Raw genomic sequence first — 219,582 nt, 5'->3', positions numbered from 1 at the left:
TTTTGCAGGGCGATTCCGACGAGCTGATCGCCGGTGGTGGCACTGGCGGGTCGAAGTCCCTGATGGCCTCCGGCGCCGCGATCGTCGAGGCGGCGGAGCTGGTGGTGGAGAAGGGGCGCGAGGCCGCCGCCTGGGCACTGGAAGCGGCGGCCGCCGATATCGAATTCGAGGCCCATCCGGAGGGCGGCGAGGGCCGCTTCCTGATCGCCGGCACCGACCGTGGCATCGGCATCATGGAGCTCGCCGCCCGGCTGCGGCAGGCGCCCAGCCTGCCGGAGGGTGTGCCGGCGACGCTGGACGTCACCCATGTCTTCGACCAGGCGCCCCAGGCCTATCCCAATGGTTGCCATATTGCGGAGGTGGAGATCGATCCGGAGACCGGCATCGTCACTATCGACCGCTACATGTCGGTGAACGATTTCGGCGTGATCGTGAACCCGATGCTCGTGGCCGGCCAGGCGCATGGCGGCATCGCTCAGGGCATCGGCCAGGCGCTGCTGGAAAGCGTCGGCTATGGCGAGGATGGCCAGCTCCAGACCGGCAGCTACCTGGACTATGCGCTGCCCCGGGCCGGGGACATGCCCTCCATCGGCTTCGTGAGCCATGCGGTCCCGGCCACGACCAATCCGCTGGGCGCCAAGGGCTGCGGTGAGGCCGGCTGTGCCGGGTCCCTGCCGGCGGTGATGAACGCGCTGGTCGATGCGCTGTCCGTCTACGGCATCCGGCACATCGACATGCCGGCGACGCCGGAGCGGATCTGGCAGGCGATCCAGGCCGCCTGAGGGGCGAACCGCCCCGGCTTTGCCGGAGGCGGTTCCTTGTGCGGCACGCCGCCCGGGATGGGATCGTCCGGATGGCGTGCATGCGTGGTTTCGGCGCCGGCGGCACATTTCGTCACCAGGGGCTGATTTCCGCGGCATCGCGGAATCCTCTATGCCGGGCGGAACGTCACAACGGACCCCTTGGCAGACCTCTCACCCCACCGTCGCCCGACCCGCGCCATGCCGCATTTTCGCAGGGCGCCGTGCCAGGTCCCTCGGCGCGATCCGCCACCGCTGGCGCAAGGCACAACTGTCGCGCCGATGCGGGCTGTCGCGGGGCGTGGCGGGCGTCGGCGGCGCATCCTGGCCTGGCTGGTGGCTTCCCTGCTGCTGCATGGGGTCCTGGCGCTGTATCTGGCGCTGCCGCCGCGCGAATTGCCGGACCTGCCGCCGCCGGCCATCGAGGTCGTGTTCGAGGGTGGGCAGCCCGAGCAGCCGGCAGCCGAGCCGCCGCAGGGCCTTGCCCCGGCACCGCCTTCCGCGCCCGCTCCACCGCCCCCTGCGGCCACCCCGCCATTGCCGCAACCCCAGCCGTCACCGCCCCAGCCGCCAAGGCCAGAGCCGCCCCAACCGGCGCCACCCCAGCCGGCGGCGCCCAGCCCCGAGCCACCCAGGCCGCAACCGCCGCGGCCTGTCCCTACGCCGCCGCCGCTGTCCGAACCCCTGCCTGCGGAGCCGACCCCGGCCGACGAAGCGCCCGCTGAAGCCCTGCCCACGCCACCCCCGCAGGCCCCGCCCGTGCCGCCACGGCCGGCAGCGGCTGCCCGCCGTGCCGCGCCCGCCCTGCCGCCCGGGGTGATCTGGGCGCCGGATGGCCTGTCCTTCAACGCGCCGGCGCGGCCCAGCGTGCCGGCTGGCCGCCCGACCGCGCGCGGCCTCGATCTCAGCATCGATCCGCGCATCCTGCGGGGGGAGGCCAATGCCGACGCCAACCTCCAGGTCCGCGGCGCGCAGGTGGGCGCGGATTGGCGCGGCGCCTTCCGGCGCTGGCTGGACCGCAATATGTCCTATCCGATGGAGGCGCTGCGCCAGGGTGAATCCGGGACGGTGCGGGTGCGGGTGGTGGCGGGGCCGGATGGGCAGGTGCGCAGCGTGCGGCTGCTCACCCCCTCCGGCTCACCTTCCCTGAACTTCGGCACCACCTTTCCCTTCAGCGGTGCCCAATTGCCGGCCTTCCCGCCGCCGGTCGATCCGGCGGGCGTGACCATCGACCTGACGGTGAACTATATCCTGATCCGGCGGTAGGCTTCAGGCGGCCTGGAGGCGCATTTCGGCCGGCACCGGCAGGGGCGTATTGCCGCTGTCCTTGAACTCGACCGTGGTGAACAGCAGCTCGGTCTCGCCGATATTCTCCACGCTATGGACAAAGAAGTCGCCGGCCGGGAAGGTGAAGTGCTTCGTCTCCCCGGCATGATGCGTGACATCGACGATGCGGCCGTCATGGTAATAGCCGCGCGCCTTGCCCGGATTGTGCGCGGTCCAGAAATAATCCAGCACATGGCGGTGGAAGTTGCAGCGCTTGCCGGGCGGCAGGCGCAGATGCCAGACGCGCAGCTTCTCCGTCTCCGAAACCAGGATGCTGCCAACGCAGCCATTGAACTGGTTGTCCAGGAATTCCTGGCGCAGCGCCTCGGGCCAGCCGTCAGGGGCCGGGAGGGTGGGAGTGTCCTGGGTCATCTCGGCGTTCCTCACTCGGCGGCCAGGCGCTGCGCCGCGGCGCCGCGCGTCTTCACCACGACCTTGATCGCGTCATCCACCCGGTCGCGGGCATGGCGCAGCGCCTCCGGCAGGTCGTCCAGGTGGAAGCTGTGGGTATGGACCAGCCGCGCATCGAAGCGGCGTTCCGCCATGAAGGCCATGGCGCGATGCGTGGCGCTGCGGCCCTCGCCGCGGATGCCATAGAGATAGACGTTGTTGCGCACGATCTGCGGCAGGTCGACCGTCACCGGGTCATGCGGGAAGGCGGCGAGGCAGATCTTGCCGCCGCGATTGACCATGGCGGTCGCCATGTTGATGGCGTCCTGGGTCCCGGCGCATTCGATGACGTAGTCGGCGCCGAGGCCGCGCGTCAGCTCCTTTACCACCGCCACAGCATCCTCGTTCTTCACATTCACCACGCGGTCGGCGCCCAGCTTGCGGCCGATCTCCAGCCGCCCGTCCCGCGTGCCGACCAGCACCACCGGCGTGGCGCCAAGCGCCTTGGCAACGCCGGCCGCGAGCAACCCGATCGGGCCGGGGCCGATCACCACCACGCTTTCCCCCGCCACCAGCCCACCGAGCTCCGTCAGCCCGTACATGCTGGTGCCGGCCGTGACGACCAGCGTCGCCTCCTCATCGGTCATCGAATCCGGCACGCGGACCAGGGTGTTGATGTTGTTCACCTGGTACTCGCAGAAGCCGCCATCGGTGGTGAAGCCATTGGCGCGGTGGCCCTTGTCCACATCGCCGTAGTTCTGGCCGTAGTTGAGGCAGGCCGTGTACATGCCCTGGCGGCAGCGCTTGCACTGGCCGCAGCCGGCATGGATTTCCACCGTCACCCGTTCGCCGATCCGGTACTCATCCACCCCCGGGCCGAGCGCCGCCACGGTGCCCATGTACTCATGACCCGGCGTGAAGTTCTTGTGGAAGGGCAGGCCGCCCTGGAATTTCGCCGGGGAGCCGTAATGGATGATCTCGAGGTCGGTGGCGCAGATCGCCACCGCGTCGATTCGCACCAGCACCTCCGCCCGGCCGGGCATTGGCACCGGCTTGGTGGTCTGGAACAGCTCATCCGGCCCGCCCAGAACCCAGGCCTTCATCCGCTCGGGGATGGGCATCTCGGGGGAAGTACGAACGCCGGGGGAAGAGGTGGACATCGCGGCGGCTCCTGAGGGGCGCATTGGCCCAAATTGGTGCGCCATATTGGCATATTGGTGAACCAATGCAAGCGAAGGCTGTGTCAGCGGGCAGTCGTGAAGAATTGGTTGACCAATGCCGCGCCGCCCCGCTACGCCATGCGGCATGGATGGAGTGCTCGAACCGCGCGGCGTTCTGCCGCAACTGCGCGCCTGGCTGGCGGGCCATGGGCTGATGGGCGCCGCCCTGCCCGATGACGGCCGCCTGCCGCCGGAACGCGAGATCGCCGCGCGCCTCGGCGTCAATCGTGGCGAGGTGCGCAAGGCCCTGGCGGTGCTGGAAGCCGAGGGCCAGGTCTGGCGCCATGTCGGCAAGGGCACCTTCGCCACCCGCGCCCAGCCGGCGCCCGGCGTGCCGGGCCGGCCGGACATCCGCGACCTGGCGCAGGACACCAGCCCGCCCGCGGCCATGGAGGCACGGCTGATCGTGGAGCCGGAACTGGCCCGCCTCGCCGCCCTGCGCGCCACCGCCGCCCAGATCGCGGAGCTGCGCCGTCTGGCCGCCACCGCGCGCGCCGCGCCGAGCTGGGCCGCCTATGAGGAGGCGGATTTCCGGCTGCATGAGTTGATCGCCGAAGCCTCCGGCAACCGGCTGATGCTGGAGGTGGAGCGGCTGGTGAATGGCGTGCGCCGCGCCGTGGTCTGGGGCCATCTGGCGCGCCGGCCGGAGGGGCCCTCCGCCGACTACCACTCCTTCGACGAGCACGACGCCATCATCGCCGCCATCGCCAGCCGCGACCGGCGCGGCGCGGCGGAGGCGATGCGGCGGCACCTGGAAAGCACCGCGCGGGCGCTGGCCGAGGATTAGCGGAGCGCCGCCAGCAAGGCCGGGTCCAGATCCTTCGCGGCCTCCGTCGCCACCGGCGCGCAGGCAGCCCGGAAGGCCGGCAGGTCGATATCCTCCGGTCCCAGAACGGAAATGCCCTCCGCCGCCAGGGCCTGCATCGCCAGCGCATCCTCCTCCGCCGCCCATTGCCGTTGCCGCAGCGTCGCCGCCCGCGCTGCCTCGTGCAGCGCCGTTCGCGCGGTGGGCGGCAGGGCATCGTGCCAGGCGGCGTGGCAGGCCAGCAGAACCACGCCCTGGATATGCCCGGTCAGGCTGACATGGCGGTGATGCGCCTGCAGGCCGAAGCCCAGCAGGTTGGTCAGCGGATTCTCCTGCGCATCCACCGCGCCGCTGGCCACCGCCGCGCGCAGCCCGGCCACATCCGTCACCATCGGCCGGAAGCCCATCGCGGCAAGCGCGGCCTGGTAGGTGGCATTGTCCAGCGTGCGGATGACGAGGCCTGCGCAATCGGCCGGGGTCCGGATCGGGCGGCGCGCATTGGTCAGGTGGCGTAGCCCATTGTCCCAGAAGCCGAGCAGCCGCAGCCCGGTCCCGGCCTCCAGCGCCGCGCGAATATGCGCCCCCGCCGCGCCATCCAGCGCCGCGAACAGCCGGGCGCGGTCCGGCGCCGCATAGGGCAGGTCGAGCGCCCCCAGCGCCGGGACCCGCGCGCTGAGATAGCCGGAGGCCATGTAGCAGAGCTGCCGTCCGTCACCGGCCTCCACCGCATCGAACAGCCCGCGCGCCGTGCCGCCGGCCGAGGTGATGTCGTCCAGCACCTCCGGCGCGAAGCCCTGTCCGGACAGCGTCGCGGCCAGGGCCCGTAGCGCCCGCGTATGCACGGAGCTTGCCCCCTGATAGCCCGCCATGGCGATTCGCACGGCCTGTTCTCCCCGACCATTTCCACCCAATGACAAACCAATTGACAGACCAATCGCCCAATGTCCACATGGCGCCGCCGGACCCCCTTTTAGCCTGGCGGAGGAACCAAGAATGACCCAGCAGCGCCACCAGCCCTGCGCTCCCTTCGGCGTGTCATCGCGCCGCCAACTGCTCGCAGGCATCGCAGCGCTGGGCGCCGGCCCAACGGCGGCCCTGGCCCAGGCGGCACCCTGGCCGAGCCGACCGGTGAGCATCATCATGCCGCTCCAGGCCGGCACCGCCTCCGACATCGCGCTGCGCATCATGGCCGACCGGGTGTCGGAAAAGCTGGGCCAGCGCATGGTGGTGGAGAACCTGACCGGCGCGGCCGGGCTGATCGGCGCCGAGCGCGCCGCCCGTGCCACCGCGGATGGCTACACCCTGGCGGCGCTGAACAATTCCATCCTGACGATCCTGCCGAATGTCCAGCGCCGGCGCCTGGGCTTCGATCCCTTCGCCGATTTCCAGCCGATCGCCGGCATCGCCAATATCCCGACCTTCCTCGGCGTCCATAAGGACGTGCCGGCGACCACGGTGGCGGAGCTGGTGGCCTTGGCGAAGACGCGGGACCTCAACTACGCCTCCGGCGGCACCGGCAGCCCGCAGCATCTGGCCACCGAGATGTTCATGGCCATGGCCGGGGTGAAGATGACGGAGGTTGGCTATCGCGGCGCGGCCGCGGCGGCGGCCGACCTGGCGGCCGGGCATGTGCAGGTGATGTTCATCGCCCAGACACTGGCGCTGCCCTTCAAGGACAGCGGCAATATCCGCTTCATCGGCTTCGCCGGGCCGGAGCGGCATCCGGAATACCCGCAGGTGCCGACCGTCGCGGAGCAGGGGGTGGCGGGCTACGACTATTCCTCCTGGATCGCGCTGTTTGCGCCGACGGGCACGCCGGCACCCGTGCTGGAACGCCTGCGCGCGGACAGCGCCGCCGCTTTGGCGGAGCCGGAGCTGCAGCAGAAGTTGATCCGGGCCGGGCTCCAACCCTGGTTCAAGACGCCGGCCCAGCTGGCGGAGGTCATGCGCGGCGATGATGCGCGGTGGAAGGCCGTGGTGCGGATGGCCAACCTTCAGATGTAGCGCCGCGACCCGCCGGGGCTTGCCAGCCATCGCCCGGCCCCACATGAGGGCGCGATGGGACATGCATTCGACCTGCTGGTGATTGGGGGCGGCATCAATGGCGCGGGCATCGCGCGGGATGCCGCCGGGCGTGGCCTTTCCACCTGCCTGGTGGAGCGGGGCGACCTGGCCGGCGGCACCTCCTCCAACTCCTCCAAGCTCGTGCATGGCGGGCTGCGCTACCTGGAACATTACGAGTTCCGCCTGGTGCGGGAGGCGCTGGCCGAGCGCGAGGTGCTGCTGCGCATCGCACCCCACATCGTCTGGCCGATGCGCTTCGTGCTGCCGCACCGGGCCGAGATGCGGCCGCGCTGGCTGATCCGCGCCGGGCTTTTTCTCTATGACCACCTGGCGCGACGGGTCAGCCTGCCGGGGGCGGAGGGGCTGGACTTTCGGACCCATCCCTACGGCGCGCCGCTGTCACCTGCCATCGCCAATGGCTTCGCCTATTCGGATTGCTGGGTGGAGGATTCCCGGCTGGTGGTGCTGAACGCCAAGGACGCCGCCCGCCGCGGCGCCACCATCCGCACCCGCACCGCTTTCGTTGACGCCGCCCGCGACGCCGATGGCTGGACCGTGCGGCTGCGCGCCGGGGATGGGGCGGAGGAGACGCTGCGCGCCAAGGCGTTGGTCAATGCCGCCGGCCCCTGGGTGATGGCGGCGCAGGATGCGACCCATGCGAAGCGCGCCGGCAGCGTGCGCCTGATCCGGGGCAGCCACATCGTTCTGCCGGCGCTGTATGAGGGCGAGCAGGCCTATATCCTGCAGAACGACGATCGCCGCGTGGTCTTCGTCATCCCCTATCAGGGGCGCTTCTCGCTGGTCGGCACCACCGATGTGCCGCATGAGGGCGATGCGGCGACGGCCCATTGCACGCCGGAGGAGGCCGCATACCTCTGTGCCGCCGTCAGCCGCCAGTTCAGGCGCGCGGTGACGCCGGCCGAGATCGTCTGGTCCTATTCCGGCGTGCGGCCGCTGTACGACGACGGATCGGACGACCCCTCCGCCATCACCCGCGACTATGTGCTGAAACTGGATGACAGCGCGGCGCCGCTGCTCAGCATCTATGGCGGCAAGATCACCACCTATCGCCGGCTGGCGGAGGAGGCGGTGGAGAAGCTTGCCCATGCGCTGGGACGGCAGGCGCCGGCCTGGACGGCGGGGGCTGCGCTGCCGGGCGGCGATTTTGGCGGGCGCGACCTGCCCGGCTACGAGACGGAGATCGCCGCCCGCTTTCCCTGGCTGCCGGCACCGCTGCGCGCCCGACTGGTGCGTGCCTATGGCAGCGAAGTGCCGGACCTGCTGGGCGAGGCGGCCTCACTGGCCGATCTGGGCCAGGACCACGGCGCCGGGCTGACCCAGCGGGAGGTGGATTGGCTGATGCGGGAGGAATGGGCCCGCACGGCGGAGGACATCCTCTGGCGCCGCTCCCGCCTCGGCCTGCACATGACGCCCGAGCAGCGGGAAGCACTTGCCGCCGTTATTTGAGCTGGCTGTCCTTGCTGCCGCGGCGGTTGATGCCGAAGGCGCTGGGGCGCTTGTCGCGGGCGGATTGGCAGGCGACGCAGGTGCGCACGCCCGGAAGCGCGGCGCGGCGGGCTTCCGGGATCTCCTCACCGCATTCGACGCAGTGGATCTCGCCCGGGCCGGCATTCATCCGCGCGCGGGCGCGCAGAATGCCGTCCCGCACCGTGTCGTCGATCTGATCCTGCACCGCGCCATCCGGCGCCCAACCGCTTGCCATGATCTTTGCTGCCCTCCGCCCTGGAGATGGGCAGCGCGGCAGGCCGGGCCAAGGTCCACCATCAGTACCGCTTGCAGGCCCAATCGGCGGGCGACGGTTCAGGGCGCCTGTTCCAGCACCCGCGCCAGGCTGGCCGACAGCGCCTCCGCCGCCGCGGGCAGACGGCGGCCGCGGCGGGCGAGCAGCGCGATTCGCCCGCCATTCAGCAGCGGATCGGCCAATGGCACCGCGCGGACCTTGCCGAGTTCCAGATGCAGTGCCAGCACCCGCGGCACCATCACCGCCACCCCCTTGCCATCGGCCACGAAGGCAGCGGCGACGTGTGGCGAATTGGTCTCCAATACGGGCCGGATCGGCACCCGGGCGGCGCGGCAGGCGGTGTCGAACAGGCCGCGCGAACTGCCCAGATGCGACGGCGCGACCAGCGGCATGCCGGCCAGATCGGCCAGAGTCAGGCTCGGTGCATCCGCCAGCTTGTGGTTCGGCGCCAGCATGACCGCGAAGGGCTCGGCGGCGGAGGCCAGCACCTCCACCTCCGGGTCTGCGCTTGGGTTGAAGGCGATGCCGAGATGGCAGGTGCGGTCGTGCAGCGCGGCCAGGATCGCCTCCGACCCCACCACGGCGATATCCAGCGTCACCGCCGGATAGGCGGCGCGGAAGGCGGCCAGCCCGGCGGCGAGGCCGCTGGCGGCGAAGCTTTCCACCAGCCGAAGCACGACATGGCCGCGCCGCACCCCGCGCAGCGCGTCGAGGTCGGCGCGCAGCCGCTCCGTCAGATGCGTCGCCTCCCGCCCATGATGCAGCAGGATCTCGCCGGCCGGGGTCAGGCCGACGCCGCGCGCGCCGCGTTCCAGAAGCTGCACGCCCAGCTCCTCCTCCAACTGCTGGATGCGGCGGCTGATGGCGGATTGGGCGAGGCGCAGCCGCTGCGCGGCCTCGCGCATCGAGCCGGCCTGGGCGACGGCGAGGAAGCAGCGCAAACCTGGGGGGAGCATGGCATGGGCCTCCGGTTCCGATGCCTCCACGGCATCAGGGTGCGCTACATTTTCTGCTTGCGGCATCGCCGTCAACGGTCTGGTATGCAACTGACACGCAGAAAATTTTGCAAGGGGTGATCCAAAGTCATGATCATCGAGGGCGTGCCCTTCCAGGTGGCGGATTGGTCCGGCTGGCCGGAGACCCGGCATGAGGGTGAAACCGGCCATGCGCTGTGGCGGACGCTGGAGGTGGGCAATATCCGCGTGCGGATGGTGACCTATTCCCCCGGCTACATGGCCGACCACTGGTGTTCCCGTGGCCATGTGCTGCTGGTGATGGAAGGGGAGTTGGAGACGGAACTGGCCGATGGCCGGGTCTTCAGAATGCGGGAGGGTTGTTCCTACCAGGTGGCCGAGAATGCGGAGCCTCATCGCAGCCGCACCGCCATCGGGGCGAAGCTTTTCATCGTCGATTGAACCCCGAGCCAGGAGCCGGCTGATGCCCATCACCCGTCGCGCGGCGCTTGCCGCAGCCCTCAGCAGCCTTGCCGCGCCCGCCTGGGCACAGGAATTTCCCGGACGTCCCATCCGCATCATCGTACCCTCCGCCCCCGGCGGCAGCCTGGATATCCTGGCGCGGCTGACGGCGCGGCATCTGGGGGAAAGGCTGGGCTGGCAGGTGCCGGTGGAGAACCGCAGCGGCGGCGGCGGCAATATCGGCTTCGACGCGGCGGCGAAAAGCCGGCCGGACGGCCTGACGATCCTGATCGCCAGCGAGCCGCTGACGGTGAACCCCAGCCTTTTCGCCAACCTGCCTTTCGACCCACTGCGCGACTTCCAGCCGCTGACCATGATCGCGACGCTGTCGCAGGTGCTGGTGGTGCATCCCTCCGTGCCGGCGCGGACTTTCGCCGAGTTCGTCGCCCTGGCGAAGAGCGGCGCGCCGATGAATATCGGCTCCGCCGGCACCGCCTCGCCCGGGCATATGGCGGTGGCGCAGCTGGTGCATGCCGGCATTCCGCTGACGCATGTGCCCTATCGCGGCGGCGGGCCGGCCGTGCAGGACACGGTGGCCGGCAATATCCAGGGCGGCATCATGACCCTGCCGGCGGCGCTGCCCTTCATCCAGGAGGGCAAGGTGCGGGCGCTGGCGGTGACCTCCGAGGCGCGGTCGCCCTTCGCGCCGGATGTGCCGACGATGGCGGAGGTGGTGCCGGGCGTGGTGGTGAATTCCTGGCAGGCCTTCCTGCTGCCCGCCGGCGTGCCGGCGCCGGTCCTGGCGCGGTTGAATGCCGAGATCACCGCCGTGATCCGCCTGCCGGAGGTGCAGGACTTCCTGAAGCGCCAGGCCTTCGAGCCGGCGCCCGGAACGCCGGAGGCGCTCGGCGCCTTCCTGGCGGAGGAGGTGCCAAAATGGCGCCGCGTGGTGCAGCAGACGGGGCTGCGCCTGGATTGATCGCGACGCGGGCCAAAGGCCCGCGCTCCGACTGAGAGTCACTGCGCCCGAGGGCGAGGGATAGGAAAACCATGTCCAGAACACCGACGATCTTCAACGAAACCCGCATGCGCGCGATGATGGACCGCAAGGGGCTCGACCTCGTCATCGTCCGGGGCGTGGAAAATTCCCGCTACATCAGCGAGTTCTTCCACAATGGCGGCAACCTCGGCTACCGCCCCTTCTGCGTCTTCTACTTCCGCGACCCGGCGAAGAAGCCCGCCTTCGTGGTGGCCGCCGTCGACCTGCACCTGGCGATGACGCTGACCTGGATCGAGGATGTCCGCGCCTACGCCATGGCGGAATTCTTCACCGATGTGGACACGCATTTCTACGACGATTTCGCGGGCGCCGCGAAGGCGATCCTGACCGAGCGCGGCGTGAAGGGGATGAAGGTCGGCACGGAGGGTGACAACCTGACCAGCGGCTTCCGCACCGTTCTGGACGGGCTGCTGGCCGGCAACATGGTGGAGGACATCTCCTTCGACATGGAGATGGTGCGCATGGTCAAGACGCCGGAGGAAATCCGTCGGCTGAAGCGCGCCACCGAGATCACCGTGAAGGCCCACGCCGCCTTCCGCGCCGCCATCAAGCCCGGCGCCACCGACACCGACCTGCACCGCACCGCCTGCCTGACCATGCTCCAGGAAGGCGCGACCGCGGTGAACTTCATCAATGTCGCGGCCGGCAGCGCCAATTCCTTCGCCGCGCATGATCCCTTTCCGCGCGACTACGTCTTGCAGCGTGGCGACTTCGTGAAGGTGGACATGGGCGCGAATGTGCTCGGCTATTCCGCCGACTTCGTGCGCAGCTACTTCATCGGCGAGGCCAGCCAGCGGCAGCAGGACATCTGGAAATGGCTGAACGAGGTGCAACTCGACCTCTGCGCCTGGATCCGCCCCGGCGTGACGGGCGGCGAGATCTTTGAGCGCGGCTACAAGCAGATCAGCAAGCATCTCGAAAAGTTTCCGCGTGAATTCCTCGGCCATGGGATCGGCCTCGGCAGCCACGAGCAACCCCGCATGAACGCGGTGAACCGCACGGTCGTGGAAGCCAATTCGGTGCTCTGCGTCGAATACAGCTACTATCATGACGGCTGCCGCCACCACACGGAGGAGACATTCCTGGTGGCGGAGGATGGCAACCACCACTGGACGAAGGACTGCCCGCGCGACCTGATCGTGGCCGCCTGACGCCATGGCGGGCGCGCTGGCTGGCATCACCGTCGTCGACCTCTCGACGCATCTCTCCGGCCCTTATTGCACCATGCTGCTCGGCGACCTCGGCGCCGATGTCATCAAGGTGGAACGGCCGGGCGGGGGCGATGAGGCGCGCAGCATGCCGCCCTTCGTCGATGGTCGCAGCGCGCCCTTCGATGTCTGGAACCGCAACAAGCGCAGCATCGTGCTGGATGCCAAGAACCCGGCCGATGCAGTGACGCTGCGGGCGCTGGTGGCCCGGGCCGATGTGCTGGTGGAGAACTTCCGGCCCGGCACGCTGGAGCGCATGGGGCTGGGGTGGGAGGCGCTGCACGCGGCGCATCCCCGCCTGATCCTCGCCAGCATTTCGGGCTTCGGCCAGTCCGGCCCCTGGGCCGGGCATGGCGGCTTCGACCTGATGACCCAGGGCATGGCCGGGCTGATGGCCGGCAATGGGCCGCCGGAGGGCGAGCCGCACCGCCTGCCCATCGCCATCAGCGACCTGACGGCAGGCATGCAGGCGGCGATCGGCATCCTGGCCGCGCTGAATGCCCGCCACGCCACGGGGCAGGGGCAGCGGGTGGAGGCGGCGCTGTTCACCTCCGCCTTGTCGCTGGGTGTGTATGAGGCCGCCCATGTGCTGGCGCTGGGCACGCGGCCGGAACGGCTGGGCCAGGCGCATCGCGGCAACTCGCCCTATCGCGCCTTTCCCGCCGCCGATGGCTGGATGACGGTGGGCGCGGCACAGGCGCATTTCTGGCAGCGCTTCTGCGGCATTCTGGAGATGCCCGAACTGCTGGCCGATGAGCGCTTCGCCACCAATGCCGATCGCGTGGCGAACAACGAGGCGCTGGTGGCGATCCTGGCGCCCCGGCTGCGCCAGAAGCCACGCGATCATTGGCTGGCCGCCTTTACCGCCGCCGGCATCCCGGCCGAGCCGGTGCTGTCCTATGACGAGGCGCTGGCGCATCCCCAGGCGGCTGCGATGGGCGTGGTCGCCGACATTCCCGGCGCGGAGGCCGGCCTTCGCGCCACGCTCGCAACACCCTTCCGGCTATCCGACACACCGCCGGATGTGCGCAAGGCGGCGCCGGTCCTGGGCGAACACGGCGCCGAGATCCGGGCCGGTCTGGCGGCCCGCGACGCGGCGGAATAGCCTTTCGGCACGCGCGCAGGAGAGTGCCCATGTCCGTCCGCAACGCCGTGCTGGAAGATGCCCTGATCGAGGCGCGGGAGAGCTACGCCGCCCGCCGCCCCGCCAGCGCCGCGCGCCATGCCGAAGCCGCGCAGGTGATGCCCGGCGGCAATACCCGTAGCGTGCTGTTCCATGGCCCCTTTCCCTTCACCGCCGAGAGCGGGGAGGGATGCCGGGTGCGCGACCTGGATGGGCACAGCTATGTCAGCATGATCGGCGAGTTCACCGCCGGCCTGTTCGGCCATTCCCATCCCGCGATCCGCGCCGCCGTGCTGCGGGCGCTGGACACCGGCGTGAACCTGACCGCGCACAACCCCTTCGAGGCCCGCTTCGCCCGCTTGGTGCGCGACCGCTTCCCGTCGCTGGAGACACTGCGCTTCACCAATTCGGGCACCGAGGCGAATCTGCTGGCCCTGGCCTGCGCCACCATCACGACGGGTCGCAAGACCATTCTGGGGTTTCGCGGTGGCTATCACGGCGGCCTCATGACCTTCGGCCCCGGCGCGAACCCGATCAACGTGCCGCACAGGGTGGTGCTGGCCGGCTATAACGACCTAGCGGAAGCCACCGCCCTGGCGCGGGACAATGCCGGCGACCTGGCCGCGATCATCCTGGAGCCGATGCTGGGCGGCGGCGGCTGCATCGCGGCGGAGGATGCCTTCCTGCGCGGCCTGCGCGCCTTGGCGGATGAGACCGGCGCCGTGCTGATCTTCGACGAGGTGATGACCAGCCGCCTCGCCCCTGGCGGGTTGCAGGAACTCACCGGCATCACGCCGGACATGACGACGCTGGGCAAATATGTGGGCGGCGGCATGTCCTTCGGCGCCTTTGGCGGCCGCGCCGATCTGATGGCGATCTTCGACCCGCGCCGCCCGGATGCCGTGCCGCATGCCGGCACCTTCAACAACAACACGCTGACCATGTCCGCCGGCATCGCCGCCTTGTCCGAGATCTACACGCCGGAGGTCGCGGTGTCCCACAATGCGCGCGGCGATGCGCTGCGCGAGGCCCTGCAGGCGGCGGCCGGCGACCTGCCGCTTTGCGTCACCGGCCGCGGCAGCATGATGGCCTTCCACTTCATGGCAACGCCGCCGCGCGATGCGGAGGAAGCGGCGCGCGGCAACCAGGCCTTGAAGGAACTGCTGTTCCTCGATCTGCTGGATCGCGGCTACTACATCGCGCGGCGCGGGATGCTGGCCCTGTCGCTGATGGTGGGGCCGGAGGAATGCGCGGGCTTCGTCGAGGCCTTCGCCGATTTCTGCCAGATCCGGGGTGCGCTGATCCGGGAAGCGGTGGCCGCCTGACGACGCGATCCATTCTTGCCAGCCCCGGCGGAAGATGATCCAATTTTTACAATGAGGGTTGCGGCAGCCGAATCGCCTCCTTCTCCCCTTGCCCTGGAGACAGATTGATGGCGGCTGTTCCGCACAGCGACCTGCCGGACCTTTCGGACCATGTCGTGGTGCGCCGCATGCACTGGGGGCGCTGGGCGGCCGTGGCGGTGATCCTGCTGCTGCTCGCCAGCCTCGCCCGGGCCTTCGCGGTGGGGCAGATCGAATGGCAGGTGGTGGGGCAGTTCATCACCGCGCCGACCATTCTCAGCGGGCTTCTCAACACCGTGGTGATGGCGGTGGCGGCGATGGCGCTCGGCATCATGCTGGGCGTGGTGGCGGCGGTGATGCGCATGTCCAGCAACCCGGTGCTTCAGGGCGTGGCGCTGGGCTATGCGTGGCTGTTCCGCGGCACGCCGATCATCCTGCAACTGCTGCTGTGGTTCAACCTGGCGCTGATCTTCCCGACCATCGGCCTGCCCGGCATCGGCTGGGTGCGCACGGTGGATGTGATGACGCCGGCCTTCGCCGCGCTGCTCGGCCTCGCCATCAACCAGGGCGCCTATACGTCGGAAGTGGTGCGCGCCGGCATGCTCTCGGTCGATGTCGGGCAGTATGAGGCCGCGAAGGCGATCGGCATGACGCGGCTGCGCGCGCTGCGCCGCATCGTCTTCCCGCAGGCCATGCGGGTGGTGATCCCGCCGCTGGGCAATGAGTTCATCGGCATGGTGAAGTTGACCTCGCTGGCCAGCGTCATCCAGTTCACCGAGATCCTGCACAGCGCGCAGAACATCTACTACGCCAACGCCCATGTCATCGAGTTGCTGATCGTCGCCGCCCTCTGGTACCTGCTGGTCGTCTCCATCCTGACGCCCTTGCAGATGCTGCTGGAACGCCGCTTCTCGCGCGGCTCGGCGGGGGGGCGCTGAGCGATGCGGCCCTTGGTCTCCCTGGTGCGCCTGAACAAATCCTTCGGTGATTTCCGGGCGCTGCGCGATGTCTCGCTCGATGTCGCGGCGGGGGAGGTGGTCTGCATCATCGGCGCCTCCGGTTCCGGCAAGACGACGCTGCTGCGCTGCGTGAACCAACTGGTGGAACCCGATAGCGGCGCCATCTGGGTCGATGGCGAGCTGGCCGGCTACCGCGCCGCGCAGGGGCGGCTGCACCGGCTGTCGGAGGCCGAGATCGCGCGCCAGCGCCGCGCCACCGGCATGGTGTTCCAGCGCTTCAACCTGTTTCCGCATCTGACTGCGCTCGGCAATATCACCGAGGGTCCGGTGCAGGTGCTGCGCCAGCCGCGCGCGGAGGCGGAGGCCGAGGCGCGCGCCCTGCTGGCCCGCGTCGGCCTGGCCGAGAAGGCGGAGAGCTACCCCGCCCAGCTTTCCGGTGGCCAGCAACAGCGCGTCGCCATCGCCCGTGCCCTGGCGATGAAGCCGCGCCTGATGCTGTTCGACGAGCCGACCAGCGCGCTCGACCCGGAACTGGTGGGGGAGGTGCTGGCGGTGATGCGCGAGCTCGCGGCCTCCGGCATGACCATGATCGTGGTGACGCATGAGCTCGGCTTCGCCCGCGAAGTGGCGGACCGCGTGGTCTTCATGGACCATGGCGTCATCATCGAGACCGGCACGCCCGCCGAGGTGCTGAGCGCGCCCCGGGAGGCGCGGACCCAGGCCTTCATCTCCGCCGTGCTCGCCTGAACGACAGAACCGGACATCCCGATGTACGAGACGCATGACGACCTGCCTTTGCTGCCCGCCAACCGTGCCGCCTTGGCGCCCGAATATCCCTGGCCGCAGGGCCAGCGCGCGGCGATGTTCCTGTCCTTCGACGTGGATGCGGAAACCGCCTGGACCGGCAAGGACCCGTCCCGCTACGAGGAACTCGTCACCATGTCCTATGGTGGCTATGAGGCCCGCATCGGCGTCCGCATGCTGCTCGCCATGCTGGAAAGCCTTTCCCTGCGCGCCACCTTTTTCATCACCGGCTGGTCGGTCGAAGCGCATCCGGTGATGGCGGAATCCATCCTGCGCGCCGGGCATGAGATCGGCCATCACGGCTTCCACCACCTGATGCCGCAGCCTGGCGATCCGCGGCTGGTCGATGAAGTGGACCGGGCGCTGGAGACGCTGAAGCGGCGGCTCGGCGTTGTGCCCAAGGGCTACCGCGCCCCCTCTGGCGAAAGCTGCGAGGAATTGCGCGTGCTGCTGAAGGAGCGTGGCCTGGTCTACTCCTCCTCCTGGCGCGACGATGTGCGGCCCTATCGCCACCTGCTGGCGGATGGCCGGCCGGGTCTGATCGAACTGCCCGTGACCATGGTCTATGACGACTGGCTGTTCGGCCTGTCGCATCGCTACAGCCCGCGGCCGATGATGCCGAAGGAGCACGTTCTTTCGATCTGGAAGGATGAGCTGGACGAGGTGCGCGACTGGGGCGGCATGGTCACCACCGTGCTGCATCCGCAATGCAGCGGTCGGCCGATGCGGCTGCGGCTGCTGCGCCACTTCCTGCGCTATGCGCAGGGCCATGGCGATGTCTGGATCACCACCGGCGAGGCGATCGCCGCCCATTACGCCGCCTGCGAGGCGGCCGATACAGGAGCATCCGCATGACCATCCGAAAGACCCTCCTCGCCGCCGCCCTTCTGGCCAGCGGCCTTTCCCTGCCCGCCGGGGCGCAGCCGGTGCCGGAGGCGATCCGCCAGCAGGGCTTCCTGCGCGTCGCCATCGAGGCGACCTATCCGCCGATGGCCTATAAGGACCCGGCGACGAATGAGCGGCGCGGCGTCAATGTGGACCTGGTACTGGCCATCGGCCGGGAACTCGGCCTGGAGGTGCGCTGGGAGGAACTGGCCTTCGCGCAGCTGATCCCCGCCATCACCACCGCCCGCGTCGATTTCAGCGGCAGCGCCATGACCGACCTGCCGGCGCGGCGTGAAAGGCTGACCTTCGTCGATGTGGTCTCGACCGGCGCGCAGATCTTCACCACCACGGCGATGCAGCGCGGCGCGACGCAGGCGACCGATTTCTGCGGCCGCTCCGTCTCCACCCCGCGCACCACCAACTACTTCCCGCAGGCGCAGGCCTGGAGCCAGGCCAATTGCGTGGCGCAGGGCCGGCCGCCGATGCGCGTCATCGGCTCCGACGGCGCCGCCGCCAGCCGGACCGACCTGATGGCCGGCCGGGCCGATGGCGCGATCCTCGGTGCGGAATTCGTGGTGTACCTGTCGCAGCAGAATCCGGGGAATTTCGTCACCGTCGGCGCCCCGATCTCTCGCAACCTCTCCGGCATGGCCTTCGATAAGGGACAGACCGGGTTGCGTGATGCGGTGGCCGGCGCGCTGACGCGCCTGATCGCCAATGGCACATATGGCGCGATCCTCGCCCGGCATGGGCTGGAGCGTCAGGCGCTGAGTGCCATCACCATCGATGCGGGTGAGTAGCGACGCCTGTTTCGCGGATTTCTGCCGGATTCGGGGGCTCTGGCGCGGGATGTGGTGGACGCCAGAGCCCGCCGCGCCGGGTAGAGGTTGACGAAAGCGCGGCGGGGGGCCTCACTCTCCCCAACGGCGACAGCCGAAGGGGAGGGGGCCCATGGACGACCACGACCAGACGAAGAAGCCGTTCCGCCTGCGCAGCCAGCGCTGGTTCGACGACCCCCAGGATCCGGGGATGACCTCGCTCTATATCGAGCGGCAGCTCAACTTCGGCATGACGCGGGCCGAGCTCCAGTCGGGCCGGCCGATGATCGGCATTGCCCAGACCGGTTCCGACATCTCGCCCTGCAACCGCCACCACATCGCGCTGGCGGAGCGGGTGAAGGCGGGCATCCGGGATGCCGGCGGCGTGCCGCTGGAATTCCCGGTGCATCCCATCCAGGAAACGCTGAAGCGCCCCACCGCCTCGCTGGATCGGAACCTTCAATATCTGTCACTGGTGGAAATCCTGCACGGCTATCCGATCGACGGCGTCGTGCTGACCACCGGCTGCGACAAGACCACGCCGGCGATGCTGATGGGCGCCGCCACCATGAACATCCCGGCCATCGCCCTGCCGGGCGGGCCGATGCTGGATGGCTGGTGGCATGGCCGCCTGGCGGGGTCCGGCACCATCGTCTGGGAGGCGCGGAAGCAGCTTGCCGCCGGCGAGATCGACTATGAGGGCTTCATCGAGATGGTGGCGTCGTCCTCCACCTCGGTCGGGCACTGCTCGACGATGGGGACGGCGCTGTCGATGAATTCGCTGGCCGAAGCCGTGGGCATGACGATGACCGGCTCCGCCGCCATCCCCGGCCCGTACCGGCAGCGCGCGCAGATGGCCTATATGACCGGCGTGCGCGCGGTGGAAATGGTGAAGGCGAACCTGCGCCCCTCCGACGTCATGACCAAAAAGGCCTTCGAGAATGCGGTGATGGTGGCCTCCGCCATCGGCGCCTCCAGCAACTGCCCGGTGCATATGGTGGCGATCGCCCGCCATATGGGCGTGGAGCACGACCTGTCCGACTGGCAGCGCGTCGGCGCCGATGTGCCGCTGCTGGTCGATTGCCAGCCCGCCGGCCGCTTCCTGGGCGAGGCTTTTTATCGCGCGGGCGGCGTGCCTGGCGTGATGCGGGAACTGCTGAAGGCAGGCATTCTGCATGGCGATGTCATGACCGTCACCGGCAAGACGGTGGCCGAAAACCTGGAAGGGCTGCCCGAGCCGGACCGCGAAGTGATCCGCGCATTCGAAAAACCGATGAAGGAGCATGCGGGCTTCATCGTGCTGTCCGGCAACCTGTTCGACAGCGCCGTGATGAAGATCAGCGTGATCGACAAGGCTTTCCGGGAGCGCTTCCTGACCACCAACCCGGATGTCTTCGAGGGGAAGGTCGCGGTCTTCGAGGGGCCGGAAGATTATCACGCCCGCATCGAGGACCCCGACCTCGGCATCGACGAGACGACGGTGCTGGTGGTGCGGAACTGCGGCGCCGTGGGCTATCCCGGCGCGGCGGAGGTGGTGAACATGCAGCCGCCGGCGGCGCTGATCAAGCGCGGCATCATGGCACTGCCGACCATCGGCGACGGGCGCCAATCCGGCACCAGCGGTTCGCCCTCCATCCTCAATGTCACGCCGGAAGCGGTGGTCGGCGGCGGGCTCGCGCTGCTGAAACACGGCGACCCGATCCGCATCGACCTGAAGGCGCGGCGCGTGGATGTGCTGATCCCGGCGGAGGAAATGGAGGCGCGGCGCGCAGCCTGGACCGCGCCGGTGCTGCTGCACAAGACGCCGTGGGAGGAGATCTATCGCAGCATGGTGGGCCAGCTCGGCACCGGCGGCTGCCTGGAGCCGGCGACGCTGTTCCTCAACATCCTGGAGACGCGCGGCGAAAGCCGGCACAACCACTGAGGAGCGGGGCGATGGCGGGACGACTTGCAGGCAAGCGCTGCCTGGTGACGGCGGCGGCGCAGGGCATCGGGCGAGCCACCGCCCTGGCCTATGCCGCCGAGGGCGCGACGGTGATCGCGACCGACAAGGATGTCGGCAAGCTCGCCGATCTGACGGCGGCGGGGCTGACAACCCAGGGGCTCGACGTGCTGGACGATGCGGCGATCACGGCCGCCATCGCCGCGGCGGGGCCGCTTGACATCCTGTTCAACTGCGCCGGCTTCGTGCACCAGAACACGGTGCTGACGGCCACCGACGCCGAATGGGATTTCGGGTTCGCCCTGAATGTGCGCGCGATGTGGAAGATGGTGCAGGCCACGCTGCCAGGGATGCTGGCGCGCAGGCACGGCACCATCGTCAACATGTCCTCCGGCTGTTCGTCGATCAAGGGCGCGCCGAACCGCTTCGTCTATGGCACTACCAAGGCTGCGGTGATCGGGCTGACCAAGTCGGTCGCCACCGAATACGTGTCGCAGGGCATCCGCTGCAACGCGATCTGCCCGGGCACGGTGGACACGCCGAGCCTGGGGGATCGCATCTCCGCCAATGCGGCCGCGGCCGGCAGCGAGGAAGCGGCACGCGCCGCCTTCGTCGCCCGCCAGGCGATGGGCCGGTTGGCGACGGCCGAGGAAATGGCGGCGCTGGCCGTCTACCTCGCCAGCGAGGAAAGCGCCTTCGTCACCGGCCAGGCCATCCTGATCGATGGCGGCTGGACGCTTTGATTTCCCGAAATTCCCCAACACGACTATAGGCGGTTCCCATGAAACTCCTCCGCTACGGCCCCTCGGGCCAGGAAAAGCCCGGCCTGCTGGATTCCTCCGGCACCATCCGTGACCTGTCGGGCGTTATCCCGGACCTGGCGGGGGTGGCGCTTTCCGCCGCCGGCCTGGCCCAGATCGCCGCCCTCGACCCGGCCAGCCTGCCTGTCGTCACCGGCACGCCGCGCCTCGGCCCGCCCGTCTCCGGCATGAAGAACTTCGTCTGCATCGGCCTGAACTATGCCGATCATGCGGCGGAAACCGGCGCCGCGATCCCGAAGGAGCCGATCGTCTTCCTGAAGTCGCTCGGCGCCGTCTGCGGCCCGAATGACGACGTGATGATCCCGAAGAACTCCGTGAAGACGGATTGGGAAGTCGAACTCGCCATCATCATCGGCACCACCGCGAAATGCGTGCCGGAGGACACGGCGATGGAGCATGTCGCCGGCTACGCGGTGTGCAACGATGTCTCCGAGCGCGAATGGCAGATCGAGCGCGGCGGTACCTGGGACAAGGGCAAGGGCTGCGACACATTCGGGCCCCTTGGCCCGTGGCTAGTGACGAAGGATGAGATCGCGGATCCGCAGGACCTGGCGATGACGCTGGATGTCGATGGCGTGCGGATGCAGGATGGATCGACGCGCACCATGATCTTTGGCGTGCGACATCTCGTCTCCTACGTGTCTCATTTCATAACACTGCACCCAGGAGATGTGATTTCGACCGGGACGCCGCCGGGAGTTGGTCTTGGACAGAAGCCTCCTGTGTTTCTAAAAACGGGACAGAGCATCCGTTTGTCGATTCAGGGACTTGGCGAGCAGGTGCAGCGCACTGTATCTTTCGCGTGACAAGAGCAGTCAGGAGTGTCGTGTTTTGTCCGAATCGAATGAGAATGGCCGCTACCAGGTTGTTGCCTGCCCGGTTGGCACCGGCATGTTCGTGGTGCTGGTGGACAGCAGCAGTGGCCGCACCTGGAAGCTGAGCTTCGAGGCCAACAACGTGTCCGGCTGGCGGCCGCTGAAGTTCCTCGACCTGAACGCTCCGGCCGCCCCGCCGGCACCCTGAGAATGCAGGACGGACCCACCGTCCTGATCTTCGACTTCCCCAACAGCGCCTTCGGTCCGGAACGGACGGAGGCGCTTAGGCCGTTGGCGGAAGACATCGCCGGCCAGTCCGGGTTGATCTGGAAGATCTGGACCGAGGAGCCCGCCGCTGGCCGTGCTGGCGGTGTCTATCTGTTCGAGACCCGTGCGGCCGCCGAGGCCTATCACGCCATGCACGCCCGTCGCCTCGCCGCCCGCGGCGTGACGGAGATCGAGGCGAGCTATCGTGGGGTCAACGACGTGTTGACCCGCATCGACCGGGGGCCGGTTCCTCCAGCCCCCTGAACCGCCTCAGGGATCCGTCGGCAGTCGACCCAGCCGCAGGAATTGCGTCTCGCCGGAGGCACCCTGCACGCCGTCATTGTCAGTGACCGCGAAGGCATTGCCGGCCGCGTCGATGGCGAAACCCTCCAGCTTTTCCAGCACCGTGCCGCGGCTCGCCGCCAGATCCGGCACCATGTCGCGCAGCAGGCGGCGCGTGACCACGGGAACGGTTGCCGCATCCGGCGCGGCGGGCGTCAGTCCGGCCGTCGAGATCAGCACCAGCCGCTTGATCGCCCGCTCCCCCCACTGGTTGTTGCGCTCGATCACCACGAAGCGATCCGGGCCGACCGCGGTGATTTCCGAAAGCCCCATCCACCCGGCCGGCGTCGAGTCCAGCGCCATGTGCAGCACGCCCCAGATGCGCGTCGCGGGCTGGTAGCGCAGGATCATGGCATGGCCCGCCGGGTCGCCGGTCCAGGGCCGCTGCACCGCGATCCAGACCGTCTCCTCGGCGCCCTCGCCGGTCACTGTCACACCCTCGAAGCCGAAGCGCAGCGCGCGGCGGGCGAGGGCCTCCGGCAGGGCAATCTCCTCCTCGATGGCGCCGGTGGCGGAGACGCGCAGCAGCAGGTTCGCGGTCTTGTTCTGCGCCCGCTCCGGATTGCCCTCCGACGCCAGCCAGAAGCTGCCATCCGCGCGCTGGGCGATGCCCTCGATATCGAGGCCGGCCGCCGGCGTGCCGTTGCGCGTCACGGTGAGGCTGCCGGTGATGCGGGCGGGGGTGGCGGTGGCGTCGATGGTCAGGATCTGCGCCTCGGCATAGACGCTGTCCGTCACGGCAAACAGCCGGCCCGGCACCGCGCGGTCGGCGGCGAGGCCTGACAGCGCGCCCCAGGGGATCGGCGTGCCCGCCGCGCTGTTTTCCGAAACCAGCGTCGGATAGGCGGCCGGCGCGGCGCCGCGCTGATAGATGGTGAGCGTGGAGCGCAGGCCGGTCTGAGGATTGTCGCCCTCGCCGGCCACCACCAGCAGGCCCCGCGACGGAATGGCGAGCATCCCCTCCGGCGCCACGCCAGCCGGCAGCACCTGCAGGAAGACCGGCGCCTGGCCCGGCCCGCGATCCTGCCAGACGCTGACCAGGGAGGCGCGTTCGGAGCCGACGAAGATCAGCCGGTGATCGCCGAAGCGGGCGACCTCCACCCCTTCCGGCTCATTGCCGCGTGCGGCGGAACGGGCCTCGGGGTAATGGCCGGTGCGGATCGCCAGGTGCTCAAGAAAATTGCCGGAATCCCATTCCACCGTGCCGTCGCGGCGGAAGATGGTGAAGCCGCGGGACCCGGTGACCATGTCCCCCTCATTGGCGGTGACGAAGCGCTCGTCATCCAGCCAGCGCACCGCATCCGGCTCCCGCACCAGGCCGGTCAGGCGCTGGGTCGGGCGGATGAGGTTGTCGCGGCGGCCATCGACCTGGTCGAGATCGACCGTGCCGGCGCTGAAATGCGCCACGACCCGGCCCTCGGCGAGGTTCACGATGGCCAGATGGTTGTTCTCCTGAAGCGTCACCACCGCCTCGCCACGGCCATTCACATCGGCGAATTCCGGCTCCGGATCGGTCGGCGCCACGGCCGCGAGGCCGGTCAGGTCCACGCGGCGGAGCGCCGCGCAATCCAGCCCCGCCTCGGTGATCGGCAGCAGGGTCAGGTTGCCCGGCGGCAGTTGCGGGATGCGGCCGCGGTCCAGCGATTCGTCGCGCTCATTCTCGATCACCACGACCAGGGTGCGGCCATCCGGGCTGATCGTCGCCGCATCGGGCTGGCCGCCGAGGTCGCAGCGCTGCTCGATGCGCCGGCCGGCAATATCCACCACCACGACATGGCCGCTGGGTGCTGCCTTGCTGGGGGAGGTGTCGAGCACGGCATAGGCGCGGGCGCCGCGCGCGGTGACGGAGGTGGGGTCGCCATCCAGCGGCAGGAAGCCGGCCGGTCGCGGCGCGGCGGGGTCGGCGATGTCCACGAAACCCAGGCCGCGCTGCCCGCCATCGACATAGATCAGCGTATTGCCATCGGCGGAGGCGGTGACGATCTCGGCGATGGAGCGGCCGGCGCGGTCGCGATCCGGCGGCAGCATGCGCACCGCCTCGATCGTCGCGATGCGATTGAAGACTGGAGCCTCCTGCGCCGCCGCGGGAAGGGCGCAGAGGCTGGTGAGCAGCAGGGTGCGGAGGGAGATGCGCATGGGGATCGGGGCCGTTCGACTGTGCCGCGCCAATCCGCGGCGCCCACGGCGTCGCATCCGCCCCGATGCCCGGCAAGTCCGGATCGAGACTGACCCGAAACCTTCACGGAGTCTCAGGCCAGTAGGTGCCGAAGGACCAGACATGGCCCTCCGGATCGCGCACCGAGAAATCGCGGGACCCGTAGTCGGTGTTCTCCAGCGGCCGCACCACCTGCGCCCCGGCCGCCACGGCGCGGTCATGCGCCGCATCGGCATCGGCGGTGCGGATGTAGATGCTGCCGGTGATGTTCCCCAATTGGCCGGGCGCCTTGCCAAAACCGTCCGGCCGCACGGAGCCGAGCATGACCAGCCCGGCGCCATCCAGGTGCAACTCCGCATGGGCGATGCCGCCCTTGTCGTCCGGCACCACCAGCCCGCGCCGGAAGCCGAAGGCGCGTTCCAGCCAGTCCAGCGCTGCCGGCGCGTCCTGGTAGCGCAGGCAGGGGCATAGCGTGCCGGGTTTTGCTTCCGTCATGGTCGAGGTCTCCTGGCCTTGGTCAGACACCCTGTGCCGGATCGGAGATTTGTCGCACGACAGCGCGAAGCCGGGCCTGCTGCCCCGCCGGCCTCACATCGTCGCGCCGATCACCCAGGGGGCGAATTCACTGCCACCGAAATCGTAGCTCTCGCTTTTCGTCCGTTCCCCGCTGGCGACCCGCAGCATGAGTTCGAAGATGCGCTGGCCGACCTGTTCTATGCTTTCCTCGCCGGTGACGATGGTGCCGCAGTTCACGTCCATGTCTTCCGACATGCGCTCATACATCAGCGTATTGGTGGCGAGCTTGATGGAGGGGGCGGGCTTGGCGCCGAAGACGGAACCCCGGCCGGTGGTGAAGCAGACAAGGTTCGCGCCACCGGCCACCTGCCCGGTGGCGGCGACCGGGTCGTAGCCGGGGGTGTCCATGAAAACGAAGCCCTTCGCCGTCACGGGTTCGGCGTAGCGATAGACCTCGACCAGGTTCGTGGTGCCGGCCTTGGCCATGGCGCCGAGCGATTTTTCCAGGATGGTGGTCAGCCCGCCGGCCTTGTTGCCGGGGGAGGGGTTGGCGTTCATCTCCGCGCCCTCCTTAGCCGTGTAATCCTCCCACCAGCGCATCAGATCGACGAGCTTTTCGCCCACTTCGCGGGAGACGGCGCGGCGCGTCAGCAGGTGCTCGGCGCCGTAGGTCTCCGGCGTTTCGGAGAGGATCACGGTGCCGCCGTGGCGCACCACCAGGTCGCTGGCATAGCCCAGCGCCGGGTTGGCGGTGATGCCGGAATAGCCGTCGCTGCCGCCGCATTGCAGGGCGACGACCAGCTCACTGGCCGGGATCGGCACGCGCTGCGCGGCATTGGCCTCCGCCAGCACTTCCCGCACGAAGGCGATGCCGGCTTCCACGGTCTTCCGGGTGCCGCCCATCTCCTGGATGTCCATGCTGCGCAGCCGCCCGGCGAGGCGCTGTTCCTCCAGCAGCCCGCCGAGCTGGTTCACCTCGCAGCCGAGGCCGATGGCGATGACATGGCTGAAATTCACGTGCCGCGCATAGCCGGCCAGCGTCCGCCGCAGCAGCCGCAGCGGCTCGCCCTCCGTCATGCCGCAGCCGGTCTTGTGGGTCAGCGCCACCACGCCATCGACATTCGGGAAGTCGGCCAGCGGGTCGGTGCCGGCAAAGGGGTTGCGCTTGAAGGCATCGGCGATGAGGTCGGCGACATGGGCCGAACAATTCACGGATGTGACGATGCCGATGTAGTTGCGCGTCGCCGCGCGGCCATCCGGGCGCCGGAAGCCCATGAAGCTGGCAGGGGTATTGGCATAGGCCGTCGCCTTCACCTCCCGGCTATAGGCATAGTCCTTGGCGAAATCGCCCATGGCGCAGTTGTGGGTGTGCACCCAGTCGCCCGGCGCGATGGTCTCGGTCGCGAAGCCGATGATCTGGCCGTAGCGGCGGATCTCATCGCCCGCCGCATGCGGGCGGATCGCCACCTTGTGGCCAGGCGGGATGCGTTTTGCCCCCACCGCGATCCCCGGCACGACGGTGGTGCCGGGCGGCAGGGCGATGCGGGCGATCAGCACGCCATCATCGGGCGCGAGGCGGAGCACCGGCGGCAGCGTGGTGGCGTCCATGTTCGTTGTCCTCCGTTTGGGTCAGCTTAGGCTGCCGGCATCGCCGCTTGGAAGGGGGGCGGCATCTCCCGCACCACGACCCCGGGCTGCCGCGCCGCCAACTCCGCCAGATGGGCGTGATGGGTGAACAGGATGGTCTGGGTCGTGGCCCCCAGCCGGGCCAGCAGCGCCAGGGCGGCGGTGGCGCGGGCATCGTCGAAGGTCGCCAGCAGGTCGTCTGCGATGAAGGGTAGGGGCTCGGTCGCGCTGGCCTGTGCCTCCACCGCCGCGATCCGCAGCGCGAGGTAAAGCTGGTCCCGCGTGCCCTCGCTCAGCGCCTCCACCGGGCATTCCGTGCGGTTGTCGCGCACGGCGCGCAGCAGGGTGCCGCCGGCCTCGTCCTCATCGGTGGTGAGGCGGGTGTAGCGGCCCTCCGTCAGCAGCGCGAAGTGTTCGCCGGCACGGCGCAGCAGCGGGCCCTGGCGTTCCTGGCGGATGCGTTCGATGCCGGCCTGCAACAGGCTACGGGCCAGGTGCAGCCGGGCATAGCGCTCGGCGGCGGCGGCGGCCTCCGCCAGACGGTGTCGCGCCTCCTGCGCATGGGCGGCGGCGTCATGGCCCCGCTGCATGGCGAGCAGGCGGGATTCGGCATCCTGCTGCCGGGCGCCGAGGCGGGTGAGGGTTTCGCGCAGCGCCGCCTGTTCGGCGTCGATGCGCTGCTGCCGGGCGGCGGCCGCATCCGTGTCGGTGCCCTCGGCCTCCGCCCGCAGCGCGGCCTCGTCGCGGCCATCGCCCTGGGCGAGCAGATCCGCCTCCAGCCCGGCGATGGCGCTTCGCAGCGCGTCGCGGGCGGTGGCACGGGCGATCGCTGCTTCCAGCGCCGGCAGATCGGCGGCGCCAGCAGCGTGGCGCAGCGTGGCGAGGTCCCGCTCCGCCGCTCCCAGCCGGTCGGCCGCGGCGGCGGCTTCCTGCTGGCCTGCGCGCAGGCGCCTGGCCAGGGAACGGGCTTCCGCATCCGCCGTCCTGGCGCTGGCCAGACGGCGGGCGAGTTGAGCCACGGCCAAGGCGGGGGAGTCGGCATCCGCCTCACCGAGGTGCCGCAGCACGGCTTGCGTGGCCTCCGCGAAGGCCGTGACGGCACCCTGCATATCGGCGATCCGGACCGCGTCGCCGCGCCAGGCCTTGGCCGCCTCCGCCACGCGCGTCCAGGCGCCGAGCGCGGCCTCGACCGCCTCGGCCGAGGCTTCGGCGGGCAGGCCCAGCGCCTCGGTGGTGGCGCGCCATTGCGGCGCGAAGGCGTCCAGCGCCGCCCGCGCCCGCGCCGCGCCAAGGCGCGCGGCCTCGGCCAGTTCCGCCGCATCGGCGGCGCGGCTGGCGAGGCCGCGATGCGCGGCCTCCGCGGCCTCCGCGACCTCCAGCGCATCGCGCGCCCGGCCGAGCCGCGTGGCGAGGCTGTCGCCCGGCGTGCCCCATGGCAGCAGCGCCAGCGCCTCGGCATGGCGCGCGGCCAGAGCATCGCGCTTCTGCCGGGCCTCCTCGGCCACCGCCGCGAGCCGCAGCACCTCGGCGCGGGCGCGGCGCCATTCGGCCATGGTCGCGGCATCCTGCGGGGCGAGGCCGGCGGGCTGCCAGAGGTTGTGCCAGGCGCCCTCCGCCATCGCGGCACGGTCTTCCGCGAGCCGCCGGGCCGTGGCGCTGTCCGGCAGGCGGCTGCGCAGCAAGGCGAGACGCGCGGATTTCGCCGCGTAGTCATTGACCCGCGCGGCATCGTCGGCACGGGCATCGGCCAGGCGGTCGGCGCTGTCGCGCAGGGCCTCGAAGGCATTGAGCAGGCCGGGTTCGGCTGGGGTGCCGAGTTCCAGGGCGCCGCGCAGGGTCGCCCAGGTCTCGTCACGGCGGGCGCGTTCGGCGGTGATGAGGGCGCGGGTCGGCACGGTCTCGCCACGGGCGAGATGGTGCACCTCCTCCTCCAGCCCGGCGATTTCCCTGCCCAGCGCCGCCTCGGCGAGGCGGGCGGCCTCCACTTCGCTGCTGGTGGTGGCCAGGCGCAGCGCGGCGGCCTCCGCCGCCGGGGCCAGAGGCAATGGGCAGGCGGCGAGGGCGGCCAGGTCGCCGGACCAGAGCGGCAGGGCGGCCAGCGCCGAATCCACGGCGTGCGCAGCATCGGCCAGCGCGCGCTGGCCCGCCGCCAGCTCCCGGTCGAGCGGACCCTCGCCACGGGCCGCGTCGATGGCGCGACGCAGCGGCGCGGTCGGGGGTGGCGCGGCGCCGGCCGCCAGTTTCGCCCGCGCCGCGTCGCTCTGGCGCTCGGCCTGGGCCAGCGCGTCCTCCGCCGTGCCCAGCGCGGTGGTGAGTTCGGTGCGGCGGCGGATCAGGGCCTGGGCCGCCGCGCGGTCGGCGGCCTTGGGCAGCGCATCCCGCACCGCCTCCGGCGTCGCCGCGCTGCCGAGCACGGCGGCAGCCTCGATCACCTCGGCGCGGTAGCCATCCACCTTGCGCTGGACCTGCGGCAGGTCCGCCTCGGCCTGGACCATGCTGGCGCGCTGTTCGACCAGCCGGTCGATGGCGTCCTGCACCTCCAGCACCGCGGCATCCCGCGGCAGGGCGGCGGCGTCGCGGGCCAGGGTCTCGGCCTCCACCGTCTCCCGCCGCAGATCCTCGGTGGCGAGGCGTCGCGCCTCGACCAGCCGGGCGAGGGTCTCGGCGGCGCCGGCGGGCAGGTGCGGCGCATCGGCGACGGCGGTGAGGTCGTCGCGGCGGGCGGCCAGCGCGGTCAGCAGCGGCAGCACGCGGCGGGTGCGGTGCAGCCGGGCCGATTCGGCGGTCAGCGCATCGGCCTCCCGCGTCGCGGCCTCCCGCTTACCGTAGATGTCCTCAAGTTCGGCGGTGACGGCGAGCCAGTCGCGCGGGCGCACGGAGGCTTCCTCGGCGGCGCGGCGCTGGTCGTTCCAGGCCTCGGCGGCGGCGGAAAGAGCGCGCTTGCCGCGGCCATCGCCATGCAGCGCCTTCGCCTCCGCATCCAGCCGCTCCAGCGCCTTGCGCAGATGCGGCAGGCCCATGCCGGCCAACAGGCTCTCGCCGGCCTCGCCGCCGCTCTGCAGCAGCGAAAGCGCGCCATCGCGCAGCGTGGCGCCGTTCAGCCCATAGGTGGTCTTGAACAACTCCCGGCCGGCACCGCCGAGCAGGCGCAGCAGCGCGGCCTCCGGCACCGGGTTTTCCGCGCTGTCCAGCAGGGTGTTCTTGTTGCCCTTGCGGCGCAGGAAGGCGGTGCGGCTGCCGTCCTGGCCGAGGATTTCGAAGCCCAGGCGTAGGGCACTGGTCTCATGCAGGAAGGCGTGGGGGCTGCGCGCGGGGAAGCCGAACAGCGCGTCGCCGATCGCGGCCAGGGCCGTGGACTTGCCGGCCTCATTGGCGCCGAGCACCACCACCAATGGCGCGGCTTCGGGAAAATCCAGTCGCGCGTCGGTCAGATGCCCGTAGCGCAGCAGATCCAGGCGCAGCAGCCTCACGCCGGCTGCTCCGCGGCGATGGCGGCGGCGGCCAACTCCCAGGCCTCCGCGCCGAGCCGCGCCAGCGCCTCAGCATCCTGCGGCAGGTCCAGCGCATCGCGTGCCGGCGCCGGGACCTTGGCCCGCAGCGCCGCCATTTCCGCCAGCAGTGCCGCAACGCGCGTCGGGTCGGCGAGGCCGGCCTCGAAGGCCGCGCGCAGCGGCGCCAGCGTGCCGGCGGCCAGGCTGCGCGAAGGGCGGGTGCGGAGGCGGACGGCCTCGACATGCACTTCGCCGCCCGCCTCGATGGCGGCGTTGCGGCATTCGGCGGCGAGGCGTTCGGCATCGCTGGCCAGGCCGGGGGTGGCTTCGCCGGTCAGCACGAGGCGGGCGAGCAGGGGCCGGTCCTCGGCGGCGGCCAGCGCTGCGCTCACGGCCTCCGCGATCCGGCGGCTGAGCGCGGAATCCTCGGCGGCCTCCACCTCCAGCATCGCCCAGCGCAGCATGTCCACGGCGCGATGTTCCACCGCGACCACCTGGCCATCCTCCACCGTCACCAGGCTGCAGCCTTTGGCGCCGGATTCGCGGATGTGGCGGCCCTGGATATTGCCGGGGAAGACGATCCAGGGGCGCTCCGCCAGCACCTGGCGCTGGTGGATATGGCCCAGCGCCCAGTAGTCGTAGCCCTTCAGCCGCAGCATGCCGGGATCGCAGGGCGCATAGGTCTCGTGCTCGCCGGGATCGTTGCCGGAGGTGTGCAGCACGCCGATGTTCAGCCAGCCGTGGCGCGGCTCGGCATAGCCTAGGGAGAGATCCTCGGGCACCGCGCGATTCGGGAAGGAATGGCCATGCAGGACGATGCCGAGCTCGCCCAGCTCATGCGTCTGGCAGGTGCGGGTGGAGAATTCCCGCACATTGGGCGGCAGGGACAGGTCCTTGGTGATGACGCTGCGCGCATCATGGTTGCCGCGCAGCAGGAAGCAGGGACGCGCCAGCCGCTTCATCTGGGCGGCGAAGAACAGGCCGGTGGAAAAATCCTTCCAGTCGCCATCATACAGGTCGCCGGCGATGATGACGAAGGCCACGTCCTCGGCGATCGCCAGGTCGATCATCGCGGCGAAGGCGCGGCGGGTGACGTCGCGCAGCAGATCGGGCGGCAGGTCGCCGCGCGCCTGCAATCCGGCCATCGGGCTGTCCAGGTGGATATCGGCGGCGTGCAGGAATTTCATCCCCTCCAGAATCGGCCGGCTTGGCGCCCTCCGCAACCCCGTTACTGTGGGAGGCGGGATCGAGGGGCATGGAATGTATACGCTGGACGTGCTGGTGCAGGGCTATCCCGGCAAATCGGTCTGCCATGGCGCGCTGGGCTGGAGCACCATCGCCCTGCTGCGCGGGGAGGGGCGGGTGGCCCTGGTGGATGTGGGGTCCTTCGGTGTGCGGCCGGAACTGGCCAAGCAGCTCGCGGCAAGGGGCGTGGGGCGGGAGGATGTGACGGACATCCTCCTGACCCATGCCCATTGGGATCACAGCGTGAATGCGCCTCTGTTCCCCAACGCCACCGTGTGGATCGGCGCCGAGGAAATGGCTTGGGCGGAGGCCGAGCCCTGGGATTTCAACGCCCTGCCGGAGCTGCATGTGCGCGAACTGGCGAACAGCCCGCGCACCCGGCGGATCGTGGCAGGGGAACAGCCGCTGCCGGGCGTCCATGCCATAGCCGCCCCCGGTCATACGCCGGGCTGCCTGGTCTATTACCTGGCCGGCAACGACCCGCCGGTGATCTTCAGTGGCGACGCCGCGAAGAACCGGGCGGAGATGCTGTCGATGGCGGCCGACATGACCATGGATGCGGCAGCCTCCGAATCCTCCATGGCGGGCATCTGGTCGCTCTGGCGGGCGGTGGCGGGCACGCTGCTGGTGCCGGGGCATGACCTGACCATGCGGCTGGATGCGGAGGGCCACCCCGAATATTGCGGGCAGCGGCAGGCGGCGATCCGGTCCTGGTTCAGCGAGGACCTGGCCGTGACCGCCGATTTCGACCTGACGGCGCCTTGAGCGGGGCCGTGCGCGCCTGGGTCCGCCTGCCCTCCGGCCGCCGGCTGGACCTGCTGGCGCCGACGCCCTTCGACTGGACGGATGAGGACCTGGCCACCGGCTTGTCCCGGACTTTTCGCTGGGGCGGGCATTCCATCTGGCCAGGTGCGCCGCTGTCCGTCGCGCAGCATTCGCTGGCCGTACTCGCGCTGCGAATTCGAACAAAGCCGGCACCTGGGCGGGCGGAGGCATTGAGGGAACTGCTGCATGATGCGGAGGAGGGGCTGACCAATTTCGACTGCATCTCTCCGCTGAAGCCCTTTCTGGGGCCGGGATTCCTGGCCCTGCAGGACCGGCTGTCCGCCGTGCTGGCACAGCGCTACGCCCTGCCGCCCTGGGACCCGATTGAAAGAAAACTGCACAAGAAGCTGGATGTGGCGATGGCGGCGGCGGAGGCGGTGCATGTCGCCGGCTGGTCGCAGGCGGAGGTGCGCGCCACGCTCGGAATCCGGGCGGCGGTGATGGCCACGGACCCGCTGGTGGCGGAGTTCGGCGGCACCCCATGGCAGCCCTGGCCGCCGGAACTCGCGGCTTCGCGTTTCCTGGCGGCGCTGCGGCGCTTGCAGGAACCCTTGGCAGCGCGCCCCGCGGCGACTACCACCCCGCCATGACCGAAGACGCACCCGAAACCCTGCCCGACCGCCTCTCCGTGGACCCGCGCAGCCCCTTCCATCAGGAGGCGCTGCTCGCGCGCGGCATCGGCATCCGCTTCAACGGGGTCGAGAAGACCAATGTCGAGGAATACTGCGTCAGCGAAGGCTGGGTGCGGGTCTCCGTCGGCAAGGCGGTGGACCGCAAGGGCCAGCCGCTGACGCTGAAGCTGAAGGGCACGGTCGAGCCCTATTTCCGCGATACCGCCGAAAGCTGAGGCGCGCCGGCGCGCGGCGCCGTTTGCAGCCGGGGCCGCACAGGATAGGTTGCCGCTGATGGCAGGCCCTGAACCCTTCTGGCGGACCAAGACCCTTGGCGCGATGACGCGCCCGGAATGGGAAAGTCTGTGCGACGGCTGCGGCCGCTGCTGCCTGCACAAGCTGCGCGATGCGGAGACCGAGGAGCTGGTCTGGACCAGCGTCGCCTGCCGGCTGCTGGATGGCGAAAGCTGCCTGTGCCGCAACTATGCCAACCGCAAGGCCATGGTGCCGGACTGCGTGAAGCTGACCCCGGCCAAGGTCGCCGCGATCGACTGGCTGCCGCCCACCTGCGCCTATCGCCTGCTGGCCGAGGGTCGCGACCTGCCCTGGTGGCACCCGCTGGTCTCCGGCACGCGGGAGACGGTGCATGCGGCCGGCGTTTCGGTGCGCGGCCGCAGTGTCGCGGAACGGGATGCCGGGGCGCTGGAAGACCATGCCGTGGACTGGCCGGGCAACTGGCCGCCGGCGGCACGGCCCAAACCCCGCCCGAGGCGGGCGGATCGATGACCAACGGGAAGGACCCGAACCGATGAAAGACGCGCTTTTCGGCGGCGTGAACGCCGCGGCCCTGACGGCGATGAAGGCCGACTTCTCGCCGGACCTCGATCGCTATGCCGCCCATTGCAACTGGCTGCTGGCCAATGGCTGCAACGGCCTCGGCATCCTCGGCACCACCGGCGAGGCGAACAGCTTCGGCTTCGAGGAGCGCAAGCAGATCCTGGAGGGCATCATCGCCCGGGGTGTGCCGGCCACGAAGCTGATGCCGGGCACCGGCTGCGCCTCGCTCGCCGATACGGTGGAACTGACGAAGCATGCCAAGGCGCAGGGCTGCCGCGGCGTGCTGGTGCTGCCGCCCTTCTATTACAAGGCGCCGTCGGATGACGGGCTGTTCGCGTATTTCTCCGAACTGGTTCAGCGGGTTGGCGGCGGCATCGCCATCTACCTGTACCATTTTCCGCAGCAGAGCGCGGTGCCCTTCAGCCTGGACCTGATCGGGCGGCTGCTGAAGGCCTTTCCGGGCCAGATCAAGGGCGTGAAGGACAGCTCCGGCGACTACGCGAACATGAAGGCGATGATCGACGCCTTCGCCAAGGACGGCTTCGAGGTCTATTCGGGCTCCGACGAGTTCGTGCAGAAGATCCTGGCCGAGGGCGGCGCGGGCTGCATCACCGCGGCCGGCAATGTGAACGCGCGCTTCGGCGCACTTGTCTACAAGCACCGCACCGGGCCGGAGGCCGATGCGGCGCAGGCCGTGTTGAACGCGACCCGCAAGGCGGCCACGGCCTCCCCGCTCATCCCTGGCCTGCGCGAGATCATCGCCCGCGCCACCGGCGATGACGCCTGGCGCAACATCCGCCCGCCGCATCTGCCCCTGTCCGCCGAGGCCGGGCAGAAGGCCTGGGACAATATGGAAGCGGCCGGCGCCCTGCCGCTGCCGGGCCTTGGGATGAAGGCCGCCGCGGAGTGAGCACGCCGCTCACCTGCCGGGCGCCGGCCATCGGCACCGTGCAGCAGGACGACGCCATGGTTCGCGTCACGCGCTGGGACTTCGATCCCGGCGCGGAAACGGGCTGGCATCGCCATGGCTGGGGCTATGTGGTGATTCCGGTGACGGACGGCACGCTGCTGCTGGAACTGCCGGGCGGTGCCACCGCCAACGCCACGCTGACGGCCGGCGTCTCCTACACCCGCGATCCGGGGGTGGAGCACAATGTGGTCAATGCCGGGACGGAGAAGATGTCCTTCGTCGAGGTCGAGCTGAAGGCCCTGGCGGGCTGAGCATTCCGGGGAGGGGGGGGCGCCGCCGTTGCGGTGGCGCCCCGCCTTGCGACATCATTGGGTCAATGAACCTGCCCGATTCCGAAATCATCGTATTGCCGGGCGCCGTGGCGGGGCAGAGCGGGGAATGCCGGGTGCAGTGGCGCCCGACGGCGCGGGCGCGGCAGGTTTCGCTGCGCATCTGCCCGCGCCAGGGGGCGGTGGTGGTGGTCCTGCCGCCGCGCGCAGGGCGACGCGCCGGCATGGCGCTGCTGCACGAAAACCGATCCTGGGTGCTGGACCGTCTGGCGGCGCTGGCGCCGGCCACGCCGCTGGTGGATGGCGGGTGCATCAGCCTCGGCGGGCAGGATTTTCTCATAAGACATGAAGAGGAGGCGCGGGGCGGCGCCTTCCTCGATGGCCGCGACCTGGTCATCACCGGCGATCCCGCCTTCCTGCCGCGCCGCGTGGCCGATTTCCTGCGGGCGGAGGCGAGGCGGCGCATCGCCGCGCTGGTCGGGCCGCATGCGGCGAGGCTGGGCGCCACCCCGCGCGGCATCCTCATCAAGGATACCACCACCCGCTGGGGCAGCTGCGCGCCGGATGGCACGCTCGCCTTCTCCTGGCGCCTGGTGATGGCGCCGGCCTGGGTGCTGGACTACGTGGTGGCGCATGAGGTGGCGCATCTGCGGGAGATGAACCACTCAGCCCGTTTCTGGGCGCTGGTCACGCGGTTGACGCCGCATCGCGCGGTCGCCGTCGCCTGGCTGCGCGCCCATGGGCCGAGGCTGTTGCGCGTTGGCTGACTGTTGCAGGAGAGACGACTGATGACCGCACCCATCGCCCTCATCACCGGCGCCACCGCCGGCTTCGGCCTGGCCATCGCACGGCGCTTCGCCGCCGATGGCTGGCACATCGTCGCGGCCGGCCGCCGACAGGATCGGCTGGAGGGGCTGGTGGCGGAACTCGGCGCGGAGCGCTGCCATGCGGTGACGCTGGATGTGCGCGACCGCACCGCGGTGGCGCAGGCGGTGGCCGAGCTGCCGGCCGGCTTCATGGACATCGACCTGCTGGTGAACAATGCAGGGCTGGCGCTCGGCCTGAACCCCGCCCAAGGCGCCGACCTCGATGACTGGGAGGCGATGGTCGATACCAACTGCAAGGGGCTGATGTATGTGACGCGCGCCGTGCTGCCGGGGATGGTGGCGCGCAATCGCGGGCATGTGGTGAATATCGGCTCGACGGCCGGTGAGTGGCCCTATCCGGGTGGCAATGTCTACGGTGCCACCAAGGCCTTCGTCCGGCATTTCAGCCTGAATCTGCGCGCCGACCTGTATGGCACGGCGGTGCGAGTGACCGATATCGAACCCGGCCTGGTCGGCGGTACGGAATTCAGCGCGGTGCGTTTCAAGGGCGATGCGGAAAAGGCCGCGGCGCCCTATGCCGGCACCGATCCGCTGCTGCCGGAGGATATCGCCGATGCCGTGCATTGGGTGGCGACGCGGCCGGCGCGGGTGAATGTGAACACCTTGCAGGTGATGCCGGTGAGCCAGAGCTTCGGGCCGCTGCGCGTGCACAAGATTGATTTGAAATAACAACATTATTGACGGTCGCAGAATTACTTTCTATTATGATTACGCAAACCTTCGTTAATAAAAACAAATACCGATTTTGAAGATGGGAGGAGATATGGACGTCAAGGAAGGGCATCCTGGAGCAATATTTCACTGGTTTTTCGATACAGATCAAGGCGCCGCTAATCCAGCAAATATATTAATCATGTTGCACGGCAGCAGTTCGGCTATGGAAATGCTGATTCAATCTTGCCTCGAAAATAAAAATCAGTTTGATGATGCGCTCGGGCCCGAAATCATGCTTCTATTTTTCGATCCGGATTTATCTGCCCGGGCAATGAGTGAGGGTGGTGTCGAAATGAGGGAGAGCTTTGAGCGCGGTCAATCTGCGAATTTTCTTTTTGCTGGAATGGGTGCGGCATATCCTGTCCCTTCGGCACTCTTCGAGATTGGCAGAGACAGATTTCGGTCTGAGCGACCGGGTGGAAGTATCTTTCAAAAGGTGGCGCGGGAGGTGGCTGCTTCAAATGGCCGCGCAATTCCGTTCTTCCAGCAGGTCTTCAGTCTCAAGCCGCAGCAGGATTATTTTTTGATTGCTCATCGCATAAATAAAAGCGTTCAACTATATGGGTTGGGCGAAAGTGCTTCTATTTCGTTGGAGGATATGCTGGCCATAATACGCAATCTTCGTCCGATTGCTCGACATTATAGGGGTGAGAGTGATTTGGATGCGATTGGAACTGTCGTATATGCGCGTATGAAGCAGGGAGCAATTAGACATGTCGCTCGCTCGGTGTGGCAGGCGCTAAATTCTGTGATTCGAGCCGCGCCACGTCGAGGATTGCATTAGGCTGAAAAATATCTGACTAAAGAATGCATTTGCGCCCTTTGCCGGCGCAGACCCGCTGCTACCGGAGGATATCGCCGATGCCGTGCATTGGGTGGCGACGCGGCCGGCGCGGGTGAATGTGAACACCTTGCAGGTCATGCCCGTGAGCCAGAGCTTCGGGCCGCTGCGCGTGCACAAAGGCTGATGTCAGTCGAAATCCGACGCGGTCGGTAGCTGCGGGACGCCCGGGCCGGCGATGGCCTGGGCGTGCAGCACGGCCCGCAGCACGGCCGCCGCCATCGCCTCCGCCGCCATCACGGACAGAACGGTCATGTTCCCCGCCTGGCCGGATTTGCCGGTCGCCAGCGCGAAGATCGTATCGCCGTCCCACATCGTGTGAACCGGGTTGATGGTGCGGGCCAGGCCGTCATGCGCCACCTGGGCCAAGCGCCGGGCCTGCGCCTTGGTCAGGGTCGCATCGGTGGCGACGACCCCGATGGTGGTCGCCATGCCCGCCTGAAGGATGGCGGGCAGGTCGCCGCGCAGGATGCTGTCGACGGTGCCGATGCGCTCACGTCCCTCGGCCGTGTCGCGCGCGCCGGCCAGAACGCGGCCGCTGGCGGGGTCCACCACATCGCCCACCGCATTCACCGCGACGATGGCGCCCACCGTGATCTGGCCAAGCTTCACCGAGGCGGTGCCGATACCGCCCTTCATGGCGCGGGCCGCGCCGAACAGCTTGCCCACCGTCGCCCCGGTGCCCGCCCCCACCGACCCTTCCGCCGGCGGCAGGCTGGTCGCGGCCGCGCAGGCGGCATGGCCGGCGGCGGCATCGGGCCGGATGTGGTGGTCGCCGTGGTCGAGGTCGAACAGGATGGCGGCGGGCACGATCGGCACGGTGGCCGGGCCGGCGGGAAAGCCGATGCCCTTCTCCTCCAGCCACCGCACCACGCCGGTCGCCGCCTCCAGCCCGAAGACGCTGCCGCCGGAGAGCAGCACGGCATGCACCTGCTCCACCAGGTTGGAGGGATCGAGCAACTCCGTCTCCCGCGTCCCCGGCGCGGCACCGCGCACATCGACGCCGGCCACGGCACCTTCCTCCGTCAGGATCACGGTGCAGCCCGTGGGGCGGCGGGTCTCGGTGAAATGGCCGACCTTCACGCCGGCGACATCGGTGATGGCGCCGCCCATCAGGCGGCAGAGGCGGTCGGCGGCGGGCACCATCGCCTCAGGCCGCCCGTTCGGCCTTGGCGACCATCGCTTCGGCCTGGCGGATCGAGGCGATGTCCAGCAGCTTGCCGTCCAGCGCCACGGCGGCGCGGCCTTCAAGTCGGGCGGCCTCCATCGCCGCCAGCACGCGGCGGGCCTGGACGACTTCCTTCTCATCTGGCTGGAAGGCGGTGTTCAGCGTGGCGACCTGGTTGGGGTGGATCACCATTTTGCCCTCCGCGCCCAGCGCCCGGCCACGCCGCGCCGCGGCCTCCAGCCCCTCCGCATCGCGGAAATCGCCATAGGGCCCGTCGATCGGACGCAGCCCGGCGGCGCGGCCGGCGGTGATCACGCGGGACACCGCAAAATGCCAGGGGTCCAGCAACCCGGCCGGGCTGGCATAGTCCGGGTTCAGCCCGCCGATCGCCGTGGTGCGCATGCCGAGGCTGGCGGCGAGGTCGGCCACGCCCAGATGCAGGCTCTCATTGCGGGGGGAGGCGGTGGCGATCGCCTCCACATTCGCCAGGCCCTTGGCCGTCTCGATCACCAAGCCGAGGCCGACGCGGCGGGCGCGGCCGGCGCTGGCCTCGATCTGGCTGAACAGCAGGTCGGCGGCAAAGACCTCCCTCGGATCGCCGACCTTGGGGATCATGATGACGTCGAGACGGTCGCCGGCAGCTTCCAGCAGGGCGATGACATCCTTGTAGAAATGCGGCGTGTCCTGGCCGTTCACCCGCACCGCCAGGATCTTGCGGCCCCAGTCGATGCCGGCCAACGCGGCGACGGCATTGGCGCGGGCGCGGTCCTTCTCGGCCTCCGGCACGCTGTCCTCCAGGTCGAGGAACACCGCATCGGCGAGGCCGGCGGCGGCCTTCGGGAACAGCTCCGGGCGGATCGCCGGCACGGCGAGTTCGCTGCGGTGCAGACGGGCGAGGGGGGCGGCGGTCATGGCGCGGTTTCCTGCACAGCGAGTGGGTGATGGTCCTGGACCAGACGCTGGAGCTTCTCCTCCAGCACCTTGGTGTAGATCTGCGTGGTGGCGATATCCGCATGGCCCAGCAGCACCTGCAGGCTGCGCAGATCGGCGCCGCGGGCCAGGAGGTGGGAGGCGAAGGAATGCCGCAGCACATGCGGGCTGACCCTGGCCGGGTCCAGCCCGGCGTTCAGCGCCGCATCCTTCAGGATCAGCCCGATCGTCTGGCGCGTCACATGCCCTTCCGCCGCGCGGGAGGGAAACAGCCAGCGGGAAGGTTTTTCCGGGTTGGGCCGCGCCTCCAGCGCTGCCTGGACGGCGGCGCGCGCCCGGGTGGAGATCGGCACCAGGCGGTCCTTGTTGCCCTTGCCGCGCACGGTGACCAGCGGCTGGCCCGGCCGCAGCGCGCTGGCGGGCAGGGCGGCCAATTCGCTCACGCGCAGGCCGCTGCTGTAGAGCAGTTCGATCAGCGCGACGGCGAAGGGGCCACGGTTGCCGGGCAGCCGGGCGGCGCCTTCCAGCAGCGCCTCCATCTCCGCCTCCGCCAGCGGCTTGGGCAGGCTGGCGGGCAGGCGGGGGCCTTCCTCGAGCGCTGTCGGATCATCCTCCCGCAGCCCTTCCTGCACCAGGAAGCGGAAGAACTGGCGCAGCGCGGAAAGGCGGCGGGCGGCGGTGCGGGCGGCGAAGCCGGCATCGGTCAGGGCGCGCAGATAGGATTGGATGGTGCCGGCATCGGCGGTCAGCGGGGTGATGCCGCGCGGCGCGCAATGGTCGCTGAAATCGGCCAGGTCGGCAGCATAGGCGGCCAGGGTGTTGCGGGCCGCGCCACGCTCGGCCGCCAGCATTTCGAGAAAGGCCTCCGCGTGCCGATCCATAGTGGCGGCGTCAGCGGGTTCCGAAGCGCTCGGCGGGCACGCTGCGCTCCACCGGCTGCGGCGCGACGGAAGGCGGGAAGGCCCCTATGCCCAGCAACCCGACCACCAGCAGCGCAAAGATGACGGCGGCCAGCAGGAGCAGAGGGTGACGAAACATCGTGGATGGGGATCCTCACGCGCTGGGGCCGTGCAAACACGGTCGCCCCTCCTGGGACCGGGCGTCCGTGGCGGGAAGCTTCCTTCTCGAAGCAACTGAATCCACAGTATACACCCGGCTCGGACGATTACGTCCAGGCGGAAAGTGCTGTAGCCTCCGCCACCGTGTCACGCAACAGCGCCCTTTCGACCTGGCCTCAGGCTGAGGCCCTACCGCCCGAGGCGGTGGCCTTCTCCCCTTCGCCGCGCAGCATCGTGCTGGTCGGCATGCCCGGCTGTGGCAAATCCTCCATCGGCAAGCGCCTGGCGGCGCGGCTCGACCTGCCCTTTCTCGACGCGGATACGGAGATCGAGGCGGCCGCCGGCCTGCCCATCACCGAGATCTTCAGCCGCTATGGGGAGCCGCATTTCCGGGATGGGGAGCGCCGCGTCATCGCCCGGCTGCTGGCCGGCCCGCCCTTGGTGCTGGCCACCGGTGGAGGGGCCTTCACCGATGCGCGGACGCGCGCGGCGGTGCGCGAATCCGGCGCCCTGGCGGTCTGGCTGCGCTGCACCCTGCCGGTGCTGCTGCGCCGAGTCGCGGGGCGGGACCACCGCCCGATGTTTCTCAACCGGGACCCGCGCGAGGTGCTGGAGCGCCTGATGGTCGCGCGCCACCCGACCTTCGCAGAGGCCCAAGTGATCGTGGACTGCACCGACGAACCGCCCGAGACGACGACAAAGCGGGTGATGGACGCCTTGGCGGTGCATCGCGACCCCGCCCGGCTGAAGGTGCGCCTGTCGGAGCGCAGCTATGACATCGTGGTGGGTGACGGGCTGCTGGAACGCGCCGGCGCGCTGATGGCCCCCGTCCTGCCGGCGCGCCGCGCGGTGGTGGTCACCGATTCCAGCGTCGCGCCGCTGCACCTGCCGGCGCTGCGCGCTGGCCTGGAACAGGCCGGGATCACACTGGTGGCGACCGTGGAGGTGCCGCCGGGCGAGGCCAGCAAGTCCTTCGCCCAGTTGGAGAAGGTGGTGGAGGCGGCGCTGGCCGCCGGGGCGGACCGGCGCACCGCGGTGGTCGCCCTCGGCGGCGGCGTGGTCGGCGACCTGGCCGGCTTCGCCGCGGCGGTCGCGCTGCGCGGCCTGCCCTTCATCCAGGTGCCGACCACCCTGCTGGCGCAGGTGGACAGTTCGGTGGGCGGCAAGACCGGCATCAATCTCGGCCTGGGAAAGAACCTCGTCGGCGCATTTCATCAGCCTTTGCTGGTGCTGGCCGACACCACCGTGCTCGCCACCCTGCCGCCGCGCGAATTGCGGGCGGGCTATGCTGAAGTCGCCAAGCACGGGCTGTTGCAGGGCGCGCTCTGGGACTGGTGCGAGGCCGAGGGGGCGAGGGCGGTGGCCGGTGATCCGGCCGCGCTGGCCCATGCCGTGCTGGAATCCTGCCGCCTGAAATCCGGCGTGGTGGCGGCGGATGAGCGGGAGGAAAGCGCCGAGGGCGGCCGCGCTTTGCTCAACCTCGGCCATACCTTCGGGCACGCCTTCGAGGCGGAATGCGGCTATGGCGGCACGCTGCTGCATGGGGAGGCGGTGGCGGTGGGCCTCGGCCTCGCGGCCTCACTCTCCGCCCGGCTGGGCTTCTGTTCGCAGGAACTGCCGGGGCGGGTGATCGCCCATCTTCAGGCCTGTGGGCTGCCGGCGCGGATCGGCGACCTGCCGCGTTCATTCTCGGCGGAGCGGCTGATGACGAGGATGCGCAAGGACAAGAAGGTGCGGGACGGGGCGATGCGCTTCGTGCTGCTGCGCGGGCCGGGGGATGCCTTCACGACCTCGGAAGTGCCGCCGGCCGCCGTCATGTCCCTGCTGCGGGATGAGGGCGCGGCGGCGTAGCCTTCCTGTACTGGCAAACGCATGCGATACCCGGGCGCTGCACTGCACCATCCGGGGATCCCCTGCCCGATGCCGCTTCCCGAGCCCGAGGTTCCGCGCGTTCCGCTGCACCGCCGCCAGATCACCCTGGATGGCTATCAGCGCACCGATGGGCTGTTCGACATCGAGGCGCATCTCGTCGACACCAAGTCCTACCCCTTCGACAACATGGACCGCGGCACGCTGGCGCCCGGCGACCAGTTGCACGGCATGTGGGTGCGCCTGACCGTGGATGAGGCGATGATGATCCACGCCTGCGAGGCCGTTTCCGACTTCACCCCCTATGAGATCTGCCCCAAGGCCGCGCAGAGCATGAGCCGCCTGGCCGGCGTTTCCATCGGCCCGGGCTTCAACCGGGCGGTGAAGGAACGGGTCGGCGGCGTGCTCGGCTGCACCCATCTGCGGGAGGTGATGGCCCAGATGGCGACGGTGGCCTACCAGACCATCGCCCCCTGGAAGTGGCGCCGCGACCGTGCGAGGCGTGCGGCGGCGATCGCGGCCGGCGACACCTCCGAAGCCCCGCCGCCGCGGCGACTGCCGATCGGAAGCTGCTACGCCTATGCCGAAGACAGCCCGGTGGTGCGGCGGCATCGGGAGGGTGGCGGCGCGGAGTAGGGTTTCAGCCCTTCGCCGCCTCCTCCGGCGTCAGCAGCCTCAGCGATAGCGCATGCAGCCCGGTGTCGAATTCCGCCGCCAGCGCCTCATGCGCGGCGCGGGACCGGGCGACGCGGTTGAGTCCGCTGAAGGCAGGGGAGACGATGCGCACCGAATAATGCGTCTCCCCACCCGGCCGGGCGCCGGCATGGCCGGCATGCTGGGCACTGTCGTCCTGCACGACGACCTCCGCCGCGGCGAAGGTCTCGCGCAGCCTTGCTGCGATCCGCTCGGCTCGGCTCATCATGTATTCCTTTTGCATATGGGATGGCTCGCCAGTTCCGCCATGGTCCGGCCAGGCATGGCCCCGATGCGCGCCGCCCGCTTGCGCCGGGGAAATGCGACGACCATAAGACCCGCATGGCGCGACGTGGCGACCGCATCGGAACACTGACCGCGGAGCCGGAGGCGCCGGTGCGGCTCTGCGAGCAGCCGGGCTGTGCCGCGGCCGGCGACTACCGCGCTCCGCGCGACCGCAAGACGCTCAATGAGTATCGATGGTTCTGCCTGGAACATGTGCGCGCCTATAACCGGGCCTGGGACTACTACAAGGGCATGAGCGCTGGCGAGATCGAGGCCAATCTGCGCTCCGACAGCGGCTGGCAGCGGCCGACCTGGCCGCTCGGCCGGCTGGGTGGCGCCAATCCCTTCGATACGGAGGCGCTGCGCGATCCGCTGGGCGTGCTCGGCGCGACCCCGCTGCATGCCCAGCGCCGTGCCCGCCAGCCGCGGCCGGATGAGCCGCCGGCGGAGCTGCGCGCCGCGCTGGATGTGCTGGGCCTCGGCTGGCCCATCGATTCCCTGGCGCTGCGCACGCGTTACAAGGAACTCGCCAAGCGTTACCACCCCGATGCCAATGGCGGCGATCGCCAGGCGGAGGAGCGGCTGAAGGACATCAATCGCGCCTACAGCCTCGTCCGACGTAAACTTCCGGGCAAAGCGATGCCCGCACCCGCTTCTGCCGGGTAGCCGCGCCCGCCTGGGCGCCTTAGGATTGCAATCGATGTCACAGCCGGACCGAGATATGAACAAGGCCGCCAGCCTCGCCGAGATCAACCCCACCTCCGCGATCGACCAGCCGGATATCAAGCTCGCCGTGCGCGACGTCTTCGGTATCGATAGCGACATGGTGGTGCCCGCCTTCAGCCGCCGCACCGAGCACGTGCCGGAGATCGACAGCACCTACCGCTTCGACCGTGAGACGACGTTGGCCATTGTGGCCGGCTTCGCCTTCAACCGCCGCGTGATGGTCCAGGGCTATCACGGCACCGGCAAGTCCACGCATATCGAACAGGTGGCGGCACGGCTGAACTGGCCCTGCATCCGCGTGAACCTGGACAGCCACATTTCCCGCATCGACCTGATCGGCAAGGACGCCATCGTGTTGAAGGACGGGAAGCAGATCACGGAATTCCGTGAAGGCATCCTGCCCTGGGCCCTGCAGCACCCCTGCGCGCTGGTCTTCGACGAATACGATGCCGGCCGCCCGGACGTCATGTTCGTGATCCAGCGCGTGCTGGAGGTGGAGGGCAAGCTGACCCTGCTCGACCAGAACAAGGTGATCCGCCCGCATCCGATGTTTCGCCTGTTTGCCACGGCGAACACGGTCGGCTTGGGCGACACGACCGGCCTGTATCATGGCACGCAGCAGATCAACCAAGGTCAGATGGACCGTTGGAACCTGGTGGCCACGCTGAACTACCTGCCGCATGCGCAGGAAACCGCGATCGTCATGGCCAAGCTCGGCTGGGACGACAAGGACGCGAAGATGAAGCGCCAGACGGAGGCCATGGTGGCGCTGGCCGACCTGACCCGCGCCGGCTTCATCGCCGGCGACATCTCCACCGTCATGTCCCCGCGCACCGTCATCACCTGGGCGGAGAATGTGCGGATCTTCGGCGATATCGGCTTCGCCTTCCGCATGACCTTCCTGAACAAGTGCGACGAGGCCGAGCGCGGCACCGTCGCCGAATACTATCAGCGCTGCTTCAACGAGGAACTGCCGACCGGCAGCTCGCTGCGCAAGGCGGGGTGAGTTATCCACTAGCTTGATCTTGGGGGAGTGCAGCTATGGCCGGCAAAGCGAAGAAAATTAAGAAATCATCTGGCCAAGCTACCAAAAGAGTTGGGCGGGCTGCTCAGCACCAAGATCTCGCAAATGGTGTGGTCCATGTTTTTGTAGACGACCAAAATTTATTTTACGGGATACGGAATAATGAGGGCGGGCGTTCCTATAGAATAGATTTTGGTCGACTGTTGATGGAAGTCGCAAAGGACTCGAATGGGAACACTCGCGCTGTTGGTAGTGCTTACATTGCGGGCGTAATCCCCGACGATGATAGTTTCTGGAAGGCTGCTGAGAGCAAGGGTTTTGTCGTTAGGCGCGGGTATCTTGGCACGGGTAACAGATCCAAGCAGGATGATGCGTATCTTATTGTGGAGATTATGGAAACAATCTATACGCAGCAGGGGCCGTCAACAATTGTCCTGGTTGCGGGCGATGCGGATTATGTTCCGCCGCTGATTAAATCTCAGGACAAGGGATGGCGCAACGAGGTCGCCTTTATTGACCGCGGTATTTCTATTTCGCTTGAAGCGTATGTTCATGAGTTCCGAACTTTGTCTGCTAGCAGTCTCCAGCTTCTTTAAGCATTCTAGGGTGCCAGCAAATTAAGTGAGAAGGTAGGAAGGTGACCGGCAAGCCCGACCAGACGCGGCAGGAAGAATTCAAGCGCGCCACCGCGGGCGCCGTGCGCGCCATCGCCCGCCAGCCGGAAGTGCAGGTCGCCTACCAGCCCGGCCCCTCCGGCCTCGCCGGCAAGCGCGCCCGCCTGCCGCTGCCGACCCGCGCCCTGCCGCCGGCCGAAATGGCCAAGCTGCGCGGCGCCGCGGACGCCATCGCCCTGAAGCTGCGCCACCATGATGAGGGCGTGCACGCCAACCGCATCCCCGCTCGCCGCGAGGCGCGGGAGGTGTTCGATGCGCTGGAGGATGTGCGCGTCGAAGTGGTGGGCAGTCAGCATATGTCCGGCGTCGCCGCCAATCTGCGCGCCCGCCTGACCGACCAGTGCGAGTCGGAAGGCTACGACCGTATGACGCGGAAGGACCAGTTGCCCTTGGCCGCCGCGCTGGGCCTGCTGGCCCGCGAAAGGCTTTCCGGCCAGCCGGCCCCGGCCCCGGCGCAGCGCATTCTGGAGATGTGGCGCGACACCATCGGCGAATCCGCCGAATCCGCGCTGAAGGAAATGGCCGACAAGAGCGGCGACCAGGACGCCTTTGGCCGCGCCGCGCGCAAGCTGCTGGCTGCGCTCGACCTGGCCGAGGCCGAGGTGGAGACCGAGGCCGAGCAGGATGAGGAGGAAGGCGAGGGCGGTGAGACCACCTCGCAGCAGGACCAGTCCGGCGAGGGTGAATCCCAGGCCCAGGACACCGAGAGCATGCTCGGTGCCCAGCCCGAGACCATGCAGGGCGACAGCGCCGAGGATGACGGCGAGGAAGGCGAGGAGGAAGGCGCCGCGGCCGAGGGCGACGACCGCCCCGGCGGCCCGCAGCAGCGCAAGGAAGTGCCGGCCACCGACGATGCCTCCGTCTACCGCGCCTATAACAAGGCCTTCGACGAGGTGGTGGAGGCCGACGACCTGTGTGATGCGGAGGAGTTGGCGCGTCTGCGCCAGCAACTCGACCAGCAGCTTTCGCATCTGCAAGGGGTGGTTTCCAAGCTGGCGAATCGCCTGCAGCGCCGGCTGATGGCGCAGCAGCAGCGCGCCTGGGAATTCGACCTGGAGGAAGGGTTGCTGGACGTGGCGCGGCTGGCCCGCGTCGTGGTGAACCCGATGCAGTCGCTGTCCTACAAGCGGGAGCGGGAGGCCGATTTCCGCGACACCGTGGTGACGCTGCTGATCGACAATTCGGGCTCCATGCGCGGCCGGCCGATCACCGTCGCCGCCATGTGCTGCGACATCCTGGCCCGCACGCTGGAACGCTGCGCAGTGAAGACCGAGATCCTCGGCTTCACCACCCGCGCCTGGAAGGGCGGCCAGTCCCGCGAGCGTTGGGTGCAGGAAGGCAAGCCGCGCAATCCGGGTCGCCTGAACGACCTGCGCCACGTGATCTACAAGTCCGCCGACGCCCCCTGGCGCCGTGCCCGCAAGAATCTCGGGCTGATGCTGCGCGAGGGGCTGCTGAAGGAGAACATCGACGGCGAGGCGCTGGAATGGGCCTATAGGCGCCTGCTGACCCGCACCGAGCATCGCCGCATCCTGATGGTGATCTCGGATGGCGCGCCGGTGGATGACAGCACCCTGTCCGTGAACCCGGGCAACTACCTGGAACGCCACCTGCGCAAGGTGATCGGGGAGATCGAGGGGCGGGAGGCCGTGGAGTTGATCGCCATCGGCATCGGCCACGACGTCACCCGCTACTACCGCCGCGCCGTGACCATCGTGGATGCCGAGGAGTTGGGCGGCACCATGATGAAGAAGCTCGCCGAACTGTTCGACGAGGATGCGGCGATGGCCTGGCAGCGGGCTTCCTCGGAACGCGCGGCGCAGATCGCCTGATCTTCCACCGCCGCGCCGCCCTTGCGGCGGCTTTCGCCGCGCTGCCCGGCTGTGCCGGCAGCGCGGAAGGTCCCGCGCTCACCCGTCGGCTGGACCTGCCGGAACTGCCGCCAGGGCCGCTGCGTCTGCTGGGTGGGCTGCGGATCAATACCGGCGTGCTGGGCTTTGGCGGGCTGTCCGGCCTGCATCTGGCGCCGGACCTCACACTGACCACCATCAGCGACCGTGGCCGTTTCGTGCAGATGCGGCTGGCATTGGATGAAGCTGGCCGGCCGCGGGCCCTGTCACAGCTGCGCAGCGGCCCGCTGCGCGATAGCGCAGGGCGCCCCTTGTCGGGAACGAATGGAGATGCGGAGGCACTGGCGCGGCTGCCGGACGGGTCCTGGCTGATCGGATTCGAGCGCCGCCACCGCATCCAGCAGCATCGCGACCTGGCTGGGCCGGGGCGGGAAGTGCCGCCGCCCCCTGGCCTGGAACGCTCGCCAAGAAATGCGGCGCTGGAATCCCTGACCGTGCTGGCGGATGGGCGCTGGTTTGCCTTGTCCGAGGGGCTGGCGCCGCCCAATGCGCCCGCGGACCGGCAGGGCTGGATCGGTCGGCCGGGGGCCTGGCAGCGCCTTTCCTACCGCCCGGCCCCGCGACTCGACCCTGTGGACGCGGCGGCACTGCCCGATGGTGGGGCGCTGGTGCTGGAACGTGGGTTCAGCCTGTTCGGCGGGTTCTCCGGCCGGCTGGTGCGCCTGGCGCCCTCCGCCTGGTCGGCCCCGGTGCTGCAAGGGGAGGAATTGTTGCGCTTCGCCGCGCCGCTGCCGGTCGACAACTACGAGGGTGTCGCCGTCCTGCCCTGGCGGGGGCGGCTGCTGGTCGCCGTGATCTCGGATGACAATGAGAGCATCCTGCAGGCCACCATCCTGCTGCTCTTCACGCTGGAACCGTAGTCATGCCGGCCCCAGCACCCTGGTGCTGGGCAGTGTGAGCCACGCCCGTGCGCCGATTCCCGGCGCGCTTTCCAGCCGGATATCGCCGCCATGCGCCACGGCGAGTGAACGCGCGAGCGTCAGGCCCAGATCAAGTCCGCGCGTGCCATTGGCCGTGCCGACCATGCCATGCTGGAGACCGCTGGCGGTCTCCGTCACCAGGTCCTGGGCGGGCAGGCCATCCCCCTCATCCTCGACGATGATGGCCACCGTCTCGGCGCCCAGCACATGGCGCAGGGCAACCACATCGCCGTCCCGCGAATGGCGCGCGGCGCGTCGCAGCAAGGCGGAGAGCGCCCCTTCCAGCGCGCGACGGTCGGCCTGCACCCGCAGGCTGCGCAGTTCCGGCGTGATCTTCCAGTGGCGCTGACCGGGACGGAGCTGGGCGGCGACATTGGCGATGGCGGCATCCACCACCGGGCCGAGCAAAGCAGGGGCCTCATGCAGCGTGCGCGGTGCGGGTTCCGTGGCGAAATCGGCCAGGTCGTCGGCGAGTCGCAGCAATTGCTGTGCGACGGCCTCAATAGGATTGTCCTGGCTTGGCCGCACCAGATCGGAATGGTCCGCCGCGGCCATCAGGGCGAGGCCGGGGCCTCGCAACTCCTGCGCTGCCAGAGACAGGCAGCGACCGCGCGCCGCAGCGAGCCTCTCCGCCGAGGCAACCCGCTGGCGCGCTCCCGCAAGAGCGCCATGCACCCACAGGCCCAGGGCGATCAGAGGGCCACTGAGCAGCAAAGCCGCGGCAAAGGTGGTGGTGGTCCACATCGCGGCGAGTTTGCCGCGATCACCCTTGCCAATCCCTTAATGCCACACCGCCCGGAAGTAACGAAAACGTGACACGGGAGGCAGAGGGGGGGCGAGGGCAGTCCCCGCCCGCAGGATCAGGCCGCGGCCTTCTTGTCCCGCGCGCGCTCCAGCCGGCGCTTCAGCACCTGCGCCTCGACCGGCAGGCGGCGATTCGGCGTGCCGAGCAGGAAGGAGTCCAGGCCGCCATTGTGCTCGACGGTGCGAATGCCGTTGACCGACAGGCGCATCCGCACGGGCGTGCCGAGGATGTCGGAGAAGAACGATGTCTCCTGCATGTTCGGCAGGAAACGCCGGCGCGTCTTGTTGTTCGCGTGGCTGACGTTGTTACCCGTCAGCACGCCCTTGCCGGTAATACCGCAGCGGCGGGCCATGACACATCAATCCCGAAAAGCGCACGCGCGGGTCCTGGGCCGAAGGGGCCAGGCGGCCGCGCGCGGAGGTGGTCCGGAGCGGGGCCTATCGCGGATCACGCCCCACTCGTCAAGTCCGCTGCCCGATCGTGACAGCCTTGCGACGGCAGTGCGGCGTCAATTTCCGCCGCTCTGCCCTTCCGCCGCGGCGCGGCGCATCTCCGCCAGCTCCCCGCCCTCGACGGAGGCCAGGGCGCTGCGCAGCACGCCAGCCACGGCCCGGTCATCCATGCTGCGCGCCAGCATGCCCAGCGAACCACCCAGAAGGGCGGAGGCGATGGAAATCGGCGTGATGCCCTGCTCGAGCATGTATTCGATGGCCTTGTCCACCACCGAGCCGGCGTGGCTCAGGTCTTCCGGGGCCACGCCCTGGGGGTCGAACTGCATAGGTGGCCTCCTCAATGGATCGGGACATAGGCAGGACAGCGCGGCGAGGAAACCCCTCGCACGCGCCCTATCCTGATGGTCAGGCAGGCAATCCGGCAGCGGCCTGCGCGGCGGCGGCGGCTTCGGCGGCCGCCACGGCCTCCGACTGCCGGCGCCACATGGCGGCATAGAGGCCATCGGCCGCGATCAGCGCGGCATGCGGGCCACGCTCGGCCACCTGGCCTTCCTGCAAGACCAGGATTTCGTCGGCATCGACCACGGTGGACAGGCGGTGGGCGATCACCAGCGTGGTGCGGCCCCGCGCCGCATCGCGCAGCGCGGTCTGGATATCCTGTTCCGTCCGGGTATCCAGCGCGCTGGTCGCCTCGTCCAGGATGACGATTCGCGGGTTCTTCAGAAGGGTGCGGGCGATGGCGACCCGCTGCTTCTCCCCGCCCGAGAGCTTCAGGCCACGCTCGCCCACCTTGGTCTCGTAGCCATCCGGCAGGCGCAGTACGAAGTCATGCACCTGGGCGGCGCGGGCCGCGGCCTCGATCTCCTCCTGGCTCGCATCGGGGCGGCCATAGGCGATATTGTAGCGGATACTGTCATTGAACAGCACGGTGTCCTGCGGCACCACGCCGATCGCCGCCCGCACGCTGTCCTGCTGCACTTCCCGCACATCCTGCCCATCGATCACCACCCGGCCGCCGGTCGCGTCGTAGAAGCGGAACAGCAGGCGGCTGATGGTGGACTTGCCGGCGCCCGTCGGGCCGACGATGGCCAGCGTCCGCCCCGGCGGCACGGTGAAGCTGACGCCCTTCAGGATTTCCCGGTCCGGCCGATAGCCGAATCGGACATCCTCGAAACGCACCTCCCCGCCCGTGGCGACCAAAGCGGGCGCGTCGGGGGCATCTGCAATCTCCCGATCCTCCCGCATCAGGGTGAACATGGCCTCCATGTCCACCAGACCCTGCTTGATCTCGCGATAGGCAAATCCCAGGAAGTTCAATGGCTGGAACAACTGGATCATGTAGGTATTGACCAGCACGAAGTCGCCGACGGTCATCCCGCCGCCAGAGACCCGGCTGGCCGCCATCATCATCACCACCGTCAGGCCCAGGGCGATGACGGACTGCTGGCCGAAGTTCAGCGCATTCAGGCTGACCTCGGACCGGGAATAGGCCCGCTCATAGCGTTCCAGGCTGGCGTCGTAGCGGCGGGCCTCGTGGCGCTCATTGCCAAAATACTTCACCGTCTCGAAGTTCAGCAGGCTGTCGACGGCGCGGGTATTGGCCTCCGTGTCGGTGTCGTTCATCGCCCGGCGGAAGCGCAGGCGCCATTCGGTGAACATCAGGGTGAAGGCGATGTAGATGCCGACCGTCACCATGATGACGGCGCTGAAGGTGAAGTCGAACATCCCCCACAGGATCGCCGCCACCAGCAGGATCTCGAAGATGGTGGGCACGATGTTGAACAGCAGGAAGTCCAGCACGAAGGTCATGCCGCGCGTGCCGCGTTCCAGCACGCGGGACAGGCCGCCGGTCTGCCGGTCCAGGTGGAAGCGCAACGACAGGGCGTGCAGGTGCTGGAACACCTGAAGCGCGATGCGCCGGGTCGCCCGGGCCTGCACCTTCACGAAGATGGCGTCGCGCGCCTCGTTGAAGGCGCTGCTGGTCAGGCGCAGCAGGCCATAGGCCAGCACCAGCGCGATCGGCACCACGGCGATGGTCGCCGCCGGCCCGACCTGCGGTGCCAGCGCATCGACGGCGCGGGCGAAGGCAATCGGCACCACCACATTGGCGGCCTTGGCGAAAACCAGCAGCACCAGGCTGGCGACAACCCGGAACCGCAGGCCAGGCTCGCCCTTCGGCCAGAGATAGGGGGCAAGCGTGAGTAGCGTTCGCATGTGACTGCGCTCGCGGGGAATTTCTTTCTGCACGTGAAGCTCCGGGAGCAGGTTGATGCCAAAATGGGCCTTGATGCGCCCGGCGCAAACCGCCGACTGGGCTTCCGTGCCATGCGTGGCGCGCGCTACAGGGGCGGCATGCACCCGCCCGCGACCGACTTCGCCCCGTTTGAGCGGCATATCGCCGCCTGCAACAACATCGCCTCCCCGGCCAGCCTCATCCGCTTCAGGATCGGGGAGGACCAGGTCGGCTGGGTCGGCATGGATCTGGCGCGCGCCTTGGCCTTCTATCCGCGCGACTTCCATTTCGACCAGCAGGGTGTGGCCCTGGCGGGGCGGCTGCGGGCGCCCGGCGCGCGCAGCCAGGCCCTGGCCATGGTGGTTCGGGGGCTGGCGGCGCGCGGCCACCTGACCCTGCGTGGGGAGGCCTTCGACATCCGCGCGGCACCGGATGGCCCCGTGCTGGCGCAGTTGGACCGCGGCGCCATGCCGGCCTTCGGCGCCATGTCCCAGGGCGTGCATGTCAACGGCTTCGTGCGCCGGCCGGACGGGCTGCATCTCTGGGTCGGCTGGCGCTCTCCCCGGAAGGCGGTGGCGCCGGGCAAGCTGGACAATATCGTCGCCGGCGGCGTCCCCGCCGGCCTGTCACCCGCCGAGACGCTGGTGAAGGAAGCCGCGGAGGAAGCGAGCATCCCGCCGGAGATCGCCGCCCGCGCCGTATCGGTCGGCCGTGTCTCCTATGTCATGGCCGCGTCCGAAGGCCTGCGCCGGGACGTGCTGCACTGCCACGACCTTGAATTGCCGGAGGGGTTGGAGCCGCGCCCGAATGACGACGAGGTGGAGCGCTTCGAGCTCTGGCCGGCCGCCAGGGTGCTGGAGGAGGTGCGCGACCGCGACCGGGTTAAGTTCAACGTCAACCTGGTGCTGATCGACTTCTTCCTGCGCCACGGCCTGCTGGATGCCGCGGCGCCGGGGGCGGAGGCGCTGCGCGCCGGGCTCGATCAGGTGGCCTGAGCGGCCTCCGCCTGGGCCGGCTGCGGCTGTCGCATCTGCTGGCAGAGATCCTCCAGCGTCACCGCCGCAAGATTGGCCTCCATCGCCGCCTCCGCCGAATCGAAGACACCGCGCAGCAGGCTGGGGATCGCCGGGGCCGCGTTTGCCCCCGCCGGACCGCGATGCACCGGCAGCAAGGGCAGTCCCTTTCGCCGCATCGCCTGCCATACCTGGCCGAGGGTGATCGCCCCCGGCGCCCGGGCCAGCTCGGCCCCACCTGGACCGCGCCGGATACGGATCAGCCCGGCCCGGGCGAGCTGCCCGGCGAGCCGGCGGATGACGACGGGGTTGGTGCCGACACTCTCCGCGATCCGGCCGCTCGTGAGCTGGCCGCCCGGCGCTGTGGCCAGGAGGATGAGAATGTGCACGGCGACGGCGAAGCGGGTTGCGACCATGTCGGTCTACACGCGCGGTGACGCCAATGGTTCCGCATCGAACCCGTCGCTTGACTGGGACGTGAACGCAAGACGAACATGCGCTCATGTCCCTGGCCCTGCCCCCCATACCCACCATTCCCGAGCGAACACTGAGCGTCTGCCGTGCCGCCGCGCGGTTCTGTGCCCAGCGTGGCTGGGCGCCGGTGCGGGAAATGCCGCTGCCGAACGGGCGGCGGGCGGATATCCTGGCGCTGCTGCCGGATGGCGGCTTCGCGGTGGTGGAGGTGAAGTCCTGCGCGCGGGATTTCCTCAGCGACGGGAAATGGCCCGAATATCGCGATTTCTGCGACCGGCTGTATTTCGCCGTCGACCTGGACTTCCCGGAGACGCTGCTGCCGGAGGAGGTCGGCCTGCTGGTGACGGAAGGGCCTGACGCCACCCTGGTGCGGGAAGCGCCAACCCACCCCCTGGCGCCGGCACGTCGCCGTGCCTTGCTGCACCGCTACGCCATGGTGGCCGCTGGCCGGCTGGCCGGCCTGCAGGACCCGGCCGGGCAGGCGGAAATCCGCGCGGCACTGCGCGCGGAATAGCGGCTCAGCCGCGAATCCGCGCCACCGTTGCCGTGGTGCTCTGCCCCGGCAGCAGCGCGGCGAGGCGCACCTGGCCGCCCCATTCGCTGACGAGATCGGCGCCCACCACCTGGTCCACCGTATAGTCGGACCCCTTCACCAGCACTTCGGGCCGCAGCAGGCGCAGCAGTTCCAGGGGGGTATCCTCCTCAAACACCGTCACCAGGTCGACCGAGGCGAGGGAGGCAAGCACGGCGGCGCGGGCGGCATCGCCCTGGATCGGGCGGGTCTCACCCTTCAGCCGCTTGACGCTGGAATCGGCGTTGAGGCCCACGACCAGCCGGTCGCACCAGGACCGGGCCTGTTCCAGCAGATGCACATGGCCGGGATGCAGGAGGTCGAAGCAGCCATTGGTGAAGCCGACGCGCCAGCCGCGGCGGCGCCAGCGCTCCACCTGCTCCACCGCCTGGGCACGCGACTGCACCTTGCGCAGCGCGCCGCGCTCCGGCGTCAGCGCCTCCAGCAGGTCGCTCTCCCGCGCCACGGCGGTGCCGATCTTGCCGACCACGATGCCGGCGGCGATGTTCGCCAGGCGGGCGGCAACCGGGGCGGCGAGGCCGGCGGCGATGCCGGCGGCGGCCACCGCCACCACCGTGTCGCCGGCACCGGAGACGTCATGCACCTCCGGCGCCTCAGCCGGGAAATGGCGGGCGCCGGCGGCATCGACCAGGGTCATGCCGTCCTCGCTGCGGGTCACCAGCACGGCGCCGAAGCCGTGATCCGTGCGCAGCCGCTGGGCGGCGGCGACCAGCGCGGCCTCGGTATCCACCGGCATGCCGGTGGCCTGCTTCAGCTCGGCGCGGTTCGGCGTGATGAGGTCGGCGCCGGCATAGCGCGCGTAATCGACCCCCTTGGGATCCACCACCACGCGGCGCCCGGCGCTGCGCGCGGCTGTGATCAGACGCTGCGCCGTGTCGCCGGAGAGCACGCCCTTGTTGTAGTCCGACAGCACCATGACCGTGGTGGCCGCCACCGCATCGGCGGCGATGCGGACCAGACGCTCCGCCAGCCGGGGATGGATCGGCCCGGCCATCTCATGATCGGCGCGCAGCAATTGCTGGCCGGCGGCGATGAAACGGGTCTTGGTGGTCGTGGCGCGGCCGCCCTGCACCAGCAGCCAGGGTTCCACATTCGGCTGGCCGCCGATCAACCCGGTCAGGTCGCTGCCCGCCTGATCGTCGCCGACAACGGAAACGAAGGCCACAGCGGCGCCCAGTGCCGTCAGGTTGCGTACCACATTGCCGGCGCCGCCGGGCATGGCGACCTCCCGCTCCACCGCCAGCACGGCGACGGGGGCCTCGGGGCTCACCCGCTCCACCTGCCCATAGACATAGCGGTCGAGCATGGCGTCGCCGACGACAAGCACCGAGGCGCGCTTGAGTTGGCGCACGGCCTCGACGAGGTCGCCGATGGGGATTTCGGGCATGGGAAGGTCGGCGGGCGCGGGGCCTTGCATCACCAAGGCGTAGCCCAATCGTCGTATTGCACGCAAGGCAGCCAGGGCCTCAGCGGAAACAAACGGTCACCCGGCGTGATCACACCTGAAGGAAAACGATCCGATCCGCTTCCAGCACACCGCAGGTCAGGGGGCCGCCGAAGACCGCGCCGGTGTCGAGGCCGATGCGGTGCGGCCTCACCTCCGGCGCTGCGGCGGGGGTATGGCCGTGCACCACCACCGCCGGCAGGCTGCCGCGCCAGGACAGAAAGGGCTCCCGGATCCACATCAGGTCGGCCGGGTCCTGCGTGGCGATCGGGGTGCCGGGGCGGATGCCGGCATGGGCGAAGACATAGCCGCCGGCCTCAAAACAGGTCGGGCAGCCGCGCAGCAGCTCCAGATCCGCATCCGGGATGCGCTGCCAGCTCGCCCGATCGCGCGGCGCTGCGCCGTAGCTCTCCAGCGTCGCGACGCCGCCATTCAGCAGCCAGAGCGACACCTGTGCCTCGGTGGCGCCGGGGGCCAGGGCGTCGAGCATCATCTGGTCGTGGTTGCCCCGCAGGTTCAGCGTTTCGAGGCCGGGCAGCGGTCGGGCCAGGCGCCCCAGCACCCCGGCGCTGTCCGGCCCGCGATCGACATAATCGCCCAGATGCAGCAGCAGCGCCCGCGTCACCGGCCGCGCCACCAGGTCGGCCGAGACAAGGTCGTGCAACGCCGCCAGGGCCAGGTCGCAGCCATGCACATCGCCAATGGCGTAGATTCGCAGCCCCTGCGGCAGGCAGGCGGGGGCAGGCAGCGGTGTGATTAAGGCTTTCGCAGGCATTGCAGGCGAATTCTACGCGGATCGGGGGCGCCCTCGCCATCCCGACCTCACGGTTCCCGACACATGCCAGACGGTCTCGCCCTGAAGGATCAAGCCCCGTCGCCAACCGCCACGGCGGCGCAGAACGCGCCCCTGCTCGCGGTGATGCGGGAGGCCCTGCGCCATGCCGCCGGGCGGGTGGTGCTGCGCGTGCCGCCGATGGTCCCGCATCGTCGGCGCGTCGCCCTGGCGCTGCTGCAGGAAGGTGCCCTGGTGGCCGGCGGCGTGGTGACGGAGGGTGCGCAGCATGACCTGCTGCTGATCGGTGCCGAGGCCGGACGCGCGGCGCGGCTTCGGGCCTTGCTGGACCGGCTGCTTGGCGGCCCCCTGACCAGCGCCTGGTCGCTGGAGCGCGATGCGGCGGCGCTGCTGGACTACGCCGCCGGGGCGGAGGCCGGGTCCGCCAGAGCGGCCGGACGCGCGCCGGACCTGGCGGGCCTCGATGTCTGGCTGCGGAACCTGTCGCTGGCCCAGGTGGCGCGCCGGGCGACGGGGATGCGGCTCGATGCCTCCGGTATCGCGGCGCGGCCGGCCTTCCTGCGCCTGTGGATCGACCGCCCGGCCCTGGCCGGACTGCTGGGCGGCCTCGGGGCGGATGGCGATGTGCTGGAACATGCGGCGCGGAGCCTCGCCAGCCGGCTGCTGATCGCCATCGGCGACCCGCTCCAGCGCCGCGAATTGATGGGCAACAGCCTTCCCGGACCGCTGCACCTTCCGGTGCCGCTGGCGCCTTTCAGCGGGCGGGGCGGTGACGGTGGTGGCGCCGGACGTGGCGGGCTGGTCGCCACCATGTGCCTGGAAGTGGCCGCCGACCCCGCCATGCTCGCCGCCCGCCGCGCCGGGCTGGCCGCGCAGGGCTGGGAGCTGGAGATCGAGGGCATCACCGCCACCGCGCTGCGCCTGATGGCGATCGAGGCGCTACCGGTGGACTGGCTGCGGCTCAGCTGGTCCCCTGCCTTGGCGACCGCCGAGGTGACGGAGGCGCTGCGGCGGGTCGATCCGGCGAAGCTGATCCTGTCCGGCGCCGAGGACAGGGCCGCGCTGGACTGGGCCGCCCGGCTTGGCCTGCGACTCGTCGAAGGGGACGCCGCGACGGCGCTGCCCGCGCCGCTCGCGGCGAAGCTGCCCAATGTCCTCGCGGGCAGCATGGCCCAGAGGCCCCAGCCGGCACGGCCTGCCGCATGAAGTACCGGGCATGAGAATCGGCGATATGGAGGGCGACCGCCGGGCCGGCGGCGTTCGCGCGGCGGCGGAACTCGCCGCGCTGGTGCGCGAAAGCGTCGCCGCCAATGCGGTGCGGGAGGTGCTGCACCTGCGCCTGTCCGGCATGGGGCCGGAGATCCGCCAGCCACATCACCAGCGTCTGCTGCGCGATGCGCTCGAACCGGTGCTGGCGGCGGCGCGGACACGGGTCTTCGACCTGCCGAATGGCGATGTCGTCGCCGTCGCGGTGCCGCCGGGGCTGGCGCTGGGACATGCGCGCATGGCGCTGCTCGGCACGCTGGATGCCGCATCGGCGCATGCGGTCCAGGCCATGCGACTGCCGGATGGGGCGGCCTGGCTGCTGGCCGTGACGGCGGACAGCCTGGGCCTCGCCGCCTTCACCGAGAAGCTGCGCCCGGCGGCCGATACCGTACCGATCACCAGCTTCGACCTGGCCATGGCCGAGCGCGCCCTGGCCCAGGCGGATCTGGAGGCGGTGACGCTCGCCCAGAATGTCTGCCTGCTGGACCCGGATGGAGAGCCCGCCGAGCCGCTTTGGGAAGATCGGCGCATCGCCTGGCCCAGCCTGGCGGAGGCGGTGCTGCCGGGCGTCGACGTCACCGGCTGCTCCGCTCTGCAACGCCGCCTGGCGCGGCTGGCGGAATTGCGGATGCTGGCGGAGATCGGCCGGCCGGCCGCGCAGCTCGGCTGGCGGAAGGTTGGCCTGCCGGTCGCCCCGGCGACCGTCTCCTCCGCCGCCTTTCGCCGTTTCGATTCCAGTCTTCCGGCCGGGCGGCGGCGCGACATCACCCTGGCCTTCCGCCCCGCCGATATCCTGGCCGACCCGGTCGCCTTCGCCGCGGCGCGCGACGAGATCCGGGGCAGCGGCTACCGGCTGGCGCTGGACGATGCCTCGGCCGACCTCCTGGCGCTGCTCCCACCGGAGCGTCTGGGCCTCGACCTGGTGCGGCTGCGCTGGACCCCCGAATTGCCGGTTGCCGTTCCGGCCTCCATCGTGCCGCTGCTGCGGCGGCCGGAGACGGTGGTTCTGGCCGGGGTGGATCGGCCCGCCGCCATCGCCTGGGGATGGGAGGTCGGCATCCGGCATTTCCAGGGACCGCTGGTGGAGCGACGGCGCGGCTTCGGCTGAACGCTAGGCGTTCGACCAATCCCAGGCGCCGATAATTCCCGCCTTGGGATGATTTCCCCGCTCCCGGAGTTGGGATAGATCGGCGCGGTGCAAATCACCCGACTCTTCCTCGTCCGCCACGCGCTGGTCGAGCCCTCCGCCCGCGCCGTTGTCTATGGCAGCATGGATGTGGGGCTGTGCGAACTGACCCTGCGGCAGGAGGCGGCGGCCTATCGCTGGCTCGCCAACCGGCTGCCCGAAGGCGCGCGCTGGGTGGTGACACCGCTGTCCCGCACCCGCGCCACGGCCGCCGCCATCTTCGCCGCCGGCCATGCGGAGGCCCCGCTGAAGGTGGAGCCGGACCTGGCCGAGCAGTATCTGGGCGAATGGCAGGGCCTGTCGCATGAACGCTTCGCGGAGCTGATCCGCCACCCGCCGCATCCCTTCTGGCCCCATGCGGGGGAGGAGAAGCCGCCGGGCGGGGAATCCTTCGCCGAGGTGGTCGAACGGGTCGCCGCCACCCTGGAACGACTGGTGGAGGAGACTCCGGGGCGCGACATCGTGATCGTGGCGCATGGCGGCTCGATCCGCGCCGCCATTGCCCAGGCGATGGGGCTGACGCCGCACCAGGCCCTGATCTTCTCGGTCAAGAACCTGTCCCTGACCCGGCTGGAGCGGCATGGCGCCGATTGGCGGGTGGCGGCGGTGAATGAGGAACCCTTCACCCTGCCGGGTCCGGCCTGAACCCCCCACCGGGCCGCGCAACCTTGGACACCCGAGTCTCCCTCATGTAGATTGAGCCCGGACATAGGGTTGTGGGGGGCTTTTCATGTTCCGTGGAATGATGCTCGCCATCGGACTCCTCTGGGCGCTGCCGGTTGCGGCGCAGCAGGAGGAGCAGGCGCTGGTCGATCGCGCCACGCTCGCGGTGCAGGAGCTGATGACCAGTGGCGATACCGCGGGGGACGCGGTGGGCTTCCTTCAGCGCGCGCGGGCGGTGATGGTGTGCCCCAGGGTGTTCCGCGCCGGCTTCATCTTCGGCGGCGAGGGTGGGTCCTGCGTGCTGGTCGGGCGGGATGGCGCCGGGTCCTGGTCCTCGCCGGCCTTCTACGGCATGGGCTCGGGCAGCTTCGGCCTGCAGGTCGGCGTGCAGGATGCGATGGTCGCGATGATGATCATGACCGATCGCGGATTGCAGGCGGTGATGGACAGCCAGTTCAAGGTGGGCGCGGATGCCTCCCTGGCGCTCGCCACCATTGGCGGCGGCATCCAGGGCAGCACCACGGCAGCTGCCGGGGCCGATATCGTGGCGGTGGCCAAGTCCCGCGGGCTTTTCGCGGGCATCAGCCTGTCCGGCTCCGTCATGTCCTACCGGCCGAATTCGGCCACGGCCTATTACGGGCGCGGCTATTCCGCCCGGCAGATCGTGGTGGCGATGGAGGCGCATAACCCCGGCTCCGATCCGCTGCGGGCGATGTTGTTGCGTTACGGCGCGCGCTGAAGGGTCGGGCACGGAGGGCTTCTGGCCATTGAGTCGCAATTTGCGACGCGGATTGCCGGAATGCTTCCTGCAGGGCGCTGCATGCCGGGTTCCACTTCGGGGCCGGCGTTGCAGAACAAGAGGCCGCCCGTGCACCCCCAGCCCAGGCTCACCGTCGTCATTCCTGCCCGCAACGCACTGCGCTGGCTGCCTGGCGCCATCGCCTCCCTCGGCGCACGGCCCTGGCTCGAGATCGTGGTGGTCGATGATGGGTCGGAGGATGGAACCGCCGCCTATCTGCGCGGCAGTGCCACCGCCGATCCACGGATCCGGGCCATCTCCACCCCCGGTGCGGGTCCGGCCGCGGCCCGCAATGCCGGGTTGGCGGTTGCGCGGTCGCCGCTGATCGCCTTCCTCGATGCCGATGACCGCTGGCGTCGCGGCAAGATCGCCCGGCAGATGGAGTTGCACCGGCTGTATCCGGAGATCGGCTTCTCCTTCACCGACCATCGCCGCTTCGCCGAAGACGGCACGGAGCTGACCACCGGCTTCGGCCAGTGCGCCCAGTTCGCGGCACGCCACGCGATGTGCCGGGAGGCCTTCATCCTGGACCGGGAAGCGCAGGCGGCGATCTATGCCGAGCCGCTGGTCGCGACCTCCACCGTCATGGCGTGCACGGCGCTGCTGCGGGCGGTCGGCGGCTTCAACGAACAGCTCCAGCGGGCCGAGGACTGGGACCTCTGGCTGCATCTGGCCGCCTGCGCCCCGGTGGGATGCCTGCCGCGCCCCCTGGCGGACCGCATGGTCCGCGCCCTGGACCCTGAGGGGGCGGAGGGCGCGGCGCGGCGCGCGGCGAACCAGCGGGTCGCCGAGGCCTATGCCCAGGCCGTCTGCCTGTTGGACGAGGCGGCGCTGCGCCTGTGCCGGACCAGCCAATTGGCGGTGGAGGCGGATGGCGCGGCCCTGGCTGGGCGCCGCGTGCAGGCGGCGCGGCTGCGGCTTTCCGCCTTCGCCCAGCAGCCGAGCCGGACCATGGCGCGCGCGGCGGCCTGGGACCTTCTCGGCATCCGGAGCGTGGCGCAGCGAATTCCCTGACGCCGGCGCCAAATGGGCTCGCAACCCTGTCCTGCGAGCGCCAGCGCTTGCAAAAGCCGGCCGGAGAGGGCATGTCCCGGCCCGAGAAGCTATATTCGACATCATTGCGCGGGCGGCAACGGGCGTAAGCCCGCGGGCTGACCCGCTTTCGCCTATGGAGACCCATCGTGGCGCGCACTGAACTGGCCCTGATCCGCAATATCGGCATCACCGCGCATATCGATGCCGGTAAGACGACCACGACCGAGCGGATCCTGTACTACACCGGCAAGTCCCACCGCATCGGTGAGGTCCATGACGGCAACACCACGACGGACTACATGGCGCAGGAGCGCGAGCGGGGGATCACCATCACCTCCGCCGCCGTGACGGCGATCTGGAAGGATCACCGCATCAACGTCATCGACACCCCCGGCCACATCGACTTCAACATCGAGGTCAACCGGTCGCTGCGCGTGCTCGACGGCGCCATCTTCATCATCGAGGGCGTGGCCGGCGTGCAGCCGCAGTCCGAGACGAACTGGCGCCTGGCCGACCGCTACAACGTCCCGCGCATCATCTTCATCAACAAGCTGGACCGCACGGGCGCCGATTTCTATCGCGCCGCGGACACGCTGACCGAGAAGCTGGGCATCAACTGGGTCACCCTGCAGCTGCCGATCGGCATCGAGGACACCTTCATCGGCGTCGTCGACCTGGTCGAGATGAAGGCCATCATCTGGAAGGGTGACGAGCTCGGCGCGCAGTACGAGTACCAGGATATTCCGGACGACCTGAAGGAAAAGGCCGCCGAGTACCGCCAGAAGCTGGTCGACACCGCCGTCGGCATCGACGAGACGGCGATGGAGGAATACTTCGCGGACGGCGACGTCTCCGTGGAGACGCTGAAGAAGTGCATCAAGAAGGGCACGATCAGCGGCGAGTTCCGCCCGGTGCTGTGCGGCACCGCCTTCAAGAACAAGGGCGTGCAGCCGCTGCTCGATGCCGTGCTGGACTACCTGCCGAGCCCGATCGACGTGCCCGGCATCAAGGTCGCGCCGGACGAGGGCATGGACGAGACGCAGGACCGCCGCTCGATCCCGGCCGATCCGGACGCGCCCTTCGCCGGCCTCGCCTTCAAGATCATCAACGACAAGTACGGCAACCTGACCTTCGTGCGCGTCTATCGCGGCACGCTGCGCCAGGGCGACATGGTGCAGAACACCACGAAGAACAGCCGCGAGCGCATCGGCCGCATGTTCCAGATGCACGCCGACAAGCGCGAGGAAATCAAGGAAGTCTTCGCCGGCGACATCGCGGCCTTCGTCGGGTTGAAGGACACGGGCACGGGTGACACGCTGGCGTCTAACGACGACCCGGTGATCCTGGAGCGCATGGCCTTCCCGGTGCCGGTCATCGACATCTCCGTCGAGCCGAAGACCAAGGAGGGCGTCGAGAAGATGACGCTCGGCCTGCAGAAGCTGGCGGGCGAGGACCCCAGCCTGCGCCTGCGCACGGACCAGGAGACCGGCCAGACCATCCTGTCCGGCATGGGCGAGCTGCACCTTGAGATCATCGTCGACCGCCTGATGCGCGAATACGGCGTGGATGCGCATATCGGCGCGCCGCAGGTGGCCTATCGTGAGACGATCACGAAGAGCCACACCGAGACCTACACCCACAAGAAGCAGTCGGGTGGCTCGGGCCAGTACGCCGAAGTCAAGATCGTCTTCGAGCCGAAGGAGCGCACCGAGGGCGTCGAGTTCGTCAACGGCACGACCGGTGGCTCGGTGCCGCGCGAATACATCCCGGCGGTGGAAAAGGGCATCAAGGTGCAGGCCGATACCGGCGTGCTGGCTGGCTTCCCGACGGTGGACTTCAAGTACACCCTGGTGGACGGCAAGTACCACGACGTCGACTCGTCGGCCCTGGCCTTCGAAATCGCCGCCAAGGCCTGCTTCCGCGAAGGCATGAAGAAGGCCGGCCCGGTGATCCTGGAGCCGATCATGGACGTGGAAGTCACCACGCCGTCCGACCATGTCGGCGACGTCGTCGGCGACCTGAACCGCCGCCGTGGCGTCATCCAGTCCCAGGACATGGCCGGCACCTCGGTCATCGTGCGGGCGCATGTGCCGCTGAAGGAAATGTTCGGCTACATCTCGAACCTGCGCGGCATGACCAAGGGCCGCGCCAGCTTCTCGATGCAGTTCCACCACTACGACCCGGTGCCGCGCAACGTTGCCGAGGAAATCATGAAGAAGTCTGCCTGATCCTTCCAGGATCGGCGGGCGGCAAGCGGCGCGGAGGGCAACCTCCGCGCCGCTTGTGATTCGGGCTCATGCCAACGGCCCCTCCGTGTGACCGCTCCGGGCCACCCTCAGTCGGTCGTGCCGGAGGCACGCCTGCGCCGTGACGCGGAAACCTCCGATTTCCTTGGCGTCACGGCAGTGCCGTGACATGCCTTCGGCATGACCCATAAGCGGCGGCGGCCATCCGGCCGCCCGTCCGCCAGCGGTGGGCGCAGGTCCGTCGCAGTGGCGTTGGTCAGCGCCTCATGAAATGCGTACACAGCACGTCCAGCACCAGCGTGTCGTCGGCCACCTTGCTGACCCGGTAGCGCAGCTTGGCGATTCCCATCTCCGGCTTGCTGCGGGAGGGGCGGACCTCCTCCACCCGCAGCAGGAAGCGCACCTCCTCCTCCGGCGCCAGGGGTGCGGGCCAGGCGATGGTCATGTCGCTGCCGGCCAGGTTGATGTTCGAGATCAGCCCGCTGCGCACCAACTGGCCGACGGTGGCAGAGAGCGTGTGCAAGCCGCTGGCCACCAGCCCGCCAAACAGCGAATCCTTCGCCGCAGCCTCATCCAGGTGGAAATACTGCGGGTCGTAGCGGCTGGCGAAGGCCAGCACCTCCGCGCGCGGCAGGCTGAAGGTGCCCAGGTCAAATTCCTGGCCGGGGCGGAGGTCGTCGAGGGAGCTGAGCGGTGTCATTTCTTCAGCCTATCCACGCGCTTCGCTTGCGGCCAGCCGGCGGCGTCGCCTAGCCTTCCTCCCAAGCAACGAAATGGAGGGAACGCATGCAACGTCGCCTTTTGCTGGCGGTCGGCGCCGGGCTGCTGGCCGCCCCCGCGCTGCGGGCGCAGCCCGCCTGGCCGGCGCGGACGGTGCGGCTGCTGGTGCCCTTCATTCCCGGCAGCGCGCCCGATGTCATTGCCAGGCAACTCGCCGAGCGCATCGGCGCCAGCCTGGGCCAGCCGATGGTGGTCGAGAACCGTGGCGGGGCAGGGGGCAATATCGGCTTCGAGGCCGGCGCCCGCGCCGCGCCGGATGGCTACACCTTCCTGCTCGGCACCAACTCCCTGGTCATCAACCCGGCGCTGACCAGCCGCACCCTGGGCTATGACGCCTTCCGCGATTTCGCCCCGGTGAATGTCGCCTTCGCCATGCCGCATCTGCTGATCGTGCCGTCCAACGGCCCCGTCAGCACGGCCGCGCTGATCGAGGGCCTGAAGGCGCGACCGGACCAGAACTACGCCTCCGGCGGCAATGGCTCCGGCGCCCATCTGGCGGCGGAGATGTTCAAGGCCAGCGCCCAGGTGCAGGCGGTGCATGTGCCCTTCCGGGGCGCGCCCGACATCGTCAACAATGTCATGTCCGGCCAGGTGCAGTTCGGCTTCCCGACGCTTGCCACGGCGACGGAGCTGGTGAAGGCCGGGAAGCTGAAGGGCCTGGCCGTGACCTCCGCCGCGCGCAACCACGCGCTGCCGCAAGTGCCGACCATGGCGGAGACCCTGCCGGGCTTTGACCTCACCTCCTGGTTCGCGCTGATGGCGCCAACTGGCACGCCGGTGGATGCGATCACCCGGGTCGATGCCGCGGTGCGTCAGGCGCTGGAGGACCCGGCCTTCCGGGCACGCACGACAGCGGATGGCAGCATCGCCATCGGCATGGGCCCCGACCGCTTCGCCACCTTCCTGCGCGCAGAGGCGCAGAAATGGGGCGAGGCGGTGCGTGTCAGCGGGGCGCGGATCGACTGACGGCGGGTGTCAGGCGGGGGCTGCCACCGGCCCCCGTCGGAAACCGCGCGCCAGCATCACCAGCCAGATCGTCAGGGTGACAACGCCGAGCACACCGGCGATCGGGCGGCTGAAGAAATCCAGGTAGTCGCCATCGGCCTTTATCATGGATTGCACGAAGGTCTGTTCCAGCAGTTCCCCCAGCACCAGGCCCAGGATCAGCGGCGCGATGGGGATGCCGTGCTCCTCCATGATCCAGCCGAGGATGCCCATGCACAGCATCAGCACCACGCCATACAGGCTGTTGGTCATGGCGAAGCTGCCGACCAGGCAGAACAGCAGGATCACCGGCAACAGCAGGTTGCGCGGCACGCGCAGGATCTGCCGCGCGGATTTGATCGCGACCCAGCCCAGAGGCAGCATGATGAGGTTGGCCAGGATGAAGATCAGGAACACGGAATAGATGAGCTGCGGGTTCTCCTGGAACACCGTGGGCCCGGGATTCATGCCCTTCATGTAGAGCACACCGATGACGATCGCCGTGATCGAATCACCCGGAATGCCGAAGACCAGGGCCGGAATCCAGGCGCTGCCGAGGGCCGAATTGTTGGCGGAGGTCGCATCGACAATACCCTCCACCTCCCCCGTGCCGAACTTCTCCGGCTGCTTCGAGAATCGCTTGGAGACGGCGTAGCTGATCCAGGCGGCGATATCGGCGCCGGCGCCGGGAAGGGCGCCGATGGCGGTGCCAATGAAGCTGCCGCGCAGGAAGTTCAGCCAGTAGCGCCGGAACACGCCGCCAATCCCACGAAACAGATTGCCCACAGCCTGGGCGACCACCTTGGTCGTCGCATCCACCGTCACTGCGCCGCGCATCAACTCGCTCACCGCGAACATGCCGATCATGGTGGCGATGAAGTTGACGCCGCCCATCAGGTTCACGTCGTCGAAGGTGAAGCGCGGGAAGCCGGCCGCCGGGTCGATGCCCACGGTCGCCAGCAGCAGCCCGAAGAACAGCGACAGAAAGCCCTTCACCGGGTCGGCGTTGGACATGAAGACGGCGCAGGTCAGGCCGAGGCAGGCCAGCCAGAAATACTCATAGGATGAGAAGTTGATGGCGACTTCCGCCAGCATCGGCGCGAAGGCGATAAGAACCGCCACGCCAATCAGTCCGCCGCCCACCGAGAACACAAGGTTCACGCCCATGCAGAGGTTCAACTGCCCCTTCTGCGTCATGGCGTAGGATTCATCCGCATAGGCCGCGGAAGCCGGTGTGCCCGGCATGCGCAGCATGGCGCCGGGGATGTCGCCGGCGAAGATCGCCATGGTGGTCGCGGTGACGATGGCACCGAGTGCCGGCACCGGCGGCATGAAGAAGGTGACCGGCACCAGCAGCGCCGTGGCCATGGTGGCGGTCAGCCCCGGCATGGCGCCGACGAACATGCCGAAAATGGCGGACAGGCCGATGACGGCCAGCACAAAGGGGTCGAAGACCAGCCCGAAGGCCTGCATCAGCGCGTCCATCAGCCGGTCCTCACAATACGCTGTCGAGGATGCCGCGCGGCAGCGGCACGCGCATCAGCCCGGCAAAGAACCAATGCACCAGCAGCGTCATCCCCGCGGAGACAGGCAGTGCCACCGCCGGCCTGGCGCGGAACCACAGCGACAGGCCGAGCAGCAGCAGGAAGGCGGTGGGGATGAAGCCGAGCGGCTCCGAGACCAGGATATAGGCCAGCGCGGCGCCAGGGATCAGCAGGAAGGAGGTCAGCCGGGCGGGCTCCACCACCCAGCCCTCCACCGTCAGCAGCGGCGCCCGGTTCCGCAGACCGCGCATCAGCAGCACCAGCGCGCACAGGCCGATTCCCGCGGCGAGGATGCGCGGGAACAGGTTCGGCCCATAATCCTGGCCAGGGAAGGCGGGGAAGAAGCTGGTGAGCCACCAGACCCACCCCGCGAATCCCAGCAGGATCGCGCCCAGAAGGGCATCGTTCATACGCATGGCCAGCCCTTCCGGACGCCGCGAAGCAGAAGGGGCGGCGGCGCCGCCCCCCGGGGGATCAGCCGCGCGCCAGGCCCGCGCCGCGCATCGCCTCGCCCATGGCGCGATCGCCCTCGGCCATGAAGCTGGCGAAGCCGTTCGCGTCCTGCCAGACGGTGCCGAAGCCACGCTGGGTCATGAAGTCCTTGAACTCGGCGCTGTCATAGACCTTCTTCAGCGCGGTGCCGAAGCGCTGGGCGATCGGCGCCGGCAGGTTCCTGGGGGCCGCGATGCCGCGCCAGGCGCCGACCGAGTAGTTGATGCCCAGCGTCTCGTTCAGCGTGGGCACCTGGGCGAACATCGGGTTGCGCGCCGGCGCCATGATCGCCAGCGACTTGGCCCGGCCGGCATCGAGCATGGCGCGCGCCTCCGGCACCGAGCAGGTGACGATGTCGACACCGCCCGCCGCCAGTTCCTGCATCGCCGGCGCCGCGCCGTTGGAAGGCACCCAGCGCACATGGTCGCCCTTCAGCCCCATGGCCTGAAGCCAGCCGACAAGGGCTAGGTGCCAGATGCCGCCCTGGCCGGTGCCGCTCGCCTTGAAGGTGCCGGCCGGCCGCGCCTTGATGGCGTCCGCCAGCGCCTTGATGTCCTGGTAGGGCGAATCGGCCTTCACCTGCACGCCGGGCGGATCGGAATTCATCAGCGCGAGCGGGGTGTAGGAGCCGGGGTTGAGCTGGGTCAGCCCCTGCCAGTGCATCATGGTGATTTCCACCGTGATCATGCCGATGGTGTATCCATCCGGCTGCGCGGTCGCGATGGCGGAATGGCCGACGACGCCCGAGCCGCCCGTGCGGTTCACCACATTCACCGGCTGGCCGAGGTCCCGTTCCAGCAGGCTGCCGACGATTCGCGCGGTGGCATCCGTGCCGCCGCCGGCGCCCCAGGGGACAAGAAGCTGGATCGGGCGCGAGGGCCAGTTGGCCTGGCCAAGTGCGGGCGCGGCCAGCGGGGTGGCCAGCGCGGCGCCGCTGGCGGCCAAAAGGGAACGGCGGGACAGCAGGCTCATGGGATCGTCTCTCCTCCTCTGCCCCCAGGTTGCTCCCGGGGGCTTGGAGGGAGGCTATGCCGGGTTGCGCGATGGCTTCAAGCCAGGAGGTGCGCGGCGGCCTGCATTATACGCTCCCAACGCCAACGGCCGTGCCGCGGGATCGCCCCATCGACCGTGGCGTGCGTTGGTCAATCCGCCTCTGCCAGCTCCGCCGCCTCGGCCGCCGCGATGGCGGCGCGGTCGGGCGCGCAGGCCGCGGCGCGGCGCTGGAGATAGGCACTGCGATAGACCGCATAGGGGTCGAGCGCGCTGGCCTCCACCCGGCCGATCTCCGGCGCGATGGCGCTGTATTCCACAAGCAGGTCACCACCGCGCCAGGGCAGGAAAACCTGCGGGCCCAGCACATGGGCGAGGCCCGTGCTGCTGGCCAGCAGCGCACCGGCGTCACGCAGGGTGGAGGGGCCGAGGATCGGCAGCACCACATAGGGTCCGCTTGGCACGCCCCAGGCGCAGAGCGCATCCGCCGGCATCGCCGCGCGGCGCGTCCAGCCCCGTTCCGCCGCGGCATCCCGAATCCCGCCCCAGCCCAGGCTGGAATTGATGCCGAAGCGCGCGGTGGCATGCCAGGCGAGGTCGAGATCACCCGCCGCCAGGCCGGTCAGCGCGGTCAGCGGCTCCCGCAGATTGGCGAAGGCATTGGCGATGCCCTGGCGTAGCGATGCCGGGGTGTGGGTGACATAGGCCGTCGTGATCGGGTTCAGCACCCAGTCCTGGGCGAGGCGGTTGAACCCGTGGACCTGCCTGTTCCAGCCCTCCAGCGGGTCGGGCGCGGCCAAGGCGGGGCAGGGCAGCAGCAGGGCGCCCAGCAACAGGGCGCGGCGGATCGAGGACATCATCATCTCAGCCAACTCGACCGCCATCGGGACGCACCACCAACACCACCCCCTCCACAGCCACCACACGCACGGAAGCGCCGATCGGGGGTGCCAGGATGCCGGGCGGCAGGCGCGCCGGCCATTCGCTGTCACCCAGGCGCACACGCAGCGTCCCGTCGCTCCCCCGGACCAGGGTGGCGATGCGGCCGGCCAGCCCGGATTCCGGCACGTTTACCTCCGCCGCCGGCCTGCGAAAGCGTCGCAGCAGCAGCGAGGTAGCGATGCCAAGGGCCAACAGCGCCAGGAATGCCGCCACATCCAGCCCGAAGCCGAGATCACCCATGGCGAGGATCAGAAGCCCGGTGCCCACGGCGGCCAGCCCGGCCCAGAGGATGTAGACACCCGGCAAAAGCAGTTCCGCGCCCAGCGCCACGAGGCCGATCAGGATCCAGATCAGGCCCGGTTCCACGGACGCCCCCCGGCCATGCCGCCCGGAACGCTGCCGCCACCCGGTGCGGCGGGTGGCGGAAGGGGCGCCGTACCACGCAGCAATTCCATGGCCTGGGTGATGCCGCCCGCCAGCGCCGCGCTTTCCATCGGCACGACGACGAGGCGGGAGGAGGGGTTGGCGGCCATTGCCTCGAAGGCCTTCACGTATTTTTCGGCGATGAAGTAGCGCAGCGCATCGGCGCCCGCGCCGGCGGCGGCTTCCGCCACCATCTTCGTCGCATTGGCTTCCGCCTGGGCCAGCGCTTCCCGCGCCTCGGCGTCGCGCATCGCGGCGTCGCGGCGGCCCTCCGCCTGAAGCACCAGCGCCTGCTTCTCACCTTCCGCCTTGGCGACGCTGGCGCGGCGCTCCCGCTCCGCCGTCATCTGCAGGTTCATGGCGCGGATCAGCGTTTCCGGCGGCTCGATCTTGCGGATTTCCACCCGGCTGACCTTGGCCCCCCAGGGGTCGGTCGCGCCATCCAGGATGGTGAGAAGGGAAGTGTTGATGCGGTCGCGGGAGGACAGGGTCTGGTCCAGGTCCATCTCGCCGATCACGGCGCGGATATTGGTCATCGCCATGGCGACCAGGGCCTGGGTCAGGTCCTGCACTGCATAGGCCGCCTTGGCCGGGTCCATGACGCGGTAATAGACGATGCCATCCACCGCGACCGTGGCATTGTCCTTGGTGATGACCGACTGTTCCGGGATATCCAGCACCACCTCCTGCACATTCAGCTTGTGGCCGACGCGGTCGACGAAGGGGATGATGATATTGAGGCCCGGGGAGAGCAGGCGCGTGAAGGCGCCGAAGCGCTCCACCGTCCAGACCTGGCCCTGCGGCACGGTCCGGATGCCCTGCGCCACGGTCAGCACCGCCAGCAGCAGCAGTGCGATCAGCACGATGGAGGTCAGCGAAAGCTCCGGCATCTCAAGGCCCTTTGGCGACGGGGCGCCAGTCTGGCGCGGGATTGGGGCGCCATCCTGGCATGAAGTCCCGTCGGCCGTCCTGGCCCCGGGGCGATGCGGGCGCCGTCCTGGCGCATGATGCGGGCGCCCTTTTGGCGCACCGCCCGGAACGCCGTTCTGGCATGAAGGTTTCGGCGCCGTGTTGGCGCAATCGTCTCGGCGCCTTCTTGGCGCGGGTTCGGCGCCGTCCTGGCGCGGGCATTTCGGCGCCCTTCTTGGCGCGGGGTCTTCGCACGCCCTGTTGGCATGGTTCCGGGCGCCATCCTGGCGCGGTCTTTGGGGGAGGCGCCGTGTTGGCGCGGGGGCCAGGGGGATTTTCCCCCTGCCGCATCGCGCGCAATATGAACGCAACGGGAGAAGATTGCCAGATGCTTAACGAGCCTGCCGCGCCATTTACCCCGCAGAACCTGCTCATCATCCTGTCCGATGAACATGCGCCCCGCGCGCTGGGCTGCGCCGGGCATCCCTTCGTCCATACGCCCAACCTCGACCGGCTGGCCGCCACCGGCACCCGCTTCGCCGCGGCCTATACGCCTTCCCCCATCTGCGTGCCGGCCCGCGCCGCGCTGGCCACCGGCCAGGCGCTGCACGAGATGGGCCGTTATGCCGACAATGCGGACCCCTATGACGGCGGCATCCGGTCCTGGCACCACGCGCTGCGCGATGCGGGGCATGAGGTGGTCTCCATCGGCAAGCTGCATTTTCGCGGCCAGCCGGGCGACGACCATGGCTTCTCCGAGGAGAAGCTCGCCATGCATGTGGTGGACGGCAAGGGCGACCTGCTGGCGCTGATCCGCGACGAGACGGCACCGGCCCGCAAGGGCGCCGCCAAGATGTCCGCCGCTGCCGGGCCGGGCGAGAGCGACTACACCCGCTACGACCGCGACATCGCCGCCGCCGCGCAGATCTGGCTGCGGGAGAGGGCGAAAGCCGCGCCCGGCAAGCCCTGGGTGCTGTTCGTGTCGCTGGTCACGCCGCATTTCCCGCTGACCGCGCCGCCCGAGCATTTCTACCGCTACCCGCCGGAAGTGGTGGGGATGCCCAAGCTCTATGCCCGGGACCAGCGCCCGACCCACCCCTTCCTCCAGGACTACGCCAGCACCATCCCCTACGATGCCAGCGTTCGGGACCAGGCCACGGTGCAGCGGATGATGGCCGGCTATTACGGGCTGGTCTCCTTCATGGATGAGCAGGTGGGGAAGATCCTGGGCGCGCTGGAAGGCGCCGGGCTCGGGGCCTCGACCCGCGTGCTCTACACCTCCGACCACGGCGACAACGTCGGCGCGCGCGGCCTCTGGGGCAAAAGCGTGATGTATGAGGAGGCGGTTGGCGTGCCGATGATCCTGGCGGGGGACGGCGTGCCCGCCGGCCGCATCTCCGCCATCCCGGTCTGCCTGACCGATATCGGCGCCACGGCGCTGGAGGCGGTGGGCTGCGCGGAGGCGCCGCCGCCGCATGCGACATCGCTGTTCCAGATCGCGCTCGGCGCGGCGCCGGATCGCGTGGCGCTGTCCGCCTATCACGCCAGCGGGTCGCGGGAGGCCGCCTTCATGCTGCGGGACGGCCCCTATAAGTACGTGCGCTATGCCAGCTATCCGCCGCAGCTCTTCGACCTGGCGGCCGATCCGGAAGAACTGGTGGACCTGGCCACCGACCCCGCCAATGCGCTGCTGATCGCCCGCATGGAGATCAGCCTGCGCCAGCGTCTGGGCGGCGACCCGGCTGATATCGATGCGGCGGTCAAGGCCCGGCAGGCGGCGATCCTGGCGGCGAATGGAGGGCGGGAGGCGGTGCTCGCCCGTGGTGACCTGCCCTATTCCCCGCCGCCTGGGGTGACGCCAGCCTGGAGTTGACCCGCGCCCAGGCTGGCTGGGGTCAACCGGCGCGGCTCACCTCATTGTCCCGGATCGTTGTCCCGCACCGAGGCCGCGCCCTTGTGATCGGTGCGGGCGGCGAGCACGCTGTCCAGCTTGCGGGTCAACTTGTTCAGCCCACCGCGCAGCGCCATCGGCACCGTCGCGGCCTGATGGGTGATGGCGACCGGCGCCCTGCCGGTCGGCCGCGCCTCGATCATGCAGCGCTTATCCTCCCCGCCCTTCTCGGCATTTGCGTCGGAGAGATGCACCTCGATCCGCGTGATCTGCTCGCTGAACCTGGCCACCGCCTCGACCACGGCCTGTTCCACGCGGGCGGTGAGGTCCTCGCCGCCGGCGCCGTCCGGCGTGTTCACCTGGATCTGCATGTTGTCGCCCTTCAAAGCCTTCCCAACCAACGCCCCAGGCGGCCAGAAGTTGACCCGGCGCTGGCCCGGTTGGTCGATCCGCGCCATAAAGCCGTCATAGGCAAGGGAGCCCCGCTATGCAGAATTCGGAACAGATCTGGCAACTCGTCGACCAGCGCCGCGAGCCCTATGTGGAACTCGCCGACAAGATCTGGGGGATGCCGGAACTCTGCTACGACGAGCACCGCTCCGCCGCCGAGCACAAGGCGATGCTGGAAGCGGAAGGTTTCAAGGTCACCACCGACGTCGCCGGCATCCCCACCGCGGTGATGGGCGAGGCGGGTGAGGGCGGTCCCGTGATCGCCATCCTCGGCGAATACGACGCCCTGCCGGGCTTGTCCCAGGAAGCCGGCGTGACCGAGCCCCGCCCGGTTCCGGGCGAAACCCGCGGCCATGGCTGCGGCCACAACCTGCTCGGCTCCGCCAGCCTGATGGCCGCCGCCGCGGTGAAGGACTGGCTGAAGGCCAACGGCCTGCCGGGCCGCGTGCGCTACTACGGCTGCCCGGCCGAGGAAGGTGGCGCCGCCAAGGGCTTCATGGTGCGCGACGGCGCCTTCGACGATGTGGACATCGCCATCACCTGGCATCCGGCCAGCTTCGCCGGCGTCGACGACGCGATCTCCCTCGCCAATACCCGCATCGACTTCTCCTTCATTGGCCGCGCCAGCCACGCTGCAGCCGCGCCGCACCTCGGGCGCTCCGCGCTCGACGCCGTCGAACTGATGAATGTCGGCGTGAACTACATGCGGGAGCACATGCCCTCCGACGCCCGCATCCACTACGCTTATCTGGACGCCGGCGGCATCGCGCCGAACGTCGTGCAGTCCACCGCCAAGGTCCGCTACCTGATCCGCGCCCGCAACGTGACCGAGCTGAACGCCCTGGTGACCCGCGTGCGCAAGATCGCCGATGGCGCCGCTCTGATGACGGAATGCACCGTCTCCACCCGCGTCGTCTCGGCAGTGTCCAACCTGCTCGGCAACACGGCGCTGGAGAAGGCGATGCACGCCAACCTGGCCCGCATCGGCGCGCCCGAATGGGACGACGCCGACCGCGCCAAGGCCGCCGAATTCCAGGCCACCCTGTCGGAGGAGGACATCCTCTCCGCCTGGCGCCGCGTCGGCGTCGAACCCCGCCCCGGCGAGGTGCTCTGCGAGCAGGTCGTGCCGGAGAACGCCAAGGGCGTGCCGATGATCGGCTCCACCGACGTCGGCGACGTCTCCTGGAAAGTGCCGACCGTGCAGGCCCGCGGCGCCACCTGCGCCATCGGCACGCCCTTCCACTCCTGGCAGCTCACCGGCCAGGGCAAGCTGCCGGCGGCCCATAAGGGCATGATCCACGTCGCCAAGGTCATGGCCGGCACCGCCATCGACGCCCTGCAAAACCCGACGCTCATCGCCGAAGCCAAGGCCGACCACGCCAAGCGCACCGGCGGCAAGCCCTACGAAAGCCCCCTCCCGGCCGACGCCAAGCCGGCCCTGGATATGAGCCTGTAGGACGGGCTGCTTTTCGGGGGTTTGCCCGGCAGGGGGACGCCGTCCCCCTGCACCCCCTGCCAAAGGGACAGTGGTCCCTTTGGAATCCCGTTAAGGGGTAGGTGGAAGGAGGGGCACGGCGCGACCGCCTAGCCCTGAACGTCCTCCACGCCCCTCCTTCCACCTACCCCTCATCCCTGGGTTCGAAGGGGCCACTGCCCCTTCGCGGGAGGGGTGCGGGGAGGGCAGCGCCCTCCCTGCGAGCCACCCGCGAAAGCCAGCCAGCCCTACAGGTCTCCCATCAGGCGGGGCAGGAACAGGGCGAGGTCGGGGATGAAGGCGACCAGGAGCAGGGCGCTCAGCATCGCCAGGACGAACCAGATCACCCAGGGGATGGTGGATTCCATGGAGGTGCCGGCGACTTTGCAGGTCACCATCAGGTTCACCGCCATGGGGGGTGTGAAGGCGCCGATGGCCACGTTCATGGTCAGCAGGATGCCGAACCAGGTCAGGTCCCAGCCGAAACTGCGGGCGATGGGCAGCAGGATGGGCAGGAAGACCAGGAAGATCGAGATCGCGTCGATCAGCATGCCGGCGACCAGCACCAGCGCGGTGATCATCAGCAGCATGACGGTTTCGTTGGCGGTGATGCCGACCAGGGTCTGGGCCAGGGCGTCGAAGGCGCCGACGGTGCTGCCGGCATGGGCGAAGATACTGGCCAGCGCCACGATCATCAGCACCACCGCGCTGATTTCGGCGCTGTCGCGGAGCGTCGCATAGACATCGGCCCAGCGCAGCACGCGGTAGATGAACAGCCCGACGAACAGGCCGTAGAATACCGCGACGACGGCGGCCTCGGTCGGGGTGAAGGCGCCGGAGCGCAGCCCGCCTAGGATGATGATCGGCGCCAGCAGCCCCCAGATCGCATCCTTGAAGGAGGCCCAGAGGGGTGGCCTGGCCTGGGTGATGTCGGGCAGGCCGAAGCCATGGATGCGGGCCAGCAGGATCGCCGGGACCAGCAGGGCGATGCCCGCCAGCAGCCCGGGGATGACGCCGCCGAGGAACAGCGCGGGCACGGACACGCCCGGCACCAGCACGGCATAGACGATGAAGGGGATGGAGGGCGGGATCAGCACGGCGGTGGACCCGGCGGCGGCGATCAGGCTGGCGGAATAGGCGCGCGGATAGCCTTCCTTCAGCATCGCCGGCAGCATCACCGCGGCCACGGCCGCCGAATCCGCCGCACCCGAACCGCTGATGCCGCCGAGGACCAGGCAGACCAGCACGGCGACGATGGCCAGGGCTCCCCGTCGTGGCCCGACCAGTGCCTGGGCGAAGATGACGAGGCGCGCGGCGACGCCCGCGCGTTCGAAGACCATGCCGGCCAGGACGAACATCGGCAGGGCCAGCAGCGGGTATTTGGCGATGCCCGTCCAGATGTTGGTGGGCAGGGCCATGATGCCCAGCCCCTCGATGGCGATCACCAGGAAGCCGGCCAGGCCCAGCGAGACGCCGACCGGCACGCCGAGGAACAGCAGCAGGAAGAAGGTGCCGAGCAGGATGAGGGAGCCTTCGAGCACCATGGCCGTCAGGCCCGGCTGGATGGCAGGGCGCGCGCCGCGCGCAGCACGCGGACCATGCGGCCCAGGATGCGCAGGCAGATCACGGCCGACAGCAGCGGCATCCAGACGGTGTAGTACCAGGAGGGTACGCCGAGGCCGGGGGAGAGCACCTCGAAGCGGTATTCGTCCCAGGTGTACCAGGCGCCGTACCAGGCAATGCAGCCGAAGATGAACAGGCAGGCGAGCAGCACGAGCTGCTCCACCAGCCGGGCCGCGCGCAGCGGCAGGCGCTCGGTGAAGAAGGTCATGCGGATATGGCGGTCATTGCCGAAGGCGGCGGCGGCGCCGACGAAGGCCATCACCACCATCAGCGCCACCGAATATTCCTCGGTGAAGGCGAAGGAGACGTTGGTGAAGTAGCGCACCACCACATTGGCGAAGGTGATGAGCGCCAGCACCCCCATGATGGTGGCGCCGATCGCGCCCTCGATCGTCACCGGGATGCGCGGCGGGGCTTCCCCCAGTTGCAGGCCGGGGGCCTGGATGTCGGCGTGCTCGGTCATGGGAGATGTCCCGCAGGCGGCGCGCGGGGGCTCGCCCCGCGCGCCCCAAAAATTCAGGCGCGCGCGGCAGTCACCGCGGCTTCGGTGCGGCGCACCAGGTCGGCGCCCACGGTCTGGGCATATTTGTCGTAGACCGGGCGGGTGGCGCGGGCGAAGGCCTGCTTTTCCGCATCCGACAGGATGGTGACCGTCACGTTGCGCCGCGCCAGTTCATCGAGCGAGCTGCGGTCGCCGCCGGCGCCCAGCCCCTTGCGGCTGGCCGTGATCTGCTCCTGCGCCGCTTCCTGCGCGCAGGCGCGGACCAGCGCCTGGTCCTCGGCGGAGAAGCTGTTCAGCACCTGCTTGGTCAGCAGGAAGATCCCGGCATCGGCGACGTAGTTCCAGATGGTCAGGTGGCGCTGCGCCAGCGTGTCCATGCGGAAGCCGAGGAACAGGTTCACCGGATTCTCCTGCCCGTCCACCGCGCCGGTGGACAGCGCCGGCTGGAGGTCGGCGAAGGACATCTGCACCGGATTGGCGCCGAGGGCGGTGAAGATCTCGGAGAAGATGGCGCCGGCCGCGAAGCGGATTTTCATGCCGCGCAGGTCTTCCGGCGTGCGGATGGCGCGACGGCTGTTGGAAATCTCGCGGAAGCCGTTCTCGCCCCAGGCCACCGGCTGCACGTCGCGCGATTCCAGGGTGCGGAACAGCTCCGCCCCGATCGGCCCCTTGATGATGGCGTCGAAGCCGCGGCTGTCCTGCAGCAGGAAGGGCAGGGAGAACAGGTTCATCTCGCGGATCTGGGGCGAGATGTTGATGGTGGAGAAGACCGCGAAGTCGATCACCCCCTGGCGCATCGCCACCAGTTCGCGAGTCTGGTCGCCGCCGACCAACTGGCTGCCCGGATAGACCTTCACATTGATCCGCCCGCCCGAGCGTTCGGTGACCAGCTCCGCCCAGCGGAAGGCGCCATCGGCCAGCGGGATGGTGCGGTTGCCGACGACCGAGAGCTTGTATTCGGATTTGTAGCGCCCCTGCGCCCGGGCGACATGCGGTGCCGCGAGCGCGCCGGCAGCGGCGGCCAGCGCGATGCGCCGGGTGATCAGATTGGTCATGCGAACCCCTCCCATTCCGCCGCGCCTTGGACGGCCGGCCTCTTTTTCCGGGCGCAGAATGGGGGCTGGCGCGGCCTTTCCGCAAGGGGCGGCCTACAGCGAGGCCTCAGCCAAAATCCCGCTGCGCCTCGAGCCAGGCGGCGGCGGTGGCGAAGGGCTCCGGCTCCAGCCCGGATTCGCCCGGGGCCCGGCGCAGTTCGGCGTAAAGGCGCTTCACCTGTGCTGGCACCTCCGCATCCCGCAGCAGCATGTCCGTCGTCGCCTCATGGTGGCGCAGCGCGGGGGTGAGGAAGGCGTCGGTGGCGGGCGTCGCCTCCGGCCGCACCGGCGCGCCGAGTCGGGCCAGGTAGCCGCGCCAGTCGCGCAGCAGGTCGTCGTAATGCGCCACGGCGCGGGGCAAGGCGCGGCTGTCGCGCTCCGCCGCCAGCACATGCGACAGCCATAGCAGCAGGGCGCGCCGCTTCGGCATCGCCTCCCGCCGTTCGAGGGAGCGGGCGACCTCCAGCGGGTTGCGCACCGGGATCAGGGCCAGGGGTGCGGTGCCGAAGCGCACCAGGGCGGGCAGCCAGATGCCGAGCAGGCGGCAGATGCGCGGGTCCTTCAGCACGAAGGGCGCCTCGCCGGGGAATTCGGCGCCGAGCAGCTCCGCGGCCTCGGTGATGAAGCCTTCCAGGCGCTCGGGCGGCAGCAGGCCGCGCGGCAGCGGGCGCGGGTCGCCATAGCTGCTGCCCATGGCGGCCAGGATGCGGTCGTTCAGCGCGGCCACTTCGGCCGATTCCCAGAAGCCGCGCGGATTGTCCGACCTTGCCCCCACCAGCCGCGCCGGCAGGGCCAACCCGTGCAGCGACAGGACGCGGGTGAGGGCGGAGGTGCCGGAACGGTGCATACCCAGCACCAGCACGGCGGGTCGGGGCTGGGGATCGGCGTCCTGCATCGGACTGGCATCCTCGCATGCTTCCCACCAACCCCGCAAAGCGGCGGATCGCGTTCGGCCGGCTTGACGGATGCGCCCCGCATCTGCGCCATGCGCGCCCGCCATGTCACCGGAGCCCGCATTCATGACCGCATCCGCCGCCAACCCGCCGCTGAACGTCCTGGTCCTGGGCGGGGACGGCATCGGGCCGGAGGTGACCGCCCAGGCCTTGCGGGTGCTGCGCCACATGCAGGCGAAGCACGACCTGGCGATGCGGATCGAGGAACTGCCCTATGGCAACGCCACCTGGCGGGCCACGGGCCATCTGATGCCGCCCGAGACCCATGCCGCGGTGGACCGCGCCGATGCCGTGCTGTTCGGCGCGGTGGACAGCCTGGACCGCACCGGCATGCCGGCCGAGGAACGCGCCCGGGGCAGCCTGCTGTCGTTGCGCAAGCGGCTGGGCCTCTTCGCCAATCTGCGTCCGGTGCGGACCGAGCGGGCGCTGGACGAGGTCTCCCCGTTCAAGCCGCGCACCCTGGCGGGAGTGGATCTGTGCTTCGTGCGGGAACTGTCGGGTGGCGTCTATTACGGGCAGCCGCGCGGTATCGAACGCGATGCCGATGGCCGGCGGCGCGGCGTCAACACGCACATCTATGACGAGGACCAGATCATCCGCGCCGCCCGCTTCGCCTTCGCCTTGGCGCGCGGCCGGCGCGGCGTGCTGACCAGCGTCGACAAGGCCAATGTGATGGAGGCTGGCGCGCTGTGGCGGCAGGTGGTGACGGCGCTGCACCAGGACGAATTCCGCGACGTGCGGCTGGACCACATGCTGGCCGATACCTGTGCACTGATGCTGAACCGCGACCCGAAGCGCTTCGACGTGATCCTGACCGACAACCTGTTCGGCGACCTGCTGTCCGATGCCGCCGCCGGGCTGGCCGGCAGCCTCGGCCTGCTGCCCAGCGCCAGCCTGTCCGCCCCGCGCCCGGATGGGCGACGGCGGGCGCTGTATGAGCCGGTGCATGGCTCGGCGCCGGATATCGCGGGGAAGGGCATCGCCAATCCGCTCGCCGCCATCCTTTCCGCAGCCCAGCTCCTGCGCTGGTCGGCGGGGTCCGAGGCGGCGGCGGCGGAGTTGGAGCGGGCGGTGACCGCCGCGCTGGAGGACGGCGCCCGCACCGCCGACATCGCCTTGCCCGGCGAGGCGGTGCTGGGCACGGCGGCGATGGGCGATGCGGTGCTGGCGCGGCTCTAGTTCAGCCCGGCGGGGCCAGCCCCGCCGCCTCGTCATGCCCGCCCTGGCCGGTCAGCGCTGCCCAGGCCCGGAAGCGCGGGCTGGCGGGCAGAGTGCCGTCGGCGATCAGGCCGCGCCAATGGCCACAGGCCTCGACGAAGCGCGGCACGCTGCCGGGGAACATCGCCAAGCTGATCGCCTCCGCCATCGCCTCCTCCTCCACCGCATCGTCGTAGGCCGCCCGCAGGTGCCAGCCGAAGGGCCGCCAGCGGGCACGACAGACCTGCACGGCGAGGCCCGCCAGATGCACCAGCCGGATCGGGGCGGCCGGCGCCACGATGCGCAGCGTCGCCAGGTAGCTCGCCTGCGGGTCGAAGGGGACAAGCTGGCGGCCCCAGTCGCGCGCGGCGAAGTCGAAGGCCTCCGCGCCGATGGCGAAGGCGGCCGAAGCAAAGGCGGCCCCGATCATGGCGTCGGTGCCGCCGGCGGCGCGGAACTTGGCGATGTGATGCGTCGCCAGTGCCTCGTCGGTGGCGGCGAGCACCGCCATCCAGACGAATTCCCGGTCGTGGTGGCTCAGCACCCGATCGTCAAGCGCGAGCGCGGTGTAGGCCGCGTCGTAGCCGGCGAGCAATTTGGGAAAAGCCAGCGCCATCAGCCCGTGATGCGGCAGCAGGTAGCCGCGCTTGGCCTTCACCTCGGCCAGGCGGGCTTCCAGCTCCGCCGTCGTCTCCGCGCCGCTCATTCGACGCGGATATTCGCGCTGCGGGCGATGTCAGCCCAGCGGGTGACCTCGCTCGCGACCATCTCGCTGTACTCGGCCGGGCTCATCCGGTTCGGCGGTGCGCCGAGCTGGGCCAGGCGGTCGATCATGGCGGGGGTGTTCAGCCCGGCGACCACGGCGCGGTTGATCTCGGCGGCGGCCTCGGCCGGCATGCCGGCATGGCCGGACAGGCCGAACCAGTTGGTGGCGACCAGCGACGGGAATCCGGCCTCCACCACCGTCGGCACATTCGGCCAGCGGGCGGCGCGATCAGGCAAAGTGATGGCCAGCAGGCGCAGGCGGTCATTGTTGCCGATATCCGGCACGGCGGCGATCAGCCCCTCCACCTGCCCGCCGATGACATCGGTGGTGGCCGGCGCGCTGCCGCGATAGGGCACATGGGTGATGTCCACCCCGGCGGCACGGTTCAGCAGTTCCAGCTTCACATGGCTGGAGGTGCCGATGCCGGTGGAGCCGAAGCGCACCCCGCCCGCCTGCGCCTTCGCCCGCGCGACCAGGTCCGCCATGGTGCGGATCGGCCCGTCGGCGGCGACAGCGATGGCGGAGGGCACCGCCGCGACCAGCGCGATATGGCGGAAATCCGTCACCGGATTGTAGGGCACCGTGCGGTTCACCGCCGGGCCGATGGCCTGGGACGCGATATTGGACAGCAGGATGGTGCTGCCATCCGCCGGGCCGCGCGCCACGGAATCGGAGCCGATGGCCCCGCCGGCGCCGGCCCGGTTCTCCACGACCACCGGGCTGCCCAGCGCGGCCTCGATCTCCCGCGCCGCGAGGCGGCCCAGAAGGTCGGCGGTGCCGCCGGCGGGGAAGGGGACCACAAGCCGCAGCGGACGGCGCGCGGTCTGCGCCAGGGCCGGCGTGGCGAGAAGGGGAAGGGCGGCGGCGGCGAGAAGGGTGCGGCGACGCATGGCGGAAGCTCCGTAACTTGTATCCCACAGCATAGCCTTCGGCGGGCGATCGACCAGAGGGCTTTGGGTGGCAGGATGAAGATGACGCGTATGGGGGTGGATGTGGAAGGACACTCTCTTTTTGAGTTGCGCAGGGAAAAATTACGGGTCTATCTTCGCGTTCGAACAGGAAATCCCACGCCGATGACCTTCGTCCGCAGCCTGCCGCCCCGTGACACCATGCTCGCCGGCATCGACGCGGCCGCCCGGCTTCCGGAGCATGATCGGCCGGGTGCCGTGGCCGCCGCGATCCAGGCCTTCGCCGCCGATCCCGCGCTGCTGGAGGGTCTGGACTGCCCCTGTTGCCCGGATCGCTATGTGCGCCACCTGCTGCACAGCGACCCCGCCGGCGGCTATGCCGTGGTGGCGCTGGTCTGGCGGCCCGGCCAGATGTCCCCGGTGCATGCCCATCGCACGTGGTGCGCCTTCGCCGTGCATCACGGCGCGCTGACCGAGACCTATTATTCCCAGGACGAGGGCGACCTGCCGGTGCCGGCCGCGACGAAGCTGCTGATGCGCGGGGAGGGCAGCCATGGCCCGGCCGATCCGGCGCTGATCCATCGCCTGGCCAACCTGTCCTGCCGCACCGCCATTTCCATCCATTGCTACGGTGTCGCCTTCGACCGCTTCGGCCAGGACGTGAACGAGATCCACGCGGCCTGAGGCGCGCCCCCTGGGAAGGGGCGACGGGGCGGCGTAGGGTCCGCCGCGTGCATCACATGATCCTGCCGGCGTGACCGGGCCCGGCCGCAATGTCCTCATCGGTCTCATCTTCGGCGTCGCCGCGGCGCTGACCTGGGGCGGCCAGGCGGTGGTGGCGCGCAGCGGCGCCGTGGCCGGCTATTCGCCGCTCGACCTCGCCGTGCTGCGCTACAGCTTCGCCGCTCTGGTGCTGCTGCCCTTTGCCTGGCGGGCGCGGCGGGTGTTGGCGGAGATCGGGCTGCCGAAGCTGATGGGGCTGGTGGCCACGGGCGGCGCGGCCAATGCGCTGCTGTTCGGCTGGGGCCTGGTGCATGCGCCGGCCAGCCATGGCGGCACCGTCGCCCCCATCACCGCCGCCGTCATGGGCGCGGTGCTGGCCGTGCCGCTGCTGGGCGAACGCCCGACGCGCGGCCGGGCCATCGCCCTTGGCTTCATCGCCTGTGGCGTCCTGCTGATCGGCTATGACGGCATCGGCGGCAGCCATCCCGGTGCCTGGCGCGGCGATATCATCCTGATGGGCGCCGGCACGGTCTGGGGCGCCTTCACAGTGCTGCTGCGGCGCTGGCGGATTCCGGCGCTCGCCGGCAATGCCGCCATGTGCATCCTATCGGCCCTGGTGCTGCTGCCGCCCTGGCTGTTGCTGGGCGGTGGCGCGGTGCCGCATATGCCCTGGGAATCCAGCCTGTTGCAGGGCTTCGCCCAGGGGGTGCTGTCCTCTGCCATCGCCACCACGCTCTATGCCCGGGCGGGGGAGTTGATGGGCGCGACGCGCACCGCCTGCCTGACCACCATGGTGCCGGTGGCGGCCGTGCTGATGTCCGTGCTGATCCTGGATGAGCCCTTGGGCGTCGCCAAGCTGGCCGGCGTGGTGCTGGCGGTTTCCGCCATGCTGGTCGCCGTCCTGTTCACCGGCCGCCGGGTGCAGGCTTAGCCGGGACCGTCAGCCGGGCACCCCATCCTCCCGCGCCCAGCGCGGCATGCCGCAACCGGCCAGGGCGGCCATGCGGTCGCGGGCCAGCAGCTTTTCCCGGGAAAGTCGCCGGATCAGGGCCTCATCCGGCGCCGTGCGGGCGCGCTCTGCGGCGATCAGCCGTTCCAGGTCGGACAAACGTTCCACCAGACGTAGCTTCAGCACACCACCTGACGCGCTGATCCGACCATCCATGACGCCCTCAGCCTCCGCTTCCGTCGCTGCGCGGGGGCGCGGCGGTTTGTGGGAGGCCCGACATCGCGGTGCGCCGGGGGAGACGCCTCGCCAGAGGGACCCGGGCCTCTGGGACGAATCTTGGCCCTGCTCTGAGACATTTTCAAGACGAATCGGCGACAGCGCGCGCCACTCGGCGTCGGTGTTATCGGCCCACGCGCAATGCCGCCTCGACCAGGGGCTTCAGCATCAGCCCAGGCACTGGCGCGAAATCCGGCGCGGGATCGCCCAGGAAGCGGGCCGCATGCAGCCGCACCCAGCCATTGCTGGCCAGCGGCCCGGGCTGCGCCGGCCAGGGACCGGCATGGCAGAAATCGCCGATCCGGTCGGCCAGGGGGGTGGCGGCATGCTGGTTCAACCGGGGGGCCATGGCGGCCAAAGCCGCCGCATCGGCCTCGGCGCGGAAGACGGGCCCATCGAAGCGCAGGAAGGCATCGAAATCCAGCCGCCGCACCGGCCCGGCGGGCAGGCCCGTGCCGAAGCCGGTGTGGCCGAGCAGGCCGGCCTGGCTGCCGGTGGCGGCGGCCAGCGCGGCGCAGGCCCGGCCGGCCGCGACGGCCAGGGACAGCGGCCGGTCCAGGTCGAACAGCACCTCCGCATCCTCGGCCGAGGCATGGGCGGCCATCACCTGGGCGACCAGCGCCGCGTGGTCCGCATCCTCCGCCTGGCCCGGCTCCACCGCCAGCTCCCGCAATTCCAGCCGGGGGATGGGCTGGCCGAGATGCAGCCCGACCAGGGTGAGGAAGCGATTCCAGGACCCGGTATGCACATAGCGCGTCGCCCCTGCCGCATGGGTGAAGCGCAGATGCTCATGCCCGCCGACCAGCAAGGTCCCGCCCGGCAGCATAGGCAGGATGGCGCGATCGGCGGCGACGCCCGCATGGCTCAGCAGCACGCGCACCTCATCCGCCGCGAACAGCGCCGGCAGCCGCTCCCGCGCCCAGGCGACGGGTTCGGGCATGTCGATCAGCGCGCGCGCCTCCGGTCGGTAGGTGGCGGCCTCATCTGTCGCCATGCCGATGACCCGCAGGCCGCGGCGGCCGGGCAGATCGAAATGCGTGGAAACCTCGGCGAAGGGCAGGCCGCTGCGGCGGTCCCGCAGATTGGAGACGACACGCAGGTCCAGCGCGACGGCGCGTTCCACCACCTCCGCCAGGTCGACGATCAGCGCGGTCTCGTGATTGCCGATGTTCAGCACCACCGGCGCGCGTCGGCGCAGGGCAGCGAGGAAGCTCCAATCCGCCACCGCGGCGCTGCGGCGCGCCACGGCATTGCCGCGCTCGAACACATCGCCATTGATGAGGATGAAGGCCGGCACGCCGCGATGCGCGGCCAGCGCCGCGTCCACCACGGCCAGCAGGGCCGGCGAACGCTCCATGGCCGAATGCAGGTCGCCCATCACCAGCAGCAGCGCATCCGCGCCGGTGACCGGCGCATCCGCCCGTGCCGCGCGCGCGCCGGAAAACCCGCCGGGCAGGGCGAGCAAAGCGCGGCGCGGCAGTTTCGGCATCAGGCCTCCGACATGCGCAGCGACTGGTTCTCCACCATCACCCGCACCCCCTTCACGCCAGGGATGGTTTCCGCCAGCACTGGCAGGGCCCGCAGCACCGCGTCATTGCGGCAATAGCCGTGGAAGATCACCACGCCATTCTCCACCTCCGGGAAGATCGCGAAGGCGTCGATCCAGGGCTGGTCCTTCATGCGGCCCACCAATTCCCGGCGGATGCGTTCATCCGGCGCATCGGCCGAGAGATGCTCGGCCGGCTGCAGCAGCGCGCGGATGAGATCGGCGCGGGAGACGATGCCCACCAGGCGGCCATCGCGCAGCACCGGAATGCGGCGGATGTTCCGCTCCTCCATCGCATGGGCCAGCTTGTCGATCGGCGTCTCCTCCTCCGCCGTCACCGCGCCGCGCGTCATCACATCGCCCGCGGTCTGGCCATGCGTGCGGGCGAAATGGTCCGCCTGGCGCGCGGCGGGGCTGAACAGGCCGGCGACCCAGGATTTCGGCGCATCCGCGGGTGCGGCAATGCGGCGCAGCAGGTCGCCTTCCGTGATCATCCCCAGCAACGCCCCCTGCGCATCCACCACCGGCGCGCCGGAAATGCCGCGCTCCGCCAGGGTGCGCGCGACCACGGCGATGGGCGTGGCGGGTTGGAAGGTCATCGGGTCCGGGGTCATCAGATCAGCGGCGCGCATGTTTCATTCCTCCTCAGCTTGAAGAAAGAAATGGCGCAGCGAGCCCGAAAAGTGAAGGGGGGTTCATCTATTGGATATATTGATCCAACTGCTCGTGACATGGGCGCAGGGCTCCGTCGCCCCTTCGGCGCGCAGCAGGACTTCCCCATAGGACAAGGTTCGACCACGGCGGATGATGTGCGCTTCCGCGCAGACCGCGCCGGCGGCCGGGGCGCGCAGGAAGGTGATGGTGAGGTTGGTGGTCAGGCTTTCGTCGCGCCCATCCGTCACGCTCAGCAGCGCGGCCCACATCGCCATGTCGGCCAGCCCCATCAGCGCGGGACCCGAGACCGTGCCGCCGGGCCGCAGCAGCCCTTCCTGCGCTGGAAGGCGCAGCAGAGCGTTGCCCGCGCTGCAGGACAGCACCTCCACTGCCCAGGTGGCGGCCAGTGGCAGACCCTCCCGCACCCTCGCCTGCATCGCCTCGGGCGTCATGCCCCGCCCACCACGCGGCCGAGGCAGGGGTTGCGGCCGATCCAGTAGCAGAGCTCCGCGGGGCGGGAGATGCCATACAGCGCCAGATCGCAGCGCAGCCCCGGCGTCAACGTGCCGCGATCGGCGAGGCCAAGGGCGGCCGCGGCGTTCCGCGTGACGCCGGCCAGGGCTTCGGCCACCGTCAGCCGGAACAGGGTGCAGCCCATGTTCAGCATCAGCAGCAGGGACGGTGCGGGGCAGGAGCCGGGGTTGAGGTCCGTCGCCAAGGCAATGCGCAGTCCGGCGGCGCGCATCGTGGCGATGTCGGGGAAGTGGGTTTCGCGGATGAAGTAGAAGGCGCCCGGCAGCAGCACGCCGACGGTCCCCGCCTGCGCCATGGCCGCGATGCCATCTGGGCTGGCATATTCGATGTGATCGGCGGACAGCGCGCCGTAGCCCGCCGCCAGCGCGCAGCCGCCATCATCGCGGAGCTGATCCGCATGCAGTTTTACCGGCAGCCCGGCGCGTTGTGCGGCATCGAACACCCATGCCGTCTGCTCGGCCGTGAAACCGATGGCACTGTCCGTAAAAGCGTCCACCGCATCGGCCAAGCCCTCGGCTGCGATGGCCGGCAAGATGTCCTCCGCCACATGGCGCGCGAATTCGGCGGTGCGACCCGCAAATTCCGGCGGCGTCGCATGGGCGGCGAGCAGGCTGGTCTGCAGGGAGAGTTGGCGCAGCCCCGGCAGGCGCCGCGCGGCGCGCAGCATCCGCGCCTCGGTCGGCAGGTCGAGGCCATAGCCCGATTTGACCTCGATCGTGGTGACGCCTTCGGCCAGCAACTGGTCGAGGCGGGGCAGGGCGGCCTGCACCAGCGCATCCTCGGTCGCGTCGCGCGTGGCGCGGACCGTGGAGAGGATTCCGCCGCCGGCCTTGGCGATGGCTTCGTAGCTCGCGCCCTCCAGCCGCATCTCGAATTCGCGGGCGCGGTCGCCAGCGAAGATGAGGTGGGTGTGGCAATCGATCAGCCCGGGCAGGATCCAGGCGCCGTCGCAACGTGTCGTGATCTCCGCGCCGCCGGGGAGGTCGGCGCGAGGACCAACCCAGGCGATGCGCCCATCCTTGGCGGCGATCGCACCATCCTCGATCACCCCGAGCGGGTCGCCTTCCCGGGAAACCATGGTGCAGAGATGGGCGTCGAGCCAGACGCGGTCGAAGATCATGCGGGCAACTCCACCAGCCTGGCGAAGGCGCCACTTTGGACCAGCAGCCGCACCGCTTCCATGTCGGGGGCCATGAAACGATCGGCATCCCAGGGCGCCGCGACGCCGCGCACCAGGGCTTGTGCGGCGGCGAGCGGCGCGGAGGTCGTGAGTGGCCGATGGAACTCCAGCCCCTGCGCGGCACACAGCAGTTCGATGGAGAGGATGGAGGACAGGTTCTCCGCCATCTCTCCGAGCCGCAGCGCCGCGCCGGTGGCCATGCTGACATGATCCTCCTGGTTCGCGCTGGTGGGCAGGCTGTCGACGCTGCGGGGCGTGGCGAGCGCGCGGTTCTCCGCGACCAGCGCGGCGGCGGTGACCTGGGCGATCATGAAGCCGGAATGCAGACCGCCTTCGGACACCAGGAAGGCCGGCAGGCCCGACAGCACCGGGTCCACGAGAAGGGCGATGCGGCGCTCACTGATGGCGCCGAGTTCGGCCAGGGCCAGCGCGATGCTATCGGCGGCGAAGGCCACCGGCTCCGCATGGAAATTGCCGCCCGACAGGATGTCGCCATCGGCCATGACCAGCGGATTGTCGGTGACGGCATTGGCCTCCCGCGCGAGCACCGCCGCCGCGTGATCCAGCAGGTCGAGGCAGGCGCCGGCGACCTGGGGCTGGCAGCGCAGCGAATAGGGGTCCTGCACGCGGGTATCACCCTCCCGGTGACTGTCGCGGATTTCGCTGCCGGCCATCAATCCGCGCAGCGCCGCGGCGCAGCGGATCTGGCCCGGCTGGCCGCGCAGCGCGTGGATGCGCGCATCGAAGGGTGTGTCGGAGCCGCGTGCCGCATCGACGCTGAGCGCGCCCGCCACCAGCGATGTGTGCAGCAGGCTTTGGGCGGCGAAAAGGTTTGCAAGCGCGATGGCCGTGGAAACCTGCGTGCCGTTCAGCAGCGCGAGCCCTTCCTTCGGCCCGAGGGTGAGGGGCGCAATGCCCGCCTCGGCACCCGGCCGGCGGAGGCCATTCACAAAAACCTCGCCCTCGCCGACCAGCACGAGCGAGAGATGCGCCAGCGGCGCCAGGTCGCCGGAAGCGCCGACCGAGCCTTTCGCGGGGATCACCGGCAGCGCATCGGTGGCGAGCAAGTTCAGCAGCGCCTCCACCACCTCGACCCGCACGCCGGAGGCACCGCGCGACAGGGACAGCGCCTTCAGCGCCAGCACCAGCCGCACCACCTGCGAGGGCAGGGGCGCCCCCGTGCCCGCGGCATGGCTGCGCAGCAGGTTTAGCTGAAGCTGCGCCAGCTTCGCCGGCGCGATGCGCGTTGAGGCCAGTTTGCCGAAACCCGTGTTCACACCGTAGATCGGGCCATCCTCGGCCAGTCGCGCGGCGAGCACCGCGGCGCCCTGTTCGGTGGCCTCGCGCCAGCCCTCGGGCAGGTTGAAGCGCGCGCCGTCCATCACGGCGCGCAGCGTGGCGAGGTCGATCATCGCAAAATCCCCGGCAGGTCGAGACCCTTTTCGCGGGCGCAATCCAGCGCGTCCTCATAGCCCGCATCGGCATGGCGCATCACGCCGGTCGCCGGGTCGTTCCACAGCACGCGCGCCAGGCGCCGCGCGGCCGCTTCCGTGCCGTCCGCCACGATCACCATGCCGGCGTGTTGGGAAAAACCCATGCCGACGCCGCCGCCGTGGTGCAGGGAGACCCAGGTGGCGCCGGAGGCGGTGTTCAGCAGCGCGTTGAGCAGAGGCCAGTCGGAGACGGCATCCGATCCATCCCGCATCGCCTCCGTCTCCCGGTTCGGGGAGGCCACGCTGCCGGAATCGAGGTGGTCGCGGCCGATGACGATGGGGCCGATCTCGCCGCGCGCCACCATCTCGTTGAAGGCGAGGCCGAGCCGGTCCCGCTGGCCGAGGCCCACCCAGCAGATACGCGCCGGCAGCCCCTGGAACGCGATTTTCTTCTGTGCCATGTCGAGCCAGTTGTGCAGGTGCCGATCCTCCGGGATCAGCTCCTTCACCTTCGCATCCGTGCGCCGGATGTCCTCGGGATCGCCCGAGAGCGCGGCCCAGCGGAAGGGTCCGACGCCGCGGCAGAACAGCGGGCGGATGTAGGCGGGGACGAAGCCGGGAAAGTCGAAGGCATTCGCAAGACCTTCCTCCTTCGCCATCTGCCGGATGTTGTTGCCGTAATCCATCACGATGGCGCCGCGCGCCTGGAAATCCAGCATCGCCTGCACATGCGCCACCATGGAGTGCTTCGCGGCTGCAGCCACCGCGGCCGGGTCGCTCTCCCGCATCGCCTGCCACTTTTCCAGGGACCAGCCGGCGGGCAGATAGCCATTGGCGGGGTCATGGGCGCTGGTCTGGTCCGTGACGATATCCGGCACCACACCGCGCCGCACCAATTCGGGAAACACCTCCGCCGCATTGCCCAGCAGGCCGACGCTGATGGCGCGGCGCTCTGCGCAGGCCTCGCGGATCATCGCGAGTGCCGTGTCGAGGTCATCTGCCTTGTGGTCGAGGTACCTGGTCTCCAGCCGCTTCTCGATGGAGGAGGGCTGGCATTCCACCGCCAGCACGCAGGCGCCCGCAAAAACGCCCGCCAGCGGCTGCGCCCCGCCCATGCCGCCGAGCCCGCCGGTCAGAATCCAGCGCCCCGCCAGGTCGCCGCCAAAATGCTGGCGGCCGGCTTCCGCGAAGGTTTCGTAGGTGCCCTGCACGATCCCCTGGCTGCCGATATAGATCCAGGACCCGGCCGTCATCTGGCCGTACATCATCAGCCCCTTGCGATCGAGTTCCGAAAAGTGCTCCCAGGTGGCCCAGCGCGGCACCAGGTTGGAATTGGCGATCAGCACACGCGGCGCGTCGCTATGCGTCCGGAACACGCCGACAGGCTTGCCGGATTGCACCAGCAAGGTCTGGTCCTCCTCCAGCCGCTTCAGCGTAGCGACGATGCGCTCATAGCTGTCCCAGTCCCGCGCGGCGCGGCCGATGCCGCCATAGACCACCAGCTCCCCGGGCTTTTCCGCCACCTCGTCATCCAGGTTGTTCATCAGCATCCGCATCGCCGCCTCGGTGGTCCAGTGGCGACAGCTCAGCTCCAGCCCGCGGGGGCTGCGGATGGCGGGGGCGTTGCGGCGGCGCGGATCGGTCATGCGGGTCTCTCCGGTGCTGTGTTCAGCATTGCGGCTTCGGCAGATTATGTCTAGACATAATCTCATGACCCGCCACGCCGCCATCCGCGCCCAGATCGAGGCCCGCATCCTCTCCGGCGCGCTCCGCCCCGGCGACAAGCTGCCGTCGGAGGCGGAGCTGGTGGCGGAACATGGCGTGGCCCGGATGACGGCGAGCCGGGCCCTGGCCGATCTGGTCGCCGCCGGCCTGGTGGTGCGCCGGCGCAAGGCCGGCAGCTTCGTCGCGGTCCCGCGGGCGGAGGAATCGCTGTTCGGCATTCCCGACCTGCGCGCCACCCTCGGCCCCGGCCATGCCCATGCGGTGCTGCACCGCGCCACGCGCGCCGCGACCGCGGCGGACAAGGCGCGGCTCGGCGCCTTGCCGCGCGGCGCCCGCGTGCTGGCGCTTCAGGTGCGACACATGGCCGGCGCAGTGCCGCAGGCGATCGAGGACCGGCTGATCAACCTGGCCGCGGTGCCGGAGGCGGCGGCGGAGGATTTCGGCGCCGCGCCCCCCGGCTCCTGGCTGCTGGAACGCGTGCCCTGGACCGAGGCGGAGCATCGCATCGGCGCCCTCGCCGCTGATGCCGCGACCGCCGCACTTCTCGCCGTGGCGGAGGGCGCGCCCTGCCTGGTGCTGGACCGGCTGAGCCGCCGCGAGGGCCTGCCCGTCACCGCGGTGCGCTTCACCTATCCGGGCGACCGCCACGCCTTCACCGGCCGGTCCACGCCCCGGTTGCGCGAAGCCCCGCAACCGGGCATGCGGATATCATGATGCGCCAGATCCTCGCCGCCTCCGCGCTGCTGCCGCAAGGCTGGGCGCGCGATGTCCTGATCGAGACCGACGTTTTGGGTGACATCCGGTCCGTGACGCCGGGTGCCACGGCACCGGGCGTGCGGCGCCTTGCGGGCGCTGTGATACCCGGCGTGCCGAACCTGCACTCCCACGCCTTCCAGCGCGCCATGGCCGGCGGCGCCGAACGGCGCAGCCCGATGGGCCAGGACAGCTTCTGGACCTGGCGGGAGACGATGTACCGCTTCGTCGGGCGTTTCTCGCCCGAGGATGCCGAGGCCGTCGCCGCGCAACTCCACGTCGAACTCCTGGAACACGGCTTCTCGAGTCTTTGCGAATTCCACTACCTGCACCACCAGCCGGACGGCACGCCTTATGCCGACCGCGCCGAGATGGCGCGCCGGAACATCGCGGCGGCGCGGCGTACCGGCATCGGGCTCACCATGCTGCCCTCGCTCTACCGTCACGGCGGCATCTTCGGCGTGGCGCCGCATGAGGGCCAGCGGCGCTTCCTGAACGACCTCGGCGGCTTCTTCGCCATTGTGGACGCCACGCGCGCCGCCATCGGCCAGGACCCGCAGATGGCGCTCGGCCTCGCGCCGCATTCGCTGCGCGCGGTGACGCCCGAGATGCTGCGCGCCATCCAGGATTTCGCGGGCCCGATCCACATCCATGCGGCCGAGCAGCCGAAGGAAGTCGCGGAATGCCTCGCCGCCACGGGCGCGCGCCCCGTGCGCTGGCTGCTGGACAACGCGCCGCTCGATGCGCGCTGGGTGCTGATCCATGCGACGCATATGGACGCCACCGAAGTCGAGGGTCTCGCCCGCAGCGGCGCCGTCGCCGGCCTGTGCCCGACGACCGAAGCCTCGCTCGGCGACGGTATCTTCGCGCTGCCCGCCTGGCTCGCCGCCGGCGGAAGCTTCGGCATCGGCACCGACAGCCATGTCGGCACCGCACCACGCGACGAGCTGCGCCAGCTCGAGACCAGCCAGCGCCTGCGCGACAATTCACGCTCCGTCGCCACGGCGGACCAGAACCCGCATCCCGGGCGCACTTTGCTCGACGCCGTGCTGGCGGGCGGCGCGCAGGCCAGCGGCCGCCGCATCGGCGCCATCGCGCCGGGCCTGCGCGCGGACCTGGTGGAGCTCGACGCCCAGCACCCCACGCTGATCGGGCGGGAGGGTGATGCGCTGCTCGACGCCTGGGTGTTCAGCGGCCAGTCCAACCCGGTGAAGACCGTGGTCGTCGGCGGCCGCGCGGTGGTGGAGGGCGGCCGGCATCTCGACGCCATGGCGATACGGGACCAGTTTGGCGCCGCAATGCGGAGACTATTGGCATGAGTGGACAATTGGCCGGACAGGTGGCGATCATCACCGGCGGCAGCCGCGGCATCGGCCGCGCCATCGCGCTGCTGTTTGCCCGGGAAGGCGCCGACATCGCCTTCTGCCACCTGAACGATGCCGAGGGCGCGGATGCCGTCGTCGCACAGGTCGCGGCGCTGGGCCGCCGCGCCTTCGCGGCTTCGGTCGATGTCGCGGACCTGCCCGCGCTCCGAGCCTTCATCGCCGACGCGCAGGCGCAGCTGGGCCCCTGCGACATCCTGGTGAACAATGCCGGCCTGAACATTCGCGGCGCGATCGAGACGATCACGGAAGACATGTTCGACCGGGTGATGGATGTCCACGTCAAGGCCAGCTTCTTCGCCGCCCAGGCCGTCTGGGATGGCATGGCGGCGCGCGGCCGCGGCCGCATCATCACCACCGCCAGCCAGCTCGGGCTGAAGGGGGCCGCGAATATCGTGCCCTATTGCACCGCCAAGGCCGCGCTGATCGGGTTCACGCGCGCGCTGGGGCATGAGGGCGCGCCGAAGGGCATTCTGGTCAATGCCATCGCGCCGGGGCCGGTGGCCACCGACCTCACCGCGCAGCTTGGTCCCGAATGGGCGGCGAGCATCGGCGCGAAGCTGCCGATCGGCCGGGTGGGCCAGCCGGAGGAAATCGCGGCGGCGGCGCTGCTGCTGGCCTCCTCGCCCGGCGGCGACTTCTTCGTGGGCGCCACGCTGTCGCCGAATGGCGGCGACATCATGCATTGAGATGGCACGCCTCATCACCCTGAGCGCGGCACAGGCCGCGACGGCCGTCGAATGGGCCGCATCCGAGGGCTGGAATCCCGGCCTCTCGGACCTGCCCTGCTTCCTGGCGCAGGACGCCGGCCTGTTCCTCGCGGTGGAGGAAGACGGCGCACTGCTCAGCGTCATCTCCGCCACGCGCTATGCCCAAAAATTCGGGTTCATCGGCTTCTACATCGCGCGGCCGGAGCTGCGCGGGCAGGGGCACGGCATGGCGGTGTGGCGCGCCGCCATGGCGCAGCTTGAGGGCCGGCTGATCGGCCTGGATGGCGTGGTGGCGCAGCAGGACAACTACCGCAAATCCGGCTTCTCGCTCGCCTGGAACAATATCCGCTTCGGCGGCCTGCCGAGCCGCCCGCCGGCGCCGACCTCCGGCATCGTCCCGGCGGGCGATGTGCCTTTCACCGCCCTGGCCGCGCTGGACCGCAGCGTCTTCCCGGCAGATCGGGAAGCCTATCTCCGCGCCTGGATCGCCCAGCCCGGCCATGTCGCCCTGGCGGCCGTGGCCGATGGCGCGGTCACCGGCTTCGGCGTGATCCGCCCGGCGCGGGAGGGCCACAAGTTCGGCCCGCTCGTCGCCGAGAATGCGCAGGTGGCGCAGGCGCTGGCTGCCGCGCTGATCGCCCGTGTGCCGGAGGGCCCGGTCTACCTCGACGTGCCCGAACCGCACCGCGCCGCCGTGGCGCTGGCCGAATCCCTCGGCCTGACGCCCGGTTTCGAGACGGCGCGGATGTACACCGGCCCCGCGCCCGCGATCCGGGCGGAGCGGCTGTTCGGGGTGATGAGTTTCGAGTTGGGCTGATCAGCCGGCGCCATAGACCAGCAACACCCGCCCATCCGGCCGGGGCTCGGCCTGGCGCAGCGTCAGGCCGCGGCGCTGGGTGGTGTCGTCGAATAGCGGTGTGCCGGGGCCGGCGATCAGCGGATAGACCAGCAGCCGGAGTTCATCGACCAGCCCCGCCTGGATCAGGCTCGCCGTGGTCCGGCCGCCGCCGACCAGATAGATATCGCGCCCCGCCTGCCGTTTCAGTGCCGCCACGGCCGCCAGCCCATCCAGGCGCTGGGTGCCGGGCAGGCGTTCCTCCGGCAATTCGCGGGTCAGCACGTGGTGCGGCAGGCCACCGATGGCCTTGGCCCAGGCCAGCTCGCCCGGCGAAGGCGGCCGGCCTGTCGCCAGGGTGGGCTGCGAGGGATCGACCTGGATGCTCGTCCAATAGGCGACATAGCCAGGATACATGCCGCCGCCGAGGATGCAGGCGTCGATCCTTGGCGTCAGGCCGTAATCCTCGGACCAGGCCTCGACCCAGTCGGCGAGGCGGTCCGGCCCTTCGGTCCTGCCATCGAGTGAAATCTTCATCCCGGCGATCAGCTGGCGCATGGCGCTCTCTCCTTATGTTCAACCCTATGGTTGAGAATGAGGATGGGTCGCCAAAGAGTCAACCAAAAGGTTTAATGTCTGCCCTCAGGGCTGCGGCGTCGTCTGCAGCCTTGTCACCTCGAACCCCTGCTGCGCCGCGATGCCCACGGCTTCCGAATAGTCACCCGGCGCCAGGCTCGGCCTGCGCGCCAGGATCCACAGGTAATCCCGCCCGGGCGCGCCCACCACGGCCCAGCGATAGGCCGGGTCCAGCCCGATCACCCAGTAGTCGCCATAGAAGGGCCAGAAGAAGCTGACCCGCAGCCGGGCATTGCCGCTGCCCTCCACCGCATAGGCGCTGCCCTCCGCGATCCGGGGCGTGCCGTCATGGGCGAGGCAGCGATTGACCACCCCGACCTTGCCATCCGGCTGCGGCGTATAGGTGGCCGTGGTCGCGGTGCAGCCGCGGTCGCCGCCATCCTGGAAGCTGTTCGGCAGGCGGGCGATCTCGAACCAGGTCCCCGCATAGCGGGCCAGATCCACCTGCGGCACCGTGGCGACCGGCGGTCGGGCAGGGGTGGTGGCGCAGGCGCCCAGCAGCAGCATCAGCCCGACAATGGCTTTTTTCACGTCGCCCACTCCGATCCAGGAACAACACCTGGGGGCAACGCGGCGACATGCTCGAAGATGCCTCCGGCCGTGGTGATCCAGACCTGGTCGCGATGCGCGGCGATCTCGGTGAGCGCCCGGCGCAGGTGCCGCATGCGATGCGGCTGGCCGATGATATAGGGGTGCAGGGCGATGCCCATCACCTGCGGCAGCCCATCCGCCACCTGCGCCAGCCTTTCATGGAAATCGTCCAGGATCATGTCGGCGAAATCCGCGGCACCATCCTTGCGGCCGACCACAGAGGGGATGTCGTTCACCTCCTGCGGATAGGGCATGGCGAGCAGCTTGCCGGCCCGCGTCGTCATCCAGACCGGCGCGTCATCGGCGCACCAGTTCATGCTGTAGCGGTAGCCGGCCTCCGCCAGCAGGTCCGGCGTCACCCGGCTTTCGGCGATCCAGGGGCTGAGCCAGCCGGCGGGGGCGATGCCCTCATGCTTCCGGATCGCGGCGCTCGACTCGGCGATCAGCGCGGCCTCCTCGGCCTCCGGCAGGATCGACTGGCGTTCGGAATTGGTGCGGCCATGGCCGGCGATCTCGTCGCCCCGGGCGCGATGCGCGGCCAGAAGCTGCGGTGCGTAGTCGTACATGGCGCTGTTCACCAGCACCGTGGCGGGCAGGCGCAGCTCATCCAGCAGCGCCAGCAGGCGCCAGGCGCCGACGCGGTTGCCATAGTCGCGCCAGGCGAAGTTCAGCACATCCGGCTGCGGCCCGCCCGGCGCCAGCTCCGCCCCGAGTCCCTCGCCAAAGGCGAAATGCTCCAGGTTCACCCCGAGATAGACGGCCAGCGCCGCGCCGCCCGGCCAGGCATAGGGCGTGCGACCTTGCCAGGGGGCATAGTCGTAGCGTCCGTGGGTGGGCAGCATCGGGGCCTCCGGGATTGATCGCTCCGCAGCTTGGGGATTTCACGCCTTTCGGCAAGGCTTCGGCGCCCGGGGTGGGATGACCGGGGCGCGCGGCTGGCCTATGGTCCGTGCCGATATGGCAGAGGTCCGACAGAGGGGGGATGCGGCGTCCGCGCTGCTGCGGCGCGAGGCGCGCGCGGCACGCGGGCGTCTGGGGCTGCCGCTGGGCCTGGGCCTGGCGCAGGTCATCCTCGGCATTGCCCAGGCCTGGCTGATCGCCGGCCTCATCGCGAAGCTCCTTGGGTATGGCGCGGCGGGTTGGCCGGCGCTCGGCGCCGTCGCCGCGCTGGCGCTGGTCTCGGCCGGGCTCGGCGTGGCGCAGGAACGCGCGCTGATGGCGACCGGGGAGGCGGCGAAGGCCCGCCTGCGCGCCGCCGCCTTCGAACGCCTGCTGGCCCAGGGCGCCGAGGACAATCGCGGCGTCGGCGAGCGCGCCGCGCTGGTGGTCGACCGGATCGAGGCGCTGGAAGGTTTTCTGACGCGCTGGCTGCCGGCCGCCGCCCTGGCCATGGCCGCGCCAGTGCTGGTCGCGGGTGCCGCCTTCACGGTGGATGCCACCAGCGGCGCCATCCTGCTGGTCGCGGCGCTGCTGGTGCCCGTGGCCATGGCCGTCACCGGCATCGGCGCCGCCCAGGCCAGCAAGCGGCAATTCGCCGCGCTCGACATGCTCTCCGGCCGCTTCCTCGACCGCATGCGTGGCCTGCCCACTCTGGTGCTGTTCCGGCGGCAGGAGGCGGAGGCCCAGGCGCTGGGCGTGGCGGCGGAGGATCTGCGCCAGCGCACCATGCGGGTGCTGCGCGTCGCCTTCCTGTCCTCGGCCTCCATGGAGGCGCTGGCCGCCGGCGCCATCGCCTGCCTCGCCATCCGTCACGGCGCGGTGCTGGGCCAGAACCATCCCGACCCGGCCGGCGCCATCTTCTGCCTGCTGCTGGTGCCGGCGCTGTTCACGCCGCTGCGCGCCTTCTCCCAGGCCTATCACGAGCGCAGCGCCGCCAATGGCGCCGCCGCCGAACTGGCCCCGCTGCTGGCGACGGAGCCGCCGGGCGGGCTGGTGCTGGAGGAGATGCCGCGCAAGCTGGTGGTCAGCTTCCAGGACGTCCGCCTGACCTACGACCCCACCCGCCCGCCGGCGCTGGACGGGGTGAGCTTCCGGGCCGTGCCGGGGGAGACGGTGGTGCTGGCAGGAGCCTCGGGCGCCGGCAAGTCCTCCATCCTGCGGCTGCTGATGGGCTTCCGCAGGCCGGATTCGGGCCGCATTTCGCTCAATGGCCAGGACGCCACGCAGCTGACGCCGGCCGAGCTGCGGCGCCTGTCCTCCTATGTCGGCCAGCGCGCCCATCTGTTCCGTGCGACGATCCGGGAAAACATCGCCCTGGCCCGGCCCGATGCGACGCCCGCCGAGGTGGAGTCCGCGGCCACCGCCGCCCGCGTGACCGATTTTGCCAAGGCGCTGCCGGAGGGGCTGGAGACGCTGGTGGGGGAGGGTGGCTTCGGCCTGTCCGGCGGCCAGGCGCAGCGGGTGGCCATCGCCCGGGCCTTCCTGCGCGACACGCCGCTGGTGCTGCTGGACGAGCCGACGGCGCATCTGGACCCGGGGACGGAGGCCGAGGTGCTGGACAGCCTGCGCCGCCTCTGCACCGGCCGTACCGCCATCGTCGCCAGCCATTCCCGCGCCGCGCAGCGCCTGGGACGGGTGCTGGAAATTGCCGCCGGGCGCGTGGCGGGGCCGAGGATGGCCGGCGAATGACCGCGGACCTTCTGCGCATCCTGAGCCTCTGGCGCGGCCAGGCGGGCTGGCTGATCGCCGGCATCGTCACATCCTGCGCCGCGGTGCTGGCGGGGCTGGCGCTGCTGGGTCTCGCCGGGCGCGGGGTGGCGGAGGGGGTGACGCAATCGGCCATCTTCGCCGGCGGCGCGGTGGCGCTGATCTGGCTGCGGCCGGTGATCGTGCTGCGGCCCATCCTGCGCTACCTGGAACGGCTGGTGACCCATGCCGCCACCTTCCGGGCCCTGGCCGATACCCGCATCTGGTTCTTCCGCCGGCTGGCGGCGCGGCTGCCGGCTGGCCTCGGCATGCGCCGCGCGGGCGATCTGCTGGGCCGGCAGGTCTCCGACATCGATGCGCTGGACCGGGTCTATCTCGGCGCCGTGGTGCCCGGCGCGGCAGGGGCGACGGCGGTGCTGGCCATCGCCCTGCTGCTCGGCGCCATCGACCCACTTCTGGCCGCGCTGGTGGCGGTGCCGCTGGCGCTGGCCCTGCTGCTGCCGCCCCTGCTGGCGCCGGGCGCCGCCGCCGCCGGGCAGCGCGTGGCGGAACAGCAGGGCGCGCTGCGCGCCGCTGTGGTCGATCCGCTGACCGGCATCGAGGACACCCTGGCCGCCGGCGCCGAAGCCCGCGCCGCCGATCGCGTGGCGCGGGAGGGCGCGGCGTTGTCCGCCGCCCAGCGCGGCCTTGCCCGGCGCGGTGCCTGGGGCGGCGCGGCGGGTGCGCTTCTGACCCAGGCGGCGATGCTCGGCGCCCTGGCCTATGGGCTGGCGATGGGGCAGGCGGGGGTGGCCGCTGCCGTGCTCGGCCTGTTCCTGGCCCTGGCGGCGGCCGAAGCGCTGGGGATGATGCCGCGTGCTGGCGCCGCGCTGGCCGCCGCCGCCGCCGCCGCCCGCCGGCTGTTCGAGGCCGCCGACCAGGCGCCCCCGGTGGCGGAGCCGGAGGCACCGGCCGCCCTGCCCAAGGGCCATGCCATCCGCATCCGCGACCTGCACTTCGGCTGGGCACCGGACCGCCCGCCGGTCTTCAACGGGCTGGACCTGGATGTGCCGGAAGGCGCGCGGATCGCGCTGCTCGGGCCTTCCGGCATCGGCAAGTCCACCTTGACCTCGCTGCTCCTGAAGCTGGCCGCGCCGCAATCGGGCAGCATGACGCTGGGCGGGGTGGATATCGCGACGCTCGCCGCCGATGCGGTGCGTGGCCGCATCGCCTGCCTGACCCAGGATGCCCGCCTGTTCGACGACAGCATCGAGGCCAATCTGCGCCTTGCCCGGCCGGAGGCGCAGGAGGTGGCGCTGTGGCAGGCGCTGGACCGCGCCGGGATCGGGGAGGTGGTGCGCGGCCTGCCGGAGGGCCTCGCCACGCGTTGCGGCGAGGCCGGCGCCCGCTTCTCCGGCGGCCAGGCCCGCCGCCTGGTGCTGGCCCGCGCCCTACTCTCGGAGGCCCCGGTGCTGATCCTGGACGAGCCCGCGGCCGGGCTGGACCCGGAGACGGAGCGCGCCTTCCTGGAAACCCTGGGCGAGGCGACGGCGGGACGCACGGTGATCCTGATCGTCCACCGCCTGATCGGCGTGGAACGCCCGACGCGCATCCTGCGGCTGGTGGCGGGGCGCGCAATGCCGGCGATGGGGTAGGCGCCCGTCTCTCCACGGGTTGACGAATCGAAGGCATGCATGGATGCATGCAGGCATGACAGTCATCGCATCCCACGCCGATGGCGACGACCGTCGCGCTTCGGCTTCTGGCGGCACGATCGCCAAGGAGCCGCTTCAGGTCAGGATTCCCACCGCCGTCAAGCGCCGGTTCAAGGCCCATGCCGCGATGCGCGGGCTCGAACCGAGCCAGCTCTTCATCGAGATCTGGGAGCATTACGAGGCCACCTTCAAGGCCGACCCAACCCAGACCGAGACTTAGGACCATGACCCCCACACAGCCTGAACCGGACGCCTCCGCGGATTTCCGGAAGGCGGTTGGTGCCCAGAAGTTCGCGACGATCCTGGCCGACCCGCCCTGGCAGTTCGTGAATCGCACCGGGAAGATGGCCCCGGAGCACAAGCGCCTGTCCCGCTACAGCACCATGACGCTTCAGGAGATCAGCGCGCTTCCGGTGGATATCTGCCTTCTGCCGACGGCCCATCTGTATCTCTGGGTGCCCAACGCGCTTTTGCCCGAGGGTCTTCACGTCATGAAGGCCTGGGGATTCCAGTACAAATCCAATATTGTCTGGCACAAGCTTCGGAAGGATGGTGGTTCCGATGGCCGGGGCGTTGGGTTCTATTTTCGCAATGTCACCGAGATCCTGCTTTTCGGCACGCGCGGAAAGAACGCACGGACCTTGCAGCCTGGGCGCACGCAGGTGAATTACATCGGCACCCGGAAGCGGGAGCACAGCCGCAAGCCCGACGAACAATATGCCCTCATCGAGGGATGCAGCCCCGGCCCTCGGCTCGAGATGTTCGCGCGCGGACCGCGTCCCGGCTGGGCTGTCTGGGGCAACCAGTCCGAGGATTATGAGCCGACCTGGAAGACCTACGCCCATAATTCGGCGGCAGAGCAGCGCCAATTGGCGCTTGAATAGGCAGGTCTGAACTTTCGATCTGGGCAGCGTCTTCCTGCCCAGATAGCCTCCTTGCATGTTCGAATCGCTGGTTCAAAAAGGCTTTCAGGTCGAGTTCCTGTCGCACGCGAAGGCCATCCTGGGAGTCGACTTCCCCCAGGCGGCCGAGGAGTTGGAAAGCGCCCTCGCGACGACGACCATCCCGATTGAAGAAATCATGGCGGGTGGCGGCGGTGAGTCGAAGGGGACACAGCGCCTACGCCGGGCTCTGGCCGCCAAGGGCTGGCTCAAGACAACCTTTGTGGTTGAGAAGCGAATCAACGGCGTCCCAAGGGAAAGCCAATCCCATGAGGTCGACCACGTGCGCAGCTATGAGGACGGCTCCCGCCTTGCGCTCGAGATCGAATGGAACAACAAGGACCCCTTCTACGACCGGGATCTGGAGAATTTTAAGCGGCTCCATGCCGATGGCGCCATTTCGGTTGGCATCATCGTCACCAGGGGGAAGTCCCTGCACGCGAATATGCGGGACCTGGTGCGGCGTTTCCTGGAAGAGCGCGAACTCGGATCGTTGGAGGAGCTGAAGGGGTGGGGCTATCATCCAACCGCCCGGCAGCTCGCGGACATCACCAGACGGACGACCCGCGCCAAGAACCCCCTCGCTTTCCGCGAAGCCTTCACCGAGAAATTCGTGGCGGACAAATTCGGGGAGGCGACGACGCATTGGCGGAAGCTGGAGGACCGCATTCGCCGTGGCGTCGGCAATCCATGTCCGCTGGTCCTGATTGGGCTGCCCGACAGCATCGTCACATTCCACGAAGGCAAGGCGGCGCTTGCGGAGGTCGAGGCGGCCGAGGATGACGGGGTCGAGGACACCTCGTCCTGATCTGGTGCGGCCTACCCCCCATGCGCCGCGCGGCTATCGGCCGGCGCCTCCGCCCTCTCCCGCATCCCATAGTCGCGCAGCACGCCCGCCACCCGCAGACGGTAGTTGGAGAAAACCCCGGCCCGGCCTTCCGCCTGGGTGGCGCGATGCGCGCCGCGGCTGCGCCAGTCGGCCACCGCCGCCTCATCCCGCCAGAAGGAGAGCGACAGCAGCTTGCCGGGCTCGCTGAGCGATTCGAAGCGCTCGATGGAGAGGAAGCCATCCACCTCCCGCAACTCCGCCCGCAGCGCGGCGGCGAGGTCGAGGTAGTGCTGGCGCTCGCCCTCGGCGGGCCAGACCTCGAAGATGACGGCGATCATGGCATGGTCCTTCCCGGCGCTGGCGCATCCTGCCCGATGGACGGGCGGGGATGCTTCGGTGAGGCCCGAACCCGCCCGAACCGCCGGGTCTCGCCCTGGGCCATGCCACCAACCAGACTGAGCCCGGCGCGGAGGGAATGCGCCGCTTCACCCGGAAGGACGGCACGCCCTGGTGAGGTGCCGTCCGCCGGATATCAGAAGAAGGCTTCCTTCACCCCGCCGAGCCAGAAGCCCAGCGTCGCCTTGGTCTCGCTGGTCGGCACCGGCTTCTCGAAGACGATCTCCGTGCCACCGACCAGCGCGCCCGTGCTGTCGGTGATCTGCGGGTTCACCGCATCGATCAGCGCCTCCGCCTCCGCCAGCGGCAGCACGCCGAAATGGCCGAGGGTGCGGGCCAGCACGCCATATTTCACCCGCGCCGCGCCATCCGCCGTCTTGATGGCGATGCCGAGGCCGCTGTCCGGCACGGCGGCCAGCAGGAAGCCCTCCGCCCCGCCCTTCACCACCACGCGCCCGCCGGTCGCCCGCACGATGCGGGAGGTCGGTGAATCGAGGCCGGAGAGGTGGTCCGGAAAGGCCGCCATGGCGCCCAGCACCCGCTTCGCCGCCGCGCGACGGGCGGCGTTGGGGGAATAGCCGAGGCCGAGCCGCGCCACCGCCTTGGCCAGGTCGCGCATCGGCATGGCCAGCGCCGGCAGGCCGCAGCCATCGCGCCCGACCGGCAGCTTCGTCGCATCCCGGCCGAGATAGTCGGAGAGGATCGACAGATACAGCTTCTGCGCCGGATGCGCCGGATCGGCATAGTCCAGCCCGGCGCCGAGATGCTTCGCCACGGTCAGGAAGCCGCAATGCTTGCCGGAGCAGTTGTGGTAGATGCGCCGCGCCCCGCCATTGGCGAAAGCCGTCGCCTGATCGGCCTCCCGCCGCGGCAAAGCCGGGCCGCAGACCAGTGCCTCCTCGGTCAGGCCGAGCCGGCCCAGCCAGTCGCCGACCAGCCCGACCTGGAAGGGCTCCGCATCATGCGAGGCGCAGGCCATGGCGATGTATTCGTCGCTGAGGTTGAAGGCCTCCGCCGCGCCGCTTTCCACCAGCCCCATCGCCTGGAAGGGCTTGAGGGCGGAGCGCGGGAAGGTCATCAGACCCGCATCGCCCCAGCTGCCGAGCAGCTTGCCCTCAAAATTCGTCACCACCACCGTGCCGCGATGCACGCTTTCCACCACCGGCCCGCGCCAGATCCGCGCGAGTTCGACATAGTCGGTGCCGTCCGTCATCAAAGCCCTCCCTGGCCAATCCGACAGTCTGTGGGGAGGATTGGCCAGGGCGCAAGGTTGTTGCGTTATCTGGCGCGCCCGGGTCGGCCATAGACCGCGGCGATGGCCGGCGAGGCCTCGCGCCACTTCACATAGATCTTGCCGATATCCGACAGCGGCTTCATCAGCAGCCGCAGGTTCACCAGGAAGGCCGCCGCGCCGGCAATCTCCCCGCCGCCCGGCAACAAGGCGGGCGCCAGGTACCAGGCGAGCAAAGCGGAGGCGCCGACGAAGCTCCAGAGCATCGCGTCCAGCCCGCGCTCGGTGAGCCATTTCAGCACCTCGAAGCGCAGCGTGCCGCGGAAGATGCGTTCCTGCGTCGCGGCGAAATCGCCCTCCTGCCCGCGTCCCGTGGTCGCGGCGATGTGCCGCTGCCAGCCGAGAATCTGGCCGCTGATCGCTTCCAGCCGATGGCCCAGCAGCCAGACGCAGGCCAGCGCCGGAAGCACGGCGGCCAGCATCAGCGGCACCCATTCGGCGCCAAGGGTCAATTGCCAGGCGAGCACGCCGGTGATCTCCGCCGGGATGCGCCAGCCATCCTTGTAGACGGCCTCGAAGCCTTTGCGCGCCACCTCGCAGCCGAACAGCACCTGGCTGACATCGCGCGGCGCATCCTCCGCCAGGCGGCGTTCCAGGTAGGTGCGCTGGAGGTTGACCAGGATGCGCGCCTCCATGGCCTTGGAGGCGATCTTCTCCGCGAATTCGCAGCAGGCGACGGCCAGCAGCACGGCGGCGGCGACCGGGGCGAGGTCCGCCACCAGCCCGCCCAGCGTCGCTTCCGGCAGGCGCAGCGCCGCGACCGCATCGCGCGCCAGCCAGGCATAGGCGGGCATGGCGGCCGCCTTGGCGGCCAGCGCCGCCGTCAGCGCCGCGACGAACCAGCGCAGCCGCCAGAGCGTCGCCGCCATCTCCGCCGCAAGATGCGCGGGGACGGCGCGCGCCGCCCCCATCACCATCTCACCCGGCATCGGGCAGGCTGAAGCCGGAGACCCGGGCGCGGTCGGTCAGCAGCGCCGTGCCATCCGGCAGCAGCGCGACGGAGCGCACGCCGGCGGGGAAGCCCGGCACGGCCTGCCAGGCGCTGCCTTCGCGCTTCTGCCAGGCGGCCTGGCGGTTCCAGGCGAGGATGCGACCCTCCCGTGCCGTCAGGCTGAATTCGCCACCCTTGGCGTCGTCCGGCGTCGCGTCGGTGGTCGTGCCATCGGCGGCGATCGCCACCAGCCCGTCCTCGGCGGTGGCCAGCAGGGTCGCGCCATCGGTGACGAAGCTCGCCTCATGCAGCGCCACATCGGCGAAGGGCGCGACGGTGCCGGCCGCGTCCAGGCGCAGCAGGCCATGGTCATCGACGGCCATCAGCAGCCCGTCCTTGCTGAAGGCCAGGCCCTCGATGGAGGCCGCCGGCACCGCATCGACCGGGCCGAGATGCTCGGGATTGTCCAGCGCGGCGCTGAACAGGCCCTGCTTGGTGCCGAGCCACAGCCTGCCGGCACCGACCGCCAGGCTGCGCAACTCGCCGAAATGGCGGACGCCATTGGCCAGCTTCGGCTTCAGGTAGTCGATCCGCGCGCCATTGTCGCGGGTGACGAAAAGCCCGCGCTGCGTCAGCAGGAACCAGCGGCCGTCCTCGGCGCGGGCCATGCGCTCGGCATCCAGCACGTCCCATTCCGCATCCGCCTTCTGCCAGCTCGCGCCGCCATCGACGGAGTGGAAGCTGCCGAAGGAGCAGGTGGCGAGGACATTGACGCCATCCAGCGCGAACAGCCGCTTGCGCTTGCCGAGGGTGCGGTCCGTGAACAGGCCGGCCGAGAGGTCGCTGACGCGATGGCGCAGCGGGTCGAACAGGAACAGGCCCTGCACGCCGCCGAACAGGATGCCGTCGGGCAGCAGATGCACATGTTCCGCATCGGCCAACGCCGGGTGGAAGATCTCGGCCTTGCGGCGCCCCGGGCCGGCGATCTCCGCCTTGTCGCCGTCCAGCACCAGCACGCCGCCATCGGCGCGCAATTCGGCGGCGGTGATCGGATGCTTCTTGTAGCCGCCCGGCATCGCCGTGCGCGGGCGGGCACCGCGCCACTTGGTGACGATGCGCGTGGCATCGGCTGCGACGACGATGTCGCCGTAATCGCCCATCTCCGTGAGGGTCCAGGTCACGCCGCCGTCCAGGCTCTCGGCCAGGGCCGGCAGGCGCTGCATGCCCTGCTTCTTCACCGCCACCAGGATGCGGCCGGGCTGTTCCCAGATTCGGATCACCTCGAAGCCGGTTTCGCCCAGCAGGCGGGTCCAGCCCGCCTCACCGAAGGCGAAGACGCCGGTCTTGCTGCCGGCCAGGATGCGGCCGGAGGCGGCGGTGACCGGGCCGAGCTTCTCGCCCTCCGGCCCCTCGATCCAGCGCAGGACGCGGCCGGTGCCATCGGCCTGCAGAACGCGGCGGCCGATCACCGCGACGAAGCCGCCCGGTGCCGGGCCGAGGCCGCGGACTTCCTCCGCCGGCAGGCCGGGCAGGGGGGCCAGCTTCTGGCCGGATTCGTAGCGCAGCAGGCCGGCCTGGGTCGCGACCAGGATCGCGTCATCGAGGCGCAGCGTCGCCTTCACCTCGGCGCGCGCGGCCGCCTCGATCGCGGAGGGATCGCGCGGCAGCACGCCGATGGCGGCCGTCATATGAATATCCATGGGGTGTTCCAAATTCGGCGACCGGCCCGGCCCTGTGGCCGGGGCGCCCCCGCAGGGGTCGCTGACGGTCGCCTGTTCAGGGTTGCGGAAGGCATCCCCACGAATGAGAATGCCTCGCAATTGGCTTTGGGTCAAGCGCTACAAACTGATCCGAACGCCGACGAAGAAGGTCCGCCCGCTGTCGATCGTGGCGCGGCGCGACAGGATGTCATCCGTCATCTCGAATTCGTCGCGGTTCTGGTTCAGCAGGTTCTGTGCCGTGCCGAAGACCACCACGCCCGGCGCCACCCGCTGCTGCGCGGACAGGTCGAGGAAGGTGGTCGGGTTGATCTCCTTGTAGAGCTGCGACCCGTTGCCCTGGTAGCTGCGGATCAGCCGGGTGGAGGTGTAGGTGACATTGGCCGCCAGCACCGTGCCGGTCTGCCGGTCGTTCCATTCCAGCCCGGCATTGCCGACGAAGCGCGGCACCTCGCTGAAGCGGCGCGGGCCGGTGGCGGGGTCGTTCACCCGGCTGTCCAGGAAGGTCTGGTTCAGCCGCAGGGTCAGCGGTGCCAAAGCGGGCATGCCGAGCAAAGCGGCGCCGAGCCGCTGCTCGAATTCCAGCCCCTTCACCCGGCCATTGCCGACATTGGAATAGTTGTAGGTGTTGGTCGCGGTCTCGGCGGCTTCCACCACATCGGTGATCTGCCGCAGGAAGACGCCGGCCGAGAGGAAGACATCCCGCGTCGCGTATTCGATGCCCGCATCCCAGGACCAGGACCGCGCGGGCTCCAGATCCGGATTGCCGTAATAGCTGCGATTGCCGCGCACGGTGAAGCCGGGCGCCATTTCCTGCAATGTCGGGCGGTTCACCTGGCGGCTGACGGCGCCACGCAACGACAGCGTGTCGGTCAGGCGGAACACCGCGGGCAGCGAGGGCAGCACATCGGTGTAGCCCGGCGTCGAACTGCCCCGCGATCCGGAGAGGTCCAACGAAACCTGTTCCACGCGCAGGCCGGGCGAGATGGTCAGCCGCCTGATCGTCCATCGATCCTGCACGAAGCCGGCGAGGTAGGTCTCGCTGGCTGTGTAGTCGGCGTCGCGCGACCGGGCGAGGTTGGCCGCAGTCTGGGTCACGCGGTCCTGGGCGTCCAGCGTGTACAGATCGGCGTCGCTGTCGCGCGACAGATGCCGGACCTGGACACCCGTCCGCAGCTCATGCCCCGGCAAGGCCGGCGGCCGCCAGGCGAAGCGCAGGCCGAAGTCATATTGCTGGTCGTCGATCCGGCTGCGCTCGCGGGACGCCTCGGAGAAGGCGCCGGTGGCGCCGGTGACGCGGCTGGTGTTCTCGCTGGCGAAATCGGCGAGGGAGAAGGCCGCGTCCATCTCCATGGTCACCTGGGCACCCAGGGCCTGGCGCAGGCTGATGGCGGTGCCGCCGAGCGTCAGCCGCTCATCGCCCTCGCCACGGCTTCGGCTGATGAGCTGGCCGGTCAGGCGGCGATAGGCGTCGCGCTGCTTGCCGTTGTCGATCGTCTCATCGAACAGGAAGGGACGGACGGTGAGCTGCCCGCCATCCCACTGCCAGCCGAGATTGAGGAAGGCGTCGAGATTTCGCGAGTCCTTGGGCTCGGCTTCGTCGATCAACTGGCCGGCGCCGCCGGGGCCGCCCTGGAAGGTGCGTTCGGAAAAATCCTTCACCTTGATGATCTGGCGCCGGTCGAGCGTGACCGCGCCCATCACGCCAAAGCCTTCGCCGAAGCGGCGGGCCATCAGCGCGCTGGTGGTGAAGTGGCGGCCGTCGAACAGCGAATCGCGGCCGCCGGCGGCCAGCCGTACCTCCGTCACATCCTGCTGCGGCAGGGCGCGCAGGCGCAGCGAGACGCGGCCGCCAATGCCATCCGAATCGGTGCTGGCATCCGGATTGCGCAGGATGCCGACCTCCTCCAGCAGGAAGCCGGGCAGGTTCATCAGCTCCAGCGCCCGGCCCTGCGCGCCGGACGGCAGTTGCAGCCCATCCACCTGCACGCGGGTATAGTCCGGCGTCAGGCCGCGCAGGCCAAAGGACTTCGCCTCGCCGGGCGGGCCGGAGGTCACGACGCCGGGCAGGCGGGGCAGGATGTCGCCGGCGCGTTCGCTGGGCAGCGTGTCGAAGACCGCGCGCGGGATGCGGACGGAGGGGACCTCGTCGGCGAGGCGGGCTGCTTCCGGCGCGGCGCGATCGGCCTCCGCGGTGATGCGGGGCAGACGCAGCGGGTCTTGTTCGGAGGCATTCTGGCCGAGCGCGGCGGCGGGCAGCAGCCAGGGCAGGGCGGACAGCAACAGGCGTGCGCGGCGCGAGCGCGCAGCGCCACGACGGTGGGTGGTCTCCATGGTTGGAAATGGTCCTGTGGCGGCCACCCGGGTTATGCGGGAGGAGCCGGTTCAGGGTCGCGGAGCGCGTCCCCGCCGCCCTTGTGATCCCGCCGCAGTTGCGAGTCAATCGCAATTGAAAATGCGCGTGACGCGACTGGTGCCGCGACCCGGCGCGCGGCGCACCCTTCCTGGCCCGCCACATGCGCCACCAGGGTCCTTGGCCGGGTTGACGCCGATTCAGGAACCGGTTCATGGCAGATGGCATCCTGGAAGCGGAGACCTCCCACGTCCGAATCCGCCGCCCGCCGCCGCGCCGCCATCACCGTGCCGCTGCTGGCCTCCATCGCCTTCGCCAATGCGCTGGGCGCGGTGATGTTCTTCCCGCTCGGACCCTTCCTGGCCCGCGACCTCGGCGTTCCGGTCGAGGATACGGCGCTGACCACCACCAGCTACACCATCGCCGCGGGGATTGGCGGGCTGGTGGGCGCGCTGCTGCTGGGCGGGGTCAGCCGGCGGGTCGCCGTGCTGGGCTCGCTCTGCGGCCTCGGCGTCTTTGCGCTGGCGACCGGGCTGGCGCCGAATTTTCCGCTGCTGCTGCTGGCCCGGGTCTGCGCCGGCGCCTTTGCCGGGCCGCTGATGGCGGCCGTGGTGACCAGCATCGCGGAGGCGGTGCCGGAGGAGCGGCGCAACCGTGCGGTCAGCAGCGTGACCGGCGCCTATGGGCTGGCGCTGGTGGTGGGGCTGCCGCTGGCCTTGGTGCTCAGCGCCTCGGCCGGCGGCTGGCGCACGCCGATCCTGGCGGTGGGCGTTCTGTACCTGCTGCTGCTCTGGCCGGTCTGGCATCTGCTTGGGCAACGGCCGGGCGAACCGCCGCCGCCGCCACGCCCCAAGGTCACCGTCTCCGGCCTGCTGCGGCTGCTGGGGCGGGGGGAGAGCATCACGGGGCTGGCGCTGATCGGCGCGGCTTCCTTCGCCACGCTGCTGGTCTCCCCGCATATCGCCGCCTATGCGCTGGGCAATGTGGGCATCAGCGAGGAAGGGCTGCGGCTGATCTATGTGATCGGCGGGGCGCTGGCCGTGGTGACCACGCGCGCCACCGGCACGCTGATGGACCGGGTCGGCGTGCTGCCGGCCTCGCTGACGGTGGGCTGCGTGCTGACGGCGGTGCTGGTCGCGGCTTTCGCCCTGCCGGGGCCGCTCTGGCTGGTCACGGTGCTGCTGGGAACGGTGCTGGCGGTGCAACTGGCCCGCAGCACGGTGGCGCAGGGCAGCGCGACGCGGGTGGCCCTGCCGGCGGAACGCATGACCTATCAATGCCTGGTCGCCGCCACCACCAGCCTCGGCCAGGGGCTGGGCGCCGCCGCCTCCACCCTGGTGCTGCGGGAAAGGCCGGATGGCGGGGTGGACCATATCGGCTGGATGGTCGGCGCCAGCATCGCCTTGGCCTGGCTGGCGCCGCTGCTGGTGATGCTGCTGCACCGGCAACTGGCGCGGCGGGAGGCGGGGTGAACCGTTTCACTGCCCCGCCGCCGCGCCTGGAAGGTCAGCCGCCCGTGCTGATATTCGCCGCCCGCACCACGGGACCCCAGCGCTCGAACTCCCTGCGCACGAAGGCGCCGGTCTCCGCGGGATTCATCCAGATCGGCTCGCTGGCCAGGGCCGTCAGCCGCGACTTTACCACATCGGAATCGAGGGCGCGCCGCATCTCCTCCGCCAGCCGCGCCACCACCGGCTCCGGCGTGCCGCGGGGGGCGAAAAGGCCGGTCCAGCTTCGCACCGAATAATCCGGCAGGCCCTGTTCCGCGATGGTCGGGATATCCGGCCGGATGCGCACCCGCTCCGCCGTGCCGACTCCGATGATGCGGATGCGGCCGGACTGGGCGGGGCCGACCACGGTCGGCAGGTTCATGAAGGCCATCGGGATGGTGCCGGCCATCAGGTCCGTCGCCACCGGCCCGCCGCCGCGATAGGGCACATGCACCATCTCGGTATTCGACATCATCCGGAACAGCTCCCCCGCCAGGTGGTTGGAGGAGGCGGTGCCGGAGGAGCCGAAGGACATGCCGCCTTGCGTCTCCCGGATCTTGACGAGAAGCTCCTGCACATTGGTCACGCCGAGGCCGGGATGCACCGCCAGCACATTCGGCACATCGACCATCATGGCGACCGGGGCCAGGACCTCCCGCACGTCATAGCCGAGGTCGGGCGAGACCAGCGCGTGGAAGACGTGGTTGGAGGCGGAGGAAACCAGCAGCGTGTAGCCATCCGGCCGTGCCCGTACCACCATCCCCATGCCGATGGAGCCGCCGCCGCCGGCGCGGTTTTCCACCACCACGGACTGGCCGAGCCGTTCCGACAGGATTGGCGCGACAAGGCGCGCGACGACGTCGTTGGACCCGCCCGGCGCCCAGGGCACCAGCAGGGTGATCGGCCGGCTGGGCCAGGCCTCCTGCGCCCGGGCGAGGCCGGGCAGGAACGCGGGCGCGGCGAGAGCGCCCAGCAGATGGCGGCGCTGCATTTGTCTTCCTCCGTGGGATTTCTGACGGGAGAATGACGGCAGGCGGCGCCGCGCGCCAGAGGGTAGGCGGGGGCATCGCGGGGCGCGCGCGTCACGCCGCCAGCCCGCCCCCTTACCCCCCCCCGGGGCAGGGTCAGCCGAAGACCAGGATGTCGGACGCCGACATCGCCAATCCGGTCGACAGGATGGCGAAGGTCACGGCCTCGCTCGCACCGGTGCCATCCACGTCGAAGGCGAGGATACCGGTCGCCGCGTCATAGAGGATGCGATGATCGGCATCCGCCGCCGCCGCGCCCAGGAAGAAGGCATCGGCATCCAGCGGCCCGCCCGGCAGCGTCCGGAAGACGTTGTCGAGGAGCAGGATCATGTCGGACCCCACGGTGAAGTCCGTGATGGTGTCGACCTCGCCGACCCCGAGCGCGCTGATGAAGGCGAAGGAGTCGGCATCCGCGCCGCCCGTCAACTGGTCCGCGCCCAGCCCACCCACCAGCGTGTCGTTACCCGCGCCGCCCAGCAGCGTGTCGTCGCCGCCACCGCCGAAAATCTGGTTGTCGGCATCCTGGCCCATGATCCGGTTGGCCTGGTCGTTGCCGGTGCCCCTGACGGCGGTGCCCAGGAGGTTCAGGTTCTCGACCTCGGCCGTCAGCGTCCAACTGATGCTGGACAGCACCAGGTCGGCCGTGCCGCCGCCCGCTTCCTCGATCACCTCGTCGCCGGCATTGTCCACCACATAGCGGTCATTGCCGCTGCCGCCTTCCATGCGGTCGGCGCCGAGGCCGCCATTGATGGTATCCTCGCCGGCGCCGCCCAGCAGCGTGTCGTCCCCGGCCCCGCCGTTGATCAGGTCGTTGCCGTTGCCGCCTTCGATCAGATTGGCCTGCGCATTGCCGACCAGGCGGTCCGCATGGGCGCTGCCCTGCAGATTCTCGAAGCCGCTGAAGACATCGCCGGCCGCATCACCGCCGGAGGCAAGCCCCGTGGCGAGGTTGATCGAGATGGCGTCGCTGCTGGCCGTGTAGCTCAGCGTGTCCACCCCGGCGCCGCCGAGGAAGACATCGAGGCCGATCCCACCGCGGACCAGCACGCCATTGGCGGCCGCGAGCGCCGACGCATCCACGGTATTGCCCATGGCGCCGCCGAAGACGGTGATCTCGCCGCCGGGCAGGCGGGCGAAATTGGCATCGGTCAGGGTCATGCTGTTCGCCCCGTCCTGCGACAGGCGGAAGAATTCGAAGCCGCTGACGCCCGCGACGCCGACCAGGCCCGCCGTGGTCACATTGATGGCGTTGCCGCTGCCATCGCCGGTCTCCAGCCCGCCGCGGATCGAATCCGTGCCGAGGGCCGCGGCGGAGACGGCGACGATGTTGCCGCCGCCGCCGGCGCTCAGCGTATTGGCGGTGCCGTCGCCGAGGAGGATGCGGTTGGCGCCGGTGCCGACCGTGATGGTATTGGCGTCGCCGTCACCGACCAGGATCCGGCTGTCGCCGTCGCCGCTGGTGATGGCGTTGACGCCGTTGCCCACCACGATGCGGTTGATGCCGTCGCCGGCGGTCAGGGTGTTCAAGCCGTTTCCGGCCTGGATGATGGTCGCGCCATCGGCGACCGAGACCGTGTTGTTGCCGCCCTGGAGGACGATGCGGCTGTCGCTGAGGCCCGAGACGGTGATGGTGTTGTTGCCACCTCCGGCCGAGATGCGATCGGCGCCGCCGGCCAGCGTCAGCGTGTTGTTGCCGTTGCCCAGCGTCAGGGAATCCTGGCCGCCACCGAAGGTCAGCGTGTTGTTGCCGTTCTCGCCGGTGACGATGTGGTCGTCGTCGCCGAAGGTGATGGTGTTGTCGGTATTGCCGAGGTTCACGAAGACGGTTGCCATTTTATTCTCTTTCTTGCCGTGGGCACGTCTTCCGAGCCTTGTCCGGAGACTTGCCATGGCGATGGGATCGCCATGGCAAGGTCACCGCAGGGCGGCGCCGAACAGCCGCGCGGAACAGCAGCTTGTGCTGCCGCCGCAGGGATCATGTTGTGAATACGGGAGCGTTCGGGGGCCGGCCGCCCGATCGGGGGCTGGGACTGGTGACGCCCTTCCAGGGCGTCAGGCAGTTCGTATGCAAGTAGATACGCCGCCGCGCGACAATCGCCTAACTATTTAATTCGACTGCTCATGTATTTTCACGGGAATGCCGCGTCCGTGATGCCGCGAGGCGAGGGGGCTCCTTTGCCCCCTCTGCCTGCCGCTTCAGCCCAGTGCCGCCGCCACCTTGGCGCAGAACGGCCCGACCGCATCCGGATGCACCCAGCGCAGCACGGCCACCACCTCGCCTTGCGGCCAGATCCAGGTGACATTGCCGCCCGCGCCCATGGCGAAGACCGAATCGCGCGGCGCCTCCGGCCAGCGGCCGGCGCCGTTCAGCCACCAGAGGAAGCCATAGGCGGGGTTGAGCGGGCAGGGGGCGAGGGACTGGGCGATCCAGCCCGCCGGCACCACCTGCCGGCCGTTCCACTCGCCCTTCTGCAGGACGAGCTGGCCGATCCGCGCCTGGTCCTCGGCATGGATGCGCATGCCGGCGCCCCAATGGGTGCCGCCGGGGACGGAGGGCAGCCGCTGGCCGTCGATCTCGACCCAGGCATTGTCGTAGGGGTACCAGGTCCAGTCGCGGCTGCCGCCGATCGGGTCCAGGATGCGCTCGGCGAAGACCTCCGGCAGAGGGCGGCGGAACAGGTGCAGCAGGGACAGCGACAGACGGTTCACCCGCACGTCATTGTATTCCCAATAGGTGCCCGGCGCGTGCAGCGGGCGGTCCATGCGCTTCTGCGCGCCACCCTCCCGCGCCAGCTCCCGCCCCCGGTCGATGCGGTCGGACTTGCCGAAAAGCTCGCCCTCCCACTCGCTGGTATTGGTCAGCAGGTGGCGCCAGGTGATGCCGGCATTCTGGGCCGACTCGAAGCCGCCATCCTGGATGCGGGCGCGCACCGGCTCGTCGATATCCGGCAGCAGCCCATCGGCCTGGGCAATGCCGGCGAGCAGGGAGAGGTAGGACTTGGCGGCGCTGAATGTCATGTCGGCCTGGCGCGGATCGCCCCAGGCGGCCAGGCGCTGGCCGCGCTGCTGCACGAGGCCATTCGGCGCACCGCGCGGAAAGACCGGGCCGAGCACGGCATTGTAGGGGGGCGGCTCGAAATGCCCGGATTCCAGATGCGCCAGAAGGTCGCGCGGGAAGGGGGATTCATGGGCGGCGGCGAAGGCGGCGGCCTCGGTGAGGCGCGGATCGGGCTGGGTCATGCCGGCAGGGTGCCGAAGCGCGGCCAGGAACGGAACCCCCTGCACCCCCGCGGCGAAGTGCCCATATAACGGATCAACCGAGGAGATCCCCGACCATGACGACCGAAACCGCCACGCTCGGTGGCGGCTGCTTCTGGTGCATCGAGGGCGCGCTGCGCCATGTGAATGGCGTGACGCGCGTGGAAAGCGGCTATGCCGGCGGACATGTGCCCAACCCGACCTATGAGCAGGTCTGCGGCAAGCAGACCGGCCATGCGGAGGTGGTGCGCGTCGATTTCGACCCGGCGGTGCTGAGCTATGCCGACCTGCTGCGCATGTTCTTCACTCTGCACGACCCCACCACCAAGGACCGCCAGGGCAACGACGTCGGCCCGCAATATCGCAGCATCATCCAGACCCATTCGCCGGAACAGGCGGAGACGGCGAAGGCGGTGATGGCGGAGATCGAGGCCGCCGGCATCTGGGGCGCCCCACTTGTGACGGAGTTGGAGCCGGCCACGGAGTACTGGCCCGGCGAGGCCGAGCACCAGGACTACTTCGCCCGCAACCCCTGGTCGGGCTATTGCCGGGTGGTGGTGGCGCCGAAGGTGGCCAAGTTCCGCAAGACATTCGCCAGCCGCCTGAAAGCCGCGGCGGCCTGAGGAGAAGAAGCGATGGGTCTGTTCACCAAGGACAAGCCGGCCGAGACCTTCCCGGTGGAGAAGTCGGAGGCCGAATGGCGCGCCGAACTGCCGCCCGAAGCCTTTCGGGTGCTGCGCCAGCACGCCACGGAACGTCCGGGTACCAGCAAGCTGCTCTCGGAAAAGCGGCCCGGCGTCTTTGCCTGCGCCGGCTGCGGGCATGAGCTGTTCGACAATGCGACGAAGTTCGAGAGCGGCACCGGCTGGCCCAGCTTCTTCCGGCCGCTGGAGGGCGGCATCGCCACCACCACCGACCGCAGCTTCTTCATGACGCGGACGGAAGTGCATTGCGCCCGCTGCGGCGGCCATCTCGGCCATGTCTTTCCGGACGGGCCGGCGCCCACCGGGGAACGTTACTGCATGAATGGTGTTGCGATGGTGTTCCAGCCGGCGGAATAAGCGCCGGCACCACCGCCGGGTGCTGGACAGGCGCCCGGCGGCGCCCGATTCTCGGCCGGCAGAAGCCCGCTGCCTGCCCGCTGCGAAACCAGAAAGTCCGCTCCCTTGGCTTGGCGCCCCATTGCCCTGCTTCTCGCGCTGATCCTGCCGGGCGTGGCGCGCGCCGATCTCGTCTATGTGCTGAACTCGGCCGATGCCACCATTTCGGTTCTGGACGCGACGACGCGGCAGGAGCGCAACCGGATTCCGGTGCTGCGGGAACCGCACCACATGGTGGTGACGCCGGATGGCGCCTCCCTGCTTGTCGCGGATTCCGGGGGGAATGAGGTGTTCTACCTGAACCCCACCACGGGCGAGGTCCTGCGGCGGGCGCCGGTTTCCAACCCCTACCACCTGGAATTCAGCCCGGATGGGCGGTTCCTGGTGATCGCGAGCCTGCGCCGTGGCCAGGTGGACGTTCTGGATGCGCGTACATTGGAACTGCGCGCCCGCTTCCGGCCCGGTGACAAGCCCAGCCATGTCGCCTTCAGCCCGGACAGCCGCATGGTCTATGTGACGATCCAGGGCGACGGCGCCGTGGCGGCCTTCGACCTGACCACCCTGACCCAGGCCTGGATCCAGCCGGTGGGGCCGGAGCCCGCCGGCATCATCTGGCATCGCGGCAAGCTGGTGCTGGGCATCATGGGCAGCACGCATTTCGTCACCCTGGACCCCGGGACGCGGGAGGTGGCGGAGGCCTTCACCCTCGGCCGCGGTGCCCATACCATCTATCCCGCCCCCGATGGCCAGGCGCTGTTCGCCACGAGCCGGGTGGACAGCCGCGTGGCGGAGGTTGATCCGGAGACGCTGACGGTGCGGCGCTGGTGGCCGATTCCGGGTGGGCCGGACTGCCTGGCCTTCGATCCCCAGGGCCGCGTCTGGATGACCCTGCGCTGGTCGGGCCGGGTCGCCGTGCTGGATCCGGAGGCCGATACGGTGGAGACGATGCGCGTCGGCCGCTCCCCGCACGGCATCTTCTACAAGCCGCTCGGCCTGGGCGCGGATTTCGCCCTGGCGCAGCCGGGTGCCGTCTCCGGCACCCGCCCGATGGCCGCGCCTTTGCCGGGCCGGCCGGGGCTGGCACCGCCGCCGCCGGTGGCGATCGTGCCTGGCAGCATTCCGCTGCTGCCGGCGGCACTGCGTCGGGCGCCATGATGCGGCGCCGAGGACTTCTGGCGGGCGCGGCGGGATTTCTGGCGGCGCCGGCCCTGGCCCAGGTGGCACCCCCCGGCTGCCGCGGCGAAATCTACCTGACCATCGACACCGGCTGGAGCCGGGAGGCGGAGGCGATCGCCGCCATCCTGCGCCGCCACGCCGTGACAACGACTCTGTTCATCGCCGACGAACCGACCTTTCGCGGCGATACCAGCCTGTCGGACTCCTGGGCGCCCTTCTGGCGCGCCCGGGTGGCGGAGGGCCATGCCTTCGCCAGCCACACCTGGCGTCACTGGTATTTTGCCGGTGACCCCGGGCCGGGGCGCACCACCTTCCGGTCGCGGCGCGGGCAGGGCCAGGTGGTGCTGGACCAGACGGCGATGTGCGCGGAACTGGCCCGGCCGATCGAGGCCCTGCGCCGCTTTGCGCCGGAAGCGCGGGTGCTGCCGCTGTGGCGCGCCCCGGGCGGCATCGTCACCCGCAACGCGGTCGCGCTGGCCGCCGCTTGCGGGCTGCGGCACCAGGGCTGGAGCCGCAATGGCTTCCTGGGCGACGAGTTGGACAGCGCCGCCCATCCCAATGCCGCCCTGCTGCGCCGCAACCTGGCGAATATCCGGCCCGGCGAAGTGCTGGTGATGCATTGGGGCGTCCGCAGCCGCCGCGAACCTTTTGCGGGCATCCTGGAGCCGCTCATCACCGGGCTGCTGGCACGCGGCCTGTGCTTCGCCCCGCTGCCAGCTTCCGGGGTCTAGCGATAATTCGGCTGGTAGCCGGCCGGCGGCGCGCCCTGGTGCCAGTTGCCATACTGGTCGTACCAGCCGCCATAGCGCGGGTCCCGCTGCTGGGCGACATAGGGATCGGGCGGGATGCGGTCCGGCTCCGGCGCCGGGGTCAGCGCGCCACCCACGGCGCCCAGCGCACCACCGATCAGGGCGCCACGCCCGGCGCTGCCGGTGACGGAGCCGATCAGGGCGCCCGCGCCGGCACCCATTGCGCCACCAGCTAGCGCGCGCTGGTTTCGGTCGTTGGGATCGGAACAGGCGGCCAGCAGCACCAGGGGCGCGGCCAGCAGGGCAAGACGGGGTGGGCGCATCGAAAGTCTCCTGACGTCATGAGGCGGACGGAACCGGGCCTCGGACAGCATCAACGTGGTGACAGCGCCCGGGTTCGCGCAAGGCGCCACGCAGGGACGTGACAGCGGGTTCATTCTGCCGATACCTTCCCGCCATGGCGGCGTCCTCCCATGTGGGATTCCGTCGGGGATGGAGGGGTCGATGGAGCGACGACTGGTTCTTGGTGGCGCCATGGCGCTGCTGGGTGGCGCGAAGCTGGCCGCGGCCCAGCAGGCGGCGCCGGCGCCGCATCATGGGCTGGCGATCCCGCCCGACCGGATGGCGCCGCTGCGCGGCCAGGGGCCTGTCACGCTGACCCCGGCGCAATATGCCCAGCGCTTCGTCGACAGCCCCGCCCCGGCGGGTGCGCCCGGCCGCTGGGTGCAGCGGGCGCCGCTCCCGCTGCCGCGCACGGAGATGGCCTGGGCGGCGGAATGGGATGGCAAGCTGCATGTCGTCGGCGGCTATGCCGAGCAGCAGGTGAACAACACGTGGCACCATATCTACGATCCGGCGGCGGATAGCTGGAAGGAAGCGGCCCGCCTGCCGCGCGGCGCCAATCATGTGGGCGTCGTCGCCCATGCCGGCCGGGTCTATGCCTTCGGCGGCTTCAGCAACCAGAATCGCGGCGCCGATACCCTGGCCTTCGCCTATGACGTGGCGGCGGATCGCTGGGATACCATCGCGCCCATGCCCCGCCCGCGCGGCGCCGGGGCGCTGGCGGTGCTGGATGGCAAGATCCACCATATCGGCGGCGCCTCCGAGCCCGAGCGCGAACGCGCCTCGGTCGGCTGGCACGAGGTCTATGACCCGCAGGCCGACAAGTGGGAGATGCGCAAGGCGCTGCCCGGCGCGCGGGACCATGCCGGGGTGCTCGCGCATGATGGCGCCATCCACATCATCGGCGGTCGCTTCAACACCTTCGAATACAATACCGGCCTGCATCACGTGTACCTGCCGGCCCAGGACACCTGGGTGGAGCGTGCGCCGCTGCCGACGCCGCGTTCCGGCCACGGCCTGGTGCTGTATCGCGGCCGCTTCTTCGCCATGGGCGGCGAGAGCGGCTGGTTCGAGAACCGCGTGCTGACCGGCAAGGTGCATGGCCAGATGGAAAGCTACGATCCGGCGACTGACACCTGGCAACACCATGCGCCGATGCCCACTCCGCGCCATGGCATGGGCGCGGTCACCATCGGCGACTTCATCTATGTGGCCGGCGGCGGGCCGGTGGTGGGCGGCGGCATCAAGACCGCCGTGCATGAGGCCTTCACCCTCGGCTGATGCGGCGGCGCACCCTTCTGGCCGCGCCGGCATGGTTGCTGGCGCCGACCGCCTTCGCCGCGACCGCCCAAGGGCCGGCGGCGGCGGCGCTGCTGGCCGCGCTGCGGGCCGGCGGTGTCGTCGTCGTGCTGCGGCACGGCATCACCGACCGCCGCCAGGCCGATACCGGCCGTCTCGGTGACCGCGCCGGACAGCGCAACCTGTCGGAGGCCGGGCGCGCCCAGGCGCGGCGCCTCGGCCAGTCTTTCGCGGCGCTCGGGCTGCGGCTGGGGGAGGTGCTGACCAGCCCGGTCTTCCGCGCCCGCGACACGGCGGAACTGGCCTTCGGCGCGCGCGCGGTGGTGGAGCCGCGGCTGACGGCGGATGACTACACGCCGGATCCGGCGCTGCTGGTCCGCAACATCGCCTGGCTGCGCGACCGTGTGCGCCAGCCCTCCGCGCCGGATGCGGTGGATGTGCTGGTGGGGCATATCGTGCCGCTCGGCATGATGCTCGGCCGGGGGCTGTCCCAGGCCGAGTACCCGGAAGGGGCGCTGGCGGTCTTCGCCCCGGGCGGCGCGCTGCTGGGCATCCTCGCGGCGGAGACCCTGGCGGACATCACCCGATCATCGCCCGCATCAGGAACCCCGCCGCCGCGGTGATCCCCAGCGTGCGCAGCAGGCCGAGCCGCAGACCGAACAGGCAGGCGGCGGCCAGGGCGCTCAGCAGCAGCGCATCGGTGTTCAGGCTGTCCAGCACCGGCACGCCGATGCGGATCGGCCCCGCCGCAACGCTCTCGACCCGGGCGAACAGCACCCGCAGCCCGAACCACAGCGCCAGGTTGGCGATCACGCCGACCACCGCCGCCGTCACCCCGGCCAGCGCCGCCTTCAGGCGCGGCTCGGCATGCAGCCGCTCGACGAAGGGCGCGCCCAGGAAGATCCAGGCGAAGCAGGGCGCGAAGGTGACCCAGAGCGCGAGCAGCGAGGCCAGCACGCCGCCCCATATCCCCTGCGCGGCATGGCCGCCGAGGAAGCCCACGAATTGCAGCACCAGGATCAGCGGCCCCGGCGTGGTCTCCGCCAGGCCGAGGCCGGCCAGCATGTCGGCGGCGGTCAGCCAGCCGTAGCCCTCCACCGCCTCCTGCGCCACATAGGCCAGCACGGCATAGGCGCCGCCGAAGGTGACCACCGCGAGCTTGGAGAAGAACCAGGCGATATCCCCCCAGGGCGTGCCGCCGAACAGCAGGGCGACGGGCCAGACCCAGAGCGCCAGGGCGATCAGCCCGGCGGTCCGCGCCTGCCGCGCCATGCGGGGGATGCGGCCTGGATCGGCCAGGATCGCCGCATCCAGCATCGCCGGCGGCCCCGACTGCGCCGCGCCATGGCCGCCCCCGGCGAAGGCATCCGGCAGCAGGAAGCCCACCAGCGCCGCGCTCAGCACCACCACGGGAAAGGGCAGGTCGAGCGCGAACAGGGCCAGGAAGGCGAGCCCCGCCAGAAGCCAGGGCAGGGCACCTTTCAGGGCGCGCTTGGCAACCCGTAGCAGCGCCTCCACCACCACCACCAGCACCGCGCATTTCAGCCCGAAGAACAGCGCCGCCACCAGCGGCACGGTGCCGAGCGTGACGTAGAGGATGGACAGCGCCAGCATCACCGCCGCACCGGGCAGGATGAACAGCAGCCCCGCCGCCAGCCCGCCCCGTACCCCGTGCAACAGCCAACCGAGATAGGTGGCAAGCTGCTGTGCCTCCGGCCCCGGCAGCAGCATGCAGAAGTTCAGCGCATGCAGGAAACGCGCATCGGAAATCCAGGCGCGCTGTTCCACCACCTCCCGGTGCATGACCGCGATCTGGGCGGCGGGGCCGCCGAAGGACAGCAGGCCGATCCGCCACCAGACCTTCAGCGCCTCCCGGAAGCTGGGAAAGGCGGCGGGTGTGGGATGGTCCATGGGGCAGATCCTCGCGCCGGCGGGTCGGGAATGCCCTGTCTGGCATCCTCCGCCGCTGCCGGAAAGGCTGCCCTGGATGACGAGATCTGGGTCAGCGCGGCCCGCGTGGGGAGGATGGCACGCCGCAGCCGCAATCCTCGGCGGGTGGCGTCTGGGTCGGCTGGGCCAAGGTGGGCAGGGCGGTGGCCAGAAACAGCAGCGCCAGCAGCGCGATTCGACGGAGCATGGGCGGCAGCCTCCTCACAGCACCAGCGACAGGCCCGAGGCCAGCAGCAACCCCAGCAGCACCAGTCGGAATCCCTCCGCCGGAATGCGGCGATAGGCCAGCACACCGAGCCAGGCGCCGAGCAGCAGCGCCGGCAGGGCGATCAGCAGCATGCGCGCCGATTCGCGCCCGAAGAAGCCCCCGGCCAGCAGGCCGATGGCGGCCACCATCTGCATCACCACGATGAAGGGCTGGAAGATCGCCCGCGCCTCATCCTTGCGCAGCCCCTTCAGGTCGCCCCACATCGCCGGCAGCGCGCCGGAGAACCCGCCGATGCCACCCAGGATTCCGCTGGCGAAGCCCACTGCCGCATCGGCCCCGACGCCGGCACGCAGCGCCTCCGCCTGGCGCTTGCGGAACAGGCCCAACAGCGCCCAGCCGGCATAGGCCACCAGCAGCAGCCCGACCCCGGCCGTGATCGCCCCCGCATCCACATGCGCCAGCACCAGCACGCCGAGCGGCGTGCCCAGCACCCCCCCGATCACATAGGGCTTCAGCACCTGCCAGCGCACCGAGGGCCAGATGGCGCCCAGCGTGCCGAGCTGGATCAGCAGCGACCCCACCACCAGCACCGGGGCGGTTTCCTGCGGCGACAGCCAGTGGAACAGGATGCCGGCCGCTACCAGGTTGAAGGCGAACCCCGCCAGGCCCGAGGCGAAAGCGGCGACGAAGCAGCCGCCGAGCAGGATGAGGTATTCGGTGGGCATGGAAGCTCCGGATCACAGGCGTTCCGCGAAACAACCGCACTCCGGCCCCGTGCGCCAGCCCCCGCCTTGTGCAACCGCGGCGCGCATGGTCCTTTCGCCGCAAGATCAGGGGACTGGAAACGATGGCGTTGCGCGGTGCGGATGTTCTGGTGCGGGGGCTCAAGGCCGCCGGGGTGACGCGGATCTTCACCCTGTCCGGCAACCATATCATGGAGGTGTTCGACGCCCTGGTCGGCTCCGGCATCGAGATCGTCCATACCCGCCAGGAAGCCGCGGCGGTGCATATGGCCGATGCCTATGCCCGGCTGACCGGCCAGGTCGGCGTCGCGCTGGTGACCGGCGGGCAGGGCCATGCCAATGCCACCGCCGCGCTGTGTTCCGCCCTGGCGGGGGAGGTGCCGGTGCTGCTGCTCTCGGGCCATGCGCCGCTGGCCGACCTCGGCAATGGCGCCTTCCAGGAAGTGCCGCAGGCGGCGCTCGCCGCACCGATCAGCAAGGCGTCCTGGACCGCGCAGACGGCCCAGGGCCTGGCTGGCGACATGGCGCGCGCCTTCGCCACCGCGCTCGGCGGCCGTCCCGGCCCGGTGCATGTCAGCCTGCCCACCGATGTGCTGGAGGCGGAGGTCGAGGCCGCCGATGTCCCGGTGACCGCGGCCTTCGCCCGCCGCCCGATGCCGCTCGGCGCTGGTTCCACGCTGCTGGTGGCCCAGGCGGTGGCGGCGGCGGCGCGGCCGCTGCTGATCGCGCCGCCCGCCCTCTGCACGCCCTCCGGCTTCGTGGCGCAGGCCGCCCTGGCGGCGGCGAGCGGGCTGCCGGTGGTGCCGATGCAATCCCCGCGTGGCCTGGCGGACCCCTCGCTGGGTGCCTTCCCGGAGGTGCTGGCGGAGGCCGATCTGATCGTGCTGCTCGGCAAGCCGCTCGACTTCACCCTGAAATTCGGCCGCGCCGCGCCGGCCACCTGCCGCTGGATCGTGCTGGAGCCGGAGGGCGATATCGTCGCCCGGGCGCAGCGGCTGGTCTGCGACCGGCTGGTCTTCGCGGCCGTGGCAGACGCGATGGACTCGGTCGCGGCGCTGGCCGGGGTCATGCGGCCCGTCGCGGCGCAGACCGGCTGGGCGGACCGGGTGCGGCAGGCGGTGGACTGGCGCCCGGCGGACTGGGCCGCGCTGGCCGGCGCGCCGGCGGGGCCGATCCGCTCCGCCACGTTGGGTCATGCGGTGAATGCGGCGGTGGCGGAACATGGCGCCACTTTCGTCTGCGACGGCGGCGAGATCGGCCAATGGGGCATGGCCATGGTGCGGGCGGAAACGCGCATCGTGAACGGCGTGGCCGGGGCGATCGGCGTCGGCATTCCCTTCGCCATCGGCGCCCGCGCCGCCCTGGCGCGGCCCACGCTCGCGCTGATGGGCGATGGCAGCTTCGGCTTCCACATGGCGGAGCTGGACACCGCCGCCCGCCACGGCCTGCCCTTCGTCGCCGTGGTCGGCAATGACAGCCGTTGGAATGCCGAGCACCAGATCCAGATCCGTGACTATGGCGCCAACCGCGCCCATGGCTGCGAACTCGCCCCCGGCACGCGCTACGACCTGATCGCCACGGCGCTGGGCGGGCATGGGGAGACTGTGACCCAGGCCGCCGAGCTGGCGCCGGCGCTGTCGCGCGCCTTTGCCAGTGGCCGCCCGGCCGTGGTCAATGTGGTGCTGGATGGCCAGCCGGCGCCGACGCTGCGCCGCGCATAGGAGACTGAGGGCGATGCAGGACCCGCATGCGGTGACGAGCCTTACGGCGCTGGAAGCGCTGTATGGCGAGGTGAACACCAATTCCGTGCTGAAGGTGCGGCGCGACATCGACGTGCCGAGCCGCGACTTCATCGCGCGCAGCCCCTTCTGCATCCTGTCCACCCGCGGCGCCGATGGCGCCGTGCACGGCACACCGCGCGGCGACGCGCCGGGCTTCGTCCGCGTGCTGTCGGGCACGGAGGTCGCGCTGCCCGACCGGCGCGGCAACAACCGGCTGGACGCGCTGCGCGACATCATCGCCGATCCGCAGGTGGCGCTGCTGTTCCTGATCCCCGGCGTGGGGGAGACCCTGCGCGTCGCCGGCCGGGCCAGCATCACCACCGACCCCGTCTTGCGCGCCGCGCTGGCGGAGCAGGGCAAGGAACCGGCGACGGTGCTGCGCATCCGCGTCGAGGAGGTGTATTTCCAATGCGCCCGCGCCTTGATGCGCTCCGGCCTCTGGGGCGCCACGCCGCGCCCGGCCGGGGTGCCGACCGCTGGCCAGTTCCTGAAATCCGCCACCGCCGGCGCCTTCGATGGCGATAGCTATGATGCGCAGGGGCCGGCGCGGCTGGCGGCGAACCTCTACTGAGTCATTCCGGCAGGATGGCGGTGGCCTCGATCTCGACGCGCGCCTCGGCCTCGACCAGCGCCACCACTTGCACCAGCGCCATGGCCGGGAAGTTGCGGCCCATCACGGCGCGATAGGCGGGGCCGAGGGCTGCGAGGCTGGCGCGGTATTCGGCGATGTCCACCACATACCAGGTGAGCCGCCCGATATGCTCCGGCCCGGCGCCGGCTTCCTTCAACACGGCGAGGATATTGGCCAGCGCCTGCCGCACCTGGCCGACGAAGCCCTCGGCGAAGACGCCCTGGGCATCCCAGCCGATCTGCCCGCCCACGAGCACGATGCGGCCGCGCCCCATCATGCCGTTGGAATAGCCGCGCGGGGCGGGCCAGCCGGGCGGCTGCAGGGCGGTCAGCTGCGACTGGCTCATGCGCAGCGCCCCTGATAGGCGGCCAGCGCTGCGCGCAGGTCGCCGGGGATCGGCACGGCGCGGCGGGCATCGAGATCGGTGGTCGCGGTGACGAGGTGCATGCGCAGCAACTCCTCCTCCCCGCGATGCACATGCATGGTGATGCTGTAGGAGGCGCCGCCGATGCGCGCCAGCAGCGGCGTCAGCGTCACGCGGTCGCCCATCAGGCCGGGGGCGAAGAAATCGGCTTCCGCATGGGCGAAGCCGGTGCCGATGCGGCGGGTGGCGTGCAGCGCGTGGAAGTCGATGACGAGTTCGGACTCGAAGAAGTCCTCGATGGCGCCATTGGCCATGGCGAACCAGGTCGGGAAGAAGACGATGCCGGCCGGGTCGCAATCGCCGAAGCGCACGCGCTGGGTGGCGTGGAAGGCCGCGGCGGGCAGGGCGGAGAAGGGCAGGGGGGTGGGACGGCTCATCCGCCGGACTCCGCTTGTTGGCGCAGGGCAAAGCGTTGCAGCTTGCCGGTTTCGGTGCGCGGCAGGTTCTCGACGAAGACCACGCTGCGCGGATATTTGTAGGGCGCGATCTCGGCCTTCACATGGTCCTGCAACGCCTTGGTGAGCGCGGCATCGGCGGCGATGCCCGGCTTCGGCACGACATAGGCGCGCACCACCATGCCACGTTCGGCATCCGGCGCGGCGACCACGCCGCATTCGGCGACGGCGGGATGCGCGAGCAGCGCCGCCTCCACCTCCGGCCCCGCGATATTGTAGCCGGCGGAGACGATCATGTCGTCGTTCCGTGCCTGATACCAGAAATAGCCATCCGCATCCTGGATGTAGGTGTCACCGGTGATGTTCCAGCCGTTCTGCACGTACTGCGCCTGGCGCGGATCGTCGAGATAGCGGCAGCCGGTCGGCCCCTTCACGGCGAGGCGCCCGGGCGCGCCGCGCGGGACTTCCGCGCCCTGGTCGTCTACCACCTTCGCGATGTATCCGGGCACGGGCAGGCCGGTGGCGCCGGGGACGATTTGGTCTTCCGTCGCGCTGATGAAAATATGCAGCATCTCGGTGGCGCCGATGCCGTCCATCAGCTTGCGGCCTGTCGCCGCTAGCCAGGCGTCGAAGACCGGCTTCGGCAAGGTCTCGCCGGCCGAGACGCATTTGCGCAGGCTGGAAAGGTCATGCTGCGGGGCCAGGCCGGCCATGACGCGCCAGGCGGTGGGGGCGGTGAAGCAGACGGTGGCGCGATGGTGCGCGATGGCGGCGGGCAGATCCTCCGGCGGTGCGCGTTCCAGCAGCACGGCGGTGGCGCCGACGCGGAAGGGGAACAGCACCAGCCCGCCGAGACCGAAGGTGAAGGCCAGAGGCGGGGAGCCGATGAAGATGTCGCTCGGCTCCGGCCGCAACACCTGCATGGCGTAGCCATCGCAGATCGCCAGCATGTCGCGGTGGAAATGCAGCGTGCCCTTCGGTTCCCCGGTGGAGCCGCTGGTGAAGCCGATGAGGCAGATGTCCTCGGCGGCGGTGTCATAAGCGGGGAAGCCGGGCGCGGCTTCCGCGACCATCGCCTCCAGCATGCCATCGCCCCAGGTGACGAGGTGGACGAGGTCCGGGCCATCCGCCTTGCGCAGTTCCTCGGCCAGCCGCGTATCGCAGAGCGCATGCGTGATGCGCGCCTTGCGCAGCATCTGCCCGAGTTCCTTGGCGCGCAGCAGTGGCATGGAGGCGACCACCACGCCGCCCGCCTTCAGCACGGCGAAGTAGGCGGCGACCATCCAGGCATTGTTGGAACTGCGCAGCAGCACGCGGTTGCCGGGCACCATGCCGAGACGCTCGACCAGCACGCGGGCGATGCGATCAACGCGATCGGCGAGCTGCGCGTAGGTCAGCGTCTCGGCCGGCGTGATTAGGGCCGGATGGTCGCCACGCCCGCGTTCGATATTGCGGTCCAGCAGCTCCACGGCGCAGTTGAAGCGTGGCGGATATTGGAACTCCGGCCGGTCCAGCAGGAATTCCGGCCACTGGTCCGGCGGTGGAAGCCGGTCGCGGCAGAAGCTGTCGAGCATTTCGTCCATCCTCGTTCTATCCGAGTGACGTGCGAAGCTGGCGTGGCTTTTTGTCCAGTCGCTCCCGCTCCATACGCGCAATGACCACGCGCTGAATCTCGGAGGCGCCCTCATAAACGCGCAGCGCCCGGACCTCCCGGTACAGTTCTTCGGCCTTGTGGCCCTTGGTGACGCCGAGCCCGCCATGGATCTGCACATTGCGGTCGGCGCAGCGCTGCGCGGCTTCGGTGGCGTGCAGCTTGGCCATGGAGGCTTCGCGGGTCACGCGCGGTGTGCCGGAATCCTTCAGCCAGGCGGCACGATAGACCAGCAAGGCGGAGGCCTCGACATCCGTCGCGCTGTCCGCGATGGCGGCCTGCGACATCTGCTGGTCGAACAGCGTGCCGCCAAAGATTCTTCGGGACGCCGCGTGCTCCACCGTCATGTCGAGCGCGCGGCGGGCGAAGCCGAGAGCCGCGGCGCCGACGGTGGCGCGGAAGACGTCGAGGGTGGACATCGCCACCTTGAAGCCTTCGCCGGGTTTTCCCAGGAGGTCCTCGGCGGACACGCGGACATCGGCGAAATACAGGCGGGCGAGGGGGTGCGGCGCCGTCACCTCGATACGTTCCGCGACGGTCAGACCGGGCGCGTCGGCCGGCACGAGAAAGGCGGAAAGCCCCTTGGCGCCGGGCGCCTCGCCGGTGCGGGCGAAGACAATGTAGGTGGCCGCAATCCCGCCATTGCTGATCCAGGTCTTTTCCCCGTTCAGCCGGTAATGGCCGTTTCCATCCGGCGTCGCGGTCAGCGCCAAGGCCGAGACGTCGCTGCCAGCTTCCGGTTCGCTCAAAGCGAAGGCGGCGAGCGCGGTGCCGGCACGGGCGTCGGGCAGCACGCGCTCCCGCTGCGCCGCATTGCCGAACAGCGTGACAGGGCCGGTGCCCAGGCCCTGCATGGCGAAGGCGAAATCCGCGAGGCCGCTGTGCCGCGCCAGGATGTCGCGTGCGATGCACAGCGACCGCACATCCAGCACGCCATCGGCGGGGCAGGGCACGCGCAACAACCCGGCATCGCCCATGCCGCGCGCCAGTCGGATGACGCTTGCATCGGCGTCGTGCTCATCCGACAGCGCCTCGGCATGCTGCGCCGCCCAGGCCTCCACCTCCGCCGCCCAGTCGCGGTGGCGCGGTTCGAAGAAGGGCCAGTCGAGGAAGGATTGGTCGGCCATCAGTCGCCCTTGAACACCGGGCGCTGCTTCGCCACGAAGGCATCGAAGGCGCGCCGGAAATCCTGCGTGGTCATGCACAGCGCCTGGGCCACCGCCTCGGCCTCGATCGCCTGTTCGATGGACATGGCCCATTCCATGGCGAGCATGCGCTTCGTCATGGCATGGGCGAAGGCCGGACCTTCCGCGATGCCGCGCGCCATCTCCGCCGCCGCATCCAGCACGCCGTCCGGCGCATGCAGCGCATTGAAGAATCCCCAGGCCAGTCCTTCATCCCCGCCGAGCGAGCGGCCGAGATACAGCAGCTCGCTCGCGCGCCCCTGGCCGATGATGCGCGGCAGGATGGCGCAGGCGCCCATGTCGCAGCCGGCGAGGCCGACGCGGTTGAACAGGAAGGCAACCTTGGTCCGCGTGGTGCCAAGCCGGAGGTCCGACGCCATGGCGATGATGGCGCCGGCGCCGGCGCAGATGCCGTCCACCGCCGCGACGATCGGCTGCGGGCAGGCGCGCATCGCCTTCACCAGGTCGCCGGTCATTGCCGTGAAGGCCATCAGCCCCTTGGTGTCGCGGTCCAGCAACGGACCGATGATCTCGTGCACATCGCCGCCCGAGCAGAAATTGCCGCCCGCACCGGTGACGACGAAGGCGCGCACCGCATCGTCATGCACGGCGGCGCGAAAGATCGCCGTCAGCTCCGCATAGCTGTCGAAGGTCAGCGGGTTCTTGCGCTCCGGCCGGTTCAGCGTGAGTGTCGCGACATGGCCCGCCACCTCCAGCTTCACATGCTGCGCGGTGTAGGCGGCGAGGGGGCCGGAAATGGCGTGGATCATGCGCTGGGCTCCGGCGGCAGGGCGTTGCGGACCGAGATTTTGGTGTGGCCGAGCAGGCGGAACAGCGCGCCGCGCTCCACCGCGGTCACGCCCGCGAGAAGTTCCGCGATCCAGCCCTCATGGGCGGCGGATTGGCGGGCGAATTCGCGGCGGCCCTTTGCTGTCAGGCGCAGCAATTGCGCGCGGCGATCGCCGGGGCGGGCGCGGCGTTCCACCAGCCCCTCCACCTCCAGCCGCGCGGCGAGGCCGGTGACATTGCCGTTGCTGACCATCATCCGGCGCGACACATCGCCGAGTGTCAGCCCTTCGGGTGCGCGGTCCAGCGCCGCCAGCAGGTCGAAGCGGGGCAAGGTGGTGTCGAAATCGCGCCGCAGCCGGCTGCGGATTTCGCCTTCGATCAAGGTGGTGCAGGTCAGCAGCCGCAGCCAGAGGCGCAGTTCGTCCTTGTGGCCGGGGGGCGCGTGGGCGAGGGCGGTTTCGGCATCCACCGTCATGTCTCGCCCCCATCCACCGCGATGGCCTGGCCGTTGATGGCGCCGCTCGCCGGCCCGCACAATGCCAGCACGGCGGCCGCGACCTCGCTTGGCTGCACAAGGCGGCGCTGCGGATTGTGCCTGGCGAGTTCGGTGCGGGCGGCAGCCTCATCGCGGCCGGTCTTGTCCATGATGCGGGCGATGCTGTCCGCGACGATATCGGTCTCGGTGAAGCCGGGGCAGATCGCGTTCACGGTGAGGCCCTTGGCCGCCACCTCCTGCGCCAGGGACCGCACCAGGCCGAGCATCCCGTGCTTGGAGGCCGCATAGGCCGTGACATAGGGGTAGCCCTTCAGCGCGGCGGTGGAGGCGATCATCACCACCCGCCCGAAGCCCTGGGAAAGCATGCCCGGCAGCACCGCCTGCGTCACCGCGACCGCGCCCAGCACATTGACGCGCCATAACCGCTCGAACAACGCGACATCGGATTTCAGGAAGGGCGCGCTTTCCGCCACGCCGGCGGCATGCACCAGCAGGTCGAAATGGGGCAGGGTGGGCAAGGCGTTGATGTCGGCCACGATCGCATCCGCCGCCGTGCCGGCCATGACCTGCGCCCGCAACGGTGCCTCGCGCCGCCCCAGCACCGTCACCCTTGCGCCGGCCGCCGTCAGCGCCGCGGCGCAGGCGGCCCCGATGCCGCTGCCGCCGCCGGTGACGAGTGCCGTCCTGCCCTGGAGTGACCCTGCCTGCATCACGCCTCCGATGCTTGAAGCCTAAAACATTCCAGCGGCCGGGTGCAACATCCGGTTGAAGCCCCAATAGTTGAAGCCTAAACTATATCGCGCAAGCGGCCGGGAGGCCCAGGGGGACGCAGATGCGCATCGCGGTGATCGGTGGAGGCCCGGCGGGCCTGTATTTCGCGATCCTGATGAAGCGGGATTTCCCGCAATCGCGCATCACCGTGGTGGAACGGAACCAGGCCGAGGACACCTTCGGCTTCGGCGTGGTGTTCAGCGACGCGACGCTGGATGCCTTCCAGCAGGCGGACGAACCCAGCTACCGCGCCATCACCGAAAGCTTCGCCTATTGGGACGACATCGCGATTGTCGCCAAGGGCCAGGAACACCGCGTCGGCGGCAACGGCTTCTGCGGCTGTTCGCGCCGCACCCTGCTGATGCTGCTCGCCGAACGCGCCCGCGCCCTGGGTGTGGAGCTGGAATTCCGGCGGGAGGCGACGCCGGAGGACTTCCCGGATGCCGACCTGATCGTCGCCGCCGACGGCATCAACTCCCCCATCCGCGAACGCTTCGCCGAACATTTCCAGCCGGAGGTCGACCTCCGCCCGAACCGCTTCGCCTGGATGGGCAGCACGCGACCCTTCGACGCCTTCACCTTCTTCTTCAAGGAAACGCCGCAGGGCATCTTCATCGCCCATTGCTACCAGTACGAGCCAGGCGCCAGCACCTGGGTGCTGGAGACGGACCCCGAGACTTTTTCCAAGGCCGGGCTGGACAGCATGGATGAGGCGGAGAGCGCCGCCTTCCTCGAAACCGTCTTCGCCGAGGAATTGCAGGGCCACCGCCTGGTCACCAATCGCAGCCAGTGGCGCCGCTTCCCGACCATCAAATGCGCCCGCTGGGTGCGCGGCAACCTCGTGCTGCTCGGCGATGCCAAGGCCAGCGCGCATTTCTCCATCGGTTCCGGCACCAAGCTGGCCATGGAGGATTCCATCGCCCTGCACCAGGCTTTCCTCGCCCATGGCGACGTCGCCTCCGCCTTGCATGCCTTCGAGACGGGGCGGCGGGAGGATGTGGAGAAGACCCAGCATGCCGCCAATGTCTCGCTCGTCTGGTTCGAGCATGTGAAGCGCTTCTGGGATTTCTCGCCGACGCGCTTCGCCTTCGGCGTGATGACGCGCAGCAAGGCGATCACCTGGGACAATCTGGCGCTGCGCGCGCCCAGTTTCGTGGCCGAGACGCAGCGCGCGGTGGCGGAGGAGGTGGGCGGCGACCCGAAAAAGCCGCCGATGTTCCAGCCCTTCCGGCTGCGCGACCTGGCCGTGGCGAACCGCGTCGTCGTCTCGCCCATGTGCATGTATTCGGCGGTGAATGGCGTGCCTGGTGACTTCCATCTCGCCCATTACGGCGCCCGCGCCATGGGCGGTGCCGGGCTGGTCTTCACCGAGATGACCTGCATCTCCGCCGAATCGCGAATCACGCCCGGCTGCGCCGGCCTCTGGAACGACGCGCAGCAGGAGGCCTGGACGCGCATCGTCGACCTGGTGCACGCGACCTCGTCCGCCAAGGTCTGCCTGCAACTCGGCCATGCCGGGCGAAAGGGTGCGACCAAGCTGATGTGGGAAGGCATGGACCAGCCGCTGGAAGCCGGTGCCTGGCCCATCATCTCCGCCAGCGCCATCCCCTATTACCGCCACAGCCAGGTGCCGCGGGAAATGACGCGGGCGGAGATGGAGGCGGTGACGGCGGAATTCGTCGCCGCCGCCCAGCGCGGCCTCGACTGCGGCTTCGACATGCTGGAGCTGCACTGCGCCCATGGCTATCTGCTGGCGAGTTTTCTCTCGCCGCTGACCAACCAGCGCAGCGATGACTATGGCGGCAGCCTGGAGAACCGCCTGCGCTATCCGCTGGAAGTCTTCGCGGCGCTGCGCGCGGTCTGGCCGGCGGAGAAGCCCATGTCGGTGCGAATCTCCGCCACCGATTGGGCGGAAGGTGGACTCACCGATGCGGACAGCCTGGAGATCGCGCGCGCCTTCGCGGCCGCCGGCGTCGACCTGGTGGATGTCTCCACCGGCCAGACGGTGGCCGATGCCAGCCCGGTCTATGGCCGCATGTTCCAGCTGCCCTGGGCGGATATGATCCGGAACGAGGCGGGGGTTGCCGTGATGTGCGTGGGCAATATCACCACCGCCGACCAGGTGAACACCATCGTGGCAGCCGGGCGCGCCGACCTCGTGGCGCTCGGGCGGCCGCATCTGACGGACCCCTTCTTCACCCTGCATGCCGCCGCGCAATATGGCGTGCGTGATGTCGCCTGCCCGCCGCAATATCGCTGGGGCCAGGATGCAGCCCTGCGCAATGCGGCGAAGGATCAGGCGGAGCTGCGGGAGATGAAGCTGAAGTCGCGGCCGAAAAGCCATGCACCGCTGAAGCGGGCGGCGGAGTAGCGGCCGCCCGCTTCAGGTCCGGCCTCAGCCACGCGGGGCAGGGGCCGGCAGCTCGACGCGCAGGCTGTTCTCCCCGCGGCTGAACACCATGGGCACGCGGCCGGCGGGCGGGGTCTGCACGACGCTGTCGTCCAGATAGGTCACGATGGCCTCATCGCCCGTCACCTGCCGCAGGGCGACGGCGCCGCCACCGAGGATATTGCCCTGCGGGCCGGGGCCATAGACGATCTCCGCGCTCTCGCCCGAACCGATGGTGCGCGGATACATATCCTGGGCGAAGGCGCCCTGGGTCGACAGGCCCGCCAGCAGGGCGGTGGCGGCGAGGAGGCTGCGCATGGTGGTGGTCATCTCTGCGATCTTTCCAGTCTGTGAGGCAGTCGACCCGATGTCGCTGCCGGTGACGGGAAGATGCCGCCGCGCCGCGCCGCGCGGGATTGCCCATTGTCGTTCGCCGGGCATGCGCGGATGCATGGGGGCATGACCACCCCCGGCCATCTGGACTGGAGCCTGTTGCAGGCCTTCGTTGCGGTGATGCGCGATGGCAGCCTCTCCGCCGCTGCGCTGAAGCTGAGGCTCACCCAGCCCACTGTCGGCCGCCAGATCCGCGCGCTGGAGGAGGCGGTGGGGGAGGCCCTGTTCGACCGCACGCCGCAGGGCCTGCGCCCGACGGATCGCGCCACGGCGCTGTTCGACCATGCCGCGGCGCTGGAACAGGCGGCGCAGGCGCTGGGCACGGCCATGGGCGGCAAGCTGGATTCGCCGACCGGCACGGTCCGCATCACCACCAGCGAGTCCTTCGGCGTGGAGCGCCTGCCGGGCCTTTTGCAGCCCTTCATGGAGGCGAATCCGGGCATCACCATCGAGATGCTGGCCAGCACCCAGGTGGAGAACCTGCTGCGTCGGGATGCCGACATCGCCATCCGCTTCGCCCGCCCGGAGCAGCCGGACCTCGTGGCGCGCCAGGTGGGCACCATGGAGCTCGGCTTCTTCGCCGCTGAGAGCTATCTCACGCGGTATGGCGTGCCGGAGACGCTGGCCGAATTGCGGAACCACCGCATGGTCGGCTTCGACCGCGACCCCTTCGCGCGCCGTGCGGCGGAGCGGCTGGCGCTGCCGGTGGAGACTTGGCGAGCCGTCTACCGCTCCGACAGCATGATCGGCCAGCACACCGCGGTCAGGGCGGGGCTTGGCATCGGCGTGATGCATGCGCATCGCGATGCGCCCGCCCAGGGGCTGCGGCGGCTGCTGACGGCCGAGTTCGCGCCGAAGCAACCCATCTGGCTGGTAGCGCATGCCGATGTGCGGCAAGGCCGCCGCTTCCGCGCCGTCTTCGACCATCTGGCGGCGGTGCTGCCCGCGGAGTTTGGTGGGCGTTGAATCTGCGTGGAATCAGACTAAGTCTGTTGGACTAAGTCCGGAAGAAACTCATGCGCCAGGTCAATATTCACGAAGCCAAGACGCATCTCTCCCAACTCGTCGATCAGGCCGCGCAGGGCGAAGGTTTCGTCATCGCGAAGGCCGGGCGGCCGCTGGTGCAGGTCATGCCGCTCGATCACGCGGCCCGCGCGGGCCGGAATCGCCTCGGCTTCCTGGTCGGGGAAATCTCGGTGCCGGAGGATTTCGACCGCCTGGGCGGGGAGGAGATCGCGACGCTGTTCGAGGCAGGGCGGTGACCTTGTACCTGCTCGACACGCATATCCTGCTCTGGGCCGCGGGGCTGCCGGAACGGCTTCCCGACGGCGCCCGCGCCCTGATCGAGGACCCCCGCAACCTGCTCGCCTTCAGCGCGGCCTCGGTGTGGGAGGTGGCGATCAAGGCTGGCCTCGGCCGGGCGGATTTCGTGGTCGACCCACGCCGGTTGCGCCGCGGCCTGCTGGATGCCGGCTATCGCGAGATCGCCGTCACCAGTGAACATGCCGCTGCCCTGACGCGCCTGCCGCCCCTCCACAAGGACCCCTTCGACCGCATGCTGGTCGCCCAGGCACAGACGGAAGGCGCCGTGCTGGTCACCGCCGATCCGCTGGTGGCGCGCTACGGCGAGGGCATCCGGCTGGTTCAGACCTGAAGGTAGCTGTCCCGCACCTCAGGCGAGGCCGCCAATTCCGCGCTCGTCCCGGTCCAGACCGTGCGGCCCTTCTCTATCACCACATGCCGGTCGGCGAGGCGGGAGACGGCGGCGAGGTTCTTGTCGATCAGCAGGATCGCCTGGCCCTCCGCCTTCAACTGCGCCAGCACGGACCAGATCTCGGCGCGGATCAGCGGCGCCAGGCCCTCCGTCGCCTCATCCAATATGAGCAGGCGGGGGTTGGTCATCAGCGCGCGGCCGATCGCGACCATCTGCTGCTCGCCGCCGGACAGCTTGGCCCCTGGGTTGCGGCGGCGTTCGCGCAGGCGGGGGAAGAAGGCGTAGACGGCATCGAGCGTCCAGCGCGGCGCGCCGCCGGCGCGGTTGGCGGCGGTGGCGAGCAGGTTTTCCTCCACGGTCAGTGTCGGAAACACCTGGCGGCCTTCCGGCACCAGGCCGAGGCCCTGGCGCGCCACGCGATGCGCCGGCAGGCCGGCCACATCGCGCCCATCCAGCACCACCTGCCCACCCCAGATGCGGCCGCCTGTGCTGGGCAGCAGGCCCATCAGGGCGCGGATCGTGGTGGTCTTGCCCATGCCGTTGCGGCCGAGCAGCGCCACCACCTCGCCCGGGCCGATGGCGAGTTCCATGCCGAACAGCACCTGGCTGCCGCCATAGCCGGCGGTGAGCTGTTCCAGCCTCAGCATGGCGCGCCGCTCAGGGGAATGTCGTCCTCGCCGAGATAGGCGGCGCGGACTTCCGGGTTCTGGCGGATCAGCTCGGGCCCGCCGGTCGCGATCAGCCGGCCATAGACGAGGACGGAGATGCGATCGGCCAGGGCGAAGACCGCCTGCATGTCGTGTTCCACCAGCATGATGGTGTAGCGGCCGCGGAAGGATCGCAGGATGCCGATCAGCCGCTCCGTCTCCTCCGGCCCCGCGCCGGCCAGCGGCTCGTCCAGCAGCAGCAGGCGGGGCTGGGTGGCGAGCGCGATGGCGAGTTCCAATTGCCGCTTCTCGCCATGGCTCATCGCGCCAGCGGGTGTGGCGGCGCGATGGGCGAGGCCCACGGAATCGAGCGCCGCCATGGCCGCGGTATTCAGCCGGGCCTCGCTGGCGGTGGGGCGGAAGAAGCGGAAGGAACTGCCATCGCCCGCCTGCACGGCCAAAGCCGTGTTCTCCAGCGCGGAGAAATCCGGGATGATGGAGGTGATCTGGAAGGACCGTGCGAGGCCCAGCCGGGCGCGGCGATGCAATGGCAGGCGCGTGACGTCGCGACCGTCGAACAGGATCTGCCCGGCATCCAGCGGCAGCACGCCGCTGATCTCGTTGATCAGCGTGGTCTTGCCGGCGCCGTTGGGGCCGATGATGGCGTGGATCTCGCCGGGCGACACATCCAGCGTGACGTCATCCGTCACCGCCAGCCCGCCGAAATTCTTGCGCAGGCCGCGCAGGGAGAGCATCGCCTCAGCCACGGCGGAACATCCGCGCCACCTGGTTGGGGATACCGGCGAGGCCGTTCGGCAGGAACAGCACGGCCAGGATCAGCAGCACGCCGAAGGCGATGCGCCAATGCTCCCATTGATGGGACAGCCACTCCTCCAGCAGCACGAAGCCCAGCGCGCCGAGCAGCGCGCCATGCAGGCCGGAAATGCCGCCGAGGATCACCATGAACAGCAACTCGCCGGAGCGTTGCCAGGAGATATAGGCAGGTGCCACGAATTCCGTGGCATTGGCGAAGAGGAACCCCGCCGCGCCGCCGATGGCGCCGGCGATGACATAGGCCACCAGCCGGTAGGGATAGGGCGAGAAGCCCAGCGCCCGCGCCCGCATCGGATTGCCGCGCACCGCGCGCAGCACGCGGCCGAAGCGGGATGCCAGAAGCATGCGGCAGAACAGCCAGGTCAGCGTCAGCGCGCCCAGGCAGATGAAGTGGAAGCCCAGCCGGTCCGACAGGATGCGCGCGCCATTCACCTCGCTGCGCGCATAGAGCGTGTAGCCATCGTCGCCGCCATAGCCGGAGAGGGACGTGGCGGTGAAATAGGCCATCTGGCCGAAGGCCAGGGTTATCATGATGAAGTGGACGCCGCTGGTGCGGATGGCGATGGCCCCCGTCACCAGCGCGAAGCCGGCGGCGGCCAGCATCGCCACGGGCAGCACGACCATCGCCTCGACGATCTGCAGATCATCGAGGATCACCACCGCATAGGCGCCGAAACCCAGCATCGCCGCATGGCCGAGCGAGACCAGCCCGGCGCCACCGACGATGAAGGACAGCGACACGGCGGCCATGGCGAGGATCATGGCGCGCGCCAGCAGCGTCAGCACATAGCCCTCGCCGAAACCGATGAAGGGGGCGAGACCCAGGCCGGCCAGCAGCAGCACGGCCGGCACTTCCTGCTTCCAGCGCTGCATCAGGCGGTCCGCACCGGGAACAGGCCCGCGGGCCGCAAGGCGAGGATCGCCGCCATGGCGATATAGACCAGCATAGAGGCGAGCGCCGCGCCCACCTGCCGCGCCGAACTCGGATCCAGGAACAGCCGCATCACATCCGGCATCAGCGACCGCCCCAGCGTCTCCACCAGCCCGACCAGCAGCGCCGCCAGGAAGGCGCCGCGCACGGAACCGATGCCGCCGATGACGATGACGACGAAGGCGAGGATCAGCAGGTTGTCGCCCATGCCCGGCTCGACCGAGAGGATCGGCGCCGCCATCACCCCGGCGAAGCCCGCCAGCATGGCGCCGAAGCCGAAGACCACCATGAACAGCCGGCGGATATCGACGCCCAGCGCCGCGACCATCGGCGCATTGGTGGCGCCCGCGCGGATCAGCATGCCGACCTTGGTGCGTTCCACCAGCCACCACAGCAGCCCCGCTGTGGCCAGGCCGCCGGCGATGATGGCCAGGCGATAATGCGGATAGAGCAGCCCATCCATGATCGGGAAGCCGCCGGTCAGCGCCTCCGGCATCGGCACCTGCAGCGGCGCCGAGCCGAAGACCCAGCGCACGCCGTCATTCAGGATCAGGATGACGCCGAAGGTGGCCAGCACCTGCGCCATGTGGTCGCGGTCATACAGGTGCCGGAAGACCAGGAATTCCAGCACCAGCCCGACCAGCAGCGTCGCCGGCAGGGCCAGCAGCAGGGCCAGCCAGAAGCTGTCGGTGGCGGCGGCGAAATGCGCGGCGAAATAGGCGCCGAGCATGTACTGCACGCCATGGGCGAGGTTGATGAAATCCATCACCCCGAAGACCAGCGTCAGCCCCGCCGCGATGAGGAACAGCAGGATGCCGAGTTGCAGCCCGTTCAGGCCCTGGACGAGCAGCAGTGTCAGCGACATCCCGCCTTGGTCCTCAGCCCGCCGGCATGCGGCACTGCGCCGCGAAGGGGTCGGTGACGTTGTCATAGACCTTGCTGACATGCTCGGTCTGGAACTTGCCATCCGGCCGCTGCGCCACCTTGGCCAGCCAGAAATCCTGCACCGGGAAATGATTCGCGCCGAAGGCGAAGCGCCCGCGGACGGAGCGGAAATCCGCCGCCTTGATCGCAGCGCGCAGCGCCGCCTTGTCGGCCAGGTTGCCGCCAGTCTTGCCGATGGCGCTGTGCAGCAGCATCGCCGCGTCATAGGCATGGGCGGCGTAGCTGGCCGGCACGTAGTTGAACTGCGCCTCGAAGTCGCGGACGAAGCGGGCGTTCTGCTCGTTGGGCAGGGTCGGGGTCCAGGTCGTGCCGGTCTGGAAGCCGATCGCCGCCTCGCCCTGCGCGGGCAGGGAGGCTTCGTCCACCGTGAAGGCCGACAGGAAGGGGATATTGGCGAGGCCGGCCTGGCGATACTGCCGCACCAGATTCACGCCGAGCCCGCCGGGCATGAAGGTGAAGACCGCATCGGGGCGCGCCGCGGCAATGCGCGCCAGCTCCGCGGAGAAATCCATCTGGGTCAGCGGCGTGTACATCTCGTCGACGATGGTGCCCTTGTATTCCGACTTGAAGCCGGCCACCGAGTCACGCCCCGCCTGGTAGTTCGGCACCAGCAGCATGACGCGGCCATAGCCCGCATCCTGCGCCGCCTTGCCCATCACCGCGTGGTTCTGGTCGTTCACATAGGAGGTGGCGAAGAAATACGGGTTGCAGCCCCGGCCCGCGAAGGGGGAGGGGCCGGCATTGGTCGAGATCAGGAAGGTCTGCGATTCCGTCACCGGGCGCATGATCGCGGCCAGGATGTTGGAGAAGACCACGCCGACCACCGCATCCACCTTGTCGCGTTCCAGCGCGGCGCGGACCTTGGTGACCGCCGCATCCGGGCGCAGCTCGTCGTCGATCAGCAGCACCTCCGCCGCGCGGCCGCCCAGCTTGTTTTCCAGATGCCGCATGCCGAGTTGGAAACCGTCGCGCAGATGGTTGCCGAGCGAGGCGGCGGGGCCGGAGGCGAGTGCCACCAGCCCGATCTTCACGGGCGCTGCCTGTGCGCGCGCCACCAAGGGTGCGGCAAGCCCGCTGGTCGCGAGGCCAGCCGCAAGACCCAGCGCCTGGCGCCGGCCGAATTGGATGCTCATGATGGTCCCTCCGTCTCCCGAGATATTTTAGGCTTCAAGCATCACATGGATGCAAGCGATTTTGCGCGCCGCACGAGCAGGCTGTTCGGCTCGGCGAGGGGTTCGAGCACGGTGAAGTGGTCGGCCTCCGCCTCCAAAGCGAAGCCGCCGCCCCAACTCGCGGCCATGTCGCGGCTCTGGCGGATGAATTCGCCGCTCTCGGCGCCACCCACCACGACATGCAGCGCGCCGGGCCGGCGCGGCAGGTAGCGCGGCGACAGGCGCTGCGCCTCCGCCGCGTCGAGCGCCAGCGCGGTGCCGATGCTGGTGTGGCGCAATGGCTCCAGTTCGAACACACCGGAGATCGGCAGGGCGGCGTGGACGAGGTCCGCCGGCAGGGCCGGGTCCAGGGCGCGCCAGTCGGTGGCCAGCAGCATCGCCGCCAGATGCCCGCCGGCGGAATGGCCGCAGGCCAGGATGCGCCGCCCGTGCCGGCGATACAGCATCGCCGCCGCCGCGCGCATCTGGTCGACGATCGTGGCCAGGGTCACGTGCGGGCAGAGGTCGTAGGAGGGCACCGCCACCGCGACCCCCCGGCCATTCAGCCCGCGCGCGCAGATCGAGGCGGAATCACGCCCCAGCGCCTGCCAGTAGCCGCCGTGGATGAACATCGCCATCGGCGCGTCCTGGCTGCCGGCCTCCGGCCAGAACAGATCGAGCTTCTCGCGCTCCCTGGCCCCATAGGTCAGGCCCAACTCGGCGCGGGTGCATTCCGCGCGCCAGGCGGCGGAATCCCGGGTCCAGGCGGCGACATGCGCCGGGTGGTCCGGCACGCGGGCGCGGTTGTTGTATTCGGCTTCGAGGTCGGTGCTCATCAAGGGCATTGCACGCCGACCTGCCCGGCATCGCAAGCCCGGATCGAGTTTCACTTTTGCAGGGATAATTCGATACGATATAGTATCAAATTGCGGGGGCGGCGATGAGGTGGGGATGGGGTGTCGACGTGGCGGAGGTGGCGCTGGGACTGGCCGGATGCGGCCCCGGCTCCATGGGCGCAACCGCGGTGGGCACGGCCGCCAGCGGGGTGCTCACAATAACCCAGACGGCGGTCGCCCTTGCCGGCAGCGTTGTCAGCGCGGGCGGCTCCGTCTTGGTCGGGGGGCGCGCAACTGGCCGGCTCCGCCGCCGCGGGGGCGGTGACCGGCGTCACGACCGCCGCGGCGGGGACATCGGCGGCTGCGGCGGGGACGGCAGCGCCGGCCCTGCCCGGAACCGGGGCCGCGGCTGGAACCGGGGCCGGAGCCGGTGCGGCCATGGCGGGCGGTGTCGTCCTGACCTCCGCCACCACCACCGCGAGCCAGACCGGCTTCACCGAGGTCAGCGGCTCGGCCCAGGCGATACAGACCCTGAAGTGAGGGGATGCACCGACACTTGCAAAGATCGGTCGCCGGCGGCGAGAGCAGACATGCAGAAGGTTTGTTGAGGGTGGGGAAGCAGGCCTTCGCGATCGCCTGCTTGAGGGACAGGCACCGACGATCGGGAACTTGCCGGGCGACACGCCTCGCGCCCAAGCCCAGCGCACTTCAGTTGTGCCGTAGGGCGCACGGCGAGCAGGCGTGGCGCTTAAATGTTTTCCAATTTCATCCGGGCAATATTGACGGCATTTTTTATCCGGGTAAAAATTCTCCGAACCATCCCTCATGGTTTGCGGGAACTCAGGAGAAAGCCGGCGATGAATCGCGTCGAAAGCAATGGCGTCGAGTTGGTTTGCGAGGCGTTCGGGGCGCCCTCCGATCAGGCGATCCTGCTGGTCGCCGGACTGGGTACGCAAATGATCCGATGGACCGTTCCCTTCTGCCTCGCGCTGGTGGCGCGCGGCTATCATGTGATCCGTTTCGACAATCGCGACGCCGGCTATTCGACGCACATCAGTCACCGCGCAGCGCCGGATTTCGGCGAGCTGGCGGCTGCGCTCATCGCCGGACGAGCGCCGGACGTCCCATACACGCTTCACGACATGGCGGCGGACACGGTCGGGCTGCTTGACGCCTTTTCCATCGACCGGGCCCATGTCGTCGGTCGATCCATGGGCGGCATGATTGCGCAGGTCATGGCGTGCGAGCATCCCGAACGTGTCGCGTCGCTGACCTCGATCATGTCAAGCACCGGCAATCCATCGCTTCCGCCGCCTACGCCCGACGCCATGGCGATGATGACCAGCCCCGCTCCGGACCCCTTCTCTGACGAAGCCGGATACCTGGCCCATAGCATCGCCTTCGCGCGCCGCATCGCCGGCAGCCGCTACCCGTTCGACGAGGCCGCCGCGCGTCGTCTCATTCTCGAGGAGGCCCGCCGAGCCCACGATCGCAATGGCTTCGGCCGCCAGATCGCGGCGATCGCCGTGAGCCGTGATCGCCGGAGCCGGCTCGCGACCGTGAGCGCACCAACGCTGGTTATTCACGGGAGCGATGATCCGCTCTTTCCCCCGGCCTGTGGCGAGGATACGGCCGCTTCGATCCCGGCCGCTGAGCTCATGCTCATGGAGGGCATGGGCCATGATCTTCCGCCTCAATTGTATGGCGCGGCGGTTGAGGCGATCGACCGAACGGCGAGACGCCGCCCGTAGACTTGCGAGTTAGCTGCGCCGCCGCATAGGGGGGGCGCTCTATTAGCGAGGTCGCGCCGAAGGCCGTCGAGTGATGTGATGGTCGCCGAAGTCGGCTCAGGGTCGGAAGCACGCCTTGGACTTCCGGCCGACAAGCGGAAGTTCAGATCGCCACCGCCAGGAATTGTCGGTCCCGGTGAATTCCCGCCCTGGAGTCGCAGGCCCTGGCGGAGGTCGAGATGCTGCTGCAAACGCCGCGCAACCCGCTGGATTCCTGCGCGCTGGAGGTGTTCCGGGAGATGACCAAATCCACCGGCTTCGCCGCGGCCCAGCGTTGGGCGAATGACCTTTCGGTGCAGGCGGGCGGCCATGACGCGCTGGCACTTGGCGGGATCTTCATGTTGACCTCGGTCATCCGCGTGCAGGTGATGCAGGTCCATGACGATATCCGGCGATCGGTGCAGGAGGCGCTGGATCTGCCCGGGACGGTCGATGCGCAGACGACCTTCGCGGCCATCCGTGACGGTCAGTCGCTTTGCCCTGCGGGGCTGATGGGCCGGCTCTCTGAATTGACGCTGGAAGCCTGACAGGCCCGAGGCTCCGCAATCGGCGCCAGATCGGGCATGATGGGGCGATGAAAGTCTACCTCGCCGGTCCCGATGTCTTCCTGCCCGATGCCGCCGCCATGGGGGCCGCCAAGAAGCGGCTTTGCGCCCGCTACGGGCTGGAGGGGGTGTTTCCCGCCGATCCGCATCCGGACGAGGTCATCGATGGTGCCCTCTGGTATGCCATCTATCGCCGCAACGAAGCCCATATGCGCGGCTGCGACGCGCTGGTGGCGAATCTAACGCCCTTCCGCGGCCCCTCCGCCGATCCCGGCACGGTCTATGAGCTGGGCTTCATGCGCGCCTTGGGTCGCAAGGTGATGGGCTACACCAATGACGCGGTGGATTTCACCGATCGCACCCTGGGCCTGATGGCCGCCCCGGCTCGCCGCAATGCCGCCGGCCGCTGGGTGGATGATGCGGGCATGGCGCTGGAGAATCACGGGCTGGCCGACAACCTGATGATCGAGGGCGGCATCCGCGCGGCCGGCGGGCTGCTGGTGCGCCGCCAGGTTCCGCCGGATGCGCGCTGGAGCGACCTTACCGGCTTCGAGGCCTGCCTGAAGGCGCTCGCCGGTTGACAGGGGCGCCAGCCTGCGTGGAGCCTGCATCCCAATAGCAGGAAGCCCTCCATGACCCTCCCGCCCGCCGGCCGGCCCACCATCAGCGGCACCCGCCACGCCATCAGCGCCGGCCATTACCTTGCCTCCGCCGCCGGCTTCGCCATCCTGGAAGCGGGCGGCAATGCGGTGGATGCGGGCTGCGCGGCGGGGCTCGCCTTGGGGGTGCTGCAGCCCGACCTGGTCAGCGTGGCCGGCGTCGCGCCGATCCTGATCCGCAAGGCGGACGGGACGGTGGAGAGCATCGCCGGCCTCGGCCATTGGCCGCGCGCCACGCCGCCCGATGTCTTCATGCGCGAACATGGCGGCAAGATGCCGCCCGGCGTGCGGCGCATGGTGGTGCCGGCCGCGCCGGATGCCTGGATCCAGGCGCTGTCCCGCCACGGCACCATGAGCTTCGGCGAGGTCGCCGCCGCCGCCATCCGCTTCGCTGGCGAGGGCTATGCCATGTACCCGCTGCTGCGGGAGAGCATCACGGCGCATGAGGCAGAATACCGCCGCTGGGCGCAGAACGCCGCCATCTTCCTGCCGGGCGGCAAGGTGCCGGTGATCGGCCAGAAATTCGTCCAGTCCGACCTGGCCCGCAGCCTCACCTATATGGTGGACCAGGAACGAGCGGCCGGCGGCGACCGCCAGGCCGGCCTCCAGGCCGCGCATGACGCCTTCTACAAGGGCGACCTGGCGCGGGAGGTGGTGCGCTTCGTCCAGGCGGAGGGCGGCTTCCTCGCGGCGGAGGACATGGCCGAGTACCGGTCCCGCATCGAGCCCGTGGTGGCGCGGGACTGGCGCGGCCATACGCTGCTGACCTGCGGCCCCTGGTGCCAGGGGCCGGCGCTGGCGGAGGCGTTGCTGATCGTGGAGCGCCTGGGCCTGGACGGGCTGGCGCATAATTCGGCCGACTATATCCACCGGATCGTGGAGGCGCTGAAGGGCGCACTCGCCGACCGTGAATACCATTTCGGCGATCCCGCCATGGTCGACGTGCCGCTGGAGCAGCTTCTGTCCGCCGGTCATATCGCGGCCCGTGCCGCCGCGATTGATCTGGCCCGCGCGCATCCCGGCCTGCCGGAAGCCATCCTCGGCCGCGGCAACGCCTTGCCGGAGGCCTGTGCGGAAGACCTGCCGAAGGTGGAGGCCGATACCTCCTACGTCGCGGTGGTGGATCGCTGGGGCAATGCCTTCAGCGCCACCCCCTCCGACGGGTCCTGGAACGTGCCCGTGGTGCCCGGCACTGGCCTGGTGATTTCGGGCCGCGGCACGCAGAACCGGCCGGACCCGAGCCACCCGGCGGGCGTCGCGCCGGGCAAGCGGCCACGCCTCACGCCGAATCCGGCCATGGTGGTGACCAGGGAGGGCGGGGTGATGCCCTTCGGCACGCCGGGCGGCGACGTGCAGATCCAGGCCATGCTCCAGGTCATGCTGAACATCCTGCATTTCGGCATGGAGGTGCAGGAGGCGATCGAGGCGCCGCGTTTCGCCAGCTATTCCTTCCCCTCCTCCTTCGCACCCTATGAGTACTTCCCGGGTCGACTCGCGGTGGAATCCCGCATCCCGGCCGAGACCCGCGCGGCCCTGGCGGCGATGGGGCATGAGGTGAAGGACTGGCCGGACATGACCTGGCTGGCCGGCAGCGTCGAGGTGGTGCTGGACGACCGGGAGGCCGGGCTGAAGCGCGCCGGCGCCGATCCGCGCCGCCCGGCCTATGCCATCGCCATATGAGGATCCCGCGCCGGACCCTCCTGGCCGGACCCGCGCTGATCGCGGCGCCGGCCCGCGCGCAGTCCGGCGTGGTCGACCTGCTGCTGGTGCTGGCGGTGGATGCCTCCGGCTCCATCGACGCCGATGAATTCGCCCTGCAGCGGGACGGGATCGCGGAGGCGATTGTCCACCCGGCCGTGCTCGGCGCCATCCGGTCCCGCCCGCAGGGGGTGATCGGGGTGGCGATGGTGGAATGGGGATCGCCGGGCGGGGCGGCGACGGTGGTGGACTGGATGCGGGTGGCCGATGCCGCCAGCGCGGCCGCCGCCGCCACCGCGCTGCGCGACGCCCCGCGTTCCCGCCAGTCCTACAACGCCCTCGGCGATGCCATCCTGCATGCCACCGCCCTGATCGCCGCGGCCCCCTGGCGGGCGGAGGCGCGGACCATCGACGTCTCCGGCGACGGTCCCGACATCCGCAGCCTGACCCCGGCGCCGGAAGCCCGCGATTTCGCCGTGGCGCAGGGCATCGTGGTGAACGGGTTGGCGATCGAGGCCAGTTCCGCCTGGTCCGGTGGGCGGCTGTCCGCGGCCTATGAGCGGGATGTCATGGGCGGCCCGGGCGCCTTCGTGATGCGGGCGGAGGACCGGCGGGACTTCGCCAGGGCGCTGCGCGCCAAGCTGGTGCGGGAGGTGGCGATGCATCCGGGTGGGGCAGCACACGCCCATGCCACAGGCAGGAACGGCGCCGAACCGGCCTGGGAAGCCCCTCGCGCCCCTTCCCAGGCGGCACCATTTCGCCCAAGGTCTTCTTCAAGACAGGGAATTCTGGACTCTCAAGGTGACTGAAACCGGCCGCGCATTCGACGAGATGCATGAAGATGGCGCCGTGCGCCCCGCCTATGCCGGCATAGCTGCCTGGCTCCAGGCGCATGGGCTGGAAGCCCTGGCGGCGAAGCGGACGGAGGCGGAGGCCCTGTTTCGCCGGGTCGGCATCACCTTCGCCGTCTATGGCGAGGGGGGCGACCCGGAACGGCTGATCCCCTTCGACGTCATCCCCCGCATCCTCGCCCGCAGCGAGTGGAACCGCCTGTCGCTCGGCCTGACGCAGCGCGTGAAGGCGCTGAACATGTTCATGGCCGATGTCTATGGGAAGCAGGAGATCCTCGCCGCCGGGCTGATCCCGAAGCCGCTGGTGCTGGAGAATGAGGCCTATTGCCCGCCGATGCAGGGCTTCCGGCCGCCGGGCGGCATCTACAGCCATATCTCCGGCATCGACCTGGTACGCACCGGCGCGGATGATTTCTACGTGCTGGAGGACAATTGCCGAACGCCCTCCGGCGTCTCCTACATGCTGGAGAACCGGGAGGCGATGCTGCGGCTGTTCCCGTCGCTCTGCGCCAATCATCGCCTGGCGCCGGTGGGCCACTACCCGGAAGACCTGCTGGAAACGCTGAAGGAAGCCGCGCCGCCGAACTGCAAGGGGGAGCCCAGCGTCGCCATCCTGACCCCCGGCCATTTCAACAGCGCCTATTACGAGCATTGCTTCCTGGCCGATGAGATGGGTGTGGAGGTGGTGGAGGGCGCCGACCTGTTCGTCGAGGACGACGTGGTGTTCATGCGCACCACCGCCGGGCCGCGCCGGGTGGATGTGCTGTATCGCCGGCTCGATGACGACTACCTGGACCCGAAGGTGTTCCGCGCGGACAGCATGCTCGGCGTGCCCGGCCTCTTCGCCGCCTACCGCGCCGGCAATGTCACCCTGGCCAATGCGCCGGGCGCGGGTATCGCCGACGACAAGGCGATCTACCCCTTCGTGCCGGAGATGATCCGCTTCTACCTCGGCGAGACCCCCTTGCTTCAGAACGTGCCGACCTTCCTCTGTGAGCGGGAGGAGGACCGCGCCTATGTGCTGGCCCATATCGCGGAGCTGGTGGTGAAGCTGGCGCGGGGCTCGGGTGGCTACGGCATGCTGATCGGGCCGCACAGCACGGCGGAACAGCGCGCGGAATTCACCCGCCGCATCCTGGAACGCCCGGCCGACTACATCGCCCAGCCGACGCTGGCCCTGTCCACCGTGCCCTGCCTGGCGGGGGAGGCGGTGGCACCGCGCCATGTCGACCTGCGGCCCTATGTGCTGACGGGCAAGGAGGTGCGGATCGTGCCCGGCGGGCTGACCCGCGTGGCCCTGCGGGAAGGTTCGCTGGTGGTCAATTCCTCCCAGGGCGGTGGCACCAAGGACACCTGGGTGGTGGAGGACGGACCCCTGCGCGGCCAATCGCAATCCCAGTCCCAATCCGGCGGCGGCAGCCAGTCCCAGTCCCAGTCGGGGGGCTGATCGCATGCTCTCCCGTACCGCCGAAAGCCTCTACTGGATGGGCCGCTACACGGAGCGCGCCGGCAACCTCGCGCGCGGCATGCAGGTGGCGCTGCGCATGGCCGGGCTGGGGGAAAGCCTGGTCGCGGTGGATGGGCAGGAGGATGAGTGGCAGAGCCTGCTCGTCGCCGCCGGCGCCGAGCCGGGATTCCGCGAACATCATGGGGAGGTGGGCGGCGAGGCGGTGATCCGCTGGCTGGCGCTGGACCCGAAGAACCCCTCCTCCATCGCCAATTGCATCGAGGCGGCCCGTGGCAATGGCCGCGCCGTGCGCACCGCCCTGACCGTCGATATGTGGGAGGCGCTGAACGACACCTGGCGCGAAATGCGCCTGCTGGCGCCCACAGCGACGGAGCCTGACCGGCTGCCGGGCTTCCTCGACTGGGTCCGTGCCCGCGCCCATCTGTTCAACGGCGCGGCGGCGGATACCATGCTGCGCGACGAGGGCTGGCTGTTCGTGCATCTCGGCGTGATGCTGGAACGTGCGGACAATACGGCGCGGCTGCTGGATTCCAAGCATCTGGCGCTGGCGGGGCCGGGCAGCGAGGGGGCGGTGGCCTATGCCCAGTGGCAGGCGCTGCTGCGCTCCGTCTCCGCCCTGCGGTCCTTCCAGTGGCTGTATCACACCAGGCTACGGCCCGATCTGGTGGCGGAGCTGCTGGTGATGCGCCAGGAATTGCCGCGCTCATTGATTTCCTGCCATGGCCGGGTGCAGCGCGTGCTGGAAGGCATCGCCCAGGCCACCGGCGGCCGGCGCGGCGACCCGCAGCGCATCGCGGCGGAAATCCAGGACCGCCTGGCCAAGGGACGCATGCCGGATATCCTGGCGGCCGGGCTGCATGACTGGCTGACGGCGCAGATCGACCGGAACATCGAACTCGGCCATGCGATCCATGGGCTCTACCTGACCAGTTGATCGTAAGGAGGGCGGCATGCCGGCGACATCGCGTTGCGCGCCCTGGGGGCAGATGACGGCATGACCTATTGCGTCGGGCTTCTGCTGGATGCCGGGCTGGTGATGCTGTCGGACACCCGCACCAATGCGGGCGTCGACAACATCTCCGTCTTCGGCAAGACTTCTGTTCAGGAGACGCCGGGCGAGCGTGCGCTGGTCCTGCTCACTGCCGGCAACCTCGCGGTGACCCAGGCGGTGTGGAACCGCCTGCAGGAAGGCGTGAAGTTGGAGGGGGAGGTGCTGACCCTGGCCTCGGCGCCCGGCATGTTCCGCGCCGCCCAGCTGGTGGGCGCCGCGGTGCGGGAGGTGTTCGAGGCGGATGGGCCGGGGCTGCGCGCGCAGGGCGTGGGCTTCGATGTCTCCATCCTGCTCGGCGGGCAGATCGGCAGCGCGCCGCCGCGGCTGTTCCTGGTCTATGCCGCGGGCAATTTCATCGAGGCGACGGCCGACACGCCCTTCCTCCAGATCGGCGAGCACAAATACGGCAAGCCGATCCTGGACCGCGTGCTGAGCCCGGCGACGCCGCTGGCCGATGGCGTGACGCTGGCGCTGATCAGCATGGACAGCACCCTGCGGTCCAACCTGACGGTGGGCCTGCCGATCGACCTGACGGTGATCCGCCGTGATGCCCTGGCGGTTTCACTGCGCCGGCGCATCACCGAGGATGATTCCTACTTCGCCTTCCTGCGCCAGCGCTGGTCGGAAAGCCTGCGTGAGGCCTATCAGGCGCTGCCGCGACCGGATTGGCTTGGGTAGAGCGTGATGACTTGAGGTGGAATCACCGAAGAGTCTGAAACACGCGATCAGGTCGAAGGCGCGGCGCTTCAATCCGCCACGATGCCAAGCTCCCGCATCCGTTTCCACAGCGTGGTGCGCGAAATTCCGAGCCGCCGCGCCGCCTCTGCCCGATTGCCACCGGCATGCTGGAGCGCCTCGGCAATCGCATCCCGGGTCGCGTCATTGATCGCGGCGCCGAGGCGTGAGGACCCGGCCGGGCTGTCGCCTTCAAGGCGGCGTTCCGGGAACAGATCGGCGGGTCCGATGTCATCCCCATCCGTCAGCGCCACGGCGCGTTCGATACGGTTGCGGAGTTCCCGGACATTGCCCGGCCATTCATGGTCCGCCAGGCTGGCCAGCGCCGTGGGCGTGAAATGGCGCGCGCCGAGACCGAAGCGCGTCACGGCCTCGGCCAGCAGGCGCTCCGCAAGCCAGGGCAGATCCTCGGTGCGGTGCCGCAGCGGCGGCACCTCCACCGGAATGACGTTCAGGCGGTAGAAAAGGTCTTCCCGGAAGCGACCCGCCCGCACCTGGGCCGCAAGGTCCGCATGGGTCGCGCAGACCAGCCGCGCGGCGAAGGGCCGCTCCGCCGCGGCGCCAAGCGGCAGGAAGCGTCGCTCCTGCACCAGCCGCAGCAGCTTCGCCTGCAGATCGAGGGAAAGCTCGGCGATTTCGTCCAGCAGCAGCGTGCCCGCACCGGCACGTTCCGCAACGCCCGCCTGACGCGATACCGCGCCGGTGAAGGCGCCACGCTCATGGCCAAACAGCGTGCTCTCGGCAAGGTCGCGCGCGATGGCGGCGCAGTTCAGCGCCACGAAGGGTTCGTCGGCGCGTGCCGAGACGTCGTGCAGGAAACGCGCCGCGACCTCCTTGCCGACGCCGGTCTCGCCGGACAGCACGATGGGCGCATCCACCCGTGCCGCCTTGCGGATCAGCGCCTCGACCTCGCGCATGGCGACCGAGATGCCTAGGGAAGGTCCGGCCGCTTCCATCCGCTGTGGGGCGGGGCTTTCCGCCATCGCGGCGCCCAGCGCCTCCACCAGGCGGTCCACGTCGACCGGCTTGGTCAGGTAGTCGCGCGCCCCGGCGCGCACCAGCCGCACGGCCTGCGCCACTTCGCTGAAGGCGGTCATGAAGACGGCGGGCAGCGCGCCGAGATCGGCCACCAGGCGCAGATAGACCGCCTCGCCCGACATGTCCGGCAGGCGGATGTCGCTCACCACCGCATCGGGGCGCAGGGCCGCCGCCTCGCGCAGCGCCTCGGCCCCTGTCGCGGCCAGGCGCGGGCGGAAGCCCTCGAGCCGCAGCCGCTGGACCAGCGCCGGACCCAGCACGGGATCATCCTCCACCACCAGAACCACCTTCGGCCCACTCACGCGCCCACCTCGCCGGCATGCGGGGCGACCAGCGGAATCGCCAGCCGGATCGCGGTGCCGCCCGCCGGTCGCTCGGTCACCGAAGCGCGGGCATCGAGATTGCCCAGAAGCGAGACCACGACGCTGAGCCCGAGGCCGCGGGCGCCTGGTTCCGAGGCGACACCGGCCGAAAGCCGCCCCGCCTTGGCCGGATCGAGGCCTGGACCTTCATCGATGATCTCGCACAGCAGCTCGCCATCCACGATCCGGGCCTGCAATCCCACCACCCCCTGCGGCGGCGTCGCGGCGCAGGCATTCAGCAGCAGGTTCAGCAGCACCTGGCGAACCCCGCCGGCGCCGAGGCCGATGGCGCCCTGTGGCAGGTCCAGTTCGAAGACGACCGCCACACCGCGGCGCTCCGCCGCCGGGCGCACCAGATGGCGTAGATCGTCGAAGTCCGCGCGCGTCAGCGGCCGGTCATCGGCGGGCCGGTAGGCATCGAGCGTGCTGTTCACGATCCGCTCCAGTGCCGCGATGCCACGTTCGAGGAAGCCGAGCGATTCCTCGCGCACCTCCGCCCGGTCACCGAAGCGCCGCAAGGTGGATACGGCCGTGGCCAGGCCGCCGAGGGGGTTGCGCACCTCATGCGCGACGGTCGCGGCGAGTTGGCCGAGGGCTGCCATCTGTTCGCGCTCGGCAAGGACCGCGGCCAGTCGCTCCCGCTCCTGCACGCCATCGGCCATGCGGTTGTAGGCGCGCAGCACATGGGCCGTCCGTGGGTCGGCGCCGGCGACCAGCGCCTCGGGCAGCCGGGCAGGGGGGCGGTGTGCGCCCTCGGACAGTTCCTGCACCAGCATGCGCAACGGGCGACCCAGGCGGCGAAGGACCAGCCCGGTCAGCAGGGCGAAGGCCCCGGCCAGCAGCAGGTCGACCGCGACAACGGTCAAGGCCAGCCGCTGGCGCGCGGCCAGGATCGGTGCCACGTCGAGCGCGGCGACGAGCGAGCCGAGCGGCCCGGTGGATTGCTCCACGCGACGGCTCACCCAGGCAACGCCGGCCTTGGCGTCGATCCGCCACAGGGATCCCGTCAGGGTCTCGGCCGGAGGCTCCGGCAGGTTCGGGTCGCCGTGCCGCGCCAGCAGCCGGCCATCGGCGCCGTAGGCGAACAGCCCCCGCTCCGCGACCCCGTATTGCTCGCTGAAGGCGCGGGTGAAGCGTGATGCGATGTAGTCGGGGTCGCGCATCTGCAGCCCTGGCCGCACACTTGCGACAAGCCCGTCGAGATAGACCTGCCCGATCTCCTGAAGCTGCCGGTCTGCCTGGCGGTTCGTGACCTGCAGGGCGAGCTGGGTGGTGCCGACAGCCACGACGAAGACAACCAGCCCCGCCGCCGCCGGCAGCCGCAATGCGGGCGGCAGGATCGGACGGTGCCCGGGCCTTGGGCCGGAAGAGCCAGGGTCGGGGCCTGGGTCAGGCGTTGAGGCCGTCGTCATGACCCGGTCGGTTCCAATCCCACTCCAATCCTGCCCCGCGATGCGGGCCTTTCCCAGCGCCCAACCCCGATTGATCCCTCAGGGCAAAAGGACGAGGGGTACGCTCTCCGCAGCGGTTTCGAAGGCGCAGTTGCGGATGCTGTCGAAGAACCCTCCGTAACGCGTCGAGAGGCAGGACACCACCGCCGCGTCGAAGCAGGCAAGCCGCGCCGACAGATCATCCGCCTCGAAATCCAGATCGATCGGCGCCATCACCGCGACGCGCCGCCCATGGTCCCGCAGAAGCTCCGCCTGCGTCTCGACCATCTCCCGCACCCCGCGACGGTCGTCAGCGACCGGCAGGATGGAGACGGGCGCCGAGGACCAGAGCCCCGAACGCAACAGCCCCGCCGCCAGCCGCCCGCATCCGGGGGATGAGTCGACGATGAGCAGCACGCCACGGATCGAGGTGGGGCGCCGCCGGACCCGCAGGACAGGCACGATGTGCGCCGCGGCCAGCGTCGCCGCCGTTTCATGGCCCGGGCTGCTCTCCGCGCCATGCGGTCCGATACCCGCCGGCACGATGACCAGGTCCTGCCCCGCCAGAAGCCGGACGAGGTCTTCGGATGCGGCTTCCTCATGCCGCGCCATGGTCTCGACCTCGGGGTTCGCGGCGGCGATCTCCCGGAATTCGGCCAGCGCCGTGGCCGCGGCTTCCCGCATCTGGGACCGGCTGCGTGAGGCGAGCCACTCGGCCCAATAGGCACCCCCGACCGGCAGCGGCCCCCGCCAGCGGCGCGGCTCCAGCCCAGCCCCCGAGAGGCCGAGCACCTTGGCGCCATGCGGCCGTGCCAACTCCACCGCCATGGCCGCCGCCTCGCGTTGCGCCGGACCGCCGCCAAGACCGAGAAGGATACGCCGGAGTGGCATGAGCGTGGTGCCCGTGCGGTCATGGAGCATCGGCTCGACCGGGTGTTGGGCCTGCGGGAGGGGGATCGCGGTGGCCTCCTGCCGAGGTCGAGGCCTGGCGGGGGATGGCGCGCGCGGCATCGGCTGGGGAGATGCGATGGGCCTGGATGCGGGGTCGAAGATGTGGCGCTGCAGGATGCCGGCCAGGGCATCGGCCTGGCTCGCGGCGCCAAGCGGCGCGCCGGAGACATAGGCGGCCCGGCCCAGCGCATGCGATGCGAGCGGTGCCGTCAGCACCAGGAAGACAACCGCCCCGAGCGTGATGAGGATCGCGCCCGTTGTCCCGAAGGTGAGGCCGGCGCCGAGCAGCAACAGCCCGGCGCCCGCGACGCCCGCCTTGGCGGCCGCGTGCATGCGGCTGAAGGGGTCGGGCAGCCGTGCCACGCCAAGCGCGGCCAAGGCGACGACGGAAGCGCCGGCAAGAAGCAGGAGCGCGGCGACAATCTCGATGATGGCGGTCATTGGGCGGTCCTTTCGATCGGAGACCGCTCGACCGTCTTCGTGTCGCGGCGCTCCAGCAGCCGGGCAAAGGCAATCGCGGCCAGGAAACCGACGAGCGCAATGCCGAGCGCAATGGCAAGGAAAGCGGCGTCGCCGGCGATCACCGCGGTGAGCGCGGCGAGACAGGCGCCGAGCAGGCCGAGCATGTCGGTGGCGATGGCACGATCGGCCGAGGATGGGCCGGCCAGCAGGCGCCAGGCGACGGGGACGACACCCAGTGCCGCGATGACCGCCGCCAGCGCGGCCGCCCATGGAACGATACCCGTGGTCATGGCAGTACCTCCTGCACGCGGGATTCGAGGCTGGACTTCATGTCGGCGACCGCGGCTTCCCGGTCCGGCGCATCGAGCATATGGACGTAGAGCGTTCGTCCGTCGGCCGAGACGTCCAGGCTCGTGGTGCCGGGCGTCAGCGTCACCATGTTGGCGAACAGCACCGTGCCGGCCTGCGAGCGGACATCCAGCGGCACGGCCACGATCGCCGGGCGCAGCCGCGCCGTTGGTCCAAGAACCGCGCGCACCACGGCGACGGTGGATTTGGCGAGTTCCGTGATGAAGGTGAATGCAACGCGCATCCATGCCAGCGTGAGCATCATGGGACAGCCTCCGTAAGCTGGACGGGATTGGCGCCAAGCACCGCGGCGATGTAGCCCTCGCGATCGAGCAGGCCCTCGGCCGCCGTGATGGAGAAGGCGGCGAAGGGCTCGGTCCACAGGCCGATCGTCAGCGTGACGCCGCAGAGCAGGATGATCGGCGCGAAGGTCGCGACGCGTTGCGCCAGGCTCCAGGCGAATGGCGGCTCGGGCGCCGCATCCGGCCTGGCCTTCCAGAACGCCTCGTTCCAGATCTTCACCATGGAGTAGAGCGTCAGCAGCCCGACCGCGAGCGCGACGAAGGCCAGCACATAGGCCTCCGCCTCCAGGCCGGAGCGGATGACGACCAGCTTGCCCCAGAAGCCCGAGAGCGGCGGGATGCCGGCCAGCGACAGCGCCGGGATGAGGAAGGCCAGACCCAACAGCGGCCGCGCGGCGTAAAGACCGCCGAGGCGCTTCAGCGCGAAGCTCCCGCCCACCTGCCGCATCGCGCCGGCGACCAGGAACAGGTTCGCCTTCACCACGATGTGGTGGACCACGTAGAGCACGCTGCCGGCGATCGCGAGCGGCGTCATCAGCGCCACGCCCACCAGCATGTAGCCGATCTGGCTGATGATGTGGAAACTCAGGATCCGCCGCACATCGTAGTGCATCGCGGCCCCCAGCACGCCCACCACCATGGTCGCCATGGCGATGATCCCGAGCAGCGGCCCGAACAGGGCCTGGTCATGCGCGAAGACCAGCGTGAAGATGCGGATGATGGCGTAGACGCCGACCTTCGTGAGCAGGGCCGCGAAGATCGCCGCCACCGGCATCGACGCGGTGTGGTAGGACGCCGGCAGCCAGTTGAACAGCGGGAAGACCGCGGCCTTCGCACCGAAGGACACCAGCAGCAGCACGCCCACCGCGGCCAGCGCGCCCTGGTTTTCGATATCCGGCGCCACGCGCGCGATATCCGCCAGGTTCAGCGTGCCCGTCAGCCCATAGACCAGGCCAACGGCCAGCAGGAAGAAGGTGGTGCCGACCAGGTTGAGCATGACGTAGCGGATGCCGCCATCGATCTGCTCCCGCGTGCGATCCAGCACGAGCAGGCCGAAGGAGGCGATCAGCATCACCTCGAACCAGACATAAAGGTTGAACAGGTCGCCGGTCATGAAGGCGCCGGTGACGCCCATCAGCAGCGCGTGGAACAGCGGCTGGAAGCCGGCGCGGTCACGTTCCTGCGCACCAGGGCCCATGGCATAGACCGCGACGACAAGGCCCATGAGCCCGGTGATCGCCAACATCGCGGCGGCCAGGTGGTCCACCACCAGGGAGATGCCGAAAGGCGCGGGCCAGTTGCCCATCTGGCCGACCAGCATGCCGCCGGAGATCACCTGCGCCAGCAGTGCCAGGGTGGCCGCAAACAGCGCGACCGCGGCGAAAAGCCCGACCGCGCGCTGCACGCCCGGCCGCATCCACAGCAGCGCCGTGACGGCGCTGGCCAGAAGCGGAATCAGGATCGGCGCGACGAGAAGCATCTGGCGCATCACGCGGCCTCCCGCCGTGCCGGGATGGAATCCTCGGGCGGGGACGGAGCCTGCGTTGCTGGCTCATCCGGCGCCTCCGCCGCGTCCATGTCCTCGGCATGGACGCTGCCGAACTCGGCATGGGCGCGCATCACCAGGACCAGGGCGAAGGCCGCCAGTCCGAAGCCGATGACGATCGCCGTCAGCACCAGGGCCTGCGGCAGCGGGTTCGCCGCATCCGCGGTGAGCGCCAGCGCGCCATATTCGACCAGCGGTGGCGTCATCGTGCCGATCCGGCCCGCGGCGAAGATCGTGAGATTGGCGGCGTTGCCGAGCAGCACGAAGCCGAGCAGCACCCGCGGCAGGTCACGCGCCAGCAGCAGATAGGCGGCCGCGGCAACGAGTACGCCGATGGTCAGTGCGAGGGGCGTCTCCATGTTCTCAGTCCTCCGCCACAAGAGCGAAGACCATCGCCGTGATCGTGCCGATCACCACGAGGTAGACGCCGACATCGAAGATGAATGCGGTGTTCAGCGGCAGCTTCACCGGCAGATCCGGGAACCACCAGCGATGCGTCAGGTAGCCGGCCGAGGGATCGAGCCAGGCCAGGAATCCGCTGCCCGCCGCCAGCAAAAGGCCAACGCCGCACCAGGAAGCCGGTGGCAGGCGCATGACGGCGAGGGCCGCCGTCTGCCCGCGCGCCATCGCGAAGAACACCAGGCCCGAGGCGGCCACCAGGCCACCGACGAAGCCACCGCCCGGCGCGTTGTGCCCGCGCACCAGCAGGTAGAAGGAGATCACCAGAGGCACCCACAGCAACAGCGGCGCCGAGACGCGAAGGATGAGGGAGGCATGCATCGGCTCAGTTCCCCCTGCGGAGCGGGCGCGCGACGCCGCGCAGCAGCGCGATGACGGCGAAGGCGGCAATGGCGAGGACGGCGATCTCACCCAGCGTGTCGAGCGCGCGGAAATCCACCAGGATGACGTTCACCACGTTCTGCCCATGGCCGCCCGGCACGCTGTTCTGCCCGAACCAGTCACCGAGCCTCGGGTCGAAGGGGGCGGCGAGGACGGCGAGCAGCAGCAGCGCCACGGAGCTGCCCATGACCACCGCGACCACCGCGTCGCCGGATCGCTGGCGGGTGGTGCGGGTGTCCCGGCCATGGACCGGCAGGCGCAGCAGCACGGTCGCCAGGATGACGACGAGCAGCACCTCGACCGTGAACTGCGTCAGGGCGACGTCGGGGGCACCGAAGGTCAGGAAGACGATCGCCGCCCCGAAGCCCACCAGGCCCAGCGCCATCACCGCGGCGAGGGTGCCCCTTGCGATCGCGGTCGCCACCGCGCCGGCGGCGATCATCCCGAAGGCGAGCGCGCGCGGATCGAGCACCGGATCCGCCGGCCATGCCGCACCATCATAGGCAATGAGCACGACAAGCGGACCCAGCGCCGCCACCAGAAGCAGCAGCCGGATATAGCCGCGCAGGCTGCCATGCTGGACCATCGCCGTGGTGGCTTCGGCGCAGGCAACGATCCCGGCCAGCGCACGGTCATAGCCATGGCCGGGGCCGAACCGGTCCAGCGCCCGGGAGGCTTGCAGCCCACGCATCAGACGCGGCCAGAACAGTGTCAGCAGCGCCCCGAGCAGGACGGTGACGACGCTCAGCGCCAGGATGGGCGTGAAGCCGTGCCACAGCGCCAGATAGGTGGTGGGCGGATGACCGAGGATGGAGGCGGCTGCCCCATCCAGCAGCCAGCCGCCGAGCAGCGACGGCGCCAGCCCCGCCAGCAGGCCGAACGTCGCCAGCACGACCGGCCCTGCCAGCATCGCGATGGGCGGATCATGCGGCGCCTTCGGCGTCGCAGGCCGCGCACCGAAGAAGATCCGCCAGGACAGCAGGCCGGCAATCGCCACGCCGGCTGTATTCACCAGGAAGGCGCCCAGGACGATCAGCCCCGCCCCGCCATCCGCCGCGACCGCCGCCTCATAGACGATCTCCTTGCCGACGAAGCCGAGGAAGGGCGGCAGCCCGGCCATCGACAGGGCCGCCAGTACCGCGGCCGCGGCCGTCCAGGGCATGACCCCGCGCAGCCCGCCCAAAGCGGAGGCGTCCCGCGTGCCCGTCTCATGGTCCAGGATGCCGGCGGTGAGGAACAGCGCGGCCTTGTACAGGGCGTGGACCGTCAGGAAGGTCACGGCCGCCATTGCCGACAATTCGGGCGCGAGGCCGAGCAGCATGGTCAGCGTGCCCAGCGCCGTGACGGTCGTATAGGCCAGCACGCGCTTCAGATCGGTTTCGCGGAAGGCGAGGACCGCGGCGACCAGCGCTGTCAGCAGCCCGGTCCAGGTCAGCAGCCCCTGCCAAAGCGCCTCGTCGCCATAGACCGGGCTGAAGCGTGCCAGCAGGTAGATGCCGAGCTTCACCATCGTGGCGGAGTGCAGATAGGCGCTGACCGGCGTCGGCGCGGCCATGGCGTTCGGCAGCCAGAAGTGGAACGGGAACTGCGCCGACTTGGTGAAGGCGCCGAGGATCACCAGCAGCATCGCCGGCACGGCCGCCGGATGCGCCAGCACCGCCTCCCGCGCCGCGATGATGCCGGTGAGGCTGGTGGTGCCCGCCGCGATGGCGACCAGGATCAGCCCGGCCAGCAGCGCCAGCCCGCCGCCGCCCGTGATCAGCAGGGCCTGAAGAGCGGCCTTCCGCGCCTCCAGCTTCTCGTGGTCATAGGCGACGAGGAAGAAGGAGGTGAGGCTCGTCAGCTCCCAGAAGATGAACAGGGTGATGACATCATTCGCGGTGACGGAACCGAGCATCGCCACCATGAAGACCAGCAGCAGCACGACCAGGCGCGTGAGCCGCGGATCACCCTTGAGGTAGCTTCCGGCGTAGAGCAGCACGAGGGTGCCGATGCCGGTGATCAGCAGCGCGAACAGCGCCGCGAGACCGTCCAGGCGAAGCCCGCCCGAAACGCCCAGCGAAGGCACCGCCCAGAAGGCGGCGGAGACGGGCGCGCCCCCGGCCAGGCCGAGATACAGCGCGAAGCATACCGCCGCCGTGGCAGCCCCGACCGGCGCGGCCTGTGCTGGTCGGAGGCATGCCACGACGATCGCGGCGGCGATGCCGAGGAGGAGGGGAAGCAGAAGGATGAGTTCGGGCGCGTGCATGGTGTTGCGGTGATCGCAACTGCCATGCCAGAGATAAATATGAATTACATCAGCGGTTTAGTGGGAATTTTCTATTGGAAACGTCAACTGCGGTGAACGCCGCTGAACACCGGCGTTCAGGAAGGTGAACGTTCTGGACTGTTGATATAGCGACATGAACGGACGCGCATGCGGGGCGGCCCGGATTGGCACGTCCATCGAAGACGTGCCGCGCGAGGTCGATCCGACACAGGCTACTCGGCCGGTTCCAGGGCTGGCTGATGCGCCGCGATCATGCGCGCCAGCATGCGTCGCATCAGCACGCCGGGGCGGTCGCTGGGCATGTTCATCTCGATACCCGTCTGGTCCAGCGGCACGTCGTAGTCGGTGCTTTCCAGGATGTCGCGATCCTCATCGGTGACGATGCGGTCGAAGGCGATCACATCGGCGGCCTTGGCCTGTTCCTCCGTGTCGTTGCGGAAGACGAATTGCACGACCATGGAGGTGCCATCGTCGATCGGCGTGGCGCAGGTGACGATGGAGTGGCTGAGGCCATTCGGATACTGGATGCGCAGCTTGCGCAGGAAGGGCGCGTACCAGCGGCCGCGCATATGGCGGACGGTGGTGTCGCTTTCCATGTTGAGGACCTTCTTCTGGATCTCGGGATTCCGCACCGGAACCTCCGTGATCATCATGAAGCCGTCCTCGTGTTCCTCGATCTCCAGCCTGGCGGGTTCCGGATGCCCCTGGTCGCCAAAGCTCGTCCGGTGGACGAAGGCGAAATGGGCATTGTCGAAGCTGTTCTCCATGAGCCTCAGACCCGCACAGGTCCAGACCTCATAGAATTCGTCGATACGCCGAAAGCCGAGGCCCTCCTCCTCGAAATCCGGCAGGGGGTAGATCGGGTCTTCCAGTGCCACCCAGACATGGCCGTAGCGGATCTCGGCCTGGTAGGCGGGCACGCGCATATTGGTGGCGCCCTGCCGGTCCACCGGCCGCTGCGGCACGCGCATGACGCGGCCATCCGCCGCGAATTCCCAGCCATGATAGCCGCAGGCGAGCCGCCCGGAGGTGTAGAAGCCCTTCGAGAGTTTCGCGGTGCGATGACAACAGCGGTCATCCATCGCCGCGGGTTTGCCCTCCCCATCCAGCCAGATCACCAGGTCCTGGCCGAGCAGGCGGAACGGCTTCGGGCCCTCGGACAAGTGGCCGACCGGCATCACCGGGTACCAGAATCGGCGCAGCAGCGGCGTGGCGGTGGCGAGCATCCGAGCGGTCCCTCGTGGCGGGTCAGGGCAGCCAGCGTGCAAATCCAGACCGGCGGATGCAAGCGCCGCGATCCGGGATACCGCCGAAAACAGCTCATGCCATCGCCATTCCGCCTAATTTTCCAGCAGATTCGGGCTGGCGCGCCGAGGCTTCGGGCAGAACGCCCTTCCATCCCCCGCGCCCGTCTTGCTACAGCGCCGGCAATCACAACGCCGGGACCGTCACGATGCGCCGTCGCCACGCTCTTGCCCTGATCGGCTCTGCCCTCGCCACCCCGGCGGTCCATGCACAGTCGCTGACCAATGTGCGCTTCACCCTGGACTGGGCCATGCAGGGGCCCCAGGGCGCCTTCGTGCTGGCGCTGGACAAGGGCTACTTCCGCGAGGTCGGGCTGAACGTCACCATGGATCGTGGCTTCGGGTCCGGCGACGTGCCGGTGAAGGTCTCGGCCGGCGCCTATGATGTCGGCGTCGCCGACCTGTCGCCCACCATCCGCATGAAGCTGGAGCGGCCGGACAGCGACCTCTTCACCCCCTTCATCATCCACGACGCCACCGCCCTGGCCGTGATGACCCTGCGGCGGGAGAATATCCGCACCCCGGCCGACCTGGTGGGCAAGACCCTCGCCGCGCCGGAATCGGATGCGGGCCGCCAGCTTTTCCCCGCCTTTGCCAAGGCTGCCGGCATCGACCCCGCCTCCGTCCGCTGGCAGAGCGTGACGCCGCAGCTGCGCGAGCCGATGCTGGTGCAGGGCCGGGTGAATGCCATCACCGGCTTCATCACCTCCGGCATCTTCTCCCTGCGCGGGCTGGGCGTGGCGGAGCAGGACATCGTGACGATGCTGTTCAGCGATGTCGGCGCGAATTTCTTCTCGACCTCGCTGATCACCACGCGCCGCTGGGCGGCGGCCAATCCGCAGGCCGTCACAGGGCTGATCCGCGGCCTGGTCCGGGCGCAGTACGACAGCCTGCGCGACCCGGACGCCACCATCGCCAACCTGCGCCGGCGCGAGCCGCTGACCGACGTGGCGCTGGAGACGGAACGCCTGCGCATGGCGCTGGACCGCCTGACCTTCACCGCCCATGTGCGCCAGAACGGCTTCGGCCAGGTGGACATGGCGCGGCTGCAGCGCAGCATCGATGCGGTGCGGGAAGCCTTCGCCATCTCGCGCCCGCTGCCGGCCTCCGATATCTACGACCCCTCCTACCTGCCTGCCGCTGCCGATCTCCGGCAGTCCTGAGGCGTCTTCTGAAAGGTCCCGCCATGGCCCCGCTTCCCACCCGCTACTGGCAGGACCTGCCCTGGCCCGCCTTCAAGGACCTGCCGGCCAACACCGTGGCGGTGCTGCCGGTGGCGAGCATCGAGCAGCATGGGCCGCACCTGCCCGTCTCGGTGGACACCACCATCAACCAGGGCGTCATCGCGCGCACCCTGGCCGTGACGCCGGCGGAGCTGCCGGTGCTGGTGCTGCCGACGCAATGCGTGGGCTGTTCGGTGGAGCATCTGCGTTTTCCCGGCACTGTCACCACCTCGCCCGAGACGCTGCTGGCGCTGGTGACGGATATCGGCGCCAGCGTGGCGCGGGCCGGTGTGAAGCGCCTGGTGATCGTCAACAGCCATGGCGGCAACGTGTCGGTGCTCGACATCGCCTGCCGCCGCATCCGCATCCAGCACGGCATCCTGGCCATCAACGCCATGTGGGCGCGGATGGGCAAGCCGGAGGCGCTGAAGGACCCGGTGGAGGGCAAGTACGGCATCCATGCCGGCCGCGACGAGACCAGCGTGATGCTCGCGCTGACCCCGCATCTGGTTCACATGGACAAGGCGGTGAATTTCGTGAGCCGCTGGCAGGGCGTTTCCAATATCGCGCCGAACATGGCCCCCGACGCCGGCGCGCCGCTCGCCTGGCAGGCGCAGGATCTCAATCCGGCAGGCGCGGTGGGCGATGCCTCGCTCGCCACCACCGAAATCGGCGAACAACTGCTGGATTTCGCGGCGGAGAAGATGGCAACGCTCTGGGGCCAGGTCGCGGCCTTCGACGCCGAGGGTTTTCTCGCCAACGAGCCCTCGCCGCATGGCTGATATCGCGGGGCTTGTCGCGGCGCTGGATGGGATCGAGCTTTCCACCGATCGCGCTTTGCTGCGGCAGAAGAGCCGCGATTTCTACTGGTACAGCCCGATCCTGAAGGCGCAGCTCGACGGCAAGTCCGCCGAGCTTTTTGTCCGACCGCGCGACGAGGCCGAAGTTCTCCGAGTCCTGACCGCCGCGCGGGCGGCCTGCGTGCCGGTCACGCAGCGCGGCGGCGGCACCGGCAATTACGGGCAATGCGTGCCGCTGGAAGGCGGCATCGTGCTCGACATGTCGGCCATGGCCGCGCCCATCGGCATCACCGATGGCGTGGTGGAGGTGGAGGCCGGGGCGAAGATGATCGACCTCGACCTCTGGGCGCGCGAGCAGGGCTGGGAGTTGAAGCTCTGGCCCTCCACCAAGCGCACCGCGACCATTGGTGGCTTCGTCGCCGGCGGCGGGGCAGGGGTGGGCGGCATCAGCCACGGCACGATGCGCGAACGCGGCAATTTTGCGGGCGCGCGGGTGGCGACGATGACCGATCCGCCGGAAATCCTGGAGCTGGAGGGTGCGGCAGCCAATCCGGTGAACCGCACCTATGGCACGACCGGCGTGCTGACCCGCATCCGCGTGCCGCTGACGCCCGCGCAGGACTGGCGCGACGTCGCCATCGCCTTCCCCGACTTCGTCCCCGCCAGCCGTTTCGCGCTGGAACTCAGTTTTGCGGACGGCATCCCGAAGAAGATGTGCGGCGTCTTCGACAGCCAGCTGCCGCCCTTCTTCCGCGGCCTGGCCGATGCCGTGCCCGCAGGCCATGCGCTGGCGCTGGTGATGGTGGCGCCCGCCGCGCTGCTGGCGCTGCGCGAACTTGCCGCGGAACACGGTGGCACCATCGTCGCCGAGCAATCCACCGTCACCGCCGAACGCGATGGCGATGCCACGCCCTTCTACGAATACTGCTGGAACCACACCACGCTGCAGGTTCTGAAGCGCGATCGCGGCGTCACCTACCTGCAATGCCGCTTCCCCTTCGAGAATACCCTCGAAGCGATCGAGGCCGTGCGCATCCCCTTCCGCGACGAGGTCTGGATGCACACGGAATGCGTCCGCTTCGGCGGTCGCCTCACCATGTCCGGCCTGCCCGTCATCCGCTGGACCAATGCGGAGCGCCTGGCCGAGATCATGGCGGCCTTCGAGGCGCATGGCATCGGCATCGCCAATCCGCATGTGCTCACCATCGAGGAAGGCAGCAACTACCGCCGCGTGCCCGGCGACCAGCTCGGCTTCAAGCAGCGCACGGACCCGCTCGGCCTGCTCAACCCCGGCAAGATGCGCGATTTCGTCCCCGTGGAGGCGCCATGACCGTTCAAGCCGTGATGGCCGAACTGCCGGCCATCGACTGGATCACCGACCCGGCCCTGGTGCGCCAGCGCTCGCGCGACTTCTTCTGGTACTCGCCCGTGCTGAAGCGCCAGCTCAACGGCGTGACGGCGGAGGCGGTGGCCTGCCCGCGGGATGAGGCGGAGGTCATCGCCATCATGGCGGCCTGCGTGAAGCACCAGGTGCCGCTGACGCCACGTGGGGCCGGCACCGGCAATTACGGCCAGGCCATGCCGCTGAAGGGCGGCATCGTGCTGGACCTGATGGGCCTCAACCGCGTGATCTGGACCAAGCCCGGCATGGTGCGGGCCCAGGCCGGCATCAAGCTGATCGACCTCGATGCCATCACGCGGCGCGAGGTGCGCGGCGAGCTGCGCTTCCACCCCTCCACCAAGCGCACCGCGAGCCTCGGCGGCTTCATCGCCGGCGGCTCCGCCGGCATCGGGTCCTGCACCTATGGCAAGCTGCGCGAGCCCGGCAACATTCTGGGGCTCCGCGTGGTGACGATGGAGGCCACGCCGCGCGTGCTGGAACTGCGCGGCGCCGATATCGACAAGGCGAACCACGCCTACGGCACCAATGGCGTGATCACCGAGGTGGAGATGCCCTTGGCACCTGCCTGGGACTGGGTGGATGTGTTGTCCGAATTCCCGGACACCATCTCGGCCGCACGGTTCTGCGAGGCTCTGGTCGCCAGCGACGGCATCGCCAAGAAGATGGCGGGTGTCGTAGCGCCCGGCGTGGCGCAGCGCTATTTCAAGCCCTTCATGCAGATGGTCACGCCCGGCAAGGCGGCCGCGCTGGTGATGGTGGCCGAGCCTTTTCTCGACCTGCTGGCACCGCTGCTGGATCGCTTCGGAGGTCGCCAGCTCTACGTCGTGCCGACGGAACAGGCGGAGACGCCGCTGTACGAATTCACCTGGAACCACACCACGCTCCAGGCCCTGAAGGTCGATCGCGGCCTGACCTATCTGCAAACGCTGTTTCCGACGCCGCATCATTTCGATCTGATCGCGAAGATGGACGCGACCTTCGGCGATGAGGTGATGCAGCACCTGGAATTCGTCCGCCTCAACGGCGTCGTCACCTGCTTCGGCCTGCAGCTCGTGCGCTTCACCACCGAGGAACGCCTGGCGGAGATCATCCGCATCCATGAGGATGCCGGCGCGCTGATCTTCAACCCGCATGCCTTCACGCTGGAGGAGGGCGGGATGAAACGGATCGATTCCGAACAGCTCGACTTCAAGCGCGTCGCCGATCCGCATGGGCTGCTGAATCCCGGCAAGATGATCGCGTGGGACGACCCCGACTGGACGCCGGAGCGGCCGCAGAGCTTCTACCTTTATGGCCAGGCCGATGCGCCCGAGGTCGAGGAAGTGCTGGAGTAGGCTCAGGGGAACAAGTCTGAGGGGCAACTCCCCCACCGCCGAGGCGTTCCTTCGCCAGTACCGTGCGCCACAGACCACGGCGCGCGCCACAGGGCGGAAGGCGTGCCGGCACAATGAATCAGATTTCGCGCGGTGCTTCGGCGCCGCAATCCCTGCTCACCCGCTTCGAGACCGTTCGCGCGCGGACGGAGGCGCTGGCCGCGCCCCTCTCGCCGGAGGACCAGGTGGTGCAATCCATGCCGGATTGCAGCCCAACCAAATGGCACCGCGCCCATACCACTTGGTTCTTCGAGACGTTTCTTCTGCTGCCGCATCTGCCCGGCGCGGAGCGTGTTAGCGACGACTATGCGCGGCTGTTCAACAGCTACTATGTCGCCGCCGGCCCGCGTCATGCGCGGCCGCAGCGTGGCATGCTGACCCGCCCGGACAATGCGGCCGTCACCGCCTACCGCCAGGCCATCGACGCCGCCATGGGGCGGCTGCTGCGGGATGCGGGGGCGGAGGTGCTGGGCCTGACGGAGCTCGGCCTGCAGCATGAGGAGCAGCACCAGGAACTGCTGCTGACCGATGCGCTGCACGCGCTGTCGCTGAACCCGCTGCGCCCGGCCTATGACGCGGATTGGCAGGACCCCGCGGCCGATGCGGCCCCGCCGGCGATGCTGGAAGGCCCCGAGGGCGTCGTGGAGATCGGCCATGACGGCATCGGCTATGCCTTCGACAACGAGACGCCGCGCCATCGCAGCTATCTCGCCCCCTACCGCATCGCCAACCGGCTGGTGACCAATGCCGAATGGTGCGCCTTCGTCGCCGATGGCGGCTACCGGCAGCCGCTGCTCTGGATGAGCGATGGCTGGGCGGCCTGCCAGGCCGCGGGCTGGGACGCGCCGCTGCATTGGGAACAGCGCGACGGCGCCTGGTGGCAGTTCGGCCTGGGCGGCCTGCGCCCGCTCGACCCCGCCGGCCCGGTGCGCCACATCTCCTGGTACGAGGCCGATGCCTTCGCCCGCTGGGCCGGCAAGCGCCTGCCGACCGAACAGGAATGGGAGGCCGCCGCCACCCGGCCGGGCTTCGCGGAGGCCGAGGGCATCGCCTGGCAATGGACCGGCAGCGCCTATCGCCCCTATCCCGGCTTCCGGCCCTGGGAAGGCGCGGTTGGCGAATACAACGGCAAGTTCATGGTGAACCAGATGGTGCTGCGCGGCGGCTCGCGCGCCACCGCCCCCGGCCATTCGCGCGCCAGCTACCGTAACTTCTTCCCACCCGATGCGCGCTGGCAATTCACCGGATTGCGGCTGGCGGAGGATGCGGCATGAGCGCCGTCACCGAACGCCCCTCCGCGCTGCTGTCCGATGCCCTCGCGGGCCTGACCGCCCCACGCAAGACCCTGCCCTGCAAGTGGCTTTATGACGCCGAGGGCACGCGGCTGTTCGAGGCGATCACGCGCCTGCCGGAATACTACCCGACGCGGACCGAGATACGGATCCTGGACCAGCATGGGCCGGAGATCGCGCGGGCGGTCGGCCCCGGCGCCGTGGTGGTGGAATTCGGCCCCGGCGATGGCGTGAAGGCGGTGCAGCTTCTGGAGGCCCTGGAGGCGCCGCGGGCCTATCTGCCCGTTGATATCGCGGCGGAATGGCTCGACCAGGTCGCCGAGCGGGTCGAGGCGGCCTCTCCCACCCTGCCGGTGCGGCCGGTTGTCGCGGACTTCACCAGGCCCTTCGACCTGCCCGCCCATGGCGGCGGCAGCGCCGCGCGGCTCGGATTCTTCTCGGGCTCCACCATCGGCAATTTCGAACCGGCGGAGGCCGTCGCCTTCCTGGCCCGCGCAAGAACGACGCTGGGGCCGGGTGGCCGGCTGCTGCTGGGCGCCGACCTGGTGAAGGGCGAGGCGGTGCTGGAGGCCGCTTATGACGACAGCGCCGGCGTCACCGCGGCCTTCAACCTGAACCTGCTCACCCGGCTGAACCGGGAGGCCGGGGCGGATTTCGATATCGGCGGCTTCCTCCACAAGGCGCGCTGGAATCCCGCGCGGGAGCGGGTGGAGATGCATCTTGTCGCGCGCCATGCCCAGTCGGTCCGGCTCGGCGGCCAGACCATCCGCTTCGCGGCGGGGGAGAGCATCCACACCGAAAGCAGCCACAAATATCGCGCCGAGGGCCTGCGCGCCTTGGCGGCCGCCGCCGGCTGGCGCGACGCGGCGATGTGGACGGATCCGGACCGGCTGTTTTCCGTCTGGCTGCTCCAGGGCTGACACAACAGGAGGAACCCTCGATGTCATCGCGCAGCGTGCTTCTGGTCGAAGATGATCGCCTGACCGCCATGGCGGCGGAACAGGCGCTGTCCCGGGCCGGCTTCCAGGTTGTCGGCCATGTCGAGGACGAAGCCTCCGCCCTGCGCCGCGCGCAGCAGCCGGCGCCGGATTATGCCGTGGTCGATCTGGACCTGGCCGGCGGCGGCAGCGGGCTTCGCGTGGGGGAGGCGCTGGCCGCGGCCGGCGTCCGCGTGGTCTACGCGACTGGTCATGGCCCGGCGTGGCGGCAGGAGATGGAGGATAGCGGCGCCAAGGCCTGCCTGGCCAAGCCCTACGCCGCCGAGGACGTGCCGGCGGCGCTGGAGGTTCTGGAACGCCTGCTGCGCGGCCAGCAGGCGCCAGCGGTGCCGGAAGGCATGCACCTCTTCATCGACTGAGGCGGCTCGCCCTTCCCTTTCGGGAAGGGCAACACCTCACCCTTCCGAAGGGAAGGGCGGCGGCGCGGTGCCGGCCAGCAGCGCGGTGCGCGCGGCGGTTAGGATGGACCGGCCGCCGGCCTCGGGATGCAGCACCAGCAGCAGAAGCGAACGGCCCGTCACCAGATAGGGGTGGCCGAATGCGAAGGGCTCCGGCTCATCCAGATCGGGCTTGTTGGTGTCCACCAGCAGCAGCCAGCGCTGGCCGGCCGGCGGTTCCGGCAGGGCGAATTCCACCACGTCATGATGTGCGTTGAATACCAGCAGCAGCGTCGCATCGCCGGCCGGGCGGCGGATGCGGGTGGCCTGGGCGCGGCCATCCAGCAGCATGCCGAAGCAGCGCGCATGCGGATCGTCCCAGTGCCCGTCTTCCATCTCGGTGCCGGAGGGGGTGAGCCAGCTCACATCGCGGACGCCCAGCTCCTCGTTCAGCGCCCCGTTCAGGAAACGGGCGCGGCGCAGCACGGGGAAGTTCTGGCGCAGCGCGATCAGCTTGCGGGTGAAGGCGGCCAAGGCGCGGCCTTCCTCCGTCACGCCGGTCCAGTCCATCCAGCTCAGCTCGTTGTCCTGGCAATAGACGTTGTTGTTGCCCTGCTGGGTGCGGCCGCATTCATCGCCGCTCAGCAGCATCGGCGTCCCCTGGGAGAACAGCAGCGTGGCCAGCATGTTGCGCTTCTGGCGCTCGCGCAGCGCGATGATCTCGGGGTCGTCGGTCGGCCCCTCGGCGCCGTGGTTCCAGGACAGGTTGTGCTCATGCCCGTCCTGGCCGCCCTCGCCATTCGCCTCATTGTGCTTGTCGTCGTAGCTGACCAGGTCGTGCAGGGTGAAGCCGTCATGCGCGGTGATGAAGTTCACGCTGGCCCAGGGCTTGCGGCCCCGCCGGTCGAACAGGTCGCCGGAGGCCGCGAGGCGGCTGGCGACATCCGAAGCCTGGCCCTCATCGCCCTTCCAGAAGGCGCGGATGGTGTCCCGGTAGCGGTCGTTCCATTCGGCCCAGCCGGGCGGGAAGCCGCCCACCTGGTAGCCGCCCGGCCCGCAATCCCAGGGCTCCGCGATCAGCTTCACCGCGGAGAGCACCGGGTCCTGCCGGCAGGAATCGAGGAATCCGCCGCCCTCGTCGAAGCCATAGGGCTCGCGCCCCAGGATCGTCGCCAGGTCGAAGCGGAAGCCGTCGACGCGCATCTCGGTGGCCCAGTAGCGCAGGCTGTCCGTCACCATCTGAAGCACGCGCGGATGCGCCAGGTTCAGCGTGTTCCCGGTGCCGGTGTCGTTGATGTAGTAGCGCGGCTGTTCGGGCAGCAGCCGGTAGTAGCTGGCATTGTCGATGCCCTTGAAGGACAGCATCGGGCCTTTGTCATTGCCTTCCGCCGTGTGGTTGTAGACCACGTCGAGAATCACCTCGAGCCCGGCATCGTGCAGCCGCGCCACCATCTCCTTGAACTCGGAGAAGGCGAAGGCCGGGTTTCGGGCGTAGCGCCGGGCGGGCGCGAAGAAGGAGATGGTGTTGTAGCCCCAGTAGTTGCTGAGGCCCTGGTCCAGCAGGAACTGGTCGTTGACGAAGGTATGGATCGGCAGCAGTTCGACCGAGGTCACGCCGAGGTTGCGCAGGTAGGCCACCACCTCCGCCGAGGCGAGGCCGGCATAGGTGCCGCGCATCTCCTCCGGCAGCGCCGGGTGCCGCTTGGTCAGGCCCTTCACATGGGTCTCGTAGATGATGGTGCGGTCCCAGGGCACGGAAGGGCTGCGTTCCCGCCCCCAGGTGAAGGCCGGGTCGATGACGCGGCATTTCGGCATATGGCCGGCGCTGTCGCGCTCGTCGAAGGTCAGGTCGTCGCCGGATTCCAGCACATAGCCGAAGACCTCCGGCCCATGCTTCAGGTCACCGACGATGGCGCGGGCATAGGGGTCGAGCAGCAGCTTGTAGTGGTTGAAGCGATGGCCGGCATCGGGGGCATGCGGGCCGTGGACGCGGTAGCCATAGATGGTGCCGGGGCGGGCATCCGGCAGATAGCCGTGCCAGACCTCGTCGGTATATTCGGGCAGTTCCAGCCGTTCCAGCTCGGTCTCGCCGGAATCATCGAACAGGCACAGCTCCACCTTGGTGGCATTGGCCGAAAAAAGGGCGAAGTTCACGCCCAGGCCGTCCCAGTTGGCCCCCAAGGGATGCGGCAGGCCCTCCCGCATCCGTGAACGGCGCATCACCTGTGGCATCGCCACACCTGGCCTGATCCGCATCCATATCCCCCGTTGCATGGCTGAACCGGACCCGACTCGCACCGGATCCCGCAGCGCAACAACAGCCCTCGCCGCCCCGCGTTCCGCAGGGCGGGTGAAAATTTTCGCACGCCGATGGAACGAAGCGCGGCGCGACCGGTTTCCCGCGCATGCTTCCATCCGCCATGACGTCGCCTTCCCCCCATGTCCACGACATGCCCTTCGGTGCCGCCCCGGTGCCGGAGGGTGTGCGCTTTCGCCTCTGGGCCCCCGGCCATGCCGCCATCGGGCTGGAACTGGAGGGGCAGGCACCCCTTCCGATGCGGCCCGAGGAGGGCGGCTGGCACGCCCTGACCACCGATGCCGCCGGCCCCGGCAGCCGCTACCGCTTCCTGCTGCCGGACGGGCTGCGGGTGCCCGACCCGGCGTCGCGCCACCAGCCGGGGGATGTGCACGGCCCGAGCGAGGTGATCGACCCCGCCGCCCATGCCTGGACCGATGCCGGCTGGCGCGGCCGCCCCTGGGTGGAGGCCGTCATCATGGAGATCCATATCGGCGCCTTCACCGAGGAAGGCACTTTTCGGGCCGCGATCGGGCGCCTCGACCACCTGGCCTCCCTGGGCGTGACCGCGATCCAGATCATGCCGGTGGCGGATTTCCCGGGCGCGCGGAACTGGGGCTATGACGGCGTGCTCCCCTTCGCGCCGGATTCCAGCTACGGCCGGCCGGAGGATTTCAAGACGCTGGTGCAGGAGGCCCATGCGCGCGGGCTGATGGTGCTGCTCGACGTGGTCTACAACCATTTCGGGCCGGAGGGCGCCTACCTCCACGCCATCGCGCCCGAGGCCTTCACCGACCGCCACAAGACGCCCTGGGGCGCCGCGCTGAACTTCGACGGCACGCAGACCGCCGCGGTGCGGGACTACTTCATCCACAATGCGCTGTACTGGGTGCGCGAATTCCACCTGGACGGGCTGCGGCTGGATGCGGTCCACGCCATGCTGGATGACAGCCCGACCCATCTGCTGGAGGAGCTGGCGGCGCGGCTGCGCGCGGCGGTGCCGGAGCGCCCGGTGCATCTGATCCTGGAGAATGAGGAGAACGAGGCCCGCCGCCTGGTCCGCGATGCGGAAGGCCATCCCGTCCACTACACCGCGCAATGGAATGACGACGTGCATCACGTGCTGCATGTCGCGGCCAGCGGTGAATCCAGCGGCTATTACGCCGACTACCACGGCGATACCGAACGCCTGGCCCGCGCGCTGGCGGAGGGCTTCGCCTTCCAGGGCGAGCTGATGCCCTATCGCGGCCATCCGCGGGGGGAGCCCAGCGCCGAACTGCCGCCCACCGCCTTCGTCGCCTTCGTGCAGAACCACGACCAGATCGGCAACCGCGCCTTCGGCGACCGCCTGAGCCACATCGCGCCGCCCGAGGCGTTGCGCGCCGTGGCGGCGGTGGCGCTGCTGCTGCCGCAGGTGCCGATGCTGTTCATGGGCGAGGAATGGGGCGCGGCGCAGCCATTCCCCTTCTTCTGCGACTTCGGCCCGGACCTGGCCGATGCGGTGCGCGAGGGCCGCCGGGCCGAATTTGCCCGTTTTCCGGAATTCGCCGATCCCGCCAGCCGCGACCGCATCCCGGACCCACTCGCCGAATCCACCTTCCGCGCGGCGAAGCTGGGCTGGGAGGATCGTGCCAAGCCGCCGCATGCGGCCTGGCTGGACTGGCACCGCGCCATCCTGGCGGTGCGCCATGCCGAGATCATCCCCCGCCTGCCGCGCATCACCCGCGGCGCCGCCTGGCGCGTGCTGGCGCCCGGCGCGGTCGCGCTGCGCTGGGATATCGCCGGCGGCGGCGCGCTGGCCCTGCAGGCCAATCTCTCGGCCCAGTCACTGGCCGATATGCCGCCACAGGGCGGACGCGTGATCTGGCGGGAAGGGCAGGCGGGCGACCCCTGGTCGCTCTGCTGGTCGATCGAGGACTGCGCATGAACGAGACCGTGATTCCCCGCGCCACCTACCGCCTGCAATTCCACGCCGGCTTCCGCTTCGCCGATGCGGCGCGGCTGGCGCCCTATCTCGCCCGGCTCGGCATCAGCCATGTCTATGCCTCGCCCTGGCTGAAGGCGCGGCCGGGCAGCACCCATGGCTACGACATCGTCGACCACGCCGCGCTGAACCCCGAACTGGGCAGCGAGGCGGATTTCCGCGCCATGGTCGCCGCCTTCATGGAGAATGGCCTCGGCCAGATCGTCGATTTCGTGCCCAACCACATGGGCGTCGGCGGTGCCGACAACCCGTGGTGGCTGCATGTGCTGGAATGGGGGCCGGAATCCGACTGCGCCGGCTGGTTCGACATCGACTGGCGCGCCGGACGGCTGCTGGTGCCCTTCCTGGGCGACCAGTATGGCGTGGTGCTGGAATCCGGGCAGCTCGAACTCCGCTTCGATGCGGAGGCCGGCGGCTTCGCCGTCTGGGCCTATGGCACCCACAAGCTGCCGATCTGCCCGCTGCATTACGGCCGCATCCTGGGCGATGCGCATCCGGCGCTGGAGCGCCTCGGCGATGCCTTCGCCGGGCTCGAGGATTGGCGCCCCCGCATCGTCGCCCGCGCCAGCGACCTGAAGGCGGAACTCGCCGCCCTGGTCGCCGAGGATGAAATGGTGGCCTGGGCGGTGCGGGAGGCCGTGGCCGCGCTGAACGGGCGGGGTGGGGAGGCCGGAAGCTGGCGCCGGCTGGATGCGCTGATCCGCGACCAGCACTGGCGCGCCGCGCATTTCCGCGTCGCGGCGGATGACATCAACTACCGCCGCTTCTTCAACATCAACGAACTCGCCGGCCTGCGGATGGAGCTGCCGGAGCTGTTCGCCCATGCGCATCGCCTGATCTTCGACCTGCTGGCCGATGGCACTCTGGACGGTCTGCGGATCGACCATGTGGACGGGCTGCTCGACCCCAAGGCCTATCTGCTGCGGCTGCGGGAGGCCGCGCCGCGCCCCTTCTATCTGGTGGTGGAGAAGATCCTGGCCCGGCATGAGGCGCTGCGCGCCGACTGGCCGGTGCAGGGCACCACCGGCTACGAATTCGCCAACCTTGTCCTGGGCCTGATGCTGGACCCGGCCGGGGAGGCGGCGCTGACGCGCGGCTATGCGGACTTCACCGGCGCGGAAGGCGATTTCGACGCCATCACCCGCGACTGCAAGCACCGCATCATGCGCAATGAGATGACCGGCGAATTGCAGATGCTGGCGCGGGAGGCCGCGCGCATCGCCCGGCAGACGCCCCGCACCGCCGATTTCACCCGCAACATCCTCAGCCGCGGCCTGGCCGCCATCGTCGCCGGCTTCGAGGTCTATCGCAGCTATGTCGATGCCGAGGCGCCGCCCAGCACCGAGGACCGCCAGGCGATCGACACCGCGGTGACGGAGGCAAGACGGCAGGAGCCGGACCTCGACCCGAGCGTCTTCGACTTCCTGCACGGCCTTCTGACCACCGACCTGGTCGCCGCCCCGCGCAGCGGCTTCAGCCGCCATGCGGTGCAGCGCTTCGCCATGCGGGTGCAGCAATACAGCGGCCCGATCATGGCCAAAGGCCTCGAGGACACCGCCTTCTATCGCTACAACCGGCTGGTGGCGGCGAATGAGGTGGGCGGGCATCCCGATCACCCCTTCGTCAGCCTGGACATCTTCCACGCGGCGAATGCGGAACGCGCGGCGCATTGGCCGCAGGCGATGCTCGCCACCTCCACCCATGACACCAAGCGGGGCGAGGACACCCGGGCGCGGCTGGCCGTATTGGCCACCATGCCGGAGGAATGGACGGCGGCGGTGCGCGACTGGCACGCCATCCTGCGGCCCGAGGGGGAGGGGGCGGGGCCGGATCGCAACGACGCCTATCTGTTATACCAGCTTCTGCTCGGCATCTGGGATCCCACCGATCCGGCGCTGGGACCACGTCTTGAAGCGGCGATGATGAAGTCGCTGCGCGAGGCCAAGCGCCATTCCAACTGGGCGTCGCCCAATGCCGGTTATGAGGGCGCGACCATGACCCTGGTGCGGGACGCCCTGGCCAGCCGCCGTTTCCTGGAGGCCTTCGAGCCCTTCCAGCACCGCATCGCCCGGCTGGGCGCGGAGGCAAGCCTGGTGCAGACGGCGCTGAAGCTGACCGTGCCGGGGGTGCCGGATATCTACCAGGGTGCCGAGATGTGGGATTTCAGCCTGGTCGACCCGGACAACCGCCGCCCTGTCGACCACCAGGCGCGCGCCGCGGCGCTGGAGGAGGTGACCACCGCCCTGGCCCAGGGCGCCCTGCCGGCGGAGGCTGGCGGCCGCCTGAAACTGGCCTTGACCGCCGCCTTGCTGGCCGAACGCAAGGCGCGGCCCGGGCTCTATGCCCATGGCGACTATCAGCCCGTTCTGGCCCGTGGCCCAGGGGAGGATGCCGTGGTCGCCTTCACCCGGCGGCACGGGGCGCAGGCCATGTTCCTGGTGGCGCGTCGCTTCCCCGCTGACCTGGACTGGCAGGAGACGATTTTGCCCTCGCCCGGGGACGGCACCTGGCGCAACATCCTGACGGGCCGGCCGCTCAGCCTCGATTCGGCCCTGAAAGTGGCGGATGCGCTCGATGGAATGCCTGTCGCGGTGTTCGCCGCCAGCGACTGAATTCCGGCAGGCCGCGCAGATCGCACCCTGACAGCGCCGCCAGTTCCGGCTATGCGACCGACCCTGCAAGGAGCCTTGGCATGTCGAAGAAGTTTCTGACCGACGTCATCATCCAGTCCACCGAAATGCCGGCCAACGCCGCCGGCCGGCTCGCCGGCGAGATCATCGAGGCGATCAAGACCGAGATCGTGCAGTCCGGCCGCTTCACCATCCCCGATTTCGGCGCCTTCAGCGTGCGCGAGACGGCGAAGCGCACCGCGCTGAACCCCCGCACCGGCGAGAAGGTGGCCGTGAAGGCCGGCGCGACGGTGCGCTTCAAGGCCAGCAAGGCGCTGAAGGAATCGGCGTTGGCCACCATGAAGAAGGCCAAGCGCAAGGCCGCGAAGGCCTGATTAGCGGCGCTCTGGCGCCGTACGCTCGGACCGGCCCAAAGGCCGGTCCGCCTGTCGGGGGGAGAAAGCCTCCCCCCGAGCTCCAGGCCGGTCTTACAGACCTGCCTGGCTGATGAACTTCGTGTTCAGATAGGCCTCGATCGCCTCCGACCCACCCTCGGAGCCGTAGCCGCTGTCCTTCATGCCACCGAAGGGCACTTCCGGCAGCGCCAAGCCGAGGTGGTTGATCGTCATCATCCCCGACTCGACCCGATTGGCCAGGGCATTCGCCGTCTTCGCGCTGCGCGTGAAGGCGTAGGAGGCCAGGCCGAAGGGCAGGCGATTCGCCTCCTCCACCACATCCTCCAGATCGGTGAAGGGCGCGATCATGGCGACGGGGCCGAAGGGCTCCTCGTTCATCATCCGGGCATCCTTGCCGAGGCCGGTGATGACGGTGGGCTGGTAGAAATAGCCCTTGTTGCCGATGCGCTCGCCACCCGTATGCACCTCGCCGCCCCGCTGCCGGGCATCGGCGACCAGACCCTCGATCCAGGGCACCCGGCGCTCATGCGCCAGGGGACCCATCTGCGTGTCGGAATCCATGCCGGCGCCGACCTTCATGCCCTTGGCGATGGCGGTGAAACGCTCGACGAATTCCGCATAGGACTTCTGCTGCACCAGGAAGCGGGTGGGGGAGACGCAGACCTGTCCCGCATTGCGGAACTTCGCGCCGGCCAGGGTCTTCGCCGCCAGCTCCAGATCCGCATCGTCGAAGACGATCGCCGGCGCATGGCCGCCAAGCTCCATCGTCACCCGCTTCATGTGCTGGCCGGCGAGCGCCGCCAGCTGCTTGCCGATGGGGGTGGAGCCGGTGAAGGTCACCTTGCGGATCACCGGATGCGGAATCAGGTATTCGCTGATCTCGGCCGGCACGCCATAGACGAGGTTCGCCACGCCCGCCGGCAGGCCGGCATCGGCGAAGGCGCGGATCAGTTCGGCCGGCGAGGCCGGGGTCTCCTCCGGCGCCTTGACGATGATGGAGCAGCCGGTCGCCAGCGCGGCGGACAGTTTCCGGACGACCTGGTTGATCGGGAAATTCCAGGGCGTGAAGGCGGCGACGGGGCCGACGGGCTCCTTCACCACAAGCTGGTACACACCCTCGGCGCGGGCCGGAATCACACGGCCATAGGCGCGGCGGGCTTCCTCGGCGAACCAGTCGATGACATCGGCGCCGGCCATCACCTCCATCTTCGCCTCGGCGAGGGGCTTGCCCTGCTCCAGCGTCATCATCTTGGCGATGGCATCCGCACGGCCACGGAAAATATCCGCCGCCTTGCGCATCAGCTTGGAACGCTCGAAGGCCGAGACCTTCTTCCAGGTGGCGAAGCCCTTGGCCGCGGCCTCCAGCGCCTCATCGAGGTCGTCCTTGCTGGCATGGGCGACCTGGCCGATCACCTCCTCCGTCGCCGGATTCAGCACCGGCAGGCTGCGGCCGCCGCGCGCGTCACGCCAGGTGCCGTCGATGAACAATTGGGTATTGGGATACATGCGTGTCTCCTGCTGCAATCCTTGGGGTGGTCCATCGCACAGAGGCGGCCGCGGGGGAACCTGCCCCCGCTAGCTGTTCGGACCACGCTCCATCGCATAAGGCTGCCAGCGCCGGAGGCCGGAATCAGGCAGCACCGTCGGGTTGACGCAGGACATGGGCCAGCGGCCTGACAGAACAAGGGCCATCTCCTGCCCCGCGCGGCGCTTCCGCGCCTCATCAAATCGGGCGGAGGCGCTGGCATTGTGCGGCGAGAGGATGACATGCGGCATCCGCAGCAGCGGATTGTCGGGCTTCACAGGCTCAACCTCGAACACATCGAGCCCCGCGCCGGCAATCGCCTTGCTCTCCAGCGCCGCAATCAGCGCGGCCTCATCCACCGTCGGGCCACGGCCGGTGTTGATGAAGATCGCGGTGCTCTTCATGCGCGCGAAATGCTTCGTCGTCAGCATCTTGCGCGATTCCGCCGTGTCCGGCGCATGCATGGAGACGAAGTCCGACTCCGCCAGCACCTGGTCGAGACTGGCCGGCACCACGCCGAGCGCCGACATCGTCAGCTCATCGACATAGGGGTCATAGGCCATCATGCGCAGGCCAAAGGCCTTGGCCCGCAGCGCCACCAGCCGCGCCACGCGGCCGAAGGCGACGAAGCCCAGCGTCTGGCCCATCAGCCGCGGCACGTTCAACAATTGCGGCCGACCCTCTGCCCATCGCCCCTCCCGCACCATGCGGTCCTGTTCCATGCAGCGGCGATGCGTGGCCAGCAGCAGCATCATCGCATGATCGGCCACCTCCTCGATGAAGGTGTCCGGGCAATTCGTCACCGCGATGCCCTTCGCCGTCGCCGCCGGCACATCCACGTAATCCACGCCGACCGTGGCGCAGGTGATGACCTTCGCCTTGGTCAGCGCGGCGATCATGCGGTCAGAAATCCGCATGCCCTTGGCATAGACCGCATCGGCCTCCGGCGCCGCGGCGATGAAACCCTCCTCCGTCGCCGGGCATTCGACGATCTCGGCACCCAGCCGCTCCAGCGCCTCCATCTCCAGCCCGTAGCCACCGCCGGCCGTGGTGAAGGACGCGCCCGCGGGCGTCAGGATTCTCGGCTTCGTCATGATCTGCGTTTCCCCTTTGCTTCCGCGAAAGCTCGCATGCGTCCGGGGGGCCGACAAGCGTCGGGGGCGCTGCTAGGCTACATGCCCGTTCAAGAAAAAGGAGCAAACACCATGGCGCGTCTCGCAGGAAAGATCGCATGGGTCACCGGCGCCGGCAGCGGAATCGGCGAAGCCGCCGCCCTGGCACTGGCCGAGGAAGGCGCCGAACTCGTCCTCACCGGCCGTCGCGAAGCCCCGCTCGCCGACGTCGCCGCGCGCATCGCCGCGCAAGGCGGCAAGGCCCATATCCAGTCCGCGGACATGATGGATTCCGCCGCCGTGCAGGCCATCGGCGCCTTCCTGGGCGAAAAATTCGGCCGACTCGACATCCTGGTGAACAACGCCGGCCTCAACATCCAGCCGCGCCGCTGGGCCGTCCTCAGCCCCGAAGGCGTCGACGAGCTGGTGCGCGGCAACCTCAACTCCGCCTTCTACGCCGTCACCGTCGCACTTCCCCTGATGCGGCCCCAGAAGGACGGCGTGATGATCCACACCGCCTCCATGGCCGGACGCAACATCTCCATGCTTTCCGGCGCCGGCTACACCGCGGCGAAACACGCCGTCGTGGCGATGAGCCACACCATCAACATGGAAGAATGCATCAACGGAATCCGCAGCTGCGCCCTGCTGCCCGGCGAAGTCGCCACCCCCATCCTGGACAAACGCCCCAACCCGGTCAGCCTGGAAGAACGCGCCAAAATGGTGCAGTCCGCCGACGTCGGCGACCTCATCCGCTACATCGCCTGTCTGCCCAAACACGTCACCATCAACGAAGTCTGGATCACCCCCACCCACAACCGCAGCTACGTCGCGGCCCTGAGCCAGAAGCTGTAGGTCGCGCCGCAGGGGGCTCTGCCCCCTGCACCCCCGCCAAAGGGACAGTGGTCCCTTTGGAAACCCATTTAAGGGGTAGGCGAGAGGAGGGGCATGGCGGTCGTTCAGGGACAAACGGTCGCTTGGTGCCCCTCATCTCGCCTACCCCTCATACGAGGGTTCGAAGGGGCCACTGCCCCTTCGCGGGAGGGGTGCGGGGAGGGCAGAGCCCTCCCTGCGGAGCCGACCTACTCCTTCACGGCCCCGGTCAGCGAGCTGACGTAGTAGTCGACGAAGAAGGAGTAGAAGATCGCGACGGGCAGGGAGCCGAGCAGGGATCCGGCCATCAGCGCGCCCCATTGGTAGACGTCGCCGGTGACGAGTTCGGTCAGGATGGCGACGGGGACGGTTTTGTTTTCGCTGCTCTGGATGAAGGCGAGTGCGTAGATGAATTCGTTCCAGGACAGGGTGAAGCTGAAGATGCCGGCGGAGATCAGGCCGGGCACGGCCAGCGGCAGGGTGATCTGCCACAGGATCTGAAGGCGCGTGGCGCCATCGATCAGCGCGCATTCCTCCAGCTCGAAGGGGATGGACTTGAAGTAGCCGATCAGCAGCCAGGTGCAGAAGGGGATGAGGAAGGTCGGGTAGGTGAGGATCAGCGCGAAGGGCGTGTCGAAGAGCCCGAGCTGGAACACCATGGTCGCCAGCGGGATGAACAGGATCGAGGGCGGCACCAGATAGGCCAGGTAAATGGCCAGCCCCACATACTGGCTGCCCTTGAAGCGCAGCCGCTGGATGGCGTAGGCGGCCAGCACGCTGGCGAACAATGAGAGGATGGTGGCGCAGACGGAAACCAGCATCGTCGTCCACAGCCACTTCGGATAGGCCGTTTCGAACAGCAGCATCCGGATGTGGTCCAGCGTGGGGGAGGTGATCCAGAACGGATTGTGCTGCGCGAAGTCATACAGCTCGGCATTCGGTTTGAACGCCGTCACCGTCATCCAGTAGAAGGGAAAGAGCAGGATGATGAGGAAGCAGCACAGCGGCAGATAGAGCATGACGAAGCGGCGGGACTTGCTGTCCCAGGCCATCGTCTCCAGCTGCGCGGAGGAGGTGTTGGTGGACTTCGCTTCCTTCGGTACCACGGCGGCGTCAGTCATTGCCCTCTCCCTGCTGCCACTTGCGCCGTGCCAGGCCGTAGTAGCTGAACAGCGTGGCGAAGACGAGGAACGGGATCATGGAGACAGCGATCGCCGCACCTTCACCCAGCTGCCCGCCCTGGATACCTCGCTGGAACGCCAATGTGGCCAACAGATGTGTCGAATTCACCGGTCCGCCGCGGGTGATGGCGTAGACCAGCTGGAAGTCGGTGAAGGTGAAGATGATGGAGAAGGTCATCACGATGGCCAGGATCGGCAACAGCATCGGGAAGGTGATGTGCCGGAACCTTTGCCAGCCGCTCGCCCCATCCAGCAGTGCCGCTTCGTACAACGAGGGCGGGATGGTTTGCAGGCCAGCGAGCAGGGTGATCGCCACGAAGGGAATTCCGCGCCAGATATTGGCCGCGATCAGCGACCAGCGCGCCGGCCAGGCGGTGTTGATGAAGTCGACATTGGTGTCGCGCCAGCCCAGCGCATCGACCAGGACGTAGGAGATGATGGAGAATTGCGGGTCGTAGATCCACCAGAAGGCGATGGCCGACAGCACGGTCGGCACGATCCAGGGCAGCAGGATGATGGCGCGCAGCATGGACTTGAATGGCACGTGCTGGTTCAGCAGCAGCGCCAGCCACAGCCCGAGCGCGAATTTCCCGATGGTCGCGACGCCTGTGTAGAAGACGCTGTAGAACACCGCGCTCCAGAAGATCGGGTCATCCATCAGCCAGATGAAGTTCTCAAGCCCGACCCAGATCCCCTCCCGCCCGATCGTCGTATCGGTGAAGGCCAGCCAGATGCCCAGGCCCAGCGGATAGGTCAGGAAGGTCATCAGCAGCCCGACGGCGGGCAGCAGGCAGACGAAGGCGAGGAACGGCTTCCAGTCGAACAACCGCGAGAGCGCGCCCTGTTTGGGGCGCATCTTGGTCCAGACCGGCGCGGCTGTTGTCGCGGACATTTTGGATTCCCGGAAGGGAAACGGCGCCCGCGCGATGCGGACGCCGTTTCAGGTTGTCAGCGGCGGGAGCGGAAGAAGCGGCGGGCGCGGCGCTCGGCCTCGGCGGCCGCCTGCTGCGGTGTCGCCTGGCCGGAGGCGACGGAGGCGCACATCTGCACCATGACGTAGTCGGCATTCGCCGCCGCCGAGGCCTGGCTGATCGGGCCCTTGTAGCCGGCGTAGAAGGTCGTATCCATCACGCCCTTGAACACCGAGACCTTCGGGTCGGAGTTCCAGACGGCGCTGTTGGAATAGGCGTTCAGCGGCTGCGACCAGTAGCCGAGATTCGCCTGCAGCCAGGGATCGTACTGCTCCGTCTCCAGCAGGAAGGCGAGCAGCGCCTTGGACGCATTCGGGAAGCGGCTGTGCTTGAACACCATGGCGTTCAGCGTGAGGCCCGCCATCGGCGAGGTCGCGGCGAGGCCCTTGGGCAGCAGCGAATGCTCGGTATCGTCGGCGATGGCGCGCATCGCCGCGTCGTTCTTCAGCGAGAAGTACAGCGACACGCCATTCGCCGTCAGATGGCATTCGCCGGCGGAATAGGCGCGGTTGTTGCTGATATCGCCCCAGGCGATCGTGCCGGGGATGAAGGTGGCATACAGCTCCTTCAGATATTCCAGCGCGGCGATGGTCTCGCGGCTGTTGATGGCGACTTCGTTGTTCTCATCGACCAGGTAGCCGCCGAAGGACCAGACCAGCCATTGCGCGAAGCCGTTGCCGTCGCCGACCGCATTGCCCAGCGCGAAGCCGGCCGGCTTGCCCGCGGCCTTCAGCGCCTGGCACAGGCGGAGGAAGCCGGCATGGTCTTCCGGTGGCCGCTCGAAGCCCGCCGCGTTCACCGTGGATTTGCGCCAGACCAGCGGGCCGCCGGAGGCCCCGAAGGGCAGGCCGAGCCAGGCCTCGCTGCCGGCGCGCTTGCCGTAGCGCTGGGCCATCGCCTTCCAGCCACCATATTTCGTGCCGACATAGCCGGCGACATCGGTCAGTTCGACCAGCTTGTCGGCGTAGATATGCGGCGCCTCGTTGAAGCCGATGATGAGGTCGGGGCCCGCTCCGGTATTGGCGGTGACCGCGGTCTGCTGGGTGATATCCTCCCAGCCCACGAAGTCGACGCGCACCTCGACGCCATTCGCCTGGGCGAAGCGGGCGCAGTTGGCGCGGAACACTTCCTCATCCGGCTGCACGAAACGCACCGGGCGCAGCATGCGCAGGGTGGCACCGCGTTCGATCGGCAGGTTCAGGGCGGGGGCGGGCTGCGTCGGGATTCCCTGCGCGCCGGCACTGCCGGCGGCGATGGCGGAGCCGGTCAGTGCCAGCGCCGCGCGGCGGGTGATGAGATGGGTCATTTTTCTTGATTTCCTCCTTGTTTGTCTTGGGCGTGGTCAGCTCGGCAGGCGTCCTCCATCCGGACCGAACAGATGCACCAGGGAGAGGTCCGGCATGACCCGCAGCGTCGCGCCAGGGCGGCCCTGCACGCGTTCCCGGAAGGCGCCTGTCACCACCGTCTCGCCGAGGCGCATGGTGACCTGCGTTTCCGATCCGGTCGGCTCCACCAGCACGATGATGCCCTCCACCCCGTCTTCCGCCAGGCTCATATGCTCCGGCCGGATGCCGTATGTGGCAGCGTTGGCGGGCGCGCCGGGCGGCAGGGGCAGAAGGGCGCCGCCTTCCAGGCGGAAGCCTTCCGGCGTGACCTTGCCGGGCAGCAGGTTCATCGCCGGGCTGCCGATGAAGCCGGCGACGAACAGGTTCGCCGGCTTGTCATAAAGCGCCAGCGGCGCGCCGGCCTGTTCGATCCGTCCGCCATTCATCACCACGATCTGGTCGGCCATGGTCATGGCCTCGATCTGGTCATGGGTGACGTAGATGGTCGTGGTGCCAAGGCGCTGCTGCAATTCGCGGATCTCGGAGCGCATCTGCACGCGCAGCTTGGCGTCGAGGTTCGACAGCGGCTCGTCGAACAAAAACACCTGCGGATGCCGCACGATGGCGCGGCCCATGGCCACGCGCTGGCGCTGGCCGCCCGAAAGCTGGCGCGGGTAGCGATCCAGCAGCGCGTCCAGGCCGAGGATTTTCGCGGCGCGCTGCACCTCCTCCTCCATGATGGCGGGCGGTGCCTTCGCCAGCTTCATCGAGAAGGCCATGTTCTGCCGCACGGTCATGTGTGGGTAGAGCGCGTAGTTCTGGAACACCATGGCGATGTCCCGGTCCTTCGGCGGCACGTTGTTCACCACGCGCCCGTCGATCGCGATCTCGCCGCCGGAGATGTTCTCCAGCCCCGCGATCATCCGCAGCAGCGTGGATTTGCCGCAGCCCGACGGGCCGACCAGGACGACGAATTCGCCATCCGCGATCTCCACATCGACGCCGTGCAGGATGCGGGTGGTGCCAAAGGATTTGAGCGCCTGCCGCACCGAGACCGTTGCCATGATCGTTTCCGTCCCCCCTGCGTGCCGCCTTTGCCGGCGACTACGCGACGGGAGGCTACACATGCCTTTGCGCCACGCGCAACCTCGCTTGGCAGCAAGCGGGCTTGTGCTTCGGCCCGCTAAGTGTCGACAGCCGAGGACCTGCCGCATGGCGGCTCCACGTGCGGCGCGCTGGACGGTGCGGGGGCGGCGGGTCTAGGGAAATGCTGCATAGCAGCAAAGGTTGGGCACCAGATGCCTGAGCACTACCGCCGGCTCGCCATACTTCTCGGCGCGCTGACCGCCCTCGGCCCCTTGGGCATCGACATGTACCTGCCCGCCTTTCCCGCCATGGGCGCCGATCTCGGTGCCAGCCCGGCGGCCATCCAGCGCACGCTGGCCGTCTTCCTTCTGGGCATGGCGGCGGGGCAGTTGGTGTACGGCCCGCTGTCGGACCGGCTGGGACGGCGCCTGCCGTTGTTCGTCGGCATGGGGGTCTACACCCTCGCCTCCATCGGCTGCGCCGTGGCGAGTTCCGCCGATGCGCTGGTCTGGCTGCGGCTGGCACAGGCGCTCGGTGGTTGTGTCGGCGTGGTGGTGGCGCGCGCCGTGGTGCGCGACCTGTGCGACGAGCGCGGCGCGGTGCGCATGATGTCCATGCTGATGCTGGCGATGGGCGCGGCGCCGATCCTGGCGCCGATGCTTGGCGGCTGGATGCTGGCAGCGCTCGGCTGGCGCGCGATCTTCTGGTTCCTGGCCATCTATGGCGTACTGGCCCTGGTGGTGATGCAGGCCTGGCTGCCGGAAAGCCTGCCGCCGGAGCGCCGGCGGCAGGACAATTTCGGCGCGGTGCTGCTGGTCTATCTCAGCCTGCTGAAGGATCGCCGCTTCCTGGCCCATGCGCTGGCCGGGGCGCTGCCGATGGCGGGGCTGTTTGCCTATCTCGTCGGCTCGCCGCATCTGCTGATGCAGGTGCATGGGCTGGGGCCGGTGGAATACGGCATGGCCTTCGGCGGCAATGCCTTCGGCCTGATCCTGGCGAGCCAGGTCATCTCGCGCCTGGTGCGCCGGCAGGCGCCGTCGAAGCTGCTGGTCATCACCCTTTCGCTGCTCGCGACGGCCAGTGTCGGCGTGCTGCTGGCGGTGGCCAGCGGCGCGTTGCTGCCGCTGCTGGCCGCCTTCTTCCTGTTTCTGGCCTTCATGGGATCGGTGCTGCCGCTGAGCACGGCCCTGGCGATGGCGCCGATGGGCCGCATGGCGGGCAGCGCCTCCGCCCTGATGGGCACGCTGCAATTCGGCGTCGGCGCCGTGGTGGGCGCCGTTCTCGGCGCCTTCGGCGGCACCTCCGCTTTGGCGATGGGCGGGGCGATCGCGCTGGCGGGCCTGGGCGGGCTGACCGCGCATCTGGCGCTGCGGCGCACGGTCTGAGGATCAGCGCCGCATCAGCGCCTCCGCCGCCGCCACGATCTTCGCCGTGTCCACCTTCAGCGCATCCTCCAGCGGCGGCGCGAAGGGCACCGGGACGCGGGGCTGGCCAAGCCGGCCCACCGCCTTCAACCCACCGGGGCCGAGCAGCTCCACCATCCGCGCCACCACCTCCGCCCCGAAGCCCCCGGTGGTCACCGCCTCATGCACCACCAGCAGCCGCCCGGTGCGGCGGAGGGAGGCGGCGACGGCCGCCTCGTCCCAGGGCCATAGGGTCCGGAGGTCCAGCACATCGGCGGCGATGCCGCGCGCCGCCAGCAGCGCCGCTGCTTCCTCCACCTGCGGCACGATGGCGGACCAGGTGACGAGGGTCAGGTCGCCACCCTCCCGCAGCCGGCGCGCCTGGCCGAAGGGGATCGGCTCGATCACCTCCGCCACCGGGCCGGTCAGCGGGAACAGGTTCTTCGGGTCGAAGAACAGCACCGGGTCGTCGCTGCGGATGGCCGTCACCAGCAGCCCGGCGGTGTCGGCGGGGGAGGAGGGCACGGCGACCACCAGCCCCGGGATATGGGTGAACCAGGATTCCAGCATCTGCGAGTGCTGGGCTGCGGAGTTGCGCCAGATGCCATGCGGCATGCGGATCACCACGGCAGGCTTCGCCTGACCACCGAACATGTAGCGCACCTTGGCGATCTGGTTCACCAGCTCGTCCATCGCGCACATGACGAAGTCGAAGATCCGCATCTCGATGATCGGCCGCGTGCCGACCAGCGCGGCGCCGAGACCGGCACCCATGATGACGCTTTCGCTGATCGGGGTGGAGACCACGCGCTGGTCCCCGAACTCCTCCAGGAAGCCGCGATACTGGCCGAACAGCCCGCCACGGGCGACGTCCTCGCCCAGCACCCAGACGCTGGGATCCCGCCGCATTTCCTGCAGCGCGGCGCGGCGGGCGGCTTCCACCAGGGTGATGCTTTGCATGTCAGGCCTCCCCAGCCACGGCGCCGATATCCTGCACGTCTTCCCAGGCCACGGCCGGATCGGGCCAGGGCGCGGCCAGCGCCGAGGAGCGGGCCGCCGCCATTTCCGCCAGCGCATCGCCCTGGATGATATCCAGCGTGCTCCCGGCCACGCCTTCCGAGAGCAGCCGGGCGCGCAGCCGCAAAATGGGCTCCGCCGCGCGGGCGGCCTCCACCGCCGCGGGATCGCGCCAGGCGGCGGGGTCGGTGCTGGTATGGCCGGTGATGCGATAGGTGGTGGCGTGCAGCAGGCGCGGGCCAGTGCCGGCGCGGACCTCCGCCACCAGCCGTGCCGCCGCTTCGTCCACCGCCGCCGCGTCATTGCCGTCGACGCTGACGGTCGGCACGCCCAGCGCCTCCGCCCGCGCCGCCACGCCGGGGCCGGCGGTGACGCTGGCGGTGGCGGTGAAGGCGGCGACGCCGTTGTCCTCACAGACGAAGAGCACCGGCAGGCGGTACAGCGCGGCCCAGTTCAGCCCTTCCAGGAAGGGGCCGCGATTGATCGCGCCGTCTCCGAAGAAGCAGGCGACGATGGCATCGGACCCCATCAGCTTCAGCCCCTGCGCCGCGCCGACCGCGATCGGGATGCCGCCCGCGACCACCCCATTGGCGCCCAGCATGCCGACGCTGAAATCGGCGATGTGCATCGACCCGCCCTTGCCCCGGCAATGGCCGCCGGCCCGGCCGAACAGTTCCTCCATCATCCCCGCCACCCCGGCGCCCTTGGCCAGGGCGTGGCCGTGGCCGCGATGGTTGGAGGTGATGCGGTCGTCCCGCCGCAGATTGCCGCAGATGCCGGCCGCCACCGCTTCCTGCCCAATCGAGACATGCAGCGGGCCCGGGATTTCGCCGGCCTTGTGGGCGGCCAGCGCCGTCTCCTCGAAGGCGCGAATGCGGCACATTGTGGTATACAGCGCGAGCAGACGCGCGCGGTTGTCCCCGATCCTGGTCATCCGGCTCCCCCTCATCACCCCCTTCTGCGCGGGGGGCTTGCGGAGGATGCGGCAGCGCGCGAAGGAATCAAGCCAGGGAGGGCAGGATATGCCGGATACGGCACCGCTGGTGGTGGACAGCGTGACGCAACTCGATGAGGGCGCGCGGGGCCAGGTGGCCTGCTGTGCCAGTCACGGGGCCGTCTACGCCGCCTGGTATGCCGCCCGGAAGGGCGTGGCCGGGCTGCTGCTGCATGATGCCGGGATCGGCCGCGAAAGGGCCGGTGTCGGCGGCATCTTCTGGCTGGAAGGCCGCTTCATCCCCGCCGCCGCGGTGGCCCATGACAGCGCCAGGATCGGCGATGGCGCCGACATGGTCGCGCGCGGCGTGCTCTCCACGGTCAACGGCCCGGCCAGGGCGCTGGGGCTGCGGGAAGGCATGCGCGCGGCGACCGCGCTCGACCTGCTGCTGGCCGCCCGCCTGCCGGCCGGGGAGGCACCGGGCGCCATGGATGAGGCGCGGCGGGAGATTGCGACGGAGCAGGGCGTGCGGATCATCGCCCTCGACTCGAACGGGCTGGTCGGGCCGGAGGATGCCGGGCAGATCATCGTCACCGGATCGCATGGCGGGCTGCTGGGCGGTCGCCCCGCCACCGCGGTGAAGGCGGATGTGCTGGCCGCCATCTACAGCGACGCCGGCATCGGTGCCGACCAGGCGGGCCTGTCCCGCCTGCCGGCGCTGGCCGCGCGCGGCATCGCGGCCGCCACCGTCTCCGCCTTCTCCGCCCGCATCGGCGATGCGACCAGCAGCTGGGAGGATGGCTACATCTCCGCCCTCAACGGCCCCGCCGAGGCCCGTGGCGGCTGTATCGGCCTTTCGACCCGCGACTTCGTCGCCAAGATCCTGGAGAGTCTTTGATCATGTCCGCCAATGCCACCCGCCGCATGACCGGCGGCGCCGCGCTTGCCGAGATGCTGAAGCTGCATGAGCCAGGGCCGATGTTCGGCATGGGCGGCTTTCAGCTACTGCCGTTCTATGAGGCCTGCCGGGTGCTCGGCGTGCAGCACTACCTCATCAATGATGAGCGCTGCGGCGCTTTCGCGGCGGATGCCTATGCGCGGGTGACGAACCGGCCGGGGCTGGTGGATGGCACGCTCGGGCCGGGCGCGACCAACCTGGCGACCGGGCTGGCCGAGGCCTTCAATGCCGGCATGCCGATGGTCGCCATCATCGGCGACGCCAATCGCCAGCACGCCTGGAAGAACATGACGCAGGAGGCACGGCAATTCGACGTGCTGCGCCCGCTGGTGAAGGAGGCGATCCGCGTCGAGATCATCTCCCGAATCCCCGAACACATCCGGCGCGCTTTCGCGGTGGCGACCTCCGGCCGGCCCGGCCCGGTGCTGATCGCGGTGCCGGAGGATATCGCGCATGGCGAGCATGACTTCGACGCCGGCGATTTCTGGTTCGACCCGGGCACGCTGCGCGCCCAGGCGCGGCGCTCGCGCCCGGCGCGGGACGACCTGGCGCGCGCCGCCGCCTTGCTGGCCAAGGCCGAGCGCCCGCTGATCCTGGCCGGCGGCGGCGTGCATATCAGTGAGGCCTATGAGGCGCTCGCCGCACTCGCCGAGGCGCAGGGCATGCCGGTGGCGCATACCATGTCCGGCAAGGGCGCCATCGGCTGCAACCACGCACTCTCGGCCGGCGTCTTCGGCCGCTATTCCCGCATCGCCAACGACCTGATCGGCCTGAGCGACTGCCTGTTGGTGGTTGGCTGCAAGCTGGGCGAGATCGCGACCAAGCGTTTCTCGCTGATGCCGTCCGGCGTGCCGCTGATCCACCTCGATATCGTGGGCGAGGAAATCGGCCGCACCACGCGGCAGGATGTCGCGCTGGTGGGCGATGCGCGCTGCGGGCTGGAGGATCTGTTGTCCGAGCTCGGCCCCCGCGCCGATCGTCGCGCGGACTGGTGCGCAGAGGTGCCGAAGCGCATGGCCGCCTGGCTGGACTCGGCGAAGGACCGGCTGGAATCGGTGGAATCGCCGATCAATGTCGGGCGGCTGATGGGGGAGCTGAACAAGATCCTGCCGGCGGACGCCGTGCTGGTCGCCGATGGCGGTTTTGCTGGACACTGGGGCGGGCTGTTGTTCGACACCAAGCGCGCCGGGCGCGGCTTCGTCGCGGATCGCGGTTTTGCCTCCATCGGCTACGGCGTGCCCGGAGGCATCGGGGCGCAGATCGGGGTGGGGAAGGGGCGGCGCGTGGTCTCCCTGACCGGCGATGGCGGCTTCAACATGTCGATGGGGGACCTGGAGACCGCGCGGCGCGTCGGCGCGCCGATCGTCGCCTGCATCTTCAACAACGCGGCCTCCGGCTATGTGAAGGCCTTGCAGCACGCGGTCTTCGGCCCGGGCAGCTACCAATCCAGCGACCTGGTCGAGATGAACTACGCCAACATTGCCAATGCCATGGGCTGCCAGGGCATCCGTGTGGAGGACCCGGAAAAGCTGGCCGGCGCCATTCGCGCGGGGCTGGAGAACACGGATACGCCCACGGTGCTCGACATTGTGGTGACGCGCGACCCGGCCAAGATGCTGCCGGCCGCCGACAACCGGACGCTGAAGGTCAACAAGGGCGACCGCCCCGTCTGACCTTTCGCCGCCCTGTCATGCAACCGTCGTAACGGATTCGCGAGGTCTGCCCGATAGGGTGGCGGACCTCGGAGGAAGAACATGCACCGCAGCCGAATCCTGATCTTCTCGCCGCGCTACATCACGCTGACCCTGGTGGTGCTGGCGACCCTGGGGTGCCTGCTGGGCCTGGCGCTCGCCCCCGGCGCCTGGCCCTGGCTGCTGCCGCTGCTGCTGGCCTTCGGCGGGCTGACGGCGCTGGGCTTCCGCGACCTGTTCCACCCGACCCATGCCATCCTGCGCAGCTACCCCATCGCCGCGCACCTCCGCTTCATCATGGAGGAAATCCGGCCGGAGATGCGGCAGTATTTCTTCGAGGATGAGAAGAACGGCACGCCCTTCTCCCGCGACAAGCGCGCCGTGGTCTATCAGCGCGCTAAGGGCCAGCTCGACAAGCGCCCCTTCGGCACGCAGTACGAGGTCTATCAGGACGGCTTCGAATGGCTGCACCATTCCATGGCGCCGCGCCCGGTGGCGGAGGCCCCGCCGCGGCTGGTGATCGGCGGGCCGGACTGCAGCCAGCCCTACAGCGCCAGCCTGCTCAATATTTCCGCCATGAGCTTCGGCTCGCTCTCCGCCAATGCCATCCGCGCGCTGAACCGCGGCGCCAAGGCCGGCGGCTTCGCCCATGACACCGGGGAGGGGGGCCTCAGCCCGCATCACCGGGAAGGCGGCGGCGACCTGATCTGGGAATTGGGCTCCGGCTATTTCTCCGCCCGCGATGCGCAAGGTCGCTTTGACCCGGCGCTGTTCGAGAAGAACGCCACCCTGCCGCAGGTGCGGATGGTGGAGCTGAAGCTCAGCCAGGGCGCCAAGCCCGGCCATGGCGGCGTGCTGCCGGCGGCCAAGGTCAGCGCCGAGATCGCCGCCACCCGCGGCATCGCGATGGGGGAGGACTGCATCTCCCCGGCCGCCCACAGCGCCTTCGCCACGCCGGTGGAGCTTCTGCGCTTCCTGGCGGAGATGCGGCGGCTGTCGGGCGGCAAGCCCGCCGGCTTCAAGCTGTGCATCGGCCATCGCTGGGAATTCCTGGCGATCTGCAAGGCCATGCTGGAAACCGGCATCACGCCGGATTTCATCGTGGTGGATGGCGCCGAGGGCGGCACCGGCGCGGCGCCGCTGGAATTCATGGACCATCTCGGCATGCCGATGCGGGAGGGTCTGAACTTCGTGCACAACGCCCTGATCGGCATCGGCCTGCGCGACCGCGTGCGGATCGGCGCCAGCGGCAAGATCGCCACCGCCTTCGACATGGCCCGCGCCATGGCGCTCGGTGCCGACTGGTGCAATGCGGGGCGCGGCTTCATGTTCGCGCTGGGCTGCATCCATTCCCTGTCCTGCCATACCGATCGCTGCCCGACCGGCGTGGCGACGCAGGACCCGACCCGGTCCCGCGCCTTGGTGGTGCCGGACAAGACGCAGCGCGTCACCCAGTTCCAGGCCGCGACCGTGGCCGCCCTGTCGGAGCTGGTGGCGGCCGCCGGCCTCGACCATCCCAGCCAGCTCCGGCCTCAGCACTTCTTCCGCCGCGTTTCGGCGCAGGAGGTGCGCAGCTTCGCCGAGCTGTTCCCGGAACTCGCCCCGGGCGAATTGCTGCACGGCACCCATGACCCGCGCTTCCGGGAGGCCTGGCAGATGGCGGACGCCCATAGCTTCGCGCCGCGCGCGACTGTTACCCCGCGCCTGGAGCCGGAGGCGGTTTAGCCCCTATCCTGCCCCTCAAAGGGATGGAGGGGCGCGATGGGTCCGGCGACGGCGATGAATCTGGGGCGGCTGCTGACGCAGACCGCGCGGCGGCTGCCGGACCATCCCGCCCTGGTCTGGCGCGGCCAGGCCTGGACCTTCGCGGAGCTGGATGCGCGGGTGGACCGCCTGGCCCAGGCGCTGCGGGGCCTCGGCGTGGCCAAGGGCGACCGGGTGCTGGTGCATGCGCGCAATTCCAACGCCATGCTCGAAAGCCTTTTTGCCTGCTTCAAGATCGGCGCCGTCTGGGTGCCGACCAATTTCCGGCTGACCCCGGCGGAGGTGGCGTATCTCGGCGCCTCCTCCCGCGCCGTGGTGATGCTGCGGGATGCGGGGTTTGGCGGGCATGCGGAAGCTGTGCGGGCGGAATCGCGGCATCTGCGCCAGGTCGTCGCGCTCGGCGATGCGGGACCGGGGGAGCTGGACTACGAAACCCTGCTCGCCGCCGCCACGCCACCGCCGCCGGATCATGAGGCGGAGGTCGAATACGCCGATCCCTGCTGGTTCTTCTACACCTCCGGCACCACGGGCCGGCCGAAGGCAGCGGTGCTGACCCATGGGCAGATGGCCTTCGTCGTCACCAACCACCTGGCCGACCTGATGCCCGGCCTGACGGAGCGCGATGCCTCCCTGGTCGTGGCGCCGCTGTCGCATGGCGCGGGCATTCATCAGCTTTCGCAGGTGGCGCGCGGCGCCCCGACGGTGCTGCTGTCGGGCGAGAAATTCGACCCCGCCGAGGCCTGGGCGCTGGTGGAACGCCACCGCGTCTCCAACATGTTCACCGTGCCCACCATCCTGACCACCCTGGTGCGTCACCCCGCGGTGGACCGGTACGACCATTCCAGCCTGCGCCATGTGATCTATGCCGGCGCGCCGATGTATGATGCGGACCAGCAGGCGGCCTTGCAGAAGCTTGGCCCCTGCCTGGTGCAGTATTTCGGCCTTGGCGAGGTCACCGGCAATATCACCGTGCTGCGGCCCGACCAGCATCTGCCGGAAAATGCCGGAAGCTGCGGCGTCGCCCGCACCGGCATGGAGGTGGCCATCCTCGACGAGTCCGGCCGCCGCCAGAAGCCCGGCGAGATCGGCGAGATCTGTGTCCGCGGCCCCGCCGTCTTCGCCGGCTACTTCGAGAATGCGGAGGCGACCCGCAAGGCCTTCCTGGGCGGCTGGTTCCACACCGGCGACCTCGGGATGCTGGACGCGCGCGGCTTCCTGTTCATCACCGGCCGGGCGTCCGACATGTACATCTCCGGCGGCTCCAACGTGTATCCTCGCGAGGCGGAGGAAGCGCTGCTGACCCATCCGGCGGTGGCGGAGGCCGCGGTGGTCGGCCTGCCGCATCCCAAATGGGGCGAGGCCGGCATCGCCTGCGTGGTCTGCCATGAGGGGATGGATGCGGACGAGCCAATGCTGCTGGCGCACCTCGCGCCCCGCATTGCCCGCTACAAACAGCCATTGCGCATCGTGCTGTGGGATGCGCTGCCGAAGTCGGGATACGGCAAGGTGCCGAAGGCGCTGATCCGCGCAAAGCTGGCGGAGGAGGGGATTGGGTTCTAGCCGGCGCGGGGGCTGGACTCCCCGGCGCCGCCCCGGATACCACCCGCCCTCTCACCGGATGCGAAGCCTTGAGGCCATGTCAGAGACGATCCTGCAGGGCCGTCGCATCGCGGTCATCGGCAATTCCGGCGCCGGGAAATCGACCCTGGCCCGCACCCTCTCGCTCCGTCTCGGCATCCCGCATATCGAGCTGGATGCCCTGAACTGGCAGCCCGGATGGCGCGCCCTCAGCCTGGAGGAGCCCGAGACCTGGTCGCGCCTGGTCGCCCAGGCCGTGGACCGGGAGGACTGGGTGACGGACGGCAATTATTCGAAGGGCGCCCAGCCGCATATCCTGCCGCGCGCGACGGACGTGATCTGGCTCGATTATTCGCGCGCGGTCATCATGGCCCGTGTGCTGCGAAGGTCCTTCCTGCGCGCGCTGTCGGGCTGGGAATTGTGGCCGGGCACCGGCAACCGGGAGGATTTCCGCCGCTGGCTGCGCAAGGACCATCCGATCCGATGGAGCTGGGACACCTACCGCAGCGCCAGCGCGAGGCGGGCGCAGATCTTCGCCGGACCGGCCCTCGACCATGCCCGAAAACACCGCCTGCACACGCCCTCCGAGACGCGGCGCTGGCTCGCCCGGCTGGGCTGCGCCGGCTAGCGCCGCCGCCCGGCCAGATAGCTGGCGCCTTCCGGTCCCGCGATCTCCGCATGCGGCCTGTCGCGCGGCACGTCGAAGACCTCGCCGGGGCCGTAGCTGTGCCGGGCCCCGCCCAGGGCCAGCACCAGCCGGCCGGACAGGATCAGCAGCCGGGCGTCGAAGGGGTGGCTGTGTTCCGGCGTCGCCTCGGCCGGCGTCAGTTGCCGCTCCACCGTCTCGGAGAAGCCGTCGAGCGCCAGGCTCGCTTCGAAAGCTGCGCGTTCCATCCCCGTCTCCCCCGCCGGGCCAAACCGGTCTAGCCTTGCGCCGCAGTATCCACCGGAGCCCGCCATGTCCGCCACCCTCTTCGCCAATGCCCGCATCCTCGATGGCCGTGTCGACGGGGGGATCGAGGGCCATGTCCTGGTGGAGGACGGCCGGATCAAGGAGGTGTCGGACAAGCCGATCAGCGCCACCGCCGCCCGGCAGGTGGACCTCGCCGGCCGCACGCTGATGCCGGGGCTGATCGACGCGCATGTGCATGTCATCTCCACCACGGTGAATTTCGGCCTGAACGCCCTGCTGCCGGATGCGGTGATCGCCTTCCGGTCGTCGCGGATCATGAACGCCATGCTGATGCGCGGCTTCACCACCATCCGCGACCTCGGCGGCGCAACGCAGGGGCTGCGCATGGCCTGGGAGGAGGGGGGCTTCGACGGGCCGCGCATGGTGCTCTGCGGCAAGGCGATTTCCTCGACCGGCGGGCATAGCGACGGCCGTGGCCGCTTTGACGGCCGGGACATGAGCTACCTCGAATCCCGCCTCGGCTGCCTCGGCCGGATCGCGGATGGCGTGGATGCGGTGCGTCGCGCCTGCCGCGAGGAAATCAAGGCCGGCGCCGACTACATCAAGATCATGGCCAATGGCGGCGTCGCATCCCCCACCGACCCCATCGCTTTCCTCGGCTATTCCATGGACGAGATGTGCGCGGCGGTGGAGGAGGCGGCGATGGCGCAGACCTATGTCGCCGCCCATCTCTACACCGATGAGGCGATCAGCCGCGCGGTCGATGCCGGCGTGCGCAGCCTGGAGCATTGCAACCTCATCGAGGAAGCCACCGCCCGCAAGGCCGCCAAGGCCGGCGCCATCGCCTGCCCGACGCTGGTGACCTATGAGGCGCTGAAGAACGAGGGCGCGAGCTTCGGCCTCGGCGCCGAGAGCGTGGCGAAGATCGACACGGTGCGGCTGGCGGGCCTTGCGAGCCTGGAGAAGATGCAGCGCGCCGGCCTGACCATGGCCTATGGCAGCGACCTTCTGGCCGAGATGCACCGCCACCAGTCCGACGAATTCGTCATCCGCGGCCGCGTGCTGCCGGCGATGGAGGTGATCCGCTCCACCACGGTGCACGCCGCCAAGTTGCTTCGCATGGAAGGCCAGATCGGCACGGTGGAGCCCGGCGCCTTCGGCGACCTGGTGGTGGTGGAGGGCGATCCGCTGAAGGATCTTTCCCTGCTCACCGGGCAGGGCAGGCACCTGTCGGCCATCATGCAGGGCGGGCGCTTCATCAAGGACGCGTTGGCCGCTTGATCCCGCCCGAGGACCGCTATCCGCACGCGCCGCTGCCCTCCCGGCCCAGGCTGACCTGGCCTGGTGGGGCGCGGCTGGCGGTCTGGGTCTGTCCGAATATCGAGCACTACGAATTCCTGCCCGCGCAGATCGGCAGCCCGCGCGACCCCTGGCCGCGCACGCCGCATCCGGACGTGCTGTCCTATTCCCTGAAGGATTACGGCAATCGCGCCGGCGTCTGGCGGATGATGGAATGTCTGGATGCCCACGGCATCCGCGGCAGCGTCTCCTTCAGCATGAGCGTCGGCGAGATGTTTCCCGAAATCCTCGACGCCATGCTGGCGCGGGACTGGGACGTGTTCAGCCACGGGCTGTTCAACACGCGCTACCACTGGAACCTGCCCGAAGACGCCGAGCGCGCCGAGATCATGGCCAGCGTCGAAGCCTGGCGGCGGATGACGGGGAAGCAGTTGCGCGGCTGGTTCTCGCCGGCCGCGTCGAACACGCTGCGGACGCCGGACCTGGTGGCGGAGGCCGGCATCTCCTACCTCTGCGACTTCTACCATGACGACCAGCCGACGCCGATTCGTGTGCGTAGCGGCCGGCTGGTCTCCATCCCCTACAGCATGGACCTGAACGACGCGGTGATGATCGGGGCCGGCGCGGCGGAGGGTGAGGATTTCTGCCGCGCGGGCATCGACATGTTCGAGACGCTGTATGCGGAGGGGCTGACGCAGCCGCGGGTGATGTGCATCGCGCTGCACCCCTACATCATGGGCAGGCCGCACCGCATCCGCCATCTCGACCGGCTGCTGAGCCACATCGGCGGACATGACGGCGTGTGGTTCGCCACCGGGGCGGAGATGGCCGACTGGTATCTGGCGAATCACTACGACGCGGCGATGCGCGGATGATCCGGCGCGGCATGGATCATGCGATCCACCCCTACAGCGCGCAGCCGGACCGGCCGGACTTTCGGTGGCCGGGCGGCAGGCGTGTCGCCGTCTATCTGCTGCTGCATCTGGAACATACGGAAATCGCGCCGCCGGAGGGCACGCATCGCGACCCGCGCTTTCGCGGCGCCTTCTTCAGCGGCAACCCCGACTGGACCACCTATACCCAGCGCGACTACGGCAACCGCATCGGCGCCTGGCGCATCCTGGACCTGCTGGACCGCCTGCGCCTGCCGGCCAGCGTCGCCGTCAATCTGTTGGCCGCGCAGCGCCATCCGGAGCTGGTCAGCGCCTGTCGCGACCGGGGCTATGAGCCGGTGGCGCATGGAATCTCCGCCAGCCGCATGGTGACCAGCCGGATGACGGAGGCGGAGGAGGCGGCGGAGATCGCCCTGGTGCGGGATGGAATTTCCGGGATCTGGCCCGGCGCGACGGGCTGGCTCGGCCAGGACCACGGCGCGACGACGGTGACCACGCGGCTGCTGGCCGAGGCCGGTTTTGCCTATAGCCTCGACTGGGCCAATGACGACGAACCCTATCGCCACGCCTCCGGCCTTCTGGCCCTGCCGCCGCCTGGCGAATGGGACGATGTGCAGACGCTGTGGCTGCGCCGCGTGCCGGTGACGCGCTGGCCCGGGCTGGTGGCGGAGGCGCTGGACCGGCTGTCGGCGGAACCGCGTGGCGGCCGGGTGCTGGGGCTGGGCATCCACCCCTGGATGCTCGGGGCACCGCACCGGGTGCGTTACCTGGCGGAGGCGCTGGAGGGGATTGTCCGGCGGGGCGATGTGCATATCGCGACGGCGGGTACGCTGGCGGCGGAGGCGTCCTCTTCCGGACCTTGGCGCTGATAATCTACCGGGCTGAGGCGATCGCCGCGTTCATCGCCCGGATGCCGGCTGCCGGACCCTCCGGATGGTTCCAGACGGCGCCCACCACGGCCAGGAAATCCGCGCCGGCGCGCACCAGCGGCGGGCAATTGGCGGCGGTGATGCCGCCGATGGCGACGCAGGGGATCTCGAACATGTCGGACCACCACTCCAGCAACTCGGTCTCCGCGACGTGGGCCGTGTCCTTGGTCCCCGTCGGGAAGAAGGCGCCGAAGGCGACGTAATCCGCGCCGGCCTCCCCGGCCTCCATCGCCAGGTGGCGGGAGGCATGGCAGGTCACGCCGATCATCGCCTCCGCCCCCAGCAGCTTGCGGGCGGCCACGGGGTCGCCATCGCCCTGGCCGAGATGCACGCCATCGCAGCCGGCGCGCTTCGCCAGGTCCATCCGGTCGTTCATCAGCACCGCGACATCGCGCGCCTGCGCCACCGGGATCAGCGCCTCCGCCGCGCGCAGCACGGCATCGTCCGGCACGTCCTTCAGCCGAAGCTGGAGCGCGGCGACATCCCCCGCATCCAGCGCGCGGGCGAGGGATTCGGCGAAACCCGGCAGGTCGGGGATGGCGGGCGGGGTGATGAGATAGAGCCGGCAGGGATCGGATTCGGACATGGGGCGGTCTGTGACGCCAAGCGGGGGCCTCAGGCAAGCCCCCTCCAGGCCAGTTGCGCGCCGAGCAGCAGCAGGCTGCCGAAGAAGATGCGGCGGAACAGCAGCGGCGGGATGCGCCCGCGCAGCCGCCCGCCGATCGCCTGGCCCAGCAGCGCCGGCGGCAAGGCGAGCAGCGAGGCGCCGGCCGCCACCGGCGTGACCTGCCCGGCCAGCGCCAGGGCCAGGCCGAGTGCCAGGGTCGCCGCCAGGAAGGATAGGCCCAGCGCCTGCACCAGCATGTCCCGCGAAAGCCCCAGCGCGCCCAGCCAGGGCACCACCGGCATCACGAAGACGCCGGTCGCCCCGGTGATGAGGCCGCCCGCCAGCCCGACCGGCAGCGCGCTCCATCGCTCGGCGCGCGGCGTCAGCCGGAAGGGTGGCGCCAGCAGCCCCCAGCCGCCGTAAATTCCAAGCGCCAGGCCGAGCAGCCCTAAGGCCAGCGCGCCCCCGCCCGTCAGCAGCCCGATGCCCGCCAGCGTGCCCGGCAGCAAGGCCAGCAGCATCGGCCAGAACCGCCGCAGCAGGTCGCGCCAGCCCGGCCCCATGGCCTGGACGAGATTGGTGACGAGGGAGGGCACCAGCAGCAGCGCCGCGGCCTCGGCCGGCGGCATGGCCAGCGCCAGCAGGCCGATGGCGATGGTGGGCAGGCCAAGTCCGATCAACCCCTTCACCATGCCGGCGAGGAGGAAGACGAGGCCGATCAGGGCGAGGAGGGGAAGGTCGTTCATGCCGCGCATCCTGCATCGGCACGGGCCGGGATGCTTCGGCGGTCGGCGAAGTCTCGCGAAGCGGAACCCGCCCCGGTCAGGGGCGGGTTCCAGCCAGGCGTCAGGCCGTCTGGCCGCTCGGCAGGCCGCCCTTGTCGAGCAGGCCGGCGACGACTTCCCAGTCAACCAGCTTGTTCAGGAAGTTGTCGAGGTAGTTCGGGCGGACGTTGCGGAAGTCCAGGTAATAGGCGTGCTCCCAGACGTCGACGCCGAGGATCGGCGTGCCCTCACCCGTCGCGATGGGGTTGGAGCCGTTCGGGGTCTTGGTGACCTTCAGCTTGCCGTCGCCGCCGATGATCAGCCAGGCCCAGCCGCTGCCGAACTGCGTCACGCCGGCCTGCTTGAAGGCCTCCTTGAACGCGGCGAGGCCGCCGAGGTCGCTGTCGATCTTGGCCGCGAGGGCGCCCGGCAGGCTGTCGCCGCCGCCCTTGGGCGACATCACCTGCCAGAACAGCATGTGGTTGTAGTGCTGGCCGGCCTGGTTCAGCACCGGCAGGCCATCGGCGCCGGCCTTGCCGGCCTCGGCCACGATGGTCTCCAGCGACTTGCCGGCCAGGCCCTTGGATTCGATCAGGCCGTTCAGCGCCGTGACATAGGCGTTGTGGTGCTTGCCATGATGCAGTTCCAGCGTCTCCTGGCACATGCCCTGGGCGGCGAGGGCGGAGGTGGAGTAGGGCAGGGGCGGCAGGGTGAAGGGCATGGGGTCTCTCCCGTTGGGGGGGGCTTTGGCCGGCTTGCGGAAGGAAGCCTCCCGCGACCGCAACCTGACCTAGGCTTGGCCCGGTGGAGCGTCAACCGCACTTGCGGCCCGCGCCGCGGACCGTCATCTGGCCGCCATGGCCAGCCCCTCCCTCTCCCCCCTTGGCGCCTTCGTGCGGCAGCATGACCCGGACCGCTTCCTGGCCACGCTCTTCGCCCCCGCGGCGGCGCGGGAGGCGCTGTTTACCCTTTATGCCTTCAACCATGAGTTGGCCCGGGCGCGGGAGGCGACGAGCACCCCCATCGCCACGCTGATCCGCCTGCAATGGTGGCGCGATGCGGTGACGGAGGCCGCGTCGGGGCAGCCGGCGCGGCGGCATGAGGTGGCCGGGCCGCTGCATGCGGCGATCGTGGCGGGGCAGCTCGACGCCGCCAGCCTCACCGCCCTGGTCGTTGCGCGGGAGGTGGAGGCGGAGCCCGAGGGCATCCCGACCCAGGCCGCTTTCGGCGCCTTCCTGCGGGCCGGTGCCGGCGGTTTGATGGTGGCGGCGGGCCGGGTGCTGGGTGCGCCGGATGCCGCGCTGCCGGCGTTGCAGAAGCTGGGCGCCATGCAGGGGCTGGCCGGGGTGCTGCGCAGCGTCGCGGCCCATGCTAGCCAGGGCCGCTGCCTGCTGCCCCTGGACGCGCTGGCGGAGGCGGGGCTGAGCGCGGAGGGGGTGATCGCGGAACCGGACCGCGCCGAGCCCCTGCGGCGCGCCCTGGCCGAGGAAGGTGTCGTGACCCTGGCCCGGCTGCGGGCGGAGCCGTTGCCGCAGACGGCGGTTCCGGCGGCGCTGCCCGCGGTGCTGGCGGCGCGCGACCTGGCGCGGCTGGCGGCGGGCCGCGCGGTGCCGCAGCCGCGCGGGCTGGGCGACCGCGCGGCGCTGATCTGGGCCGGGTTGCGCCGCCGCGTCTAGGCCTTGGCCAGCCGCTTCCACAGCAGGTCGAAGAAGCCCGGCGCATCCAGCCGGTTCAACACCGTGGCATTGGCGGGCTTGCCGGTGGTGTTGAAGAAGTCGCCCACCGTCTGGCCGAAACTGTGGTGGCCGGCGAGTTCCACCGCCACATGCGCCGGGCGGCCGCCGAACAGTTCTGGTCGTAGCAGATAGGCGATAACGGTCGGGTCGTGCAGCGGGCCGCCGGGCTCGCCGTAACGCGCCGGGTCGTTGCGGTCGTAGAAGGTGATGAGATCGGCCGCGAGGTTGGTGATGCGCCCGCCCCGGCCGCGCAGGTCGGCGACGCGGGCCGGGGTCGCCAGGGCCTGGAAGGTCAGGTCCAGCGGCATCAGCACCACGGGCACGCCGCTGCGCAGCACCATCTCCGCCGCATGGGCGTCGGCCAGCACGTTGAATTCCGCGCTCGGCGTGCGGTTGCCGCCGGCCGCGAAGGCCCCGGCCATGGAAACAATCCGGTCGATGCCGCGGGCGATGAAGGGCTCGCGCGCCAGCGCCACCGCCAGGTTGGTGAAGGGGCCAAGGGTGCAGACGGTGATCTGCTCCCCCTGCTCGGCGGCGGAGAGGATATTGGCGATCAGCACATCCACCGAATGCGCCGCCTCCACCGGCGCCGTGCTTTCGGGCAGCAGCGACCCGCCGAGCCCGCCGGCGCCGCTGTACTTGCCGCGCACCAGCGGGCCGAGCAGCGGCCCCTCGCAGCCGCGATAGACCGGCACATCGGGCCGCCCGGCCAGGGCCACCACGCGGCGGCCATTGTCGAAGGTCCGCTCGGCCGGGACATTGCCGGCGACGGTGGTCACCGCCAGCACCTCGATCTCCGGCGAGGCCAGGGCCAGCAGCAAAGCGATGGCATCGTCGACACCAGGGTCGCAGTCGATGATGATCTTCATCGGCGCCGGGCTCATCGGCCGGCATTGCCCGCCAGGGTGTAGCCATCCGAGCGGGGGCGGTAGGTGACGCCGCCGCGGGAGGCCCAGGTGTTGGACAGGAAGAAGACCGGGATCACGCCCATCTCCTGCATCGCCAGCTCCGTCGCCTGACGCAGCAGCGCCTCCCGCGCCTGGTCCTCCACCGCGGTCAGGGCCTGGCGCAGCAGGCGGTCGAAGTCCGGGTTGGAATAGCGGCCGCGATTGCCCGAGCCGTCGCCCCGCGCCGTGTCAAAGGTCGCGAGCAGCGGGCGCATGACGGAGCTGGCCTCCCCGGTCTCGGCCGCCGCGCCGCCCATGATGAGCGTGTAGTCGCGGGCGCTGGCGCGGGTGAAGAAGACGCTGCCGGGCTGCACCACCACCTGAGTCTGGATACCGGCGCGGCTCCACATCTGGCCGAGCGCCTGCGCCACCTTCTCGTCATTCGGATAGCGGTCGTTGGAGGCGTGCAGGGTCAGGGCGAAGCCGTTGGGCAGCCCGGCCTCCGTCAGCAGGCGGCGGGCGCCGGCCAGGTCGAAGGCGGGGGCGGAGATGGTGGGGGCGTGGCCGAAATAGCCCTCCGGCACCAATTGGCCGGCGGGCGCACCTTCTCCATCCATCACCCGATCCACCAGCGCGGCGCGGTTGATGGCGAGCGAGAGGGCGCGGCGGACGCGGACATCGCGCAGCGGGTTGGGGATGGCGCTGCCATCCTTGGCCGTGGCGAAGGGCGTGGTCGCCCGGTCATGGTCCGGATGTAGGTACATCACGCGGTTGGAGGCGGCGGAGGCCATGGTGATGCGGCTGTCGCGGCGCAGCCGGGCGGCGTCCGCCGTCGGCACCTGCTCGATCAGGTCCAGGTCGCCGGCGAGCAGCCCGGCGACGCGGGCCGGGTTGTTGGGGACGAAGCGGAAGCTGACGCGCTGCCAGGGATTGGCCGGGTCCATCGCCGCCAGCTCCACCCGGTCGCCCGGCAGGCTGCGCTGGAAGCGGTAGGGGCCGGTGCCGACCAGGCCGCGCCCGGCATTGAGGTCCGAGGTCTCCGCCGCCTCCGCCGCCGCGGGCAGGATGGCGATGCGGCTGAGCGCGCCGGGCAGCAGGGGGAAGGGCTCGGCCGTGGTCAGGCGGAGGGTGCGGGCATCGACCACGGAGATGCCGGTGATCGGCCGCACGAAGGGCAGGAAGGAGGAGGGGCTGTTGCGCACCTTGGGGATGCGCCGAAGGCTGGCCGCCACATCCTCCGCCGTCACCGGCGCGCCGTCATGGAAGCGGGCGCCTTCGCGCAGGGTGAATTCCCAGGTCGTGCCATCCACCGCGCGCCAGGACTCGGCCAGTCCGGGGGTCAGTTGCTGCCGGTCATCCTGGTTCACCAGCCCATCGAAGATGTTGCGGGCCAGGGCGCTGTTGGAGCCGATGACGTGGAAATGCGGGTCGAGCGAGGTGATGTTGGCGGCGAGGCCGACGCGCAATTCTTGCGCGACGGCGGGGGAAGCGCCGATCGCGAGCGCGATGGCGAGGAGGGGCAGGCGCATGGTGTCTGGCATTCCGCTTCAGGGCTGGATTGGCCGTGACTCTGACCTCCGCGGCCCCCGGAGACAAGCTCAGCCCAGCACGATCGGCCGCACGGATTGCCGCGCCTGCCGCGCCTCTGCTTCGGGCAGAGGGTCCAGGCCATAGATGAGAATACCCATCTGCATGCCGTCATTGCGGACACGGTAGACGGAATCGACGGCAAAGCCCCGCGGCTGCCGGGCCTGGCCGCCGAAGAAGGTGACCTGCATCTTCTCCGGCGCGCTGATGTCGAGCCGCAGCCTGCCATCCTCCTCCGCCACCGTCAGCCCGTCATGGCGTGCGGGCGGGGCGACGGCGAGGCGCAGCGAGATAACCTGGTCGAGGTGGTCGGCAACGAAGCGGCCAAAGCTCTCGGCGGTGTCCTCGGTCAGGCGGCCTCGCAACTCGTCCACGCGGGTCTGCGCTTGGCTGGTGGGGGCGAGCAGCAGCGCGGGCAGAGCGAGCAGCAGGGGGCGGCGGGTGATGGTCATGCTGGAACCTCCGGGTCTTGCGACACGGCCCAACAAGACCCGGAATGCGGCCGGGGCGTGGCGGGCGCCCCGAGCCTCAAGCGATGGTGAGGGTCCTCACGCCCGCTTGCGCTTCTTCACCGTCACGGGCGCGGCCGGTGCTTCCTCCCGCGCCAGGATGGGGGCGAGGAAGCGGCCGGTGTGGCTTTCGGCCTCCGCAGCCACCTGTTCCGGCGTGCCCTTGGCGACGATCCGCCCGCCGCCCTCGCCACCCTCCGGCCCGAGGTCCAGCACCCAGTCGGCAGTCTTGATGACCTCCAGATTGTGCTCGATCACGACGACCGTGTTGCCCTGCGCGACTAGCGCATGCAGCACTTCCAGCAGCTTTCGCACGTCCTCGAAATGCAGCCCGGTGGTGGGCTCGTCGAGGATGTAGAGCGTGCGGCCGGTGGCGCGGCGCGACAGTTCCTTGCTCAGCTTGATGCGCTGCGCCTCGCCGCCCGACAGGGTGGTGGCCTGCTGGCCGAGATGGATGTAGCCGAGGCCGACGTCGCGCAGCACGACGAGCTTGTCGCGAATGGCGGGCACGGCGGAGAAGAACTCGGCGCCTTCGTCCACCGTCATGTCCAGCACATCGGCGATCGACTTGCCGCGGAATTTCACTTCCAGGGTCTCGCGGTTGTAGCGCTTGCCCTTGCAGGTGTCGCAGGTGACGTAGACGTCCGGCAGAAAGTGCATCTCGATCTTCAGCACGCCATCGCCCTGGCAGGCCTCGCAGCGGCCGCCCTTGACGTTGAAGCTGAAGCGGCCGGGCGCGTAGCCGCGGGCGCGTGAATCGGGAAGCTCGGAGAACCAGTCGCGGATCGGCGCGAACAGCCCGGTATAGGTGGCGGGGTTGGAACGCGGGGTGCGGCCGATCGGCGACTGGTCGATGTCGATGATCTTGTCGAGATGCTCCAGGCCCTCGATCCGCTCATGCGGCGCCGGCACCTCGCCACTGCCCATCAGGCGGCGGGAGGCCGCCTTGAACAGCGTCTCGATGATGAGGGTGGACTTGCCGCCGCCCGACACGCCGGCGATGCAGCAGAAGGTGCCGAGCGGGATCTCCGCCGTGACGTCCTTCAGGTTGTTGCCGCGCGCGCCCACCACGCGAACCATGCGCTTCGGGTCGATCGGCCGCCGCGTCGCCGGCATCGGGATGCGGCGCTTGCCGGACAGGTACTGGCCGGTGATGCTGTTCGGATCGGCCTCCACCTCCGCCGGCGTGCCCTGGGCGATGATGCGGCCGCCGCCCTTGCCGGCGGCGGGGCCGATATCGATCAGATGGTCCGCGCTACGGATCGCGTCCTCGTCATGCTCGACGACGAGCACCGTGTTGCCGATGTCGCGCAGCCGGCGCAGCGTCTTCAGCAGGCGCTCGTTGTCCCGCTGATGCAGGCCGATGCTGGGCTCGTCCAGCACATAGAGCACGCCGGTCAGCCCGCTGCCGATCTGCGAGGCCAGGCGGATGCGCTGCGATTCGCCACCCGACAGGGTGGCGGAGGACCGGCCGAGGCTGAGATAGTCGAGGCCGACATCGACCAGGAACTGCAAGCGTTCCTCGATCTCCCGCAGGATGCGCCGCGCGATTTCCTGCCGCTGCGGCGTCAGCGTCTCCATCACCCCGGCGAACCAGCGCCGTGCCTTGATGATGGAAAGGTCGTTGACAATGCCGATATGCTCGCCGGCAATGCGCACCGACAGCGCCTCCGGCTTCAGCCGATGGCCGCTGCAGACGGGGCAGGCGCGGGAGGCCTGATATCGGGACAAATCCTCCCGCACCCAGGCATTGTCGGTCTCGCGGTAGCGGCGTTCGAGGTTGGGGATGACGCCCTCGAAGGGCTTCTTCACCTCATAGGCCCGCAGCCCGTCCTTGTATTTCAGCGTGACGACCTCGCTGCCCGTGCCATGCATCAGCACCTGCTGGAAGGCCTTGGTCAGGTCGCCCCACTGCGTGGTCATCGGCACCTTGTAGTGCCGCGCCAGGCTTTCCAGCGTCTGGTCATAATAGGGCGACTGTGCGCCGGCCCAGGGCTGCACCGCGCCGTCCTTCAGCGCCTTGCGGTCATCGGGGACCACCAGCTGCGGGTCGAAGAAGCTCTGGGTGCCGAGGCCGTCACAGCTCGGGCAGGCGCCCTGGGGGGAGTTGAAGGAGAACAGCCGCGGCTCGATCTCCTCGATGGTGAAGCCGCTGACCGGACAGGCGAATTTCTGGCTGAACACGGTGCGTTCGCCGCCATCCGCGCCCTCGGCATAGGCGACGCCGTCTGCCAGGCCCAGCGCGGTTTCCAGGCTGTCGGCCAGCCGCGCCTCGATGCCTTCGCGGACCACGATGCGGTCCACCACCACCTCGATGTCGTATTTCAGCTTCTTGTTCAGAGCCGGCACCTCGCCGACCTGGTGCAGCACGCCGTTGACCTTCACACGCTCGAAGCCGCGCCGCTGGAATTCGAGAAAATCCTTCTTGAACTCGCCCTTCTTGCCCTTGGCGACCGGGGCCAGCAGCAGCAGGCGGGTGCCTTCCGGCATGGCCATGATGCGGTCCACCATCTGGCTGACCGTCTGCGCCTCGATCGGCAGGCCCGTGGCGGGCGAATAGGGCACGCCGACCCGCGCCCAGAGCAGGCGCATATAGTCGTGGATTTCCGTCACCGTGCCGACGGTGGAGCGCGGATTGTGGCTGGTGGTCTTCTGCTCGATGGAAATCGCCGGCGACAGCCCCTCGATGCTGTCCACATCCGGCTTCTGCATCAGTTGCAGGAACTGCCGCGCATAGGCGGACAGAGACTCGACATAGCGGCGCTGGCCCTCGGCATAGATCGTGTCGAATGCCAGAGAGGACTTGCCCGACCCGGACAGGCCGGTGACCACGGTCAGCGTATCGCGCGGGATGTCGATGTCGATGTTCTTGAGGTTGTGCTCCCGCGCGCCGCGGACGCGGATCTGACCGGTCATGGATGGTCCACCGATTTCGAGGGGACGCCGCACCCGGGATATGGGCTGGCGTTCACAATGTGTTCTGGTTAATCTGCCACCATATAGGTGGTCGGGGAAGGGGTTTTGCGAGATGCGGCGGGCGCAGTGCTGCCGCGACTGGCAGGACAGCCGCCTTCGGGCTAGCCTCAGCGGTTGAGATCGAGGGGTTTTCGGCGATGGCCGGTGTGAACAAGGTGATTCTGGTGGGTCGGCTCGGCCGGGACCCGGAAGTCCGCAATTTCCAGAATGGCGGCCGCGTGGTGAACCTGCGCCTCGCCACCTCCGAGCGCTTCAAGGACCGCGAGGGCAATCAGCAGGAGCGCACCGAATGGCATTCGGTGGCGATCTTCAATGAGAAGCTGGGCGAGATCGCCGAGAAGTACCTGAAGAAGGGCTCGGAGGTCTATGTCGAGGGCCAGCTTGAGACCCGGAAATGGCAGGACCAGGCGGGCGCTGACCGCTATTCCACCGAAGTGGTGCTGCGCCAGTTCCGCGGCGAGATCGCGCTGCTCGGCGGCCGGGCCGGCGGCGGGTCCGACCCTGGCGAGGGCGGCGAATCGGGCGGCTATTCCGGTGGTGGCGGCGGTGGCTATTCGGGTGGGGGCGGCGGCGGCCGTTCCTCGGCTCCGGCGCGCTCGGGTGGCGGCGGCTGGGACAACAGCGGCGGTGGGCGCAGCGGGGGCGGCGGTCGCAGCGCGCCGCCGAAGGGCGGCGCCAGCGACCTGGATGATGATATCCCGTTCTGATCGGCTGACGCCCTTGTCAGCCCGGCGTCCCGCACCCAGGTCCGGCGCGTGAGCAACCCCCCGTCCTCCCCGCGCGAGACCGTGATCGAGATCGTCAAGCGCCGCGTGCGCCTGATCTATGATCCGAAGCGCGCGCGGGGTTGGACGCGCCTGCCCAAGGCGAATGAGGCGGGGCTCAACGCCATTTCCTTCCTGTTTCCGCTGGGCGAGGCGTTCTTCTGCCGCTCCGTCGCCCATTACAGGGGGCGGATCACCGACCCGGTCCTGCGGGATGCGGCGGATCGCTTCATCCATCAGGAAGCGATGCATTCCCGGGAACATGCCCGATCCAACAAGGCACTGCGCGACGCCAAGGTGCCGGGGTCCGAGATGGAGGGCCTGGCGCGGGTCCTGCTGGGCCTGTCCAAGGCCGTGCTGCCGCGCGCCACCCAGCTCGCCATGACCTGCGCCATGGAGCATTTCACCGCCATGCTGGCGGAACGGCTGCTGGCCAAGCGCACCCTGTACCGGGAAGGCACGGACCCGGCCTTCGCCAACCTCTGGCTCTGGCACGCGGCGGAGGAGATCGAGCACAAGGCGGTCTGCTTCGACGTCTATGAGCACATCTTCGGCCGGGGTTTCTGGGCCTGGCTGCACCGCGTGGCGACCATGGTCATGGTCACCGCCTTCGGCCTCGGCGGGTTGCTGACGGTCTTCACCTGGCTGCGCCTGAAGGGGCTTTTCGCGGGCCGCCGGGCGCCGGCGGCCGCGCCGCAGGCCGGGTCAGGCGGGGGCCCGACCTTGCGCAACCTGTTCGGCGGCGTCGCCGCCCAGGCCTATTTCTCCTACTACCGCCGTGATTTCCATCCCTGGGACCAGGACGACCGGCCCTTGCTGGAAGCCTGGAAGCAGGAGCATCCCGGATTCGGCCTGGGCGAGGGACATGCGCATGCGCATGGGTGAGCCCCGGTCCTAGGCCCGCTCGAAGCGCAGAAGACTGTAGCGCAGCAGGCCGGTGCGGCCGACGAAATCCAGCATGGCCAGCCCTGCCTTGCCCCAGCGCTCCGCCACGCCGCGGCGGCCGCTGGCCTTCAGCATCTGGCCGAGAAAGGCATAGGTCGGCAGGGTATGGCGGGTGATGTCGCGCAGCACCGTCACCGGCAGGCCGGCCGCCGCCGCCAGCCGCCGGTAGCCGGCCGCCGAACAGGTCACGTCGCAGCTGCCGAACAGGTTCACCCGGTCGAACCAGGGCGAGCGGGCCAGCCGGGTCACCGGCACCCAGGCCGGCGCCGGCACGAAATCCGACAGCACCAGCACGCCCCCCGGCCGCAGCACGCGCCGCACCTCCGCCAGGAAGGCGGCGCGGGAGGGGAAGTGGAAGATGCACTCCACCGCCATCACCCGGTCGAAGCTGGCATCGGCGAAGGGCAGGGTGCAGGCATCGGCCGCGACGAAGGTCATCCGCCCGCCGGGCCCGGGATGCGCCAGGCTGGCGCCGCGGGCCAATTGGCGCGGGTCGATGTTCAGCCCGACCAGATCCAACCCGCCGACCTGTTCATCCAGGCAGGCCATGGTGCCGCCAAAGCCGCAGCCGGCATCCAGCACCCGCATGCCGGGGCGGATATCGGCCAGGGCGATCAGCTCCAGGCTCAGACCTTCCGCCGCCTGGCCGTAATCGGCGGCGGAGGTGGGGTCGGCGGCGGCCGGATCGGGCCAGTAGCCCCAATGTATGTGGCGGCCGAAGCTGCGCTCCAGCTCCGGATGGCCGCGGGCGATCTGCTTCAGCAGCAGGTCGATATAGGGCAGGGTCATCCTCGGCCGTCTCCATCCCGCATCCGCCGCCCAACCCCTCGCAGCCGCGCCAGGGCGGGAATGTAGGCGATTGGCGGGCGGGCGCGAAGCATTCGGCCGGATTCAGCCCCTCCGCGCCCCGGGCACCCTTCCGCCGGGCCGCCAAATTGCCTAATCCACACCCTGCCGGCCTCGGCTTCGCCCGGCCACCCATGAGGATTCCGCGTTGAGCGACACGCCACCCCCGCCGGGCGCCACGCCCCCCTCCAGCGAGATCGCACCGATCGGCCTCGAGGAGGAGATGCGCCGCTCCTACCTCGACTACGCCATGTCGGTCATCGTCGCGCGCGCCCTGCCGGATGCGCGGGATGGGCTGAAGCCGGTGCATCGGCGAATCCTCTATGCCATGCACGAATCCGGCTACGTCGCCGAGAAGCCGCACCGCAAGTCGGCCCGCGTGGTCGGCGACGTGATGGGCAAGTACCACCCGCATGGCGACGCCTCGATCTATGACGCGACCGTGCGGATGGCGCAGTACTTCTCCATGCGCGTGCCGCTGATCGACGGCCAGGGCAATTTCGGCTCGATGGACGGCGATCCCCCGGCGCAGATGCGCTACACGGAAGTCCGCCTGGCCCGCGCCGCTTCCGCCCTGCTGGAGGGGATCGACGAGGACACGGTCGATTTCCAGCCGAACTACGACGAATCGGAAAGCGAGCCGAAGGTCCTGCCGGCCGCCTTCCCGAACCTGCTGGTCAATGGCGCCCAGGGCATCGCCGTCGGCATGGCGACCAATATCCCGACCCATAATCCCGGGGAGGTGATCGACGCCGCGCTGAAGCTGATCGAGGACCCGGCCACCAGCCTCGATGAATTGATGAAGATCATCCCGGGGCCGGACTTCCCGACCGGTGGCTTGATCCTAGGCCGCGCCGGCATCCGCAGCGCCTTCGAGACCGGCCGCGGCTCCATCCCGCTGCGCGCCCGCGCCACCATCGAGGATATGCGTGGCGGGCGGTCGATGATCGTCGTCACGGAGATTCCGTATCAGGTCAACAAGTCCACGCTGATCGAGAAGATCGCGGAGCTGGTGCGCGCCAAGGCGGTGGAGGGCATCTCCGACCTGCGCGACGAATCGGACCGCGACGGGCTGCGCATCGTCGTCGAGCTGAAGAAGGATGCGACGCCGGAGGTGGTGCTGAACCAGCTCTACCGCTTCACCCAGCTGCAGACCTCCTTCGGCGTGAATTTCGTGGCCCTCGATGAGGGCCGGCCGCGGCTGATGGGCCTGCGCGATGCGCTGATGGCCTTCCTGCGCTTCCGCGAGGAAGTGATCCTGCGGCGGTCGCGCTTCCGCCTGAACAAGGCGCGCGACCGCGGCCACCAGTTGATCGGCCTGGCCATCGCGGTGGCCAATATCGACGAGGTCATCAAGTTGATCCGCGCCGCGCCCGATCCGGCGACGGCGCGCAGCCAGTTGATGGCGCGCGACTGGCCGGCGGCCGATGTGGCGCCGCTGCTGGCGCTGGTCGATGACGTGCGCAACACGATCAGCGAGGACCACACGGTCCGGCTGACCGAGGAACAGGCGCGCGGCATCCTGGCGCTGACGCTCAGTCGCCTGACCGGGCTGGAGCGGGAGAAGATCAATGCCGAGCTGACGGATGTCGCCGGCACGATCACCGAGCTGCTGGACATCCTCTCCTCCCGCCCCCGGCGGATGGAGTTGATGGCGCAGGAATTGATCGCGGTGCGCGCCCAGATCGCGGTGCCGCGGATGACCGATATCGTCGATGGCCTCGCCGACCAGGACGACGAGAGCCTGATCGAGCCCGGCACCATGGTGGTGACGCTGACGCGCGACGGCTATGTGAAGCGCACCGGCCTCGATGTCTTCCGCAGCCAGAACCGGGGCGGCCGTGGCCGGTCCGGTGCGGCGACGCGGGAGGATGACATCGTCGTCCGCAGCTTCGTCGCGCATACGCATCAATGGGTGCTGTTCTTCACCTCGCGCGGCATCGCCTTCCGCGAGAAGATCTGGCAACTGCCCGAAGGCGGCGCCACCGGCCGTGGCCGCAGCCTGCGCCAGGTACTGCAATTGCAGCAGGATGAGAAGGTGACGGCGGTGCTGCCGCTGCCGCAGGACGAGGCGATGTGGGAGAATCTGCATCTCGTCTTCGCGACGGTGCAGGGCAATGTCCGCCGCAACAAGCTGTCCGACTTCAAGAACGTCCGCGCCACCGGCCTGATCGCCATGAAGCTGGATGAGGGCGACAGCCTTGTCGGCGTCGCCACCTGCCGCGAGGGTGATGACGTGATGCTGGCGACCCGCAACGGCCGCTGCATCCGCTTCCAGGCCGAGTCCGACCAGCTTCGCGTCTTCGCCGGGCGTGATTCCAGCGGCGTGCGCGGCATCCGCCTGCTCGGCAAGGACGAGGTGATCTCGCTGGCCGTGCTGACGCATGTGGAGGCGGAGCCGGATGAGCGCGCCGGCTATCTGCGCCACAGCGCCCAGAAGCGCCGCGCCGCCGGCGAGGATGTGGCGCCGGAGGCCGAGGCGCCCGCGGCGGATGAGGGCGAGGAGCCGATCAGCGCCGAAGCCAGCCAGGTTTCCGCGGAACGCCTGGCGGAGCTGGAACGGCTGGAGCAGATCCTGCTGGTGGTCACCGATCGCGGCTTCGGCAAGCGCAGCAGCGCCTATGAGTATCGCGTCACCGGTCGCGGCGGGCAGGGCATCGCCAATATCAACCTCAGCCCCCGCACGGGGCGGGAGGTGGTGGCGACCTTCGCCGTGCGGCAGGGCGATGGCGTGATGCTGGTGACCGATGGCGGCCGGCTGATCCGCCTGCCCGCCGACCAGATCCGCGTCACCGGCCGTGGCGCCATGGGCGTCACTTTGCTGCGGCTGGGTGACTCGGAACGCGTGACCTCCTGCTTCCCCGTGGTGGAGGAGGAGCTGGAGGCGGCAAGCGAGTCGCCCGGGGAGATAGCCGGGGAAACGACCGGCGAGACGGCAGGGGAGGCGAATACCGATGGCTGAGCTGCGCATCGGCATCTATCCGGGCACGTTCGACCCGGTCACCAATGGGCATCTCGATGTCATCGCCCGGGCCGCGCGACTGGTGGACCGGCTGGTCGTCGGCGTCGCCATCAACTCCGGCAAGGGACCGCTGTTCTCGCTGGATGAGCGGGTGGAGCTGGTGAAGGCGGAAACCGACACCATTTCCGCGCAGGTCGGCTCGGAGATCGTCGTGGTGCCCTTCACTGGGCTTCTGGTGGATTTTGCCCGCCAGTCCCAGGCCCGGATGATCATCCGCGGCCTGCGGGCGGTCTCCGACTTCGACTATGAGTTCCAGATGGCGGGCATGAACCACCGGCTCGCCCCCGATGTGGAAACCGTGTTCCTGATGGCCAGCGAGACGAACCAGTTCATCTCCTCGCGCTTTGTGAAGGAGGTGGCGACGCTCGGGGGGGATGTGACCTCCTTCGTGCCGAAGCTGACCCTGGACCGCACGCTGGCCCGCGTGCGCAACCGCAAGGAAGCCGCTGAATGACCGCAACGCCGATCCTCCGCCGTGGCCTGCTGGGCGCCGGCCTCGCCGTGCCCTTCCTGGGCGCGGCCCAGGCGCAGCCGCAGACCGACCCGCAGAACACCCTGTTCGTGGAGCTGAAGGATGGCCGCGTGACCATCCAGCTTCTCCCCGACCTGGCGCCGCGCCATGTGGAGCGCATCAAGCTGCTGGCGCGTCGCGGCTTCTACGACAACACGCCCTTCCATCGCGTGATCGAGGGCTTCATGGCCCAGGGCGGCGACCCGACCGGCACCGGCACCGGTGGGTCGGACCTGCCGGACCTGCCGGCGGAATTCACCCCCGCGAACCGCATGCGCTTCCTGCGCGGCACCTGCGGCATGGCGCGCACCAGCAATCCGAACAGCGCCAACAGCCAGTTCTTCATCATGTTCGCGCCGGCGCCGAACCTGGATGGGCAATACACCATCTGGGGCCGCGTGGTCGCGGGGATGGAGGCGGTGGACAAGATCAAGCGCGGGCAGGGGCCCTCCGGCATGGTGCCGCAGCCGCCGGATCGCATCCGTGCGATGCGCGTCGCGGCCGATGTGCGCTGATCAGATTGAACGAATGAACCGGAAGGACCGAGACAGATGAGCGGCACCATCGCCCCCGAGAACACGCTGCTGCTGGACCTGCCCAGCGGCTTGGTGACCATCGAACTGCTGCCGGAGTTGGCGCCGCAGCATGTCGATCGCATCAAGGCCCTGGCGGAAGCCGGCTTCTACGACAACACGCCCTTCCATCGCGTGATCGAGGGCTTCATGGCCCAGGGCGGCGACCCGACCGGCACCGGCACGGGTGGCTCCGAACACCCGGACCTGCCGGCCGAGTTCAGCCCGCCGGCGAAGGCGAAGTTCCTGCGCGGCACCTGCGGCATGGCGCGCACCAACAACCCGAACAGCGCCAACAGCCAGTTCTTCATCATGTTCGCGCCGGCGCCGAGCCTGGATGGCCAGTACACCATCTGGGGCCGTGTGGTGGACGGCATGGATGCCGTGGACAAGATCAAGCGCGGCCAGGGCCCGAACGGCCTGGCGCGGGAGCCGGATCGCATCAAGTCCATGCGCGTCGGCACCGCCGCCCCGGCCACCAGCCCGGCCGCCAGCCCGGCTGAAGGGGTTGACAGCACCCCCGCCGCCGACGCCTAACACGCCTGTCGCGCACCACCTTCCCAGGTGGTGCGCCACCCCGAGCCCGTAGCTCAGCCGGTAGAGCACGTGACTTTTAATCATGGGGTCGTGGGTTCGAGTCCCACCGGGCTCACCAATTTCAACGGCTCAACAGCCTCCGCGGTCTGACAGTCGGACAGCCTGTGGCGATTGTCAGACTCTTCCGCGACCGCGCTTGCCATCCCTGTCGCCATCGCGCTGGTTGGGACCAGCCATCTCACGGACGGCGGCGTGGGCGCCTACATGCTGGCCAGTGACCCTACTGCGGCAGGATCCGCGGCTGCGGACGCACCAGGAGCAGGGGAGCATGCATCTCCAGATCTCGGCGAAGTACCTGAGCAAGGGAGGCTTGCTGTGCCTCGCAATCGTCCTGGGCTTGTTCGCTCGCCAAATCCGTAGCGCTGAATTGACGTGAAGCCGCGCCGTACCGTGCAGTGGCAGCCGTCGTGGAAAGGGCTTGCTGTCGCTGGCTGCATCGCAGGCTTCCTACTGGGCCGCCACGCCGCGCGCCCTACCGCGGCCGCCCCGCCGCACGGGTCAGGGCTCGGCCGCCTCTCCAGCCGCTGGACCCTGGTGAAGGGCATCGCGCTGCATGCCCTGGTCTCGTCCGGGCCGGTACAAGGGGCCAAGGCGCGTGCCGGTTGTGCTGGTCCATGGCCTTGGCATGTCGAGTCGGTACATGGCCCCGCTGGCGCGGTGCCTTGCCCGCGATTTCCAGGTCTCCGCGCCCGACCTGCCCGGGTTCGGGCGGAGCGGCGACCCATCCGGGGTCCTGACGCTGCCCGGCATGGCGGATGTGCTGGCGGCCTGGATGGATGCCACCGGGATCCGGCGTGCGATCCTGGTCGGAAACTCGCTCGGCTGCGAAGTCCTGGTGGAGCTGGCCCTGCATCGCCCGGATCTCGTGGAGCGACTCGTCCTGCAGGGACCAACGCCGGATCCGGAGCATGCCTCGGCGCTGCGGCAGGTGGCGCTGTTCCTCCTGACCTCCCTGCTCGAGCGGCCGTCCCTCGTTCCGCTGGCCCTGGCCGAGTATGCCCGGACCGGATTGTGGCGCTACGCCCGGACCTTCCACCATATGAGCCGTTATCGCATGGCGGCAGGACTGCCGGGCGTCGCGGCGCCGAGCCTCATCGTCGTCGGCGGCCGGGACTATCTGGTGCCCCGCGACTGGGCCAGGCGCATAGCCCGGCTGATGCCAGAGGCGCGCCTCGTCATCGTCCCCCACGCCGCCCATGGCATGAACTATTCCCACCCCGAGGAGCTGCGGAACGCCATCCTGCCTTTCCTGCTGGAAGGCTGAACGCGAAGCTATCCGCCGGTGTCGGTCTCGATCCGGCCGCGACGCTGAAGCGCCCGGGCCATCAGCCAGAACAGAAGCGCCCAGCCGGCGCCGACAGTCCATCCTGCCAGCACGTCCGTTGGCCAGTGCACGCCGAGATAGACCCGGCTGATCCCGACCAGCAGGGTCAGCAGCACGGCGCAGCAGAGCACGAAAACCTTCACGCGTCCGTCCGGCTCCACCCGCGCGAGCAGGGCGCCGAGCGTCAGGTAGACCACGGCTGCCATCATGGAGTGTCCGCTCGGGAAACTGGCGGTGGCGACATACGAACCATGCGGCACAAGATCCGGACGTGCGCGCTCGAACGCGTTCTTCAGCAAGGTGCTGACGATGATGCCGCTGCCCACCGCGGCCAGAAGCAGCCCCGCCGCATGCCACAGCCGGCGCAGCACCATGAAGACGGTGACGGCAAGGGTCACCAGCACCAGCACGGCCACCCCGCCAAGCGCGGTGACATCCCGCCCCATCTCGACAAGCCACCCCGGCCCCAGCGGGTCTGCCGGGTCGGCCGGGGATCTCATGGCCAGGAGCAGCGCGCGATCGATCGCCAAGGTCTCGCCCTCGACCACGGCATCGGCTAGCTCGATGAACCCCCAGGCGCTACCGGCCACCAGAAGCAGCAGGATGACCGTTCCCAGCTCCAACCGCTCGCCGAAGGAGGCGAACATCCTGCCAAACCATTCTGCCGGGGGAAGACGGCGCCGCGTTTTCTCGATTTCCGCGTACTCCATGACCGTGCTCCGCCGAGTGTGCGTTCCGCACCGGAAAGGCGCCGTTGCATCAAGCTGGTGAACGACCTGGCCGCGGATTGGTTCGCGGCGCGTCATGCTGGTTGTTGGGAGACGGTCTGCTGATCCTGCCGCGTATCACACCCCCAGGCGTCGTCGCGGGGATGCAAATGGTGCTCGGGGTCGTCTTCCTCCAGCGGCCGCAGCGCCGCGACCCAGCGGCCGTCGACTTCGACCACGAAGACCACGTCCGGGTCGACGCGCCGCACGACATCCAGGAACGTGCGGGCGCCGCGGTCGCTCTCCCGCAGATTGACGACGACCACCGACATCCGCCGCGATGGCTCACAGCTGTCGGTGCTTCCGGCTTGGGTCGGGTGCAGCGTGGTATAGGGCCAGATGCGCGACATCTGCAGTCCGGACGCTGCGACCAGCGCTGCGCCCGTGAGCAGCACGAGAAGGGCCGCGAACTGCAGGCGCGGGAAGTCGGGGATCCTGATCCACCCTGCATCTGTTGGAATCAGGGGAAGCAGTGATGCAGCGATCAGCACGAGGCCACAGGCCCGGATGATTGCAGCACCCCATCCGCGCCCCGTTGAGCCAGGCTTCATGTGACCTCCCCAAACTGCCACGGATGTTCCGTTGCGCGCCCGCAGGTGAATGCCAGCCGGGCGGGGCGGGTAGGGAAGGCGGCCGGACGCGGCAGGCACGCGCGGCGCTGCCGCGCTGGCCCGCTAGAAGATCAGTGCGAAGAGTCCGATCACGACGAGGAGCCCGATCAGGAAGACGATTCCTGCCGCGCCCCCAACCAGCTTGATGAGGCCGCCCATGTCGTCAGATCCTTTCCTGCGGCACGGGCGGAACCCGTGCCGGGGTTGTGGCGCGGGCGGCGGAGGCCGCCGTCCCGCGCCGGATGTCCTCAGCGATGCAGGCGCACGCCCTCGCCCCAGCCACGCTCACGACCGTAATCGCCAACGCCATCGGCGTCGTGGCGGGGCAGTGCCTCCAGCTGCGCGCGCGTCAGCTCCATGCGCACACGCTCACCTTCCGCGCCGAAGCGCAGCTGCTCGATCGGCACCACAGCCTCACGCGCACCGATCCCGAGGAAGCCGCCCCACTCGACCACGGCGGCACGGACCTGGCCGTTGCTGTCGATCAGCAGGTTCTGGACCTCGCCGGCATCCCGGCCGTTGGCGCCAACGACATTGGTGCCGACCAGGTTGGACACGCGCGCCAGGGGCATGCCAGCGGCGGGCCGTGCCGCCGTCTGCTGCGCACCGCCCGACTGGGTCGGCGCCGGGGCCGCGGACGTGCCGGTGGCCTCGTTGCTCCGGTTGGCGTTGTCACCCGTGGCTTGCTCAGCCTGGCGTTCCATGCGGACCACCGGCTCGCCGGTCTGCTCGAAGCGCACCTGCGGCTGGCCCTCGGCCTGCTGCACGCGCACCCGGGGCTGCGCTTCCTGCACCTGCACGCGCGCCTCGCCCTGGGTCGTCTGCACCTGCGGCTGGGCATCGGAGACGCGAACCTGCGGCTGCGCCTGGTCGACATTCACGTTCGGCTCCGGCATCCGCACCGTCACCTGGGCCGGCGGCTGGCGCACGATGATCTCGGGCTGCGGGATCATCACGGTGATCTCCGGCTCGCCCTGCTGCACCGTCACCTCCGGCGGCGACTGAGTCAGCTCCAGCGAGGGCGCGGACTGCTGCACACGCACGGTGGAGCCGCTGCTGCCCTCGGCGGAGCCGCTACTGCCCGCGGCGGAACCGCTGCCCGGCAGGGCCGCCAGCACGCGCTCGACCGCCTCACGCGCACGCGGCGCCTCGACGGCATCGCCCTGCAGCGCCTGGCGCGCCTCGGTCACGCGCTGGTCGAGGCCGCGGCCGCTCTCGCTGGTCCGCTGCTCGGCGGGGCGCTGCTGCAGCGCCTGGCCCAGCTGGTCCAGCGCCTGGCGGGCCTGCTGCACGACCTGCGGCTGCGCCTGGCCGGCGCTGCTGCCCATCTGCTGATGCGCCTGGCGCAGGCGCTGTTCGGCCTGCTGCATCGCCTGCGGCTGTGCGGGCGCCTGCTGCGCCTGGGTCTGCGTGTTCGGCGCGGCCTGCGGCGCCTGCTGGGCCTGTGCGGCGGAGCCGATGACCGCGAAGGTCACGGCCGCGGCAGTGGCCAGCAGCGTGGTGCGGAGCGGGTTCGCGGCACGCGTGCTCGTACTGTTCATCATGGTGTTGTCCTCTGTTCTGGCGAATTCGATGGTGATGTGGGCGGCAGGTGATCAGTCCCCGTTGCGGGCCCGCTCACGCGAGATCGAGCCGCTCTGGCCGTCGATCCGCAGGTCGACGCGCTGCTTGGCTTCTGCGGTGTAGGTGAAGCCGTCGCGCTCGATGTTCTCGATGTCGTAGTAGCCACGCTCCTCGAGCATGTTCTCGATCTGGTCTTCGCTCAGGCGGTCCTCGTTCTGGACGCGGCCGCTGGTGGCATCCACGCGAAGGTTGTCGACGGTCTCGCCGTAGCGACGGGCCTGCGAGATGCGGAAGATCGACCCTTCGCGGCGAACGTCCTCGATCTCCGTGTAGCCACGCTCACGCAGGCGGTCCTTCAGCTGCTCCTCGCTCATGGCGGAGCGCATGCCGGCCTGGCCGGCCTGGCCGGGCTGCCCGGTGCTCTGCGCGGCGGCGAGGCCGAAGCTGCCGAAGGTCAGGGCCGCGGCGAGCGCGGTGGTCGAAAGAAGGCGCTTCATCGTTCTCTCCTTGGTGCTGATCTGTCGGGAACAGTTTCAGGGGGCTTCCGAATGTCGTCCGCAGATGCGGAAATATTTGCATGGCTTCGTCATCCGGTCCGATGAGAACAACGCGGAAATTCCATCGTTCATCAGCCTTCCCCCTGCCAAATGAATGGGCGCGATTCGCCAGAATGGTCGGGATTTCGCGGAATTTGTTTAAACAGATGGACGGGGATGTTCGGAATCCTGAACATCCAGCAGTTGGTTAATTGGCGTTTGCGCGCCTTCCGTTGCACATGCAGCCAATGGCAGGCTGCTGCGTTGCAGGTCATGACACCTCGATCGGCCCCTGCTCATGCGCCTGCATCTTCCATCCCTGCGGGTTTCTCTGCGCGTGCCGCTGCTGGCGGCGGCGGCGGTTTTCCTGTTCGTCACTGCGACCACGCAGATCGCGCTCCGCATGGCCGGGCACCGGATGGATCTGGAGGCCGAGCGCCTTGGCCGGGTCTATCTGGATGGCCTTTCCGCTGCCGTGCTGCCGGCCATCCGGGCGGGGAGTGTCACGGCGCTGGATGAGGCCCTCATCCGTGCGACGGGGTTCTACGAAGGCATCCGGGAAGCCGGCCTGGTCGTCGGCACACCCGATGGCCGCCAGATCTCATCCGCCGGCGTCGACCCCGAACCCCACTGGCCGGCACCTTTCCTGCGCGACAACCGGAATTCTGCGTGGGAGGTGTCGCCGGACCGGGCCGCCGTCTGGGTGCAGCGACCGCTGCGGGATGCCGGCGAGGTTGTCGCCATTCTCGCCGCCAAGCTCGACGTTTCAGCCATCACGCGGCGCCGCCTGCAGCTCCGCGCCGCCATGCTGGCCTTCGGACTGGCGGTCGGGGTGATGGGTGGCGCACTTGCGGCGCTCGCGGCGCGGCAGGCGATGCGGCCGGTATTGGGTGTGACCGCCGCACTGGATCGTGCGGGCGCCGGCCGCATCGCGCCGATCCCGGACACCGCCTTGCCGCCGGCGAACACCGAGGCCGCAAGACTGGCCGCTGCCTTCAACGCCATGGTCGCCCATGTGGCGGAGAGAGAGCGTCTGGCACGGCGCCTGGAGGAGCGTGAACGTGGCGCGGTGCTCGGCCGCTTGGCAGCAACCATCGCGCATGAGGTGCGCAACCCGCTGGCCGGCATGCTGACCGCGGTTGAATCCGCGCATGCGGCCGGCGATGACCGGGATGAACGGGCCGAAGCGCTCGAGATGATCGAACGTGGCCTGCGGCAGATCGAGCGCGTGGTTTCCTCGACCCTGGCGCAGCACCGTGACAACGGCCCGCCCCGCCCGCTGCAATCCGCCGATTTCGAGGATCTGCGCGTGCTGGTGTCGCCGGAGGCGGCCCGCAGGGCGGTGGGGCTGGATTGGCGGGCCAGGCTGCCGCAGCCTTTCCCGGTTGATGCGCCGCCGCTGCGCCAGGCCGCGCTGAACCTGCTGTTGAACGCGGTCGCGGCCACGTCGGCCGGTGGACGGGTGGGGCTGGAGGCGGCCATCGAGGCCGATGGCGGACTGCTTCTCGCGGTCGAGGACGAGGGGCCAGGAGTGCCCGCTGCGGCACGGCTGCGACTGCTCGGCGTGGCTGATCCGGCATCCGATGAGGCCTCACCGGGACTGGGGCTTGAGGTGGTGGCGCTGATTGCGCGGCGGCTGCGTGCGCAGGTCGCGGTGGAACCGGGCCGCAAGGGGTTGGGCAATCGCGTGGCGCTGCGCGTGCCGCCTGCCGATCTTTTGGCCGAAGCGATGGTCCGGGCATGAGCCGCAACCCGGCAGGCTCCTCCGTCGTCATCATCGAGGATGACCCCGTCTTCGGCCAGGCGCTGGTGCAGCGGCTGCGACTGGCCGGCGTGTCCACCCACTGGGCACAGACCGCCGCGGCGGGTGAGGCGGTGCTGCAACGCCATCGCCCCAGCCTCGTTCTGTGCGACATCCGCCTGCCGGATGGCGATGGGGAGGCGCTGATGGCCCGCCTGATGCCGCAGCTCGGCGGCGTGCCTATCGTCATCATGACGGCCTTCGGCGGGCTCGATCAGGCCGTGCGCATGCTGCGCGCGGGGGCCGATGACTACCTCGCCAAGCCCTTCCCGGCGCAGCGCGTGCTGGACAAGCTGCGTGGCTTTGCCGGCAGCGATGCGTCACCCGCCTCGGATGAGGATGACGTGGCGGCGGTGCTGGACCCCGCAGGTTGGCGGTCCCAGCCCATGCTGGCGCTGCAGGCGGAGCTGGAGCGTGTGGCGCCGGCGGAGGCCACGGTGCTGCTGGCCGGGGAGAGCGGGGTGGGCAAGGGCGTCGCCGCGCGTCGCCTGCATGCCCTGGCCGGCGCCCGCACCGCGGCGCCTTTCATTCTGGTGGATTGTGCCGCCCTGCCGGCCGACATCGCCGCGGCGGAGGCTGCGCTGTTCGGGCGGGATGACGTGCCGGGCCTGGTGGAATCCGCCGGTGCCGGAACCCTGTTCCTCGACGAGGTCAGCGATCTGCCGAATGCGCTGCAGGCACGGCTGCTGCGGCTGCTGGAGGAACGCCGCTTCCTGCGGATCGGCGTGGCGGAGCCGGTGGTCTCACGCGCCCGGATCATCGCGGCGACCAATGCGCACCTGCCGGCGCGGGTCGCGGAGGGAAGCTTCCGGAACGACCTGTGGTTCCGGCTCTCCGGCATCACGCTGACCCTGCCGCCGCTTCGTGCTCGCCCGCGCGACCTGCAGGATCTGGCCGTGCACTTCCTGCAGCGCTTCGCCAAGGGGCAGCGAAGCATCGCCGAGGACGGCATGGCGGCGCTGCTCGCGCATGCCTGGCCCGGCAATATCCGCGAGTTGCGCAACCGGATGGAGCGGGCGGCCCTGCTGGCGGATGCGCCGACGCTGGGCGCCGGGGATTTCTTCCCCGAGCGAGGGACCAGGCAAGCCGTTGCCGCGCAGACGCCCGCGGTGCCGGACCAGGCCGGCAGCGAAGCGCCGATCGTCACGGATCAGGATGAGCTGCAATCCCTGGCCGAGGTGCGTGAGGCGGCGGAGCGCGAGCACATCCGGCGCGTGCTGGCGCGATGTGGCGGCCGCATCGGGGATGCGGCGGCGGTGCTCGGCGTATCGCGCACGACGCTCTGGGACCGCATGCGGCGCCTCGACCTCTCGATCCGCTAGAGCATTTTCAAACCCTGCGGCTTCGCAAGGCGACTCGGAAAATGCGTTGGAGCAGGAGGCTGGAGCCGTTTCACCGTCTTCGCTTTCGGTGAAACGG

The 219,582-nt window shown here is 69.7% G+C and carries 214 protein-coding genes and 1 tRNA gene (1 of these 215 only partly in view); 110 read left to right on the top strand and 105 right to left on the bottom strand.

Annotated features, from left to right (window positions below):
- Together JJQ90_RS01065 and JJQ90_RS01060 are read left to right on the top strand one after the other, a co-directional pair.
- Window positions 1-782: the 3' end of a xanthine dehydrogenase family protein molybdopterin-binding subunit gene (locus JJQ90_RS01065; protein ID WP_216872626.1), read on the top strand. It extends 1,579 nt beyond the left edge of the window; the window shows 782 of its 2,361 coding nt (coding positions 1,580-2,361); its start codon lies beyond the left edge, outside the window; it ends in the stop codon at window positions 780-782.
- 300 nt (window positions 783-1,082) lie between these two features.
- On the top strand, window positions 1,083-2,066 hold the full coding sequence (locus JJQ90_RS01060) for an energy transducer TonB (RefSeq protein ID WP_216872625.1): 984 nt from the start codon (window positions 1,083-1,085) through the stop codon (window positions 2,064-2,066).
- Between the two features lie 3 nt (window positions 2,067-2,069).
- Here the strand turns inward: JJQ90_RS01060 and JJQ90_RS01055 are convergent, their stop codons facing one another.
- Entirely contained in the window at window positions 2,070-2,498 is a 429-nt protein-coding gene (locus JJQ90_RS01055) for a cupin domain-containing protein (protein WP_216872624.1), read from the bottom strand.
- Between the two features lie 11 nt (window positions 2,499-2,509).
- Window positions 2,510-3,676 (bottom strand): zinc-dependent alcohol dehydrogenase, encoded by a 1,167-nt coding sequence (locus tag JJQ90_RS01050; protein WP_216872623.1) that lies wholly within the window; start codon window positions 3,674-3,676, stop codon window positions 2,510-2,512.
- A 154-nt stretch (window positions 3,677-3,830) separates the two neighbouring features.
- Here JJQ90_RS01050 and JJQ90_RS01045 point away from each other — a divergent pair, with 154 nt between their 5' ends.
- Complete coding sequence (locus JJQ90_RS01045; RefSeq protein ID WP_216872622.1) at window positions 3,831-4,523, top strand: FadR/GntR family transcriptional regulator; 693 nt, start codon at window positions 3,831-3,833, stop codon at window positions 4,521-4,523.
- Here JJQ90_RS01045 and JJQ90_RS01040 read toward each other — a convergent pair.
- On the bottom strand, window positions 4,520-5,422 hold the full coding sequence (locus JJQ90_RS01040; protein ID WP_216872621.1) for a TRAP transporter substrate-binding protein: 903 nt from the start codon (window positions 5,420-5,422) through the stop codon (window positions 4,520-4,522). The two genes, JJQ90_RS01045 and JJQ90_RS01040, sit on opposite strands and share 4 nt — an antisense overlap.
- Before the next feature lie 112 nt (window positions 5,423-5,534).
- Between JJQ90_RS01040 and JJQ90_RS01035 the strand changes: the two genes are divergently transcribed.
- Together JJQ90_RS01035 and glpD are read left to right on the top strand one after the other, a co-directional pair.
- Window positions 5,535-6,545, top strand: coding sequence for a Bug family tripartite tricarboxylate transporter substrate binding protein (locus JJQ90_RS01035; RefSeq protein ID WP_216872620.1), 1,011 nt, complete (start codon window positions 5,535-5,537; stop codon window positions 6,543-6,545).
- A 54-nt stretch (window positions 6,546-6,599) separates the two neighbouring features.
- Entirely contained in the window at window positions 6,600-8,072 is a 1,473-nt protein-coding gene (gene glpD, locus JJQ90_RS01030; RefSeq protein WP_216872619.1) for a glycerol-3-phosphate dehydrogenase, read from the top strand.
- Here glpD and JJQ90_RS01025 read toward each other — a convergent pair.
- Together JJQ90_RS01025 and JJQ90_RS01020 are read right to left on the bottom strand one after the other, a co-directional pair.
- A complete protein-coding gene (locus tag JJQ90_RS01025) occupies window positions 8,065-8,328 on the bottom strand; it encodes a DksA/TraR family C4-type zinc finger protein (RefSeq protein WP_216872618.1) in 264 nt (87 codons plus the stop codon). The two genes, glpD and JJQ90_RS01025, sit on opposite strands and share 8 nt — an antisense overlap.
- Before the next feature lie 98 nt (window positions 8,329-8,426).
- Window positions 8,427-9,323, bottom strand: a complete 897-nt coding sequence (locus JJQ90_RS01020; RefSeq protein WP_216872617.1) for a LysR family transcriptional regulator — start codon at window positions 9,321-9,323, stop codon at window positions 8,427-8,429.
- Between the two features lie 129 nt (window positions 9,324-9,452).
- Between JJQ90_RS01020 and JJQ90_RS01015 the strand changes: the two genes are divergently transcribed.
- The 14 genes from JJQ90_RS01015 (at window position 9,453) to JJQ90_RS00950 (ending at window position 22,091) form a co-directional block, all read left to right on the top strand.
- Window positions 9,453-9,782, top strand: coding sequence for a DHCW motif cupin fold protein (locus JJQ90_RS01015; RefSeq protein ID WP_216872616.1), 330 nt, complete (start codon window positions 9,453-9,455; stop codon window positions 9,780-9,782).
- Between the two features lie 22 nt (window positions 9,783-9,804).
- Window positions 9,805-10,761 (top strand): Bug family tripartite tricarboxylate transporter substrate binding protein, encoded by a 957-nt coding sequence (locus JJQ90_RS01010; protein ID WP_216872615.1) that lies wholly within the window; start codon window positions 9,805-9,807, stop codon window positions 10,759-10,761.
- A gap of 71 nt (window positions 10,762-10,832) precedes the next feature.
- Window positions 10,833-11,993, top strand: a complete 1,161-nt coding sequence (locus tag JJQ90_RS01005) for a M24 family metallopeptidase (protein WP_216872614.1) — start codon at window positions 10,833-10,835, stop codon at window positions 11,991-11,993.
- Between the two features lie 4 nt (window positions 11,994-11,997).
- The gene (locus JJQ90_RS01000; RefSeq protein ID WP_216872613.1) at window positions 11,998-13,155 is read left to right on the top strand and encodes a CaiB/BaiF CoA transferase family protein; all 1,158 of its coding nucleotides are present in this window, start codon (window positions 11,998-12,000) and stop codon (window positions 13,153-13,155) included.
- A gap of 29 nt (window positions 13,156-13,184) precedes the next feature.
- Window positions 13,185-14,498, top strand: a complete 1,314-nt coding sequence (locus tag JJQ90_RS00995; RefSeq protein ID WP_216872612.1) for an aspartate aminotransferase family protein — start codon at window positions 13,185-13,187, stop codon at window positions 14,496-14,498.
- Between the two features lie 107 nt (window positions 14,499-14,605).
- Complete coding sequence (locus JJQ90_RS00990) at window positions 14,606-15,454, top strand: amino acid ABC transporter permease (RefSeq protein WP_216872611.1); 849 nt, start codon at window positions 14,606-14,608, stop codon at window positions 15,452-15,454.
- Window positions 15,455-15,457: 3 nt separating this feature from the next.
- Window positions 15,458-16,222, top strand: coding sequence for an amino acid ABC transporter ATP-binding protein (locus tag JJQ90_RS00985; protein WP_216872610.1), 765 nt, complete (start codon window positions 15,458-15,460; stop codon window positions 16,220-16,222).
- A 21-nt stretch (window positions 16,223-16,243) separates the two neighbouring features.
- A complete protein-coding gene (locus tag JJQ90_RS00980; RefSeq protein WP_216872609.1) occupies window positions 16,244-17,134 on the top strand; it encodes a polysaccharide deacetylase family protein in 891 nt (296 codons plus the stop codon).
- Window positions 17,131-17,964: a transporter substrate-binding domain-containing protein gene (locus tag JJQ90_RS00975; RefSeq protein WP_216872608.1), complete on the top strand. Its 834-nt coding sequence runs from the start codon at window positions 17,131-17,133 to the stop codon at window positions 17,962-17,964. The genes JJQ90_RS00980 and JJQ90_RS00975 overlap by 4 nt, the downstream gene beginning before the upstream one ends.
- Window positions 17,965-18,115: 151 nt before the next feature.
- Entirely contained in the window at window positions 18,116-19,906 is a 1,791-nt protein-coding gene (locus JJQ90_RS00970) for an IlvD/Edd family dehydratase (protein ID WP_216872607.1), read from the top strand.
- A gap of 11 nt (window positions 19,907-19,917) precedes the next feature.
- Window positions 19,918-20,667 (top strand): SDR family oxidoreductase, encoded by a 750-nt coding sequence (locus JJQ90_RS00965; protein WP_216872606.1) that lies wholly within the window; start codon window positions 19,918-19,920, stop codon window positions 20,665-20,667.
- A 38-nt stretch (window positions 20,668-20,705) separates the two neighbouring features.
- Window positions 20,706-21,551, top strand: coding sequence for a fumarylacetoacetate hydrolase family protein (locus JJQ90_RS00960; RefSeq protein WP_216872605.1), 846 nt, complete (start codon window positions 20,706-20,708; stop codon window positions 21,549-21,551).
- 25 nt (window positions 21,552-21,576) lie between these two features.
- The gene (locus JJQ90_RS00955) at window positions 21,577-21,768 is read left to right on the top strand and encodes a hypothetical protein (RefSeq protein ID WP_216872604.1); all 192 of its coding nucleotides are present in this window, start codon (window positions 21,577-21,579) and stop codon (window positions 21,766-21,768) included.
- Between the two features lie 2 nt (window positions 21,769-21,770).
- Complete coding sequence (locus JJQ90_RS00950) at window positions 21,771-22,091, top strand: YdhR family protein (RefSeq protein WP_216872603.1); 321 nt, start codon at window positions 21,771-21,773, stop codon at window positions 22,089-22,091.
- A 6-nt stretch (window positions 22,092-22,097) separates the two neighbouring features.
- Here JJQ90_RS00950 and JJQ90_RS00945 read toward each other — a convergent pair whose 3' ends face one another.
- From JJQ90_RS00945 to JJQ90_RS00925, 5 genes are all read right to left on the bottom strand, one after another.
- On the bottom strand, window positions 22,098-24,305 hold the full coding sequence (locus JJQ90_RS00945) for an esterase-like activity of phytase family protein (RefSeq protein WP_216872602.1): 2,208 nt from the start codon (window positions 24,303-24,305) through the stop codon (window positions 22,098-22,100).
- A 103-nt stretch (window positions 24,306-24,408) separates the two neighbouring features.
- Window positions 24,409-24,819, bottom strand: coding sequence for a VOC family protein (locus tag JJQ90_RS00940; RefSeq protein ID WP_216872601.1), 411 nt, complete (start codon window positions 24,817-24,819; stop codon window positions 24,409-24,411).
- A 93-nt stretch (window positions 24,820-24,912) separates the two neighbouring features.
- Entirely contained in the window at window positions 24,913-26,448 is a 1,536-nt protein-coding gene (locus JJQ90_RS00935) for a UxaA family hydrolase (protein ID WP_216872600.1), read from the bottom strand.
- Window positions 26,449-26,474: 26 nt separating this feature from the next.
- The gene (locus JJQ90_RS00930; protein ID WP_216872599.1) at window positions 26,475-29,936 is read right to left on the bottom strand and encodes an AAA family ATPase; all 3,462 of its coding nucleotides are present in this window, start codon (window positions 29,934-29,936) and stop codon (window positions 26,475-26,477) included.
- Entirely contained in the window at window positions 29,933-31,144 is a 1,212-nt protein-coding gene (locus JJQ90_RS00925) for a metallophosphoesterase family protein (protein ID WP_216872598.1), read from the bottom strand. The genes JJQ90_RS00930 and JJQ90_RS00925 overlap by 4 nt, the downstream gene beginning before the upstream one ends.
- Before the next feature lie 73 nt (window positions 31,145-31,217).
- Here JJQ90_RS00925 and JJQ90_RS00920 point away from each other — a divergent pair, with 73 nt between their 5' ends.
- The 9 genes from JJQ90_RS00920 (at window position 31,218) to JJQ90_RS00880 (ending at window position 37,099) form a co-directional block, all read left to right on the top strand.
- Window positions 31,218-31,967, top strand: coding sequence for an MBL fold metallo-hydrolase (locus tag JJQ90_RS00920; RefSeq protein ID WP_216872597.1), 750 nt, complete (start codon window positions 31,218-31,220; stop codon window positions 31,965-31,967).
- An 8-nt stretch (window positions 31,968-31,975) separates the two neighbouring features.
- Window positions 31,976-32,617 carry an HD family hydrolase gene (locus JJQ90_RS00915; protein WP_216872596.1) on the top strand — a complete coding sequence of 214 codons (642 nt, stop codon included), beginning with the start codon at window positions 31,976-31,978 and terminating at the stop codon, window positions 32,615-32,617.
- Window positions 32,614-32,874 (top strand): DUF3297 family protein, encoded by a 261-nt coding sequence (locus JJQ90_RS00910; RefSeq protein WP_216872595.1) that lies wholly within the window; start codon window positions 32,614-32,616, stop codon window positions 32,872-32,874. Before JJQ90_RS00915 ends, JJQ90_RS00910 begins: the two co-directional genes overlap by 4 nt.
- Before the next feature lie 58 nt (window positions 32,875-32,932).
- On the top strand, window positions 32,933-33,424 hold the full coding sequence (locus JJQ90_RS00905) for a YcgN family cysteine cluster protein (protein WP_216872594.1): 492 nt from the start codon (window positions 32,933-32,935) through the stop codon (window positions 33,422-33,424).
- A gap of 22 nt (window positions 33,425-33,446) precedes the next feature.
- Window positions 33,447-34,385: a dihydrodipicolinate synthase family protein gene (locus JJQ90_RS00900; protein ID WP_216872593.1), complete on the top strand. Its 939-nt coding sequence runs from the start codon at window positions 33,447-33,449 to the stop codon at window positions 34,383-34,385.
- Window positions 34,382-34,696, top strand: coding sequence for a cupin domain-containing protein (locus JJQ90_RS00895; RefSeq protein WP_329959336.1), 315 nt, complete (start codon window positions 34,382-34,384; stop codon window positions 34,694-34,696). The genes JJQ90_RS00900 and JJQ90_RS00895 overlap by 4 nt, the downstream gene beginning before the upstream one ends.
- A 65-nt stretch (window positions 34,697-34,761) precedes the next feature.
- A complete protein-coding gene (locus tag JJQ90_RS00890; protein WP_216872592.1) occupies window positions 34,762-35,481 on the top strand; it encodes a M48 family metallopeptidase in 720 nt (239 codons plus the stop codon).
- Window positions 35,482-35,502: 21 nt separating this feature from the next.
- A complete protein-coding gene (locus JJQ90_RS00885) occupies window positions 35,503-36,270 on the top strand; it encodes an SDR family NAD(P)-dependent oxidoreductase (protein ID WP_216872591.1) in 768 nt (255 codons plus the stop codon).
- Between the two features lie 94 nt (window positions 36,271-36,364).
- Complete coding sequence (locus JJQ90_RS00880; protein WP_216872590.1) at window positions 36,365-37,099, top strand: hypothetical protein; 735 nt, start codon at window positions 36,365-36,367, stop codon at window positions 37,097-37,099.
- Between the two features lie 186 nt (window positions 37,100-37,285).
- Here the strand turns inward: JJQ90_RS00880 and JJQ90_RS00875 are convergent, their stop codons facing one another.
- From JJQ90_RS00875 to JJQ90_RS00860, 4 genes are read right to left on the bottom strand one after another with little or no spacing between them, the layout of a single operon-like run.
- On the bottom strand, window positions 37,286-38,299 hold the full coding sequence (locus JJQ90_RS00875; protein ID WP_329959335.1) for a P1 family peptidase: 1,014 nt from the start codon (window positions 38,297-38,299) through the stop codon (window positions 37,286-37,288).
- A 7-nt stretch (window positions 38,300-38,306) separates the two neighbouring features.
- Window positions 38,307-39,236 carry an HpcH/HpaI aldolase/citrate lyase family protein gene (locus tag JJQ90_RS00870; protein ID WP_216872589.1) on the bottom strand — a complete coding sequence of 310 codons (930 nt, stop codon included), beginning with the start codon at window positions 39,234-39,236 and terminating at the stop codon, window positions 38,307-38,309.
- Entirely contained in the window at window positions 39,233-40,135 is a 903-nt protein-coding gene (locus JJQ90_RS00865; RefSeq protein WP_216872588.1) for a tyrosine recombinase, read from the bottom strand. Before JJQ90_RS00865 ends, JJQ90_RS00870 begins: the two co-directional genes overlap by 4 nt.
- Window positions 40,136-40,145: 10 nt before the next feature.
- Complete coding sequence (locus JJQ90_RS00860) at window positions 40,146-40,292, bottom strand: hypothetical protein (RefSeq protein WP_216872587.1); 147 nt, start codon at window positions 40,290-40,292, stop codon at window positions 40,146-40,148.
- A gap of 224 nt (window positions 40,293-40,516) precedes the next feature.
- Between JJQ90_RS00860 and aroB the strand changes: the two genes are divergently transcribed.
- On the top strand, window positions 40,517-42,163 hold the full coding sequence (gene aroB / locus JJQ90_RS00855) for a 3-dehydroquinate synthase (protein ID WP_329959334.1): 1,647 nt from the start codon (window positions 40,517-40,519) through the stop codon (window positions 42,161-42,163).
- A 69-nt stretch (window positions 42,164-42,232) separates the two neighbouring features.
- Window positions 42,233-42,817 (top strand): DUF2889 domain-containing protein, encoded by a 585-nt coding sequence (locus JJQ90_RS00850; protein ID WP_216872585.1) that lies wholly within the window; start codon window positions 42,233-42,235, stop codon window positions 42,815-42,817.
- 4 nt (window positions 42,818-42,821) lie between these two features.
- Here the strand turns inward: JJQ90_RS00850 and JJQ90_RS00845 are convergent, their stop codons facing one another.
- Window positions 42,822-43,100 (bottom strand): BolA family protein, encoded by a 279-nt coding sequence (locus tag JJQ90_RS00845; RefSeq protein ID WP_329959333.1) that lies wholly within the window; start codon window positions 43,098-43,100, stop codon window positions 42,822-42,824.
- A 116-nt stretch (window positions 43,101-43,216) separates the two neighbouring features.
- Between JJQ90_RS00845 and JJQ90_RS00840 the strand changes: the two genes are divergently transcribed.
- The 5 genes from JJQ90_RS00840 to JJQ90_RS00820 all read left to right on the top strand — a co-directional run bounded on the left by JJQ90_RS00840 (window position 43,217) and on the right by JJQ90_RS00820 (window position 48,353).
- Window positions 43,217-43,825: a J domain-containing protein gene (locus JJQ90_RS00840; RefSeq protein WP_216872583.1), complete on the top strand. Its 609-nt coding sequence runs from the start codon at window positions 43,217-43,219 to the stop codon at window positions 43,823-43,825.
- A gap of 55 nt (window positions 43,826-43,880) precedes the next feature.
- Window positions 43,881-44,891, top strand: a complete 1,011-nt coding sequence (cobS, locus tag JJQ90_RS00835) for a cobaltochelatase subunit CobS (RefSeq protein ID WP_216872582.1) — start codon at window positions 43,881-43,883, stop codon at window positions 44,889-44,891.
- 35 nt (window positions 44,892-44,926) lie between these two features.
- A complete protein-coding gene (locus JJQ90_RS00830) occupies window positions 44,927-45,505 on the top strand; it encodes an NYN domain-containing protein (protein ID WP_216872581.1) in 579 nt (192 codons plus the stop codon).
- 41 nt (window positions 45,506-45,546) lie between these two features.
- The gene (cobT, locus tag JJQ90_RS00825) at window positions 45,547-47,415 is read left to right on the top strand and encodes a cobaltochelatase subunit CobT (RefSeq protein WP_216872580.1); all 1,869 of its coding nucleotides are present in this window, start codon (window positions 45,547-45,549) and stop codon (window positions 47,413-47,415) included.
- A gap of 155 nt (window positions 47,416-47,570) precedes the next feature.
- Window positions 47,571-48,353, top strand: a complete 783-nt coding sequence (locus JJQ90_RS00820) for an esterase-like activity of phytase family protein (protein ID WP_216872579.1) — start codon at window positions 47,571-47,573, stop codon at window positions 48,351-48,353.
- Here JJQ90_RS00820 and JJQ90_RS00815 read toward each other — a convergent pair whose 3' ends face one another.
- The 4 genes from JJQ90_RS00815 to JJQ90_RS00800 form a co-directional block, all read right to left on the bottom strand.
- A complete protein-coding gene (locus JJQ90_RS00815) occupies window positions 48,354-49,157 on the bottom strand; it encodes a sensor histidine kinase (RefSeq protein ID WP_216872578.1) in 804 nt (267 codons plus the stop codon).
- A 116-nt stretch (window positions 49,158-49,273) separates the two neighbouring features.
- Window positions 49,274-49,570, bottom strand: a complete 297-nt coding sequence (gene rpmB, locus JJQ90_RS00810; protein WP_216872577.1) for a 50S ribosomal protein L28 — start codon at window positions 49,568-49,570, stop codon at window positions 49,274-49,276.
- A gap of 156 nt (window positions 49,571-49,726) precedes the next feature.
- Complete coding sequence (locus tag JJQ90_RS00805; protein ID WP_216872576.1) at window positions 49,727-49,996, bottom strand: hypothetical protein; 270 nt, start codon at window positions 49,994-49,996, stop codon at window positions 49,727-49,729.
- A 79-nt stretch (window positions 49,997-50,075) separates the two neighbouring features.
- On the bottom strand, window positions 50,076-51,884 hold the full coding sequence (locus JJQ90_RS00800; protein ID WP_216872575.1) for an ABCB family ABC transporter ATP-binding protein/permease: 1,809 nt from the start codon (window positions 51,882-51,884) through the stop codon (window positions 50,076-50,078).
- A 63-nt stretch (window positions 51,885-51,947) separates the two neighbouring features.
- Between JJQ90_RS00800 and JJQ90_RS00795 the strand changes: the two genes are divergently transcribed.
- On the top strand, window positions 51,948-52,898 hold the full coding sequence (locus JJQ90_RS00795; RefSeq protein WP_230410290.1) for an NUDIX hydrolase: 951 nt from the start codon (window positions 51,948-51,950) through the stop codon (window positions 52,896-52,898).
- On the opposite strand, the gene JJQ90_RS00790 is transcribed toward JJQ90_RS00795, so the two are convergent.
- Window positions 52,886-53,332, bottom strand: a complete 447-nt coding sequence (locus JJQ90_RS00790) for an Rrf2 family transcriptional regulator (RefSeq protein ID WP_216872574.1) — start codon at window positions 53,330-53,332, stop codon at window positions 52,886-52,888. The genes JJQ90_RS00795 and JJQ90_RS00790 overlap by 13 nt on opposite strands.
- Window positions 53,333-53,418: 86 nt before the next feature.
- Between JJQ90_RS00790 and JJQ90_RS00785 the strand changes: the two genes are divergently transcribed.
- Entirely contained in the window at window positions 53,419-53,904 is a 486-nt protein-coding gene (locus JJQ90_RS00785; RefSeq protein WP_216872573.1) for an MmcB family DNA repair protein, read from the top strand.
- A 4-nt stretch (window positions 53,905-53,908) separates the two neighbouring features.
- On the opposite strand, the gene rfaE1 is transcribed toward JJQ90_RS00785, so the two are convergent.
- Together rfaE1 and JJQ90_RS00775 are read right to left on the bottom strand one after the other, a co-directional pair.
- Window positions 53,909-55,369: a D-glycero-beta-D-manno-heptose-7-phosphate kinase gene (rfaE1, locus tag JJQ90_RS00780; RefSeq protein ID WP_216872572.1), complete on the bottom strand. Its 1,461-nt coding sequence runs from the start codon at window positions 55,367-55,369 to the stop codon at window positions 53,909-53,911.
- Window positions 55,370-55,478: 109 nt separating this feature from the next.
- Entirely contained in the window at window positions 55,479-56,201 is a 723-nt protein-coding gene (locus tag JJQ90_RS00775) for a metallophosphoesterase family protein (RefSeq protein WP_216872571.1), read from the bottom strand.
- A gap of 63 nt (window positions 56,202-56,264) precedes the next feature.
- On the opposite strand from JJQ90_RS00775, the gene JJQ90_RS00770 reads away from it, so the two are divergent.
- From JJQ90_RS00770 to fusA, 6 genes are all read left to right on the top strand, one after another.
- Window positions 56,265-57,425, top strand: a complete 1,161-nt coding sequence (locus JJQ90_RS00770; protein ID WP_216872570.1) for a hypothetical protein — start codon at window positions 56,265-56,267, stop codon at window positions 57,423-57,425.
- A gap of 10 nt (window positions 57,426-57,435) precedes the next feature.
- Complete coding sequence (locus JJQ90_RS00765; RefSeq protein WP_216872569.1) at window positions 57,436-58,593, top strand: EAL domain-containing protein; 1,158 nt, start codon at window positions 57,436-57,438, stop codon at window positions 58,591-58,593.
- Window positions 58,594-58,680: 87 nt separating this feature from the next.
- Window positions 58,681-59,316 (top strand): histidine phosphatase family protein, encoded by a 636-nt coding sequence (locus tag JJQ90_RS00760; RefSeq protein WP_216872568.1) that lies wholly within the window; start codon window positions 58,681-58,683, stop codon window positions 59,314-59,316.
- Between the two features lie 85 nt (window positions 59,317-59,401).
- The gene (locus JJQ90_RS00755; RefSeq protein WP_216872567.1) at window positions 59,402-60,073 is read left to right on the top strand and encodes a lipid-binding SYLF domain-containing protein; all 672 of its coding nucleotides are present in this window, start codon (window positions 59,402-59,404) and stop codon (window positions 60,071-60,073) included.
- A 129-nt stretch (window positions 60,074-60,202) separates the two neighbouring features.
- The gene (locus JJQ90_RS00750; protein WP_216872566.1) at window positions 60,203-61,147 is read left to right on the top strand and encodes a glycosyltransferase family 2 protein; all 945 of its coding nucleotides are present in this window, start codon (window positions 60,203-60,205) and stop codon (window positions 61,145-61,147) included.
- 167 nt (window positions 61,148-61,314) lie between these two features.
- Window positions 61,315-63,396 carry an elongation factor G gene (gene fusA / locus JJQ90_RS00745; RefSeq protein ID WP_216872565.1) on the top strand — a complete coding sequence of 694 codons (2,082 nt, stop codon included), beginning with the start codon at window positions 61,315-61,317 and terminating at the stop codon, window positions 63,394-63,396.
- Between the two features lie 274 nt (window positions 63,397-63,670).
- Here the strand turns inward: fusA and JJQ90_RS00740 are convergent, their stop codons facing one another.
- Window positions 63,671-64,114, bottom strand: coding sequence for a MaoC/PaaZ C-terminal domain-containing protein (locus JJQ90_RS00740; RefSeq protein ID WP_216872564.1), 444 nt, complete (start codon window positions 64,112-64,114; stop codon window positions 63,671-63,673).
- An 86-nt stretch (window positions 64,115-64,200) separates the two neighbouring features.
- Between JJQ90_RS00740 and JJQ90_RS00735 the strand changes: the two genes are divergently transcribed.
- Window positions 64,201-65,160, top strand: a complete 960-nt coding sequence (locus JJQ90_RS00735) for a tripartite tricarboxylate transporter substrate binding protein (protein ID WP_216872563.1) — start codon at window positions 64,201-64,203, stop codon at window positions 65,158-65,160.
- Between the two features lie 9 nt (window positions 65,161-65,169).
- Here the strand turns inward: JJQ90_RS00735 and JJQ90_RS00730 are convergent, their stop codons facing one another.
- The 6 genes from JJQ90_RS00730 to JJQ90_RS00705 all read right to left on the bottom strand — a co-directional run bounded on the left by JJQ90_RS00730 (window position 65,170) and on the right by JJQ90_RS00705 (window position 70,459).
- Window positions 65,170-66,663: a tripartite tricarboxylate transporter permease gene (locus JJQ90_RS00730; protein WP_230410289.1), complete on the bottom strand. Its 1,494-nt coding sequence runs from the start codon at window positions 66,661-66,663 to the stop codon at window positions 65,170-65,172.
- A 10-nt stretch (window positions 66,664-66,673) separates the two neighbouring features.
- Complete coding sequence (locus JJQ90_RS00725) at window positions 66,674-67,138, bottom strand: tripartite tricarboxylate transporter TctB family protein (RefSeq protein ID WP_216872562.1); 465 nt, start codon at window positions 67,136-67,138, stop codon at window positions 66,674-66,676.
- Between the two features lie 58 nt (window positions 67,139-67,196).
- Window positions 67,197-68,186, bottom strand: coding sequence for a tripartite tricarboxylate transporter substrate binding protein (locus JJQ90_RS00720; RefSeq protein ID WP_216872561.1), 990 nt, complete (start codon window positions 68,184-68,186; stop codon window positions 67,197-67,199).
- 170 nt (window positions 68,187-68,356) lie between these two features.
- Window positions 68,357-69,088 (bottom strand): MlaA family lipoprotein, encoded by a 732-nt coding sequence (locus JJQ90_RS00715; RefSeq protein ID WP_216872560.1) that lies wholly within the window; start codon window positions 69,086-69,088, stop codon window positions 68,357-68,359.
- Window positions 69,069-69,512: an NfeD family protein gene (locus tag JJQ90_RS00710; RefSeq protein WP_216872559.1), complete on the bottom strand. Its 444-nt coding sequence runs from the start codon at window positions 69,510-69,512 to the stop codon at window positions 69,069-69,071. The genes JJQ90_RS00715 and JJQ90_RS00710 overlap by 20 nt, the downstream gene beginning before the upstream one ends.
- The gene (locus tag JJQ90_RS00705; protein ID WP_216872558.1) at window positions 69,497-70,459 is read right to left on the bottom strand and encodes an SPFH domain-containing protein; all 963 of its coding nucleotides are present in this window, start codon (window positions 70,457-70,459) and stop codon (window positions 69,497-69,499) included. Before JJQ90_RS00705 ends, JJQ90_RS00710 begins: the two co-directional genes overlap by 16 nt.
- A gap of 407 nt (window positions 70,460-70,866) precedes the next feature.
- Here JJQ90_RS00705 and JJQ90_RS00700 point away from each other — a divergent pair, with 407 nt between their 5' ends.
- Complete coding sequence (locus JJQ90_RS00700; protein WP_216872557.1) at window positions 70,867-72,351, top strand: sulfatase-like hydrolase/transferase; 1,485 nt, start codon at window positions 70,867-70,869, stop codon at window positions 72,349-72,351.
- Between the two features lie 41 nt (window positions 72,352-72,392).
- On the opposite strand, the gene JJQ90_RS00695 is transcribed toward JJQ90_RS00700, so the two are convergent.
- Complete coding sequence (locus tag JJQ90_RS00695) at window positions 72,393-72,740, bottom strand: HPF/RaiA family ribosome-associated protein (protein ID WP_216872556.1); 348 nt, start codon at window positions 72,738-72,740, stop codon at window positions 72,393-72,395.
- Between the two features lie 116 nt (window positions 72,741-72,856).
- Between JJQ90_RS00695 and JJQ90_RS00690 the strand changes: the two genes are divergently transcribed.
- Window positions 72,857-74,275, top strand: a complete 1,419-nt coding sequence (locus JJQ90_RS00690; protein ID WP_216872555.1) for a M20 family metallopeptidase — start codon at window positions 72,857-72,859, stop codon at window positions 74,273-74,275.
- Window positions 74,276-74,541: 266 nt separating this feature from the next.
- Here the strand turns inward: JJQ90_RS00690 and JJQ90_RS00685 are convergent, their stop codons facing one another.
- The 4 genes from JJQ90_RS00685 to JJQ90_RS00670 all read right to left on the bottom strand — a co-directional run bounded on the left by JJQ90_RS00685 (window position 74,542) and on the right by JJQ90_RS00670 (window position 78,407).
- Window positions 74,542-75,837 carry a TRAP transporter large permease gene (locus JJQ90_RS00685; protein WP_216872554.1) on the bottom strand — a complete coding sequence of 432 codons (1,296 nt, stop codon included), beginning with the start codon at window positions 75,835-75,837 and terminating at the stop codon, window positions 74,542-74,544.
- A gap of 5 nt (window positions 75,838-75,842) precedes the next feature.
- The gene (locus tag JJQ90_RS00680; protein WP_216872553.1) at window positions 75,843-76,379 is read right to left on the bottom strand and encodes a TRAP transporter small permease; all 537 of its coding nucleotides are present in this window, start codon (window positions 76,377-76,379) and stop codon (window positions 75,843-75,845) included.
- 53 nt (window positions 76,380-76,432) lie between these two features.
- Window positions 76,433-77,473 (bottom strand): TRAP transporter substrate-binding protein DctP, encoded by a 1,041-nt coding sequence (gene dctP, locus JJQ90_RS00675; RefSeq protein ID WP_216872552.1) that lies wholly within the window; start codon window positions 77,471-77,473, stop codon window positions 76,433-76,435.
- Between the two features lie 106 nt (window positions 77,474-77,579).
- Complete coding sequence (locus JJQ90_RS00670) at window positions 77,580-78,407, bottom strand: sulfotransferase family protein (protein WP_216872551.1); 828 nt, start codon at window positions 78,405-78,407, stop codon at window positions 77,580-77,582.
- A gap of 124 nt (window positions 78,408-78,531) precedes the next feature.
- On the opposite strand from JJQ90_RS00670, the gene leuB reads away from it, so the two are divergent.
- Window positions 78,532-79,644 carry a 3-isopropylmalate dehydrogenase gene (leuB, locus tag JJQ90_RS00665; RefSeq protein WP_216872550.1) on the top strand — a complete coding sequence of 371 codons (1,113 nt, stop codon included), beginning with the start codon at window positions 78,532-78,534 and terminating at the stop codon, window positions 79,642-79,644.
- 1 nt (window position 79,645) lies between these two features.
- Here the strand turns inward: leuB and JJQ90_RS00660 are convergent, their stop codons facing one another.
- Together JJQ90_RS00660 and JJQ90_RS00655 are read right to left on the bottom strand one after the other, a co-directional pair.
- Window positions 79,646-80,368, bottom strand: coding sequence for a carboxymuconolactone decarboxylase family protein (locus tag JJQ90_RS00660; RefSeq protein ID WP_216872549.1), 723 nt, complete (start codon window positions 80,366-80,368; stop codon window positions 79,646-79,648).
- Entirely contained in the window at window positions 80,365-81,318 is a 954-nt protein-coding gene (locus tag JJQ90_RS00655; RefSeq protein WP_216872548.1) for a Bug family tripartite tricarboxylate transporter substrate binding protein, read from the bottom strand. The genes JJQ90_RS00660 and JJQ90_RS00655 overlap by 4 nt, the downstream gene beginning before the upstream one ends.
- Window positions 81,319-81,501: 183 nt before the next feature.
- On the opposite strand from JJQ90_RS00655, the gene JJQ90_RS00650 reads away from it, so the two are divergent.
- Window positions 81,502-82,020 carry a cysteine dioxygenase family protein gene (locus JJQ90_RS00650; RefSeq protein ID WP_216872547.1) on the top strand — a complete coding sequence of 173 codons (519 nt, stop codon included), beginning with the start codon at window positions 81,502-81,504 and terminating at the stop codon, window positions 82,018-82,020.
- A gap of 70 nt (window positions 82,021-82,090) precedes the next feature.
- The gene (locus JJQ90_RS27415; protein WP_216872546.1) at window positions 82,091-82,990 is read left to right on the top strand and encodes a DMT family transporter; all 900 of its coding nucleotides are present in this window, start codon (window positions 82,091-82,093) and stop codon (window positions 82,988-82,990) included.
- A gap of 9 nt (window positions 82,991-82,999) precedes the next feature.
- Here JJQ90_RS27415 and JJQ90_RS00640 read toward each other — a convergent pair whose 3' ends face one another.
- The 7 genes from JJQ90_RS00640 to hutU all read right to left on the bottom strand — a co-directional run bounded on the left by JJQ90_RS00640 (window position 83,000) and on the right by hutU (window position 90,277).
- A complete protein-coding gene (locus JJQ90_RS00640; RefSeq protein ID WP_216872545.1) occupies window positions 83,000-83,224 on the bottom strand; it encodes a DUF465 domain-containing protein in 225 nt (74 codons plus the stop codon).
- Window positions 83,225-83,408: 184 nt separating this feature from the next.
- The gene (locus tag JJQ90_RS00635; protein WP_216872544.1) at window positions 83,409-84,773 is read right to left on the bottom strand and encodes a metallophosphoesterase; all 1,365 of its coding nucleotides are present in this window, start codon (window positions 84,771-84,773) and stop codon (window positions 83,409-83,411) included.
- Entirely contained in the window at window positions 84,773-85,462 is a 690-nt protein-coding gene (locus tag JJQ90_RS00630; protein ID WP_230410288.1) for a CBS domain-containing protein, read from the bottom strand. The genes JJQ90_RS00635 and JJQ90_RS00630 overlap by 1 nt, the downstream gene beginning before the upstream one ends.
- Before the next feature lie 63 nt (window positions 85,463-85,525).
- Window positions 85,526-85,936: a PaaI family thioesterase gene (locus JJQ90_RS00625; RefSeq protein ID WP_216872543.1), complete on the bottom strand. Its 411-nt coding sequence runs from the start codon at window positions 85,934-85,936 to the stop codon at window positions 85,526-85,528.
- The gene (hutI, locus tag JJQ90_RS00620; protein WP_216872542.1) at window positions 85,933-87,138 is read right to left on the bottom strand and encodes an imidazolonepropionase; all 1,206 of its coding nucleotides are present in this window, start codon (window positions 87,136-87,138) and stop codon (window positions 85,933-85,935) included. Before hutI ends, JJQ90_RS00625 begins: the two co-directional genes overlap by 4 nt.
- On the bottom strand, window positions 87,135-88,610 hold the full coding sequence (gene hutH / locus JJQ90_RS00615) for a histidine ammonia-lyase (protein ID WP_216872541.1): 1,476 nt from the start codon (window positions 88,608-88,610) through the stop codon (window positions 87,135-87,137). The genes hutI and hutH overlap by 4 nt, the downstream gene beginning before the upstream one ends.
- The gene (hutU, locus tag JJQ90_RS00610; RefSeq protein ID WP_216872540.1) at window positions 88,607-90,277 is read right to left on the bottom strand and encodes a urocanate hydratase; all 1,671 of its coding nucleotides are present in this window, start codon (window positions 90,275-90,277) and stop codon (window positions 88,607-88,609) included. Before hutU ends, hutH begins: the two co-directional genes overlap by 4 nt.
- Window positions 90,278-90,341: 64 nt before the next feature.
- Here hutU and JJQ90_RS00605 point away from each other — a divergent pair, with 64 nt between their 5' ends.
- Genes JJQ90_RS00605 through JJQ90_RS00590 form a run of 4 tightly spaced genes read left to right on the top strand, consistent with a single transcriptional unit; the run spans window position 90,342 to window position 94,018 of the window.
- Window positions 90,342-91,070 carry a UTRA domain-containing protein gene (locus JJQ90_RS00605; RefSeq protein ID WP_216872539.1) on the top strand — a complete coding sequence of 243 codons (729 nt, stop codon included), beginning with the start codon at window positions 90,342-90,344 and terminating at the stop codon, window positions 91,068-91,070.
- Entirely contained in the window at window positions 91,067-92,428 is a 1,362-nt protein-coding gene (locus JJQ90_RS00600; RefSeq protein WP_329959331.1) for a formimidoylglutamate deiminase, read from the top strand. Before JJQ90_RS00605 ends, JJQ90_RS00600 begins: the two co-directional genes overlap by 4 nt.
- Window positions 92,425-93,180, top strand: coding sequence for an SDR family NAD(P)-dependent oxidoreductase (locus JJQ90_RS00595; protein ID WP_216872538.1), 756 nt, complete (start codon window positions 92,425-92,427; stop codon window positions 93,178-93,180). Before JJQ90_RS00600 ends, JJQ90_RS00595 begins: the two co-directional genes overlap by 4 nt.
- A gap of 1 nt (window position 93,181) precedes the next feature.
- On the top strand, window positions 93,182-94,018 hold the full coding sequence (locus JJQ90_RS00590) for a GNAT family N-acetyltransferase (protein ID WP_216872537.1): 837 nt from the start codon (window positions 93,182-93,184) through the stop codon (window positions 94,016-94,018).
- On the opposite strand, the gene JJQ90_RS00585 is transcribed toward JJQ90_RS00590, so the two are convergent.
- The 3 genes from JJQ90_RS00585 to JJQ90_RS00575 all read right to left on the bottom strand — a co-directional run bounded on the left by JJQ90_RS00585 (window position 94,019) and on the right by JJQ90_RS00575 (window position 96,105).
- Window positions 94,019-94,594, bottom strand: a complete 576-nt coding sequence (locus JJQ90_RS00585; protein ID WP_216872536.1) for a dihydrofolate reductase family protein — start codon at window positions 94,592-94,594, stop codon at window positions 94,019-94,021.
- 84 nt (window positions 94,595-94,678) lie between these two features.
- On the bottom strand, window positions 94,679-95,203 hold the full coding sequence (locus JJQ90_RS00580) for a lipocalin family protein (protein WP_216872535.1): 525 nt from the start codon (window positions 95,201-95,203) through the stop codon (window positions 94,679-94,681).
- On the bottom strand, window positions 95,200-96,105 hold the full coding sequence (locus tag JJQ90_RS00575) for a polysaccharide deacetylase family protein (protein WP_216872534.1): 906 nt from the start codon (window positions 96,103-96,105) through the stop codon (window positions 95,200-95,202). The genes JJQ90_RS00580 and JJQ90_RS00575 overlap by 4 nt, the downstream gene beginning before the upstream one ends.
- Before the next feature lie 115 nt (window positions 96,106-96,220).
- On the opposite strand from JJQ90_RS00575, the gene cydD reads away from it, so the two are divergent.
- From cydD to JJQ90_RS00550, 5 genes are read left to right on the top strand one after another with little or no spacing between them, the layout of a single operon-like run.
- Window positions 96,221-97,891, top strand: coding sequence for a thiol reductant ABC exporter subunit CydD (gene cydD, locus JJQ90_RS00570; protein WP_216872533.1), 1,671 nt, complete (start codon window positions 96,221-96,223; stop codon window positions 97,889-97,891).
- Window positions 97,888-99,543, top strand: coding sequence for a thiol reductant ABC exporter subunit CydC (gene cydC / locus JJQ90_RS00565; RefSeq protein WP_216872532.1), 1,656 nt, complete (start codon window positions 97,888-97,890; stop codon window positions 99,541-99,543). The genes cydD and cydC overlap by 4 nt, the downstream gene beginning before the upstream one ends.
- A gap of 55 nt (window positions 99,544-99,598) precedes the next feature.
- Window positions 99,599-99,823: a hypothetical protein gene (locus JJQ90_RS00560; RefSeq protein WP_216872531.1), complete on the top strand. Its 225-nt coding sequence runs from the start codon at window positions 99,599-99,601 to the stop codon at window positions 99,821-99,823.
- A gap of 4 nt (window positions 99,824-99,827) precedes the next feature.
- Window positions 99,828-100,487 carry an MT-A70 family methyltransferase gene (locus JJQ90_RS00555; RefSeq protein WP_216872530.1) on the top strand — a complete coding sequence of 220 codons (660 nt, stop codon included), beginning with the start codon at window positions 99,828-99,830 and terminating at the stop codon, window positions 100,485-100,487.
- Between the two features lie 55 nt (window positions 100,488-100,542).
- Window positions 100,543-101,352: a BglII/BstYI family type II restriction endonuclease gene (locus JJQ90_RS00550; RefSeq protein WP_216872529.1), complete on the top strand. Its 810-nt coding sequence runs from the start codon at window positions 100,543-100,545 to the stop codon at window positions 101,350-101,352.
- An 11-nt stretch (window positions 101,353-101,363) separates the two neighbouring features.
- Here JJQ90_RS00550 and JJQ90_RS00545 read toward each other — a convergent pair whose 3' ends face one another.
- From JJQ90_RS00545 to JJQ90_RS00525, 5 genes are all read right to left on the bottom strand, one after another.
- Window positions 101,364-101,711 carry an antibiotic biosynthesis monooxygenase family protein gene (locus JJQ90_RS00545; RefSeq protein WP_216872528.1) on the bottom strand — a complete coding sequence of 116 codons (348 nt, stop codon included), beginning with the start codon at window positions 101,709-101,711 and terminating at the stop codon, window positions 101,364-101,366.
- A 194-nt stretch (window positions 101,712-101,905) separates the two neighbouring features.
- A complete protein-coding gene (locus JJQ90_RS00540) occupies window positions 101,906-102,982 on the bottom strand; it encodes an asparaginase (RefSeq protein ID WP_216872527.1) in 1,077 nt (358 codons plus the stop codon).
- Window positions 102,983-103,047: 65 nt separating this feature from the next.
- On the bottom strand, window positions 103,048-103,989 hold the full coding sequence (locus tag JJQ90_RS00535) for a hypothetical protein (RefSeq protein ID WP_216872526.1): 942 nt from the start codon (window positions 103,987-103,989) through the stop codon (window positions 103,048-103,050).
- Window positions 103,979-105,679 (bottom strand): beta propeller repeat protein, encoded by a 1,701-nt coding sequence (locus tag JJQ90_RS00530; protein ID WP_216872525.1) that lies wholly within the window; start codon window positions 105,677-105,679, stop codon window positions 103,979-103,981. Before JJQ90_RS00530 ends, JJQ90_RS00535 begins: the two co-directional genes overlap by 11 nt.
- Before the next feature lie 150 nt (window positions 105,680-105,829).
- On the bottom strand, window positions 105,830-108,043 hold the full coding sequence (locus JJQ90_RS00525; protein WP_216872524.1) for a TonB-dependent receptor: 2,214 nt from the start codon (window positions 108,041-108,043) through the stop codon (window positions 105,830-105,832).
- 240 nt (window positions 108,044-108,283) lie between these two features.
- On the opposite strand from JJQ90_RS00525, the gene JJQ90_RS00520 reads away from it, so the two are divergent.
- The gene (locus JJQ90_RS00520; RefSeq protein WP_216872523.1) at window positions 108,284-109,534 is read left to right on the top strand and encodes an MFS transporter; all 1,251 of its coding nucleotides are present in this window, start codon (window positions 108,284-108,286) and stop codon (window positions 109,532-109,534) included.
- Between the two features lie 34 nt (window positions 109,535-109,568).
- Here JJQ90_RS00520 and JJQ90_RS00515 read toward each other — a convergent pair whose 3' ends face one another.
- The 3 genes from JJQ90_RS00515 to JJQ90_RS00505 form a co-directional block, all read right to left on the bottom strand.
- A complete protein-coding gene (locus JJQ90_RS00515) occupies window positions 109,569-110,543 on the bottom strand; it encodes a Bug family tripartite tricarboxylate transporter substrate binding protein (protein WP_216872522.1) in 975 nt (324 codons plus the stop codon).
- Window positions 110,544-110,676: 133 nt separating this feature from the next.
- Window positions 110,677-112,413 carry a beta strand repeat-containing protein gene (locus tag JJQ90_RS00510; RefSeq protein ID WP_216872521.1) on the bottom strand — a complete coding sequence of 579 codons (1,737 nt, stop codon included), beginning with the start codon at window positions 112,411-112,413 and terminating at the stop codon, window positions 110,677-110,679.
- A 363-nt stretch (window positions 112,414-112,776) separates the two neighbouring features.
- Entirely contained in the window at window positions 112,777-113,820 is a 1,044-nt protein-coding gene (locus JJQ90_RS00505; protein ID WP_216872520.1) for a serine hydrolase domain-containing protein, read from the bottom strand.
- A gap of 95 nt (window positions 113,821-113,915) precedes the next feature.
- Here JJQ90_RS00505 and msrA point away from each other — a divergent pair, with 95 nt between their 5' ends.
- The 4 genes from msrA (at window position 113,916) to JJQ90_RS00485 (ending at window position 116,845) form a co-directional block, all read left to right on the top strand.
- Window positions 113,916-114,461 carry a peptide-methionine (S)-S-oxide reductase MsrA gene (msrA, locus tag JJQ90_RS00500; RefSeq protein ID WP_216872519.1) on the top strand — a complete coding sequence of 182 codons (546 nt, stop codon included), beginning with the start codon at window positions 113,916-113,918 and terminating at the stop codon, window positions 114,459-114,461.
- 12 nt (window positions 114,462-114,473) lie between these two features.
- Window positions 114,474-114,899, top strand: a complete 426-nt coding sequence (gene msrB, locus JJQ90_RS00495) for a peptide-methionine (R)-S-oxide reductase MsrB (protein WP_216872518.1) — start codon at window positions 114,474-114,476, stop codon at window positions 114,897-114,899.
- Window positions 114,900-115,004: 105 nt separating this feature from the next.
- Complete coding sequence (locus JJQ90_RS00490; RefSeq protein WP_216872517.1) at window positions 115,005-116,093, top strand: YncE family protein; 1,089 nt, start codon at window positions 115,005-115,007, stop codon at window positions 116,091-116,093.
- On the top strand, window positions 116,090-116,845 hold the full coding sequence (locus tag JJQ90_RS00485; RefSeq protein WP_216872516.1) for a polysaccharide deacetylase family protein: 756 nt from the start codon (window positions 116,090-116,092) through the stop codon (window positions 116,843-116,845). Before JJQ90_RS00490 ends, JJQ90_RS00485 begins: the two co-directional genes overlap by 4 nt.
- Here the strand turns inward: JJQ90_RS00485 and JJQ90_RS00480 are convergent.
- Window positions 116,842-117,186, bottom strand: coding sequence for a YMGG-like glycine zipper-containing protein (locus JJQ90_RS00480; protein ID WP_216872515.1), 345 nt, complete (start codon window positions 117,184-117,186; stop codon window positions 116,842-116,844). The genes JJQ90_RS00485 and JJQ90_RS00480 overlap by 4 nt on opposite strands.
- Window positions 117,187-117,367: 181 nt before the next feature.
- Here JJQ90_RS00480 and JJQ90_RS00475 point away from each other — a divergent pair, with 181 nt between their 5' ends.
- Both JJQ90_RS00475 and JJQ90_RS00470 read left to right on the top strand, forming a co-directional pair.
- Window positions 117,368-118,486 carry a Kelch repeat-containing protein gene (locus JJQ90_RS00475; protein ID WP_216872514.1) on the top strand — a complete coding sequence of 373 codons (1,119 nt, stop codon included), beginning with the start codon at window positions 117,368-117,370 and terminating at the stop codon, window positions 118,484-118,486.
- Complete coding sequence (locus JJQ90_RS00470; protein WP_216872513.1) at window positions 118,486-119,127, top strand: histidine phosphatase family protein; 642 nt, start codon at window positions 118,486-118,488, stop codon at window positions 119,125-119,127. Before JJQ90_RS00475 ends, JJQ90_RS00470 begins: the two co-directional genes overlap by 1 nt.
- On the opposite strand, the gene chrA is transcribed toward JJQ90_RS00470, so the two are convergent.
- The 3 genes from chrA to JJQ90_RS00460 all read right to left on the bottom strand — a co-directional run bounded on the left by chrA (window position 119,084) and on the right by JJQ90_RS00460 (window position 121,387).
- On the bottom strand, window positions 119,084-120,415 hold the full coding sequence (gene chrA / locus JJQ90_RS00465) for a chromate efflux transporter (RefSeq protein ID WP_216872512.1): 1,332 nt from the start codon (window positions 120,413-120,415) through the stop codon (window positions 119,084-119,086). The two genes, JJQ90_RS00470 and chrA, sit on opposite strands and share 44 nt — an antisense overlap.
- A 91-nt stretch (window positions 120,416-120,506) precedes the next feature.
- A complete protein-coding gene (locus JJQ90_RS27200) occupies window positions 120,507-120,641 on the bottom strand; it encodes a hypothetical protein (protein ID WP_268958563.1) in 135 nt (44 codons plus the stop codon).
- Window positions 120,642-120,655: 14 nt separating this feature from the next.
- Window positions 120,656-121,387 carry a sulfite exporter TauE/SafE family protein gene (locus JJQ90_RS00460; RefSeq protein WP_216872511.1) on the bottom strand — a complete coding sequence of 244 codons (732 nt, stop codon included), beginning with the start codon at window positions 121,385-121,387 and terminating at the stop codon, window positions 120,656-120,658.
- A 122-nt stretch (window positions 121,388-121,509) separates the two neighbouring features.
- Here JJQ90_RS00460 and JJQ90_RS00455 point away from each other — a divergent pair, with 122 nt between their 5' ends.
- Together JJQ90_RS00455 and JJQ90_RS00450 are read left to right on the top strand one after the other, a co-directional pair.
- Window positions 121,510-123,126, top strand: a complete 1,617-nt coding sequence (locus tag JJQ90_RS00455; RefSeq protein WP_230410287.1) for a thiamine pyrophosphate-binding protein — start codon at window positions 121,510-121,512, stop codon at window positions 123,124-123,126.
- A 13-nt stretch (window positions 123,127-123,139) separates the two neighbouring features.
- Window positions 123,140-123,757, top strand: a complete 618-nt coding sequence (locus JJQ90_RS00450; RefSeq protein ID WP_216872509.1) for an MSMEG_1061 family FMN-dependent PPOX-type flavoprotein — start codon at window positions 123,140-123,142, stop codon at window positions 123,755-123,757.
- 1 nt (window position 123,758) lies between these two features.
- Here JJQ90_RS00450 and JJQ90_RS00445 read toward each other — a convergent pair whose 3' ends face one another.
- Genes JJQ90_RS00445 through JJQ90_RS00415 form a run of 7 tightly spaced genes read right to left on the bottom strand, consistent with a single transcriptional unit; the run spans window position 123,759 to window position 129,466 of the window.
- A complete protein-coding gene (locus tag JJQ90_RS00445; RefSeq protein ID WP_216872508.1) occupies window positions 123,759-124,163 on the bottom strand; it encodes a RidA family protein in 405 nt (134 codons plus the stop codon).
- Window positions 124,160-124,618: an acyl-CoA thioesterase gene (locus tag JJQ90_RS00440; protein ID WP_216872507.1), complete on the bottom strand. Its 459-nt coding sequence runs from the start codon at window positions 124,616-124,618 to the stop codon at window positions 124,160-124,162. The genes JJQ90_RS00445 and JJQ90_RS00440 overlap by 4 nt, the downstream gene beginning before the upstream one ends.
- Window positions 124,615-126,219, bottom strand: a complete 1,605-nt coding sequence (locus JJQ90_RS00435) for an AMP-binding protein (protein ID WP_216872506.1) — start codon at window positions 126,217-126,219, stop codon at window positions 124,615-124,617. The genes JJQ90_RS00440 and JJQ90_RS00435 overlap by 4 nt, the downstream gene beginning before the upstream one ends.
- Window positions 126,220-126,226: 7 nt before the next feature.
- Complete coding sequence (locus tag JJQ90_RS00430; RefSeq protein WP_216872505.1) at window positions 126,227-127,414, bottom strand: acyl-CoA dehydrogenase family protein; 1,188 nt, start codon at window positions 127,412-127,414, stop codon at window positions 126,227-126,229.
- On the bottom strand, window positions 127,414-128,241 hold the full coding sequence (locus JJQ90_RS00425) for an enoyl-CoA hydratase family protein (RefSeq protein ID WP_216872504.1): 828 nt from the start codon (window positions 128,239-128,241) through the stop codon (window positions 127,414-127,416). Before JJQ90_RS00425 ends, JJQ90_RS00430 begins: the two co-directional genes overlap by 1 nt.
- Complete coding sequence (locus JJQ90_RS00420) at window positions 128,238-128,735, bottom strand: MarR family winged helix-turn-helix transcriptional regulator (RefSeq protein WP_216872503.1); 498 nt, start codon at window positions 128,733-128,735, stop codon at window positions 128,238-128,240. The genes JJQ90_RS00425 and JJQ90_RS00420 overlap by 4 nt, the downstream gene beginning before the upstream one ends.
- Window positions 128,732-129,466 carry an SDR family NAD(P)-dependent oxidoreductase gene (locus JJQ90_RS00415; protein WP_216872502.1) on the bottom strand — a complete coding sequence of 245 codons (735 nt, stop codon included), beginning with the start codon at window positions 129,464-129,466 and terminating at the stop codon, window positions 128,732-128,734. Before JJQ90_RS00415 ends, JJQ90_RS00420 begins: the two co-directional genes overlap by 4 nt.
- A 122-nt stretch (window positions 129,467-129,588) precedes the next feature.
- Here JJQ90_RS00415 and JJQ90_RS00410 point away from each other — a divergent pair, with 122 nt between their 5' ends.
- Window positions 129,589-131,898 (top strand): bifunctional salicylyl-CoA 5-hydroxylase/oxidoreductase, encoded by a 2,310-nt coding sequence (locus JJQ90_RS00410; protein ID WP_216872501.1) that lies wholly within the window; start codon window positions 129,589-129,591, stop codon window positions 131,896-131,898.
- A gap of 24 nt (window positions 131,899-131,922) precedes the next feature.
- Here JJQ90_RS00410 and JJQ90_RS00405 read toward each other — a convergent pair whose 3' ends face one another.
- Complete coding sequence (locus tag JJQ90_RS00405; RefSeq protein WP_216872500.1) at window positions 131,923-132,246, bottom strand: hypothetical protein; 324 nt, start codon at window positions 132,244-132,246, stop codon at window positions 131,923-131,925.
- A 129-nt stretch (window positions 132,247-132,375) separates the two neighbouring features.
- On the opposite strand from JJQ90_RS00405, the gene JJQ90_RS00400 reads away from it, so the two are divergent.
- From JJQ90_RS00400 to JJQ90_RS00390, 3 genes are read left to right on the top strand one after another with little or no spacing between them, the layout of a single operon-like run.
- Window positions 132,376-133,275, top strand: a complete 900-nt coding sequence (locus tag JJQ90_RS00400; protein WP_216872499.1) for a LysR family transcriptional regulator — start codon at window positions 132,376-132,378, stop codon at window positions 133,273-133,275.
- A gap of 50 nt (window positions 133,276-133,325) precedes the next feature.
- Entirely contained in the window at window positions 133,326-133,571 is a 246-nt protein-coding gene (locus JJQ90_RS00395) for a type II toxin-antitoxin system Phd/YefM family antitoxin (RefSeq protein WP_216872498.1), read from the top strand.
- Window positions 133,568-133,963 carry a type II toxin-antitoxin system VapC family toxin gene (locus tag JJQ90_RS00390; RefSeq protein ID WP_329959330.1) on the top strand — a complete coding sequence of 132 codons (396 nt, stop codon included), beginning with the start codon at window positions 133,568-133,570 and terminating at the stop codon, window positions 133,961-133,963. The genes JJQ90_RS00395 and JJQ90_RS00390 overlap by 4 nt, the downstream gene beginning before the upstream one ends.
- Here the strand turns inward: JJQ90_RS00390 and JJQ90_RS00385 are convergent.
- Genes JJQ90_RS00385 through JJQ90_RS00360 form a run of 6 tightly spaced genes read right to left on the bottom strand, consistent with a single transcriptional unit; the run spans window position 133,954 to window position 139,367 of the window.
- A complete protein-coding gene (locus JJQ90_RS00385) occupies window positions 133,954-134,670 on the bottom strand; it encodes an ABC transporter ATP-binding protein (protein ID WP_216872497.1) in 717 nt (238 codons plus the stop codon). The two genes, JJQ90_RS00390 and JJQ90_RS00385, sit on opposite strands and share 10 nt — an antisense overlap.
- Entirely contained in the window at window positions 134,664-135,437 is a 774-nt protein-coding gene (locus JJQ90_RS00380) for an ABC transporter ATP-binding protein (protein WP_329959329.1), read from the bottom strand. The genes JJQ90_RS00385 and JJQ90_RS00380 overlap by 7 nt, the downstream gene beginning before the upstream one ends.
- On the bottom strand, window positions 135,430-136,377 hold the full coding sequence (locus tag JJQ90_RS00375) for a branched-chain amino acid ABC transporter permease (RefSeq protein ID WP_216872496.1): 948 nt from the start codon (window positions 136,375-136,377) through the stop codon (window positions 135,430-135,432). Before JJQ90_RS00375 ends, JJQ90_RS00380 begins: the two co-directional genes overlap by 8 nt.
- On the bottom strand, window positions 136,377-137,300 hold the full coding sequence (locus JJQ90_RS00370) for a branched-chain amino acid ABC transporter permease (protein ID WP_216872495.1): 924 nt from the start codon (window positions 137,298-137,300) through the stop codon (window positions 136,377-136,379). The genes JJQ90_RS00375 and JJQ90_RS00370 overlap by 1 nt, the downstream gene beginning before the upstream one ends.
- Window positions 137,301-137,313: 13 nt before the next feature.
- The gene (locus tag JJQ90_RS00365; protein ID WP_216872494.1) at window positions 137,314-138,513 is read right to left on the bottom strand and encodes an ABC transporter substrate-binding protein; all 1,200 of its coding nucleotides are present in this window, start codon (window positions 138,511-138,513) and stop codon (window positions 137,314-137,316) included.
- A gap of 41 nt (window positions 138,514-138,554) precedes the next feature.
- The gene (locus JJQ90_RS00360) at window positions 138,555-139,367 is read right to left on the bottom strand and encodes an alpha/beta hydrolase (RefSeq protein ID WP_216872493.1); all 813 of its coding nucleotides are present in this window, start codon (window positions 139,365-139,367) and stop codon (window positions 138,555-138,557) included.
- A 752-nt stretch (window positions 139,368-140,119) separates the two neighbouring features.
- On the opposite strand from JJQ90_RS00360, the gene JJQ90_RS00355 reads away from it, so the two are divergent.
- From JJQ90_RS00355 to JJQ90_RS00320, 8 genes are all read left to right on the top strand, one after another.
- The gene (locus tag JJQ90_RS00355) at window positions 140,120-141,118 is read left to right on the top strand and encodes an alpha/beta fold hydrolase (protein ID WP_230410286.1); all 999 of its coding nucleotides are present in this window, start codon (window positions 140,120-140,122) and stop codon (window positions 141,116-141,118) included.
- Between the two features lie 218 nt (window positions 141,119-141,336).
- Entirely contained in the window at window positions 141,337-141,684 is a 348-nt protein-coding gene (locus JJQ90_RS00350) for a hypothetical protein (RefSeq protein WP_216872492.1), read from the top strand.
- A gap of 47 nt (window positions 141,685-141,731) precedes the next feature.
- Entirely contained in the window at window positions 141,732-142,283 is a 552-nt protein-coding gene (locus JJQ90_RS00345) for a nucleoside 2-deoxyribosyltransferase (RefSeq protein WP_216872491.1), read from the top strand.
- 51 nt (window positions 142,284-142,334) lie between these two features.
- Window positions 142,335-144,041 carry a gamma-glutamyltransferase family protein gene (locus tag JJQ90_RS00340; RefSeq protein WP_216872490.1) on the top strand — a complete coding sequence of 569 codons (1,707 nt, stop codon included), beginning with the start codon at window positions 142,335-142,337 and terminating at the stop codon, window positions 144,039-144,041.
- Entirely contained in the window at window positions 144,038-144,868 is an 831-nt protein-coding gene (locus tag JJQ90_RS00335) for a DUF1194 domain-containing protein (protein WP_216872489.1), read from the top strand. The genes JJQ90_RS00340 and JJQ90_RS00335 overlap by 4 nt, the downstream gene beginning before the upstream one ends.
- Window positions 144,861-146,357: a circularly permuted type 2 ATP-grasp protein gene (locus JJQ90_RS00330; RefSeq protein ID WP_457851875.1), complete on the top strand. Its 1,497-nt coding sequence runs from the start codon at window positions 144,861-144,863 to the stop codon at window positions 146,355-146,357. Before JJQ90_RS00335 ends, JJQ90_RS00330 begins: the two co-directional genes overlap by 8 nt.
- Window positions 146,358-146,361: 4 nt before the next feature.
- A complete protein-coding gene (locus JJQ90_RS00325) occupies window positions 146,362-147,312 on the top strand; it encodes an alpha-E domain-containing protein (protein ID WP_216872488.1) in 951 nt (316 codons plus the stop codon).
- Window positions 147,313-147,372: 60 nt separating this feature from the next.
- Window positions 147,373-148,107 carry a proteasome-type protease gene (locus tag JJQ90_RS00320; RefSeq protein ID WP_216872487.1) on the top strand — a complete coding sequence of 245 codons (735 nt, stop codon included), beginning with the start codon at window positions 147,373-147,375 and terminating at the stop codon, window positions 148,105-148,107.
- Window positions 148,108-148,175: 68 nt separating this feature from the next.
- Here JJQ90_RS00320 and JJQ90_RS00315 read toward each other — a convergent pair whose 3' ends face one another.
- The 10 genes from JJQ90_RS00315 to JJQ90_RS00270 form a co-directional block, all read right to left on the bottom strand.
- Window positions 148,176-149,504, bottom strand: a complete 1,329-nt coding sequence (locus JJQ90_RS00315) for a sigma-54-dependent transcriptional regulator (RefSeq protein ID WP_216872486.1) — start codon at window positions 149,502-149,504, stop codon at window positions 148,176-148,178.
- A complete protein-coding gene (locus tag JJQ90_RS00310) occupies window positions 149,501-150,976 on the bottom strand; it encodes a sensor histidine kinase (RefSeq protein WP_216872485.1) in 1,476 nt (491 codons plus the stop codon). Before JJQ90_RS00310 ends, JJQ90_RS00315 begins: the two co-directional genes overlap by 4 nt.
- 78 nt (window positions 150,977-151,054) lie before the next feature.
- Window positions 151,055-152,386, bottom strand: a complete 1,332-nt coding sequence (locus JJQ90_RS00305; RefSeq protein ID WP_216872484.1) for a monovalent cation/H(+) antiporter subunit G — start codon at window positions 152,384-152,386, stop codon at window positions 151,055-151,057.
- Window positions 152,383-152,697 (bottom strand): monovalent cation/H+ antiporter complex subunit F, encoded by a 315-nt coding sequence (locus tag JJQ90_RS00300; protein ID WP_216872483.1) that lies wholly within the window; start codon window positions 152,695-152,697, stop codon window positions 152,383-152,385. The genes JJQ90_RS00305 and JJQ90_RS00300 overlap by 4 nt, the downstream gene beginning before the upstream one ends.
- A complete protein-coding gene (locus JJQ90_RS00295; RefSeq protein ID WP_216872482.1) occupies window positions 152,694-153,020 on the bottom strand; it encodes a Na+/H+ antiporter subunit E in 327 nt (108 codons plus the stop codon). Before JJQ90_RS00295 ends, JJQ90_RS00300 begins: the two co-directional genes overlap by 4 nt.
- Window positions 153,017-154,546: a Na+/H+ antiporter subunit D gene (locus JJQ90_RS00290; protein ID WP_216872481.1), complete on the bottom strand. Its 1,530-nt coding sequence runs from the start codon at window positions 154,544-154,546 to the stop codon at window positions 153,017-153,019. The genes JJQ90_RS00295 and JJQ90_RS00290 overlap by 4 nt, the downstream gene beginning before the upstream one ends.
- Window positions 154,546-154,962 (bottom strand): NADH-quinone oxidoreductase subunit K, encoded by a 417-nt coding sequence (locus JJQ90_RS00285; RefSeq protein ID WP_216872480.1) that lies wholly within the window; start codon window positions 154,960-154,962, stop codon window positions 154,546-154,548. Before JJQ90_RS00285 ends, JJQ90_RS00290 begins: the two co-directional genes overlap by 1 nt.
- A gap of 4 nt (window positions 154,963-154,966) precedes the next feature.
- A complete protein-coding gene (locus JJQ90_RS00280) occupies window positions 154,967-155,383 on the bottom strand; it encodes an MnhB domain-containing protein (RefSeq protein ID WP_216872479.1) in 417 nt (138 codons plus the stop codon).
- Between the two features lie 4 nt (window positions 155,384-155,387).
- Window positions 155,388-157,691 carry a hydrogen gas-evolving membrane-bound hydrogenase subunit E gene (gene mbhE, locus JJQ90_RS00275; protein ID WP_216872478.1) on the bottom strand — a complete coding sequence of 768 codons (2,304 nt, stop codon included), beginning with the start codon at window positions 157,689-157,691 and terminating at the stop codon, window positions 155,388-155,390.
- Between the two features lie 233 nt (window positions 157,692-157,924).
- Window positions 157,925-158,938 carry an aromatic ring-hydroxylating dioxygenase subunit alpha gene (locus JJQ90_RS00270; RefSeq protein WP_216872477.1) on the bottom strand — a complete coding sequence of 338 codons (1,014 nt, stop codon included), beginning with the start codon at window positions 158,936-158,938 and terminating at the stop codon, window positions 157,925-157,927.
- A gap of 227 nt (window positions 158,939-159,165) precedes the next feature.
- Between JJQ90_RS00270 and JJQ90_RS00265 the strand changes: the two genes are divergently transcribed.
- The 7 genes from JJQ90_RS00265 (at window position 159,166) to JJQ90_RS00235 (ending at window position 166,463) form a co-directional block, all read left to right on the top strand.
- Complete coding sequence (locus tag JJQ90_RS00265; RefSeq protein WP_216872476.1) at window positions 159,166-160,179, top strand: ABC transporter substrate-binding protein; 1,014 nt, start codon at window positions 159,166-159,168, stop codon at window positions 160,177-160,179.
- A gap of 23 nt (window positions 160,180-160,202) precedes the next feature.
- Entirely contained in the window at window positions 160,203-161,021 is an 819-nt protein-coding gene (locus tag JJQ90_RS00260; RefSeq protein ID WP_216872475.1) for a creatininase family protein, read from the top strand.
- Window positions 161,014-162,369 carry an FAD-binding oxidoreductase gene (locus JJQ90_RS00255; protein ID WP_216872474.1) on the top strand — a complete coding sequence of 452 codons (1,356 nt, stop codon included), beginning with the start codon at window positions 161,014-161,016 and terminating at the stop codon, window positions 162,367-162,369. The genes JJQ90_RS00260 and JJQ90_RS00255 overlap by 8 nt, the downstream gene beginning before the upstream one ends.
- Complete coding sequence (locus JJQ90_RS00250) at window positions 162,366-163,775, top strand: FAD-binding oxidoreductase (RefSeq protein ID WP_216872473.1); 1,410 nt, start codon at window positions 162,366-162,368, stop codon at window positions 163,773-163,775. Before JJQ90_RS00255 ends, JJQ90_RS00250 begins: the two co-directional genes overlap by 4 nt.
- A gap of 113 nt (window positions 163,776-163,888) precedes the next feature.
- Window positions 163,889-165,088, top strand: a complete 1,200-nt coding sequence (gene egtB, locus JJQ90_RS00245; protein ID WP_216872472.1) for an ergothioneine biosynthesis protein EgtB — start codon at window positions 163,889-163,891, stop codon at window positions 165,086-165,088.
- Window positions 165,085-166,026 (top strand): L-histidine N(alpha)-methyltransferase, encoded by a 942-nt coding sequence (egtD, locus tag JJQ90_RS00240; RefSeq protein ID WP_216872471.1) that lies wholly within the window; start codon window positions 165,085-165,087, stop codon window positions 166,024-166,026. Before egtB ends, egtD begins: the two co-directional genes overlap by 4 nt.
- Before the next feature lie 20 nt (window positions 166,027-166,046).
- Complete coding sequence (locus tag JJQ90_RS00235) at window positions 166,047-166,463, top strand: response regulator (protein WP_216872470.1); 417 nt, start codon at window positions 166,047-166,049, stop codon at window positions 166,461-166,463.
- Between the two features lie 36 nt (window positions 166,464-166,499).
- On the opposite strand, the gene glgX is transcribed toward JJQ90_RS00235, so the two are convergent.
- A complete protein-coding gene (glgX, locus tag JJQ90_RS00230; RefSeq protein ID WP_216873698.1) occupies window positions 166,500-168,713 on the bottom strand; it encodes a glycogen debranching protein GlgX in 2,214 nt (737 codons plus the stop codon).
- Between the two features lie 188 nt (window positions 168,714-168,901).
- On the opposite strand from glgX, the gene treZ reads away from it, so the two are divergent.
- The 3 genes from treZ (at window position 168,902) to JJQ90_RS00215 (ending at window position 173,765) form a co-directional block, all read left to right on the top strand.
- The gene (gene treZ, locus JJQ90_RS00225; protein ID WP_230410285.1) at window positions 168,902-170,704 is read left to right on the top strand and encodes a malto-oligosyltrehalose trehalohydrolase; all 1,803 of its coding nucleotides are present in this window, start codon (window positions 168,902-168,904) and stop codon (window positions 170,702-170,704) included.
- Window positions 170,701-173,373: a malto-oligosyltrehalose synthase gene (gene treY, locus JJQ90_RS00220; RefSeq protein WP_216872469.1), complete on the top strand. Its 2,673-nt coding sequence runs from the start codon at window positions 170,701-170,703 to the stop codon at window positions 173,371-173,373. The genes treZ and treY overlap by 4 nt, the downstream gene beginning before the upstream one ends.
- Window positions 173,374-173,453: 80 nt before the next feature.
- A complete protein-coding gene (locus JJQ90_RS00215; protein ID WP_216872468.1) occupies window positions 173,454-173,765 on the top strand; it encodes an HU family DNA-binding protein in 312 nt (103 codons plus the stop codon).
- A gap of 93 nt (window positions 173,766-173,858) precedes the next feature.
- Here the strand turns inward: JJQ90_RS00215 and JJQ90_RS00210 are convergent, their stop codons facing one another.
- Both JJQ90_RS00210 and JJQ90_RS00205 read right to left on the bottom strand, forming a co-directional pair.
- Entirely contained in the window at window positions 173,859-175,292 is a 1,434-nt protein-coding gene (locus JJQ90_RS00210; RefSeq protein WP_216872467.1) for an NAD-dependent succinate-semialdehyde dehydrogenase, read from the bottom strand.
- A gap of 69 nt (window positions 175,293-175,361) precedes the next feature.
- Window positions 175,362-176,405: a C-terminal binding protein gene (locus JJQ90_RS00205; RefSeq protein ID WP_216872466.1), complete on the bottom strand. Its 1,044-nt coding sequence runs from the start codon at window positions 176,403-176,405 to the stop codon at window positions 175,362-175,364.
- 111 nt (window positions 176,406-176,516) lie between these two features.
- On the opposite strand from JJQ90_RS00205, the gene JJQ90_RS00200 reads away from it, so the two are divergent.
- Entirely contained in the window at window positions 176,517-177,278 is a 762-nt protein-coding gene (locus tag JJQ90_RS00200; RefSeq protein ID WP_216872465.1) for an SDR family oxidoreductase, read from the top strand.
- 227 nt (window positions 177,279-177,505) lie between these two features.
- On the opposite strand, the gene JJQ90_RS00195 is transcribed toward JJQ90_RS00200, so the two are convergent.
- From JJQ90_RS00195 to JJQ90_RS00180, 4 genes are read right to left on the bottom strand one after another with little or no spacing between them, the layout of a single operon-like run.
- A complete protein-coding gene (locus tag JJQ90_RS00195) occupies window positions 177,506-178,417 on the bottom strand; it encodes a carbohydrate ABC transporter permease (RefSeq protein ID WP_216872464.1) in 912 nt (303 codons plus the stop codon).
- The gene (locus tag JJQ90_RS00190) at window positions 178,410-179,369 is read right to left on the bottom strand and encodes a carbohydrate ABC transporter permease (protein WP_216872463.1); all 960 of its coding nucleotides are present in this window, start codon (window positions 179,367-179,369) and stop codon (window positions 178,410-178,412) included. The genes JJQ90_RS00195 and JJQ90_RS00190 overlap by 8 nt, the downstream gene beginning before the upstream one ends.
- A gap of 56 nt (window positions 179,370-179,425) precedes the next feature.
- Window positions 179,426-180,754 carry an ABC transporter substrate-binding protein gene (locus JJQ90_RS00185; protein WP_216872462.1) on the bottom strand — a complete coding sequence of 443 codons (1,329 nt, stop codon included), beginning with the start codon at window positions 180,752-180,754 and terminating at the stop codon, window positions 179,426-179,428.
- A gap of 36 nt (window positions 180,755-180,790) precedes the next feature.
- The gene (locus JJQ90_RS00180; protein ID WP_216872461.1) at window positions 180,791-181,837 is read right to left on the bottom strand and encodes an ABC transporter ATP-binding protein; all 1,047 of its coding nucleotides are present in this window, start codon (window positions 181,835-181,837) and stop codon (window positions 180,791-180,793) included.
- A gap of 234 nt (window positions 181,838-182,071) precedes the next feature.
- On the opposite strand from JJQ90_RS00180, the gene JJQ90_RS00175 reads away from it, so the two are divergent.
- The gene (locus tag JJQ90_RS00175; protein WP_216872460.1) at window positions 182,072-183,244 is read left to right on the top strand and encodes a multidrug effflux MFS transporter; all 1,173 of its coding nucleotides are present in this window, start codon (window positions 182,072-182,074) and stop codon (window positions 183,242-183,244) included.
- 3 nt (window positions 183,245-183,247) lie between these two features.
- On the opposite strand, the gene JJQ90_RS00170 is transcribed toward JJQ90_RS00175, so the two are convergent.
- Both JJQ90_RS00170 and JJQ90_RS00165 read right to left on the bottom strand, forming a co-directional pair.
- Window positions 183,248-184,222, bottom strand: coding sequence for an alpha-ketoacid dehydrogenase subunit beta (locus tag JJQ90_RS00170; RefSeq protein WP_216872459.1), 975 nt, complete (start codon window positions 184,220-184,222; stop codon window positions 183,248-183,250).
- 1 nt (window position 184,223) lies between these two features.
- On the bottom strand, window positions 184,224-185,213 hold the full coding sequence (locus tag JJQ90_RS00165) for a thiamine pyrophosphate-dependent dehydrogenase E1 component subunit alpha (protein ID WP_216872458.1): 990 nt from the start codon (window positions 185,211-185,213) through the stop codon (window positions 184,224-184,226).
- A gap of 88 nt (window positions 185,214-185,301) precedes the next feature.
- Between JJQ90_RS00165 and JJQ90_RS00160 the strand changes: the two genes are divergently transcribed.
- The 5 genes from JJQ90_RS00160 (at window position 185,302) to JJQ90_RS00140 (ending at window position 191,832) form a co-directional block, all read left to right on the top strand.
- The gene (locus tag JJQ90_RS00160) at window positions 185,302-186,111 is read left to right on the top strand and encodes a hypothetical protein (protein ID WP_216872457.1); all 810 of its coding nucleotides are present in this window, start codon (window positions 185,302-185,304) and stop codon (window positions 186,109-186,111) included.
- Window positions 186,112-186,113: 2 nt separating this feature from the next.
- Window positions 186,114-187,844 carry a thiamine pyrophosphate-binding protein gene (locus tag JJQ90_RS00155; protein WP_216872456.1) on the top strand — a complete coding sequence of 577 codons (1,731 nt, stop codon included), beginning with the start codon at window positions 186,114-186,116 and terminating at the stop codon, window positions 187,842-187,844.
- An 81-nt stretch (window positions 187,845-187,925) separates the two neighbouring features.
- Window positions 187,926-189,587 carry an FMN-binding glutamate synthase family protein gene (locus JJQ90_RS00150; RefSeq protein WP_216872455.1) on the top strand — a complete coding sequence of 554 codons (1,662 nt, stop codon included), beginning with the start codon at window positions 187,926-187,928 and terminating at the stop codon, window positions 189,585-189,587.
- A 36-nt stretch (window positions 189,588-189,623) separates the two neighbouring features.
- Window positions 189,624-191,186: an acyl-CoA synthetase gene (locus tag JJQ90_RS00145; protein ID WP_216872454.1), complete on the top strand. Its 1,563-nt coding sequence runs from the start codon at window positions 189,624-189,626 to the stop codon at window positions 191,184-191,186.
- Window positions 191,187-191,262: 76 nt separating this feature from the next.
- A complete protein-coding gene (locus JJQ90_RS00140; RefSeq protein ID WP_230410284.1) occupies window positions 191,263-191,832 on the top strand; it encodes a P-loop NTPase family protein in 570 nt (189 codons plus the stop codon).
- Here JJQ90_RS00140 and JJQ90_RS00135 read toward each other — a convergent pair.
- Window positions 191,829-192,098, bottom strand: coding sequence for a cupin domain-containing protein (locus tag JJQ90_RS00135; RefSeq protein WP_216872452.1), 270 nt, complete (start codon window positions 192,096-192,098; stop codon window positions 191,829-191,831). The two genes, JJQ90_RS00140 and JJQ90_RS00135, sit on opposite strands and share 4 nt — an antisense overlap.
- A 64-nt stretch (window positions 192,099-192,162) precedes the next feature.
- Here JJQ90_RS00135 and JJQ90_RS00130 point away from each other — a divergent pair, with 64 nt between their 5' ends.
- Genes JJQ90_RS00130 through JJQ90_RS00120 form a run of 3 tightly spaced genes read left to right on the top strand, consistent with a single transcriptional unit; the run spans window position 192,163 to window position 195,178 of the window.
- Window positions 192,163-193,398 carry a metal-dependent hydrolase family protein gene (locus tag JJQ90_RS00130; protein ID WP_216872451.1) on the top strand — a complete coding sequence of 412 codons (1,236 nt, stop codon included), beginning with the start codon at window positions 192,163-192,165 and terminating at the stop codon, window positions 193,396-193,398.
- Entirely contained in the window at window positions 193,395-194,291 is an 897-nt protein-coding gene (locus JJQ90_RS00125) for a polysaccharide deacetylase family protein (RefSeq protein ID WP_216872450.1), read from the top strand. The genes JJQ90_RS00130 and JJQ90_RS00125 overlap by 4 nt, the downstream gene beginning before the upstream one ends.
- Window positions 194,292-194,302: 11 nt before the next feature.
- Window positions 194,303-195,178 (top strand): polysaccharide deacetylase family protein, encoded by an 876-nt coding sequence (locus tag JJQ90_RS00120; protein ID WP_216872449.1) that lies wholly within the window; start codon window positions 194,303-194,305, stop codon window positions 195,176-195,178.
- 4 nt (window positions 195,179-195,182) lie between these two features.
- Here the strand turns inward: JJQ90_RS00120 and thiE are convergent, their stop codons facing one another.
- From thiE to JJQ90_RS00105, 3 genes are all read right to left on the bottom strand, one after another.
- Entirely contained in the window at window positions 195,183-195,824 is a 642-nt protein-coding gene (gene thiE, locus JJQ90_RS00115) for a thiamine phosphate synthase (RefSeq protein WP_216872448.1), read from the bottom strand.
- A gap of 29 nt (window positions 195,825-195,853) precedes the next feature.
- Complete coding sequence (locus tag JJQ90_RS00110; protein ID WP_216872447.1) at window positions 195,854-196,591, bottom strand: sulfite exporter TauE/SafE family protein; 738 nt, start codon at window positions 196,589-196,591, stop codon at window positions 195,854-195,856.
- 100 nt (window positions 196,592-196,691) lie between these two features.
- Window positions 196,692-197,330: a superoxide dismutase gene (locus tag JJQ90_RS00105; protein ID WP_216872446.1), complete on the bottom strand. Its 639-nt coding sequence runs from the start codon at window positions 197,328-197,330 to the stop codon at window positions 196,692-196,694.
- Between the two features lie 136 nt (window positions 197,331-197,466).
- Between JJQ90_RS00105 and JJQ90_RS00100 the strand changes: the two genes are divergently transcribed.
- A complete protein-coding gene (locus JJQ90_RS00100; RefSeq protein WP_216872445.1) occupies window positions 197,467-198,285 on the top strand; it encodes a phytoene/squalene synthase family protein in 819 nt (272 codons plus the stop codon).
- Here JJQ90_RS00100 and JJQ90_RS00095 read toward each other — a convergent pair.
- From JJQ90_RS00095 to uvrA, 4 genes are all read right to left on the bottom strand, one after another.
- Window positions 198,282-199,214 (bottom strand): nucleoside hydrolase, encoded by a 933-nt coding sequence (locus JJQ90_RS00095; protein ID WP_216872444.1) that lies wholly within the window; start codon window positions 199,212-199,214, stop codon window positions 198,282-198,284. The two genes, JJQ90_RS00100 and JJQ90_RS00095, sit on opposite strands and share 4 nt — an antisense overlap.
- Before the next feature lie 11 nt (window positions 199,215-199,225).
- Window positions 199,226-200,761, bottom strand: coding sequence for an ABC transporter substrate-binding protein (locus JJQ90_RS00090; RefSeq protein ID WP_216872443.1), 1,536 nt, complete (start codon window positions 200,759-200,761; stop codon window positions 199,226-199,228).
- A 69-nt stretch (window positions 200,762-200,830) separates the two neighbouring features.
- Window positions 200,831-201,271 (bottom strand): hypothetical protein, encoded by a 441-nt coding sequence (locus JJQ90_RS00085; RefSeq protein WP_216872442.1) that lies wholly within the window; start codon window positions 201,269-201,271, stop codon window positions 200,831-200,833.
- 96 nt (window positions 201,272-201,367) lie between these two features.
- A complete protein-coding gene (gene uvrA / locus JJQ90_RS00080; RefSeq protein ID WP_216872441.1) occupies window positions 201,368-204,244 on the bottom strand; it encodes an excinuclease ABC subunit UvrA in 2,877 nt (958 codons plus the stop codon).
- A gap of 197 nt (window positions 204,245-204,441) precedes the next feature.
- Between uvrA and ssb the strand changes: the two genes are divergently transcribed.
- Window positions 204,442-205,011 (top strand): single-stranded DNA-binding protein, encoded by a 570-nt coding sequence (gene ssb, locus JJQ90_RS00075; protein ID WP_216872440.1) that lies wholly within the window; start codon window positions 204,442-204,444, stop codon window positions 205,009-205,011.
- A gap of 48 nt (window positions 205,012-205,059) precedes the next feature.
- On the top strand, window positions 205,060-205,953 hold the full coding sequence (locus JJQ90_RS00070; protein WP_216872439.1) for a metal-dependent hydrolase: 894 nt from the start codon (window positions 205,060-205,062) through the stop codon (window positions 205,951-205,953).
- Window positions 205,954-205,962: 9 nt separating this feature from the next.
- Here JJQ90_RS00070 and JJQ90_RS00065 read toward each other — a convergent pair whose 3' ends face one another.
- Complete coding sequence (locus tag JJQ90_RS00065) at window positions 205,963-206,802, bottom strand: class I SAM-dependent methyltransferase (protein WP_216872438.1); 840 nt, start codon at window positions 206,800-206,802, stop codon at window positions 205,963-205,965.
- Window positions 206,803-207,007: 205 nt separating this feature from the next.
- Here JJQ90_RS00065 and gyrA point away from each other — a divergent pair, with 205 nt between their 5' ends.
- From gyrA to JJQ90_RS00035, 6 genes are all read left to right on the top strand, one after another.
- Window positions 207,008-209,821, top strand: coding sequence for a DNA gyrase subunit A (gene gyrA, locus JJQ90_RS00060; RefSeq protein ID WP_268958562.1), 2,814 nt, complete (start codon window positions 207,008-207,010; stop codon window positions 209,819-209,821).
- Window positions 209,814-210,335, top strand: a complete 522-nt coding sequence (coaD, locus tag JJQ90_RS00055) for a pantetheine-phosphate adenylyltransferase (RefSeq protein ID WP_216872437.1) — start codon at window positions 209,814-209,816, stop codon at window positions 210,333-210,335. Before gyrA ends, coaD begins: the two co-directional genes overlap by 8 nt.
- Window positions 210,332-210,907 carry a peptidylprolyl isomerase gene (locus JJQ90_RS00050; protein ID WP_216872436.1) on the top strand — a complete coding sequence of 192 codons (576 nt, stop codon included), beginning with the start codon at window positions 210,332-210,334 and terminating at the stop codon, window positions 210,905-210,907. Before coaD ends, JJQ90_RS00050 begins: the two co-directional genes overlap by 4 nt.
- Window positions 210,908-210,943: 36 nt before the next feature.
- On the top strand, window positions 210,944-211,501 hold the full coding sequence (locus JJQ90_RS00045) for a peptidylprolyl isomerase (RefSeq protein WP_216872435.1): 558 nt from the start codon (window positions 210,944-210,946) through the stop codon (window positions 211,499-211,501).
- A gap of 42 nt (window positions 211,502-211,543) precedes the next feature.
- Window positions 211,544-211,619, top strand: a tRNA-Lys gene (locus JJQ90_RS00040).
- A gap of 495 nt (window positions 211,620-212,114) precedes the next feature.
- On the top strand, window positions 212,115-212,825 hold the full coding sequence (locus JJQ90_RS00035; RefSeq protein WP_268958561.1) for an alpha/beta fold hydrolase: 711 nt from the start codon (window positions 212,115-212,117) through the stop codon (window positions 212,823-212,825).
- Between the two features lie 8 nt (window positions 212,826-212,833).
- Here the strand turns inward: JJQ90_RS00035 and JJQ90_RS00030 are convergent, their stop codons facing one another.
- The 5 genes from JJQ90_RS00030 to JJQ90_RS00015 form a co-directional block, all read right to left on the bottom strand.
- Window positions 212,834-213,595 (bottom strand): phosphatase PAP2 family protein, encoded by a 762-nt coding sequence (locus tag JJQ90_RS00030; RefSeq protein ID WP_230410283.1) that lies wholly within the window; start codon window positions 213,593-213,595, stop codon window positions 212,834-212,836.
- 92 nt (window positions 213,596-213,687) lie between these two features.
- A complete protein-coding gene (locus JJQ90_RS00025) occupies window positions 213,688-214,203 on the bottom strand; it encodes a hypothetical protein (protein WP_216872433.1) in 516 nt (171 codons plus the stop codon).
- 123 nt (window positions 214,204-214,326) lie between these two features.
- The gene (locus JJQ90_RS27660) at window positions 214,327-214,422 is read right to left on the bottom strand and encodes a small membrane protein YohP (RefSeq protein WP_457851874.1); all 96 of its coding nucleotides are present in this window, start codon (window positions 214,420-214,422) and stop codon (window positions 214,327-214,329) included.
- An 89-nt stretch (window positions 214,423-214,511) separates the two neighbouring features.
- Entirely contained in the window at window positions 214,512-215,807 is a 1,296-nt protein-coding gene (locus JJQ90_RS00020) for a PRC-barrel domain-containing protein (RefSeq protein WP_216872432.1), read from the bottom strand.
- A gap of 51 nt (window positions 215,808-215,858) precedes the next feature.
- Window positions 215,859-216,323 carry a PepSY domain-containing protein gene (locus tag JJQ90_RS00015; protein WP_216872431.1) on the bottom strand — a complete coding sequence of 155 codons (465 nt, stop codon included), beginning with the start codon at window positions 216,321-216,323 and terminating at the stop codon, window positions 215,859-215,861.
- Between the two features lie 337 nt (window positions 216,324-216,660).
- On the opposite strand from JJQ90_RS00015, the gene JJQ90_RS00010 reads away from it, so the two are divergent.
- Both JJQ90_RS00010 and JJQ90_RS00005 read left to right on the top strand, forming a co-directional pair.
- Window positions 216,661-218,106 carry a sensor histidine kinase gene (locus JJQ90_RS00010; RefSeq protein ID WP_216872430.1) on the top strand — a complete coding sequence of 482 codons (1,446 nt, stop codon included), beginning with the start codon at window positions 216,661-216,663 and terminating at the stop codon, window positions 218,104-218,106.
- Entirely contained in the window at window positions 218,103-219,485 is a 1,383-nt protein-coding gene (locus tag JJQ90_RS00005) for a sigma-54-dependent transcriptional regulator (RefSeq protein ID WP_216872429.1), read from the top strand. The genes JJQ90_RS00010 and JJQ90_RS00005 overlap by 4 nt, the downstream gene beginning before the upstream one ends.
- The last annotated feature ends 97 nt before the right edge of the window (window positions 219,486-219,582 follow it).

Source organism: Falsiroseomonas oleicola, from assembly GCF_019029495.1.
GTDB lineage: Bacteria > Pseudomonadota > Alphaproteobacteria > Acetobacterales > Acetobacteraceae > Falsiroseomonas > Falsiroseomonas oleicola.
The sequence above is the reverse complement of the archived record's forward strand: the minus strand, read 5'-3'. Positions and strand labels throughout refer to the sequence as shown.

What these genes read in the sequence shown, in the direction of transcription:
- JJQ90_RS00885 (WP_216872591.1), top strand. Translation starts at nt 35,503, where the DNA reads ATGACCGCACCCATCGCCCTCATCACCGGCGCCACCGCCGGCTTCGGC.
- JJQ90_RS00725 (WP_216872562.1), bottom strand. Translation starts at nt 67,138, where the DNA reads ATGCGTATGAACGATGCCCTTCTGGGCGCGATCCTGCTGGGATTCGCG.
- JJQ90_RS00890 (WP_216872592.1), top strand. Translation starts at nt 34,762, where the DNA reads ATGAACCTGCCCGATTCCGAAATCATCGTATTGCCGGGCGCCGTGGCG.
- JJQ90_RS00720 (WP_216872561.1), bottom strand. Translation starts at nt 68,186, where the DNA reads ATGAGCCTGCTGTCCCGCCGTTCCCTTTTGGCCGCCAGCGGCGCCGCG.
- JJQ90_RS00985 (WP_216872610.1), top strand. Translation starts at nt 15,458, where the DNA reads ATGCGGCCCTTGGTCTCCCTGGTGCGCCTGAACAAATCCTTCGGTGAT.
- JJQ90_RS00650 (WP_216872547.1), top strand. Translation starts at nt 81,502, where the DNA reads ATGACCTTCGTCCGCAGCCTGCCGCCCCGTGACACCATGCTCGCCGGC.
- JJQ90_RS00160 (WP_216872457.1), top strand. Translation starts at nt 185,302, where the DNA reads ATGCCGGATACGGCACCGCTGGTGGTGGACAGCGTGACGCAACTCGAT.
- egtD (WP_216872471.1), top strand. Translation starts at nt 165,085, where the DNA reads ATGAGCGCCGTCACCGAACGCCCCTCCGCGCTGCTGTCCGATGCCCTC.
- JJQ90_RS00695 (WP_216872556.1), bottom strand. Translation starts at nt 72,740, where the DNA reads ATGCAGATCCAGGTGAACACGCCGGACGGCGCCGGCGGCGAGGACCTC.
- JJQ90_RS00945 (WP_216872602.1), bottom strand. Translation starts at nt 24,305, where the DNA reads ATGCGCATCTCCCTCCGCACCCTGCTGCTCACCAGCCTCTGCGCCCTT.
- JJQ90_RS00685 (WP_216872554.1), bottom strand. Translation starts at nt 75,837, where the DNA reads ATGGTGCTCGAAGGCTCCCTCATCCTGCTCGGCACCTTCTTCCTGCTG.
- JJQ90_RS01000 (WP_216872613.1), top strand. Translation starts at nt 11,998, where the DNA reads ATGGCGGGCGCGCTGGCTGGCATCACCGTCGTCGACCTCTCGACGCAT.
- JJQ90_RS00400 (WP_216872499.1), top strand. Translation starts at nt 132,376, where the DNA reads ATGACCACCCCCGGCCATCTGGACTGGAGCCTGTTGCAGGCCTTCGTT.
- JJQ90_RS00920 (WP_216872597.1), top strand. Translation starts at nt 31,218, where the DNA reads ATGTATACGCTGGACGTGCTGGTGCAGGGCTATCCCGGCAAATCGGTC.
- JJQ90_RS00455 (WP_230410287.1), top strand. Translation starts at nt 121,510, where the DNA reads ATGGCGTTGCGCGGTGCGGATGTTCTGGTGCGGGGGCTCAAGGCCGCC.
- JJQ90_RS00535 (WP_216872526.1), bottom strand. Translation starts at nt 103,989, where the DNA reads ATGCCGGGTGAGATGGTGATGGGGGCGGCGCGCGCCGTCCCCGCGCAT.
- ssb (WP_216872440.1), top strand. Translation starts at nt 204,442, where the DNA reads ATGGCCGGTGTGAACAAGGTGATTCTGGTGGGTCGGCTCGGCCGGGAC.
- JJQ90_RS00600 (WP_329959331.1), top strand. Translation starts at nt 91,067, where the DNA reads ATGATGCGCCAGATCCTCGCCGCCTCCGCGCTGCTGCCGCAAGGCTGG.
- JJQ90_RS00335 (WP_216872489.1), top strand. Translation starts at nt 144,038, where the DNA reads ATGAGGATCCCGCGCCGGACCCTCCTGGCCGGACCCGCGCTGATCGCG.
- JJQ90_RS00550 (WP_216872529.1), top strand. Translation starts at nt 100,543, where the DNA reads ATGTTCGAATCGCTGGTTCAAAAAGGCTTTCAGGTCGAGTTCCTGTCG.
- JJQ90_RS00310 (WP_216872485.1), bottom strand. Translation starts at nt 150,976, where the DNA reads ATGACGACGGCCTCAACGCCTGACCCAGGCCCCGACCCTGGCTCTTCC.
- JJQ90_RS00010 (WP_216872430.1), top strand. Translation starts at nt 216,661, where the DNA reads ATGCGCCTGCATCTTCCATCCCTGCGGGTTTCTCTGCGCGTGCCGCTG.
- JJQ90_RS00700 (WP_216872557.1), top strand. Translation starts at nt 70,867, where the DNA reads ATGCTTAACGAGCCTGCCGCGCCATTTACCCCGCAGAACCTGCTCATC.
- JJQ90_RS00990 (WP_216872611.1), top strand. Translation starts at nt 14,606, where the DNA reads ATGGCGGCTGTTCCGCACAGCGACCTGCCGGACCTTTCGGACCATGTC.
- JJQ90_RS00045 (WP_216872435.1), top strand. Translation starts at nt 210,944, where the DNA reads ATGAGCGGCACCATCGCCCCCGAGAACACGCTGCTGCTGGACCTGCCC.
- JJQ90_RS00925 (WP_216872598.1), bottom strand. Translation starts at nt 31,144, where the DNA reads ATGAAATTCCTGCACGCCGCCGATATCCACCTGGACAGCCCGATGGCC.
- JJQ90_RS00845 (WP_329959333.1), bottom strand. Translation starts at nt 43,100, where the DNA reads ATGAGCCGAGCCGAGCGGATCGCAGCAAGGCTGCGCGAGACCTTCGCC.
- JJQ90_RS00690 (WP_216872555.1), top strand. Translation starts at nt 72,857, where the DNA reads ATGCAGAATTCGGAACAGATCTGGCAACTCGTCGACCAGCGCCGCGAG.
- JJQ90_RS00430 (WP_216872505.1), bottom strand. Translation starts at nt 127,414, where the DNA reads ATGGCCGACCAATCCTTCCTCGACTGGCCCTTCTTCGAACCGCGCCAC.
- JJQ90_RS00475 (WP_216872514.1), top strand. Translation starts at nt 117,368, where the DNA reads ATGGAGCGACGACTGGTTCTTGGTGGCGCCATGGCGCTGCTGGGTGGC.
- leuB (WP_216872550.1), top strand. Translation starts at nt 78,532, where the DNA reads ATGACCGCATCCGCCGCCAACCCGCCGCTGAACGTCCTGGTCCTGGGC.
- JJQ90_RS00520 (WP_216872523.1), top strand. Translation starts at nt 108,284, where the DNA reads ATGGCATCCTGGAAGCGGAGACCTCCCACGTCCGAATCCGCCGCCCGC.
- JJQ90_RS00970 (WP_216872607.1), top strand. Translation starts at nt 18,116, where the DNA reads ATGGACGACCACGACCAGACGAAGAAGCCGTTCCGCCTGCGCAGCCAG.
- JJQ90_RS00505 (WP_216872520.1), bottom strand. Translation starts at nt 113,820, where the DNA reads ATGACCCAGCCCGATCCGCGCCTCACCGAGGCCGCCGCCTTCGCCGCC.
- JJQ90_RS00660 (WP_216872549.1), bottom strand. Translation starts at nt 80,368, where the DNA reads ATGAGCGGCGCGGAGACGACGGCGGAGCTGGAAGCCCGCCTGGCCGAG.
- JJQ90_RS00190 (WP_216872463.1), bottom strand. Translation starts at nt 179,369, where the DNA reads ATGTCCGCGACAACAGCCGCGCCGGTCTGGACCAAGATGCGCCCCAAA.
- JJQ90_RS00205 (WP_216872466.1), bottom strand. Translation starts at nt 176,405, where the DNA reads ATGACGAAGCCGAGAATCCTGACGCCCGCGGGCGCGTCCTTCACCACG.
- JJQ90_RS00295 (WP_216872482.1), bottom strand. Translation starts at nt 153,020, where the DNA reads ATGATGCTCACGCTGGCATGGATGCGCGTTGCATTCACCTTCATCACG.
- rfaE1 (WP_216872572.1), bottom strand. Translation starts at nt 55,369, where the DNA reads ATGCCCGAAATCCCCATCGGCGACCTCGTCGAGGCCGTGCGCCAACTC.
- JJQ90_RS00445 (WP_216872508.1), bottom strand. Translation starts at nt 124,163, where the DNA reads ATGAGCCAGTCGCAGCTGACCGCCCTGCAGCCGCCCGGCTGGCCCGCC.
- JJQ90_RS00840 (WP_216872583.1), top strand. Translation starts at nt 43,217, where the DNA reads ATGGCGCGACGTGGCGACCGCATCGGAACACTGACCGCGGAGCCGGAG.
- mbhE (WP_216872478.1), bottom strand. Translation starts at nt 157,691, where the DNA reads ATGCACGCGCCCGAACTCATCCTTCTGCTTCCCCTCCTCCTCGGCATC.
- JJQ90_RS00170 (WP_216872459.1), bottom strand. Translation starts at nt 184,222, where the DNA reads ATGCAAAGCATCACCCTGGTGGAAGCCGCCCGCCGCGCCGCGCTGCAG.
- JJQ90_RS00865 (WP_216872588.1), bottom strand. Translation starts at nt 40,135, where the DNA reads ATGGATCGGCACGCGGAGGCCTTTCTCGAAATGCTGGCGGCCGAGCGT.
- JJQ90_RS00405 (WP_216872500.1), bottom strand. Translation starts at nt 132,246, where the DNA reads ATGACCACCACCATGCGCAGCCTCCTCGCCGCCACCGCCCTGCTGGCG.
- JJQ90_RS00395 (WP_216872498.1), top strand. Translation starts at nt 133,326, where the DNA reads ATGCGCCAGGTCAATATTCACGAAGCCAAGACGCATCTCTCCCAACTC.
- JJQ90_RS00260 (WP_216872475.1), top strand. Translation starts at nt 160,203, where the DNA reads ATGGCCCCGCTTCCCACCCGCTACTGGCAGGACCTGCCCTGGCCCGCC.
- JJQ90_RS00015 (WP_216872431.1), bottom strand. Translation starts at nt 216,323, where the DNA reads ATGAAGCGCCTTCTTTCGACCACCGCGCTCGCCGCGGCCCTGACCTTC.
- JJQ90_RS00575 (WP_216872534.1), bottom strand. Translation starts at nt 96,105, where the DNA reads ATGCTGCCCACCCACGGACGCTACGACTATGCCCCCTGGCAAGGTCGC.
- JJQ90_RS00815 (WP_216872578.1), bottom strand. Translation starts at nt 49,157, where the DNA reads ATGTGGACCACCACCACCTTTGCCGCGGCTTTGCTGCTCAGTGGCCCT.
- JJQ90_RS00020 (WP_216872432.1), bottom strand. Translation starts at nt 215,807, where the DNA reads ATGATGAACAGTACGAGCACGCGTGCCGCGAACCCGCTCCGCACCACG.
- JJQ90_RS00155 (WP_216872456.1), top strand. Translation starts at nt 186,114, where the DNA reads ATGTCCGCCAATGCCACCCGCCGCATGACCGGCGGCGCCGCGCTTGCC.
- JJQ90_RS00215 (WP_216872468.1), top strand. Translation starts at nt 173,454, where the DNA reads ATGTCGAAGAAGTTTCTGACCGACGTCATCATCCAGTCCACCGAAATG.
- JJQ90_RS00360 (WP_216872493.1), bottom strand. Translation starts at nt 139,367, where the DNA reads ATGAGCACCGACCTCGAAGCCGAATACAACAACCGCGCCCGCGTGCCG.
- JJQ90_RS01005 (WP_216872614.1), top strand. Translation starts at nt 10,833, where the DNA reads ATGTCCAGAACACCGACGATCTTCAACGAAACCCGCATGCGCGCGATG.
- JJQ90_RS27660 (WP_457851874.1), bottom strand. Translation starts at nt 214,422, where the DNA reads ATGGGCGGCCTCATCAAGCTGGTTGGGGGCGCGGCAGGAATCGTCTTC.
- glgX (WP_216873698.1), bottom strand. Translation starts at nt 168,713, where the DNA reads ATGCCACAGGTGATGCGCCGTTCACGGATGCGGGAGGGCCTGCCGCAT.
- JJQ90_RS00735 (WP_216872563.1), top strand. Translation starts at nt 64,201, where the DNA reads ATGCAACGTCGCCTTTTGCTGGCGGTCGGCGCCGGGCTGCTGGCCGCC.
- JJQ90_RS00120 (WP_216872449.1), top strand. Translation starts at nt 194,303, where the DNA reads ATGGATCATGCGATCCACCCCTACAGCGCGCAGCCGGACCGGCCGGAC.
- JJQ90_RS00860 (WP_216872587.1), bottom strand. Translation starts at nt 40,292, where the DNA reads ATGTTTCGTCACCCTCTGCTCCTGCTGGCCGCCGTCATCTTTGCGCTG.
- chrA (WP_216872512.1), bottom strand. Translation starts at nt 120,415, where the DNA reads ATGGACCATCCCACACCCGCCGCCTTTCCCAGCTTCCGGGAGGCGCTG.
- JJQ90_RS00085 (WP_216872442.1), bottom strand. Translation starts at nt 201,271, where the DNA reads ATGACCATCACCCGCCGCCCCCTGCTGCTCGCTCTGCCCGCGCTGCTG.
- JJQ90_RS00740 (WP_216872564.1), bottom strand. Translation starts at nt 64,114, where the DNA reads ATGACACCGCTCAGCTCCCTCGACGACCTCCGCCCCGGCCAGGAATTT.
- JJQ90_RS00800 (WP_216872575.1), bottom strand. Translation starts at nt 51,884, where the DNA reads ATGCGAACGCTACTCACGCTTGCCCCCTATCTCTGGCCGAAGGGCGAG.
- egtB (WP_216872472.1), top strand. Translation starts at nt 163,889, where the DNA reads ATGAATCAGATTTCGCGCGGTGCTTCGGCGCCGCAATCCCTGCTCACC.
- JJQ90_RS00730 (WP_230410289.1), bottom strand. Translation starts at nt 66,663, where the DNA reads ATGGACGCGCTGATGCAGGCCTTCGGGCTGGTCTTCGACCCCTTTGTG.
- JJQ90_RS01060 (WP_216872625.1), top strand. Translation starts at nt 1,083, where the DNA reads ATGCGGGCTGTCGCGGGGCGTGGCGGGCGTCGGCGGCGCATCCTGGCC.
- msrB (WP_216872518.1), top strand. Translation starts at nt 114,474, where the DNA reads ATGGGTCTGTTCACCAAGGACAAGCCGGCCGAGACCTTCCCGGTGGAG.
- JJQ90_RS00420 (WP_216872503.1), bottom strand. Translation starts at nt 128,735, where the DNA reads ATGACGGTGGATGCCGAAACCGCCCTCGCCCACGCGCCCCCCGGCCAC.
- JJQ90_RS00995 (WP_216872612.1), top strand. Translation starts at nt 13,185, where the DNA reads ATGTCCGTCCGCAACGCCGTGCTGGAAGATGCCCTGATCGAGGCGCGG.
- JJQ90_RS00365 (WP_216872494.1), bottom strand. Translation starts at nt 138,513, where the DNA reads ATGAGCATCCAATTCGGCCGGCGCCAGGCGCTGGGTCTTGCGGCTGGC.
- JJQ90_RS00385 (WP_216872497.1), bottom strand. Translation starts at nt 134,670, where the DNA reads ATGCTGAGGCTGGAACAGCTCACCGCCGGCTATGGCGGCAGCCAGGTG.
- JJQ90_RS00250 (WP_216872473.1), top strand. Translation starts at nt 162,366, where the DNA reads ATGACCGTTCAAGCCGTGATGGCCGAACTGCCGGCCATCGACTGGATC.
- JJQ90_RS00145 (WP_216872454.1), top strand. Translation starts at nt 189,624, where the DNA reads ATGGGTCCGGCGACGGCGATGAATCTGGGGCGGCTGCTGACGCAGACC.
- JJQ90_RS00355 (WP_230410286.1), top strand. Translation starts at nt 140,120, where the DNA reads ATGTTTTCCAATTTCATCCGGGCAATATTGACGGCATTTTTTATCCGG.
- JJQ90_RS00440 (WP_216872507.1), bottom strand. Translation starts at nt 124,618, where the DNA reads ATGAGCCGTCCCACCCCCCTGCCCTTCTCCGCCCTGCCCGCCGCGGCC.
- JJQ90_RS00515 (WP_216872522.1), bottom strand. Translation starts at nt 110,543, where the DNA reads ATGCAGCGCCGCCATCTGCTGGGCGCTCTCGCCGCGCCCGCGTTCCTG.
- JJQ90_RS00540 (WP_216872527.1), bottom strand. Translation starts at nt 102,982, where the DNA reads ATGACGGACGGCACCGACTATGTCGAACTCGCGCGGATCTGGCGCGGG.
- thiE (WP_216872448.1), bottom strand. Translation starts at nt 195,824, where the DNA reads ATGTCCGAATCCGATCCCTGCCGGCTCTATCTCATCACCCCGCCCGCC.
- JJQ90_RS00050 (WP_216872436.1), top strand. Translation starts at nt 210,332, where the DNA reads ATGACCGCAACGCCGATCCTCCGCCGTGGCCTGCTGGGCGCCGGCCTC.
- JJQ90_RS00210 (WP_216872467.1), bottom strand. Translation starts at nt 175,292, where the DNA reads ATGTATCCCAATACCCAATTGTTCATCGACGGCACCTGGCGTGACGCG.
- JJQ90_RS00410 (WP_216872501.1), top strand. Translation starts at nt 129,589, where the DNA reads ATGCGCATCGCGGTGATCGGTGGAGGCCCGGCGGGCCTGTATTTCGCG.
- JJQ90_RS00470 (WP_216872513.1), top strand. Translation starts at nt 118,486, where the DNA reads ATGCGGCGGCGCACCCTTCTGGCCGCGCCGGCATGGTTGCTGGCGCCG.
- JJQ90_RS00485 (WP_216872516.1), top strand. Translation starts at nt 116,090, where the DNA reads ATGATGCGGCGCCGAGGACTTCTGGCGGGCGCGGCGGGATTTCTGGCG.
- JJQ90_RS00030 (WP_230410283.1), bottom strand. Translation starts at nt 213,595, where the DNA reads ATGGAGTACGCGGAAATCGAGAAAACGCGGCGCCGTCTTCCCCCGGCA.
- JJQ90_RS00980 (WP_216872609.1), top strand. Translation starts at nt 16,244, where the DNA reads ATGTACGAGACGCATGACGACCTGCCTTTGCTGCCCGCCAACCGTGCC.
- JJQ90_RS01020 (WP_216872617.1), bottom strand. Translation starts at nt 9,323, where the DNA reads ATGCTCCCCCCAGGTTTGCGCTGCTTCCTCGCCGTCGCCCAGGCCGGC.
- uvrA (WP_216872441.1), bottom strand. Translation starts at nt 204,244, where the DNA reads ATGACCGGTCAGATCCGCGTCCGCGGCGCGCGGGAGCACAACCTCAAG.
- treZ (WP_230410285.1), top strand. Translation starts at nt 168,902, where the DNA reads ATGACGTCGCCTTCCCCCCATGTCCACGACATGCCCTTCGGTGCCGCC.
- JJQ90_RS00705 (WP_216872558.1), bottom strand. Translation starts at nt 70,459, where the DNA reads ATGCCGGAGCTTTCGCTGACCTCCATCGTGCTGATCGCACTGCTGCTG.
- JJQ90_RS00200 (WP_216872465.1), top strand. Translation starts at nt 176,517, where the DNA reads ATGGCGCGTCTCGCAGGAAAGATCGCATGGGTCACCGGCGCCGGCAGC.
- JJQ90_RS00180 (WP_216872461.1), bottom strand. Translation starts at nt 181,837, where the DNA reads ATGGCAACGGTCTCGGTGCGGCAGGCGCTCAAATCCTTTGGCACCACC.
- JJQ90_RS00450 (WP_216872509.1), top strand. Translation starts at nt 123,140, where the DNA reads ATGCAGGACCCGCATGCGGTGACGAGCCTTACGGCGCTGGAAGCGCTG.
- JJQ90_RS00345 (WP_216872491.1), top strand. Translation starts at nt 141,732, where the DNA reads ATGAAAGTCTACCTCGCCGGTCCCGATGTCTTCCTGCCCGATGCCGCC.
- JJQ90_RS00770 (WP_216872570.1), top strand. Translation starts at nt 56,265, where the DNA reads ATGCCAGACGGTCTCGCCCTGAAGGATCAAGCCCCGTCGCCAACCGCC.
- JJQ90_RS00975 (WP_216872608.1), top strand. Translation starts at nt 17,131, where the DNA reads ATGACCATCCGAAAGACCCTCCTCGCCGCCGCCCTTCTGGCCAGCGGC.
- JJQ90_RS00940 (WP_216872601.1), bottom strand. Translation starts at nt 24,819, where the DNA reads ATGACGGAAGCAAAACCCGGCACGCTATGCCCCTGCCTGCGCTACCAG.
- JJQ90_RS01015 (WP_216872616.1), top strand. Translation starts at nt 9,453, where the DNA reads ATGATCATCGAGGGCGTGCCCTTCCAGGTGGCGGATTGGTCCGGCTGG.
- JJQ90_RS00375 (WP_216872496.1), bottom strand. Translation starts at nt 136,377, where the DNA reads ATGCAGCGCTGGAAGCAGGAAGTGCCGGCCGTGCTGCTGCTGGCCGGC.
- JJQ90_RS00785 (WP_216872573.1), top strand. Translation starts at nt 53,419, where the DNA reads ATGTCCCTGGCCCTGCCCCCCATACCCACCATTCCCGAGCGAACACTG.
- JJQ90_RS00560 (WP_216872531.1), top strand. Translation starts at nt 99,599, where the DNA reads ATGACAGTCATCGCATCCCACGCCGATGGCGACGACCGTCGCGCTTCG.
- JJQ90_RS00290 (WP_216872481.1), bottom strand. Translation starts at nt 154,546, where the DNA reads ATGCGCCAGATGCTTCTCGTCGCGCCGATCCTGATTCCGCTTCTGGCC.
- JJQ90_RS00655 (WP_216872548.1), bottom strand. Translation starts at nt 81,318, where the DNA reads ATGCGTCGCCGCACCCTTCTCGCCGCCGCCGCCCTTCCCCTTCTCGCC.
- JJQ90_RS00270 (WP_216872477.1), bottom strand. Translation starts at nt 158,938, where the DNA reads ATGCTCGCCACCGCCACGCCGCTGCTGCGCCGATTCTGGTACCCGGTG.
- JJQ90_RS01035 (WP_216872620.1), top strand. Translation starts at nt 5,535, where the DNA reads ATGACCCAGCAGCGCCACCAGCCCTGCGCTCCCTTCGGCGTGTCATCG.
- JJQ90_RS00415 (WP_216872502.1), bottom strand. Translation starts at nt 129,466, where the DNA reads ATGCAGGCAGGGTCACTCCAGGGCAGGACGGCACTCGTCACCGGCGGC.
- JJQ90_RS00350 (WP_216872492.1), top strand. Translation starts at nt 141,337, where the DNA reads ATGCTGCTGCAAACGCCGCGCAACCCGCTGGATTCCTGCGCGCTGGAG.
- JJQ90_RS00340 (WP_216872490.1), top strand. Translation starts at nt 142,335, where the DNA reads ATGACCCTCCCGCCCGCCGGCCGGCCCACCATCAGCGGCACCCGCCAC.
- hutU (WP_216872540.1), bottom strand. Translation starts at nt 90,277, where the DNA reads ATGACCGATCCGCGCCGCCGCAACGCCCCCGCCATCCGCAGCCCCCGC.
- JJQ90_RS00870 (WP_216872589.1), bottom strand. Translation starts at nt 39,236, where the DNA reads ATGACCGCCGCCCCCCTCGCCCGTCTGCACCGCAGCGAACTCGCCGTG.
- JJQ90_RS00090 (WP_216872443.1), bottom strand. Translation starts at nt 200,761, where the DNA reads ATGCGCCTGCCCCTCCTCGCCATCGCGCTCGCGATCGGCGCTTCCCCC.
- JJQ90_RS00630 (WP_230410288.1), bottom strand. Translation starts at nt 85,462, where the DNA reads ATGCGCGCCGCTGATCTGATGACCCCGGACCCGATGACCTTCCAACCC.
- JJQ90_RS00110 (WP_216872447.1), bottom strand. Translation starts at nt 196,591, where the DNA reads ATGAACGACCTTCCCCTCCTCGCCCTGATCGGCCTCGTCTTCCTCCTC.
- JJQ90_RS00320 (WP_216872487.1), top strand. Translation starts at nt 147,373, where the DNA reads ATGACCTATTGCGTCGGGCTTCTGCTGGATGCCGGGCTGGTGATGCTG.
- JJQ90_RS00635 (WP_216872544.1), bottom strand. Translation starts at nt 84,773, where the DNA reads ATGCCGAAACTGCCGCGCCGCGCTTTGCTCGCCCTGCCCGGCGGGTTT.
- JJQ90_RS00165 (WP_216872458.1), bottom strand. Translation starts at nt 185,213, where the DNA reads ATGACCAGGATCGGGGACAACCGCGCGCGTCTGCTCGCGCTGTATACC.
- JJQ90_RS00670 (WP_216872551.1), bottom strand. Translation starts at nt 78,407, where the DNA reads ATGCAGGACGCCGATCCCCAGCCCCGACCCGCCGTGCTGGTGCTGGGT.
- JJQ90_RS00235 (WP_216872470.1), top strand. Translation starts at nt 166,047, where the DNA reads ATGTCATCGCGCAGCGTGCTTCTGGTCGAAGATGATCGCCTGACCGCC.
- JJQ90_RS00765 (WP_216872569.1), top strand. Translation starts at nt 57,436, where the DNA reads ATGAGAATCGGCGATATGGAGGGCGACCGCCGGGCCGGCGGCGTTCGC.
- JJQ90_RS00005 (WP_216872429.1), top strand. Translation starts at nt 218,103, where the DNA reads ATGAGCCGCAACCCGGCAGGCTCCTCCGTCGTCATCATCGAGGATGAC.
- JJQ90_RS00185 (WP_216872462.1), bottom strand. Translation starts at nt 180,754, where the DNA reads ATGACCCATCTCATCACCCGCCGCGCGGCGCTGGCACTGACCGGCTCC.
- JJQ90_RS00640 (WP_216872545.1), bottom strand. Translation starts at nt 83,224, where the DNA reads ATGGATGGTCGGATCAGCGCGTCAGGTGGTGTGCTGAAGCTACGTCTG.
- JJQ90_RS00150 (WP_216872455.1), top strand. Translation starts at nt 187,926, where the DNA reads ATGCACCGCAGCCGAATCCTGATCTTCTCGCCGCGCTACATCACGCTG.
- JJQ90_RS00605 (WP_216872539.1), top strand. Translation starts at nt 90,342, where the DNA reads ATGACCCGCCACGCCGCCATCCGCGCCCAGATCGAGGCCCGCATCCTC.
- JJQ90_RS00435 (WP_216872506.1), bottom strand. Translation starts at nt 126,219, where the DNA reads ATGGACGAAATGCTCGACAGCTTCTGCCGCGACCGGCTTCCACCGCCG.
- JJQ90_RS00305 (WP_216872484.1), bottom strand. Translation starts at nt 152,386, where the DNA reads ATGACCGCCATCATCGAGATTGTCGCCGCGCTCCTGCTTCTTGCCGGC.
- JJQ90_RS00460 (WP_216872511.1), bottom strand. Translation starts at nt 121,387, where the DNA reads ATGCCCACCGAATACCTCATCCTGCTCGGCGGCTGCTTCGTCGCCGCT.
- JJQ90_RS00280 (WP_216872479.1), bottom strand. Translation starts at nt 155,383, where the DNA reads ATGCATGCCTCCCTCATCCTTCGCGTCTCGGCGCCGCTGTTGCTGTGG.
- JJQ90_RS00965 (WP_216872606.1), top strand. Translation starts at nt 19,918, where the DNA reads ATGGCGGGACGACTTGCAGGCAAGCGCTGCCTGGTGACGGCGGCGGCG.
- JJQ90_RS27200 (WP_268958563.1), bottom strand. Translation starts at nt 120,641, where the DNA reads ATGCTCCGTCGAATCGCGCTGCTGGCGCTGCTGTTTCTGGCCACCGCC.
- JJQ90_RS00265 (WP_216872476.1), top strand. Translation starts at nt 159,166, where the DNA reads ATGCGCCGTCGCCACGCTCTTGCCCTGATCGGCTCTGCCCTCGCCACC.
- JJQ90_RS00370 (WP_216872495.1), bottom strand. Translation starts at nt 137,300, where the DNA reads ATGTCGCTGACACTGCTGCTCGTCCAGGGCCTGAACGGGCTGCAACTC.
- JJQ90_RS00140 (WP_230410284.1), top strand. Translation starts at nt 191,263, where the DNA reads ATGTCAGAGACGATCCTGCAGGGCCGTCGCATCGCGGTCATCGGCAAT.
- JJQ90_RS00850 (WP_216872585.1), top strand. Translation starts at nt 42,233, where the DNA reads ATGCCGCTTCCCGAGCCCGAGGTTCCGCGCGTTCCGCTGCACCGCCGC.
- JJQ90_RS00300 (WP_216872483.1), bottom strand. Translation starts at nt 152,697, where the DNA reads ATGACCACGGGTATCGTTCCATGGGCGGCCGCGCTGGCGGCGGTCATC.
- JJQ90_RS00480 (WP_216872515.1), bottom strand. Translation starts at nt 117,186, where the DNA reads ATGCGCCCACCCCGTCTTGCCCTGCTGGCCGCGCCCCTGGTGCTGCTG.
- JJQ90_RS00065 (WP_216872438.1), bottom strand. Translation starts at nt 206,802, where the DNA reads ATGACCCTGCCCTATATCGACCTGCTGCTGAAGCAGATCGCCCGCGGC.
- JJQ90_RS00585 (WP_216872536.1), bottom strand. Translation starts at nt 94,594, where the DNA reads ATGCGCCAGCTGATCGCCGGGATGAAGATTTCACTCGATGGCAGGACC.
- JJQ90_RS00795 (WP_230410290.1), top strand. Translation starts at nt 51,948, where the DNA reads ATGGGCCTTGATGCGCCCGGCGCAAACCGCCGACTGGGCTTCCGTGCC.
- JJQ90_RS00805 (WP_216872576.1), bottom strand. Translation starts at nt 49,996, where the DNA reads ATGCAGTTCGACCCCCAGGGCGTGGCCCCGGAAGACCTGAGCCACGCC.
- JJQ90_RS00095 (WP_216872444.1), bottom strand. Translation starts at nt 199,214, where the DNA reads ATGAAGATCATCATCGACTGCGACCCTGGTGTCGACGATGCCATCGCT.
- JJQ90_RS00830 (WP_216872581.1), top strand. Translation starts at nt 44,927, where the DNA reads ATGGCCGGCAAAGCGAAGAAAATTAAGAAATCATCTGGCCAAGCTACC.
- coaD (WP_216872437.1), top strand. Translation starts at nt 209,814, where the DNA reads ATGGCTGAGCTGCGCATCGGCATCTATCCGGGCACGTTCGACCCGGTC.
- JJQ90_RS00935 (WP_216872600.1), bottom strand. Translation starts at nt 26,448, where the DNA reads ATGGACGCCACCACGCTGCCGCCGGTGCTCCGCCTCGCGCCCGATGAT.
- JJQ90_RS00755 (WP_216872567.1), top strand. Translation starts at nt 59,402, where the DNA reads ATGTTCCGTGGAATGATGCTCGCCATCGGACTCCTCTGGGCGCTGCCG.
- JJQ90_RS00130 (WP_216872451.1), top strand. Translation starts at nt 192,163, where the DNA reads ATGTCCGCCACCCTCTTCGCCAATGCCCGCATCCTCGATGGCCGTGTC.
- JJQ90_RS00325 (WP_216872488.1), top strand. Translation starts at nt 146,362, where the DNA reads ATGCTCTCCCGTACCGCCGAAAGCCTCTACTGGATGGGCCGCTACACG.
- JJQ90_RS00530 (WP_216872525.1), bottom strand. Translation starts at nt 105,679, where the DNA reads ATGACGGCCGCCATCGGCGTGCTGCCGCGCGATCCCTCCGCGATCGAG.
- JJQ90_RS00425 (WP_216872504.1), bottom strand. Translation starts at nt 128,241, where the DNA reads ATGATCCACGCCATTTCCGGCCCCCTCGCCGCCTACACCGCGCAGCAT.
- JJQ90_RS00905 (WP_216872594.1), top strand. Translation starts at nt 32,933, where the DNA reads ATGGCAGGCCCTGAACCCTTCTGGCGGACCAAGACCCTTGGCGCGATG.
- JJQ90_RS00625 (WP_216872543.1), bottom strand. Translation starts at nt 85,936, where the DNA reads ATGACGCCCGAGGCGATGCAGGCGAGGGTGCGGGAGGGTCTGCCACTG.
- JJQ90_RS00545 (WP_216872528.1), bottom strand. Translation starts at nt 101,711, where the DNA reads ATGATCGCCGTCATCTTCGAGGTCTGGCCCGCCGAGGGCGAGCGCCAG.
- JJQ90_RS01055 (WP_216872624.1), bottom strand. Translation starts at nt 2,498, where the DNA reads ATGACCCAGGACACTCCCACCCTCCCGGCCCCTGACGGCTGGCCCGAG.
- cydC (WP_216872532.1), top strand. Translation starts at nt 97,888, where the DNA reads ATGACCGCGGACCTTCTGCGCATCCTGAGCCTCTGGCGCGGCCAGGCG.
- JJQ90_RS00285 (WP_216872480.1), bottom strand. Translation starts at nt 154,962, where the DNA reads ATGGAGACGCCCCTCGCACTGACCATCGGCGTACTCGTTGCCGCGGCC.
- JJQ90_RS00510 (WP_216872521.1), bottom strand. Translation starts at nt 112,413, where the DNA reads ATGGCAACCGTCTTCGTGAACCTCGGCAATACCGACAACACCATCACC.
- JJQ90_RS00025 (WP_216872433.1), bottom strand. Translation starts at nt 214,203, where the DNA reads ATGAAGCCTGGCTCAACGGGGCGCGGATGGGGTGCTGCAATCATCCGG.
- JJQ90_RS00255 (WP_216872474.1), top strand. Translation starts at nt 161,014, where the DNA reads ATGGCTGATATCGCGGGGCTTGTCGCGGCGCTGGATGGGATCGAGCTT.
- JJQ90_RS00910 (WP_216872595.1), top strand. Translation starts at nt 32,614, where the DNA reads ATGACCGAAGACGCACCCGAAACCCTGCCCGACCGCCTCTCCGTGGAC.
- JJQ90_RS01010 (WP_216872615.1), top strand. Translation starts at nt 9,805, where the DNA reads ATGCCCATCACCCGTCGCGCGGCGCTTGCCGCAGCCCTCAGCAGCCTT.
- JJQ90_RS00135 (WP_216872452.1), bottom strand. Translation starts at nt 192,098, where the DNA reads ATGGAACGCGCAGCTTTCGAAGCGAGCCTGGCGCTCGACGGCTTCTCC.
- cydD (WP_216872533.1), top strand. Translation starts at nt 96,221, where the DNA reads ATGGCAGAGGTCCGACAGAGGGGGGATGCGGCGTCCGCGCTGCTGCGG.
- JJQ90_RS00525 (WP_216872524.1), bottom strand. Translation starts at nt 108,043, where the DNA reads ATGGAGACCACCCACCGTCGTGGCGCTGCGCGCTCGCGCCGCGCACGC.
- JJQ90_RS00105 (WP_216872446.1), bottom strand. Translation starts at nt 197,330, where the DNA reads ATGCCCTTCACCCTGCCGCCCCTGCCCTACTCCACCTCCGCCCTCGCC.
- JJQ90_RS00590 (WP_216872537.1), top strand. Translation starts at nt 93,182, where the DNA reads ATGGCACGCCTCATCACCCTGAGCGCGGCACAGGCCGCGACGGCCGTC.
- dctP (WP_216872552.1), bottom strand. Translation starts at nt 77,473, where the DNA reads ATGACCAATCTGATCACCCGGCGCATCGCGCTGGCCGCCGCTGCCGGC.
- rpmB (WP_216872577.1), bottom strand. Translation starts at nt 49,570, where the DNA reads ATGGCCCGCCGCTGCGGTATTACCGGCAAGGGCGTGCTGACGGGTAAC.
- JJQ90_RS00790 (WP_216872574.1), bottom strand. Translation starts at nt 53,332, where the DNA reads ATGGTCGCAACCCGCTTCGCCGTCGCCGTGCACATTCTCATCCTCCTG.
- JJQ90_RS00900 (WP_216872593.1), top strand. Translation starts at nt 33,447, where the DNA reads ATGAAAGACGCGCTTTTCGGCGGCGTGAACGCCGCGGCCCTGACGGCG.
- JJQ90_RS00680 (WP_216872553.1), bottom strand. Translation starts at nt 76,379, where the DNA reads ATGACCGAGCACGCCGACATCCAGGCCCCCGGCCTGCAACTGGGGGAA.
- JJQ90_RS00960 (WP_216872605.1), top strand. Translation starts at nt 20,706, where the DNA reads ATGAAACTCCTCCGCTACGGCCCCTCGGGCCAGGAAAAGCCCGGCCTG.
- JJQ90_RS00950 (WP_216872603.1), top strand. Translation starts at nt 21,771, where the DNA reads ATGCAGGACGGACCCACCGTCCTGATCTTCGACTTCCCCAACAGCGCC.
- JJQ90_RS00100 (WP_216872445.1), top strand. Translation starts at nt 197,467, where the DNA reads ATGGCCAGCCCCTCCCTCTCCCCCCTTGGCGCCTTCGTGCGGCAGCAT.
- JJQ90_RS00555 (WP_216872530.1), top strand. Translation starts at nt 99,828, where the DNA reads ATGACCCCCACACAGCCTGAACCGGACGCCTCCGCGGATTTCCGGAAG.
- JJQ90_RS00715 (WP_216872560.1), bottom strand. Translation starts at nt 69,088, where the DNA reads ATGGCGGTCGAGTTGGCTGAGATGATGATGTCCTCGATCCGCCGCGCC.
- glpD (WP_216872619.1), top strand. Translation starts at nt 6,600, where the DNA reads ATGGGACATGCATTCGACCTGCTGGTGATTGGGGGCGGCATCAATGGC.
- JJQ90_RS00595 (WP_216872538.1), top strand. Translation starts at nt 92,425, where the DNA reads ATGAGTGGACAATTGGCCGGACAGGTGGCGATCATCACCGGCGGCAGC.
- JJQ90_RS01025 (WP_216872618.1), bottom strand. Translation starts at nt 8,328, where the DNA reads ATGGCAAGCGGTTGGGCGCCGGATGGCGCGGTGCAGGATCAGATCGAC.
- cobS (WP_216872582.1), top strand. Translation starts at nt 43,881, where the DNA reads ATGAACAAGGCCGCCAGCCTCGCCGAGATCAACCCCACCTCCGCGATC.
- treY (WP_216872469.1), top strand. Translation starts at nt 170,701, where the DNA reads ATGAACGAGACCGTGATTCCCCGCGCCACCTACCGCCTGCAATTCCAC.
- JJQ90_RS01050 (WP_216872623.1), bottom strand. Translation starts at nt 3,676, where the DNA reads ATGTCCACCTCTTCCCCCGGCGTTCGTACTTCCCCCGAGATGCCCATC.
- JJQ90_RS00775 (WP_216872571.1), bottom strand. Translation starts at nt 56,201, where the DNA reads ATGCCTGCGAAAGCCTTAATCACACCGCTGCCTGCCCCCGCCTGCCTG.
- hutH (WP_216872541.1), bottom strand. Translation starts at nt 88,610, where the DNA reads ATGATCGACCTCGCCACGCTGCGCGCCGTGATGGACGGCGCGCGCTTC.
- JJQ90_RS00035 (WP_268958561.1), top strand. Translation starts at nt 212,115, where the DNA reads ATGCCCTGGTCTCGTCCGGGCCGGTACAAGGGGCCAAGGCGCGTGCCG.
- JJQ90_RS00880 (WP_216872590.1), top strand. Translation starts at nt 36,365, where the DNA reads ATGGACGTCAAGGAAGGGCATCCTGGAGCAATATTTCACTGGTTTTTC.
- hutI (WP_216872542.1), bottom strand. Translation starts at nt 87,138, where the DNA reads ATGATCTTCGACCGCGTCTGGCTCGACGCCCATCTCTGCACCATGGTT.
- msrA (WP_216872519.1), top strand. Translation starts at nt 113,916, where the DNA reads ATGACGACCGAAACCGCCACGCTCGGTGGCGGCTGCTTCTGGTGCATC.
- JJQ90_RS00175 (WP_216872460.1), top strand. Translation starts at nt 182,072, where the DNA reads ATGCCTGAGCACTACCGCCGGCTCGCCATACTTCTCGGCGCGCTGACC.
- JJQ90_RS00195 (WP_216872464.1), bottom strand. Translation starts at nt 178,417, where the DNA reads ATGACTGACGCCGCCGTGGTACCGAAGGAAGCGAAGTCCACCAACACC.